The sequence below is a fragment of the Janthinobacterium sp. SUN206 genome, assembly GCF_030587305.1.
Lineage (GTDB): Bacteria > Pseudomonadota > Gammaproteobacteria > Burkholderiales > Burkholderiaceae_D > Janthinobacterium > Janthinobacterium kumbetense.
The window spans coordinates 1-230686 of the sequence record NZ_JAPWIB010000007.1 but is presented as its reverse complement, the minus strand read 5'-3'; the positions used below and the strand labels follow the sequence as shown (position 1 = coordinate 230686).

Sequence of the window (230686 nt, the reverse complement as noted above, 5' to 3'; positions counted from 1 at the left end):
GCTTTTCGTGCGGACCAGCGCGTCGGGCCTGGATAAGTCCAGCTTCAGGCCGTTGACCGGCCCCAGCATGCCCCAGCCGAAGACCCGGTAACCGACCAGCGCGGCAGCCACCACGGCCACGCCAGCCAGCGCCCCGAGCAGAACTTTCTTATTGAGTACTTTTTTCGCCAGCACCGTATATCCCTTTTACCCGCCGTAGCATTGACAAGTTAGTAATTATTGACAAATGGTAACATGGCATTTGTGGCCGCAGCGCACAGCTGACGCGACAGCGTAAAATAGCGGTTTCGCCGTTTCAATCGCCTCCCATGACCATCCTGCTCTCCACCCTGAACGCCCGCTATACCCACGCCTCGCTGGGATTGCGCTATTTGCTGGCCAATATGGGGCCGCTGCAAGCGCAGACGCGGCTGCAGGAATTCGTTATCGGCACGAAAACGACGGAACTGGTCGAGCGCATCCTCGTCAACAAGCCGCGCATCATCGGTTTTGGCGTGTATATATGGAACGTCGAGGAAACGACGAAACTGGTGGCCATGCTCAAGCGCGTGGCGCCTGAAGTCATCATCGTGCTGGGCGGGCCGGAAGTGTCGCATGAGGCGGGCGAGCAAGAGATCGTCAAGCTGGCCGACTACCTGATCACGGGCTGGGGCGACGTCACCTTCCCCAAGCTGTGCGGCGAGATCCTCCACGGCCCGAAGCCGCTGATGAAGATCCATGCGGGCGTGCAAGCCCCGCTGGCGGAACTGCAACTGCCCTACTCCTTGTATACAGACGACGATATCCGCCACCGCACGATTTACGTGGAAGCGTCGCGCGGCTGCCCGTTCAAGTGCGAATTCTGCCTGTCGGCGCTGGACAAGACAGCCTGGCCCTTCGCGCTGGAGAACTTCCTGGCCGAAATGGAATCCCTGCATGCGCGCGGCGCGCGCCTGTTCAAGTTCGTCGACCGTACCTTCAACCTGAACATCAAGACCAGCCTGAAGATCATGCAGTTCTTCCTGGACAAGATCGAAGCGAATCCGGACGATCCGATCTACGCCCACTTCGAGCTGGTGCCCGACCACTTGCCCGACGCCTTGAAGGAAGGCATCAGCAAGTTCCCGCCCGGCGCGCTGCAATTTGAAATTGGCATCCAGAGTTTCAATCCGGACGTGCAATCGCTGGTCAGCCGCAAGCAGGACAATCAAAAGGCGGCCGACAACATCCGCTGGCTGTGCGAAGAATCGAACGCCCATTTGCACGTGGACTTGATCGCCGGCTTGCCGGGCGAGGATGAAGCGAGCTTTGCGGCCGGTTTCAACAAGCTGGTGGCCCTGAAACCGCATGAAATCCAGTTCGGCATATTAAAACGGCTGCGCGGCACGCCCATCATCCGCCATACGGAAAACTATGGCATGGTGTTCGACCCGCACCCGCCGTACACCATCCTGGCGAACAAACAGCTCGATTTCATGAGCATGCAGCGCCTCGTGCGCTTCGCCCGCTACTGGGACCTGGTGGCCAACTCGGGCCGCTTCGCCAATACGGTGCAATGGATGCTGGGCGATGCGCCGTTTGAAAACTTCATGGACTTTTCGAACTGGCTGTACGCCCATACGGACGCCACCCACCGCATCGCCATGGAGCGCCTGGCCAAGCTGGTGGCGCAATGGTTGCAGACGCGCGGCATGAGCGCGCTTGAAGCCAATGCCCTCGTGGCCAGCGACTATGCGGGCGGCGCGCAAGCCAACGCACATGCCAAGCCAGCCGAAGTGAGTACTAGCAATGCCAAGGTGCGCCCGGACGTCGCCCTGCCGCAGCGGCAGGCACGCCACCTGGCGTCCTGACAGGCCGGCGATTGAACAGCGGTGGCGGTCTGCGCCATTCTCCCTTAAACTGGCACGATGCCGACTGTACAATCGCCGAAACTGACCCTCTCCCAGACCAGCTCCCAACAGGGAGCCCTTGTCACTGCCAGCGGCACCTGGCAGGTGCACGCGCTGGCGCATGACAATGCGATCAAGGCCATCGATGCCCAGCTCAAGCCCTTGCAGGGCGATGCGAAGGCGCAATGGGACCTGTCGGCCATCGACAGCATGGACCATATCGGCGCCCAGCTGTTCTGGAATGCCTGGGGCAAGCGGCGTCCCGCGCAACTGACCCTGGCGCCGTCGCAGGAAGAGTTTTTCCGGCGCATCGAAGAAACGGGGCCGCTGGAAACGCCACCCTCGCGCGCCAACCGCCTCACGCCCGTGATGAAGCTGGGCATGGCTATTTTGCTGTTTTTCCAACATTTGAAGGGTTTTATCGCCCTCGTAGGCCAGGTGACGCAGGATATCGGCCGCTTCGCGCGCCATCCGATGCGCGGGCCGTGGCGTGAAATTTCCGCCAATATCTTCCATGCGGGCTTCCAGGCGCTGGGCATCACGGCCCTCGTCGGCTTCCTGATCGGCGTCGTGCTGTCCTATCTGTCCGCGCAGCAACTGCGCGCCTTTGGCGGCGACATTTACCTGGTCAACCTGCTGGGCATGAGCGTCATCCGCGAACTGGGGCCATTGTTGGCCGCCATCCTCGTGGCCGGCCGCTCCGGTTCGTCCATCACGGCCCAGCTGGGCGTCATGCGCGTCACGGAAGAGCTCGACGCCATGCTGGTGATGGGCATTTCGCACGGTTTCCGCCTGATCATGCCGAAAGTGCTGGCCCTGGCCATTTCCATGCCCCTGCTCGTCATCTGGACGGATACGGCCGCGCTGATCGGCGGTATGGTGGCGGCCAAGGTGGAACTGAACCTGTCGGCGCGCTACTTCATCCAGAAGCTGCCGGACGCCGTGCCGCTGGCCAATTACATGATCGGCCTGGGCAAGGGCGTGATTTTCGGCATGCTGATCGCGCTGGTCTCATGCCACTTCGGCCTGCGCATCAAGGCCAACACGGAAAGCCTGGGGCGCGGCACCACCACCGCCGTCGTCACGGCCATCACCGTGGTGATCCTGGCCGACGCCGTGTTCGCCATCGTCTTCAATGGAGTGGGCTACTGATGGCGGACGACACCAATATCGCCTGTGGCACGGGCAAGGAAGGCCAGTTCAACCTGCATGGCGACGCGCCCGTGGTGGACATCACCAATCTGTGGACCAAGTTCGGCCGCACCGTCGTGCACCAGGACTTGAACCTGGAAATCGAACGGGGCGAGATCCTTTCCATCGTGGGCGGCTCCGGCACGGGCAAGACGGTGCTGCTGCGCCAGATGCTGGGCCTGGAACATCCGGCGCGCGGATGCGTCAAAGTCTTTGGCGAAGATATCAACCAGGCAAGTTCCGACCAGCTGCAGCAATTGCGCAACCACTGGGGCATGCTGTTCCAGCAAGGCGCCCTGTATTCGGCCCTGACCGTGTTCGACAACGTGGCCCAGCCGATGCGCGAATTGCGCGTGCTGCCCGAGGCGCTGGTGCACGACGCGGTACTATTGAAAATGAATATGGTGGGCCTGGGCCCGGAACATGCGCTGAAAATGCCGTCGGACTTGTCGGGCGGCATGATCAAGCGCGTGGCCCTGGCGCGCGCCCTGGCGCTGGAACCGAAGCTGCTGTTCCTCGACGAACCGACGGCCGGCCTGGATCCGGATCTGTCGGAAAGTTTCGTGTCCCTGATCCAGTCGCTGCACCGCGAACTGGGCTTGACGGTGGTGATGGTCACGCATGACCTCGACACTTTGTTCGCCCTGTCCACGCGCATCGCCGTGCTGGCGGAAAAACACGTGATCGCCATCGGCCCCACGCGCGAAGTGATCGAAGTCGACCACCCGTTCATCAAGCAATTTTTCCTCGGCGACCGCGGCAAGCGCGCGCTGGCCGTCCTCGACGAGAAACAGGCGGCCGGCAAGGCGGCGCAGCCGGGCGACGACGCCGGCACAGACAAGAAAGCGGAGAAGTAATGGAAAACAGATCACATGCCCTGATGACGGGATTTTTTACACTCACCCTGCTGGTGGCCGCCATCCTGTTCGGCGTCTGGTTCAACCGCGACCGCGTGGAACGGGTGCCGTATCTGCTCGCCACCACCCTGTCCGTGCCTGGCCTCAATCCGCAAGCGACCGTGCGCTACCGGGGCCTGGAAGTGGGCAAGGTCGACGCCATCGACTTCGACACGCAAAAAGCGGGACAGATCCTCGTGCACATCAGCGTGGCGCCCGACACCCCCGTCACCAACACCACCTTTGCCACCCTGGGCTACCAGGGCGTGACGGGTATCGCCTACATCCAGCTCGACGACGAGCACGTGGGCTCGACACTGCTGGGCACCAGCAAGGACAAGCCCTCGCTGATTCCCCTGCGCGCGGGCTTGCTCGACCAGCTGGAAAAACGCGGCAAGCGCATCCTCGACCAGGCCGAACAGATCACCAACAAGGTCAACAACCTGCTCAGCCCCGACAACCAGGCGGCCATGCTGGGCGCCTTCAACGAAGTGGGCAAGGCGGCCAAGGCCTTCGGCGCCATTCCCCAGCAGCTGGAACCGACCCTGACGCAATTGCCGCAGCTGACGGAACAAACGCGCCAAACCTTGACGGCCGTCAGTACGGCCAGCAAGAACGTGTCGGACTTGACGGCCACATGGAAAAAGCTGGGCAACGATATCCAGGCGCCCGGCGGCGTGCTCGAGAAGGTCAATGGCACGGTCGACCGGGTCGGCAATTCCGTGGAAACGGTGGCCAATGGCGTGTCGCTGGAAGTCTTGCCGCAGGTAATCGAACTGAGCGGCGAGGCGCGTTCCTCGATGCGCGCCCTGAAAACCACCATGAGCACGCTCAATGAACAGCCGCAGAGCATCTTGTTCGGCGCCCCAGACATTCCGCCCGGCCCGGGCGAGCCCGGTTTTTCGGCGCCGGGCAAATAAGGAGATTGCACGATGAACTTCCCCCGCTTTTCCCCTGTCAGCGTGCTGACCCTGGCCACGGCATTGTTGCTCGGCGGCTGCGCCAGCCGCGGCCCCGTCCCCACTTTCTATGATTTCGGCCCGGCCGCGCCGTTGGCAGCCGCGCAACCGGCCACGCCAGCCGTGCCCGTGCTGGTGATCGCCGACGCCAACGGCCCATCCTGGCTGGACAGCCAGCGCATGTATTACCGCTTGCTGTACGCCGACGCGCAGCAATCGCGGCCGTACGCCTACAACCGCTGGAACACGCCGCCGCTGCAGCTGCTGAGCCAGCGCCTGAAGACGCGCGTGGCGCAAAGCGGCGTGAAAGTGCTGTCGACCACGGACGCGGCCGCCGGCATGCCCCTGCTGCGCATCGACGTCGATGATTTTTCGCAAAACTTCGATACGCAGACGCAGAGCAGCGGCCACGTGTCGCTGCGCGCCTCGCTGTTCCGCGGCCACCGCCTGATCGACCAGAAAACCTTCAGCCGCAGCGGCCCGGCAAGCAGCGCCGACGCGCAAGGGGGCGCGCAGGCGCTGGCGGCGGCCTCGGACGCCATCGCCGCCGACCTGCTGACCTGGTTGGGCACGCTGACCATCCCGAAAGAATGACGGCGCCAGCTTCTCCCGCCAGTCCGGCGGCACCACTGCCGCCCGTCCGCTCCTCGCCCGTGTCGCGCGCGACCCTGCTCGCCTACGTCTTCCTGATCGTGTACGCCAGCTGGTTTCCATTCACGGGCTGGCACAGCAATGGCTTGTCGCCGCTGACGTTCCTGGAAAACACGCGCATGCCCCGTTACTGGACGGGCTTCGACGTGGGCATCAACGTCGTCGGCTACATCCCGCTGGGCGCCTTGATCGTATATTCGCTGTTTCCAAGGATCACAGGTTTCTTTGCAGTCATCGTCGCCAGCCTGTGCGGCGTGCTGATTTCCGGCAGCATGGAAGCCGTGCAAACCTATTTGCCCAGCCGCGTCTCGTCAAACCTGGATTTTTATACGAACTCGGCCGGCTGCTTCATCGGTTCCCTCATCGGCGCCTTGACGGCGCGCAAGCTGCTCGACCATAGCCATTTGTACCGCCTGCGCCAGCGCTGGTTTGCCCAGCACGCCAGCCAGGGCCTGGTGCTGGTGGCCCTGTGGCCGCTGGCGCAAATCTATCCGCAAGGCTATCTGTTCGGCCTGGGCCAGCTGCTGCCCATCCTGTCGGACTGGCTGTCGCGCCTGGCGGGCATGGAGATCGACCTGGCCACCTATCTGCGGCCCGACGTGATCTTAACTGTCGAGCAATATTGGCTTTCAGAAACCATCATCACAGCCTGCGGCATGACGGGCGCCGTGCTCACCTTGCTGTGCCTGCTGCGCCGCGCCGCGCCCCGCGCCGTGCTGATGCTGATCCTCATCGCCGCCGCCCTGACCGTGCGCTCGATGGCCAGCGCGCTGCTGTTTTCGCCGGAAAACGCCTTCGTCTGGATCACGCCGGGCGCCCAGGGCGGTTTCCTGATCGGCCTGATCATGCTGGGCGGCCTGGCGTTCGCGCCGCACGTGGCGCAACGCCGCATCGCGGCCGCCACCTTGCTGCTGAGCCTGGTAATGGTGAATACGACGCCGATCAACCCGTATTTCATGTCGACCTTGCAAGGTTGGGTGCAAGGCAAGTTCCTCAACTTCAATGGCGCGGCGCAATTCCTCGCCTTGCTGTGGCCCTTCATGGCCCTGTGGTTCCTGTGCCTGCCCTCGCACCGCCTGAACCGGCAGGAAGACGCGCAGCGCCAGCGTCGCGAAGACCACCCATAAGCGTTATCATGGCGCATTGATGAATCAGCAGGAGCATAGTATGAGCGACGCACCGTATTTTGAACGCCACGTTTTTTTCTGCATGAATAAACGTGAAGACGGCCGCAACAGCTGCGGCGACCATGGCGCGGAAGCGGCGCAAAAGCATTGCAAGCGCCGCATCAAGGAGCTCGACATGAATGGCGCGGGCAAGATCCGCATCAACCAGGCCGGCTGCATGGACCGCTGCGAAGAAGGCCCGCTGCTGGTGATCTACCCGGAAGCGACCTGGTACACCTATGTCGACACCAGCGATATCGATGAAATCATCGATACGCACCTGGTGGGCGGCAAAATTGTCGAACGCCTCAAGATTTAATGCCAATTTAAGAGATACCCACCAGTATGAGCATCATGAACAGAAACTCGGAAAAATTTACCCTCGCCGGCCATGCAGGCAGCATGGAAGGCTTGCTCGATTTCCCGGCAGACACTCCGCGCGGCATCGCCCTCGTTGCCCATCCGCATCCGCTGTACGGCGGCACGATGGATAACAAGGTCACGCAAACCCTGGCTCGCGCGTTTGTCGCCCTCGGTTATGTGGTGGCGCGCATCAACTTCCGCGGCATCGGTGCTTCCGAAGGCGTGCATGACCATGGCGCGGGAGAGACGGACGACATGCAATTGCTGTATGAACACATGCGCGGCCTGTATCCGGGCTTGCCCGTGGCCTTGTCCGGTTTCTCGTTCGGCACCTTCGTGCAATCGAAGCTGCAGGAACGCCTGGCCGCCGCCGGCACGCCCGCCGAGCGCCTGGCGCTGATCGGCAGCGCGGCCGGCAAGTGGGCCATGGCGGACATTCCCGCCGACACCATCCTGATCCACGGCGAACTGGACGACACGATTCCCCTGTCCGCCGTCTTCGACTGGGCCCGTCCACAAGACATTCCCGTGATCGTGATCCCCGGCGCCGACCATTTTTTCCACCGCAAGCTCAATCACATCAAGAACCTCGTGATTGCCCTGTGGCATGGTGACAAACCCGCAATAGCAGCAGATGATCATTGAAGTGTGGGCTTACTAGCGCCTCCACGGCTATAATTGATCCGTTTTTTCCACGCGGCCATGCAGGTAGCAACAGCATGGCCCTCAGCCTTCATCTTTTTCTCGCAGACCAGCCCCATGAAAAAACTTTTAGCGGCACTGGCCTCCAGTGTATTGTTCTTTTCCGCCGCCTACGCCCAGAGCGTTCCAGCCCCGACCATCGCCGCCAAGTCCTGGCTGTTGCTTGACGCCACCAGCGGCCAGATCATTGCTTCGCAAGATCCGGACGCGCGCATCGAGCCGGCTTCGTTGACCAAGATCATGACGGCTTACCTGACGTTTGCCGCCATCCGCGAAAAGAAACTGGCGCTGGACCAAAAAGTGAATGTGTCCGTGCGTGCCTGGAAAGTCGATTCGAGCAGCTCGAAGATGTTCATCGACCCGGCCACGCCCGTGTCGATCGACGACTTGCTGCATGGCCTGATGATTCAATCGGGTAACGATGCCGCCGTGGCACTGGCTGAAGCCGTTGCCGGCGATGAAGGCACCTTCGTCGTGCTGATGAACCGCGAAGCGCAACGCATGGGTCTGAAAAACACGCGTTTTGCCAATCCGCATGGCTTGCCTAGCCCAGATAACTATTCCACAGCACAAGACCTGTCCGTGCTGGCCAAGCGCGTGATCGCCGATTACCCGGAATTCTACAAAATCGATTCCGTGAAAAGCTTTACGTACAACAAGATCACCCAGCCTAACCGCAACCGCCTGCTGTGGCTGGACCCAACCGTGGACGGCATGAAGACGGGCCACACGGAAGCGGCCGGCTATTGCATGATCGCCTCGGCCCGCCGTCCAGGCGGCACGGGCGAGCGCCGCCTGATCTCCGTGGTGCTGGGCACCACGTCGGACCAGGCCCGCACGCAGGAAAGCCAGAAGCTGCTGAACTGGGGCTTCCAGAACTTCGATACGGTCAAGCTGTACTCGAAAGGCCAGGCAGTGGCCACGCCGGAAGTATGGAAGGGCTCGAAAGGCACCGTGAAAATCGGTTTCGCCCGCGATGTGCTCGTCACCGTACCAAAAGGCACGGCTGCCAAGATGAAACCTGTGCTGGAACGCAAGGATCCGCTGGTCGCGCCACTGGCTGAAAACGCGCCTGTCGGCAAACTGAAAATGATGGTCGACGACAAGGTCCTGCTGGAACTGCCGGTCGTTGCACTGGAAACCATCAACCAGGCCACGATCTTCGGCCGCGCCTGGGATTCGATGCGCCTGTGGTTGAAATAAGCAGTTAGCGTCCCCCATAAAAAATGCCCGCAGATGCTGCGGGCATTTTTTTCGTCTTGCGTTACGTCAATTACTTCGTCGGCGCATCCTTCAAGTGCGGCTGGCGCGCCACGGGCGGGAAGGTGCCGTGGCGGCCTGCGGCAAATGTCGCTTCCGTCTGCGATGGCTCCACCGGCACGGACACCTTGCGCACCTTGGCCACCTGCGCCGCCGTCACGGGCGTGCCGCGGTTGCCCCAGCTGGTCTGGATGAAGGTCACCACCTGGGCGGTCTGCTCATCGTTGAAGATGTCGGCATACGGCGCCATCGTCAGCGCCGACGGCGCCGTGCGCGTGGCGGGCACGGCGCCGCCCGACAGCACGATGTTGATGGCAGACGTGGGATCGTTCGTCTGCAGCACGGCATTGCCGGCCAGCGCAGGGAAAGCCTTGTCGTAGCCCTTGCCGTCGGAACGGTGACAACCGGCGCAACGGTCCAGGTACAACTGCGCGCCCGTGGAATTGACGATGCCGCTGAACAATTGTTTGCCCAGCTTGTCGTCCGCCACGAAGGCAGGCGTGGCCGGATTCGATGGCGGCAACGATTTCAGGTATTTCGCCATCGCCGCCAGGTCGCCATCCGTCATGTGCTGCATGGAGTGGGCCACCACGTCGTTCATGGCGCCGAACGAGGCCGTATGGCTGTTGCGGCCCGTCTTGAGGAATTCGGCGATCTCCGCCGCGCTCCAGCGCGCCAAACCGCCGCCGTGTTCATTGCGCAGCGAGGGCACGGACCAGCCGTCGATCACGCCGCCGCCCGCCAGGAAGGTGGTATTGCCCTCGTCCGTCAGCGATTTTTCCTGCATGCCCACGCCGCGCGCCGTATGGCAGGCGCCGCAGTGGCCCAGGCCCTGCACCAGGTAGGCGCCGCGCAGCAATTGCGCGTCGCCCGTGACCGGCGTTTTATACGGCTGCGGCGTGGGAGCGAAGGCCCAGCGCCAGATGGTCAAGGGGAAACGCATCGACAATGGCCACGGGATGTCGGCCGCCTTGTTCGGTGTCGGGTCCGCCTTCACGCCATGCATGAAATAGGCATACAGCGCCTGCATGTCCGCCTCGCTCAGGCGCGAGTACGACGGATACGGCATGGCCGGATACACGGTATAGCCGTGCTTGGTCACGCCCGTGCGCATCAGCTTGTCGAAATCGGCAAAGCTCCAGTCGCCGATGCCGGCCTTCTTGTCCGGCGTGATGTTGGTGGAATACACCTTGCCGATCGGCGTTTCCATGCCCAGGCCGCCCGCGAACGGACGGCCTTTCGTGCCGGCCGTATGACAGGCGATGCAATCGCCCGCACGGGCCAGGTATTCGCCCTGGCGTATCAGCTGGGCGTTCGGAGTGGTGGCAGCGGCCGTGGTGGCGGACCAGGCAGTGCCGGAGGCGAGCGCCAGCAGCAGCGCGCCCACGGTATGGGTGAATGTGTTGTTCATCTTCTTGTTCTTTATCAAGCGACCAGGGGACGGGGATCTTTCAGGTATTGCTCGCGGATGGCCTTGGCCGACCAGTAGGTCAGCGCGCAGGCGAGGCCCGTCGGGTTGTAGCCGATGCCGACCGGGAACACGCTGGAACCGACGGCAAACACGTTGTGCACGTCCCAGCTCTGCAGGTAGCGGTTGACGACACTGGTCTTGCGGTCCGCGCCCATGGCCGTACCGCCCGCCCAGTGGGTGGTCTGGTAGTTGCGCAAGTCGAGGTGGTCGCCCACGTTCTTGACGGACACCTTGATAGCTTCCGGATTCATGGCCTCGGCCACCTTCATCATCTTGTCGGTGACGAAACGGCTCATCTTGATGTCGTTTTCCTTCCAGTCGAAGGTAAAGCGCAGCAATTGCTGGCCATACTTGTCCGTGTAGGTGGGGTCGAGGTCGACATAGCAGTCGCGATACGTCATGTTGGCGCCGTGGCAGTCGAAGGAGACCGTGTTCAAATAGCTCTTCTTGACGGCCTTTTTCCAGGCCGAACCCCAGGCGGGCGTGCCGTCCGGCGTGGCGATGCCGGAAATCGGCTTCGAGCCGGCCGGGTTGCACCAGGCGGGCGAGCCGCCCACAAAACCCAGCGGGCCATGGTCGAAGTTGTCGCCATTCCAGTCATCGAGCGCGACGCCGGTGCCGCCGGCGCCGATGAAGGGGTTCGTGTTCGTGTCTTCCTTGAAGAAGGTCTGGATGGTGGACATCATCTGGTAGGCGATGTTGCGTCCCACCACGCCTTCATTGCTGACGGGGTCATATGGCTTGCCGATGCCCGACAACAGGAACAGGTGCGCATTGTTGTAGGCAAAGGCGCTGGCGATGACCAGGTCGGCCGGCTGCTCGACGGCCTTGCCGTCCGCATTGATATAGGTCACGCCCGTCGCGCGTTTTTTGCTGCCGTCGAGGTTGATGCGCACGACGTTGCAGTTGGCGCGCAATTCGAAGTTGGCCACCATGCGCAGGGCCGGCATGATGTTGACGTTGGGCGAAGCCTTGGAATAGTTGTAGCAGGCATAGCCGGAGCAGAAGCCGCAGAAGTTGCACGGCCCCATCTGGCAGCCGTACGGATTCGTGTACGGACCGGACGCGTTCGACGAAGCGTTGACGAACGGGTGGTAGCCGACGGCCTTGGCCGCGCGGCGGAACAGTTCGGCCGTGTACGGCACTTTTTGCGGTGCCAGCGCGTAATTGTCGGAGCGGTCGCCCTCGAACACATTGCCGTCGCCGACGACGATGCCGTTGACCTTATATGCCTGGCCCGAGGTGCCGAAGACTTTTTCCACAAAATCGAAGTGCGGCTCCAGCTCGGCGTAGGTCACGCCAAAGTCCTGGATCGTCATGCCTTCGGGGATGAATTTCTTGCCGTAGCGGCGTTCGTAGTGGCTGCGGATTTGCAGCTCTTCCGGCAAGACGCGCCAGTGCATGCCTGACCAGTGCAAGCCCGCGCCGCCCACGCCCGTGCCGGGCTTGAAGGCGCCGATCTGGCGGTAGGGCACGGCCACGCCCGTGATGCTGTGGCGGAAGGTGAACGTGCTTTTCGACATATCCTGGAACAGCTTGCTGCGCTGGATGTAGGTCAGCTCGTCGAGGGTCTTCGGATAGGCGCCGTCGGGATAGGTGTCGCGGTACTCGCCGCGTTCCAGCGCGACCACGTTCAGGCCCGCTTCTGTCAATTCCTTGGCCATGATGGCGCCGGTCCAGCCGAAGCCCACAATCACGGCATCGACAGGCTTCATTTTTACATCTGGTTTGATATCACTCATGATGATTTTTCTTTTTCTTTGATCTGCTACAAAAAGTCTTATGCGATAGAAACAGGGGGCAGCGGGTATTTCTTGCCATACTGTTCCACCCAATCCATGTAGTCGGCGCGCGCGCCGGGGAATCCGACCATCTTCCAGGCCAGCATGTCCTTGTTGCCGCCGTGCACGGGATCGCAAAAGTAACCTTCGCGCGTGTTTTGCAGCAGCTGGTTGAAGAAGACTTTGGCGGGCACTGCGCCGATGTCCAACGTCCCCTTTTGCAATTGCGTGATGACGGCGTCGCGCTCGGCCCCGTTCAGCTGCACGAAAGGCTTACCGGACTGTTTATGGACGGCTGCGTTGACGCCGGCCAGGGCGCTCTTGTACAGCTCGCGCGGCGCCATGTGGAACTGGTAGCCGAACTGTTCGATCGACGGCACGAACGGTCCCTGCATGTACCACAGCGCGCCATACGCGTAGGGCGTGTTCATCTGCGCATCGATGAATTCATGCGCGCCCGATTCCAGCGCGCCCGGCCCTTCGCCGTCGGCGGGGATCAGGCGGTCGACCAGCGCCGTCAGGGTGGCCCATTCGGTGGCGTCGAAAAAGCGCGGTTTGTAGGCAGGCTGGTCCTTGGAGACGGCCATGGCCAGACCGCCGCCGGCGCCGGCCAGCAAGGCCACGGCAGGCGCGGCGCCGACGGCCTTGCGCAGGAAGTTACGCCGATGGGGCGAAATCCCGATGATTTTCATAGGTTTTCCTCAGGCGGCACGAGCCGCCACAGTGATGGATGTGGAAGTCAGAAAGAAAATGCGGACACGCGCCGCGGAGAGTGCAGATTTCACGTAGAGATGACTGGAGTATCGCGGCGCGGCGTACCTGCCTGTCGGTTAATTGATCAGGATGATTGACAAGCAGTTGCTTTGCATTTACGGTGCGCATCGTACCATAATTAAAAGAAACATTCAGAGACAGGTTAGACGTGATCAAAAAAGAGGCAGTGGCGCGTGGCCGCCCGCGCAAGGCAGGCGTGGAAGATGCGGTATTGGAAGCGATCGTCATGCTGGTGCGCCTGCATGGGCTCGACGCGGTGACGATACAGATGGTGGCCGACGCTGCCGGCGTGGGGCGCCAGACGATCTACCGGCGCTGGCCGCGCCGCGAAGACATGCTGCTCGACGCGCTCGTCAAGCGCACGGCGGAAAAGCTGCAGCGCGCGCTCGACATGCCGGACGGCCAGGAAATCGAGGCGATCTGCGCGCGCATCTTCGACAACCTGAACGCCGACGGCCGCTTCACCTGCGATTTACTTGTGCTGATCCACAACGATGCGGCGGCGCAACTGCGCTTTCGCGAGCAGATCGTCGCGCCGTGGATCAGCCTGGTGGTGCAGCGCCTGCTCAACATCGGCGTGCGCGCCGACCTCGACCTGCGCCTGTTCGCCTTCATGCTGCAATCGGCGCTCGTGTACCAGATGCAGCTGGGCGGCCAGCTCGATGCGGCCTTGCAGGAACGGTGTTGCCGCTTTATCCGCAGCATGCTCTAGATTAGCTGGCTATAATCGTGGCGAGTCCCCTCACGCCACCATCAGAAAGCCAGCCCATGAGCCATGTATTTCCCGCCAGCCTGCAAGCGCCGCGCAGCCGTTTGAGCAGCAACGGTCCCGAACTGTCGCGCATCGTCGCCGGCATGTGGCGCATCGGCGAGTGGAATATGTCTGCGCAGCAACGCCTGGCCTTCATCGAGCAATGCCTGGCGCTGGGCGTATCGAGCTTCGACCATGCCGACATCTATGGCGATTACAGCGCCGAAGGCCTGTTCGGCGAAGCGCTGGCCCTGCAGCCGGGCTTGCGCGACAAGATGGAGCTGGTCAGCAAATGCGGCATCAAGCTGCTGTCGCCGCACCGTCCCGGCCATGCCATCCATCATTACGACACGAGCGCGGCGCACATCACCAGTTCCGTGGAACACACCTTGCGCCAGTTGCAGACGGACCGCCTGGACTTGCTGCTGATCCACCGCCCCGACCCGCTGATGGATTTCGACGAAATCGCCGGCGCCTTCACGCAATTGCAAGCGGCGGGCAAGGTCTTGCACTTTGGCGTGTCGAATTTCAGCCGCCACCAGTTCGAATGCCTGCACCGGCGCTTCCCGCTGGTGACGAACCAGGTGGAATTTTCGCCGCTGCACGTGACGCCGCTGTTCGATGAAACTTTCGACGGCTTGCAGGACGTGGGCGTGGCGCCGATGATCTGGTCGCCGCTGGCGGGCGGGCGGCTGTTCCAGGGCGGCGATGCGAATGTGGAGAACTTGCGCAATGTCATCAAGCAGATCGCGGATGAACTGCAGCGTCCGTTTGCCAGCGTGGTATTCGCCTGGATCATGCAACTGCCATGCCGCCCCCTGCCGCTGACGGGCACGGGCCGCATCGAAGCCGTCGGCGTGGCCGTGGAAGGCACGCAATTTTCGCTCAGCCGCAGCGACTGGTTCGCCATCCTGCGCGCCGCGCGCGGGCACGAGGTGGCTTAGTCTATCTCGTCCGGGTCGTTGAAGACTTGCGGCAACGCAATACCCCGCCAGCCCAGGTGCCACGCCAGGTTGAGCGCCAGGGTGGCGCCGATGTAGACGGCGAAGAACAGCGCGAAGAAGCTGGTCTTCAGCCACACCAGCAGCGCGACGGCGACGATCAGCACCAGCAGCGCGGCCAGGCTTTTCTTTTGCTTGGAGCTGGGGAAGCGCAAGGTCGACACCATCAGGCTGCCCACACCCACCAGCAATAGCATCAGCAGATAGCTGTGCAGCATGGAATCGATGGGTGCCGGCCAGGCCACCACGACGGCCGCCACGCAGGCGGCCCCGGCCGTGATCGGCATGCCGACGAAATACAGGGGATCCGTCCGTCCCACGTTCACATTGAAGCGCGCCAGGCGCATGGCGCCGCACGCGACAAAGAAGAAGCTGGCCATGCCGCCAAAGCGCAGCAGCAGCGGATCGTGCACGCCCATCTGCACGAAGCCATAGCAGTACAGCAATACGGCCGGGGCGCAGCCGAAATTCATCACGTCGGCGATGGAATCGAGCTGCACGCCGAACTGCGAGCTGGTGTTCGTCAGGCGCGCCACGTAGCCGTCGAGCGCGTCGAACACGCCGGCCAGCACCAGCAGCGCCGCCGCCAGCCGGTAGGCATCCGCGTCGCCGACAGTCGCGTTATCGACGGAAATGACGATGCTGGCAAAACCGCAGGCTATCGAAAGCAAAGTCACCATGCTGGGCAAGGCGTATTTGGCGCGCTGCAGGCGCGACTTGGGCAATGTGTTCAAATTTGTGGGCAATCAAAGTAGCGGAAATGAGGCAACGCAGCGGCAAACGCTGCACTATGCTCATTCTACCCTGTGCAGCTGCGGCACCGTCTGCGCACGAGCACGCGACATATCTTGTCATTGATGCTCTACGGCACATAAAAATGCCTTAGAATCGTTTCACAGGGCAGCACGCCGGCCCCCACCGCTGCCCGCCTACCTATACAGGAGTCAACTTGATTGTCTCGTCACTGCGTTGGAAGTACTGGATACCCGCCCTGCTGAGTGCAGCCCTGCTGAGCGCCTGCGGCGGCGGCGATAACGGCGGCAAGACGTCGCTGAACACCTCGCCCCAGGCCGGGCAGCTGACACAGGAGCCGGGCGCTCCCGTCCTCAGCAACAATATCGCCACCGATGGTTTCAACTGGATCAATTACCGGCGCAGCCAGATCGGCCTGGCGCCGCTGGTGCGCAATAGCCAGATCGACAACGCGGCACTCGGCCACTCCAATTATCTGAACAGCAATAATGTGGTGGTGCACAATCAAGTCAAAGGCAAGCCCGGCTTTACCGGCGAAACACTGTATGACCGCCTGACCGCGTCCGGCTATGGCGTCACTTCCGTCTGGGGCGAAGTCATCGCGGGCATGGCGACCAATTCCGGTTTCTACATGGCGGAAAACCTGATCACGGCCGTGTATCACCGCTTCCTCATCTTTGAACCGGTCTTCAAGGAAGGCGGCGCCGGTGCGGCCGTCAACAACAGCGGTTACGCGTATTTCACCACCGACCTGGCGGGCAACAGCCGCTACGGTCCCGGCTTGCCGGCCGGCCAGATCGTCAGCTACCCGTTCGACGGACAGACCAAGGTCGCCACCAGTTTCGCCAGCAATGAAGAGGAACCCGATCCCGTGCCCAACCAGGACGTGGTCGGCTACCCCATCAGCGTCCATGCGAATTTCGACGCCACCCTCAGCGTGACGGCGTTCACCGTGCGCCAGCGTGGCGCCGGCGCGGACCTGGCGGTACGCCTGCTCAGCAAGGAAACCGATGCCGTCAATACATCGCGCTCGGTGGCCGCCATCATCCCGCTGGCCCCCCTGCTGGCGGCCACCACCTATGACGTGAGTTTCATCGGCAAAGTCAATGGTGCGAGCGTCACGCGCAGCTGGTCATTCACGACGCGTTAGTCTGGCAGCGTCTGCCAAGCGGACGCAGTAGCGAGGGCAACTGGATGTAAAATAGTGGATATTGCATGAATGCAATTGACAAGTTTTGGGGCCCTCTGCACACCAGGCATGATGAAACCACACGCCACTTGCGATGATGATGCCGCCCTCGCGGCATCCGACATGGTCCGCATTCTCGATGTCGAGAACGGACTGGGCCGCATCATGGGCGACCGCATCCTGTACCTGAAAATCCTGCGCCGCTTCCTGCATGACCACGGCACCACGCCGTGCCAGATCCGCGCCGAATTCGACACGGGCAACTATGCCTCCGCGCGCCTGAAGGCGCATACCTTGAAGGGCGCCGCCGGCATGATCGGTGCGCACCACGTGCACGGCCTGGCGGAGACGCTGGAGTCGGCACTGCGCGCGCAAGCGCCCGACCTGGCCCGCCAGATGCTGCAGCTGGAACTGGCCCAGGATCAATTGCTGGGCGCGGTCAGCAGCATGCTGGGCACGCCGGAGGCGACCCATACGGCGGCGCAGGACGTGGCGCCCGATCCGGCCGCGCCCGCCATCCAGCTGCTGCTGGCGCGCCTGGCCAGCCACCTGCGCGAAGGCGACGGCGCGGCCATCGACATCCTGGAAAACTCGGCCAGCCTGCTGGCGGCCAGCCTGGGCGTGCACGTCTACCAGGAAGTGGCGGCTGCCGCGCATGAGTTCGACTACGACGGCGCGCTGGCGGCGCTGTTGCGGCGCCGCTAGCCGCCCCCCTCAAGGGTGGTATTGCGCCTCTTCCGCGTAAGCCATGCCACAGCTCTTGCCGCAAAAGCGGCGCACGGCGTCGAGCGGCTTGTCGCAGTACCAGCACGCGCCTTTCGGCGGCAAGGTGGCGATCAATTCCGGCATGGCGGGCAATCGTCGCGCCACGACCTCATCCCCGCATTCCACGACATCCGGCTGTTTGCTGTCCATGGCGCTTCCTTTCCTAGCGGCACTTCAAGGCCGCTCAGCAAGATTACGTCAGCGCAGTTTGAAGCCCATGACATTTCTCAACGGCGGCCACGCTTGCCCCATCGGCGCCTTGAAATTTCCAAACGACAACGTTGTCACTTCACACTACAATCGGTGTTCCGTTCACTTGCGCGCCTGCCATGAAACACATCCCCCTGCTGCTCTCCTGCTTGCTGCTCAGCGCCTGCGCCACGCGCACGCCCACCGCCTACACCCTCAATTCGGGCGCCGAACGCACGCCGGAACAATTGGCGGTGGTGTTCGAACACGCCGACCTGACCTTGCGCATCGACCCGGTCAGCCGCAGCATCGCCGGCGACGCGCGCCTGACCTTCCTGGCGACGCAGCCGATCTCGCGCTTCGCGCTGGACCTGGACCGCAACCTGCCCGTCGATGCCATCGAAATCGACGGCAAGGCGCTGCGGCCGCAAGACTACGCCAATCCGGACGGACGCCTGAGCATGACCTTGCCGGCCCCCCTCGCGGCCGGCGCGCGCACCACCATCCGCGTCGTCTACCACGGCGTGCCGCACGTTGCCGTGAAGGCGCCGTGGGATGGCGGCATGGTGTGGTCGAGCACGGCCGATGGCGCGCCGTGGATCGCCAGCGCCGTGCAAGGCGAAGGCTGCGACCTGTTCTGGCCCTGCATCGACCACCCGATGGGCAAGGCCCAGCTGATCGACCAGCACATCCAGGTGCCGGCGCCGCTGGTGGCGGCCGGCAACGGCGTCGCGCTTGGCATGGATGAGGCCGACGGCTGGCGCACTTGGCACTGGCGCGCCAAGCACCCGAGCACGTATGGCATCGCCCTCAACGTGGCGCCCTACCGCAGCTTGCAGGGCGAGTATGCCAGCCGCTACGGCAACCGCATCCCCCTGCAATTCTGGTATCTGCCGGAAAGCGAAGCCAAGGCGGGCGCCCTGTTCGCGGAATTGCCGCCCATGCTCAATTTTTTTGAAAGCGTCATCGGCCCCTACCCGTTTGGCGATGAAAAGGTCGGCATCGCCGAAACGCCGCACAAGGGCATGGAACACCAGACCATCAATGCCTATGGCAACAAATTCGCCAAGACCAGCTATGGCTACGACGAGCTGCTGCAGCATGAATTTGCGCACGAATGGTTCGGCAACCAGCTCACCAACAGCAACTGGGACGATATGTGGCTGCACGAAGGTTTCGGCACCTACATGCAACCGCTGTACATGCAATATCTGCGGGGGGAGCAGGAATATTTTGCTGCGTTGCAGCAAATGCGCGCCGGCATCGTCAACAAGGCGCCCATGGTCTCGGGCAAGCCGAAAAGCGAGGAAGAGGTCTACGACCTGAAAAAGGGCGGACCGGGCGGCGACATTTATGTGAAAGGGGCGCTGGTGCTGCACACCTTGCGCGGCCTGATCGGCGACGACGCCTTCTTCCGCGCCGTGCGCCTGCTCGTCTACGGCACGGAACAGCCGCAGCCGGGCCAGTTCCAGCCCCGCTATGGCAGCACGCAGGAATTCATGGCCATCGTCAACAAAGTCACGGGCAGCAATTACGACTGGTTTTTCCAGACCTATCTGTACCAGGCCGCGCTGCCGGAGCTGTCCGCCGTGCGGGACGGCGACACCCTGCGCCTGCTGTGGAAGACGCCTGCCGACCTCGCCTTCCTGATGCCGGTGGAAGTGCGTATTGGCAAGGAAATCCATACCGTTTCCATGGCGCTGGGCTTTGGCGAACTGCCCCTGCCGGCTGGCGCCACGTACACGCTCGACCCGCGCTCGCGCGTGCTGCGGCGGGCCGAGCATATCGAAGCCTTCCAGACATTCAGGGAAGAGCAGGCCAAGCGCAAGAAGAGCTGAGCTGCAGCAAGCCAGGGCGGCCGCTATTTCCGGAAACTGCGCACCGCGTCATTGGCATTGTCGGCAATGACTTTTTCCAGCTTCGGCTGTCCCGCATACTTGGCGGACAGCCGTTTCCACTGCCGCTGCGCCTGGCCGCAAAAAGCGGCCACGGCTTGCGTGATCTCGCGCTGGCGCGCCTTGTCGTTGTCATCCCACTCGCCGGCAAAATGTTCGCACATTTGCGCATGATCAATGAACTGCACCACGTCGCGCGGCAGCTTTTCCTCTGCCTGAGTCAGCAAGGGCAGGCAGCACAGCGCGGCAGCGATCAACATTTTCATCGTGTGCCCTTACTTGCCGATGCAGAAACGGCTGAAGATCACGCCCAGCAGATCGTCAGGCGAAAACTCGCCCGTGATGCTCGACAGCTGCACCTGCGCCAGGCGCAGTTCTTCCGCAAACAGGTCCAGCGACTGGTCGTCCTGCGCCGCGTGTTCGGCGGCGATGTCCAGGTGCTTGCCGGCCGATTTGAGCGCGATCAAATGGCGTTCGCGCGCCAGGTACAGCGATTCGCCCGTCTGCTGCCAGCCGGCGATGCGCAACAGCTCGGCACGCAGCAAGTCGATGCCGATGTGCTCGTGCGCGGACAGATACACGTGGGTGGCGTCGGGCAGGCTGTCGACGCTGGGCTTGTGGCCCGACAGGTCGATCTTGTTCCACACGCGCACCACCGGCACGCCCTCGGGGAAGGCGGCGACGATGGTTTCATCGGCCAAGGTGGGGCCATGATCTGCGTCAAGCAAGTGCAGGATCACATCGGCCTTGCCGATCTCGCCCCACGTGCGTTCGATGCCGATGCGCTCGACGGCGTCGATGGTGTCGCCCGCGCTGCGGATGCCGGCCGTGTCGATGATGTTGAGCGGAATGCCTTCGATCTGGATGGTTTCGCTGACCTTGTCGCGCGTGGTGCCGGCGATCGGCGTGACGATCGCCACGTCGGCGCCCGCCAGCGCGTTCAGCAACGATGATTTGCCCACGTTCGGCTGGCCCGCCAGCACGACATTGAGGCCTTCGCGCAGCAGCGCGCCCTGCGCCGCCTGCGCAAACACTTTATGCAACGCTGCGATGACGGCTTTCAATTGGCCGCGCGCATTCGATTTTTCCAGGAAGTCGATTTCCTCTTCCGGGAAGTCCAGGGTCGCCTCGACCAGCATGCGCAGTCCCGTCACCTGTTCGACCAGCGCGTGGATGGTGTTCGAAAACGCGCCCGACAGCGATTGCGAAGCGGACTTGGCGGCCGCTTCCGTGGAGGCGTCGATCAGGTCGGCCACGGCTTCGGCTTGCGCCAGATCAAGCTTGTCATTCAAAAACGCGCGACGCGTGAATTCGCCCGGTTCGGCCAGGCGCAAGCCGCTGTCACGGCCCGCTTCCAGTACGCGCGCCAGCAGCAGCTGCAGCACCACGGGGCCGCCGTGGCCCTGCAATTCCAGCACGTCTTCGCCCGTGTACGAATGCGGGCCCTTGAAATGGATGGCGATGCCCTGGTCGATGATGGCGCCGTCGCTTTCCGTGAATGGCAAATAGGTGGCGTGGCGCGGTTTCAGCGCCTGCGCGCCGAACAGGGCCGTCATTAACGGAGCGAGGTTTTTGCCGGAGGCGCGTACCACGCCGATGCCGCCGCGCCCGGGAGCGGTGGCGATGGCGGCGATAGGGGAAGAGTCGAGTTTCATGGGGATATTGTAGATTATTCGGGAAAGGCTGCGGGAGCCGCACTATTTTCAGCGACAAACCGGGTGCACATGAAGGGGGCAGTGGAAAACCGGCAAAACCCACTTTTTTTGACATCGTAGCCACTGGGTAGGATGTCAAAAAAAAGCCCGCGCGAGGCGGGCTTTCGATTCGCTGGCCGGACTTACTTGACGGCAGGCGCGTATTTCTTGGTGATCACCCATTGCTGGCCGATCGACAGGACGTTGTTGACGACCCAGTAGAGTACCAAGCCCGACGGGAAGAAGAAGAACATCACCGAAAATGCCAGTGGCATGAACAGCATCATCTTCGCTTGCATCGGATCGGCCGGGGCCGGGTTCAGCTTGGTCGTGATGAACATCGAGATCGCGTACAGCACGGGCAAGATGCACCATGGGTCATGCTGGGCCAGGTCGGTAATCCAGCCGATCCATGGCGCGCCGCGGATTTCCACGGACGCGTTCAAGACCCAGTACAGGGCGATAAAGACGGGCATCTGGATCAGGATCGGCAGGCAGCCGCCCAGCGGATTGATCTTTTCCGTCTTGTACAGCTCCATCGTGGCCTGGTTCATCTTTTGCGGATCGCCCTTGAAGCGTTCGCGGATCGCTTGCATCTTCGGCGTGACCAGTTTCATCTTGGCCATGCTGCGGTAGCCGGCGGCCGACAGCGGGAAGAACAGCAGCTTGATCAGGATCGTGAAGGCGATGATGGTCCAGCCCCAGTTGCCCAGCACGCTGTGGATCTGTTCCATGACCCAGAACATCGGCTTGGCGATGATGGTCAGCCAGCCATAATCCTTGACCAGTTCCAGGCCAGGCGAGACGTTTTCCAGCAGGTGCGCGATTTGCGGACCCGAGTACAGCTTGCTGTCCATGCTGGCCGAAGCGCCTGGCGCCAGGGTAGGCAGGGGCAGCACGTTGCCGATGGCGTACAGGTTGGGGCCGACCTTCTTCGTGAAGATGTCGCGCTTGGCGTTCTCAGGCGGAACGAAAGCGGACACGAAGAAGTGTTGCGAAATCGCAAACCAGCCGCCATTCGCCGTCGCCGGGTGCAGGCCCTTCATGGCATTGTCGTTGCCCTTCTTCTCGTCTTCCAAGGCCGCTTTTTCGATTTTCTCGAACGTCAGCTTCTGGTACTTGTCTTGCGGCGTGTACAGGGTCGGGCCCGTGAAGCTGCTGTTGAAGAAGGAGTCGCCGACCGGCTTGTTGCCGTCATGCGTCAGTTGCAGATACAACTGCGGCGTGACAGGGGCCGCGCCCACGTTGGACACGTCATGGCGCACGTCGATGACGTAATCGCCGCGCTTGAAGGTAAACGTCTTGGTCAGCTTGACGCCGCCTTCGACCGCTTCCATCACCAGTTGAATTTGCTTGCCATCGGCCAAGGTACGCACGCCAGGCTGCACGGTGAAACCGCTCGCATGGGTAGGGAAGGGACCGCCGACCAGGCCCGATTGCGCCAGGTAGGTGTGGTTCGCGCCTTCGTCGAACAGCACTTCGTTTTGCTTGCCGTCGTCCGGCTGGCATACCTTGAACAGGCCGAAGCAGCCGCCAAACCAGCCCGGATTACCCGCGCCCTTGAATTTCAGCAATTCCAGACGCTTGACCTGGCCGCCCAGGGTGTCGATATCGACCTTGATGACGTCGGTGGTGATGGTAATCACTTCGCGCTTGAACGCGGCGGGATCGACAGCGTCACCCGGCAGGGCAGGCACGCCTGCCGCGGCTGGCAAGGCAGCCGTCTTGGCAGGGGTCGCAGGCGCCTTGGCGGTTTGTTCCGTGTTCGCGGAGAACATCGACGGCTTGCCGTTCGAGATCATCCATTCGTTCCAGAGAATTACCAGCGAGACGGAAAACACGATCCACAGGATGGTACGTTTATTGATATCCATTAGGGTATTTGTCAGGAGTGGTTGCAACCGCAAGCGGTCGTTGAAGATTGTTTGCAATCGGCCGGCGGCACCGGGTCGACGCCCCCTTCATTCCAGGGGTGGCAACGGCACAGGCGCTTGGCAGCCAGCAGGCTGCCCTTGGCAGTACCGTGCACGCGCAGCGCTTCCATCGCGTAATGCGAACAGCTCGGATAGAAACGGCAATTCTGTCCCAGCATGGGGCTGATCAGCAACTGATAAGCGCGCAGCAGGAACAGCAGCAGGGTTTTCATGGCGCGGATGGTGGTGGCGCAGCAACAGAACGGGCCTGGGCGGCGATTTGCGCCGCGAACAGGCGGCTCAATTCCTCGCGCAGCTCGGCTTTGAGCTGGGTCGTGGTGGCCGGGCCATCCTTGCTGTTGACGGCGCGCGACAAACGCACCACGCAGTCGACCGGCGGCATCGCGCTGTTGCGAAACAGCTCGCGCGTGACGCGCTTGATCGTGTTGCGGGTCGCCGCGCGCGGCGCGAAACGCTTGGCCACAACGACGCCCAGCCGCGCATGCGGCAATTGATTGTGTCGGGTGTACAGCACAAAATGCGCTGTTTTTTGCGAAGGGCGCAAACGAAAAACGGATGAAAATTCATCCGTTTTAACGATACGCCGAACGCGCGCGAAGTCGTGTGAACCTTCGCGTTGATTGCCGACTGGAGTACAGCTAGCCACGCGATCAGCTGTCAACGACAAGCCTAGACGGCCAGACGTTTGCGGCCCTTTGCGCGACGTGCGTTGAGCACATCACGGCCACCACGGGTAGCCATACGAGCGCGGAAGCCGTGCGTACGCTTGCGGCGAACGACGGAAGGTTGGTAAGTACGTTTCATGTTGGTCTCGCTAAAAACAAAAAAAATGCAAAATCGGGTCTGACGTCCCGTCAGTTTTTGGTGCCAATGACAATCGCGCACTTATGCCAAGGCACAAGCTGGCCAATCTCATCGCCCGCTTAATCCACGCTTAGTCCATATTGTCGTTCCAAATGAATAAACACGGAATACGGGCGGGGAACCCTGAATTATTCAGCATATGCCCCCCTCTTGTCAAGGATTGCCGTGATCGCCCAGAAATTTGCGCGCCGCCCCCCATCTGCCGGCAAGGCCCCGCCACAGGCCGCGCCAGCACTGCCTGTGACGGGATAACCGGGGGATAAGTCGCCTCTTATGCACACGGCGCCCCACCCCGCCACACAAAAATAACAGCCGTGCCTGTGGATAACTTTCGCAGTCGGGAGTAGAATAGCGCGTTACGTGTGGCGAGCCCTCGCGCGACGCCGGCCTTGCAACACGGTGAACGCAGGGCAGAATCGATACGCCCTCCCACACCTTTTCACATAGACATACATGGATAATTTCTGGCAGGCCTGTTCCGCGCAGTTGGAACTGGAGCTGACACCGCAACAATTCAGTGCGTGGATCAAACCGCTTATCCCTCTCGATTACGAAGAGGGCAAGCTGCGCATTGCTGCGCCCAATCGCTTCAAGCTCGATTGGGTCAAGACCCAGTTCGCCAGCCGCATCACTGCCCTGGCCATTCAGTACTTCGAAGCGCCGACGGAAGTGCAGTTCGTGCTCGACCCGCGCCTGGCCTTGCCGAAGAAACCCGTCACCGCCAGCACCCCGGCCAGCGATCCGAACGGCGGCGCGCCCAGCGCGCGCGCCGCGGAGCCGCAGCCGAGCGTGCCGGAACTGAGCATCGGCGCCGCGCCGCGCCGCGAGCAGAGCCGCATCAACACCGACCTGACCTTCGACAGCTTCGTGACGGGTAAGGCCAACCAGTTGGCGCGCGCCGCCGCCATCCAGGTGGCGAACAATCCGGGCGTGTCGTACAACCCGCTGTTCTTCTACGGCGGCGTCGGCCTGGGTAAGACCCACTTGATCCACGCCATCGGCAACCAGGTGATGGCTGACAATCCTGGCGCGAAGATCCGCTACATCCACGCAGAACAGTACGTTCGCGACGTAGTGACCGCTTACCAGCGCAAGGGTTTCGACGACTTCAAGCATTACTATCACTCGCTCGACATGCTGCTGATCGATGATATTCAATTCTTTGGCGGCAAGAGCCGCACGCAGGAAGAGTTCTTCTATGCCTTCGAGGCATTAATTGCCGCAAAGAAACAGATCATCATCACCTCGGATACGTATCCGAAGGAAATCACGGGCATGGACGACCGCCTGATCTCGCGCTTCGACTCGGGCCTGACGGTGGCCATCGAACCGCCGGAACTGGAAATGCGCGTGGCGATTCTGTTGAAAAAAGCCAAGCAGGAAGGCGTGACCTTCTCCGACGACGTGGCCTTCTTTGTCGCCAAGCACTTGCGTTCGAACGTGCGCGAACTGGAAGGCGCGCTGCGCAAGATCCTCGCGTATTCGCGTTTCCATGGCAAAGATATCACCATCGATATCGTCAAGGAAGCCCTGAAGGACTTGCTGTCGGTGCAGAATCGCCAGATTTCCGTGGAAAACATCCAGAAAACGGTGGCCGACTTCTTCAATATCAAGGTTGCCGACATGTATTCGAAGCGCCGCCCCGCGAATATCGCCCGGCCGCGCCAGATCGCCATGTACCTGGCCAAGGAATTGACACAGAAGAGCCTGCCGGAAATCGGCGAGCTGTTCGGCGGCCGCGACCACACCACGGTGCTGCATGCCGTGCGCAAGATCGCGCTGGACCGCACCAAGAACCCGGAATGCAACCATGAATTGCATGTGCTGGAACAAACGTTAAAAGGCTAAGCGCCGCTTGGGCAAGGCTGGCTCAAAACGTGCTTTACCCTTATTATCTGGGAGAGCGCCGCAGCCGGCCTGCCGGGGCTCCCCTTGCAATGATTGTTAAATTACTACGTTAAACTTCATACCTATACATTGAGGATAAATATGCAATTGGTCAAAACCACCCGAGATACCCTTCTCCGGCCACTGCAGATCGTGAGCGGTATTGTCGAGCGTCGGCACACTATGCCGATTCTGGCCAATATCCTCATCCGCAAAGACGGTGAAAATGTCTCCTTCCTGTCGACCGACACCGAAGTGCAGATCACCACGCACGCGGAAATCGGTTCCGGCGCGGACGTCACCGGCACCACCGTGGCCGCGCGCAAGCTGCTGGACATCCTGCGCGCCCTGCCCGAATCGGGCGACGTCACGATGACCCTGCTGAACAAGCGCCTGACCGTGCAAACGGGCAAGTCGCGCTTCGCCCTGCAAACGCTGGCGGCGGAAGAGTTTCCAACCGTGCAACAAGCGGAAAGCTACAACGCGTCCGTCACCCTGCCCCAGAAAACCTTGAAGCACCTGTTCAACATGGTGCATTTCTCGATGGCGCAGCAAGACATCCGCTACTACCTGAACGGCTTGCTGCTGGTTCTGGATGGCAACAATGTCATCGCCGTGGCCACCGATGGCCACCGCCTGGCGTTTTGCCAGGTGGCTACCGAGCAGACGTTTGCTCGCCAGGAAGTGATTATTCCGCGCAAGACCATCATCGAACTGCAGCGCCTGCTGGAAGAGAACGATGAGCCGGTGCAACTGGACATCGCCGCCAACCAGGTGAAACTGACCTTTGCCGACATCGAGCTGATCTCGAAGCTGGTGGAAGGCAAGTTCCCCGACTACACGCGCGTGATTCCTAAAGGCTACAAAAACGACTTCACCATCGGCCGCGATGAACTGCTGCGCTCGCTGCAACGTGCCGCCATCATGACCAGCGACAAGTTCAAGGGCGTGCGCTGCATCATCACCCCGGGCAGCATGAAGATCAGCTCGACCAATGCGGACCAGGAAGAAGCCGTCGAAGAGCTGGAAATCGATTACGGCGGCGACTCCGTCGACATCGGCTTCAACGTGACGTATCTGCTGGACGTGCTGAACAACCTGAAATGCGAATACGTCAACATCGCGCTGGGCGACTCGAACTCGTCCGCCCTGATCTCCATCCCTGACAATGCGGACTTCAAGTACGTTGTCATGCCGATGCGCATTTAAGCGTAACCCAATGCAAAACTGGGGTCTGATCCGACAGGGTCAGGCCCCGCAATCAGCAATCGTTATTTGAGAAAGCAGTCCATGTCCGAGAATCCACAAGACACCCCGATCCAGGCCAAAACGGAAGAATACGGCGCCGCCTCCATCCAGATCCTGGAAGGCCTGGAAGCCGTACGCAAACGCCCGGGCATGTACATTGGCGACACCTCGGACGGCACCGGCCTGCACCATCTGGTATTCGAAGTGCTGGACAACTCGATCGATGAATCGCTGGCCGGCCACTGCACGGAAATCCACGTCACCATCCACAGCGACAATTCGATCTCGATCACCGACAATGGCCGCGGCGTGCCAACCGGCCTGAAAATGGACGACAAGCACGATCCGAAGCGTTCGGCGGCGGAAATCGTCATGACCGAACTGCACGCGGGCGGCAAGTTCGACCAGAACTCGTACAAAGTATCTGGCGGTTTGCATGGCGTGGGTGTGTCCTGCGTCAATGGTCTGTCGAAATTGCTGAAACTGACCATCCGCCGCGATGGCAAAGTGCATCACATGGAATTCGTGCGCGGCGTGCCCCAAGACCGCCAGATCGTCATGGTGGGCGACATCGCCACCTCGCCGATCAAGGTCATCGGCGAAACGGACAAGCGCGGCACCGACGTGCATTTCTGGGCCGACGAAGAGATTTTCACGCATGTGGAATTCCACTACGAAATCCTGGCCAAGCGCATCCGCGAACTGTCCTTCCTGAACAATGGCGTCAACATCAAGTTGTCGGACCAGCGCACGGGCAAGGAAGAAGTCTTCGCCTTCGAAGGCGGCACGCGCGGCTTCGTCGAATACATCAACAAGGCCAAATCGGTCTTGCACCCGACCATTTTCCAGGCCACGGGCGAGCGCATGTCGGACCAGAACACGAATATCTCGGTCGACGTGTCGATGCAGTGGAACGATGCCTACAATGAACAGGTGCTGTGCTTCACGAATAACATCCCGCAACGCGACGGCGGCACCCACCTGACGGGCTTGCGTGCGGCGATGACGCGCGTGATCAACAAATACATCGATGAACACGAGTTCGCCAAGAAGGCGAAAGTGGAAATCAACGGCGACGACATGCGCGAAGGCTTGACCTGCGTCTTGTCCGTGAAAGTGCCGGAACCAAAATTCTCGTCGCAGACGAAAGACAAGCTGGTGTCGTCGGAAGTGCGCGGCCCCGTCGAAGAGATCGTCGCCAAGACGCTGGCTGATTACCTGCAAGAAAAACCAAACGACGCCAAGATCATTTGCGGCAAGATCGTCGAAGCGGCGCGCGCCCGTGAAGCGGCCCGCAAGGCCCGCGACTTGACGCGCCGCAAAGGCATCATGGACGGCCTGGGCCTGTCGGCCAAGCTGGCCGACTGCCAGGAAAAAGACCCCGCCCTGTGCGAACTGTACATCGTCGAGGGTGACTCGGCAGGTGGCTCGGCAAAACAAGGGCGCGACCGCAAGTTCCAGGCGATTCTGCCGCTGCGCGGTAAAGTCTTGAACGTGGAAAAAGCCCGTTTCGAAAAAATGCTGTCGTCGGAGCAGATCACCACCCTGATCGCCACGCTCGGCACCTCGATCGGACCGGACGAATTCAACGTCGAGAAACTGCGCTACCACCGCATCATCATCATGACCGATGCGGACGTCGACGGCGCCCACATCCGTACCCTGCTGCTGACCCTGTTCTACCGCCAGATGCCGCAACTGGTCGAGCGCGGCCACATCTACATCGCGCAACCGCCGCTGTACAAGGTGAAGGCGGGCCGCGACGAGCGCTATCTAAAAGATGACGCCGAGGAAGCGAGCTACATGATGACCGTGGCGCTGAACACGGCCGTGCTGGTGCCGCGCGAAGGCGCGGAAGGCATTTCCGGCGAGACACTGACGGAACTGGTGCGCAAATTCAACCTGTCGAACACCATCATGACGCGTTTGACGCGCGTCATCGACCGCGCCGCCCTGACGGCCATCATGACCGGCGTGCAGCTGGACCTGTCGACCCTGGACCTGGCGGAAACCTCCGCCCTGGCCCTGCAGACGGCCATCAACGACAGCGCCGTGCGCGTGCATGTGCGTTCCGACGACTTGTCGGAAAAACACAAGCTGCACATCGAGCGCATGTACCACGGCAACGTCAAAGTGACGGCCATCGACGCCGACTTCGTGCAAGGCCCGGACTACGCCGTGCTGAGCAGCGGCGCCGCCACCTTCGAAGGCTTGATCGGCGAAGGTGCGTTTGTCCGCCGCGGCGAAGGCGAGCGCATCAAGGAAATCGCCGTGGTCGATTTCCACCAGGCCATGCAATGGCTGCGCGACGAAGCCGAACGCACCGTCTCGAAACAGCGCTACAAAGGTCTGGGCGAAATGAACCCGGATCAACTGTGGGAAACGACGATGGACCCGACCGTGCGCCGCTTGTTGAAGGTACAGATCGAAGACGCCATTGCGGCGGATCAAATCTTCACGACCCTGATGGGCGACGACGTGGAACCACGCCGCGCCTTCATCGAAAACAACGCGCTGCGCGCGGGCAATATCGACGTGTAACTTTATCTAGTTATACAAACTCGACAAGTTTGAATTATAGTGAAATATCCACAATATTAATTACAAAAAAGCCAACCGTGGAGGTTGGCTTTTTTTTCACCATAATATTCTGTGTCTTTACGCTCTGACTAACAGGATTACCACTCTTAAGACAGTCCTCATTTGCTGATATAATTTTCACCGCCTTCGTGAAATATTATCATAAAATCAACAATATCAAACGTAGCTTAAACTAAAAGTTACTCTGAAATTGTTACCCTGTCATTAATAACTTTGGTAATTCAAAATCTCTTGCCAATCGATGGGGCGCAGGGCTATAGTATTGGTATATATTTTATTTCGAATTCGAAACATATCCAATACCAACATGAGTATCCCAAATTTTCTCTCTGTCAAGAATGTGGCTGAACAACTTGGCGTATCACAACAGTACGTTCGCTCGCTTCTCAGATCATGCCAACTTGAAGGCCAGCAAGTCGGTAAACAGTGGTTAGTGTCCCCAACTTCGCTGGAGTCTTACGTAAATAGTGAAGGTGTAGAGCCAAAAGATCATGTGGCGCGACGCACCGGCCCGCTTCCCAAGTTGAAAGCCCTCTCCTTTTTCTCTGGAGCGATGGGACTTGATCTCGGATTGGAGAAAACCGGAATTCACGTTCTCCTCACCTGCGAAGTTGATAAACATTGCCGTAAAACAATCGCCACCAATCGCCCCGATGTCGCGCTTCTTGGTGATGTCTGGCAGTATTCTGCACAAGATATTCGGCAGGCTGCAGGCCTATCCGATACAGATGATATTGACGTGATCGTGGGGGGCCCTCCTTGCCAAGCCTTTTCGACCGCGGGATCTCGCAGAGGATTCCAAGATGTTCGCGGCAACGTCTTTCTGAAATTTATTGACCTTCTCCTCGAACTGAAGCCGAAATATGCAGTCATTGAAAACGTTCGCGGCCTACTCTCTGCTCCACTCGCACATCGCCCTCACGCCGAGCGCGGGGAGGAGTGGGCACCCGGTTTTGAGGAAAAACCGGGAGGAGCCCTACTTCACATCATTCAAACACTGAGGGCTGGCGGCTATGGTGTCTCCTTTAATCTCTACAACGCTGCAAATTTCGGCGTCCCGCAAAGCCGCGAACGTGTAGTCTTGATCTGCTCCCGCGATGGGAATAAGCTTCCGCATTTAAAGCCAACACATAGTCAGAATGAAACCTTTGGCCTTCCAAAATGGAAGACCTTCCGCGAAGCCGTTGAGGGCATCGAAACTCTTGGCTGTGATCATGTCAACTTTCCTGAAGATCGGCTCCGCTATTACCGGCTTCTTGGACCGGGACAGTATTGGAAACATTTGCCCGAGAATCTTCAAAAGGAAGCTCTAGGTAAAAGCTATTATTCCGGAGGTGGCAAGACCGGCTTCCTTCGCCGTATGGGCTGGGATAAACCTGCCTGTACTTTGGTTACCTCGCCCAATATGCCTGCCACAGATATTTGTCATCCAGTCGAGGATCGACCGCTCTCCATTCAAGAATACAAGCGTCTTCAAATGTTTCCAGACGACTGGCAACTTGGTGGCAAACTCGTCGATCAGTATCGACAGGTCGGCAATGCCGTCCCCGGCGGTTTGGGTGAAGCTGTAGGACGCGCAATTCTTGCTCACATGGCGGGTCATGATATCCAGCCACCTCCTGGCTTCCAATTCTCCCGCTACAGGGACACGGATGAAGTAAGTTGGGAGGCTGCAACGCGGAAGATCCTTGGGCTCGACCCTGTAGATATCAAGCCAACAAAGATCAAGCCGAAGGTCAAAAAGATTGTTGTTGAGGCACCGCAAATGCAACTCTTCGAGAAAGAACCCACGTAACGGATGCTCATAATTGCAAATTCTACTTTAATGCTTCGAGATATTCCTTTACAAATTTTTTGAAGCCAACTTCTGAGACAAGTGGACGTATTTCCTCATCCGGGAATGCTTCCCAATTGGCTCCCCGTCTTTTAGAAAAGGTACGAAACCATTTTTTGATGTCAGTTCCATTCCGAATCGCTGAGCTCGAAGAGTTCTCGGAGTTATCACGATTTTTAACTTGAAGAAGTGTCCAGACATCCTCAAGGCCGGTAGGCGGCTTGATCAGATCAACGGCTTTCACCGTCGAACCTGAACACCAAATCCAGCCTCGAGGTTCCATGATGCTTGCCAAATAACGTTCTAACAAGTCGCCAACGAGATTTTCTGCGCCCATCGAAAGAAGATGGTCGTTCTTGGCTTGTACCAGATTTTCTTCGGGAACATTAAAATAGGTATGTAGGATAAAACTAACCATTTCGTCAGGAACGGTAGCCGGAGGTGCCGGGGCCGTTGGGACGCGACTGGCCGAAAAATTAGAAGCCTGCGCCCGGATGTAGGCTTCAGTACCAATATCTGGAGGATTTTTCCCGCGCATTTTTGACGCTGCGCCTGGATTTATCATCAGTAGTTTGATTAGGTTTACGTATTTGTCCGCCAGAGGTGGGTTGATCGCCGCCATCGCAGCTCTTGCAAACGCCTCTGAATTTGCACTAAATGCCATTTTTTTCCTTTTTCTAAAGAGAAAGACTGTAACTGCTTCTTAAGGTTAACGACTATCAAAAAAGTCACGAAATATAACATTCCGCACTTTTAACTTGGAATGTGTACATTTAACAACCTTCACAATTGATCCCGCTTTACTGGTTTACAGGTACCAACCCTGATCGTATTAGTAGCCCAATGAGTGTCGTAATTTAGCTCAAGCACAATCTGATATCTTTCTGTCCCCTATCGATGCGGATACAATCCTCAGTAGCACCCAAAGAGATCTGCAGATATCTTTACTTCCCCACCACTACCCCCAAGAAACCAGTACACTAGTTCCTGAGCGCAACTAATTTTGTGCGCGCGCCATGCCGCCTGCCGTTGCCGGGAGGCGTCCCTGCCGCAAGGCGTGTTGTCTGCCTGGACAAATGCAATGTTCACTTCGCGCAGCCTGTCTCCTGCCTTCTATTACCTGTTCTTTTCAGGAGAACGGGAGCAGCAGCAGCGCTTTTTCAAGGAACTGCATTTCATTTCGATAGCCATCCTGACGTTTGGCCTGGCTTGCTGGCTGGTCACATTCAGCCTGACCTTGCCGCGCGCTTCGCTCGATCATGCGCAGGCGGCGCTGGGCTTGACGGGCATGCTGGTCGGGCTGCTGCTGACCGTGTATGCGAAGTCCTTGCAAGCCATCATCGCCAGCGGCACCATCAGCGTGCTGTTCATCGCTTTCAGCTTTCGCGTGCTGATGCTGGGCACGGAAGATCCCGCTTTCTGGGTCTTGCCGCTGGGCGTGATGATCACCCTGACGACGGCGCCCATCTTCAGCGGCATCGCTTATTACCTGGGCGTATCGCTGTGCGTGTGGGCCATCCTGGGGCTGGGGCAGTTTCCCGTGCATGCGGGCCAGGCCGACCAGCATTGGCCCGTGCTGGCCGTCACCATCAGCGTGATCATCGGCCTGGCGCTGAATATCTATTTTCTCGTCTTGCGCATCAACAACTATCGCGCCCAGCGCGAACTGGCGACCATGGCCTACAAGGATGGCTTGACCGGGCTCAACAACCGACGCATGTTTACGCAAAGCGCCCGTACCTTGCAGCGCACGGCGCATACGCCCGCGTATTTTTTAATGATCGACATCGACGACTTCAAGCAGATCAACGACGTGTACGGCCATGACGTGGGCGACGAGGTGCTGAAAAAGATCGCCGAGGTGATCGGTGAACTGTCGGGCGAGCACCTGTGCGGCCGCCTGGGCGGCGAGGAGTTTGCCGTCATTTACCTGGGTGAAAAGAATGCCGCCTGCGCCTTTGCCGCGCAGCTGGTCGACAGCGTCGAGGCAGCCTTCGTGCCGGAACGCAAGGTGTCCGTCAGCATCGGCATGGCCGAACTGATCAAGGAAGCCGACTTGTCGCACAGCTACCGGCGCGCCGATGAATCCTTGTACCAGGCCAAGAAAAGCGGCAAGAACCGCTACGTGCTCAACGCCGCCTGAACGCCACCGTCCGGCGCCGCATCGAGCAGCGCCAGCAAGGCTTGCGGTGAAATCTTCCAGGGATCGCGCTGCTCGGGGTCCACTGCATACCAGCTGTCCTGGCCACCGATCTTGAGGATGGTCAAGGGGATATCCTTGCTCTCGAAGAAAGCCAGCATGCGGCGGATCAAACGGCTCACCTTGGCGTGCTCGTCCGTATACAAGGAGCAAGTATAGAAACAGCCCTTCTCGCCCATGTGCAACAGTTTGGCCGAGCCGAGGCGCGAGCGGCCCAGGTACTTGTGCAGGAACTCGGTCACTGCCTCATCATCGACGGGAATACTGCAGGAAATAGTGATCTGGGCCATGACAACGGGGGACAGTGATTCAATAGCCAAGCTTAGCAGAAAGAGATTCATTCCTGAAATGCTAAGATCGCGGCCCGCGCATGCCGGCAAGCCCTCCGGCATGGCGTCTCGACAAGGATAGTCATTGAATACCCCAGGAAAAATCACTGTTCGCATGCTGTCGCTGTGCGCCGCCCTGTGCCTGCCGCTTGCCAGCATGGCGCAAGCCATTCCTGCCGAGGATGCCGCATTCGTGGCCGCCACCGTGCCCGTGCCGTCGCCGCCGTTGCGCCTGAGCGCGCATCCCGAAATCCGCGCCGACGTCTTGAAACTGCTCGGCTACGCGCGCGGCAGCTATACGCAGGGCAACACCCTGATCGCGCGCCAGGTGCTCGACAGCATGCAGTCGCTCGACGACATCACGCGCACCATGCTGCCCGACGGGCGCTCCGTGCTGGCCTCCATCGATGCCAGCACGCACGGTGCATGGCGCGCCGCCATGCTGTTCGACCCGCAACGCAAGCTGCTGGCCCTGGGCCTCGTCAACGGCCATTGCCGGGCGGCCACCGGCGACGCCGCTCCCGCCTGCCTGCCGTCCACGCACGCCGTGCTGACGGTGTTCCTGCCGCCGGGCGCAGAGGACGAGATGGCCGCGCCGCTGCTCGTGTGGGCGCGGCAACTGCCGGCCATGCTGGCACAGGCCGCGCCGGAACGGCGGCAAAGCATTGCTGCGGTGGAATACATCACGACCCGCCCCGGCCAGCCCGGCTGGGAAGCGCGCGACGTGCCGCCCGGCTTTCCCGCCAGCTTGCTGCACCTGCTGCTGCCGAATGCGGAATCGAGCAGCAGTTCCAGCGCCGGCAAACTCATCGCGCCGGCGGGCCTGGCGGGTTTGCCCATGCGCACACAAGCGGCCGAGGCTGACGACGAGCCCCTGCCCGATGCCGACATCACCCTGCGCAGCTATGCCGATTTCCACTGGGTGCTCAACACCTACGCCAAACTGGCCAAGGGCGCACAAGTGAAGGGCCATGACGACAAGGTCGTGTTCACGGGCAGCGATGCGAGCGGCCGCTATACGGTGACCTTGCGCGAACCCGACAAGGACGATGGCGTCTTCATCACCGTCGCCAGCTGGCGGACCCAATAAGCGGGGGAAGAATGGGAAAAGCATTGCCATTACGCACAAGAGCATGGCATTTTGGCATTTTGCGGTATGATTTCCGGCCGTGCGGCGCGGCCCGATCCCTGCCTTGCCCACCCTGCCCTTCAAGCCAGTCACGCTTGCGTCGCATCCTGCCCTAAGGAATTCATATGTTCGGTTTTAACTTGCGCGTTGCCAAGATGGTGTGGACGGCTTTCCTCATCGCCTTCCTGCTCTTTCTTACCTACAAGGTCTCGTCGACCCTGATCGTCGTGGTCTTTGCCATTTTCTTCAGCTACCTCGTGTATCCGCTGATCGGCCTGCTGGAACGCCATGGCCCGAAGCGCTTGCCGCGCACGGCTGCCATCGGCATCGTCTTCCTCGTGGTGATCTTGCTGGTGGCAATACTGGGCTCCATCTTCGGCGCCCGCATCGAGGAAGAAGCCAGCAAACTCAGCGCGCAATTGCCGACCCTGCTCAAGGGCAATAATTTTGCCGAGCGGATTCCTTTGCCGGAATTCATGGAACCGTTGCGCGCGCGCCTGCTATCGTTCATGCAGACGCAGCTGAGCAGCGGTACGGGACAAGCCATGCCGCTGGCGAAGGAACTGGGCTTGACCGTCATGCATGCAGCCAGCAACCTGATCTATCTGGTGCTGGTGCCCGTGCTGAGCTTTTTGCTGATCAAGGAAGGACCGGACATGCGCGACGGCTTGCTGTCCCTGCTGAACCGTCCCAACAAGAAGTTGTGGGGCGCCATCATCGACGACCTCGACATATTGCTGTCGCGCTATGTGCGCGCCCTGCTGCTGTTGTCGATCGCCACCTTTGTGTCCTACAGCATCGCCTTTTCCCTGATGGGCGTGCCGTACAGCCTGCTGCTGGCCGGTGCGGCCGCCTTGCTGGAATTCATCCCGTTTGCCGGCCCGCTGGCCGCCGCCGTCATCGCCGTGGTCGTGGCCGGTTTCAGCGGTTTCGAGCACGTGTTCTGGCTGATCGGCTTTATCGCCGCCTACCGCTTGTTCCAGGATTACGTGGTCAACCCATACTTGATGAGCGAAGGCGTGGAAGTGAGCCCGCTGATGGTGATCGTCGGCTTGCTGGCCGGCGACCAGCTGGGGGGCGTGGTGGGCATCTTCCTGTCCGTGCCCGTGATGGCGGCCATCAAGATCGTCTTCGTGCGCGCCCGGGCGGCGCTGCAAGCGCGCCATGATGCACTGGAGAAAGCGGAACAAGCGGCAGAGGAAGCGCGCGCCCAGGCCCTGGCCGAGGCGGCGCGCTTGCAGGAACAGGGCAGCAAAGTTGCCCTGGAAGCGCAGTAACGCAAGCAGTAACTTAGAACTCTTCCCACTCGCCGCTGTTATCCGCGGCAGGCTTGGCCGGACGCGGTTTGGCGGCGGCAGCAGGGGCAGCGGCGGCACCGGCCGGCGCCAGGCGCAACGCCGGGCGTTTCAAGGCCGTGCTGGCGGCGGCCACGACAGGCTTGCGCAAGGCAGGCTTGGCCGCTGCCGGACCGCTATGGTTGGCGTCGAGCTTGAAAATGCTGACCATTTCGGCCAGCGCCGCCGCCTGCTCCTGCATCGATTCCGAGGCGGCCGCCGCTTCTTCCACCAGCGCCGCATTCTGTTGCGTCACGGTATCCATTTCCGCCACGGCTTGATTGATCTGGCCAATGCCCAGTTCCTGCTCGCGGCCGGCGGCGCTGATTTCGCCCATGATGTCCGTCACGCGGCGGATGCTGGAGACGATTTCATCCATCGTCGTGCCCGTCTGGCTGACGAGCGCGCTGCCGGCGCCCACGTTCTGCACCGACGCTTCGATGAGCACTTTAATATCCTTGGCGGCGCTGGCCGAGCGGTGCGCCAGGTTGCGCACTTCCGTGGCGACGACGGCAAAGCCACGGCCTTGCTCGCCGGCACGGGCCGCTTCCACGGCCGCGTTCAAGGCCAGGATATTCGTCTGGAAGGCGATGCCATCGATCACGCCGATGATGTCGGCGATCTTTTTCGACGATTCGCTGATGGTGCCCATGGTATCGACCACTTGCGCCACCAGTGCGCCACCCTTGACGGCCACGTCCGATGCGGAGACGGCCAGCTGGTTCGCCTGGCGCGCATTGTCGGAATTCTGCTTGACGGTCGAAGTCAGCTCTTCCAGCGAGGATGCCGTTTCTTCCAGGCTCGACGCTTGCTGCTCCGTGCGGCTCGACAGATCCAGGTTGCCCGAGGCGATTTCATTGCTGGCCGTGGCGATGGCGCCGCTGCCGTCGCGCACGCCGCGCACGGTGCTCGACAGGCGTTCCTGCATTTTCTGCAAGCCCGTCAGCAAGGCGCCCATCTCGTCGTGGCGCGTGATGACGATGTCGTTGGCCAGGTTACCGTCGGAAATGGCGCCAAAATGGCGCAGGGCCTGGTCCAGCGGGCCAAAGATGGCGCGCAGCAGCAGGATGCTGGAAATGATGGTCAGCAAGGCGCCGACGATCATGCCGCCGATGGCCATGGTCACCTGCGTGTGGTAGCTGGACTGGCTTTCCGCATACATCGCGGCGGCCGACGTGGCCTGGTATTGGGTCAATGTTTCGGCGGCCTGGTCCAGGGTGCGGTACAGCGGCGTCAGCCCCTTCATCATCAAGCCGTCCGCTTGCTCGATGTTGCCTTCACGCAAAGCCTTGCTCATGACCAGCACGCCGTTGTTGATATAGTCGCTGCGCTTCTTGTCCATATCGTCGGACAGGCGCTTTTCATCCGCGCTTTGCGGCAAACCCAGGTACACCTTCCAGGACTTGTTGGACGCTTCCAGGAATTGTTCCGCGCGGGCCAGGGTATCCTTGGCATCCGGCGCATCCGGGTGCACCATCACGCGATCCATCGTGAAACGGGCGCGGCCCAGGGCAATTTGCGATTCGCCGATCGCTTGCGTCGATGCCAGCTGATTGCTGTAGACCTCGTTGAGGCTGTTGTTGGCCGATTTCAGGCTGATGATACTCATGACGCCCAGTACAGCGATCAGCAAGCCCAGCACACTCATGGTGGCGATCAGGCGCATTTTTATTGTTATGTTCGACAACATGCAGTTTCCTTGGTAAGGGCGCAACCATGCCTGCGCATGCCGGACGAGATAGCGGCAAACGCCAGATGGGCGGGTCACGTGAATTGTTCAGGACAGGTCGATACGGCGTGTGCGGCAGCAGGGGGGAAGGCGGCCCGCGCATATCGTCAGGAGTGCAATACAGGGCAACGAGGTTGAGGTTTCCCGTACTTTTAATTTCCTGACTGCAAGATACAGGGAAAGATTACCAGTAGCAACATCCAGCATGGATTTTCACGATTTGTAACAAGTGGATGATGTTTTTTGCGCAGAACTGGCATTCCGCTGTCGTGCGCGGTCGCGGCGGAATGCCATTTATGCTAGTCAGCAAGTTAATACATGGTTTCTTCGATTAGCTGGCCATCGTCGCGGAAATACTGGAAGCGGCCCGTTTTCTTGCCCATGTCGTAGGCGCCGATCTGCTTCGGTTTTCCGTTCTGGAAATTCTCGACGTTGACGCCATGCAACACGCCCTGCTGCCAGTTGCGGTGAAATTGCGGCAATTCGCCATCGGGATAAAACAGAGTTTCTGCGCCATCGCGCTCGCCGTCGACAAACGCCCCCTGGTAGCGCCGCTTGCCATCCGGATAAAAACTCTCCATCGGCCCTTCCAGCTTGCCCAGGCGGTAATGTTCGACCAGTTCCAGCTGGCCATCGGCCCCGTATTGTTCCAGCTTGCCTTCCGGTTTGCCATCGAGCATGGTCAGCACTTGCCAGCCGCCGTCCGGCGTCGCCTTCTTCCACGGCCCCTGCTTGACGTCGTCGACATAACCGCCGCCACCGCCAGGTTCCACCCACTGGCCCTGCTTCTTGCCGTTCACATAGTTGCCCTGCCATTGCACCACACCATCGATGCGGCGCTCGCTGGGGCCGTCCAGGCGATCTTTCACGAAATGGTCGTAACCGGTGAAGCTGTGCATGTCCGCTTCGCGCCATTCGGCCACGCCAGGACTCACTTCCCAACGGCCCGTACGCTGGCCCTTGAGCATCTGTCCCGTCGTCGTTTCATCGCCGCTTTCATACGTCCATGGTCCTTCCGCTTTGTCGTCGACAAAGGCGCCAGACGAGCGGATGGTGTTCGGCTCTTCGTAGTGCCATACGCCGATACGCTTGCCATGCGCATACTGGCCGCGGGCAAACACGCTGCCCACGCAGCAATTCACGTCATATTCGATAAACAAGCCATCCTGGCTGGCGGCAAAATGCTGCGGCTGCGTTTCCCAGGTGATCCACTTGGCGTGATAACTGGGCGCGCGCCCCCCTTGCCAGCCCTTGCCCAGCAGATAGGTGACCGTGAGGAAATGACCATCTTTCTCCTGGAAAGTTTTTTTATAGGCAAACGCGGGCTTATCGGCCGGCTTGCCGGGCAATAACTCGCCATCGATATTGAAATAGCCGACCAGGGTGCCATGGCCATGCTCGATGGCGTCGAACTCGGCCACGCCCGTGGGCGCGTAATCGATGCTGTAGTCGATCAGCTGCAAACGGCCCAGCGCGGCGCGCACCCGCGCTTCATCCATGACCTTGGCGCCGCGCACGAGGGCGTCCAAGGTGGGCTGCAGGGCGGCGACCTTGAACATCTTGCCGCCGCTGGATTCGTAGCGGTAGGCATGCAAACCATACGCCATGCCACTGCCAGCGCTGCGGCTAAGCACGAACGTCGTTTCACCTTCGCTGTCGAGGTCAACCTGGAACACGGCCGCGATGCTGGCCTTGCCATACTTGTCCAGATTCATGCGCTTGTCGCTGATGCCCTTGCACTGGCAATAGTAGCCGTTGACTTCGCCGTTTTCCCGCAGGAAAGCCAGCACCACGCCGCCGTCGCGGCGCTCAACAACCTTGGCGGTGGCCATGGGGACGCCTTCATAGAAACGCGCCGCCTGCGCCGGCACCGCATTTCCCAGCGCCAGCAGCGCCCCCATCGTGCTCATCCAAAATGTTTGCCGCATGTCAACTCCACTGCCGAAAAACCGCCATTATGCATGGCTGTTCAGGCAAGACCGGACACGCGAGGACGCTGGCGCCACAGGGGCCGCTGCACCGTCTGCGCCAGCAGCACGCCCAGCAGCGAAATCCCGCCGCCGACCAGGTGGTACACATGCATGCTTTCGTGCAACCAGACGATGGCCAGCAAAGCCGTCAGCAAAGGCAGCAGGTTGACGTAAATGCTGCAGCGGTTCGGCCCCAGCAGTTTTACGCCTTCGATCCACAGGTAGGACAGCACGATGGACGAACCGATGCCCGCATAGCCGATCAGCGGCAAGGTGGTGGCGTCCAGCCTGGCGCTGCCGGGCGGCAACAGCAGGAACAGCGGCAGCATGCAGGCCAGCGCCGCCAAGGCCTGGCAATAAATGGCTTGCCAGGCGGGAATCGATAAACGCCAGCGGCGCAGCAGCACGCCGTACAAAGCGAAGATCAAGCAAGCCAGCAGCATCAGTGCATCGCCCGCATGCACGCCCTGCTGCAGCAAGGCCAGCACGTCGCCGCGCCCCACCAGGTACAGCAAGCCGCCAAACGACAGCACGCCGCCGGCCGCCATGCCCAGCGTCAGGCGCTCGCCCAGCAGCAGCACGCTGAGCAGGGCCGTCATCAGGGGCGCCAGCGCCGTGACGATGGCCATATTCGTCGCCGTCGTCGATTCGGCGGCGCGGTAGGACAGGCTCTGGAACAGGGCCATCGACATCACGCCGCACAGGGCCAGTTGCCACCACTGGCGGCGCAGGGCGGCGCGGTTGCGCCACAGGGGACGGGCGATAAACGGCGTCATCACCAGCAAGACCAGCACCAGGCGGTAAAAAGTGATGGCCGTGGGGGCGATGCTGGACGCGGCCAGCTTCGAGACGACGACGTTGCCGGCCCACAGCAGCATGGCCAGGAACGGGTACAGATAGGCGCGCACGGGCATGTGTCACTCCGAGAATAGTTGCGGGGAACCATCATGCCGCAGGCGCGCCGCGCTTTCTCGCGCTAAGATGTCCACACCTATCGCAAAACTGACCCTCTTTCATGGATTGTTCCTCGCCCGCCTTTCAGGAATTGCTGCCCGTCACGGCGCGCGCCATGGCGCTGGCCGTCGACTATGCGCATGGCCACGTGATTTCCGTGCACCGCCACACGCATGCGCAATTGCTGTACGCCATCGAAGGGGTAATGACCATCGAAGCGCAGGGCGGGCGCTGGGTGGTGCCGCCCACGCGCGGCGTGTGGCTGCAGCCCGGCATCGCGCACCAGGTGCGCATGAGCGGCGCCGTGAAAATGCGCACCGTCTTCATCGATTGCGCCAGCTCGCCATTGCTGCCGCGCCATAGTTGCGTGCTCGACATCAGCCCCCTGCTGCGGCAACTGATCGTGGCGGCCGTCGACATCGCGCCCGATTTCACGGAAGGCAGCCGCGACTGGCATCTGCTGCAATTGCTGTTGCACGAGCTCGACAGCCTGCCCGTGCTGCCCCTGTACCTGCCGCTGCCCATCGATGCGCGCCTGCGCGGCATTTGCGCGCGGCTGATGGAGCAACCGGGCGAACAGCAGACGGTGGCGTACTGGGCGCAGGAATTGGCGATCACCGAGCGCAGCCTGCACCGCTTGTTCCAGAAACAGACGGGCATGCGCTTTGGCCAGTGGCGCCAGCAGGCGCGCTTGCTGCGGGCGCTGGAACAATTGGCGCACGGCAGCAAGGTCATCGACGTGGCCATGGACAATGGCTACACGAGCCAAAGTGCGTTCACCGCCATGTTCAGGAAGCACTTCGGCACCACGCCCACCGCGTTTTACCAGGCAAAAGTCATCGCTGCGTAAAAAAAATGCTGCTATGCATCAATAATCATGGGCGATAGCCGCCGCTCTTGTTATCATCGCAAGCCTTATCGCACCGCGCCCATCCTGGCAGCGGTGTTGACCTCAATCACACCACCATGACACAGAATTTCTTCCAGACTTTTATCCTGCTCTTGCTCGTCACCGATCCGTTCGGCAACGTTTCCCTGTTCGTCAATGCCCTCAAGCGTGTGCCGGTCGAGCGGCGCTGGAAAGTCGTGGTGCGCGAGTGCATGATCGCCTTCGGCATCTTGCTGCTGTTTATGTTCTTCGGCCGCCATTTCCTGAATGCCTTGCAATTGTCGGAAGTGGCTCTGCGCATCGGCGGTGGCGTGATCCTGTTCCTGATCGCCATGCGCATGGTGTTTCCGCAGCCCAACGCCGGCAATAGCGACCACGAGATGGGCGGCGAACCGTTCATCGTGCCGCTGGCCATCCCCGCGCTGGCCGGCCCGTCGGCCCTGGCGACCGTCTTGCTGTTTTCCTCGCATGAAATGAACGACGTCATCGCCCACGTGGCGGGCTTGACGGCCGTGGCCGCCGTCTGGCTGGCCGTCTTCCTGTGCGCGGAACGCTTGCAACGGGCGCTCGGTCCAAGGGTCATGACGGCGTTCGAGCGCCTGATGGGCTTGATCCTGACGGCGATGGCCATTGAAATGTTGCTCGCCGGCATACGGGCGTTCCTGAAATCCGTTTAACATAGTCATTCATCCACTGAAGGAGTCCAGCATGAGCCGTTGCGCCCACCTTTGTCTGATGGCCGATTACAACCAGTGGATGAATGCCAAGGTCTACGCGGCGGCGGCCAGCCTGCCGCCCGAAGAGCTCAGCCGCGAACGGGGCGCCTTCTTCGGCTCCCTGCTGGCCACCCTGAACCACGTGATGGTGGGCGACACCCTGTGGCTGCAGCGCTATGCGAAGCACCCGGCCGGTTTCCCCCTGCTCGACCCCATCCGCGCCATCACGCCGCCCGCGTCGCTCACGCACCCGCTGTTCGCAGCCGAAGATTTTGCCGCCATGCACGCGCACCGGCAATGGCTGGACCGGCTCATCGTCGACTGGGCCGCCTCCATCCGGGAAGAAGACCTGGACCACTTGCTCGATTATCGCAACAGCAAGGGGCCGAACCGGCGCGAATTTTTCAGCCTGCTCATGCATTTCTTCAATCACCAGACCCATCACCGGGGCCAGGCCAGCACCCTGCTGTCGCAGGCGGGCGTGGACATCGGCGACACGGATCTACTGTTTCGCATCCCCAACCATATTCAAGACTGACGATGGGCGGTAGCGCCACGCCTTGAGCAAGATCAAGCCCAGCGCCAGCGCACCGAACAGCCCGCCGCAAGCCATCGCCCCCTGCATACCGTAGCGGGCGATGGCCACGCCGCCCGCCAGCGCGCCCATCGTCACGCCCAGGTTGATGGCGGCGATATACACGCCGATGGCAAACGCGGGCGCCTCGCGCGCTTCGCTGCTGAGCCACACTTGCGTGACGATCAGTCCGCTCGTGTGCGCCGCGCCCCAGAACAGCAGCAAGACGGCCAGCAGCGCCCAGCCGAGACCAGCTCCCGCATGGCGGTACAGCAGCCAGTACGCCAGCCCCAGCAGCAGTGGCTGCAGCACCACCGTGCGCAGCACATGCGTGCCCAGCTGGCGTCCGGCAAACAGATTGCCCGCCACGCCGCCCACGCCAAACACCACCAGCGCCAGCCCCGTCTGGCGCGCCGACAAGCCCGCCACCTGCTGCAGGTAAGCGGCCGCATATGCATACACGGCAAACATGGCGGCAAACACCAGCACGGCGGCGGCAATGGTGAACCACAGGGCGGGCTTGCGCAGCACGGCCAGCTGGCGGCCATACGTCATCGGCGCTGCCTGCGGGGTGTCCGGCAAGAACACATATAGCCCCAGCGCGGCCAGGGCATTGACGAGGGCGCAGGCAAGGAACGATGCCTCATACCCATATTGCGCGGCGATCCAGGTGGTCAGCGGAATGCCCAGCACCATGCCCATGCTGGTGCCCGTGAACGCATGCGCGCCGGCCCGCGCCGCCTCGCGTGGCGGATACAGGGCGGCGGCTGCCACCATGGCCAGCGAGAAATACACGGGATGGAACAGGGCCGGCACGATGCGCAGCGCCAGCAACAGTTCGAAGCGGGGCGCATAGGCCGAGGCCACGCTGGCCAGCGCGAACACGAGCAGGGAAACGATCAGCACGTTCTTGCGGCGCCAGCGCGTGGCCAGCAGCACGAGGAAGGGGCCGCCCACGGCGATCACCAGGGCGAACAGGCTCACCAGCGAGCCCGCCTGCGCGGCCGTCACGGCATAACGCTGCATGATCATCGGCAAGATACCCACCACGCCAAACTCGATGCAATACACGCCGAACAAGCCCAACGCGAGGAAAACGATGGGGTGCGGGCGGGTCATTGCCCCTGCTCCACGCCATACACTGCCTGGCACAGCTCCGTCACGAACGGCCCCGCCATGCCCTCCAATGCCGTATTCGTGAACGCCACCACGGATAATTCTTGCGCAGGGTCAACAAACCACGAGTGGCCATACGTGCCGCCCATGCGCCAGCTGCCCGCCGACTCGGGCGTGGCGGCGGCAAGCGGGTCCGTCAGCACGGTAAAACCCAGACCGAAGCCGCGGCCGGGCCAGAACGGCAAGTCGAAATCCCCCGTCTGGCTTTCGCCCATCTGGCGCGCCAGCGCTGGCGGCAACAGCGGCGCGCCGCCCAGCCGCAAGGTTTCCAGCAGGCGCATGAAGTCAGGGGCGGAACCGACCATGCCGGCGCCGCCGGACGGGTAGGCGTGCGCATCGCGGGCACGGGCCGGCGACAAGGTAAAACCTGCCATGCCATCGAGAAACGGCAGATAGTCTTCCCCCGCGTCCAGCAAACGGCGCGGCCGGGATTCTCCCGCTGCGCGGTCCGCATAGGCGACGGCCAGGCGCGCCGGGTCCGCAGTAAAAAAACCCGTGTCGCGCATGGCCAGCGGCGCCGTCACCAGATATTCCACGGCGTGCGCCAGCGGCAAGCCCGTCACCGCTTCGATCACGGCGCCCAGCACGTCGGTGGCGATCGAATACGCCCAGCGCTCGCCCGGCGCATACGCGAGCGGCACGGTAGCCAGGCGGCGCAGGTTGTCCTCCAGGGAAATACGGGACGCATCCATGCCATCCGACACCCCCGCCTGCGCATACGCGCCGCCCGGCGGCTGGAAGAAGCCGTAATCGAGGCCAGCCGTGTGCGTGAGCAAGTGGCGCACGGTCATCGCCGCCACGGCGCCGTCCGGCTGGCGCGGCGCAAAATACGGCAGCCAGCGCGCCACCAGGTCGTCCAGGCCCAGGCGCTGCTGCCCCACCAGCGCCAGCGCGGCCGTCGAGACGATGGGTTTGCTGACGGACGCCAGGCGGAAGATGGCGTCCTCAACCATGGGCGTGCCCGCCTCGCGGTCCAGGTGGCCGGCCGCGCGGCGATACACGTCCTGGCCACGGTGGCGCACGAGCACCACGGCGCCCGCCAGGCGCTGCCGCTGCAAAACAAGGTCCAGCAAGGCATCGATGCGGCCGGACAAGGCCGCAGGAGAGAAGTTGTACATCATGGCTGAGCCTTTCAAATGATCAGGCTGCCAAGGTAAGCCAGGCGCGATCAAAGAAAAACAGGCTATAGTTTCTGTCTGTGCGGACGTTGACATCCGCAATCAACGGTGATGAAACGGAAACGACATGGATAACCTGGCGGGATTCACGGCCTTCGTGCAAGCAGCCGAAACGCGCAGCTTCGTGGCGGCGGGCCGGGTGCTCGGCATTTCCGCCTCGGCCGTGGGCAAGAGCATCGCGCGGCTGGAAGCGCGCCTGGACGTGCGCCTGTTTCAGCGCAGCACGCGCAGCATCGCGCTGACGAGTGAAGGCACCGTGTTTCTCGAACGCTGCCGGCGCATCCTGGGCGAGATCGAGGCGGCCGAGCAGGAATTATCCAGCAGCAAGAGCGCGCCCCGAGGCAGGCTGCGCGTCAGCCTGCCGCAAGTGGGCAGCCTGCTCAATCCCGTGCTGGCGGCCTTTGCGCGCGCCTATCCGCTGGTGGAACTCGACCTCGATTTCAGCGACCGCCGGGTCGACGTCATCGAGGAAGGCTACGACGCCGTCGTGCGCGCGGGCGAAAGCGCCGACAGCCGCTTGATGAGCCGCCAGCTGGGCCAGTTCCAGCTGCAGCTGGTGGCCGCGCCCGCCTATCTGGCGCAGCACGGCACGCCGGCGCTGCCCGCCGACCTGGCGCAGCACACTTGTTTGCTGTACAAGTTTCCCAGCAGCGGCAAGGTCGAGGCCTGGCCTTTGGCCGAATGGCCCGCCTTGCAAGCGGCGGGCTTGCCGGCACTGCTCAACTGCAACAATGTAGAGACCCTGCTGCACTTTGCCGAAAGCGGCCTGGGCATCGCCGCCCTGCCCGACTTTGCCGTGCGCGCGGCGCTCGCTAGCGGCCGCTTGCAGCCGGTGCTGGACGCGCACCGCCGGCACGACGGGACCTTTCGCATCCTGTGGCCCAGCAGCCGCCACCTGACGCCGAAACTGCGCGCCTTCATCGACTTCCTGGCCACGCACGTGTTTCCGGAAAGCTGAGTCCGCATCCTGCGCCGCGCTCGTTGTTTCCACACGACAACTTATTTAATTTGCTACCAATTTTTAAACTTTTCGGGGACTTGATACAAGTTTTTGTATTGCAGTGCGGAATTTTGAGGAACAATTACAGGCTGGTCGCCCTTACGTATAAACCCGTAGCCCTGGCCTGTCGACGTTTTCCTTCACTTCCGCAACACGAAAGCAATCATGTCACTCACACAATTCAAAATCGGCACCCGGCTCGGGATCGGGTTTGCTGTCGTCCTCGGCCTGCTGGTGGCCGTCTTGCTCGTCGGCCTGTATTCCATGGGGCAATTAAGCGCGCGCACGCACGACATCGTGGCCGACAAGAACGTCAAGATGGCGGCCGCCAATACCATGAGCGACAACGTGCGCAACATTACCTTGGCGATCACGAGCATTGTGGTGGCGCCGACGGAAGCGCTGGTGCAGGCGGAACTGGCCAAGATCGGCGAAGCGCGCAAGAAATACGGCGCGGCCAAGGAAACCTTGCAAAAGAAGATTTCGACGGACAAGGAAACGGCGCTGATGGCCGAACTGGACGCGGCCCTGAAATCGGGCGCGCCGCTGAACAACAAGGTCATCGAACTGCGCAATGCGGGCCAGACGGAAGAAGCGATCGCCTTTTTGACGCAGCAGGCGGCACCGAGCCTGAAGATCGTGCTGGGCGCGCTCGACAGCCTGGTCGCCTATGAAGCGCAGCAGGCGGCGCAGGCGGCGACGGACGCCGAAACGCTGAGCACGAGCGCGCGCGCTTCCATGATAGCCCTGGGCAGCGTGGCCGTGCTGCTGGGCGCGTTCGTTGCCTGGATCATCACGCGCTCGATCACCCAGCCCATCAATGCGGCCGTCAGCGTGGCCGAAACCGTGGCCTCGGGCGACCTGTCGTCGCACATCGTCGTCAATTCCAGCGATGAAACGGGCCGCCTGCTGGGCGCCTTGAAAGCCATGAACACGAGCTTGCTGGGCGTGGTGGCGCAAGTGCGCCACGGCACGGAGGCGATTTCCACGGCGTCGAGCGAAATTGCCGCCGGCAACCTCGACCTGTCGTCACGCACGGAAGAGCAAGCCAGTTCGCTGGAAGAAACGGCGTCGGCCATGGAAGAGCTGACTTCGACCGTGAAACAGAACGCGGACAATGCGCGCCAGGCGAACCAGCTGGCGAAAAGCGCGTCGGAAGTGGCCGTGCGCGGCGGCAGCATCGTTTCGCAAGTGGTCGACACCATGGGCACCATCAATGCATCGTCGCGCAAGATCGTCGACATCATCGGCGTCATCGACGGCATCGCCTTCCAGACCAACATCCTGGCCTTGAACGCGGCCGTGGAAGCGGCGCGCGCGGGCGAACAGGGACGCGGCTTCGCCGTCGTGGCCACGGAAGTGCGCAACCTGGCCCACCGTTCGGCCTCGGCCGCCAAGGAAATCAAGGAATTGATCGCCGCGTCCGTCGCCAACGTGGACACGGGTTCGCGCCTCGTCAATGAAGCAGGCCAGACCATGGGCGACATCGTCGACAGCATCGTGCGCGTGACCGACATCATGGGCGAAATCACTTCCGCCACGCACGAGCAGACCATCGGCATCGAACAGATCAACATGGCCATTGCCCAGATGGATGAAGTGACGCAGCAAAACGCGGCCCTCGTGGAAGAGGCAGCCGCCGCTTCGCAAAGCATGCAGGAACAGGCGGGCGAGCTGGCCCACGTGGTGGGATTCTTTAAAACCGGCAACCATGTCGCCAGCGCACCCAAGTTGACGCCGGTACGCACCGCAGCGGCACCAGCGGCGGCAAAAATCGCGCCTCCCGCAACCCGGCCCGCGCCCGCGCGCAAGGCCGTGGCGGCCGCGCCGGCACGCCGCAGCAATGCCAGCGCCGAGAGCGAATGGGAAGAGTTTTAACCAATAGCAACATCCTCACCACGGGAAAGCCAGGCAGGAAGTTGCTGCCTGGCTTTTTTTCGTCCGCAATCATCACTTTTTTTGCGGCAAAGCCCGCGCAATAGACAAAAGTGCAAAACGTGCACCGCGCATACGCTTTACAATCCTCGCTCGCTTTACAAAATATTGGTCATCATGAATCAGGCAGAACAGCAGCGCCTCCTGGCTATCCTGGAGTATTGGCACAAGATCGAATTCTTTATCCCGTTTGACCTGAATCAAATCACGGACGTTGAAGACCCGTCCACCGTGCGCCTCCTGCAGCGCGAACAGCTGGCGCAATTGCCGCCGCAGTTCGCCACGCAATGGCAAGTGCCGTCCGACCGCGAGATCGACGGCTTCAGCCTGTTCCTCGGCGTGTTCGACAAGGCCGAAATCAACAAGGCTTGTCCGCCGGCCAACGGCCCGGAAAACATTGCCGAAACAGAAAAAACAGAACTGCTGGGACGCTCGTGCTTTGCCCGCCTGAACCTCAATGCGCTGGGCGAGCCGCAGTTCGATCCCGTCTCCGTGTCGACCTTGCCGTGGGCCCTGGGCCGCGCCCGCACGCCGGACTGGTCCGGCCTGAGCCTGGACGCCTTCAGCGACAGCCAGCTGGCGCTGCAAGACAGCCTGCGCAACTTCGCGGCCAGCCGCGCACCGCAGCCGGTGACGGACGAGGCGGGCAATGTCTCGTCGCCCCTGTCCGGCATGGAAATCGCCGCCCTGGCCGACCTGCTGATGGACTGGGCCGGTTTCCGCCCGTCCGCCGGCCAGCCGCTGGCCGTGCTGGAATTACGCACGCGCAAGAAACGCGTGGCCGCGACGGACGCCGATACGCTGGAGGCCAGCCAGAACCGCACGCTGGACTTCGGCGACGCGGTGGAACCCTCGATCGATATCCTCAACAGTTTTTACCTGGATGACCTGGAACAAATCATCCGCGCCTTGCGTGGCGGCAAGCTGCCCGCGACGGTCGCCGCCTATTTGACGCCGCTGGCACAGGATGAACGCATCGACCTGTACAGCCCGGCCGGACGCCAGGCGCTGGCCGCCATGCTCAATCCGGCCCATATGAACCGCGGACACTGGCTGGAAGACGCCAGCTACGCCATGAGCCTGATGCAGCAGTTCGCCATCCACGGCGCGCGCACGGGCTTGCATGAACGGGGCATTTTTTCCCTCAACGGCCCACCGGGCACGGGCAAGACGACCTTGCTGCGTGAATTGTTCGCCGACAACATCGTGCGCCGCGCCAGCGTGCTGTCTTGCCTGGACCGCGCCGGCGACGCCTTCATCGGCAAGGTGGCCGTGGCCTTCGAAGGCGTGCGCGACCCGATTACCATCGCCCGCTTGCGTCCGGAACTGACGGGCTTTGAAATGGTCGTCGCTTCGTCGAATAACGCGGCGGTGGAAAACATTTCCGGCGACCTGCCAAAACCGAAGCAGCTAGGCAAGGAATGGGCGCGCACGCGCTATTTTGAAAGCGTGGCGCGCCGGGTCGTGGCCGATGGCAATGGCGCCAACCGCGCCCTGGGCGAGGCGGAAGCGCCATGGGGCTTGATGTCCTGTGCGCTGGGAAACAGCGCGAACCGCCGCCGCTTCGTCAGCAATTTCTATGACGACGACTGGGACAAGACCACGCCGCGCAAGACGCCGAACGCGCAGAATATCCGCCAGTGGCTGGCCAGCTACCAGGGCGTCAGCTTCGCCCAGGCCGCGCGCGAATTTCGCGAGACGGAACACGTGGTGGAAAAGGCCCTGACCGAACACGCCCAATACGCGGCCCTGTGGCAAACCGTGGGTACCTGCACGGAAGCCGATTTCATCGAGGCCAGCCAGCACGCGCTAATTGCCGCGGAACAAGAAATGGATGCGGCCAACGGCGCCCTGTCCGGCGCGCTAACGCAGCAGGACACCTTGCTCGCCAGCAAGAAGGATTTGCTGGAAGAGGAACGCCTGGTGGCGCTGACGCAGCCCGGTTTCTTTGCCCGCCTGTTCCGCACGGCCCCGGCGCGCGCCTACAAGGATGCCGTCGTGGCCAATGCCGAAGCGCAACGCCAGGCTGCGCGCGACGTGTCCGCCATCAAGCTGCTGCTGAAAGGCGAACTGGAGCCGCGCTGCGAGCGCGCCCGCAACAGCCTGCACATCGCCCTGCGCACGGCGCAATCGCGCCAGCGCGAATGGGATGACAGCACTGAACTGCTGCGCCGCGCGCGCATGCGCTTCCCCACCATCGTCGCTCCGGAGTCACTGGAAGCGCTGGACGGCGACGCCCTGCAAATTGGCGGCCTGTGGCATGAACCGGCGCTGGGCCGCCTGCGCTCGCGCCTGTTCGCCAAGGCCCTGGCCCTGCATGAAGCGTGGCTGGCCGAGGTGGCGAAGAAGGGCGGACCCGGCTTTGGCGGCAACTTGCTGGCCGTCTCCAAATTGCTGAAAAACAAGCGCGCCTATGACCAGTCGCATATCGCCATGGTGTGGCACAGCCTGTTCATGGTGGTGCCCGTCGTGTCGACCACGTTTGCCTCGTTCGCGCGCCAGTTCCAGGGCATGGGTCCCGAATCGCTGGGCTGGCTGTTCATCGATGAAGCGGGCCAGGCCGTGCCGCAAGCGGCGCTGGGCAGCCTGTGGCGCGCCAAGCGCGCCGTCGTCGTGGGCGACCCGCTGCAGATCGAACCCGTATTCACGGTGCCGGGCCGCCTCGTGCAAACCTTATCCGCCCTGTCGCCGCACACGCGCGATGGCAGCTATGCGCCAACGTCCGTGTCCGTGCAGACCCTGGCCGACAAGGCCAACCGCTATGGCGCCGTCGTCGGCGCCGGCAGCGCACAGCCGCTGTGGATAGGCAGCCCCCTGCGCGTGCACCGCCGCTGCGTGGAACCGATGTTTTCGCTGGCCAACAGCATCGCCTACGAAGACAAGATGGTCTACGGGCTGGCCGAGCGCACGCCGCCGGCCGGCGCGCGTGGCCTGACGCGTGGCCCAAGCTGCTGGATCGACGCCGTCGGCCCCGTCAGCTACAAGCAGGTGGTGCCCGTGCAGCTCGATTTCGTGCTGGAAGTGCTGTTGAAACTGTACCGCCGCGACGGCAAGTTGCCCGACATGTATGTGATCACGCCGTTCAAGGCCGTGCGCAACGAATTGCGCTCGCGCATCGTCAACATGGACTGGGACCGCCGCCTCGGCTATGGGAAGGCGCCGACGGCGCGCGAATTGCGCCAGTGGAGCAGCCAGATGGCGGGCACCGTGCACACCTTCCAGGGCAAGGAACAAAGCGTGGTGATGCTGGTCCTCGGCGCCGACGACAGCACGGCCGGCGCCGCCCAATGGGCGGCGGCCACGCCGAACCTGCTCAACGTGGCCCTGACGCGCGCGCAACACCATGTGTACATCGTCGGCAACCCGCTGCTGTGGGGACAGTTGCCGCACTTTGCGCCCGCCTGCGCGCAATTGCCGCATACGGGCATGCATGAGTTTTTGGTGGAAATGGGGTAAAACACCTGAGCAAACCTGCTGCGCATCGCGATTTGCCGCCTCCGATGCCCACTGCCTCGGGGGCGCCGTGCCTGCGCACAGTTCCGCGTCTCGACACAATGGGGGCGCCGAACCTCTCTTGTGCTCGCTACGGTTTTATCAGGCGTTCTCAACGGGGAAAACAAGGGTAAACGTCGTGGCGGCCGCGTCGGACGCCACGCTCGCGCTGCCGCCATGCAACTGCATGATCGCCGTGACGATGGCCAATCCTAATCCCGTGGAAGCGGCCGAATCGCTGCGGGCCGGGTCGGCGCGGTAGAAGCGCTCGAACAGGTGCGGCAGGTGGCGCGCGGGGATGGCGGGACCGAGGTTGCTCACGCTCAATTCCACACCCTCGTTCGTCGCGTGCGAACGCAGCAGTATCGTGCTGCCGGGCGCCGCATGGCGGATGGCGTTCGACAGCAAATTGCCCAGCGCGCGGCGCAGCAGTTGCGGCTCGGCCGTCACCGCGCCGCTGCCGTGGCAAGCCAGCGCCAGCTCGCGCTCTTCGGCCAAGCCTTCAAAGAAATCGGCCAGCCTTAAAAACTCATCCTGCACGGGCAAGACTTGCTTGACGAGCACCATTTCATCCTGCTGCGCCCGCGCCAGGAACAGCATGCTGTCGATCATGCGCGACAGCCGCTCCAGCTCTTCCACATTCGACGACACCAGCTGTTCATACTCGTGCGCACTGCGGGGGCGGGCCAGCATCACCTGGCTTTGCCCCAGCAGATTGGTGACGGGCGTGCGGAATTCATGCGCGAGATCGGCGGAAAACTGCGACAGCCGCGCATAGCCTTCCTGCAGCCGCGCCAGCATGGCGTTCAGCGCCTGGATCAAGGGCAAGAGCTCCGTCGGTGCCCCGCGCGCATCGAGTTGCTGCTCCAGCTTGCCCGGCCGCACGAGAGCCGCATGCGCGGCGATATTGCGCAGCGGCCGCAATCCCCGCAACAACATCACGCTGGCCAGCAAGGCCGCCACCAGCGCGCTGACGGCCACCGATACGACGATCTGCCAGCGGTAGGCGGCAAACATGGCCGTGCGGTCGCCATAGACCCGGGCGACGGAAATGTCGGCCATCTGCGCGGGATCGCCGATGCGCGCGCTGGCCGCCACGACCCTGGCCGGATAACCGTCGCGGCTGATCCAGCTGACGATGTCGCCGGCCGTCACGGGGACATCGACGGCCACGGGAACAGCATGCGCCACCATCTCGCCGTGCGGGTTGACATCGATCAAACGCGTGCCATCGGCGCGCACGATGCGCACCAGGGAATTCTCTTGCCCGCTCATGGTGTCGCGGAAATACTGGGGCCGCTCGCGGATGATATCGAGGGTGCCCGCATTGCCCAGCAACTGCTGGATTTGCCGCAGTTTTCCCAGCAATAAAATGTCGTCGCGGCGCTCGATTTCCGCCACAAATGAACGGTACAGATGCATGCCCAGCCCGGCCGACACGAGCGCCACGATCAGCACGAACACGAGCGTGACGCGCAGGGTCAGCGAGCGGCGCAGTTGCGAGAATTTCATGCGCCGGCGCCGCTGTCGGGTACGGTCGGCGCGCGCAATTCGCAGACATAGCCCATGCCCCGCAAGGTGTGGATCAGCTTGGGTTCGAAGGGGTCGTCGAGCTTGCTGCGCAGGCGGCGGATGGCCGCATCGATGACGTTGGTGTCGCTCTCGAAATTGATGTCCCACACTTGCGAAGCGATGATGGAGCGCGACAGCACTTCGCCCTGGCGCCGCGCCAGCAGATGCAGCAAGCCGAATTCCTTGGCCGTCAGGGTGATGCGCTGGCCTTGCCGGCTGACCTTGCGTTTCATCACATCGATTTCCATGTCGCCGATGCGGATGACGTCGTCTTCACGCGGTGGCCCGCGCCGCAACAGGGTGCGGATGCGCGCCACCAGTTCGGCAAATGCAAACGGTTTCACCAGGTAATCGTCGGCGCCCAGTTCCAGCCCTTTCACGCGGTCCTGCACCTCGTCGCGCGCCGTGAGGAAAATCACGGGCACATCGGCGCCGCCCTCCTGCAGCCGCAGCGCGCGCAAGACTTGCCAGCCATCCATGATGGGCAGCATGACGTCGAGCACGATCAGATCGGGCGCCTCGCTGCCGGCCATGTGCAGGCCGTCGCGGCCGTTGCGCGCCAGGCTCACCGTGAAACCGGACTCGGCCAGGCCGCGCAACAGGTAGTCGCCCGTCTTCGGTTCGTCTTCAATGACCAGGATGCGCATGGCGGCTTTCTAATGGGAATATGAAACCATTTTACGCCGCACGCACGCCGCCGCGGATGATAAAAATGTCATGCGGCGATCATCTTCCCGTAGGGCAAGCCTGGCCATACTGGCGTCATCTTGTTTCCTGGACGCCACATGAAAGCCCTTATTTTTGGCAGTACCCTGCTGTGCCTGCTGGCCAGTCCCGCCCACGCGCAATTGCGCAATATCAATGACCTGTCGCTGGCGGCGGCCAACAAGCTGGCCAGCGCGGCCATGGCCGCGTGCCAGGCGCAGGGCCGGCATATCGTCGTCACCATACTGGACCATGGCGGCAATGTCGTCGCCGTGCAGCGCGCCGACGGCGTCGGACCGCACAACACGGAAGCCAGCCGGCGCAAGGCGTACACGGCCTTGTCCACCAAAAACGATACCTATGCGCTGGCCGTGGCCGCCCGCAACAATCCGGACATGAGCAATTTGACCACCGTGCCGGAACTGTTGCTGCTGGGCGGCGGCTTGCCGTTGATGGCACAGGAGCAGGTGGTCGGCGCCATCGGCGTCGCCGGTGGCGGTGGCGCCCTGCAAGACCGTGCCTGCGCCCAGGCGGCGCTGGCCGCCCTCCCTGAACTCGATTCCACCCCACCTTGAAAGCAACAACGATGACTTGTCTGAAAAAAATCACCGCCGCCCTGGCCTTCGCCAGCCTGTCCAGCACGGCCCTGGCCGCCGCCAATCCCTTGAGCGTGCACATCCTCGACTTGCAAAGCGGCCAGCCGACGGCGGGCGTGACGGTAACCCTGGAGCACAAGAAGGGAGATGACTGGAAGCAATTGAGCAGCGCCGTGACGAATGCGCAGGGGCGCATCGCGGCCATGTATCCGGCTGATGCGCCCATGCAGACGGGCGACTACCGCATCGTGTTCAAGACAGGCGAGCACTATGCGCGCCTGAAACAGGAAACTTTTTTCCCGGAAATCCCCGTGCAATTTCACGTGGAAAAGACCGACCAGCACTATCACATTCCCTTGCTGCTCAGTCCTTTCGGTTTTTCCACTTACCGAGGAAACTGACCGTCGATCACGCCACCGTCTTCGCCGTCTGTCCGAACAGCACGCTTTTCGCGTCGCCGCTGACGGTGGGCTGCACATTGATTTCGGCCGCCCGCGCATAAGCGCGCACGGTGGCGGGACGGGCGGCGATGGCCGCGAACCAGCGCGCCAGGTGCGGGAAATCTTCCAGCTTCTGGCGCTGGCGGGCGTGCGGCACGATCCACGGGTAGATCGCCATGTCGGCGATGGAATAGTTGTCGCCGGCCACGAATGTACGGTCCGCCAGGCGCTTGTTCAGCACGCCGTACAGCCGGTTCGTTTCATTCACGTAGCGCGTGATGGCGTATTCGATGGGTTCCGGCGCATATTGCACGAAATGGTGGTTTTGCCCGGCCATGGGCCCCAGGCCGCCCATTTGCCAGAACAGCCACTGCATGACTTCGGCGCGTCCCCGCACGTCGTCCGGCAGGAATTGCCCGCTTTTCTCGGCCAGGTATTGCAAAATGGCGCCCGACTCGAACAGGGACAGCGGTGCGCCGCCATCTGCCGGCGCCTGGTCGACGATGGCGGGGATGCGGTTGTTCGGCGCGATGGCGAGAAACTCGGGCTGGAACTGTTCGCCCTTGCCGATATGCACGGGAATGAGCTTGTAGGGGATGCCCGCTTCTTCCAGGAACATCGTCACTTTGTGCCCGTTGGGCGTGGTCCAGTAATACAGGTCGATCATCGTGGTCTTTCCAGGTAGATAAGTAGGGCAGGCGGCCTCCGCATCACTATTGTCGCGCCGCAACTGATATGCATGGATATAATGCCACGTAAGCGAAAAACAAGACGGCGCCCAAGCGAGGCAAGCGCCCACTCGCGCCGTCACGCAGGCATCCCGACATTCCAGAGCACAAACAAAGAAAGCCGACCATGCGCAAACTCCTGATCGTCACGCTGTCCGTCCTGCTGTCAGGCTGTGTCCAGGACTTCGCCATCTACATGTTCGATGGACAAGACCATTCCCTGACCGTGCGCCGCCAGCAACGTTATTTTTGGCAAGATACCGTGGAAGTGCAGCTGATGGCGACCAATTTGCCGCAATGCCAGCGCCTGCATACCTTGTCGACGGATGCGCCGGCCGACATCACCGTCGAGCTGTTTGCGGCCGGCGACGGCATATGGAATATCCGCATGGGCAAGCAGCTGTGGCAGGCGGAAACGAATACCTGCAATGAGCTGACGGAAATGGAAAACGACCCGAAAGCCGACCTGGGCCAGCCGATCGGGCAATTCGTGGTCGTCGATGACAAGCTGGAATTCGAACCGGCGCCGCAAGCGGCGGCGCCCGCCCAGTAAGTCCTGAACGAAACCCCTAGCGCGCTGCCAGGCTGCGCAGCGGCTTTTTCGCCACGACGCGTGGCGCGCCAGCCGAGCTTGCCGCCAGGCGCGGCGCCGTCCCCGATTCCTGCGCCGACAGCTTGAAGCGCGCCACCAGTTGCGCCAGCACGGCCGCCTGGTCTTGCATGCTCGACGCCGCTGCCGCCGCCTCTTCCACCAGTGCCGCATTTTGCTGCGTCACGCTATCCATCTCCGTGATCGCCTGGTTGACGTGGCCGATGCCCGTGCTTTGCTCGTGCGAGGCGGCCGTGATGTCGGCCATGATGTCGGTCACGCGCGAAACGGAAGCGACCACCTGGTCCATGGTCGTGCCCGCCTGTGCGACGAGGGTGCTGCCGGCCGCGATGCTGTCGACGGAAGCGCCGATCAATTCCTTGATTTCCTTCGCCGCGCCGGCCGAGCGTTGCGCCAGATTGCGCACTTCCGACGCCACCACGGCAAAGCCGCGTCCCTGCTCGCCCGCGCGCGCCGCTTCCACGGCCGCGTTCAAGGCCAGGATATTCGTCTGAAAGGCGATGCCGTCGATGACGCCGATGATGTCGACGATCTTGCGCGACGAAGCGTTGATGGTATCCATGGTGCCGATCACTTGCGCCACCACGGCGCCGCCCTGGCGCGCCACGGCGGAAGCGGACTGCGCCAGTTCATTCGCCTGCACGGCGTTGCCAGCGTTCTGTGTCACGGTCGACGTCAGTTCCTCCATCGAGGCGGCCGTTTCTTCCAGCGAACTGGCTTGCATTTCCGTGCGCGCCGACAAGTCCATATTGCCGCTGGCAATCTCGCTCGATGCCGTGGCGATCGTCTCGGCGCTGTGGCGGATCTCGCTGATCGCATCGACCAGGTTGGCCTGCATGGTTTTCATCGCGTACAGCACGCTGTGGCGGTCATTGGCATGCGTGCGCACGGCGCCGCTCAGATCGTTATTCGCGATCTTTTCCGCCACGTCGGCCGCATACTCGGGATCGCCGCCCAGCGCATGGCGCAGGCTGCGGTTGATCACCACGACGACGGCCGCCAGCAAGCCGCATACCAGTACCAGCACGCCCAGCGAGGTGAGCAGCGACTGGCGGAAGGCCGCATCGATATCATCCATGTACACGCCCACCACCAGGGTCCAGGCCCATGGCTTGTAGGCCACCACGCGGCTCATCTTCGGTTCGGGGGTTTTCTGGCCAGGACGGGGGAAATAGTAATGGACGAAGCCCTTGCCCGCATCGCTCTTGCCGACGGTAACGATGTCGCGGTACAGATAAGTACCGTTGGCATCTTTAAAATCCGACATGTTCTTGCCGTTCGTTTGCGGCGCGGCAGGATTCATCACGACGACGGCATCGAGGTTGATGATGGACAAATAACCGGTCTCGCCGAAACGCATGCTCTTGATGACGGCCGTGGCTTGCTTCTGCGCTTCTTCCTTCGTCAGGGCGCCGCTGGCGGCCAGGTCGCCGAACATCTTGACGGCGCCCAGGCCCAGGTCGGCGGCATTGCTCAGGTCGGCACTGCGCTCTTCGATGCGGATCTTGCGCACTTCCAGGGCGTTATAGACAAAAATAACGGTGATGCACAACAGGCTGCAAATCAGGGGAATCCATAACTTTTGCTGGAACGTCAATTTCTTCATGCTGTGTCTCCAACTATCTATTTGCGGCAAAGGGGCGTGGCCCGCTTCCAGCTCGGCTGGCCAGGAATGCGGCGGCGACGGTGCTCTGGCGGCACCGTTCAGACTGCTTCAGCATACGCTCGAACGACCGATATTTACAATGCCGGGAAGCAATGAATTTTGCCCAGTGTTGTTAATGCGTTGCGACAATTGATGAGAATTGATGGTGCGTTGCAATAAAATTGGGGCCAGCGGCCGCCGTTCTTTTGCGCTACAGTCACTCCCATTCCCCACCGCGCAAGGAGTTCCATGTCCACCACCATGAGCTGGCAAGGCTTTGCCATCCTGTCGGCCGTGTTCGCGGCCCTGACGGCCATCCTGGGCAAGCTGGGCGTGGCCCACCTGAACAGCAACATGGCCACCTTGATACGCACGGGCGTCATCCTGCTGGTGACGGCGGCCATCATCTCGCTGCGCGCGGAATGGCAGCGCCCCGCCGGCGGCAACTGGGTGGGCTGGACCTGCCTGATCGCCTCGGGCGTGGCCACGGGCCTGTCGTGGCTATGCTATTTCCGCGCGCTGCAGCTGGGGCCCGTGTCGCTGGTGGCGCCCGTCGACAAGCTCAGCGTGGCGCTGGTGATGCTGGCTGGCTGGCTGGTGCTGGGCGAACCGTTCACGCTGAAAGGGGCCCTCGGTGGCGGCCTGATCGTGCTCGGCTCGCTGATTTTGCTGCTGTGACGCATTCCACGGCACGCGGCGGCGCGCCTGTGTCAGAATGCACGCCGCATAGATCGAATCACGAAAGAACAGCATGACCAAGAATGAAGCCATGAAACGCATCAACGACCGCCTGGGCAAACCCACCCTGACGGACAAGAACACGCACTTTGCCAGCGTCGCCAGCTATGGCACGGACGAAGGCTGGTGGCTGAAGATCCCCTTCCTGACGTTCAAGCAGGAATTGCACTTCATCCTCAACAATGAAAAAACGAAAAGCTTCCAGCACCTGAAGATCGGCGCCAACCAGATCCTCAGCCCCGGCATGAAGTTCCGCAGCACGGGTGGGGCGGCCGACGCCTTCATGTCGGCCTCGGCGCCGAAACGCCTGGTCGACTTGCTCGACGGCGGCAGCAAGTACAACTTCACCAAGCATTTTATTAATGACTACCGCTACTGATGCGCAGCCGTGCTGCCGCCGCCCGGCGGCAGTTGCGGCGGCAGCCACGCCCTGAGCAAATGCTGGGCGATGTCGAGCGCATCGTCGCGGCTGGTGCCGAAATGCAGGGGATAGCCCCAGAACTTGCCAAATAGAACGGCAAAGGCCTTGCCGGCCAGGCGCTTGGCGGCGCTCGGTTCGATCAGCACCATGCCCTGGATATACGCGCGGATGGCGGCCTTGTTCTGCTTCATCCACAGCGATGCGCGCTTGCGCTCCGCCTGCGGGTGTTCATGCCCGTCCTCGTCAAAACCTTCTTCGCTGAGGATGACAAACGCCTGCCGGCGCGCCAGCAGCGCGTCGAACTGGGCAAACAGCACATCGGCCTGGGTATCTGCCGCGCCGTCGCGGCGCATCCAGACGAGGGGGAATGTGGAAAAATCGAGTTGCATGGGATGACTCCTTCAAGGGGGTTGCCGTTCCTCCTCACCTTCATCAGAACACTGGCGGCGGCGGTTGCCGTGGAAGCGGGGCTGCGGATGCCCATACGATAGCGTTGGCAGTGCTGCGCGTCATTGCATAAAATAGCCACAATATTATTCAATCCAGCCAAAGTCTTCCCATGCCCCATCCCCTCTTGCCCAGCATGCTGACGGCCCGCCTGGGCCTGGACGACGACGCCTCCATCCTCGATTTCGATGTCGATGGCGTGCTGCGTCCCTTGCTGGCCGTGGGCCTGGCCAGCGTGCCCGAGGATGCGGAACAGGCGCCGCACCAGCACCGCAAGGGACAGCTGCTGTATGCCACGCGTGGCGTGATTCATTGCGAGGTGGAAAGCGGCGTGTGGATCGTGCCGCCCCAGTGCGCCGTATGGATACCGGGCGGCCTGATGCACGCGGCGCAGGGCGTGGGCGAGGCGCAATGTTATTGCCTGTTTGTCGAGCCGGGCATGGCGCCGGCCTTGCCCGCCGTCTGCTGCACCGTGGCCGTCTCGCCATTGCTGCGCGAACTGATCACCAAGGCGGCCGGTTTTCCCACCCTGGCCGCGCTGCAGGGCGCGCAGGAACGCCTGGTGTTCACCCTGCTCGATGAATTGGCGGCCGCACCCGTGGAAGACTTGCATTTGCCGATGCCGCGCGATGCGCGGCTGCGCCGCCTGGCCGCCCTGCTGCTGGCGCACCCTGCCGATAAACGCACGCTGGCCGAGTGGGCCAGCCGCATCGGCATGAGCGAGCGCAGCATGACCCGGCAATCCCTGGAGGAAATGGGCATGAGCGTGGGCCGCTGGCGCCGGCAATTGCACGTCATCCTGGCCTTGCAACGGCTGGCGCAAGGGCGCAGCGTGAAAGCGGTAGCGCTGGAACTCGGCTATGAAAATACCAGCGGTTTTGTCACCATGTTCCGCAAGGCAGTGGGCAAGCCGCCGGCCCGCTACCTGGCGGAACGGGAATCCAGGAGAATATAAAAACGCATAAAAAAAGGCGGCATATGCCGCCTTCGTCCTGCATCATCGCTTAAATCATCATACTTCGCGCGCCAGTGCCAGGAACTCCGTGCGCAGCGCCAGGTTCGGCTGCATCTCGCCCAGCATGGCCGAGGTGATGGTTTCTTCGCCCGGCGTGCGGATGCCGCGGCTTTCCATGCACAGGTGGCGGCAGCGTACGACCACGCCCACCGACTTCGGTTCCAGCACTTCCATCAAGGCATTGGCGATCTGCATCGTCATGCGTTCCTGCACTTGCAGGCGCTTGGAGAAGCAATCGACGAGGCGCGTCAGTTTCGACAGGCCGACGATCTTGCCGTTGGGCACGTAGCCGATGGTGGCCTTGCCGAAGAACGGCGCCAGATGGTGTTCGCAATGGCTGTAGACGGGGATGCCGCGCACGACGATCAGCTCGTTGTACTGTTCCGCGCCATCTTCAAAGGCTTTCAGCAAATCGACCGGGTCCTGGCCATAGCCGGAGGTCCAATGCTTCCAGGCTTTTGCCACGCGCGCCGGCGTTTCCAGCAAGCCAGGACGCTGCGGATCTTCACCAAAGCTGCTGATGAGCCGGCGCCAGTCGTTTTCGGAGAATTCTTGAGACATGCTAAACCACCCTAAAATTTGCAATTGCCGCCAGTATATAGAAAATGCGGCAAGCTGCCTGAGCAGCCCCCGCTTTACGGCACTGCCGGCGGGCGGTGCGCCTGCACCAGCAGCGCGGAAATCGACACGCTGGAACTCGCTTCCGGCCAGGCATCGCCGGGGCCGAACCAGCGCGCCTCGGCGATCTCGTTCTCGTCGAGGCGGATCTCGCCATCGAGGTAATCGGCCGTAAACGCGATCATCAGCGAATGGGGAAACGGCCAGGATTGGCTCATGAAGTACTGCAGGTTATGCACGCGCAAGCCCACCTCTTCCATCACTTCCCGGTGCACGGCTTCCTCGATCGATTCGCCCGCCTCCAGGAAACCGGCCAGGGGACTGAAGCGCTGCGATGGCGAATGCTTGTGCATGGCCAGCAGCACTTGCTCGCCCTTGCGGATGAGTACCATCATGGCGGGCGAAATGCGCGGATACGCAAGCATGCCGCAGGCGGCGCAGGTGAAACAGCGTTCGCCGCGCGTGCGCTGCATGGGCGTGGCGCACACGCCGCAATGACGGTGCGTGCGCGCCCACTCGGCCAGTTGCGCGGCGCGGCTGGCCAGGCCCAGGAAAGCATCGTCGACGGCATAGAACAGCGAGCGCATGCCGTGCCAGGCCAGGGGGCCGTTGGCGGGCAAGGCATCGTCATCCGTCCAGACGGTCTGGCAATAGCGGCCCTGCCACAAGCCCACGGGCTGGGCGCGGCTCAGGTCGATATCGAGCGTGGCCGCCTCGGCGGCAGTGGGCAGGGTCAGCTCGGGGGTACGCAACAATAAACGCCCGCGGTGAAAGACGAAGGTGAGCGTGTCGGCTGCCGCCGGGGCCGGTTCGGGAACATCGATCAGGGGGACGAAGGCATCGGGTGTCTGCAGCATGCTTGGCGGAAATTTGTAAAGGTTGCTCATCATACTCCCGCTGCCGGACGCTTGCGCGCGTAGCAGCGGCCATGCAGCAAAGCAAGCATTCATGGGCCATGACAGTGTTTTTTTTACGGCACACCCAATCCGTTGCGTAAACGAGACTGATAACGATTCTCATTTACGAATTAGCGCCCAATAATTACAATGTCTGCCAACCCGTCCATCGCCAGCCACTTGCCCGCTTGCCACAGCACAGCGTCGCGCAGCCAGCCAGGAACCACTACCTGACCTTATCGAGAGAGCAAGATGGCAATCAAGAGCCGCAAACACGTCCAATCCCGTTTCAACCAGCACATCGGCGCCGCCCTGGCCGTGATGCTGCTGCCCGTTGCCGCCCAGGCCGCCGATCCGGCCGGCCAGAGCGCGCCCGCATCGCAGCAAACCCTGAACGAAGTCAAGGTCATTGGTTCCAAGGAAAATGATTTCAAGGCCGAGAAAGCCTCGTCGCCGAAATACACGGAAGAGCTGGTCAACACGCCGCAAACCATCGTCGTGATCAAGAAGGAATTGATCGAACAGCAAGGCGCGCTGACCCTGACGGATGCGCTGCGCAACACGCCGGGCGTGGGCACTTTCTTCCTCGGTGAAAACGGCAACACGAACACGGGCGACGCCGTCTACATGCGCGGTTTCGATTCGTCCGGCAGCATCTATGTCGATGGCGTGCGCGACGTGGGCTCCATTTCGCGCGACGTCTTCAACATCGAACAGATCGACGTCTTGAAGGGCCCGGCGGGCACCGACAGCGGCCGCGGCTCGCCGACTGGCTCGATCAATCTGGTCAGCAAGACGGCCACCATGGAAAACAAATTCAATTCGCTGCTGACGGCGGGCAGCGGCAAGCAGAAACGCGCCACGGCCGACTGGAACCGCATCCTCGACAGCGATACGGGCACGGCCTTGCGCCTGAACCTGATGACGCAGGACAGCGGCAACCCGGCACGCGATGAAGTCAAGAACAAGCGCTGGGCCTTCGCGCCCACCGTCACCTTCGGCATCGGCAAGCCGACGCGCATCACGGCCAGCTACCTGCACGTGGATCAAAACAACGTGCCCGACGGCGGCGTGCCGACCATCGGCTTGCCCGGCTACTCGACGCCGGACGTCCCAACGAAGGATCAACCGGTCATCCGCAGCTTCCTGAACAACGCCGCCAGGGTCGATCCGAAGAATTTCTACGGTTCTACCTCGGACTACGACAAGATCAAGGCCGACATGGGCACCTTGCGCATCGACCATGATTTCTCGCCCAACGTGCAAATCCAGAACACCACGCGCTACGGCAAGACCAAGCAAGACTACCTGCTGACGGCCTTCATGGGCAGCATGGGCAACCTGAAAACACCGGTCACCACCGATCCGTCGACCTGGACCCTGGCGCGCTCGCTGCGCACCGTGAAGGACCAGGAAAACACGATCCTGACCAACCAGACCGTGGTCAGCGCGCAATTCGACACGGGCGTGCTGAAGCACTCCGTGGTGGCCGGCGCCGAGTTCACCAGCGAAAAACAGACCAACTACAGCTATGTGCCCGCCAGCCTGGGCACCTTGCCGGCAGCGAACCTGTACAAGCCGAATCCGCGCGACACCGTCACCGGCCACAACCCTGTGCGCAGCGGCGCCTTCACCGAAGGCGAAGTCAACACGCAAAGCCTGTATGTGTTCGACACCATCAAGTTCGGCGACAAGTGGCTGTTCAACGGCGGCGTGCGCTTCGACCATTTCAACACCACGTATGACGCCGTCGCCCTGCAAGGGGCCGTGACTGCGCCTGCGGTACAGCCATTGCCAGTGGGCACGCTAATTCCCACCCACCTGACCCTGAGCGACACCCTGGCCAACGGCAAGATCTCGGCCATGTACAAGCCGACGCCGGACAGCAGCGTGTACGCCTTGCTGGCCACGTCGAAAGCACCGCCAGGCACCAATTTTGCCCTGAGCACCGCCGCCAGCAGCGCGCAAAACCTGAACTATGACCCACAGGAAACCATCACCAAGGAAATCGGCACCAAGTGGGACTTCCTGAAGCAAAAACTGTCGCTGTCGGCCGCCGTCTACCAGACCACCGTCAAGAATGAAGTGGAGCAAGATCCCGTCATCTCGACCATTTATTACCAGACCGGCAAGAAACGCGTGCAAGGCCTGGAACTGGGCGTGGTGGGCGAAATCATGCCGAACTGGCTGGTCAGCGCCGGCTACACCCGCATGAATACCAAGGTCGAGTCGAACAAGGTCTTCACGGCCAGCGGCGACAAGAACCTCACCTACACGCCAAAACAGGCGTTCACCAGCTGGACTTCGTACACCCTGCCATTCGGCCTGAAGATCGGCGGCGGCGCGCGTTACGTGGGTGAAATGCTGCGCGGCACCGACGGCGCCGTCGGCACGCCGGCCCGCGTGGATGCCTACTGGGTCTTCGACGCCATGGCAACCTACACCGTCAACAAGAACCTCGACGTGCAGTTGAACGCCTACAACCTGGCCGACAAGACCTATGTGGCGGCCATCAACAAATCCGGCTTCCGCTACACCCCGGGCCAGCCACGTTCGTTCAGTCTGACGGCGAATATCAAGTTCTAACGTCAAGAGAACACGCATTGCGTCACATCAAGCCCCTCTTCGGAGGGGCTTTTTTATTGTCCTGATAATCTTGTCTTTTTGGCGCACCGTCGCCCTGCCGCGACTAGCGTATGAAAAGTCATACAGCGATGTCCCGCCGCGTCCAATATTTCGCGCAAGCGCGCCAAGTTGCGACATCTAAACAACAAAAAAGCATCCTTAAATCAACAACTTAAGAAGTTAGGTTCCAAATTCCCATTTCAGGCATATCCTTTGCTATGTACAGGTTTTGCTGCAAATAATCGCTGGCACGCAAGGGCTTGTTTTTGAGAAATATTGACTCCAAGCTTGAGTTGCTCGCTATCAATAATCCGCTCACAGCGGCGTTTCACCGGAGGAGTCAAAATGAAAAAGAAACGGCCATTAACCCTGTACATCCTGATTGCCATGATCCTCGGCATTGCCGTGGGCTATGGATGCAACACCGCTTTCCCTGATGCCAAGCTCAGCGCTCAAATCGCTGGCAATATTTCCATCGTCACCGACGTCTTCCTGCGCCTGATCAAGATGATCATTGCGCTGCTGGTGTTCTCCACCCTGACCGTCGGTATCGCCCACATGGGCGACGGCAAGACGGCGGGCCGCATCGGCCTGAAAGCCATGTGCTGGTTCGTGGTGGCCTCGCTGGTGTCGCTGGCGCTGGGCATGGTGCTGTCGAACCTGATGCAGCTGGGAACCAACCTCGGTTTGCCATTGCCGGACATCCACGCGTCGACCAATCTGAAAACGGCCGCCTTCACCTTGAAAGATTTCTTCACGCACCTGGTGCCGAAGTCGCCGATCGAGGCCATGGCCAACAATGAAATCCTGCAAGTACTGGTATTCTCGATCTTCTTCGGCGGCGCACTGGCCGGCCTGGGCGAATCGGGCAAGACCCTGACGGCCGTCGTCGACCAGCTGGCGCAAGTCATGCTGCGCATCACCGGCACCATCATGAACCTGGCCCCGCTGGCCGTGTTCGCCGCGATGGCTTCCGTCATCACCACCCACGGCCTGGGCGTGCTGGTCACGTTTGCCAAGTTCATGGGCGGTTTCTACGTAGGCCTGCTGTGCCTGTGGGCCCTGCTGATCGGCGCCGGTTTCGTGGTCATCGGCCCGCGCATCTTCAAACTGGTCGGCCTGATCCGCGAACCGTTCCTGCTGGCATTCTCGACGGCCAGCTCGGAAGCGGCCTATCCAAAACTGCTGACGGCGCTCGACCAGTTCGGCGTGGACCGCAAAATTTCCAGTTTTGTGTTGCCAATGGGCTACTCCTTCAACCTCGACGGTTCGATGATGTACTGCACCTTTGCCGTGCTGTTCATCGCGCAAGCCTACGGCATCGACCTGTCGATCGGCACCCAGATCACCATGCTGCTGCTGCTGATGCTGACCTCGAAAGGCATGGCCGGCGTGCCGCGCGCCTCGCTGGTGGTGATTGCCGCTACCCTGAACCAGTTCAATATTCCGGAAGCGGGCTTGCTGCTGCTGATGGGCGTCGACCAATTCCTCGACATGGGCCGTTCGGCCACCAACGCGGTCGGCAATGCCGTCGCCACGGCCGTCGTCGCCAAGTGGGAAGGTGGCCTGGCCACCGAGGAAGAAGCCGCCGCGGCCAACGCGGCCAGCCTGAACACGGAAAGCCATTGGGGCGAAGCGGATCACGCTAGCAAAGCCTGATAGCGCCATGGCCCGCCACAAGCGGGCCATTTATTTGTTGTCGATGTTGAGTAACAAGCAGTCAGGTAGTGCGATCAGTAGTCATTCCAACTTATTAGAGAGATTTTCATGAAAAAAGTCCTGTTTACCCTGCTGACCCTCGGCGCAGCCTCCACTGGCGCCATGGCCCAATCGAGCGTGACCATCTACGGCGTGGCTGACGCCGGCCTGGTGTTCGACAAGGATGCGGCTGGAGACCGCCTGAACCGCGTCGCTTCCGGCGTCGCTTCCGGCTCGCGCATCGGCTTCAAGGGCAAGGAAGACCTGGGCGGCGGCCTGGCCGCTACCTTCGTGCTGGAAAGCGGTTTCAATATCGACACCGGCACCTCGGGCCAGGGCGGCCTGCTGTTCGGCCGCCAGGCATATGTCGGCCTGACCGGCAGCGCCGGCGCCGTCACCCTGGGCCGCCAATATTCCCCGTACTACCTGGCCCTGCGCGACGTGGCCGATCCGTTCGTCATCGGCCTGGCCGGCACGGCATCGAACCTGATGGTGACGAATATCCGCGTCGATAACATGGTGCAATACACCACGCCGACCTGGAGCAAGCTGTCGGCCGACCTGGCGTATGGCTTTGGCGAAGTGGCCGGCGACAATGCGAAAAACCGCAGCATGGGCGGCGCCGTGCATTACATCGACGGTCCGCTGAACGTGACCCTGACGCACCACCGCAAGGAAAATGCGCTGGCGACCCAGCAAACGCGCAACACCCTGCTGGCCACGCGCTACGACTTTGGCGTGCTGCAAGGCAACTTCGGCTACGCCGACAACCGCGCCCTCGACAACAGCAAGAGCAACGACATCCTGGTCGGCTTCAGCGCACCGTTCGGCGCCACCAAGCTGGTCGCGTCGTACATCCGCCACAACGACAAGAGCAATGCCAACCGTGACGCCCAGCAATGGGCCATCGGCGCGTTCTACGCCCTGTCCAAGCGCAGCGACCTGTACACCGGTTACGGCCACATCAGCAACAAGAACGGCGCCACCTTCGTTGTCGGCAATGCCACGGACAATGGCACCGGCAACAGCGGTTTCAACCTGGGCATGCGCCACACGTTCTGAGGACGTCGTCCAAAATCTACTGCGCGGCGCGCTTTGCGGCCGGCGATGCTCACCGTACGTAAGTACGGTTGCGCTTCTCGGCCACAAATCACTGCCGCTCGCTACGATTTTGTCGGACGTCGTGATGTTTGTGGAATACGCGTCAAGTACGCTGCAGGCCGCCGGATTACTTTCCGGCGGCTTTTTTTATGTTGAAGTACATCAAGATGCGATACTGTGGGTTCTTGCAAGTTGGCAGCTGATTTTATGAATAGCAGTATTACAAAACCCTCCCTTTCCTGGCGCCAGCGCCTGTCGCAACGGTCGGGCCGCGAAACGCTGGCCTGGGGCGTGGTGCTGGCCGCCTGTCTGGCCACCGTCTGGCTCGTGTATTTCTGGACCGAACGCATCGCCATCGGCAAGCTGCAGGCCAGCGGCGCGCAGCGCCTCGAGGTATATGTCAGCAGCCTGGAAAATGCACTGGAAAAATACGATTTCCTGCCCAAGACGCTGGAACTGAACCGCGACGTCATCCGCCTGCTGCAGCATCCGGAAGACCCGGTGCTGGTCGATACGGTCAACCATTACCTCGAGCAAATGAATGCTCAGGCGAAATCATCGACCATTTTCATCAGCAACCTCGACGGCAACACGCGGGCCGCCAGCAACTGGCAGCAGCCCGATAGCTTTATTGGCGACAATATCTCGTTCCGCCCCTACGCCCAGGACGCGCTGCGCGGCACGCCGGGCCGCTTCTATGGCGTGGGCACGACGCGGCTGGAACCCGGTTATTTCTTTGCCCACGGCATCTACCAGAATGGCCACATGCTGGGCCTGGCAACGGTGAAGGTGAACCTGGAAAACCTGGAAAAACGCTGGGTGCAGGGCGCCGACAAGGTCATGCTGGCCGACGAGCACGGCGTGATCTTCCTCAGTTCCATGGCGGACTGGAAATACAAGACCCTGGCACCGCTGTCGCCCGCCATCGTCGAAGAACTCAACCGCACGCGCCAGTATTATTCGAAGCAGCTGGCAGCCATCCCCTTCGTTTCCGACCGCCAGCTGGGCAACGGCGCCCGCGTGATCAGCGTGCGCGAGCAGGAACACGCCGACACGCCGCAGAAGATCAGCTCCAGCGTCATGACGCAGATCAAGCTCAAGTCCCCGCAAGGCTGGACGTTCATTTACCTGTCCGACCTGGCGCAGGCCAAGGCCAGCGCACGCGCCGCGGCCGCCTTCTCTTGCGTGCTGCTGGGCTTTTTCATGCTGCTGTTCTTTTACCTGCGCCAGCGCCGCGCGGCCGTGGCGCAAAAATTGCGCGCCCGCGAAGATCTGCAACATGCGTACGACAACCTGGAAGCCATGGTCGAGGAACGCACGTCGGAACTCAATGCCATGACGCAAAGTCTGAGCCAGGAAATCGACGTGCGCAGCAAGGCCGAGCAAAAACTCCACATCACGCAAAACGAACTGTTTCAAGCTGGCAAGATGGCCGTGCTGGGGCAAATGTCCGCCAGCATCACGCATGAACTCAACCAGCCGCTGACGGCGCTGCGCACCATGTCCGACAATGCCGTCATCCTGCTCGAACGGGGACGGCTCGACGACGCGCGGCGCAACTTGGCGAAGATCTCGCAAATTGCGGCCAGGATGGGGACCATTACGGGTCAATTGAAGATTTTTGCACGCAAGTCGACCACCAGCCTGACCTCCGTCTCGATCCCCACGGCGATCAGCAACGCCCTGTTCCTCGTCGAACGCCGGCTGCAGGTGGAAAATGTGCGTTTTACTTTGCAATTGCCGCCCGAAGACATCTTCGCCATGTGCGAAAGCAACCGCCTGGAACAGGTGCTGGTGAACCTGTACGCCAACGCGCTCGACGCCATGAACGGCAGCGACGTGCGCAGCCTGCGCGTGGCCGTCGAATGCACGCAGGAGCACGTGCTGATCCACGTGGCCGACACGGGACCTGGCCTGTCGACGGAAGTGTGCGAACACCTGTTCGAACCGTTCTTCACGACCAAGCCGCAAGGCCTGGGACTGGGACTGGGGCTGGCCATTTCCGAACAGATCACGCGCCAGTTCGGCGGCGTGCTGCGCGCCGAAAACGCCCCCGGCGGCGGCGCCATCTTCACCATCGAACTACAGATTGCAACGCAGGAGGAAAAACATGTTTGACGGCTTGAAGGTCTTGCTGGTCGAGGACGACCCCACCGTACGCGAAGGCAGCGAGCAGGCACTGCAGCTGGCCGGCTTGGACGTGCTGGCGTTTCACTCGGCCGAGCTGGCCTATAAACTGCTGACGCCGGATTTCCCCGGCATCGTCGTCAGCGACGTGCGCCTGCCCGGCATGAGCGGCCTGGAATTGCTGCAAGCGGTCAAGACGCTGGACGCCAACCTGCCCGTGATCCTCGTCACGGGCCACGGCGACATCACGATGGCCGTGCACGCCATGCGCACGGGCGCCTACGATTTCATCGAAAAACCGTATTCGTCCGAGCAACTGGTCGACGTCATCCTGCGCGCGCTGGAAACGCGGCGCCTGACCCTGGAAGTGCACAGCCTGCGCCGCCAGCTCGAGGACGGCGGCGGTATCGAAGCGCGCCTGCTGGGAAATTCCGTGGCGATGCGCGACATACGGCGCCTGATACTCGACGTTGCCAACGAACCGGCCGACGTGCTGATCTATGGCGACACGGGCACGGGCAAGGAAATGGTGGCGCGCTGCCTGCATGACTTCAGCCACCGCCGCAAGCACAACTTCGTCGCCGTCAACTGCGGCGCAATTCCCGAAAGCATTTTTGAAAGCGAAGTCTTCGGCCACGAACCGGGCGCGTTCACGGGCGCGGCCAAGCGCCAGGTGGGCAAGATCGAGCACGCGGATCAAGGCACTTTTTTCCTCGACGAAATCGAATCGCTGCCCCTGTCCCTGCAAGTCAAATTGCTGCGCGTGCTGCAGGAACGCTATATCGAGCGCCTGGGCTCGAACGTGCCCACGCCCGTCGACGTGCGCGTCATCGCGGCGGCCAAGCTGGACCTGGAAGACTTGTCGCAGCAACAGAAATTCCGCAGCGACCTGTACTACCGCCTGAATCTGATCGTGCTGCATCTGCCGCCGCTGCGCGAACGGCGCGAGGACATTCCCATCCTGTTCGAACACTTCGTGCTGGCCGCCGCCGCCCGCTACAACCGCGCCGCGCCCGTCGTCTCCAGCGCGCAGATGCGCAACCTGATGGCCCATTCCTGGCCCGGCAATGTGCGCGAGCTGCGCAATATCGCCGACCGCTTCGTGCTGGGCATCGCCGGCGGCGCCTCGAGCTTGCTGGCGGCCGGGCTGGCCAGTCCCCTGTCGCTGGCGGAACAGGTCAACGGCTTCGAACGCGCACTGATCGAACAGGAACTGCGCGCATATTCCGGCAACGTCAGCGAAGTGAGCGCAGTGCTCGGCTTGCCGAAGCAAACCTTGTACCACAAGATGCAGAAGTACAACCTGGTGGCCGAAGAGTTCCGCTGATCAGCCGACCCGGCCCGTGCGCAAGGGCGTGACCCAGTCGGGCCGCCCGTTCGCCAGCGCCAGCCGTGCCGCCTTTTCCCAGTCATATGCCACGGCGTGCAACTGCGCCGTCCAGGCGCCATCGGTGCCCTGTTCGGCGATGGCATAGCGCGCATGCGGCGTGCCGTTTTCCATCACGTGCGGATAACCATGGTCGTCGTCGTAGGCTTGCAAGCCCACGCTGCCCGGATTGACGACCAGCCGGCCATCGGGCAAGCGCACCTGGCGCGGCATGTGCGTGTGGCCGCACAGGATCAGGGCCGCGTCCGTCGTCCCCGCGCGCTCGGCCACCTCTTCCGGCGTGGCGGCGCGGCTGCCTTGCGGCGTGACGCTGTCGAGAAAATACACGAGATCGCTTTGCGGCGTGCCATGCACGAGCAGCACATCCTTGCGCAAGCGCAAGGTGGCAGGCAGGGCATTGATCCACGCGAGTTGCTCTGGCAGCAGTTGCGCGCGCGCAAAGGCGTCCGACACGCCCATGCGGGCCGGGTCGCCAAACAATTGCCGCTCGTGGTTGCCGCGGATGGTGGGCAAGTCCAGCCCCATCAGGCGCGCCGCCGTGGCGCGCGGCTGCAGATGGCCCGAGACGATATCGCCCAGGTTGACGATCATGTCCACGCCACGCAGGGCGATGTCGGCCAGCACGGCCTCGAGCGCATCGAGGTTGCCGTGGATATCGGAAATGGCGGCGATTTTCATGGTGTGACTCCCTCCCGTGCGCACCATTCTGCGCGCGTCAGCCGATACAGGCAATGCGTGCGCAAACGGTGGCCAGGCGGCAGGGCCGGATGCTCGAACGTGGCCGCATCGCGATGCATGCCCAGGCGCCCCATCAGCGCGCTCGATCGCACGTTGGGCAAGGCGGTGAACGAGACGATTTCCGGCAATTGCAAATGGGTAAAACCCGCCTGCAAGGCGGCCTGCGCCGCTTCCTGCGCGTAGCCTTTGCCCCAGTAATCGAAGGCCAGGCGCCAGCCGATTTCCACGCATGGCGAACACGGCAATTGCGCGTCGGGAATATGCAGTCCCGTCATGCCAATGAAGGTATTGCTTTCGCGCAAGGACACAGCCCACCATCCCCATCCCCGCTCGGCGATGAGGCCGCGGCAACGCTGCGCCACGGCGTCGCTGGCCTCGCGCGACAGGGTGGCGGGAAAGCAGGCCATCACGCGGGGGTCCCCGTTCAGGGCCGCAAATGGCGGAGGTCACTGTCGCGCCATTGGCGCAGCAGCAAGCGCGGCGTCGTCAGTTCGATGATCTGTTGCACGTTTTTTCCTCTCTTGACTAATGGTGACATCGGGTAGGACAAGTCCGACGGCCAGTTGCGTCGTGCGGCTACGTGATCCAAAAGTAACAATTGCTACCATTTCCTCATTGCATTATCGCATCACGCCAGCCGCCCCGACGTCGCGGCCCGTTCACTTTATCTTGAGGAGTAGCCCCATGTTTGCCACGCCCGTCCCCGCCCGCCTGACCCCGCCACGTTTGCGCCATCTTGCCTTGCGCAGCACCATGATGCTGGGCGTGCTGGGCGTCGCCACGGCCGCCGCCACGGCGCGGGCGGAACCGTCGCCCGCGCTGGATCGCGTCAGCATCTCGGTAGGGGCGTTTTCCGCCGATCCGCGCATCAATATCGGCGCCGACACGCAGTTTGGCCGCATCGATGCGCCCGAATCGAAACAAAGCCACACGACCATCCCCCGCATCAAGGCGGACTTGCTGATCGGCGACCGCCATGGCCTGGCATTCGACTACTACCGCTACGACAAATCCTACACGCCAAGCCTGACAGGCGACACCATCATCAATGGCCAGCCCGTCACGGGCACGGCCACGGCGAATGCCGATTTAAAACTGGACCTGGCCAAGCTGGCCTATAAATGGTGGCTGGGCAGCGGCAACGACACCTTCGGCATCGGCCTGGGCGCCGCCTACTACCACGCCAGCCTGAACGGCACGGCCACCGGCATCGTCAATGGCGAGACGGCCACGGCGCGCGATTCCATCGGCGAGCACGCGTTTGCGCCGCTGCTGGAAGTGGGCTGGCGCCATGCGTTTACACCGGACTTGCGCATGTATGCGGAAGCGTCGGGCATCAAGAAAAACGGCGGACGCATCAACGGCCACATCTACGGCGGCAATATCGGCGTGGAATGGTTTCCGTTTAAAAATATCGGTTTCGTGGCCGACTATGGCATCTCGAAAATCAAGCTGCACCGCGACAGCGAACGCGATGCCGACCTGAACGTGCGCCTGACTGGGCCGTCAGCGTATGTGAAAGTGCGCTTCTAAACGCGCTCAAGCCGCCGGTTTCAGCAAGGTCAGCTGAAACTGCGGCAAGGCAGGGTCGTCATACGCCTCGACCCTGGCAAACGGCAGACGCGCAAACGCGTGACGCCAGAACGCGCAGGCAGCGGCATCGTCGCGAAACGTCGCCACCAGCCACGTCTGCGCGCTGTCCAGCAGCACCCTGCGTACCACTTCCAGCGCCACGCCCCGGCGCCGGTATTTCTTCAGGATAAAAAAGTCGCTGAATTCCTGCACCGGCAGCTCACCCGCCATGCCAGGTTCCGTGAGGAAAAAGCCAGCCAGTTCGCCATCGACCTCGATCCAGCTGGCCGTGTGGCCGGCTGCGTGCACATACGACGCCAGTCCTGCGTCGCACACGTCATAGCGGCCATCGGCCAGCAGCGCCTCGCCGCTCCAACTAGCATTGTCGTAACAATACAGCTGGAACAGCCGGGCCAGCGCTGCCTCTTCGCCAGGCACGATGGCGCGCAAAGTCATGTTTCCCGGCGTTGCACGCATATCCCCATCCTTTCCGCACCATGGCGTCATTGAAGCTGGCGAGTGTAGCACCGGGGCATTCATCCCGCCCCTCCGGTATTTCATCCCTGCATTTCCTTCCTTGGTCACAAAACCGTTTTTTCCATCAAGTTGCCTATATACCATTCCCTTTCATTAACGTCCGCCATCGCGGTTGATAAAGACAAGGGTGATCCCCTTTCACAGGCCGGCAGGCACGCCTCTGCCGGCGTTTAGACCCACGTCCTGGAGAGTGCTGCATGCTAAAGATCAAACAGTTGAACAAAACGTATGCGAATGGCGTCAAGGCCATCAACAATGTCAGCCTGGAGATTCCCAACGGAATGTTCGGCTTGCTGGGGCCTAACGGCGCGGGCAAGTCCTCGCTGATGCGCACCATTGCGACATTGCAAGATCCCGATAGCGGCAGCATCCATTTCGATGGCGTCGATGTGCTGCAGGACAAGGCCGGCCTGCGCCGCCAGCTCGGCTATCTGCCGCAGGATTTCGGCGTGTATCCGAAGGTCAGCGCGGAAACCCTGCTCAACCACTTTGCCGTCTTGAAAGGCTTGACGGAGAAGGGGCCGCGCAAGGAAGCCGTGGAAGCCCTGTTGCAGCAAACCAATCTGTGGGAAGCGCGCAAGCGCAACCTGGGTACGTATTCGGGCGGCATGCGCCAGCGCTTCGGCATCGCCCAGGCGCTGCTGGGCGCGCCGCGCCTGGTGATCGTCGATGAGCCGACGGCCGGCCTGGACCCGGATGAACGCAACCGCTTCCTGAACCTGCTGGCGAAGATCGGCGAGCAGGTGGTGGTGATCCTGTCGACGCACATCGTCGACGACGTGACGGACCTGTGCCCGCGCATGGCCATGATCGTCAAGGGGCAAGTGCTGGTGCAAGGCGAGCCGCAGGCGGCCATCGACACCCTGCTCGGCAAGGTGTGGCGCCGCAGCGTCGGCATGGACGAGCTGGCGCAGTACCAGCAGTCGCACAATGTGCTGTCGACGCGCCTGGTGGGCGGCAAGCCGCAGATCAATGTGTATGCCGACAGCCAGCCCGACAGCGGCTTCGTGCAGATCGCCCCGGACTTGGAAGATGTGTACTTCTTGCATGTGCGCAACGCTGCCCGCGACGGCGCCGCCGTTCCCGCTGCGGTACCGGCCGCCATCGCGGCGTAAGGAGCGCGCCATGTGGAAGGAATTTTTCAAGTTTGACCTCGGCTATCAGCTGAAACAGCCGCTGCTGTGGGTATTTGCCGTCATCCTGGCCTTGCTGGCCTTTGGCGCCAGCAGCAGCGATTCGATCCAGATCGGCGGCGCCATCGGCAACATCAACCGCAATGCGCCCACCGTGGTGGCGCAGCTGCTGACGATGTTCAGCCTGCTGTCGATGTTGCTCATCACCATCTTCATCGCCGGCGCCGTGCTGCGCGACAGCGAAGTGGGCATGGCCGACATGCTGTTCGCCACGCCCATGCGGAAATGGGACTACCTGTTCGGCCGCTTCGCCGCCGGCTTTGTCGCCTGCCTGGTCATCTTCGCCTGCATCGCCTTCGGCACCATGCTCGGCCCCTTCATGCCCTGGGTCGATGCGCAGCGCGTGGGCGCGTTCCCGCTGCAGGCGTATGTGTGGAGCTTCGCCGTGATGGTGATCCCCAACCTGCTCTTCATCGGCGCCCTGCTGATGCTGCTGGCGGCCACCACGCGCTCGATGATGCTGGTCTACGTGGGCGTGCTGGGCTTTTTCGTGCTGTGGGGCACGGCCGGCGCCTTTACGCGCGACATCAACAACGAATGGATCGCCGTCCTGCTCGACCCGTTCGGCATGCGCGCCCTGGGCCGCATGACGCGCTACTTCACGTCCGCCGAAGCAAACGCGGGGCTGCCGCCGTTTGCCGGCTTCCTGCTGGCCAACCGCCTGCTGTGGCTGGGTATCACGGCGGTGCTGTTCGCCGCCACCGTGATCCTGTTCAAGCCGCAGCGCGCGGGGACGGGAAAACGCCTGTTCGGCAAGCACAAGGCCGAAACGAGCGGTCCCGCCGTCACGGCGCCGCGGGACCTGCCGCGCAGCGTCCCAACCTTGACGGCCGCGACGGCCTGGCGCCAGTGGTGGCAAATCCTGCGCTTCGACGCCGTCGGCGTCTTCAAGAGCCTGCCCTTCCTCGTCATGCTGCTGTTCGGCATGATCAACCTGATCGCTGCCGCGAATGTCGGCAAGAACATGTATGGCACGGCCGTGTATCCGATGACACATTTGCTGTTGCAGCAGATTAGCAACAGCTTCAGCTTCCTCCTGATCATCATCGTCACCTTCTATGCGGGCGAACTGATCTTCAAGGAACGGCAAGCGCGGATCGCCGACGTCAGCGACGCCATGCCCGTGCCCGACTGGGTTCCCCTGCTGGCCAAATGCACGGCCCTGATCGGCGTCATCGCCGGCTACCTGCTGGCGGGCGTCCTCACGGCCATCGGCTTCCAGCTCGTCAAGGGCGGCGCGCCCGTGGAACTGGGGCTGTACCTGAAAGGCACCCTGCTGGGCGCCCTCTTCTTCGTGCTGATGGGCTTGTGCGCGCTCACCCTGCAAGTGTTGTCGAATAACAAGTTCATCGGCTACCTGCTGGTGATCCTGCTGATGGTGGCGCAAGCCGTGCAGGGCATGCTGCACTTCGAACACAATCTGTACGCGTTTGGCGGCACGCCGGCCATCCCGTATTCGGACATGAATGGCTATGGCCACTTCTTGACGGGCTGGGCCTGGTTCGCGCTGTACTGGAGCCTGTTTACCGTGGCCCTCGTCATGCTGTCGCAGGCGTTCTGGGTGCGCGGCCTGCCGAACGGCTGGCGCGCGCGCGGGGGCCTGGCCCGCCAGCGCCTGCAAGGCCGTGCAGGCGCCGCGCTGGCCGTGGTGCTGCTGTGCTGGGCAAGCACGGGCGGCTGGATCTTCTACAACACGAACGTGCTGAACAAGTACGAGACGTCGAACATCCGCATGGACAAGCAGGCGCGCTACGAAAAACTATACCAGCGCTACCAGCACTTGCCGCAATTAAAAATCACGGATGTCCAGGCCGATGTGGATATCTATCCTGAGCAACGTAAAGTCTTGATCAAGGGCCATTATGTGCTGCAAAACAAGACGGCGCAGCCGCTCGATACCCTGCGCATCCAGCTCGACCCGCAACTGAAGACGACGTGGTTGAACTTGCCCGCGCACAAGGTCGCACTCGACGACAAGGAGCTCGGTTTCAGCATCCTCAAGCTGGCGCAAGCGCTGGCGCCCGGCGCCACCCTGCCGCTGGACTTCACGGTGACCGTCACGCACCAGGGTTTCACCAACAGCGGCGCGCCGGACCAGGTCAACCTGAACGGCAGCTTCTTCAACAACCAGGCTTATTTCCCCCACTTCGGCTATGCGAAGGAAATGGAATTGCTTGACCGCAATGAACGCCGCAAGCGGGGCCTGGGCGAACCGCAGCGCATGGCCAAACTGGAAGACACGTCCGCGTATGGCAACACGGTGCTGGGCGGCGATGCCGACTGGATCCATTTCGACACGACGGTGTCCACCAGCGGCGAGCAGATCGCCCTGGCGCCCGGCTATCTGCAAGGCAGCTGGGAAAAGGATGGCCGCCGCTATTACCGCTACAAGATGGACCAGCCGATGCTGCCGTTCTTTGCCTACCTGTCGGCGCGCTGGGAAGTCAAGAAAGGCGCGTGGCGCGGCTTGCCAATCGAAATCTATGTCGACAAGAAACACGGCTACAACACGGATCGCATGATCACGTCCGTGCAAAAGTCGCTCGACTACTACAGCACCGAGTTTACGCCCTACCAGCACAAGCAGGTGCGCATCCTGGAATTCCCCGGCTACCAGAGCTTCGCCCAGTCGTTTGCCAATACGATTCCGTATTCGGAAGGCATCGGCTTCATCGCCGACCTGCGCAACAAGGAAGACATCGACTATGTGTTCTACGTCACGGCGCATGAAATGGCGCACCAGTGGTGGGGCCACCAGGTGATCGGCGCCAATGTGCAGGGCGCCAGCATGCTGATGGAATCGCTGGCGCAATACTCGGCGCTGATGGTGATGGAAAAGGAATACGGACGCGACAAGATGCGCCGCTTCCTGCGCTATGAACTGGACCGCTACCTGAGCGGACGCGGCGGCGAAGCCATCGAGGAATTGCCGCTGGCACGTGTTGAGGGACAGCAATACATCCACTACAACAAGGGCAGCCTGGTGTTCTACCGCCTGCGCGATGAGCTCGGCGAAGCTGCCTTGAACCGTGCCCTGAAACGCTATCTGCAGGACAAGGGTTACCAGCAGGCACCGTTCACCACGTCGTCGGAATTGCTGGCCTACATCCGCGCCGAAGCACCGCAGGACAAGCAAGCCCTGATCACGGACCTGTTCGAGAAGATCGTCTTCTACGACAACCGCGTCACCCAAGCGACGGCCGTCAAGCGCCCGGATGGCCAGTGGGATGTCACCATGCAACTGCACCTGGCCAAGCTGGAGTCCGACGGCAAGGGCAAGGAAAGCCCGCGCGCCTACGACGAACCGGTGGAGATCGCCATCTTCGCGCGCGCGCCGGGCGCCGGGGAGAAGGATGAAAAAGTCTTGTTCACCGACAAGCGCATGTTGTCGGGCAGCGACCCCGTGGTCACCATCACGGTGAAGGAAAAACCATTTGAAGTGGGTGTCGATCCGTACAACAAGATGATCGACCGGGTCTCGCGCGATAACCGCAAGGAAGTCAGCGTGAATTAAGGCTGTAACGGAACCTTGATGCAACGCAAACAGGCCGCCCTATCCGTGATAGCGCGGCCTGTTTTTTTACGGCGGGCTCGGTACTTTTTCAGGCCAGAAAAAAGATCTGGCGCAGCGCACAGCCCACCTGTACCACACAGAACACCATGGCAAGGAGCAAGAGCCCCAGATGGATCTTTAAAAAGATATCCAGTCGTTCCCGGCCGGCCACGGGCGGCACGGCGGCCGTTTTAAAACGCAGCCCTTTTCCGGCCAGTAGCAATAACACTATGCTGACTGGAAAAGATTGCAGAAAAATATGTCCTGGATACAAAGTCCACGCCAGTCCGATCAGGATGGAAATCAATGCCAGCACATCGCACAAGAGAAATAGATATTTTCTTTTTTGAAAATTCGCCAGCGATGCAAGCAGCCATCCCTTTTCCTTGCCGAATATGCGTTCCAGAACCAGCCATTGCGAACCTGATGAATCGACAGCTATATGCATTGCAAGATTTTTCTTCAATTGAGCCAGTGACATTATCTTCGCACCAATAGCCGCAATATACGCACAGCATATTGCGGCCACGTTACGAGCAGCGGTATCCATCAAGCGGGCATGTTCAACCCGCCATTATCTGTCCGCTTATGCCGAACAATAGGAATTATAGGCATACATCACGCCCGCGCCAATCAAGATGCCGCCACCGAGCGCCTGGCCGCCTGGCACGGTAGCCACGCCCGCACCGACAGTGCCGACACCGCCCCAGAAACCTGCCGTGGCGGTATATTCGCTCGACGACATGCTATCCGAACAAAATGCACGACCGCCCGAGATGTCTTGAATTTCCATTTCCGATAAAACTTGCATTCTTACTCCATTAATTACATCAGCATGGAAAATGTCCATGCGCCACGTCTGCAGAAAACACGATATCGGTAAATAGCATGTCTTCCATCAGATTCGTATTCATCGCATGCGTGAATTACATGCAATGCAGCCCTCCGATAAAATTTATTCAGAGAAACATTGCAAACAATATACCATCGCATAAACAATCGCCCAAATAACTTTATTGGCGAAATAAACAATGGCAAAGCGATTATTCTCCTTATGCGAAAATATCATAAGAATATTTGTATTTCGTCTTATTCAAACCGGGGTTTGAAGAGAAGCGCAATCCGCACCATGCGATGGAAATGCGGATGGCGCTGCGGTACAGGCAAAGCCTGGCGTAAGATGGACGGTATCGTCGGCGAGTGCGCCGGCACCACGTTCAAGGGGAATTGCCTATGCTGCATCGTCACCTGCCCATCCGCGCCAGCCTGCTGCTGGCGGCCCTCGTTTTCACGGCGCCCGCCTGGAGCGCCGATGCTGTCCACAAGGAAACAGTAGAACTGACGGCAGGCCAGGCTGCGCTCAGTGTGAAAGGCAAGATCAAGGGCTACGCCACGGCCGAATACACGCTGGCAGGCAAGGCGGGTCAGACTCTCGGCGTCAAGCTCAAGACCAATCAACCGTCGAATTATTTCAACCTCCGTCAAGCCGGGCAGGAGGACGCCCTGTTCATCGGCTCGAGCGGCGGCAACAGTTACGAGGCAACGCTGCCGGCCGATGGCGAGTACACGGTGCAAGTGTATTTGATGCGCAATGCGGCGCGCAGGAATGCCGTGGCCAGCTACAGCCTGGAGATGCGGCTGCGCAATTGAGTCTCCGCGGCCATGACAGCGCAAGAGGCGGGAGCGCCGCCCCTGTCTTATCTGGCCGGATGCACTGCCTGGCGTCGGGCGGCCACGAGCGATTCCAGCACCAGGCCCGTCATCACGGCCAGGACCGGCATCATGGGCTCACGGTATCGGAAGATCACGTAAAACAGCATGTGAACGCCCGTGTAGCACGCAAGCGCCAGCCAGAGCAGGGCGACCTGCCGATTCCTGAGCCTGGGCATCAGCACAGTCCCGATAGCACCGGCAATCAGGAGCAGGAACTGTATCGCCCACAGCAGACGCACAAGCTTTTCTGCCGGCGACTGGTTGCCTTTTCCCGCATGCAGGGGAGGCGTCCAGAAGTACGCCGCTTTTTTCACCGCCAATGCCAGGAACGCTGCCGGGTGGGACTTCACCCAGGATATAGCCTCCTGTTTCAAGGTCTCGGAAGCCTGGACTTCCCCCGTTTTCCGAAGGGCATCCCAGGTGGCGCCGCGTGGTGTTTCCGAAATGGAAATGAACATGCCCGTCGCTGCCGGGTTGTTACCCAAATACAGATTGAAGCCGCCATTGGTATTCAAGACAGGGGCGCCTATCACTTGCATGTTCCGGAGCAGCCATGGGCTGGAAATCACCAGCGCCGCTGACAGCGCGAGCATGGCCAGGCTTGCCCGCCGAACCGTCGATGCGGGAGACAGCAGCAACGCCCATGCAAGGACTGCAAGCAGTGACAAGGCGGCATTGCCCGTCAGCGCCAACAGACCGAAGAGTGCCCCGCACCCGATCGCCACGGTCTTCGAGGGCTGGCGTGCCAGTCTCAGCGCACACCACATGACACCCAGCATCAAGGGAATCATCAGGTTTTCCTTCGCCAGGTAGATCCCGTAGATGCCACCTGGCAGATAGAGCGCCCAGGCAGCCGCGGCGATGAGACGCCCCGACCGGCCTGCGCCAGCCTCTTTGGCCACCAGGTAGCACAGCACGATTGCCGCGCCTCCCAGGCACATGTTCACCAGGCGAACCGCCAGCAGATCGTCGCCAAAAAGAAAAAAAACAGGCGCGAGTATCAACAGGGGATAGCCCACGTTATACATCGCGCGGTTGCCCATGCTGTCGACGATGCCATTCCCGCCAAGCAAGTTGAGCGCCATGCTCCGGTAAGCAAGTTCATCGCCTTCCGGCACATGCTGGAAGCCCGCAATCGCCGCCGCCCTCAGGGCAAGGCCGATGCCGGCGATGATTGCCAGCCACAGCCAATCTCGCTGTTGTTGGGCATCATGCTTGTCCTTCATCAACTCCTCCCCACCAAAAACACCCCGGCACAAATCAGCGCCACGCCCATCACACGGGGCAGGCTGACCTGCTCGCCCAGCAGGCAGGCGATTGGCAGGGTGAGCACGAATCCCAGGCCTGCCAGGGGATAGGCCTTGCTCACCTCCCATTGCGACAGTACGCCTAGCCAGGCCACCGCCCCCAGGCCGTACAGGAGGAATCCCCCCAGCACATACTTGTCCGTGAGGATATGCATGAGGGTCATGAATGACTTGGGCTGCGCCATCATCGCCTGCACCCCGTCACCGGACATGCCGGTCTTCAATGAGAACTGCGCCATGACGGATAGCGCGATGCTCAGGATGGCAATGCAGAACGTGTTCATGGGTAAGTACCCAACACCAGAAAATGCGCCCCCAGCATGACGGCCACCATGGCGCAGACGGTCATGCGGCTGCCGTGGTCCTTGAGGGCGTAAATCACCGGGTCATCGTGCATTTCACCTCGGGAAGTTTTCACCCACAGGCGCGCAAGCCAGTAAATCAATCCCAGGGCGACCAGCCACAGCATCTGCGGGGTGCCGTAGCGCACCTGCGTTTCCGGTGCACTGATGAACAGCCCGAACACCACCACGGCGGAGAGTGCCGCCCCGCCCCCCAGAGGCCACAACACGGCCAGGTCGCTCACCCGGTAATCCCGTCCACGCGTGGCTGCCTTGCCATTTCCCTCCAGGGTGACCAGCTCCGCACAGCGCTTCACCAGGGCGAGGCTGAGGAACATGAAGACCGAGAAGGCCAGCAACCAGGAACTCGTGGCAGTGCCAATGGCAACGGAACCGGCCAGGATGCGCAAGGTATACAGCAAGGACAGCATGAGCACGTCGATCAGCACGTATTCCTTGAGCACCCAGCTATACGCACTGCTCAGCACCAGGTAAAGCAGGAGCATCAGGAGGAAGGCATTCGACACGGACCAGGCCAGAACGAGGGCCAGGAGCAAGGCCCCCGCAGCCACGACCAGGCCCTTCAGAATCGGCAGGCGGCCGCTGGCAAAAGGGCGAAGCCGCTTGCGGGGGTGCGCCCTGTCGCTTTCCAGGTCCCACAGGTCGTTGACCATGTAGGTGGCGGAAGCCGCCAAGGAGAATGCCAGGAAGGCCACGCCCATGGTGCTCATCTTGCCCAGGTCGAGGAAGGAAAATGCCGTCAGCAGGGGCACGAACAGCAGCAGATTCTTTAACCACTGGTGGACACGCAGGGCTTTGAGCCACACGCCAAGCCCGCCGCTCGCTCCCGGAAACTCGCGTTCGATCGGAACGTGCCGCCGCACGGCTTGGGTCGTATTCCAGGCGACATCCACCAGCACCGCAGCCTTGGCGGCTTGCCAGATGGGAATATCTGCCTTGCTGTCGCCGGCATACACAAAGCATGGCCCGACCTGCTCCCGGATGGCTTGCAGCTTGGCCTTGCCCTTGAGGTTGCGACCGTCCTGCGTCGCCAGCACCTTGTCGAACAGGCCCAGGTGCCCGGCCACGTTGCGGGCAATCGAATGGTGGGCCGCCGTCGCCAGGACAATCATGCGGCCCTTGCGCTTTTCCTCGCGCAGGTAATCCAGCAGGCACGCGCGGTAAGGGAGGTGTTCGCCCGAGATGCCGGCACGCGCCGCAATGGCTTCCTTGAAGCCTGCCCGCCCTCGCATGAGCCAGAACGGCATGCGGAGCACATTAAGCGGGGAGTGTTTCACCACCTGGATGACGGATTCCAGCAGGGTATCGGTTGGCGTCAGCGTTCCGTCAAGATCGACAACCAGGGGCGCTTTGGTCGAAATAGCCACCATTTTCTCCCGATTCTGGTGTGGCATAACAGATGGAGTGCTGAAAGCAGTGATTAAATTATAGGGGGAGCCACGATGGCGATAACCAACATATATCAAGGAAGGGAGCGGTTATCTGCTTGAGCTGAACGCCCGTAGCACCTGAAAGAGACCCGCAAAAAAAGAGACCCGCAACAACAAATAAAAACGCCTCGCAAATCCAGGATTTGCGAGGCGTTATGTGGCAACGAGCCGTAGTGCGTCTTAGAACGGAATATCGTCATCCATGTCCGAGAAGTTCGGCGCCGGCTTCGGTGCCGGACGTGGCGCCGGGGCTGGTGCCGGACGCGGGGCCGGTGCCTGGCGTGGGGCCGGGGCTTCGTAGCCGCCGCCACCGCCGTAGCTGTCATCGCCACCGCCGGCGTCGCCGCCCATGCCGGAACGGCCGCCCAGCATTTGCATCTGTTCCGCGATGATGTCGGTTGCGTACTTCTCGACGCCGTCCTTGTCCGTGTATTTACGGGTTTGCAGGCGGCCTTCCACGTAGACGGACGAACCTTTTTTCAGGTATTGGCCGACGATTTCCGCCAGGCGGCCGAAGAACGAGATACGGTGCCACTCTGTCAATTCTTTTTGTTCGCCCGTGTTGCGGTCCTTCGATTTGTACGAAGTGGCCACGGCGATGTTGGCGATCGCGTCGCCGCTAGGCATGTAGCGGATTTCCGGGTCACGGCCCAGATTGCCGACGATGATGACTTTGTTGACTGATGCCATGAATAACTCCTGATGAACTGCAGCGGGAGCCGGTGTCCCGCGCGTTAGTTTAGTGTACTAAACGAGGATTATAAGCGACCACGCGGCGCAAAGCACCCGCTTTCTGGCGGACGCCCTCTCCCGTGCGGCAGCACGTTTTTTTCACGGCAGGTGAAAACAAGAAACTTGAATACTGGTATTATATACAGTGTTTGAACGTCTGCACGCATCTGTATCAAACTTTGTCAGGGCACGTTCGCCTGGCGGCGCAATCCGCCCATGGCTGCCTCAGGCATGCAGAGCAAAACCCGGCTATAGTAACAGGTTGACCCGTTGTGGCTCCTCATCTGCACCCAGGCACAATGCGCCGGCCGCACCACTCACTGAAAGCAAGGCAATCACATGGAACAGATCCGCATTCGCGGCGCTCGCACGCATAACCTCAAGAATATCAATCTCGATTTGCCGCGCAATAAGCTGATCGTGATTACCGGCTTGTCCGGCTCCGGCAAGTCTTCGCTGGCCTTCGACACCCTGTATGCGGAAGGCCAGCGCCGCTATGTCGAGTCGCTGTCGGCGTATGCGCGCCAGTTCCTGCAACTGATGGAAAAACCGGACGTCGACCTGATCGAGGGATTATCTCCTGCCATCTCCATCGAACAGAAGGCAACTTCGCACAACCCGCGCTCGACGGTGGGAACCGTGACGGAAATCCACGATTATTTGCGCCTGCTGTATGCGCGCGTCGGCACGCCCTACTGCCCCGACCACCCGGAAAACGCGCTGGCCGCCCAGTCCGTCTCGCAAATGGTCGACGCCGTACTGGCCATGCCGGAAGACACCAAGCTGATGATCCTGGCGCCCGTCGTCGCCAACCGCAAGGGCGAACACGTGGACCTGTTCGAGCAGATGCAGGCGCAGGGCTTCGTGCGTTTTCGCGTGCAAAGCGGCACGCACGCGGCCAAGATCTATGAAGTCGATGACCTCCCGAAATTAAAGAAAACGGAAAAACACACGATCGACGTCGTCATCGACCGCGTCAAGGTGAACCAAGAGATCAAGCAACGCCTGGCAGAAAGTTTCGAAACGGCCCTGCGCCTGGCCGACGGCCGCGCCATTGCCTACGAAATGGATACGGCCCAGGAACACGTGTACTCCAACAAGTTCGCCTGCAATGTGTGTGGCTATTCCCTGCAAGAACTGGAACCGCGGTTGTTCTCGTTCAACAACCCCATGGGCGCCTGCCCCGAATGCGACGGCCTGGGACATATTGAATTCTTTGACCCGAAACGCATCGTCGCGTTCCCGAACCTGTCGCTCGCCTCGGGCGCCGTCAAGGGCTGGGACCGCCGCAACCAGTTTTACTTCCAGATGCTGTCGAACCTGGCCGCATATTACGAGTTCGACCTGGACATGCCGTTCGAACAGCTGGCACTGAATGCCCAGCAAGCCGTGTTGTACGGTTCCGGCAAGCAAGTGATTCCGTTTACCTATGTCAACGAACGGGGCCGCACCGTCATCAAGGAACACACGTTCGAAGGCGTGGTCAACAATCTGCAGCGCCGCTACCGCGAAACGGACTCGATGGCCGTCAAGGAAGAGCTGGCCAAGTTCATCAATGAAAAATGCTGCCCCTCATGCGATGGCGCGCGCCTGCGCGTGGAAGCGCGCTTCGTCAAGGTCGGCACGGGCAAGCAGCAGCGGGCCATCTATGAAGTGGCGGAAAAACCGCTGCGCGAGACGCTGGAATTCTTTGAAAAACTGAAACTGACGGGCGCCAAGAAAGAGATCGCCGACCGCGTGGTCAAGGAAATCATTTCTCGCCTGAAATTCCTCAACAATGTGGGCCTCGATTACCTGTCGCTGGACCGCAGCGCCGACACGTTGTCCGGCGGCGAAGCACAACGCATCCGCCTGGCGTCGCAGATCGGCTCCGGTTTGACGGGCGTCATGTATGTGCTCGATGAACCGTCGATCGGCTTGCATCAGCGCGATAATGACCGCTTGATCGAAACCTTGAAACACTTGCGCGACATCGGCAACAGCGTGCTGGTGGTCGAGCATGACGAAGACGCCATCCGCACGGCCGACTATATCGTCGACATGGGCATCGGCGCGGGCGTGCACGGCGGCGAAATCATCGCCGAAGGCACCTTGCCCGAGATCTTGAAGAACAAGAAATCGCTGACGGCGCAGTACCTGAACGGCAAGCTGAAAATCGCCGTGCCGGCCAAGCGCCACGCCAGCAATCCGGAAAAGCAGTTGCTCATTACTGGCGCGACAGGCAACAACCTGAAGAAGGTGTCGCTGAGCTTGCCGGTGGGCTTGATGACGTGCGTCACGGGCGTGTCCGGCTCGGGCAAGTCGTCGCTCGTCAACGATACCTTGTATCCTGCCCTGTCGCGCCATTTGTATGGTTCGCAGACGGAACCGGCGCCGCACGACTCGATCAGCGGACTGGAACACTTCGACAAGGTCATTTCCGTCGACCAGGCGCCGATCGGCCGCACGCCGCGCTCGAATCCCGCCACGTACACGGGCTTGTTTACGCCGATCCGCGACCTGTTCTCCACCGTGCCGACGGCCAAGGAACGCGGTTACAGCGCGGGCCGCTTCTCGTTCAACGTGAAGGGCGGACGCTGCGAAGCGTGCCAGGGCGATGGCGTGATCAAGGTCGAGATGCATTTCTTGCCCGACGTCTACGTGCCATGCGACGTGTGCCACGGCAAGCGCTACAACCGCGAAACGCTGGAAGTGCAATACAAGGGCAAGAACATCACGGAAGTGCTGGGCATGACGGTGGAAGAGGCGCATGAATTCTTCAAGCCGGTCCCCTTGATCGCGCGCAAGCTGCAAACCCTGCTCGACGTGGGCCTGGGCTACATCAAGCTGGGGCAAAGCGCCACCACCCTGTCCGGCGGCGAGGCGCAGCGCGTGAAACTGTCGCTGGAATTGTCCAAGCGCGACACGGGCCGTACCTTGTACATCCTCGATGAACCGACGACGGGCTTGCACTTCCACGACATCGACTTGCTGCTCAAAGTCATCCACCGCCTGCGCGACCAGGGCAACACCCTCGTCATCATCGAGCACAACCTGGACGTCATCAAGACGGCCGACTGGATCGTCGACCTGGGTCCCGAAGGGGGCGCCGGCGGCGGCCAGATCATCGCCACGGGCACGCCGGAAGACGTGGCCCTGAATCCGGCCAGCGTGACGGGTAAATACCTGGGGCCGCTGCTCAAGCAATAAGCCGCACCTCCCGCTCGATCCCCCGGCGAATGATCTTGTCCGGGGGATTTTTCTATGGGAAACTATTTTCTCTGGTCACAGCACCGGCTTTCAGAGAAAACATGCCGCACTTCCCTTCACGTTTATCCAGCTGGGTTCGCCATTGCATAACCACGTCATGGTTGCTGTCGTCCAGCGTGGCGGTGGCGTGTTCCTGCATGCAGGGGATATCCGGCGAGTTCCTCCATGCGGCACCGGCCGCATCCGGCAAGCCGGCCGTGGTCACGGTGCCTGCCAATGCACGCGGCATCCTGTTTCTTCCAAATCAATCTCCCGATTTCCTGCTCAGGGATCAGGATGGCCATATCCTTGTCGGCCCGCCAGTCCCCCTTTCCACCAAGCGGTTTCGTATTATCGAGCGCGGTACGGGGCGCAAGCTGACACCGGTGGCGGTACGATTGCGCGTGGAAAAACAGATGGGAGTACAGCCCTATATTTACTATCTGGCCAGCCCGGAAATGCAGCAATGCGCCGAAGAGAAGAACGCGTCCATGCCGATATGCCGCAGAGTGAAAGCCATGGAACGGAGCTGGGACAAACCGGAACCGGAGGGGCCGAGCGATGCCGTCAAGCGCTTCGCCATGCAGCAGGGCTTGCGTGAGGTCAGCGAGGAAATCGATGCCTCCTATGGCTTATACAGGATCGAGGCGCGCGAAGGCTTCAAGCCTGGCAAGCTGTACGACATCAGCTATCGCTCTACAGGGCGCAAGCTAACAGCGGTGCTGCGCATGGGCACCACGCCCTTGCGCATCAATGCCCCAGGCCAATTTTCCATTCGCACAGACGGCGCACCGCGGCGTGAGCGTTTGCAGATGGCGCAGGGTGGCACTTGCTCCAGGACCACCAAGCTGGCCAGCCAGCCCTTGCAACTGGCTTGGCCACCAGCCTACGACGCGTATGAGTCGCTTGTGATGTACTTCATGCGGCACAAATTACATCAGGAAGACAGGCAGCAAACCGCGCCGCCAGGACGCTTTTTTTCATTCCAATACTGGCCGTCCCTGTGTACCGACATCGCCCATGGCAGCAGCTTTCATGGCAATGGCCGCGAACTGGCGGTCGGCGATTGCCAGGCGCCTGCCGCACGCGAGGTCAAGGCCTACGCAGGCGTGCTGGAAGTGGAGGACCGCTTGCATGAGACAGCGCCCCTGTCCGTCACATTTCCAAAGGCAAAGCCGGATGAATGTCCAGCAATGATGGACGAGGTCTATCCGATTTATTTCGTGCCGGCCCAGACAGGCTAGACGCCTCGAACGCGCCATAAAAAACGGCGCGGATTGCTCATGCAATCCGCGCCGTTTCTCTTTTTGCTAGCACCCCAGTCATTGCCGGCGTGTCATTTATCTCACGCCAGTCTTTGCCGGCGTGTTTCTCCCCCACTACAACTCTTCACACCTGACAAGCTTGTCAGGCGCCGCTTGACGCTAACTTACGCACTCAGCCGCTTTTCCAGCGCCGCCTTGTGACCTGCCAATTCCTGCGGCAGATGATACGCGAGTTTTTCAAACAACTCCGTATGCAATTTCAATTCTTCCACCCACGCGGCCTTGTCGATCGAGGTGATGGTGTCGAACTGTTCTTGCGTGAATGGCAAGCCATCCCAGTTCAGGTCGCCATACTGCGGCGTCGTGCCGAACAGGTTTTCCACGCCGCCCGCCTTGCCTTCGATACGCTCCAGCATCCATTTGAGTACGCGCATGTTATCGCCAAAGCCAGGCCAGACGAATTTGCCAGCCTCGTCCGTACGGAACCAGTTGACGCAATAGATCTTCGGCAGGGCAGCCGGGTTGACCTTGCCCACCTTGACGCCCATGTCCAGCCAGTGCTGGAAGTAATCGCTCATGTTATAGCCGATAAACGGCAACATGGCAAATGGATCGCGGCGCACGACGCCCATCTGGCCCACGGCCGCGGCCGTCGTTTCCGAGCCCATGGTGGCGGCCATGTAAACGCCCTCGACCCAGTTGCGCGCTTCGGTGACGAGCGGCACGGTGGTGGAGCGGCGGCCGCCGAAGATGAAGGCCGAGATCGGCACGCCGGCCGGGTCGTCCCAGGCCGCGTCGATGACAGGGTTTTGCGTTGCCGCAACCGTGAAGCGCGCGTTCGGGTGCGCCGCCTTGGTGCCGGACGCTGGCGTCCAGTCCTTGCCCTGCCAGTCGATCAGGTGGCTTGGTGCTTCTTTCGTCAAGCCTTCCCACCAGACGTCGCCATCGTCCGTCAGCGCCACGTTGGTGAAGATCGTGTTGTCGCGCATGGACGCCATGCAGTTGTAATTGGTTTTTTCGTTGGTGCCCGGCGCCACGCCAAAATAACCGGCTTCCGGATTGATGGCGTACAGGCGGCCGTCGGCACCCGGCTTGATCCAGGCGATATCGTCGCCGATGGTGGTCACTTTCCAGCCGTTAAAACTTGCCGGCGGAATCAGCATGGCGAAGTTGGTCTTGCCGCAAGCGGACGGGAACGCTGCCGCCACGTAGTGTTTCTTGCCTTCCGGCGATTCCACGCCGAGGATCAGCATGTGTTCGGCCAGCCAGCCCGGGTTGCTGTCCGATGCTTGCGCTTCCTGGTAACCCATGTTCGAAGCGATGCGCAGGGCGAAACATTTCTTGCCCAGCAAGGCGTTGCCGCCGTAACCCGAACCGAAGGACCAGATTTCGCGCGTTTCCGGGAAATGCACGATGTATTTGGTGCTGTTGCACGGCCATTTCACGTCGGCCTGGCCGGCGGCCAGCGGTGCGCCCACGCTGTGCACGCACGGCACGAACTCGCCATCCGTGCCCAGCACGTCGTACACGGCACGGCCCATGCGGGTCATGATCTTCATGTTGACGGCGACATATGGCGAATCGGACAGTTCCACGCCGATGTGCGCGATCGGCGAACCCAGCGGGCCCATCGAGAAGGGCACGACGTACATGGTGCGGCCGCGCATGCAGCCATCGAACAGGCCGTTCAAGGTGTGGCGCATTTCGCCGGGCTCGGTCCAGTTATTCGTCGGGCCGGCCGCTTCTTTCGTTGCCGAGCAGATATACGTGCGGTCTTCGACGCGGGCCACGTCGCTCGGATCGGAGCAGGCCAGGTAGGAATTCGGGCGCTTTTGCGCATTCAGTTTTTTCATGGTGCCGCTGGCAACCATTTCAGCGCACAAGCGCTCGTACTCTTCTTGCGAACCATCGCACCAGTAAATACGCTCTGGCTTGGTCAGCGCAGCAATGTCGGCCACCCAGTTGATCAGTTTCTGTTGTTTAATATAAGCTGGGACGTTGAGTGCGGCGACGCCACCCATGACGGGCTGATTCATATTACCTCCAATACCAATAAAAGAAATTCCGGTCATTCCGGCAAGACAGGCAGCATCGTTGAGAGGTGGCTGCGGCTCACTGCGGGCGGTATGCTCACGCGGGCAGGGCTCTGGTGTCGTTTACCTGGATCATGCACCCAGGCTGCAGGAACAGTTTGCGCTATAACTATAATCAGGAAGCTTCAAAAGTGCCGGCGATTGTACACCCGCGTAACGGCTATTCTCGCAAAAATGTAGGAGAATAGCTTGACTAATGTAGTAGGCTATTCAACATTTCCCGTATCCTGTTATTTCCCTACCAAATCCTCACTCAAATCGGCCATCCACCATGAAAATTGCCATACTCGATGATTACCAGGATGCCGTGCGCGGCCTCGATTGCTTCCAGTTGCTCGATGGCCACGAGGTCAAGGTCTTCAGCAACACGGCGCGGGGCCTGGGCCAACTGGCGATCCGCCTGGCGCCATACGACGCGCTGGTGCTGATCCGCGAACGCAGCAGTTTCAACCGCGCCTTGCTGTCGAAATTGCCGAACCTGAAACTGATTTCGCAAACGGGCAAGGTCAGCGGGCACATCGACGTGCCGGCCGCCACCGAGCTGGGCATCGCCATCGCGGAAGGCATCGGCTCGCCCACGGCGCCGGCCGAACTGACGTGGGCGCTGATCATGGCGGCGCAGCGCAAGATCGTGCCATACACGCAACATTTACAGGAAGGGCTGTGGCAGACATCGTCGCTGGAGCCACAGCGCAATACGCTCGGCACGGTATTGAAAGGGCGCACCCTGGCGATCTGGGGCTACGGCAAGATCGGGCAATTGATCGCCGGCTATGGCCGCGCCTTCGGCATGACCATCCTCGTGTGGGGCAGCGAAGCGAGCCGCGCGGCGGCCGTGGCGGCCGGCGATACGGCGGCCACGTCGCGGGAAGCGTTCTTTGAACAGGCCGACGTCTTGACCCTGCACCTGCGCCTGTCCGATGCGACGCGTGGCCTGGTAACAGCCGAGGACCTGGCGCGCATGAAGCCGACATCCCTATTCGTCAACACGAGCCGCGCCGAGCTGGTGATGGAGGGCGCGCTGGAAGCGGCGCTGCCGCAGGGGCGCCCGGGCGCCGCCGCGCTGGACGTATTTACGGACGAGCCGCTGCCGCCAGGCTCGCCATTACTGCTGCTGCCGAACGTGCTGGCCACGCCGCACCTGGGCTACGTCGAGCGTGACAGCTATGAACTGTATTTCCGCTACGCCTTGCAAAACATCGTCGATTTTGCGCAAGGTCAATGCACGCGCCTGCTCAATCCCGAGGCGCTGGCGCATGCGCGGCAAGCTCCTCAGGAACGCTGAAAACCCTTCAGCAGGTCCGGCTCGCCCGTGATGCGGATGGCGGGCGCGGGCAGCACGTGCCGGCCGCGCCACAGGCCGGCCCAGCCGGGCGGCCAGGCGATGTCCGGCCCGCTGTACGGCGCCACGCCGGCGCGCACGGCGACGACCGGCACGGGCGGCATGTCGGGCAAGGGCTCGCCTGGCGTGCGCTGCATGTCCAGGCTGTACATGTAATGGGGCAATAAAGCATCGCAGACGCGGCCAAACCAGTCGCTATGGTCATCGTCGCGTCCCAGCGCCTGCGCCAGGCCCTGCGGGTCGAAACGGGCCAGGGCATCGATCAGCTCGCCAGTGGTGGCGCCCGGCGTATCGCCCCAGCCCATCACGGGATTGACGTTGTAATCGGCGCCCGAACCGTACCAGCCTTCGCGCCAGGGCCGCTGCATCCAGTCGCGCGGCCCCGTAAACAAATGCCAGCGCCAGTGCAGGCCGGACGGCTTGGGCCACGAGTACAGATACAGCTTCTGATAGCCGGCCTGGTGCAGTTCGCGCACCATGGCCATCAGGCGCGCATGCGGCATGCGGTCCGGCGGCGCGCGGCGAAACAGGATCGCTTCGCCATCGGCAAACTGCACGTCGTCGGTCGACAGGTTCAGGTCCAGGGTCCGCGCTTCGCTGCCGAAACGGGCGGCGATCCAGCCCGTCAGCAAATTGACGGACGTGATCACCCCGTAACCGCGGTGGCGGTGAAAAATGACGGTGCCGGGAGCGAGCGCTTTCATACGGAGTCGGGGTGGCAGGCAAACAAAGAAACCAGTGTACTCACAGATGACCAAATTTTCCAGATGCGGCGCGGTAGCGAGGCCCAGGCACGCTGGCCCATCTGCGGCGGCATTCACGCAACGCTGCCAATCCACGCTATCATGCGCGTCATTCTCCACTGACATCGTGACCACATCATGACTTTGCGCATACTCGCCACTGGCGGCACTTTCGACAAACACTACAACGAATTGAACGGTACCCTGGGCTTTTCCGACAGTCATTTGCCGGCAGCGATTGCCCGCGCGCGCATGACGGCGCCCGTGGCGCTGGAGCAATTGCCCCTGCTCGATTCGCTCGACATGCAGGATGCGGATCGCCAGCGCGTGCTGGCCTCGTGCCGCGCGGCACAGGAAAAAGCCATCGTCATCATCCACGGCACCGACACCATGCGCGAAACGGCGCAGGTGCTGGGCGCGGCGAACCTGCAGCAAACGGTCATTTTGACGGGCGCCATGATTCCCTACGAAATCGACAACTCCGATGCCCTGTTCAACCTGGGCTTTGCCTGCGGCGTGGCGCAAACCTTGCCAGCCGGCGTGTACGTGGCCATGAATGGCCAGATCTTCGCCTGGGACAATGTGCAAAAGAACCGCGCCGCCGGCGTGTTCCAGCCCTTGTAAGCCGATGGCAGGACAGGGGGTAAAAGCAGACCGGCCCGCGGCCTGACTGGCCCTCTGTCACAATTCGACCAGCCCGTTTTCAACGGGCTTTTTTTATGTCTTTTTGCCTTTCACAAATTCTGCGAAACCACAGAACTCGTCGAATTATTGCAGGTAAAACATCAAATTGCCAATATAATAATTTTGTGTTGTAAAAAAACGCCATTGATCATTTTTAAAAACACCGATATTATTAAATATAAAACTGCAATTTAACAATTAAATTAAATATTCTTCTGTATCCATAATTTATTGCCAAATCCGACACGGTTGATATGCATTTTTTCTTGCTGAGACGACATAATGTTCGCCTCGACAAGTCAAAAGTGCATTTATAACAATATTGCGCTAAGTAGTCTTCCACCTCCCACCGACGTGGTTCCGCCTACCGTACACGAGCACCGCTGGCCATCTACCCGATGGCCAGAGCGGTGCTCGTGTACTGCTTGTCGTTATTAAAACTACTACGGAGTAATTGTTACAATGGCATTTAAAGAAAAAATTGGCGTGCGCAGCGTACGCCTGGCCCTGACCGTTCTGGCAGGTAGCGTCTTGTTCTCTGGCCAATCCATGGCGGACGAAGCAATTCAAAAAGTTGAAATTACCGGTTCGAGTATCAAGCGTATCGCTGTCGAAGGCGCCTTGCCTGTGCAGCGCCTGACGCAAGAAGCGATCGCCAAATCGGGCGCCACTTCGGTAGCCGACCTGATCCAGGCCCTGCCAGCCATGCAAGGCTTCACCATCGGCGCAGTCGCAGCAGGTTCCGACTCGGGTGGCAATACCAGTGCTTCGCTGCACGGTATCGGCGAGTCCTACACCCTGGTACTGCTGAATGGCCGCCGCATCGCGCCACAAGGCTCCGGCACCACGGTCAACCTGAACGCCATTCCGATGAGCGCCGTTGAGCGCGTCGAAATCCTGACCGACGGCGCTTCGGCCCTGTACGGCTCGGACGCCATCGCCGGCGTACTGAACTTCATCCTGAAGAAAAACCAGCAAGGCGCCACCCTGGAGGCCACCTACGGCGGTCCGGAAGACAAGGGCGGCAACGCCTGGAACACCAGCGTCACCTATGGTTTCGGCGACCTGGACGAAGACCGTTTCAACGTGCTGGTATCGTACCGCCACGATGAGCAGTCGAAACTGATCGCGACCGACCGCGATTTCGCCAATACCTCTTTCCTGAAATTCAAACGCGGCGGCAACAACTACATCTGGGACCGCACCAGCACCTCGGCATCGCCAGCAGGCGCCACCGTAGCCTACAAAACGAAGAACAGCGCATCGACTTCCTTCACGCCTTACTTGCGTCAAAACGGAAGTTGCCCTGACGATTCCTTCGTCACGACCGGCAATTCACGCGCTTGCGGCTTCGACACGGGTTCCACCGTGGAAATCGTGCCACAATCGAAACGCGACAGCCTGTTTTCCAAAGCAACGTACAAGCTCAATGACAGCCTGAACGCGTTCGCCGAACTGGCCTATTCGCGCTACGACCTGACGGCGCGTATCGCCGCCAACCCGATCCCCATCTCGATCGCGCAAACGGTAAAGAACCCTAAAACCAACCTTGACGAGCTGGTGTTCAACAATCCAGCTGCCTACGCGAAATACGTGCAACCTTACCTGACGCCAGCGCAACAGGGCGATCTCAAATCGGTCACGGCCAACTACCGCAGCACCGACTTCGGTTTGCGCGCAAGCCAGACCATTACCCAAACCAAACACATGGTGGTTGGCGTGGAGGGCGAACTGGGCGCGTGGAACTTCGAAAGCGGCCTGACCTGGTCGCAAAACTCGATCGACGAGCGTTACACGGGCGGCTACGCGACAAATCAGGGCTTCAATGCGATCCTGGCCAATCCGGATTTCGATGCGTTCGCGTTGGGCCAAAAGCCATCCGTGCAAGCGCAAGTCGCCGGCGCGCAGTTCGTCGGCTCCGTGCGTACCGCATCGACCACGATGCGCGGCGTCGACACGCACGGTTCGCGTGAACTGTTCTCCTTGCCAGGCGGCAAGGCCAGCCTGGGTATCGGCGGCGACTACCGCACCTACCGCTATGAGCAGTCGCCAGGCGCCACCGGTGACGATATCTACAGCTTCAACACGAAAGCTGCCTACGACATGAGCCGCGACACCTACGGCGCGTTCGTCGAGTTGCTGGCTCCTCTGACCAAGTCGTTCGAAATGACCGTCGGTGGCCGTTACGATGCTGTCAAGGCGATCGATGACAAGCTGAACAGCAAAACTGTCGGTAAAAAAGACAGCGCCAATACCTACAAGGTATCGGCACGCTGGCAGCCGGTACAAACCGTGCTGATCCGCGGCTCCTACGGCACGGGCTTCAAGGCGCCAAGCATGCTGGACATCGCTCAGCCACTGGTCAATGCCGGCTTTACCGCCAAGAAATTTACCTGCCCATACCCAGGTACCGAGTTCTGCCGCGGCGAACCAATTCAATACAACGCCGTATCGGAAGGCAATCCAGAACTGCAGTCGGAAAAATCGAAACAGTTCACCCTGGGCTTCCGTGTTGAGCCTAGCTCGGCCTTCTCGTTCGGCGCCGACCTGTGGGATGTGAAACTGCGCAATGCCGTCTCGGAAATCACCGAAGATCAGGCATTTGGCGATCCGGTCAAGTATGCGACAAGCTTCGATTACTACAAGGAGCCATCGACCGGCAACACCTACTACGCGTTCAAGAAACTGTCGGTCAACGTCGGCAAGAAGGAATACCGTGGTATCGACTGGGATCTGTCGGCCAACCACAAGTTTTCCTTCGGTAAGCTGACCGCCCAATTGAGCGGTACGCACATGTTGCACGCGAACTACACCAAAGCAGGCAGCAACAACGTGTTCACCAGCAACATGAACTTCTTCGGCGACACCAACGAAGTCACGTTCCGCAACCTGATGAAGCTGACGACGACCCTGGATACAGGCCGCCTGAGCAACACGGTAACGGTCAACTACCGTAACGGCTACACCGATGCGGCAGCAAGCGTGTACAACGAGGACACCAAAACCAAAATAGACGACTTCCGCCTGCAAGTACCGTCGTACACGACGTTCGACTGGCAAGCACGTTTCGCCTTTGACAAGCAAACCACGATCCGCGCAGGCATCAAAAACCTGTTCGACCGTGCACCGCCGCTGTCGCTGCGCGCTTCGTCGGGCCACCAGGTTGGTTTCGACCCACGCTACGCCGATCCAATGATGCGTTCGTTCTACATCACCGGCAACTACAAGTTCTAATTTGACGTTGTGAATTAGCTTGTCCGAAAGCGCCTTGCACTTCACCGTGCAAGGCGCTTTTTTTATCTTTTCGCAATCCACAGGCGAAAAAAAAGGAGCCGCAGCTCCTTTTTCGTACCGGCATGACTGCGCTTATGCAGTCGCTTCGCCGCCCAGGGCTTCGACCACGTCGGCCATCAGCTTGCTCAACTCGCCCGTCATCAGCATCACGTCGCCGTCGAAACGCTCTTCATCGTTCTTCGTGCTCGATTCCGTTTCCTTGATCACGTCCAGCGGCTTGACGCTCTTGATGGCCAGCGATTCCGTCAGCACGAACGAAATCTTGTCGTTCCACGTCATGGCCAGGCGCGTGCACTGCTTGCCGGCCGCGATGTGGCGGCGCACGTCGTCCGCTTCCAGGGTGTGGCGCACGTAGCGCACGGTGGCCTTGCTCTCGCCCGTGGCGCGCAATTCCGTATCCATGTCGACCGTGAAGCCGGCCGGCGCATCGTCCGCCTGCAGCCATTCCGTCATCACCGCCACGGGCGAGCGCTGCACGCGCAGGCTTTCCAGCGGCAATTTATCCACGGCCTTGAGCAGCAGCTTGATGACTTCATCGGCCTTTGCCGGGCTGGCGGCATCGACCACCAGCCAGCCATTGACGGGGTCGATCCACGTCCAGACATTGCTGCGGATGCTGAAGGCGCGCGGCAACAGCTCGTCGGCCACGCGTTCCTTCAATTCCTTCATGGCTTTCTTGCCTGGTGCAAAGCCTTGCGCTTCTTCCATCTCGGCAGCGCGGGCCTTGGCCACCTGGTTGATGACGGTGGCTGGCAACAGTTTCTTTTCCGTGCCCAGCAAGATCAGCATCTGTTTGTTGACCACGTGGACCAGGCCGCCGTTCGGGCGTGGCGTATCCCAGCCCTGGCGCATCAGATCCATGCTGGTCGCCGGCGTAAATTTGTTCGAGGACAAGGCCTCTTCCAGTTGTTCTGGCGTATAGGCCCATGGTGCGGGCAGGCGGTAAATCTGAAGATTCTTGAACCACATAGTTTTTGTCTTCCGTTTGTTTCAGTAGTGCCAGGGGAACGCCATTCTACACTTTCGACACGGGAATGCCGTCAAAAGCGCGGACTGGCGCGGTGTTGTTGATGCGTGGGGAATGCCGCTACAGGGCGGGAAACAGTTCCGCCTGGGCCGGCGCCTGCCGCATCACGATGGCCGGATCGGACAAGGTCGAGATGCGCACGCCCAGCAGGCGGATTTTCTTTTCAAATGGCACGCGCCGCAAGCAATCGCGGCTGGCCCGCAGGATGGCGGCGGCGTCCGCCGTGGCGCTGGGCAAGGTGATGTCGCGCGTGACGGTGCTGAAATCCTCGAAACGCAGCTTGATGCCCACCGTACGCCCCGCCAGCGACTGTTTATCCAGGTCGCCCGCCACCCGCGTGCACAGGCTTTCCAGCTTTTCCGACAGCGTGGCGCGGTCGCGCACCACCTGCAAGTCGCGCTCGAACGTCGTTTCGCGGCTGACGGACTTGGTTTCCCGGCTCGTCTGCACGGGCCGCTCGTCGATGCCCAGCGCCGCCTGGCGCAGCCAGCCCGTGTACAGGTCGCCAAACTGCGTGCGCAGCATGGCCAGGTCGGCTTGCGCCAGCTCGCCGATGGTGATGATGCCCAGGGCTTCCAGCTTGGCCGTCGCCTTCGGGCCGATGCCGTTGATCTTTTTCGCCGGCAAGGGCCACACGCGCGTGGCGATATCCTCGGGCGACAAAATGGTGAGTCCGTCGGGTTTTTCCAGGTCGGAACAGATTTTCGCCAGCAATTTGTTGGGCGCCAGGCCAATCGAGCACGACAGGCCCGTCGCCTCGAACACGGCCGCCTTCAGGCGCGCTGCCATGGCCGGCGCCTGCTCGCCGTGTTCCGTCAGGTCGACATAGATTTCATCGATGCCCACGTTCTGGATGATGGGGCACAACTGGGCCACGGCTTGCTTGAAGCGGGCCGAATACTCGCGGTAGGCCTCGAAATCGGCCGGCAGCAGGATGCTGTCGGGCGCCAGCCTGGCCGCCTTCATGATGCCCATGGCGGAAAACACGCCAAACGCGCGCGCCGCGTAGGTCGACGTGGTGACGACGCCGCGCCCCACGTAATCGCGCATGCGCGCAAACTGCCGCGTGCCGTCAATCTGCAGCACGGGCTGCTGCAGGCGCCCGCCGCCGATGACGACGGCTTCGCCGCGCAATTCCGGATATTTCAACAGTTCCACGGAGGCGAAGAAGGCGTCCATGTCCAGGTGGGCGATCCAGCGGCGCGCGGCGGGTGCTTCGGCAAGTGTGGGGGCAGATGAAATCAAAAAACACCTCGCGGCGGATCGGCTTGCCTTCATTGCGGCAAGATACTGTGTATGCATACAGTATTACCGGAAATGACCGCGGATGCAAGTTGAAACGCACGGGACCCGATGGCGACGATCAGCGGTTGCTTTTCTCAATAGCAAGATTACAATCCTGACACAACTATTCAAAGGAGTTGCCTTGTCCACAGCACATCATGCTTCGCGCCGCCGGTCCGTCTGGTCATCCATCCTGCCGGCCCTGCTACTGTCCACGCTGGCGCCATCCGCGCTGGCCGCCGACACCACCACCACCACCACGGCCGTCGCTCCCGTCGCCGCCAAGACAGCCTGGCAGGAAACGCGCCACGGCACGGTCGTGACGGACGACTACCGCTGGCTGCAAAAGAAAGCCGATCCTGCCGTGATCGACTACCTGAATGCGGAAAACGCCTACACGGCAGCCGTCACGGCGCCGATCCAGCCGCTGGCCGACAAGGTAACGGCGGAAGTCAAGGGACGCATGCAGGAAGTGGACTTGTCCGTGCCTGCGCGCCAGGGCAATTTCTACTATTACACACGCATGGAAGCGGGCAAGCAATACCCGATTCACTGCCGCCGCCCCGTCGGCGCCAGCGGCGCCTATGATGCGCAGGCGGCAGAGGAAGTCTTGCTGGATCAGAATCAATTGGCCGAAGGCCACAAATTCTTTGCCGTGCGCGCCTTCAGCGTCAGCCCGAATGAACAGTTGCTGGCCTACACCACCGACACGACGGGTTTCCGCCAGTACGAGCTGCACGTCAAGGATTTGAAAACGGGCAAGTTGCTGGGCGACAGCATGCCGCGCGTGACATCGCTGGCCTGGGCGGCGGATAACGCCACCCTGATGCTGGCGCAGGAAGATGCCACCACCAAGCGCTCGGACCGCTTGTTCCGCCTGGCCCTGGGCGGTGCGCCGCAACAGGTCTACCACGAGCCTGTGGAGCAGTTCGCCATCAACGTGGGCCGCACGCGCGACAAGCAATTCTTCGTGCTCACCTCGGGCAGCACGGACACGAGCGAAGTGCTGCTGCTGCCAACGAGCAAGCCGCAAGGCACGTTCCAATCCGTGCTGAAACGTGAAAAAGGCCACCGCTACGGCATCGAGCACCGCGACGGCCAGCTGTATATTCTGACCAACAAGGGGGCGAAGAATTTCCGTGTCGTCAGCGCGCCATTTTCCGCGCCGCAGCCGAAGCACTGGAAGCCGGTCGTGCCGCACAACAAGGATGCCGTGATCCAGTCCATCGACGTTTTCCAGGGCTACCTGGTGGTGATGGAAAAAGCACGCGCCCTGAACCGCGCCCGCATCTTTGATTTTGCGCAAAAGAACTGGAAGGCGGTGCAGTTCGACGACCCCGTCTACCTGGCCACGGCGGCCGGCACGCCGGAATTTTCCGCCACGCAATTTCGCATGTCCTACCAGTCGCCCGTCACGCCACCCACCGTCATCGACGTCAGCATGCAGGACGGCAAGCGCACGGTGCTGAAACAGCAGGAAATCGTCGGCGGCTTCGACAGCAGCCGCTACACCACGCAGCGCTTGTGGGTGAAGGCGCGCGATGGCGTGCAAGTGCCGCTGTGGGTCGTCTACAAGAAAGGCGTCAAGCTCGACGGTTCCGCGCCGCTGCTGCTGTACTCGTACGGCTCCTACGGCATTTCCACGGAAGCCACTTTTTCCATCAGCCGCATCAGCCTGCTGGAACGGGGCGTCATCTATGCGCAAGCGCATATCCGCGGCGGCACCGACATGGGCGAAGCCTGGCATGAAGACGGCATGCTGATGAAGAAGAAAAACACCTTCAATGACTTCATCGACAGCGCCGACTACCTGGTGCGCGAAAAATGGACCAGCCCGAACCGCCTCATCATCCAGGGTGGCAGCGCGGGCGGCTTGCTGATGGGCGCCGTCGTCAACATGCGCCCCGACCTGTTCCACGCCGTGCACGCGGCCGTGCCGTTTGTCGACGTGATGAACACCATGATGGACGCCAGCCTGCCCCTGACGACGGGCGAGTACCTGGAATGGGGCGACCCGAACCAGAAGGCCGCGTACGACTACATGCTCAGCTACTCGCCGTACGACAACATTGCGCGCAAGAACTATCCCGCCATGCTGGTGACGACGGGCCTGAACGACAGCCAGGTCATGTACTGGGAACCGGCAAAATATGTGGCCAAGCTGCGCGCGTATAAAACGGACAGCAATCCCCTGCTGCTGAAAACGAATATGGGTGCCGGCCACGGCGGCGCGTCGGGCCGCTATAACGCCATCGCCGAGAATGCGTTCAATATGGCGTGGATGCTGTCGCAATGGGGCATCACGGAATAGGAGCCCTGAGAAAAAGCCCATGGCAGCGTTACATTGCCCTGCACTTTTTTCAGATGCTCCCAACCGCATTCGGGCAATAATGTGAAAAAAGCGCTTGCACAAGGATTTTACCCGTCCTATAATAGCGCCTCTTCCAGACGTGGTGACAAACGTCGGGATGGTTTTCTGAGACAAGCAACGGGTGCTTAGCTCAGTTGGTAGAGCGGCGCCCTTACAAGGCGTAGGTCGGGAGTTCGAGCCTCTCAGCACCCACCAAATCAGAAAACTGTCCAGTGCTTCATGGATCAGCAATACAGATCATACGAGCTTGGAGTGGTAGTTCAGTTGGTTAGAATACCGGCCTGTCACGTCGGGGGTCGCGGGTTCGAGTCCCGTCCGCTCCGCCAATAAAAGAAAAGCCCTTTGGTTCCTGGAACCGAAGGGCTTTTCCCATTTCAGAAGCCAAAAACACGTCCATCCCCCCTCGCCTGAACTTTTTTGCGCTTTTCAGCAAAAAAACTGCCATTCCCCCTCAAGAATAGTTGCACAAGCATGAAAGCGCCCCCTATAATAGTGCCTCTTCCAGACGTGGTGACAAACGTCGGGATAGTTTTCTGGGTATGCGGGTGCTTAGCTCAGTTGGTAGAGCGGCGCCCTTACAAGGCGTAGGTCGGGAGTTCGAGCCTCTCAGCACCCACCACCAAACAGAAAATTATCCAGTGCTTCATGGATCAGCAACACAGATCATACGAGCTTGGAGTGGTAGTTCAGTTGGTTAGAATACCGGCCTGTCACGTCGGGGGTCGCGGGTTCGAGTCCCGTCCGCTCCGCCAATAAAAGAAAAGCCCTTTGGTTCCTGGAACCGAAGGGCTTTTCCCATTGTGGGAGCGCAAATGCACTAGAATCAGTGCTCTTGCCGACTCCGCCGCTCCTGCCTGATGCGCCTGCCCCGCAGCTTTTCCCCCTACCTCGCCCTGCGCTTGCGCCTGGCCCATCATGCTTTGCTGCAATTTGCCGCCAGCCTGGCCAGTTCCATGGAAATTCTCGTGTTCCTGGCCGGTCCCGTCCTGCTGGGCCTGCTCAGCGTCATCGCCCTGCCGGGATTTCTCGCCATGAACCTGCCCTGGCCAGCGGCCCTGAGCTTGCTGGCGGCGCAAATGCTGCTGACATGCCTGCCCGCCTGGCTGCTGCGCAAGCGATTGTTGCCGGCCAGTACCGCCGCGTGGCTGCGCCAGCTGCCCTTGCCGCGCCACCTGCGCTGGCAAGCCGACATCGCCGTCGCCGGCCTGCTGATGCTGCCGCTGGGCCTCGCCTATGCCGTCTCGGCCACCATATGGCTGCTGCAGTCGCCTCCCTGGCTGCGCCCCGTTGCCGCGCCCGGCATGGCCGCCACCCTCGCCGTCTGGCTGCTGGCGTGGCTGCTGACGGCGCGCATCGTGGCGCAACGCCTGCGCGCGCCGCGGCCCGCACACAGGGCGCGCGCCCCCACGATGACGGCGTATGTGCCGCAACGGCCCCGCTGGCGCACGATATTCCTGTGGCGCCAGCTGTTCTGGCTGCCGTTCTGGCGCAATGAAAATGTGATCGGCCTGCAGCAAAGCGTGCTGCTGGCCACGGCTGGCGCCAGCATGCTGGCCTGGCTGCTGCGCGCGCCGCTCGTACCCGCGCCGCTGCTCGGTTTGCTGGCCAGCGCCAGCCTGGTCATCGTGACGGACCGGGGCGACAAGGCCGTGCGCGAGCAGATCGCCGTGCTGCGCCCCGCATTGGACGCCTGGCCCCTGGCCAGCACGGCCTTGACGCGCCTGGCCTGCGCCGCCAGCCTGCTCCCCGCCTTTGCCGTGCTGCTGGGCGCTGGCATCTTGCTGTATTGCATCGATCCCGCCGCCCTGCAGCGGCGCGTGACCGGCGTCTACGCCCTCACCGCCAGCGCGGCCCTGCTGGCCATCGTCGGCCTGCCCCGCCTGACGCCGCGCGGGCGCGTCGCCCTCGTCGTTTTCTCCATCCTTGCCTTGAGCGCCATCGGAAGCGAACTATGGAATTGAACCTGCCTACTCCCGTGCTGCACCTCGAGCACCTCGATTTTCACTTCCCCACACACAACGTCTTCCAGGGCTACAACCAGCAATTCGGCCCCGGCGTCACCTGGCTGCGCGGCGCGAACGGCGCCGGCAAGACAACCCTGCTGAAGCTGGCGGGCGGCGCCCTGCTGCCCGCGCGCGGCGCCATCCGCCTCGATGACGTCGACAGCGTCGCCATGCCGCTGGCCTACCGTGCCCAGACTTTCTATTGCGGCGGCGACACGCCCGCCCTGCCCTGGCTGCAAGTGCACGAGTTTCTCGACCTGCACCTGGCCCTGTACCCAGGCAGCGACCAGTCGCTGCTGAACGCGGAATTGCACGCCTTTGCCATGACATCAACCTTGCAGCAAAGCATCACCGCCCTCTCGCTGGGCCAGCATAAAAAGCTGCAACTGGCCCTGGCCCTGGCCTTGCCCGTGCGCCTGCTGCTGATCGACGAACCGTTCAACGGCCTCGACGCGGCCGCCATGGCGCACCTGCGCGCGCGCCTGGCCGAGCCGTCCCGCCTGGCGCGCCAGTGCATCGTGCTGACCAGCCATTTGGCGCCGGACGTGCCGCTGGCGGCGACGCTGGAAATATAGACAGGAAATACAGCTTTGCAGATCGACCAAGGACAGCTTACGATGCCGTGTTGCAAAAACCGGCGATCCCGGTGCAGCCATTACCCATAACACGGCGCGCTTATTCACCGCGCCTGGCTTATTCTTGGAGATTACTATGTTGAACACCCACCGCCGCGCCCTGGCGATTTTGTGCGCCGCCTTCGCCACCTCGGCCATCGCGGCCGGCCCCACGGGCACGGCTACCGACTATGGCAGCAGCGCCCCGCACGCCGCCGCCCAGCGCACCATCGAGCTGCAAGCCGACGCCCGCCACATCAACGTCACGCACGGCGAAACCGTCACCATCGCGCGCGCCGGCCAGCGTTTTACGTGGCACGTACACACCTTCAACAACAGGACCGTCTTCGCCCTGGCCGACATCGCGCCGAAGGACATGCCCGTCGACGGGATTCAAGTGTATGTGGCCGGCAATCCGCTGTACGCGGGCAGCTAAGTTTCTTCTATGCATAAAAAAAACCGGAACCACCTTGCGGCAGTTCCGGTTTTTTCTTGATACAGCTCAATAGTTACGCCGTCAGTGCTTCCTTGGCGGCAGACTCTTCGACCACTTCCTCGTCATCCGAGCGGATCAGGTGGTCAAAGGCGGACAGGGCTGCCTTGGCGCCTTCGCCGGTGGCGATGATGATCTGCTTGTACGGCACCGTGGTGACGTCGCCGGCCGCAAACACGCCGGGGATCGAGGTCTGGCCGCGGGCATCGACTTCGATTTCGCCGTGGCGCGACAACGCTACCGTGCCTTTCAGCCATTCCGTGTTCGGCACCAGGCCGATTTGCACGAAGACGCCTTCCAGCCCGACCTTCTTCGATTCGCCGCTGACCCGGTCCGTGTAGCTCAGGCCATTGACGATCTTGCCGTCGCCGTGGATCTCGGTGGTTTGCGCCGAGGTGATCACGGTCACGTTGGGCAGGCTGTGCAGCTTGCGTTGCAGCACCGCATCGGCGCGCAATTCCGCGCCGAACTCGATCAGGGTCACGTGTTTCACGAGGCCGGCCAGGTCAATCGCCGCTTCCACACCCGAGTTGCCGCCGCCGATCACGGCCACGCGCTTGCCCTTGAACAGCGGGCCATCGCAGTGCGGGCAGTAGGCGACACCGTGGTTGCGGTATTCCTTCTCGCCCGGCACGTTGATTTCGCGCCAGCGGGCGCCGGTAGCCAGGATGACGGTCTTGGCTTTCAGGATCGCGCCATTCGCCGTTTCGATCTGCACCAATTTGCCCGGCGTCAATTTCGCGGCGCGCTGGGTGTTCATGATGTCGACTTCGTATTCCTTGACGTGCTGTTCCAGCGCCATGGCGAACTTCGGACCATCCGTTTCCTTGACGGAAATAAAATTCTCGATGGCAAGGGTGTCGAGCACCTGGCCGCCGAAACGCTCGGCCAGCACGCCCGTCTTGATGCCTTTGCGGGCCGCGTAGATGGCCGCTGCCGCGCCGGCAGGGCCGCCGCCGACGATCAGCACGTCGAACACGTCTTTCTTGTTCAGGGCTTCCGCCTGGCGGGCGCCGGCGTTGGTGTCGAGCTTGGCGAGGATTTCCTCGACATTCGTGCGGCCCTGGCCGAAGTGTTCACCGTTGAGGAACATCATCGGCACGGCCATGATCTGGCGCGCTTCCACTTCTTGCGGGAACACGCCGCCATCGATGGTGGTGACCTTGATGCGCGGGTTGATCACGGCCATGGCATTCAATGCCTGCACCACTTCCGGGCAGTTATGACAGGAGAGCGAAATAAACGTTTCAAACTCGTAATCGCCGTCGAGGTTGCGGATCTGCTCGATCACGGCATCGTCGAACTTGATGGTGTGGCCGCCCACTTGCAGCAGCGCCAGCACCAGCGAGGTAAATTCATGGCCCAGCGGCACGCCGGCGAAACGCACGCCGATATCGGTGCCTGGGCGGTTGATGCTGAACGACGGGGTCCGTACGCCAGCGTCAGTGCGCTCGACCAGCGTGATCTTGTCGCTCAACAGGACTATTTCCTGGAGCAATTCTTTCATCTCGCGGGCTTTTGCGCTGTCATCGAGAGAAGCGACCAACTCAAGCGGATACACCACTTTTTCCAGGTAGGATTTCAGTTGGGTTTTGAGGGTGGCGTCTAACATGATGTTTTCCTTTTCTACAAATATTTAGGCGAATGCCGGGCCGGACACCCGGTCCGGCATCGCGGTAACTACTTGTTTGCTGCTAGATGTTGCAAGGTTTCAAGACTTAGATCTTGCCAACCAGGTCCAGCGATGGGGTCAGGGTCGCTGCGCCTTCCGTCCATTTGGCTGGGCACACTTCGCCTGGGTGGTTCGCCACGTACTGAGCGGCTTTGACTTTGCGCAACAGTTCCGCTGCGTCACGGCCGATGCCGTTGTCATGCACTTCCAGCACTTTGATGAAGCCGTCCGGATTGATGACGAAGGTACCGCGCAGTGCCAGGCCTTCTTCTTCGATCATGACTTCGAAGTTGCGCGACAGGGCGCCGGTTGGGTCGCCGATCAGTGCGTATTGCACTTTCTTGATCGCGTCCGAGGTGTCGTGCCAGGCTTTGTGCGCGAAGTGGGTATCGGTCGAGATACCGTAGACATCGACGCCCAGTTTCTGGAATTCAGCATGGTGATCGGCCAGATCTTCCAGTTCGGTTGGGCAAACGAAGGTGAAGTCGGCTGGGTAGAAGACGAATACCGACCACTTGCCTTTCAGCGACGCTTCCGTCAGGTCGACGAATTTGCCATTGTGGTAAGCGGTTGCCTTGAATGGTTTAACTTGGGTATTGATCAGCGACATAGTCATTTCCTCTCGTGTGGTGAATCAGTAAGACTCTAGTGTAAGGGGTTTTAACCCATATGCAAAATTGATTGTCACAATAGTTTCAATTAGTTTTAGCTATCATGACGCCATGGGAACTCCATGATAGGCAGTTCCCACGGGATTGGATAGCGGTGACAGTGGATACCCCTGCCGCCGCCAGGTGTTCAGTTCTTAGTTTTTCAGCTCTTCCGGTACCTTGCCGCCGTTTTCCGCCAGCTTGATCATCACCTGGCGGTGCAGCCAGATATTCATGCTGGCCGAATCGTTGGTGTCGCCCGTGAAATGCAGCTCTTGTGCCAGTTCCTTGCGCGACGCCAGGCTGCTGTCCAGTTGAAGCAGTTTCATCAGGTCAACGATGGACGTGCGCCAATTGAGTTTTTCCGCGTTCTTGCTGGCCAGGTCGACCAGCACCACTTCCACGTCCACCACCGGCACGGCAGCCGCTGGTGCAGCGGCCGGTGCGGCGGCAGCTGGCGCGTCGGTAGCGGCGGCTGGCGTGGCTGCCGGGGCAGCGTCGGACGAATGGTGGAAGATCTTGTTGTAGATATTGCTGAAAATGCCCATGAGGTCACCTCGAGTTGAGTGAATGGAAGAAATACTGCCTGCGCTCCCGGTGTAGGTACCGGTGACAGCAAAGCCGGGCGCAGGCGCCAGCCCGTCGAGTATAAGCCCGTTCAAGCCGGGAGCCCTGTCCCGCAGGCGTGCATGCCATCTGGTGGCAGGCGACGCCTGTTTCAAGGGTGCAAGGGCCGCTGCGCGCGCAGCAGCGCGTCGAACGCTTCGATGGCCAGCGGCGGCGCAAACAGCTCGCCTTGCGCAAAATCGCAGCCGATCTCCAGCAGCCGCGCGCGCTGCTCGTCGGTCTCCACCCCTTCGGCAATCACCCGCAAGCCCAGCTTGTGGGCCATGGTGACGATGGCTTCGCACAGCACCAGCTCGCTGGCGCCGGGCGCCAGCTTGCGCACCAGCACGCCGTCGAGCTTCAGGTAATCGATGCCGCATTGCTGCAATTGCGTCAGCGAAGCATGGCCGCTGCCGAAGTCGTCCAGGGCGATCTGCAAGCCCGCTTCGCGCAAATGCTGCAAGCGGGGCGCCATGCTGGTGCCGCCAGGTAAAAGTACATCTTCACGCATGTCGAGCACGATGGCCGAGGCCGGCACACCGAGCGCCGCCAGCTGGCGCAGCCAGGTGCCGGGCGCCTCGACTTCGCGCTGCAATTCCAGCGACGACTGGTTCAGGCACAGTTGCAGCCCCGGCAAGCCGATGGCATGGCCTTGCGCACGCCAATGCAGCAATTGCGCCGCCGCCGTGCACAGCACCCAGTCGCCGATCTCCACGATCAGGCCGCTGCTTTCGGCCAGCGCGAGGAAATCCGGCGGACACACGAGGCCACGTTGCGGATGGTGCCAGCGCAGCAAGGCTTCCGCCTTCTCGATGCGTCCGCCATGCAGCGCGACGATGGGCTGGTAATACAGCTGCATCTGCTGTTCGCGCAGGGCCGTGCGCAAGTCCGCCCCCAGGCGCATACGGTTGACGGCCGCCACCTGCATGGCGGGCGTAAAGTAGCTGTAGCGGTTGCGCCCCGCCCCTTTCGACACGTACATGGCCTGGTCCGCGTGCTTGAGCAATTCCTCGATGGTGCCCGCGTCGTCCGGATACAGGGTGATGCCGATCGAGGCCGAGACGAACGCCTGCTCCTGCCCCAGCAGGAATGGCGCCAGCAAGCCGTCGAGTATCTGCCGCGCGATGCGATCGACTTGCTGCAGATCATCGAGGTCGGACAGGATCACCGTGAATTCATCGCCGCCCAGGCGCGCCACCGTGTCCGTCTCGCGCACGCCCACGCGGATGCGCCGCGCCGCCTCGATCAGCAGGATATCGCCCTGGTGGTGGCCGAGGGTGTCGTTGACTTCCTTGAAATGGTCGAGGTCGATGAACAGGATGGCCACGCGGCTCGTATCGCGCCGCCCCTGGGCCAGCGCCTGGCGCAGGCGTTCGTGGAACATGCGCCGGTTCGGCAATTGCGTCAGGGTATCGAAGTTGGCTTGCTGCCAGATCAGCGCTTCCGTTTGCCGCTTGTCCGTCACGTCTTCCAGCATGCACAGGTGGTGCGGGCCGCCATGGCGCGCCGTGGCGATGGCCGTCACCGAAGCGTCGACCCACACCACGCCGCCATCGGGCCGGACGATCCGCTTGGCGTGGCGAAAGCCCTGCAAGCTACGCGCCAGCAACTGCGCCACCTGCTCCTGCTCGCCGGGCACATCGTCGGGATGGCTGATCTCCATCCAGCTCGTTTGCTTCATGTGTTCCAGGCTGCGCCCGCTGATGGCCAGGTAGCGCGGATTGATGTCGAGAAACTGTCCGCTCACGGTATCGATCAGGGCGATGCCCATGGGCGCTTCCTCGAACATGGTGCGAAAGCGCAACTCCCCCTGGCGGATGGTTTCCTCCGTGCGGCGGCGCTCGCGGGCCAGGTTGTTGAAGTGAAAGGCCGCCGACACGGCCAGCAAGCTGCCCGCCAAACCCAGCGACAGGTATAGCCAGCCCAGGTCGGCGCCCGGCACGGGGCGATACAGGAAACCCTTGTAGGCGCGGCTGTCCGTGGCATTGCGCGGCAGCACGCCCATGCTGGCATACGTGTCGGCGATGTGCTGCCAGCGCTGGGGATTCATGTAGCCGAGCTCCACCAGCACGGGCTGCAGCAGCAACTCCATCTGCTGCGCCTCGTACAGCAGGTGCGCGCGGTCGTGGCGCTGGCTGTACTTGACGTGGATCAGTTGCGCCATTTCCTCGCGGTGCGCCATCGCGTATTGCCAGCCGCGCAGGCTGGCCGCGCGGAACGCTTTCACGCGCTCGGGATGGCGGCGCAGTTCATGCTCGCTGGTAAACAGGTTGTCGCCGTAGAAATCGATGCCGGCCGTGCGCGGCGTAAACTGATAATAGGGAAAGCCCGCCCGGTCCAGGTAGTCCGGTTCGTTGGTGGAATACGCGGCGACGGCGGCGACCTTGCCATCGATCAAATCTTCGATGCGGTAGCTAGGCGGCAAGTGGCGCATCTGCTGCGGCGCGACGCCCATTTTCGCCAGGAACAGCGACACTTCATCGGCGGCAAGGGCCACGTCGCCGGCCGCGCCGATCATCACGGGCGCCCCCACCAGCTTGCGCACGTCGGGCGCGCCGCCCTGCTGGCGCATCAGCAGCACGCTGGGCGAATGCTGGAACACGACGGCCAGCACCACCAGGGGCTTGCCGGCCAGTCGGCTGAGCAACAAGGTGCTGTTGCCCACGCCATAGTCGGCCTGGCCCGCCAGCACGGCCGCCTCGGCCAGCGGCCCGCCGCCGCCTTCGACCAGCCTGACTTCCAGCCCCGCCTCGCGGTAATAGCCTTGCTCGATGGCCGCGTAATAACCGGCAAACTGGAACTGGTGCGTGAAATTGAGCTGCAGGGTAACGGGTTCCAGCGCCCGGGCTGGTGTGGCCAGGCACAGCAGCAGGAAGACAAAGCCACGCCAGGCGCGCGCCAGCCTGCCGGCGAGCGGCAAGACAAGGCGGAAAGCGTCGCGGGCTTTCATCGGCATGGCGGAACACCACAGGAAGCTGCCGAGCTGGCAGGGGTAAGGCTATTGTAGCCGCCCCTTTTGCCAATGGATAACTATTTCAGTGAGGACAATAGCGTTGATGTTTTTGGCAAACAATGTCGCCATTGTTTGCGCTAGAACACGACGCCGGCCACCAAAATGATGTTGGCGTACGGACTGCACTCGCCCGTGCGCACGATGGCGCGCGCGCCCTTGCTCAATTGCTTGAACTCCTCATGCGTCACCTGGCGCGCATCGGGCAGGGACAAGGCCGTCACCTGCGCCGCCATGGCTGGATTGTGCTGCGGCAACTCGCTGGCGAGCAAATGGTATTCCACCTGCATTTCAGTCAATACCGTGTTGACGGTATCGATGAAGCCGGGGATGCCGCGCGTCAGGGCCAGGTCGATCAGGGGCACGCCCGGCTGCGACGGCAAGCCCGCGTCGCCGATGACGAGCATGTCGCCATGGCCGAGCGAAGCGATCAGTTGCGACAGTGCGATATTGAGCAGCGGTGATTTTTTCATGGGCGTCGTGTCGTTAGAACAGCTCGTGCAAGTGGGGGATCGAGGTTTGCGCGCCCGGCTTGGTGACGCTCCAGGCGGCCGCGCGCTGGCCTTGCTGGATCGCTTCCGCCTCGTCCATGCCGGACGCCAGGCCCGCCACAAAACCGCCGATGAAGGTGTCGCCGGCGGCCGTCGTGTCGACGGCTTGCACCACTTCGGCGGGGAAGGTGAAGTCGCCGCCGTACAGGGCCGCGTGCACGCCCTTGGAACCGAGGGTGATGATGACGTTGTCGCTGCCCAGCTTTTGCAGTGCGGCGGCCAGCGCCTTGGCATCCGCGCCATCCGGGCTGACGCCGGCCAGCATGGCCGCTTCGATTTCATTCGGTATCAGGTAGTCGACCAGTTCCAGCACGCCGTCCGGCAGGCTGGCCGCCGGGGCCGGGTTCAGCACCACGGTCTTGCCCAGCGAACGGGCCAGCTTGATCGCATGCACGACGGTGGCCATCGGCGTTTCCAGCTGCAGCACGACGATATCGGCCTGTTCGATCAAGCCTTGCGCCGCATCAATGTGTGCAGGGCTCAACAGATCGTTGGCGCCGCCGGCGATGACGATGCTGTTCTGGCCATTGTCGTCGACGAGAATCGAGGCGATGCCGGACGCCACGCCCGGCAAGGTGGTGATGTGGCTGTCGATGATGCCGTCGCCGACCAGCGCCGCGCGCAACGTCGCACCGAACGCGTCGTCGCCCACGCAGCCGACCATGGCCACTTGCTGGGCGCCCGCCACTTTGCCGCTCAGGCGCGCGCAGGCCACGGCCTGGTTGGCGCCCTTGCCGCCAGGAATGGTGCGAAAGGCGCCGCCCGTCAGGGTTTCGCCGGGGAGGGGCATGCGCGGCACGCGCAAGACCAGGTCCATATTGATGCTGCCGATAACCACGATCATGATGTCATTCCCATCAGTTCAGTTGCAGGTGAAGAAGTAGGTGCGGAAGAAGGTAAACTGACGGCCGCGCTGGAGCCGCGCACGTGCAATTCCGGGGCGATGCTGCGCTGCTGGCGCGGCAAGGCGGGGTCGGCGATGCGCGCCAGCAGGCAGGCGGCCGTGATGCGGCCCAGTTCGCGCGTATTTTGCGCCACGCTGGTCAGGGCCGGATGCACGAAGCTGGCCAGGTCGATATCGTCGAAGCCGACGACGGCCAGTTCGCACGGCACGGCGATGCCGCGCTCGGCGGCGGCGCGCAAGGCGCCGAAGGCCATCAGGTCATTGCAGCAGAACAAGGCATCGGGGCGCTGGTCTGGCGGCAGCGCCAGCAAGTCCAGCGCGGCCGCATAGCCGCCCGCGCTCGTAAAATCGCTGTGGCGGCACAGGGCGTCGGCCAGGACCACGCCGGCGTCCGCCATGGCGCTGCGCACGCCGGCGATGCGGTCGTTGGAAATGCTCACTTCGCGGGGACCGGCGATGCAGGCGAGGCGCCGGCGTCCCAGGCCCAGCAAATGGCGCGCGGCCAGCACGCCGCCGGCGCGGTTGTCGACGGCCACGGCATCGATGGACAAGTCGCTGGGCGCGCGGTCGAGCAGCACGGCCGGCACCTTCATCTTGCGCAGCAATTCGCCGTCGCTGTCGGCCAGCGCGGACAGGATCAGGCCGTCGCAGCGCTTGGTCAGCAGCACGTTCAGGTAGTCGCGCTGCTTGACGGGGTCGTCATCGGAATTGCACAAAATGACGCTGTAGCCGGCCGCGTAGCAGCTGTCCTCGATGCCGCGCGCCACTTCCGAAAAATACGGGTTCGTATTATTCGGAATGATCAGGCCGATGGTGCCCGTGCTGCGGCTGCGCAGGGAACGCGCCAGCGCGCTGGGCACGTAATGCAATTGCTCCGCCGCCGCCAGCACGGCGCGGCGCGCCTCGTCGCTGACGGGGCGGGTATTGTTGAGGACGTGCGACACGGTGGTAAACGACACCCCCGCCGCCTGCGCCACTTGCTTGATGGTTGCCATGGGCGATGTGGCGCTTAGGCGCGTTCGCCGCGGCGGCGGTAGGTGTCGAGCACCACGGCGGCGACGATCACCAGGCCCGTGACGATGCGTTTCACGGGTTCCGACACGCCCACTTGCGCCAGGCCCGCTTCCAGCACGGAAATGATCAACACGCCGATAAAGGTGCTGATGACGGAACCGCGCCCGCCCATCAGGCTCGTGCCGCCGATCACCACGGCGGCGATCACTTGCAATTCCATGCCCACGCCGCCGTTCGGGTCGGCCGCTTCCAGGCGCGACACCTGGAACAGCGCGCCCACGCCGGCCAGAAAGCCCATCAGGGCAAACACCAGCACCTTCGACGGTTTTGTATTGATGCCGGACAAACGCACGGCTTCCTCGTTCGTGCCGATGCCGATCCAGTGGCGGCCCAGCACCGTGCGCGTGAGCACCAGGTGGCCGATGACGACGATGGCGATCGAGGCGATGAAGGCGGGCGACAGGCCGAACGCGATTGGCGAGCTGATGCCGTCAACGGCGCTGCCGATGTACTCCGTGCGCGAGTTCGTCACTTGATACGCCATGCCGCGCGCCATTTCCAGCACGCCCAGCGAGACGATGAACGAGGGAATGCGCCAGCCGACGGAAATGAGACCCGTGGTGGCGCCGCACAGGGCGGCGACGAACATGCCCAGCAGGGCCGCGCTCCACACGGGCCAGCCCCAGTGCACGACGGCCAGCGACAGCACGGACGCGGCCAGCGCCATCACGGAACCGACGGACAAATCGATGCCGCCGATGATCAGCACGAACGTCATGCCGACGGCCATCACCACCAGGGTGGGGATGTTGTTCGACAGGGTGCTGAGGGTGGCGAGCGTGAAGAAGTTTTCGCTGGCAAACGAGAACAGCACGCACATGGCGACCAGGGCGCCGATCAGGCCCGCATAGTTTTTCAGGTCGGCCAGGCTGCGCTGCAGATACGAAGGAGAGGAGTTGGTGGTCATGGGAATCTTTCCGGCGGATCAGGCCGCAGCTGGAGTGGAAGTGGGGGTCAAATAGCCGGAGAAGGCGGCCGACAGCAGCGCGTCCTGGCTCCAGGCGCCGCGCTCGAAGGTATCGACGATGCTGCCGGCGCTCATGACGGCGATGCGGTCGCAGATCAGCATCAGTTCGCGCAAGTCGCTCGAGACGATGACGAGGCCCTTGCCCTGGCGCGCCTGTTCGGCCAGCACCTGATAAATATCGAACTTGGCGCCGATATCGATGCCGCGCGTGGGCTCGTCGAACAGCATGACGGGGCAGTCGCGGTACAGCCAGCGGGCGATCACCACCTTTTGCTGGTTGCCGCCGGACAATTCCGCCACCGTTTGCGCACTGTTGCGCGAGCGGATGCCCAGGCGCTGGATATAGTCGTCGGCCACCGTCGCTTCGGCCGCGTCGTTGAGCCAGCCAGCGCCGCTGACGGTGTCGAGCGAGGCCAGGGTCGTATTCACGGCGATGGACTGGCGCAGCAGCAAGCCTTGGCCCTTGCGGTCTTCCGTGATCATGGCGATGCCCGCTTGCACGGCGGCCTGCGGCGAGTGCAAGGCGGCGGGCGTGGCGCTGTCGCCGAGGAACACGTCACCGGCGTCGGCGCGGTCGGCGCCGAAGATCAGGCGCAGCAATTCCGTGCGGCCCGAGCCGATCAAGCCGGCGATGCCGAGGATTTCGCCGGCACGCAAGTCGAACGAGGTCGGGTTGACGACCTTGCCGCGCGCCAGGCCCCGCACGCGCAGCAGCGGTGCGCCGATGGTGCGGCCGCTCAGGTCGACGGCGTCGTCGGCCGAGCGGCCCACCATCAGGCTGACCAGGTCGGCGGCGGAGTGGCCCGCGATATCGTCGTCGCACACGAGCTGGCCGTCGCGCAGCACGGCGATGCGGTCGGCCACGCGCTTGAGTTCTTCCAGGCGGTGGGAAATATAGATGATGCACACGCCGTCGGCTTTCAGGCGTTCGATTTGCAGGAACAGCAATTCCACTTCGCGGTGCGTCAACATGGCCGTCGGTTCATCGAGCACCAGCAGGCGGCAAGCGCCAATTAAATTGCGCGCGATCTCGATCATTTGCTGGTGGCCGATGCCCAGTTCGCCGACCAAGGTCCACGGGTCGAGGCCGCCCAATCCCACTTTTTCCATCTGTTCGCGCGCGTCGCGCTCAAGACGGTTGCGGTCGATGAAGCCGAAACGCTGCGGCAAATTCTTCAGGTACAGATTTTCCGCGATCGACAGGGTGGGAATCAGGTTGAGTTCCTGCATCACCATGCGGATGCCCAGCGCCTCGGCGGCGCCGCGCGAGGCGGGCTGGTATGGCTTGCCGTCGAGCAACATCGTGCCCGTGGTGGCTTGCTCCAGGCCGCAGATGATTTTCGACAAGGTGCTCTTGCCCGCGCCGTTTTCGCCCGTCAGCGCCAGCACCTGGCCAGGGGCGAAGCGCAGGCCCACGCCACCGAGGACGGGGCCGACATAGGACTTGCCGATGTTATCGAGCGTTAACAAGGGGATGGCGGCTGGCGCCGGTGGAATGTCGGTGGGCATGATAAAACTCCGCGGTAGTGGCGGCGGGGCCGGCGGCGCCTGCTCGGTGAGCAAGCGGGCGCCGGCCCCGGCGGGATCAAACGATCAGGACTTGGCGCCCTTGGCGACCAGTTCGACCTTGGTTTCGATGACGCCACCAAGCTCGGCCTGTTTCTTCTTCTGCGCCAGGGCTTTCAGCACGGTCTCGATGCCGAACACGGCTTGTTGCGAACCGAACTGGTCGGCGGTAGCCAGCACGCGGCCATCGGCCAGCATCGGCTTGATGGCGTTGATGTTGTCGTAGCCGACGACGAGCACTTTGCCCGTCTTGCCGGCCGCCTTGATGGCGGAAATGGCGCCGATGGCCATGTTGTCGTTACCGCACAGCAAAGCCTTGATATTCGGATTGGCGTTCAGCATGGCGGCCGCCACCGTGTTGGCGGGGGCGATTTCCCACTGGCCAGACTGCACACTGACGACTTTCGCACCGGCTGCCGTCATGGCATCCTGGAAACCCAGGGTGCGCTGCTGCGCATTGTAGGTGGTGGACACGCCTTCGATGATGCCGACGGGGTCGCCCTTCTTGATTTGCTGCGCCAGGTAGTCGCCGACCACCTTGGCGCCCTTGCGGTTGTCCGGGCCGACGAACGGCACGGTGATGCCCTTCTCTTTCAGGGCGCCCGCGTCGAGCTTGTTGTCGATATTGACGACGATGATGCCCGCGTCGATGGCTTTCTTCAGCACTGGCACCAGCGCTTTCGAGTCGGCCGGCGCGATCACCAGCGCGTTGACGCGCGAGACGATCATTTGCTCGACCAGCTTGATCTGGCTCGACGTATCCGTTTCATCCTTGATGCCGTTCGACAGCAGGTCGTACTTGGCGGCATTCGCCTTCTGATGCGCCTTGGCGCCATTTTCCATGGTCAGGAAAAATTCATTGGCGAGCGACTTCATCACCAGCGCCACCTTTGGTTTGGCAGGTGTCTGCGCCATCGCCGGCACGGCGGGCAAGGCACACACCAGGACAGCGGCGGCAATCATTTTCAGGCGAATACGGGATGTCATGAGCGTCTCCAGAGTTGTTGGTCAAGCACGTGTACTGCATGCTTTTTAGGAAATTCGTTGCGCGCAAACGTTTGCGCGAAGCGAATAGTGCCTCAATGCCCCATATCAGTGCAAGCAAAACTGTATGTGCGGTGCAGCAAAAAGGGAGCGTTCAGAGGGAAACAGGCAGGCTGATGCCATCAGCCTGCTGGAGGGAAATACGCGGAAGTCAGGACTTTGTTGCGGGACGGGCGCTGGCCCACTGCACGGCCAGCACGCTGGCCAGCACCAGCAGCAAGCCCAGCATCGACCAGCCCGTCATGGCCTGGCCCAGCAAGGCCCAGCCCAGCACGACAGCCATCAGGGGGCTGAGCAAGCCCAGCGAGGACACGGCCACGGGCGACAGGCGGGCGATGCCGCGGAACCACAAGGCATACGCCAGCAGGGCGCCGGCCAGGCACAGGTAAGCGTAGGCCAGCACTTGCTGCCAGGACAGTGCCGGCAAGGGCGCGTCGGCCAGCCAGGCGACGGGCGCCAGCATCAGGCCGCCGAGCAGCAATTGCCAGCCCGTCAGCGCCAGCACGGGCAAGTCCGGCTTCCAGCGCCGCGTCAGATAGGTGCCGGCCGCCATGCAGGCCGTGCCGCCCAGCGCGGCGGCGATGCCGATGGGTTCCCACACCGTGCGCGGCGACAACAGCAAGACGCCCATGCCGGCCACGCCCAGCACGCTGGCGCCCAGGGCCAGGCGGGCGGGGCGGCGCCCTTCCACGCCCCAGGCGAGCCCCATCACCAGCAGCGGCTGGATGGCCCCCACCACGGCCGCCAAACCGCCCGGCAAGCGGTAGGCGGCGACGAACAGCAGGGCCTGGAACACGCCGATATTCAGCGCGGACAGGATCAGCACGCGGCCCCAGTCGCGCCGCGCGGGCAGGCGCCGCATCAGCAGCAGCAACAGCATGCCGGCCGGCAACACGCGGATCAGGGCTGCCGTGAAAGGACGGTGCGGCGGCAGCAGTTCGGACGTGACGATATACGTGGAACCCCAGATCAGGGGCGCCAGCGCCGTGAGCAGAATATCGCCCCAGGCGGGGCGGGCAAAGGAAGAGGCCATGAAACTATCTCGACATTAAGATAAAAGACCAGTGTGGGCGCGAACTATCTTGATGTCAAGATAAATACCTGCCTCCCCTTCCTGGTCGGCGGCGAAAAAAAACCCGGCATGGCCGGGCTTCTGGAATGCTGCAAGGCGGCAAGCTGCGCCGCCGGCTTAGCCTCTTAATCGCGCATGCGGCGCAGCGTCGTCACCCGCATGCCGCCCATGCTGATCTGCGCCGTGCTGCCATCGTCGCTGACGATAATGTCCATGGCCGTTTCGCCCGCGCCTTCCGGTGCGATCGTCACGGTATTGCCGTTGGTGGTGAAGGTGGCCTTGGTCGAGGTCCCGTTATTGATCACGCTGTCGCGTGTAAATTCCAGGACATTGCCCATCGCCGCCTGCCATTTCCCCACCGCCGGGTGGCCGCCAAAGCTGAACACGCTTTTCAGCTTGTCCAGCATGCCCGCGCCCTGCCCTGCCCGCGCTTTGCCCATCACACCGGTCATGGCCGCCTGGCTCATCTGCGCTTGGTCGATGACTTGCCACTGCTTGTCGACCAGCGCCAGCGGCAGCCGCACTTCCAGGTCGCCGTCCGGCAAGCGTTGCAGGATCAATGCGCGGTCCGGCGACTTGGCGAACCACGCCGCCTCATCGGTCAACGCCAGGGTGGCCTTGGCCATCGCCACTTGCTGTTCGCCCAGGTCGCGCACCTGATCGTAGCCGCTGACCTTGGCCACTTTCACGCCCTTGGCCACGCACAGCTTGTCGCCGCGCAAGGCCGCCTTGCCCGGCGCGGCCAGCGCGTAGACGAATTGCGATTGCGCAACCCAGCCGCCGCTGCTTTGCTCGACGGGTGCGCTGTACAGCCCGCTACGCACGAGGATATCCAGCCATTGCCGAGTAGAACTGTCGTACGACGCCACGCGGATCTCTTCCTTCTGATACGGCAAGTTGGCAAGGCACAGCAACTTGTCGCGCGCCGCCTCGTCGGCCGCCAGGTGGGCATCGATGGCGCGGCTGAAACTGCTGGACGAGGCTGCCTCTGGCGCCAGCAACCACGCCAGTGCGCCACCGGCCACGACGACCACCGCCAGCACGCCGCCGGCAAGGAGGAGGTGGCGCCGCTGCACACCGGTCGGCTTGACGGGCGCGACGGGCGACGGCGACGGCGCAGGTGCGGGCGACGGCGCGGCGTTCACGGCCTTGCCGCATTCATCGCAAAAACGCGCGCCGGGAACATGGGCGGTGCCGCATTGGGTGCAGAAGTGAGCCATGGCGTGCCTTTACTTGAGTTTATGCGCGCATTCGCCGCAAAACACATCATCGGATGCGACCGGTGCCTTGCAGCTTGGGCACTGCAGGCTGTCAACCGGCGCGGCGGCCGGTGCAGCGGCAGCGGCTGGCGCGGCGGGGGCGCTCGCCTGCTCGGCCAGGGCACGCGCGCGCTCGCGCGCTTCCTCGGCTTTTTTCTTGACCGTGGCCAGGCCGTCGTTCAGGCTCGCTTCCGAGGCGCCGAAGTCGACATTGCGCGTGGCGTCCAGGTAAATGATGCACACGCCCTTGGTAAAGATCAGGCCAGGCACTACGGCCGCGGCCGCCATCAGCAAGCCGCCGCCCAGGCCGGCTGCGACGATGTAGCCGGAACCGGAGCCGCCGCGACCCAGCCCCGCAGCCAGCGCATACATATTCATCTCGCCCAGGCTGAGGATGCCAGCCGACATGCCCGTGGTGAGCGACACGCCGGTACCGAGCACGCCAAAGATCAGCAGGGCCACAAACGCGGTGATCAGGAACAGCAGCACTTCCAGCAAGATCACGGACACCAGCTTGGTGCGCACGATCTGGTTCAGGCGGGCAATGATCTGGAACACGCTGGCACCCGACCAGGCGGCAGGGCCGGCCAGCGGCAGCATCACGTAGAACAGTGCAAACACCAGCACGCCCAGCACGATGGCCGACAGCGGGAAGACGACCGCGTACAGCACGGGGCCGAGCACGGGGATCTTGCAGACGAACAAGATGATGGCGATGGCGATCATGGCCGCCAGCACGATCAGAAATTCAAGGAAGACGACCGCGATCAGGCGGTGGCTCGTGTACAGCGAAACGAGCACGGCATCCACCAGGCTCATGCCCGGCTGGCCTTGCGCATCGCGCATCAGCAGGATGCCCACGGCATTGGAACCGTAGAACATCACGAGGAAGGCCATCAAGCCGCCCAGGAAGGCCAGCAGCGCACTGCTCATGCCGCCGGCAAGCATCGTCAGCACGCCACCGACGAGCACGGCGCCGATGAAGGTCAGGGCCAGCAAGGCAATCGCGCGGAAGTTCCTGATGGCGTCGGTCGCTTCGATCAGCGAGCCCACGGCGGAGGAAAAGGGAAGAGGTTTAGCTGCTTCTGTGGAAATGGTCATGTCTAGCCTGAAAGGGGGAAATCGGAAGGGGACGGCCTGCCTGGCCGCCCCGTGGTAGCACGGTGTTAGTAGGCCAGCGCCAGTTGCAGCTCGGATGCCGGCGCCTGGCGCTGGACGATCTGCAGCTTGACGTCCTGGCCACCGACGCGCTTGCTATTCAGGTACAGGGCCGTGCGCACCGGGTAAATGCCCTGCGGCACGCCTTCCGGCATGGGAATCGAGAAGCCGCCCTTGTAGGCGCCGCTGCCGTTATTGCTGCTGACCACCTTGCGCACGGTTTTGATCAAGTCGCCATTTGGCTTGTACAGGCTCAATTCCTCTTCCACCAGCGGGTTCGGATCGCGCGTGCCGGCCGCCACTTCGATATACGAATTGGTCTGCGCCTTCTGGCCCGGACGCACGGAGGACGGCGTAAAGCCCGTCTCGTATTTCACCAGGGTCGACTGCTCGGGCAGCTTGCCCTTGTTGGCCACCTTGTAGTCGGTCTGCACCTGCTGCGCCGTCTTGACTTGCTGGCTTTGATAATTCAAGGCCACGCAAGCGAGCGCGCCCAGGCTGGCGCCCAGGGCCGCGCCGCGCACGGTGTTGTTGCCGCCGCCCAGCAAGCCGCCCACGACGGCGCCGATGCCGGCCAGCATGGCCGTATTGCATTCGCCGCTGGCCGCGTCCGTGCCGGCGGTAGTGGTATTGCCGGTGGCGCCAGGGCCGCCCGGCGCGGCGCAACCGGCCAGCATCGAGGACACGACCAGCATCGCCACCAGGGGCTTGGCCATTTGTTTCAGGTTTTTCACGTTATTCTCCGGAAAGGTCAAAATAGGGGGAAGGCAAGCAGCGCGGCTTACTCGATCTGGATTTGCGACAGCGCCTTGTCCTGCGCTTCTTTCGCCTTGCGCTTGATGTCGAGCGCGTAGCGGTTGCCCGTGTCCATGCGCAACACGGCATTCGCGTTGGCAATGGCACAGTCGTATTTGCGCTGGCTCATGCAGTGGCTCGCTTCCGACAGGCTGTCCGTGATCACGCTTTCGAGACCGGAAGGCTTGCTGACAGGCGCGGCCGGCGGCGTCACCTTGATGGGCCTGGCGGGTTTTTCCGCGACAGGTGCCGGTGCCGGTGCAGGCGCTGGCGCTGGCGCCGGCGCCGGTGCAGGAGCTGCCGCTGGCTCAGGCTCAGGCTCAGGCTCGGCAGCAGGTGTCGCGGCATGGTCGGCCGTCGTGGCGCCATCGAGCGCAGGGTCGCTGATGGCCAGCGGCTGCTCGGCGGCAGCCGTCGTTTCTTCGGCGGGAAGCGTCGGCGTGGGGACTGGCGCGGGTTCGGCAGGCTTGGCTGACAGGTAATAGTATCCGCCTGCCGCACCCAATACCACCACCGCCGCGACGGCTGCGACGATCAGCTTGATGCGGCTGCCACCGGCCGGGCTGTCGGATGCCGCTGCGGGCACGCTGGCGGGTGCGGGAGCAGGTTCCGCTGCGGGGCCAGGATCGGCACGGCGCTTTTCCAGCACTGGCGCTGGCGGCGCGACAGGCTCCGCCACGGGCGCTGGGGCAGGCTCAGGTTCCGGCTCAGGCACGGGTATGGATGCAATGACGGGCTCAGTGACGGGCTCGATAAGCGGCTCGATCACGGGGGCTATCACAGCCTCGATGACCGGCTCGATAACCGGCTCGATGCGCGGCTCGATGACCGCTTCCGGCAGCGGCGGCGGCGCCGCTGCGGCAACGGGCGCCACGGCAAAGCTGAATGCGCACTTGGGGCAGAACTTGGCGTCCGGCTTGCAATCATGGCCGCACTGGCCACAGGCTTTGCCTGGCACGGGAGCGGCGGCGGCAGGAGCAACGGCAAACGTCGTGCCGCAGGAAGAGCAGAATTTTGCGCCCGGCTTATTCTCGGCCTGGCAGGAAAGGCATTTCAATTGGCATCTCTTTTCATCTAAACGCTGGAAGTCGCGTACGCTGGCGCTTGCCAGAATGGCAGCATTGTTGCCGTACGGCTAAATATTCAACGAGTATATTTTCAAACACCAAGTTGCCACAAGGGAAAATTGCCTTTTGCTCTATTCAATTTTTAAATATTGGTAAAAATTCCGCCATCAAGGCATGTCGCGCCCCATCCTGGTGCGCAGATAACAAAAAACCCGGCAACGCTGTCTGCGTTGCCGGGTTTTCAGGCGATGCCCGGGGTGCCGAGGACGGCTTACTTGCGTCCGCCCCGTGCCGGTGCGGCATGGCCGCCCTTGGCTGGCGGCTTGCTGCCACGGCCCATCGGCACGGCGGCCGGCTTGGCCTTCGTCTTGATGGTCGACAAGATCGATGGACGCACCTTCGATTCGACGGCGGTCGCCTTCGGCGCCGCGGCCGTGCCGCCCAGGGCGATACGGTTCTTGCCCGGCGTAACCTTGAACTTGTCCGGCGTGCCGGCGCCATGCGTCTGGCGGCTGCGTTCGCCGGCGGCCAGGCCGCCCGACTCGGACGAGGTCCAGGCGGGAATCAAATGCTTGTCGCCATTGCCGATCAAGTCGCCACGGCCCATGTTGACCAGCGCTTCGCGCAGGATAGGCCAGTTGGCCGGGTCCTGGTAGCGCAGGAACGCTTTATGGGTGCGGCGGATCTTGCCGCTGCGCGCCGTTTCCACCACTTCCGAGTCTGCCGTGACCTTGCGCAAAGGATTCTTGCGCGTGTGATACATGGTCGTCGCCATGGCCATCGGCGTGGGCATGAAGGTTTGCACCTGGTCCAGCTTGAAATTGTTTTTCTTCAGCCACAGGGCCAGGTTCAGCATGTCCACGTCCGTCGTGCCCGGATGGGCGGCGATGAAGTAGGGAATCAAATACTGCTTCTTGCCTGCTTCCAGGGAGAAACGGTCGAACATTTCCTTGAACTCGTCATACGCGCCGATGCCGGGCTTCATCATCTTCGACAAGGTACCCTCTTCCGTATGCTCGGGCGCGATTTTCAACAGGCCACCGACGTGGTGCGTGACCAGTTCCTTCACGTACTCGGGCGAACGCACGGCCAGGTCGTAGCGCAAGCCCGAGCTGATCAAGACTTTCTTGATGCCGGGAATGGCGCGCGCCTTGCGGTACAGGGAAATGAGCTTGCTGTGGTCCGTGCCCAGATTCACGCAGATGGACGGGTACACGCAGGACAGGCGGCGGCACGAGACTTCGATCTCTTTTTCCTTGCAAGCGAGGCGGTACATATTCGCCGTCGGGCCACCCATATCGGAAATGGTGCCCGTAAAGCCTTTGGTTTTATCGCGGATATGTTCAATCTCGCGCAAAATCGACGGTTCCGAACGGCTCTGGATGATGCGTCCTTCATGCTCCGTGATCGAGCAGAAGGTGCAGCCGCCGAAGCAGCCGCGCATGATGTTGACGGAAAAGCGGATCATTTCCCAGGCGGGGATATGCGCCTTGCCATAGCTCGGGTGCGGGGCGCGCGCATAATTCATGTCGTACACGCCATCCATCTCGTCCATGGCCAGCGGCAGCGGCGGCGGGTTGAGCCACACGTCGCGTTCGCCGTGCGCCTGCACCATGGCGCGCGCATTGCCGGGATTCGATTCCAGATGGAACACGCGCGAAGCGTGCGCATACATGACGGGGTCATCCTTGACGACGTCGTAGGCGGGCAGGCGCACCACCGTCTTGTCGTGCTTTTCCTTGGCCATGGCCAGGCGTTCTTCGCGGCTCATGATGCGGATCGGCTTGATGACTTCGGCCGACTTCGACGCATTTTCCGTGGCGCAGGCGGTCTTGTCTTCCTGCACCATCTCGTACGGGCTGTAGTGCGGATCGATCTTGCCGGGCACGTCGACACGGGTGGAATTGTGCACGCCCCAGTCGTCGCCAGGCAGCCAGCCGGACGGCACCATGAAGGCCGTGCCGCGCAAGTCGCGGATATCCTTGATCGATTCGCCGGCAGCCAGGCGGTGCGTCAGGTCGACCAGCGCCCGCTCGGCATTGCCGAAGATCAACAAATCAGCCTTGGAATCGGGCAAGACGGAACGGCGGACCTTGTCCGACCAGTAATCGTAATGGGCGATGCGGCGCAGCGACGCTTCGATGCTGCCGATGACGATGGGCACGTCGGGATACGCTTCGCGCGCGCGCTGGGCGTACACGGTGACGGCGCGGTCCGGGCGCTTGTTCGGTTCCGCGTTCGCCGTGTAGGCGTCGTCGGAGCGGATCTTGCGGTCGGCCGTGTACTGGTTGACCATGGAATCCATGTTGCCGGCGGTAATGCCGTAGTACAGGCGCGGCTTGCCGAGGATGCGGAACGCGTCGGCCGACAGCCAGTCCGGCTGGCTGATGATGCCGACGCGGTAACCCTGCGCTTCGAGCAGGCGGCCGACCAGGGCCATGCCGAAACTCGGATGGTCGATGTAGGCGTCGCCCGTGACGAGGATGACGTCGCACTGGTCCCAGCCCAGCGTGTCCATCTCGGCACGCGACATCGGCAGGAAAGGCGCCACGGCAGCGCGGGCAGACCGCTTGGGAACGGTCGCAAATAAATTGGTAGGGGAGCTCATAGGGTACGGATTGTACCGGAATTGGCCATTTCCAACCTGACGGCCTGCTTTTTACTGTTGGATTTCAGTACAAAAAACGTTTAATTTTCAATTACTTGGGAGAAAGAGGCCCTTGGGGTCAGACCCGGCGGGTCTGACCCCAGATGTTGCTTTAGGGTTAAATTAAATACCCATATTGGCTAGAATCTCACCAAGTTCTCGCAGCGCCGGCTCCAGTTTCGGATGCTTGACGGCAAACTTGGCCGACAATTCCTGGCTGCGCTCGGCCAGCCCATAGGTGGTCGACTCTTCTTCCTGCTCCTGCGCGGCGCGCTTTTCCATCAGCAACTTGATGTCGACATCGAGTTTTTGCAGCAAACCATGCAGTTCTTCATCGACGGGGCCGCTGGTTTCCAGCGTCGAATGCAGTTGTTGCAGCGATTCCTTGAGTTTGCTATCCATGTTTTTTCCTGTCAGTCAGTAAATTGCGTGTCCAGAAACAATTGTTCCACCTTGCTCCTGGCCCACGGGGTCTTGCGCAAAAACTTCAGGCTCGACTTGATGCTGGGATCGCTGATGAAGCAATTGATATCGATGTGCTTGGCCAGGCCGTCCCAACCGTAGTGGGCGTGCAGGCGCGTCACGATACCTTCCAGGGTAATGCCATTCAAATCTTGCTGACTCATATACTCTTTCGACTGCCTTCTTGTTTACATCTTACTCAATTCTACGCCGCCGGCACGGAAAGCTTGCGTGCGCCAGGTCAACGCAACGCAAGCTTCTGATGGGGACGTCTTACTTGGCGTTCAAGCCACGGCGTTCCAGCAATGGTTCCACGGTGGCATCACGGCCGCGGAAGTCGCGGAACAGCTGCAGCGCATCGACGCTGCCGCCGCGCGACAGCAATTTGCTGCGGAACCAGTCGCCATTCTTGCGCGTCAGGCCGCCGTTTTCCTTGAACCAGTTGACCGATTCCGCGTCCAGCTTTTCCGACCACAGGTAGGCGTAATACGCCGCCGAGTAGCCGCCGGAGAAACTGTGCGAGAAGTAGCTGGTGCGGTAGCGCGGCGGCACGGGCGCGTAATCGACGCCCGCATCCTTCAGCGATGCCGCTTCAAAGGCCAGCACGTCGGTCGGAACCTGGCTCGGCGCCAGCTGGTGCCAGCGCTGGTCCAGCAGGGCCGCCGACAGGTATTCCGTCGTCATGAAACCCTGGTTGAATTTCTTCGCCGCCGTCACCTTGTCGAGCAACTCCTGCGGCATGGCCGCGCCGCTCTGGTAGTGCTTGGCATAGTTTTGCAGCACTTCCGGCCACACGGCCCACATTTCATTGACTTGCGATGGATACTCGACGAAGTCGCTCGGCACGCTGGTACCGGCAAAGCGCGGATATTTCACGTTCGAGAACATACCGTGCAGCGCATGGCCGAATTCATGGAACATGGTCGTCACTTCATCGAACGTCAACAGCGTCGGCTGGCCGGCGGGTGGCTTCGGAATGTTCAGCTGGTTGGCGACGACGGGATGCGTGCCCATCAGCATCGACTGCGACACGTATTCATTCATCCACGCGCCGCCATGCTTGTTGCCGCGCGCATAGAAGTCGGCGATGAACAGGGCCAGCGGCTTGCCGTTGGCGTCCAGCACGTCGTAGACGCGCACGTCCGGGTTGTACACCGGCAAGTCCTTGCGTTCTTTGAAGCTGATGCCATACAACTTGTTGGCGGCAAAGAAGACGCCGTTGTTCAGCACGCTGTTCAATTCCAGGTACGGTTTCAGCTCGTTTTCATCGAAATTGAAACGCTGCTTGCGCAGCTTGTCCGTGTAGATGGCCCAGTCGGCTGCTGCCACCTGGAAACCGCCCTTCTCGGCATCGACGATTTGCTGCAGGTCGGCCGCTTCGCGGCGCGCATTGGCGACGGCCGGTTTCGCCAGTTCCGACAGCAGGGTGTTGACGGCCGTGGTCGTCTTGGCCGTCTGGTCTTCCAGCGAGTACGCGGCGTAGTTGGCGTAACCGAGCAGGGTGGCCCGTTCGGCACGCAGCTTGGCCAGCTTCAGCACGATGGCGCGATTGTCGAACTCGCCGCCCTGGCTGCCGCGGTTCAGCGACGCCTCCATCAGGCGCTGGCGCGTCTTGCGATCCGTCAATACCGCCAGCGGCGGCTGGCCGCTGGTGTTCACGAGGGCGATGACGAACTTGCCGTTCAAGCCACGCTCCTTGGCTGCCGTGGCGGCCGTATCGATATCGCTGTCCGTCATGCCGGCCAGCTCAAGACGCGTGTCGACGACGATGCTCTTGGCATTCGTTTCCTTCAGCACGTTTTGCGCGAAGGCCGTTTCCAGGCCCGCCTGTTCGGCGTTATAGGCTTTCAGTTTTTCCTTGTCCGCATCGGACAGCTTGGCGCCGGCGCGCACGAAATCCGTATGATAGCGTTCCAGCAGGCGCAAGGATTCGGCATCCAGGCCCAGCTTGTCGCGCTTGGCGTACAGGGTGTCGATGCGGTTAAACAGTTTCGGATTCAGGGTGATGGCGTCGCCATGCGCGGCCAGTTTCGGCGACACGTCCACTTCCACCGCTTCGAGCACGCTGTTCGTGTTGGTCGACGTCATGTTGCTGAAGATGCTTTGCACGCGGTGCAGCAGCTGCCCCGTGCGCTCGAGGGCCACGATGGTGTTCTCGAACGTGGGCGCCTGGCGGTTGCTGGCGATCGCGTTGACTTCGGCCAACTGGCGTTTCATGCCTTCGGCAAACGCCGGCGCGTAGTGTTCATCCTTGATCAGGCCGAACTGCGGCATCTGGAATGGCAGCGGGCTCGCTTTGAGCAGGGGGTTCTGGGCGCTGACGGCGGCGGCAGGCGCGGTTTTTGCAGTGGCGGCAGCCATGGCGGACGGGGCGGCGTGGGCCAGCATGACGCTGGCGGCGATGACGAGCAGTTGTGGACGGATCATGACATCTTTCAGGAAGCGCGGGAAGAACCGCGATCGCGTCGCGGGCCAGTGGCAGATCATAGCAGCCTGTCACACAGGCGTCATCCAACATGGGCGATCCTGTGGTGCATCACGCCAACTGCGCGGTTTACCACGGTTTACGAGCAGAATCGCCAAATAAAAATGGCCGCCCGTTGCGGGGCGGCCATCGATATTCAGCACCGGCCAGGCCGGTGACGGGGGATTACTTGGCGTTCAAGCCACGGCGTTCCAGCAGCGGCTCGATCTTCGCATCGCGGCCGCGGAAGTTGCGGTAGATGTCGAGCGCATCGGCGCTGCCGCCGCGCGACAGCAGTTTATTGCGGAACCAGTCGCCGTTCTTGCGCGTCAGGCCGCCGTTTTCCTTGAACCACTCGACCGTGTCGGCGTCGAGCTTTTCCGACCACAGATACGCGTAGTAGCCGGCCGAATAGCCGCCCGCGAACGCGTGCGAGAAGTAGGTGGTGCGGTAGCGCGGCGGCGCCGGCGCGAAATCGACGCCCGCTTCGCTCAAGGCGGTTTTTTCAAACGCCAGCACGTCGGTGGGGATCTGTGCCGGGGTCAGCTGGTGCCAGCGCTGGTCCAGCAGGGCCGACGCCAGGTATTCCGTGGTTTTATAGCCCTGGTTGAAATTGTCGGCCGCCGTCACTTTCGCCAGCAGCTCGGCCGGAATGGCCGCGCCCGTCTGATAGTGCTTGGCATAGTTTTGCAGCACTTCCGGCCACAGTGCCCACATTTCATTGACTTGCGACGGGTATTCGACGAAATCGCGCGGCACGCTGGTGCCGGCAAAGCGCGGGTATTTCACGTTCGAGAACATGCCGTGCAGCGCATGGCCGAATTCGTGGAACATGGTGTTGACTTCGTCAAACGTCATCAGGGTCGGCTGACCCGCTTCCGGCTTGGGAATGTTGAGGTTATTCGCGATGACCGGCTTGCGGTTCAGCAAGGTCGACTGGCCCACATAGGCATTCGCCCAGGCGCCGCCGCGCTTGTTGCTGCGCGCGTAGGGGTCCAGGGTAAAGATGGCCAGCTGCGTGCCGTCTTCATTGAAGACGTCGTACACCAGCATGTCGGACGTGTAGACGGGCAAGTCGGTGCGCTGCTTGAAGGTCAAGCCGTACAATTTACCTGCGGCGAAGAACACGCCCTTGGTCAGCACGCTGTGCATTTCAAAGTACGGTTTGAGTTGATTTTCATCAAAGTTGTAGCGTTCGGCGCGGACCTTGTCGCTGTAGAAGGCCCAGTCGGCGGCGCCTACCTTGAAGCCGCCTTTGCCCGCATCGATAACCTTCTGGATATCGTCCGCTTCACGGCGCGCATTGACGACGGCCGGCTTCGCCAGCTCGCCCAGCAAGGCGTTCACGGCGGTGGTGTCGTGCGCCGTCTGGTCTTCCAGCGAGTAGGCCGCGTAGTTCGGGTAGCCCATCAGCGCGGCACGTTCGGCGCGCAGTTTCGCCAGTTCCAGCACTTCCTGGGTGTTGTCGAACTCGCCGCCACGGCTGCCGCGCGCTTGCGAAGCGGCCATGATGCGTTCGCGCACGGCGCGATTGGTCAGCAGCGACAGCGGCGCCTGGCCCGTCGTGTTGACGAGGGCGATCACGTATTTACCGTCCAGGCCGCGCTTCTTGGCCAGGCCGGCAGCCACTTCGATGGCGGCCGGCGACAGGCCGTCCAGTTCTTCACGCGTATCGACGACGACGGCCGACGCGTTCAATTCTTTCAGCACATTCTGTGCGAACTTGGTCGACAGGGCAGCCAGCTGGCCGTTGTAGGCGCGCAGCTTTTCCTTGTCGGCCGCCGACAGCTTGGCGCCCGCGCGCACGAAGTCCGTGTGATAGCGTTCCAGCAAGCGTTTCGATTCCGCATCCAGGCCCAGCTTGCCGCGCTTGGCGTACAGGGTGTCGATGCGCTTGAACAATTTGTCGTTGAGCATGATCGCGTCGCTGTGGGCCGCCATTTTCGGCGCCAGTTCGCGTTCCAGGCCCTGGATCGTGTCATTCGTGTTCGAACCGGACATGACGGAAAACACGGTACGCACGCGGCTCAGCAGCTGTCCCGAGCGTTCCATGGCCACGATGGTGTTGTCGAAGGTGGCTGCTTTCGGGTTATTCGCGATGGCATTGATTTCCGCCAGGTTGGCGGCCATGCCTGCCGTAAAAGCCGGCGCGTAGTCGGCGTCCTGCACCTTGTCGAACGGCGGGTAGTTGAATGGCAGGCTGCTGGCCTGCGCAAACGGGTTCGAAACGGGCAGCGCCGCGGCCGCGGTAGCGGCGGTGGTTGGCGCGGTGGTGGCGGCAAAAGCGGCTGGCGCCAGCATCAGGCTGGCGGCGATGACGAGCATTGTTGGACGGGTCATGTCTACTTTCAAGGAACGCAAGAGAGCCGCGATTGTGTCGCGGGCCAGCCTGAAATAATAACAGCCTGAAACACTTGCGTCACCAGCAACTACCGATGGTAGCGCGCCCGCCAGTGATGAACGGTTTTCATGCGTCCCGCATCACGATGCCGATTTAGTAATGCGGCGGACGTTCGTTGACCAGCCCGCCATTCGCCTGCTGCGCCCCGTCGCGCACGTGCTCGCCCAGCTTGTGCAGCATGGCTTCCAGCTGGTCGATGCGCTTGCCCTGCTGGTACACCATCTGGTTCAGCGACTCGACCAGGTCTTCCTGCTGCGCCAGCTTGATTTCGATATCGACGAAACGTACTTCCATCTGTTCTGCATTGTCCATGGTGCTTCTGCTCATTTCTGACTGAAAGCGGCATTCTACCGCCGCCGCGGCGTGCGCCAGGACAAACTCCGTCCATTCACCGTGGACAGGCCCCGATTTCTGTTTATTCTTCCTGCATGGGTTCAAGCCGCTTGACGAATGAGAACAAACGATTACAATGGTTGAACCAACACCAACACCAACCGAGCCACTGCTGATCGACACGCGCAAGACGGCCGAATACCGGCGCTGGGAAGATTCCCTGCACGATGTGGCGGCCGCCGCCATCGATGCGCGCATCAAGCATTTGCAGCACGGTAAAAAGGGCGACTGGCGGCCAGTTGGCGAAGGCGTGTGCGAACTGCGTTTTTTACAGACGGGACCGGGCTGGCGCGTGTATTTTCATGAAACGAACCGGGGCACCCTGATCTTGCTGCTGTTGGGCGGCAATAAATCCAGCCAGCAGCGCGACATCAGGCAGGCGCAAGCCATCCTGCGGGAGCTGAAAGCCCGGCAGGCGGCCCTCAAGAAAGCAGCGGCAAGCCCCTCGACAGGAGTACGAAAGAAATGAACCACGACATCGACCACGACACCTTCGACCTCGACGACCTGGAAGCATTGGGACTGAGCAAATTCGACCCGACGCAACACCTGACCAGCAAGGCCGCCGTGGCCGCCTACATGAGCGAAATCGTCGCCACCGGCAATGCCGAACTGTTCCAGTCGGCCATGAACGACGTGGTGCGCGCCTACGGCATGGGCAAGGTGGCGGCCCGTGCCGACATCACGCGTGAAGGCGCGTACAAAGCCTTGCGCGAAGGCAGCAAACCGCGCTTCGAAACCATTTTAAAGATGCTCGATGCGCTGGGCATGCAGCTGGCCATCGTGCCGAAAACCACGCCGGACGGCGCCGCGGAAGCCTGAACGCCGCTTACACTTTCGGCGCGGCCAACAGCGCCTTCATGCGGGCCAGCCGTTCTTTCGGCGAAATCACTTCCGCCTCCGTCGGCACGGCGTCGCCCACGTCGAGTTGCATTTCCTTGATGAAGCGCGACGGGTCGCAATGGACTTGCTCGCCAGCCCGCTTGCGCTTCTTGCACCAGGTGACGTGCAAGGTGCGCTGGGCGCGCGTGATGCCCACGTACATCAAGCGGCGCTCTTCCTGGATGCGCGCGGCGATGGTTTCGGCCGGCGCATCCGCGTCGCCCTTGTGCGGCAAGATCCCCTCTTCCACGCCGACCAGGAATACGTGCGGAAATTCCAGGCCTTTCGACGCGTGCAGGGTGGACATGCGCACGGCGTCCTGCTCCTCGTCCTTGCCTTCCAGCATGGTCATCAAGGCCACCATCTGCGTCAATTCCAGCACGTTCTTTTCTTCGCCGTCGCGGTCCTTGCCGCCCCGGCCCCGTTCTTTCAGCCAGTTGACGAATTCCAGCACGTTCTGCCACTTGCTTTGCGCTTGGCGTTCCTCGAAGGCATCGTACAGATACGATTCGTAGTGGATTTCCTTCATCATGTCGTCCAGCACTTCGGCCGCGTTATCGCCGCTGCCGGCCGCGCCGGGACGGCTGGCGCGCGATTCCAGGTCGTTGATGAAGTTGCAGAAGTCGCGTAACGGCCCCAGCTGGCGGTCCGTCAGCTTGGCCTCGATGCCGCCTTTAAAAACGGCCTGGAACAGCGAGCACTGCCACTGGCCCGAAAACGCGCCCAGCACCTCCAGCGTCGACTGGCCCACGCCCCGGCGCGGCGTCGTCACGGCGCGAATAAACGCCGGATCGTCGTCTTCGTTGGCCAGCAGGCGCAGGTAGCTGATGATGTCCTTGATCTCGGCCTTGTCGAAGAAGCTCTGGCCGCCCGAGATCGTGTACGGGATGCGCTCCTTGCGCAGGCACTGCTCGATGATGCGCGCCTGGTGGTTGCCTCGGTACAAAATGGCGTAGTCGGAAAATTTGTTCTTGCGCTCGAAATGGTCGGCCGAGATCATGATGGCGACCTGCTCCGCCTCCTGCTCGTCCGTCTGCATGCCCAGCACCTTGATCGGCTCGCCCAGGCCGTGCTCGGACCACAGCGACTTTTCAAACAATTTGGGATTGTTGCCGATGACGGCATTGGCCGCATTGAGCACGCGCATGGTGGAGCGGTAATTTTGCTCCAGCTTGATCACGCGCAAATCGGGGAAATCCGTCTCCAGGGTCTTCAGGTTTTCCACGGTGGCGCCGCGCCACGCGTAGATCGCCTGGTCATCGTCGCCCACGGCCGTAAACATCGGCTTCTTGCCGATGCCCGTCACCATCAGTTTCACCAGTTCGTACTGGCACGTGTTCGTATCCTGGTATTCGTCGACGAGCAGATAGCGCAAACGGCGCTGCCACTTGTCGCGCACGGGGCCGTTGTTGCGGAACAGTTCCACCGGCAAGCGGATCAGATCGTCGAAATCGACGGCCTGGTAGGCGGACAGCGTTGCCACATAGCTGCGGTAGATGCGCGCAGCATTCGCCTCGTCCTCATCCTTGGCTTGCGCCAGGGCCATATCCGGATCGATCAGGCCATTTTTCCACAAGGACATGGCGTTCTGGATGCCACGGATCACCTGTTTATCGGTGGTAATGGCGAGATCTTGCACGAGGGAAAAACAGTCGTCGCTGTCCATGATGGAAAAGCGGTCCTTCAGCCCCACGCCATTGGCTTCCTGGCGCAGGATTTTCACGCCCAGCGAGTGGAAGGTCGACACCGTCAACTGCTTGGCCTGGCGCGGCTGTTTCAACAGCTTGGCGATGCGTTCCTGCATCTCCAGCGCCGCCTTGTTGGTGAAGGTCAAGGCGGCGATGGTGCGCGGGTCATAGCCCCGGTCTTCGATCAGATGGGCGATCTTTTGCGTGATCACGCGCGTCTTGCCCGAGCCGGCGCCCGCCAGCACCAGGCAGGGGCCGTCGAGGTAGGTTACCGCTTCGCTTTGGGGCGCATTCAGACCGAACTGTGGTGCTTTGGACATCAGGGTATTTCCGCAGGGAACAGCAGCCCATTGTAACAGCGTCGCGCCCGCCTTTTGCACGCTGGCGCATACCCGAAAAACAGGCAACGGCATTGATATATCGCCATATGCCGCCATCTGGGCCGCTGCAATGCGTGCGGCGATGCCACGCCTGGAGTACCATTCCGCCTATATCGCCCCTGCGCGCCCACTTACCGAATGGCAGTCCCATGAAATTTGAACACCTGATTGAAATCAACGATCCCTTGAATCCGCTGATCGACACCTTGACCCTGGAGCAAGTCTGGCGCGGCCTCGTCTTGCGCGCCGAATCGCCGAAACTGTTCGTGCCGCACCTGGACGAATGCCAGATCAGCGAGCGCAGCGAAGCCGGTTTCGCGCGCAGCCTGCGCTATGGCGAACTGGTCATCAACGACAAGGTGGTGCTGGTGCCGCAACTGCAGGTGCGCTACGAAGTGCCGGCGCAAAAGGATATCAGCGCCTCCTCGCTGGTGATGACGATCGAGATGCCCGACGAAGCGAGCCTGTGGGTGCGCTTCCAGTACGACGACGGCCACGACGCGGCCACCGATGCGGCCAACGCCCTGTACGACGACTTCCGCCGCTCCGCCTACAAGGAGTCCGACATTGACACCGTGCGCATCATGCGCGAACTGGCGCTCGAAGGGCGGCTCGATGCGGGTCTGCTGAATTAAACTATTCATGTAGAGAGTGTCTGGAAAACGTTCAGGGCTAGGCGCATTGCCGAAGACAGTACGAAAGTACGACCAGGCAATGCAACAACGCCATGGACGTCTTTCCAGGCGCTCTACACCCTGGCGCTGCGGCCCCATAGCTGGTCGGGCCGGAACTGCAAGCCCGCCTGCTCCGCGCTGAGCACTTCGCGGATGGCGTGCAAGTCCACGCGCGTATCGCGCCGCAGCGGCACGTCCAGGCGCGCGCCGCGGGGGCCGATCAGCGATTGCACGTGGGGCGTGGTGGCATTCAAGCCCTTGCGCGTGACGACGCCGATTTCTCCATTCAACAGTTTCACGAAGGTGCCGACGGGGTAGATGCCCAGCTCGCGCACCAGCAGCGAGGCCAGCGGCGCATCCAGGGTGGCCTTGTCGGCCATCAACATTTCGCGCAGGGCCACGTTCGGCAGCAAGGGCTGGCGGTAGCTGCGCTTCGAGACGCGCGCGCAATAGCGGTCGGCCAGCATGATCAGGCGGGCGCCGATGCCGATCGCCTCGCCTTGCGTGCCCAGCGGATAGCCGCTGCCGTCGATATTTTCATGGTGCTGCAACACGGCTTGCAGCCAGACGGCGTCCGTCACGCCCGTCGCGCGCAGCAAGTCGACACCGGCTTGCGGATGGGCGCGCAAATAGGCGCGTTCCTGCGCATCCAGCGGCCCCGCCTTGTGCTGGAAATCCGCATGGCGTTCCAGCATGCCCACATTCATGCTCAGCGCGGCCAGCACCACGCTGCGGATCACGCCCTCATCGAGTTTCAGGGCGCGCGCCAGCAAGGCCGTGATGACGGCCGTGTCAACGCTGTGGCGCACGGCAAAGTCGCCCGCGCCCTGATTGTGCAAGATGCAGGCCAGCGCCACGTCGGCGTCCAGCACGACAGCTTCTTCCACCAGCTGCGCCAGCGCGGCCAGCGGCAGGTGGCTGCCCGCTTGCCCGGCGGCAATCGTTGGCAAGACGAGGGCCAGGCCCGCCGTGACGAGGTTCAGCATGCGCAGGGCTGACGGCGCTTCCGTAGCCGTGCGCGGCACGTCGGCACTGGCATCGGCGATGACGCCGCGCGCCAGCAGCAATTCGATCTGGTTCTCGCTGCTGATGACATGGCCCAGCCTGGCCAGCAAGCCGCCCGTTTCGCCGTGCACGTCCCAGGGCAAGGCCACGCCCAGTGCGAGTTCTCCTGCGTAAATGCGCCGAATTTTCACATCGTCTCCATCATCGCCTGCACCCGCCTGTTTTTACCATCCTGGCATCAGCGGTATGTACCGATTGAAATGTTTTTTGCTTTTAATCAATATTTCAATGTGGCAGCGATGATCGCGCAATCATGTGAGCTTGTCTACAAAATTATGTAAATCGCAAAGTTGCATTCAAGGGCCGGGGGTACAGTCGGCGCAGCCGGGCGCGTGTTCCGGGTCTTTTTCCAGGTGCAGCGCCAGTTCGCGCAAGGCCGTGCGCACGCCTTCCTCGATGACGGGGTGGTAAAACGGCATGTCGAGCATGGCCGGCACCGTCAGCTGCGCCTGGCACGCCCAAGCCAGCAAATGGCCCAGGTGTTCCGCCCGTGGGCCGATCAGCTCGGCGCCGAGAAAGCGCTTGCTGCCAAATTCCGCATACACGCGCAGCAAGCCCTGGTTTTGCAGCATCACGCGGCTGCGGCCCTGGTTGCCGAACGACACGGCGCCGACGGCGAAACGGCCCGCGTGGCTCACGCACAATTGCTGGTACGTCGCGCCCAGGGTGGCGATCTGCGGCTCCGTGAAGGCGATGATCAAAGGCGTGCGGCGCAAACCCGGTTTGACGTCCGGAAAGCGCGCCGCGTTGTCGCCCGCGATGCGGCCCTCGTCGGCCGCTTCGGGCAGCAGCGGCAGCGCATTGTCGGCATCGCCGGCGATGAAGATGGCGCTCTTGCCGCACTGCATGGTGTGCGCATCATGCAGGGGGACACCATGACGGTCGAGCTCGATTTGCGCCGTTTCCAGGCCGATCTTGTCCACGTTCGGGCGGCGGCCGACGGCGGCCAGCAGATACTCGAACTGCTCGGTTTTTTCCACGCCCGCGGCATCACGGCTGGTGAGCAGGATGCCCTTGCCATCGGGCGTTTTTGCCACGTGCGCGACGCCGGTCATGAAGCGGATATCGAGTTCGCGCGCCAGCACGGCGTCCGCCTCGCGCAGCACCAGCGGGTCCGTCAGCTGCGCGACTTTATTGCCACGCGCAAACAGGGTCACGCGCACGCCGAGACGTGCCAGCGCCTGGCCCAGTTCCAGGCCGATGACGCCGCTGCCGACCACGGCCACGGAAGCGGGCAAGTCCGTCCACTCGAACACGGCGTCGCTGGTGATGACTCGGTCTCCCGCCGCCTGCCACTCGGGCGGCACGATGGCCGTGGAACCGGTGGCGATCACCACGCTGGCCGCTTCCACCAAGGTATGTTCATCCACCTGCAATGTGCCGGGGGAAATAAAACGCGCATGGCCGCGCAGTTTTTCTTCGTCGGCAATGGCGTTGACGCCGTCGAGCACGAAGCCGACAAAACGGTCGCGCTCGCTGCGCACCCTGGCCATCACTTGCCGGCCATCGATGCGCACGGGGCCAGCATGCACGCCAAAGGCCGGCGCGGCAGCCACGGCATGGGCCGCCTCGGCCGCCGCGATCAAGAGTTTGCTGGGCATACAGCCCACCCTGGCGCACGTCGTGCCGTACGGCCCGCTTTCTATCATCAGCACGCGCTTGCCCTGCATGCGCGCTGCCCTGTGCGCCGTCATGCCGGCCGTGCCGCTGCCGATCACGGCCACATCCACTCGTATCGTCTTCATGCCGCTGTCCATCCGTTTGAGGTTGCTCACAGCGTTCGATACTACCCGTTTGCTGAAAATAAGGTTTTACTTTGCAGCAATATATGCATTAGTATAACTAATCATTTTCAAAATTTATAAGCTGAGCTAATGGGATCACTCGATTATCGCGCGCTGGCCGTGCTGGACGCCGTCGCCAGCCATGGCAGTTTCGACAAGGCCGCCCTGGCGCTGGGCATCACCCAGTCGGCCGTCTCGCAGCGCATCAAGGCGCTGGAAGACGCCAGCGGGCGCCTCTTGATCATCCGTGGCCAGCCAGCCGTGCCGACGGGCCTGGGCCAGCGCCTGATCGTGCATCACCGCAACGTCAAGCTGATGGAAGCCTCGCTCGACATCGACCTGGGCAACAGCGTCAGCATGCCGGAAATCGCCATCGCCATCGATGCCGACAGCCTGGCCACGTGGTTCCCCGACACGTTATCAGCCCTGCTGGCGCCGCCGCGCTGCCAGCTCGACGTGCGCCTGGCCGACAGCGACAGCGCCTTGCAGATGGTGCGCGACGGCTCCGTGTTCGGCTGCGTGGCGGCCGAGTCCGGTACAGCGATCGATGCGGCGGCCGCCACCAGCGTCACGCCGCTGGGCACCTTGCGCTATGTCTGCGTAGCCACGCCCGTGTTCGCGGGCCACTGGTTCGGCGACGGCTTTATTGCCGAAGCGGTGCAACTGGCGCCGGCCGTCGTGGGCCAGCACGGCTTGCTGGCGCGTTTCCTCGCGGAACAATTGAGCATGCGTGAACCGTTTCCGCACCACACCTTGCCGGTGGAAGCGGCGCGCCGCGGCTGCGTCCAGGATGGCCTGGCCTACGGCTTGATGCCGCAGCGCCTGGCCGCGCAAGCGTTGGCGACGGACCGTCTCGTCGATCTGATGCCGGGCAGCACCCTGGACGTACCGCTGAGCTGGCATGCCTGGACCCTGGACACGCCGTTTACCAAGCTGCTGTCCGAGCAGATCGTCAAGTCCGCGCGCGACTACCTGAACTAATTCAGTAACTTGATTTAAATATCCAGCGGGTCCACTTCCAGCGACCATTTCACGCGCGTCTTCATGGCGCGCAATGCCATCAGCCATTCCTTTAAAAATGCTTGCAGGGCGGGACGCGAGGCGGACTCGAGCAGCAGCTGGGCGCGGTCCACGTTGTAGACGCGTGTCATGCTCATGGGAATCGGGTCGTTGATGGTCACCTGCGGGTGTTCCATGCACTCCTTGGCCGCCTGCAGGAACTCGATGGCCGTGGCCAGCTCCGGGGCTTCCGCGCGCAGCAGGGCCTGGAACAGGTACGGCGGCAGCGCCGCCTGCGCCCGCTCTTCCAGCAAGGTGGTAGCGAAGTGATCGTAATCGTGGTTGACGACGGCGTCGTACAGCGGATGGCGCGCATAGCGCGTCTGGATCAGCACTTCGGAAACGCTGCCCCCTTCCGTCTGCGCGGCGCGCCCGGCGCGGCCCGCCACCTGCATCAGCTGGGCGAACAGCCGTTCGCTGGCCCGGTAATCCTGGGAAAACAGGGCCGTGTCCGGATTCAAAATGCCGACCAGGGTCAGCTTTTTGAAATCGTGGCCCTTGGCCACCATCTGCGTGCCGATCAGGATATCCACTTCGCCCCGGTGCACGGTGTCGAACGCTTCCTGGGCGCTGCCCTTCTTGCGCGTGGAATCGGCATCGATGCGCAAGATCCGCGCCTCTGGAAACAATTGCTGCAAGCCCTCTTCCACCCGCTGCGTGCCCCGTCCCAGCGGCTGCAGGTCGACGTTGCCGCACGTGGGGCAATGGCGGGGAATGCGCAGTTCCAGGCTGCAATGGTGGCAGCGCAGCCGGTGTTCGGGCTTGTGCAGCACCATGAACGAGGTGCAGCGCGTGCAATTGCTGATCCAGCCGCACGATTCGCAGCAGATCACGGGCGAATAGCCGCGCCGGTTCAAGAACAGCAGCGACTGTTCCCCGCGCTCCATGCGCAGTTTCAAGGCGGCTACCAAATGCGAAGTCAGGCCATCTTTCGGCCGGTCGCGCTCCATGTCGAGAATCTTGACGCGCGGCAACACTGCATTCTTGACGGCCCGTTCGCGCAACTCCAGCTTGCGGTAGCGCCCCGTCTGTGCATGGTGCCAGCTTTCCAGCGACGGCGTGGCCGAACCGAGCACGATGGGAATCTGCAATTGCCAGGCGCGCCACACGGCCAGGTCGCGCGCCGAATAGCGCAAGCCTTCCTGCTGCTTGTAGGAAGGATCGTGCTCCTCGTCGATGACGATCAATTTGAGTTTCGGCAAGGACGCCAGGATGGCCAATCGCGTACCGAGCACGATGCGCGCCTGGCCCTGGTGGGCGGCCAGCCAGTGCAGCATGCGCTCGCCTTCGGACAGGCTGCTGTGCAGGGTGGCCAGCATGACGCCGGGAAAGCGCGCGCGGATATTGCCTTCCAGCTGGGGCGTCAGGTTGATTTCCGGCACCAGGATCAGGATTTGCGCATCGTCCTCGCGCGCCAGCACCTGGGCGCACGCTTGCAGATACACTTCCGTCTTGCCGCTGCCCGTCACGCCGTACAGCAGGGTCGGTTTAAAGCCTTGCGCGCCGCCGATGGCGTCGGCCGCCTCTTGCTGGGCAGGATTCAGGGCCGGCATGTTCAGGGGCGTGCCGTCGTGTGCGTCGGCCAGCTTGCCCAGCTTCTTGATGGCGCGGTCGAGCGCCACGGTGGTGAGCACGCGCAAATTCTTCGGCAGGCCCGGCAGCGCCACTTCACCGAGCGGACGCTGGTAGTAATCGGCGGCAAAGGCGGCCAGCGCCAGCCATTGCTCCGACAGGGGTGCCAGCTGGCTGCGCACGGCCAGCACGTCCTTCAATTTCGCGGCGGGCACGTCGGTGCTGTCGGACACGCCGACGATCAGCCCCATCACTTCGCGCCGGCCGAACGGCACCAGCGCCAGCTGCCCCACTTGCGGCAGAGGCACGGCAGCGTCCGCATCCGCCGCCGCGTTCCAGCGGTAGTCGAACAGGGCGTTCAAGGGCGTGTCGAGCGCGATGTTCAGGATGCACGACGTCAAAATGCACTGCGACATGGGGGTAGGGCCTATCTCAATAAAAAAGCGCGCCGCAGAATCGATGGCGCGCGGGATGTCCGGCATCAAGCCAGCGGGCCATGATACTTGTTTCGCCCCTCAAACGCCTAACGGCAGGCAGGATGGTGTGGCATCCTGCCTGAAGAAAATTCTGTGGATAACTTTGTGGACAAAGCAAAATTAACTTTCAGAAAAATGTGGACAGAAAATTTCGATCGCCGTCAAGAGCGGCACGCAAGAAAAATTAAGTATTTAAAATCAACGACTTAAAAATTGACGCCCGGGAGGCTGGAAAACCGCAGGGCATTTCCGCCGCTGTGCATAACTGAACCATTTGTAATTTATTTATACAGAAATCAGCCCGCTTTTGCGGCGGCCGATCCGGAAAACCGGCGGCGGCATGCTGCAAAGTTGACAATTGCCGGGCAAGCGTTCGTTTTTACCTGCCGGGCGACGAAACATTGTTCAATTATCATGCAGTGCAACATGCACTTCAGGTGAAACCTGAACATCGGCGCTAAGTATCGGTTAACAAAATACTTTTCAATTTTATCCACAGAATCTGTTGATAACTTTGTGGACAATGAAGGAATAAGGCAGGCGAACGAAAGAATAACCTTATCAATAGCAACAAAGTCCGCCGAACAAGGCTTTTTTTATGTCTTAATAATCAAGCACTTGCAGAGCATCCCCGGGCATGGCTTTTCGACTGCCTCTTATTTCCGCAGCAAAAAAAATTGTGCATAAGTCGGTATTTCTTGCGAAGGCGCAGCAAAGAAAAAGGCAGGCTTCCGCTGGAAAGCCTGCCTTTCTGCCCCTGCGCCAGGGGAAAACGGCTACTTACTGGCCGCTGCGCATGGCGCGGCTCATGCTGTGCACGGCTTCCACCATGGCTGCCACCGATTCCGGCGGCGTGAACTGGGAAATACCGTGGCCCAGGTTGAACACGTGGCCCGTGCCTTCCGACGGCGCGCCGAAGGCGTTGAGCACTTTCGCCACTTCGGCGCGGATCTGCTCGGGGCTGGCGAACAGGATGGCCGGGTCCAGATTGCCCTGCAAGCCCACTTTATGGCCCACCAGCTGGCGCGCGCGCGTCAGGTTGACGGTCCAGTCCAGGCCCACGGCATCGGCGCCGATGTCGGCGATCTGCTCGATCCACTGGCCGCCGCCCTTGGTAAACACGATGGCAGGGATTTTCACGCCATCCTTGTCGCGTTTCAATTGCGCCACCACTTGCTGCATGTAGGCCAGCGAGAATTCCTGGTAGGCGCCATCGGCCAGCGCACCGCCCCAGGAATCGAAAATCATCACGGCTTGCGCGCCGGCATCAATTTGCGCATTCAGGTACTGCGCCACGGAGGTGGCGTTGATGGCCAGGATGTGGTGCATCAGGTCCGGGCGGTTGTACAGCATCTTCTTGATGGTGTGGAACTCTTTCGAGCCGCCGCCTTCCACCATGTAGCACGCCAGGGTCCACGGGCTGCCGGAAAAACCGATCAGCGGCACGCGGCCGTTGAGTTCCGTGCGGATCTGCGTGACGGCCTTGAAGACGTAGTCGAGCGATTCCAGATCCGGCACTTGCAATGCCTTCACGTCCTGTTCCGTGCGCAGCGGGCGCTCGAACTTCGGGCCTTCGCCATCGGCGAAATACAGGCCCAGGCCCATGGCGTCAGGCACCGTCAGGATGTCGGAAAACAGGATCGCCGCGTCGAGCGGGAAACGCTCCAGGGGCTGCAGGGTCACTTCCGTGGCGTAATCGGGATTCTTTGCCAGGCCCAGGAAGGAACCGGCCCGCTCGCGCGTGGCGCGGTATTCGGGCAAATAGCGGCCTGCCTGGCGCATCAGCCAGACTGGGGTGTGCTCGGTCGGCTGGCGCAGCAAGGCGCGCAGGAAAGTATCGTTCTGGAGCGGAGCAAATTGTGGCATGGAAGGCAATCAATAGCTTGGAGAAGCGGTATTATCGCATCCAATCGCCGCCATTTCATTGATTCCGGTGCCGCTTTGCAGCATTTGCCACGCACAGCGATGACTTTCGTTGTGCCAGCCCTTCCATTATGATGATGCACGCCGCCGCGCGCCTTGACCCTGCCTGGCGGCCCTTGATCCCCTCACTATACGGAGCCCGCATGACCTCGACCGCATCCAGCACCCCTTATGGCATCTGGCCATCGCCGATCAGCGCGGCCATCGTCGCCGCCGGCGCCTCGCCGCTGACGCAGCTGGCCCTGGGCGGTGCGGATGACGGCGACGTGTTCTGGCTGGCCGGGCGCGCCAGCGAGGCGGGCCGCAACACCCTGCTGCGCCAGCGCGGCGCGCGCGTCGATGAATTGACGCCGGCACCCTTCAATGTGCGCACCCGCGTGCATGAATATGGCGGCGGCGCGTATGCCGTGGCCGGCGATACCGTCTACTTTTCGCATTTCGCCGACAATTGCCTGTACCGCGTGAGCGGCGACGCCGCGCCCGCAGCGTTCACCACCGGCGGCAACACGCGCCATGCGGATTTCGTCGTCGATGCGGCCCGTTCCCGCCTGATCGCCGTGCGCGAACAGCATCCGCAGGAAGGCCATGCCCTGCCGGAAAACAGCCTGGCCGCCGTCGGCTTCGACGGGCGCGAAACGGTGCTGGCGCGCGGCCACGATTTCTATGCGGCGCCGCGTTTGTCGCCGGACGGCAGCCAGCTGGCCTGGATCAGCTGGGACCACCCGCGCCTGCCGTGGCAAGGCACGGAACTGTGGCTGGCCGACGTGCAGGCAGATGGCAGCCTCGGCTCGCCGCGCCTGATCGCCGGCGGCGCGCGCGAGTCGATTTGCCAACCGGAATGGTCGCCGAACGGCTTGCTGCACTTCGTGTCCGACAGCAGCGGCTGGTGGAACCTGTACCGCCTGCACGGCTCCGACATCGAGGCGCTGTGCCCGATGGAAGCGGAATTTGCCACGCCGCACTGGACTTTCGGCGGCAGCATGTACGGTTTCCTGTCCGACGACGAGATCGTCTGCACGTATATCCAGGCCGGCATCAGCTACCTGGCGCAATTGAACGTGGCGGCGGCCAAGCTGGAGCCGATACCGCACCCGTACCAGGAAATCCGCGAGCTGCGCGTGGGCCCCGGCTTCGTCGCGCTGCTGGGCGGCAGCCCCACCATCGCGCTGGAACTGGCGCGCATCGATTTGGCCAACCATGAACTGGAAGTGCTGGCGCAGTCGATCGCTGCCCTGCCTGCGCTCGGCTACCTGTCCGTGCCGCGCAGCTTGAGCTATCCGAGCAACAATGGCCGCACGGCGCACGCCTTCTTTTATGCGCCCACGAATGGCGACATGCAGGCGCCGGCAGGAACGTTGCCACCCGTCATCGTCATCAGCCACGGCGGCCCCACCAGCATGGCCAGCAATACCTTGAAACTGGCGACGCAGTACTGGACCAGCCGAGGCATCGGCGTGCTCGACGTCAACTATGGCGGCAGCAGCGGCTTCGGCCGCGAGTACCGCGACGCGCTGCGCGGGCAGTGGGGCATCGTCGACGTGGAAGACTGCATCGCCGGCGCGCGCTACCTGGCCGCCAACGGCCTGGCCGACCCGGAACGCCTGATCATCCGCGGCGGCAGCGCGGGCGGCCTGACGACCCTGTGCGCACTGACCTTCCACGACGTCTTCAAGGCGGGCGCCAGTTACTACGGCGTATCCGACCTGAAGGGCCTGGACAACGATTCGCACAAGTTCGAATCGCGCTACACCGACTACCTGATCGCTTCGCAGCCGCAAGCCGAGGCGCTGTACCGCGAGCGCTCGCCCATCCACCACACGGATAAACTGTCGCGCCCGATGATCTTCTTCCAGGGTCTCGATGACAAGGTGGTGCCGCCGCAGCAGTCGCAGCTGATGGTCGACGCCCTGCAGGCGCGCGGCGTGCCCGTCGCGTATGTCCCGCTCGAAGGCGAGGGCCACGGCTTCCGCAAGGCGGAAAACATCGTGCGCACCCTGGACGCGGAACTGTATTTCTACCAGCGCGTGTTCGGCCTGCCCGTGGCGGCTGGCGAACCTCCCGTGCATATCGCCAATTTGCCCGCATGACCGAGCAAAATGTCGACCAGCATCTGTTGGACGAGTTCGCCGCACTGGAGCAGCATGAGCAAATGATCCTGGCCCTGCTGGCGATCACGGGCGAACCGGTGGGCAAGCATGCCGTGTATGAACACTTGCAGCGCGCCAATGTCGTCGAACCGGACGGCACGCCGTTTTCCCTGCTGGTGGTGACGAACATGCTGCTGCGGCTGACACGCCTGGCGCTGGCGTCGGAAATCGTGGGACGGGGCTTCGCCTGCGAAGCGAGGCTGCGCTGGCCCGCCATGCGCGCGGCCATCGAACACCTGGTGTTTCGCGACCTGTGCCAGGCCATCGAGCTGATCAATCCCGTGCGCCGCAACTGGGATGGCTATGTGGAGCTGCGCAGCTACCGCCAAGGCGTGGCGCGCCTGCGCATCGCCCTGCTGCGCAATGACGAGGTACGCCACGTGGCCGCCATCCTGGCCGCCTGCATGGCGTGCTATGAAGCGCAGCAGCTGCATCCGCTGATCGAAATCTTCGGCCGGCCGTTCGAGCCGGAAATGTTGTCTTTCGTCATGCCGCAACTGCAGGATGACATCCTCGCCGTGCTGCTGGGCAATGCGCCGCGTGAGCCGGGCACGGCGCACGCCATCCGCGCGTACGCGCGCGCCCACCACGCGCGCCAGGCGGCGGCCGGCGACCATATCGGCGCCGCCCTGCCGCTGGCCCTGGCCGAAGACGCCCTGCTGTGCGGCGAACTCGACGCGGCTGCGCGCTACCTGGCAGGCCAGCAGGGCCCGCAGGTGCTGTTTCTCGACAGCAGCATCGCCCTGTTGCGCGGCGAACATGCGCACGCCGTGGCGGGCTTCGAGACGGCCTTGAAGGGCTTGCGCAAGGAAACAGGCAAGCGCAAGCTGTGCTTCACGGGCATTGGCGGCCACTTGTACGTGCTGGCCTTGCTGCGCAGCAACGACGCCAAGCTGCTGAAAAGCGCGGAAACTTACCTCGATATCGCCCTGCACGCGCAGCCGAACCACGACAGCATCGTCTACCAGCAACTCAATACCCTGCGCCTGGTGCGCGCCGGCGTGCAGCTGGCGGAAAGCATCCCCACGCGCAGCTGGGAAACGGCACTGCAGGCGCAACTGTTCCAGGCCTTGTTGTACTACTGGCTGGCCTTACCGCAGTTGAGCGAACGCAAGGATCAGCTGCGATCGCTGGTGCAGCAAGCCGACGCGGCCGGCTACGATTTGATCGCCGCGCAGGCGGCCGGCTTGCTGGGCTTGATGGGCGAGCCGCAGCAGGAACGCTATGCGACGGCCAAGCGGGCGCAACACGGCTTGACGGACATGGCGCCGTGGTTCGAGCGCCAGGAAGCGTGGCAGCGCCAGCTGAGCGCGCTGATCAACCTGCAGCAGAACGCACCCGCCGAGGCGCTGGGCGGCGTCTCGCGCCTCGTATGGCTGGTGGCGTTCGACCCGCGCTTCGGCCTCACGGCCGTGGAAGTGCGCGAGCAGAAGCGCGACGCGCGGGGCGGCTGGAGCAAGGGCCGCGCCATGGGCCTCAAACGCCTGGCCGAGGAAGCGGGCGACATCGATTTCCTCACGCCGCAGGACGCGCGCGCGGCGGGCAGCATCGCGCCGTTCAAGCAATACTATTCGTCGGCGCCTCGCTATGAAGTCGAGCTGGACAAGGCCGCCATCTTGCTGGTGGGCCATCCGCTCGTCTTCTGGCTCGACCACCCCGACACGCGCGTGGAACTGATCGCCGGCGCGCCCGAGCTCCTCATCAAGTCGCACGAGGGGCAGCTGTGGCTGGGCATGCAGCCGCCATTGCCCGACAACGGCAGCAATGTCGTGGTGCAGCGCGAGACGCCGACGCGTTTGCGCGTGGTGCACATCCTCGACGAACACCGGCGCATCGGCGCCATCGTGGGCCTGGGCCTGTCCGTGCCGCTGCATGCGGAAAAACAGGTGATGCAGGCCATCGGCGCCATCTCGTCCATGGTCACCGTGCAATCGGACATCGGCGGCGGCGCGGGCGATGCGGAAGCGATCACGGCCGACCACCGCCTGCACGTGCATCTGCTGCCCTACCAGCAGGGTCTGAAAATGCAGATTCTGGTGCGCCCCCTGCTCGACAACGGCGCCTATTACGCACCGGGCAGCGGCGCCGAAAGCGTGTTTGCCGACGTGGCGGGCCGGGCCGTGCAAGCGCGGCGCGACTTGAACGGGGAACGCGAAGCGCAGCGCCAGCTCATCGGTCGGTGCCTGGTGCTGGAAGAGGCGGAAGAAGAGCATGGCGAGTGGCTGCTGGGCCAGCCTGCCCTGGGCTTGCAATTGCTGGTGGAATTGCAGGCGCTGGAGCCGGACGGCATGGTGCTGGCCTGGCCCGAAGGCGAAACCATGCGCGTGTCGAAACGCATCGACAGCGGCCAGATGCGCCTGAATATCAAGAGCGAGAAAGACTGGTTTGCCGCCAGCGGCGAAGTGCAGATCGACGAAGACAAGGTGATGGATTTGCGCGCCCTGCTGGACTTGATGCAGAACAATAAAAGCCGCTTCGTGGCCCTGGGCGACAACCAGTTCCTCGCCCTCAGCGACGAATTGCACCGCCGCCTGTCGGAACTGGCCGCGTATGGCGAAGCACATGCCGACGGCGTACACATCCACCCGCTGGCCGCCTTCGCGCTGGAAGAGCTGGCCAACGATGCGGGCGGCGTGAAGGCCGACAAACTGTGGCGCGAACACTTGCTGCGCCTGCGCGCCCTCGACGACTATCAGCCGCAACTGCCCAGCACCTTGCAGGCGGACTTGCGCGACTACCAGCTGGCCGGTTTTAACTGGCTGGCGCGCTTGGCGCACTGGGGCGTTGGCGCCTGCCTGGCCGACGACATGGGACTCGGCAAGACCTTGCAGGCGCTGGCGCTGATCCTGGCGCGCGCGCCGCACGGCCCCACTCTCGTCGTCGCCCCCACATCCGTATGCATGAACTGGATCAGCGAGGCGCAGCGCTTCGCGCCCACCTTGAACATCAAGCTGTTCGGCAGCGGCGACCGCGCCGACATGCTCGATACCTTGCAGCCGTTCGACGTGGTGGTGGCCAGCTATGGCTTGCTGCAGCAGGAAGCGGCGCTGTTTGCCGGCGTGCGCTGGCATACGATCGTGCTCGACGAAGCGCAAGCCATCAAGAATGGCGCCACCAAGCGCTCGCAAGCCGTGATGGCCCTGCAGGGGGACTTCCGCATGGTGGCCAGCGGCACGCCACTGGAAAACCACCTTGGTGAATTGTGGAACCTGTTCCGCTTCATCAACCCCGGTTTGCTGGGCACCCTCGACCAGTTTAATTTGCGCTTCGCCGGTCCCATTGAGAAAGATCAAGACAAGCGGGCAGCGGCCGGCGCGCGCCTGCGGCTGCGCCGCTTGATCGCGCCATTCATCCTGCGCCGCACGAAGACGCAAGTGCTGTCGGAATTGCCGTCGCGCACGGAAATCGTGCTGGAAGTGGAATTGTCGCCGCAGGAAACGGCGCTGTACGAATCCCTGCGCCGCGAAGCGCTGGAAAAGCTGGCCATGGTGGAAGGGCCGGCGTCGAAAAAGGCCATCCAGATCCTGGCCGAGATCATGAAGCTGCGCCGCGCCTGCTGCAATCCGCAACTGGTGGCGCCCGAGCTGGGCCTGGCCAGCAGCAAGCTGGCGGCGTTCGCCCAGTTGTTGTCGGGTTTGCTGGAAAACCGCCACAAGGTGCTCGTCTTCAGCCAGTTCGTCGACCATTTGACCCTGATCCGCCAGCACCTGGAGCAGCATGGCGTCAGTTACCAGTATCTCGATGGCAGCACGCCCATGCAGGAACGCAAGCGCCGCGTCGACGCCTTCCAGGCGGGCGAGGGCGACGTTTTCCTCATCAGCCTGAAGGCGGGCGGCATGGGCATCAATTTGACGGCGGCCGATTACGTGATCCACATGGACCCGTGGTGGAACCCGGCCGTGGAAGACCAGGCGTCGGACCGCGCCCACCGCATGGGGCAATTGCGCCCCGTCACCATTTACCGGCTGGTGGCGAAGCACACGATCGAGGAAGGCATCGTCGAATTGCATCAGCACAAGCGCGACCTGGCCGACAGCCTGCTGGAAGGCAGCGACGCGGCCGCGCGCATGTCGGCCAATGACATGTTGGGCATGCTGCAAGAGGGGTTGAAGCAATGAGATTGAAAAAATGAGCGGCGCCACCGCGTTCCATGCGATGATCGTTTTTCCCTGTTTTGATGCCACGCCATGACCGACTATATCGCCACCAGCGCCGGCCAGCGCGCCACCTTTTTATGCGGCAAATCCTGGACCGCCTACGTCAGCACCTTCCTCATCGCCGTGCTGCTGTTTTTCGCCGCCCTGCCGCTGGCCTTCAAGTACAACGCGCGCGCCGCCTTCGTCGTGCTGATCGGCTCGGCCCTGATCGTCGGCTACCGCCTGCTGACCATCCGCAGCTATCAGCTGTACTACGACGAGGCGGGCGTCTGGCTGGCGTCCGGCATCTTGCCGTGGAAAAAGAAACTGACGGGCGTCAAATGGCGCGACATGGATGAAGCCGTCTATGAAACGAACTTCTGGAGCTGGCTGTTCCAGTCCTATACGGTACGAGTCAGCCAGCGCTACACGCAGGAAACGGAAATCCACGCCACCGGCATGGCGCGCGGCAAGGATGCCGTGGCGGCCATCAATGCGCGCCACCAGGAATTGCTGCACGGCAGCGCCATCGTGGTCTAGCGCCGCGCGCTCCCGGCGCAAAAAACTGCGCAGCGGCGGCAATTAATGCTAATCTTTGGGCCGCCCAGGCAAGCAAGGCCAACCTTTCAATAGTTGTTTGTTACTTATATTATCAGTTTATTATTTTCTGATCAGGACAAACAGCAAAATATTCAAGAGATAAACTATGCTGATAAAAAATAAAGTTGCGCTCGCCGCATTGATGATGGCCTTTACCCTGACACCGGCCAGCGCCGCCAAGAAGCCGCAGAAGCAAGGCAAGGCCAGCACCAGCAGCAGCAAGAAGAAAACCGTCGGCAAGAAAGCGGCCGTCGTCAGCGCCGCCACGGCAGCCACGGTAGCGGCCGTCGCCAGCGAGAACAGCAGCGACCGCTCCATGAATAACCTCAGCGGCCAGTTCCTCACGGCCCTGTGGCGCCTGGACCCGGAAAGCGCGATTTCGGTCGGCAAATACGATGGCGCCGCCAACCTGAGCATTCCCGACGCGGCCAGCCGCCAGAAGCAACTGGCCTTCATCGAAGAATGGCTGGGTAAATTCGGCAAGCTGAATGCGAGCAAAATGTCGGACAAGCAACGTACCGACCTGGCCTTGCTGACGAATAAACTGCAATCGGACCGCTGGTATCTGACCACCTTCCGCGAATTCGAATGGAATCCCGCCCAATACAACGTGGCCGGTTCCATCGACTTCATCCTGAACACGGAATACGCGGCCCAGCCGCAGCGCCTGCGCACCTTGCTCAAGCGCATCGCCACCGTGCCGCAATACTATGCGGCCGCGCGCGCCAGTATCAATCACCCCACGCGCGAACACACGCAGCTGGCCATCGCCCAGAGCGCCGGCGTGCTCAGCGTGCTTGACGACCTGAACAAGACGGCACAGGGCTCCATCCTGACGCCGGTGGAAAAACAGCTGTACACCGTCCGCATCGCCGCGGCCCGCACGGCCGTGCAAGGCTACGCCGCGTGGCTGACGGAACAGGATGCCGCGCTGGCGCAGAACGGCAACGCGCGCTCCTTCCGCATCGGCAAGGAGTTGTATGAGCAGAAATTCGCCTACGATATCCAGGCCAGCGTGAGCGCCGAGCAGATGTACCAGAAAGCCCTGGCCGCGCGCGAAAAGCTGCTCGAGCACATGGATAGCCTGTCCGACGAGCTGTGGGTGAAAACCATGGGCGCCACGGCCAAGCCGGCGGACCGCACGGCAAAGATCGGCATGGTGATCGACAAGCTGTCCAGCAACCACGTGGCGCCTGCCGATTTCGTGCCGGAAATCCGCCGCCAGATTCCCGAACTGCAGGAATGGGTGACCAGCCACAACCTGCTGACGATGGACCCGAAAAAGCCCCTGGTCGTGCGCGAAACGCCCGCCTACCAGCGCGGCGTGGCCGGCGCCAGCATCGAAGCGCCCGGCCCGTATCGCCCGCAAGACCGCACCTATTACAACGTGACGCCGCTCGACGGCGAAACGCCGGAACAGGCGGAAAGCAGCTTGCGCGAATACAACCACTGGATCTTGCAGATCCTGAATATCCACGAAGCCATCCCCGGCCACTACACGCAGCTCGTGTACGCCAACAAGTCGCCGTCGCTGGTCAAGTCCATCTTCGGCAATGGCGCCATGATCGAAGGCTGGGCCGTGTATGGCGAACGCATGATGCTCGAGTCCGGCTATGGCAATAACGCGCCGGAAATGTGGTTGATGTATTCGAAGTGGAACTTGCGCAGCGTCACCAATACCATTCTCGACTACAGCGTCCACGTGCTGGGCATGACGGAAGCGCAGGCGCTCGACCTGCTGACGCGCCAGGCCTTCCAGACCCAGCGTGAAGCCAAGGAAAAATGGCGCCGCGTGCAGCTGAGCTCGGTGCAACTGACCAGCTATTTCAGCGGCTACAGCGAAATCATGGACTTGCGCGAACAGCGCAAGCAAGCGCTGGGCAACAAATTCGTGCTGAAGGATTTCCATGAGCAATTCCTCAGCTACGGCAGCGCACCCGTGAAAGTCATCAAGGAATTGATGAATTAACTGGCGCTCGCCGTCAGCTTGCAAAGGGCGCCGCGGCACCCTTTTTGCATGCGCTTGCGCCGCCGCAAACCACTGGAGCGCCTGTCCATTAAGCTGATGGGAAGGCAGGCGCCATCGCACTCCTCACTGGCAATTGCCGATTTTCCTGCTAGGCTGGATACAGGAGCGTCCATGCATATGCCCATCCAGTTCGACACCCTCGATTACGCCAAACGCCTCACCTCGGCCGGCGTGCCCACGCAACAGGCGGAAGCGCATGCGACGGCGCTGGGTGAAGTACTGGGTTCGGCCGTGGTCGTGCATGGCGAGCTGGCGGCGATGGAGCGCAATCTGCTGGGGGAAATCAAGCTGGTGGCGCAAAAGGTCGATACCAGAGTGGATGCGCTGGAACTGAAATTCGATACCAGAATAGATGCACTGGAGCAAAAATTCGACGCCCGCCTGGAACGCATGGACTTGCGCCATGGCGCCGACATGAAACACGTGTACTGGATGATGAGCACCCTGATCTTGCTCAACCTGGGCATCCTCAGCAAGCTGATGCTGCAGTAAGCACGCACTCACTTGCGCAACCATGAAAAAGCCGCTGCTCCGGAAGGAGGTCAGCGGCTTTTGCCTGCGTATCTTGCACGTGTCAGCTTGCGTCTAGGACGCCTCTTCCGGCGCCTGGGTAGCCCTGACGAAGATGGGCGCCACCAGCAGGCCCAGCTCGAACAGCAGGCACATCGGGATGGCCAGCGAGAACTGGCTGACCACGTCCGGCGGCGTGACGATGGCGGCGATCACGAAGGCGCCGACGATGATGTAGGGACGCACTTCCTTGAGTTTCGCGATAGTAACCAAGCCCATGCGCACGAGGATCACCACCACCACGGGCACTTCGAAGGTGGCGCCAAAGGCCAGGCACATCGACATGACGAAATCGAGGTAGTTTTCGATATCGGGCGTGACGGCGATCGACGAGGGCGAAAAATCGCTGATGAAGTGGAACACGCGGCCAAACACAAAGAAATAGCAGAAGGCCACGCCGGCCATGAACAGCAGGGACGACGAAATGACCAGCGGCGCGATCAGGCGCTTTTCATGCGTGTACAGGCCGGGGGCGATAAACGCCCACATCTGGTACAGCACCCAGGGCAAGGCGACGATGAAGGCGATCACCAGCGTCACTTTCATCGGCACCAGGAACGGTGAAATGACGCCGGTGGCGATCATTTTCGAGCCGGCCGGCAGCGAGGCGATCATCGGTGCCGCAATAAAATCGTAGATATGCGAAGGCCCGGGCCAGTAAAACAGCACGGCGCAGACGACGGCGATACCGATCGAGGCCTTGACCAGGCGGTTGCGCAGCTCGACCAGATGCGAGATAAAGGTTTCTTCCACCGGAGATTTGCTACTCATGAGTAAAAGGAGGAGGAGCTGGCGCGCGGACGAAAGCGCGCCACGCGGGCGGCCGCCGACTGCACGTGCAGCTTGCCGCCATGGCGCTGCTTGTACCAGCCGGGGATGGCGGAATTGCGCACCAGCTTCTTGCGGCGGAATTCGCGCGCCTTGCGGGCCAGGTCATCGTTGGTGGCGCGCAGCATGGCTTCATGGGCGTCGTGCTGCCCCTCATACGCACTGGCATCGCCGCGCCAGGCGCTTTCCACCTCGGCCAGGTTGCCGGAGATCGAGTTTTCCACGCCATGCATGGATTTCTCCACGCTTTGCTTGACGGAATGGGCCGCATCCTGCACTTCCTTCTGCAGGTTTTTCAGCTCTTCCATTTCAATTTCGCGCGAGACTTCGGATTTCACCTGGTTCAGATAGCGTTGCGCGCGGCCATACAGGGTACCGGCCATGCGCGCCACTCTCGGCAACTTTTCAGGGCCGATGACTATCAACGCAACCACGCCGATGATGGCGATTTTAGAGAGACCGAGATCGATCATAAGCGGACAAGGGCTGTTACCGGACGAGGCAAGCGCCCCGCCACGCTATCAGAACTTGCTTTTCTCTTTCGTTTCGACGTCGATGGTGCTTTTGTCGGCCACTTGCGATGGCGCAGCAGGAGGGGTATTGGCTGCCGGGGCGTCATCTTCGCCCTTGACGCCATCCTTGAAGCCTTTGACGGCCTTGCCGATATCACCGCCGATATTGCCCAGTTTCTTGGTGCCGAAGACCAGCATCACAATGACCAGAACGATCACCCAGTGCCAAATACTCAATGAACCCATCACATTCTCCTTGCGGGACGGTGCCCGAATAGCGTCGACCAATGCCGGTAGTATACACGCGAACCCGGCGCGCAGCGAAATCAGTGTTGACCGCGCCAGGGGCGGGGACCGCCGTACACATGCATGTGCAGGTGATACACCTCTTGCCCGCCGTTCGGGCCGCTGTTGATCATGGTCTTGAAGCCCCCGGCAGGCGCACCATCGGCGTCATACGTGACGGCGCAGCCGAACTCGGCAGCAAGCTTCGGCGCCAGACGCAGCAGCTTGCCCAGCATCTCCGTATGGCTGTCATCGCAGTCGGACAGGCTGGCCACGTGGCGCTTCGGGATCAACAGCAAATGCACGGGGGCGGCCGGGTTGATGTCCTTGAAGGCCAGCAAGTCCTCGTCTTCATACACGATGGTCGAGGGAATTTGTTTTGCAGCAATCTTGCAAAAAATACAGTTATCCACGCACGCTCCAATAGATCAATGTTTGTCTGTTTCGCCGGCGTCGCGCAGCTCATCCTTGCGTGCCGCCTTTTCTTCCAGGCCGGACAAGCCTTCGCGGCGCGCCAGCTCGTCGAGCACCTGCTGCGGCGTCAGGTCGAACTGCGCCAGCATCACCAAGCTGTGAAACCACAGGTCGGCGCATTCGTACAAGACCTTCGACGGGTCGTTGTCGCGACGCGCATCCTTGGCGGCCATCACCGTTTCCGTCGCTTCTTCGCCGATTTTTTTCAGGATGGCGTCATCGCCCTTGGCAAACAGGCGCGCGACATAGGAGGTGGCGGGGTCGCCGCCGTTGGCCAGCTTGCGCGATTCGATCACGGCGGCCAGGCGTTTTAACGTTTCACTCATTTGCTCTTGCTTTCCGCGTAAATCGTCTCGGGGTCTTTCAGGACGGGGTCGGTGACTTGCCATTCGCCCGTTTTTTCGTCGCCTTCGAATTTCTGGAAGAAGCACGAATGGCGGCCCGTATGGCAGGCGATGCCGCCGGCTTGTTCGATTTTCAGCAAGACCACGTCTTCGTCGCAATCGAGGCGGATTTCCAGCACCTTTTGCGTGTGGCCGGACTCTTCGCCCTTGTGCCACAGTTTCTTGCGCGAACGGCTCCAGTACACGGCTTCGCCCAGTTCCACCGTGCGCGCCAGCGCGTCGCGGTTCATCCAGGCGAACATCAGCACGTCGTTGCTGCCCGCTTCCTGCGCGATCACGGGCACCAGGCCGTGCTCGTCCCATTTGACCTTTTTCAGCCACTTGGCATTGCTTGCTACGATGGTTCCGTTTTGCATGTTCTGTATCCCGGGTACTATTTTATTTACGCCAGGCGCATGGGAATGCCCTGCTGCGCCATGAACTGCTTGGCTTCCTGCACCGTGTGCTGGCCATAGTGGAAGATGCTGGCGGCCAACACGGCGTCCGCGCGGCCCACCTTGATGCCATCGACCAGGTCTTGCAAGCCGCCCACGCCTCCCGAAGCGATGACGGGGATGCTGACGGCGTCGGACACGCCGCGCGTCAGGCCCAGGTCGAAGCCCACCTTGGTGCCGTCGCGGTCCATGCTGGTGAGCAAGATTTCGCCGGCGCCCAGGCTTTCCATTTTACGCGCCCAGTCAAAGGCGTCCAGGCCCGTGGCAGTGCGTCCGCCATGGGTAAACACTTCCCACTTACCGGGCAACACTTGCTTGGCGTCGATGGCGACGACGATGCACTGCGAGCCATGCTTTTGCGACGCCTCGTACACGAGTTGGGGATTCGTCACGGCCGAGGTGTTGATGCTGACCTTGTCGGCGCCCGCGTTGAGCAGCCGGCGTACGTCTTCCACCACGCGCACGCCGCCGCCCACGGTCAGCGGAATGAACACTTGCGACGCCACGGCTTCGATGATGTCGAAGATCAGGCCGCGGTTGTCGCTCGAGGCGGTAATGTCGAGGAAGGTGATTTCATCGGCGCCCTGCTCGTCATAACGGCGGGCAATTTCCACCGGGTCGCCGGCGTCGCGCAATTCCGTGAAATTGACGCCTTTGACAACGCGGCCATTGGTCACGTCCAGGCAGGGGATGATACGTTTTGCAAGCATGATGGTATCCAGATTGTCGCCAGGCCAGGGCGTGCACGCGCACACCCCGGCCGGGCTGGCTTAAACGGCGGCGTCGGTCAGTTCGTCGGCGCGTTCCTGCGCCTGCGCCAGGTCGATCGTGCCTTCATAGATGGAACGGCCGCAGATCACGCCTTCGATGCCTTCGGCCTGGACCGCGCACAGCGCTTCCACGTCGCCGATATTGTGCAGGCCGCCCGAAGCGATGACGGGGATCTTGACGGCTTGCGCCAGATTGACGGTGGCCTCGATATTGATGCCGCCCATCATGCCGTCGCGGCCGATGTCCGTGTAGATGATCGATTCAACGCCGTAGGCTTCGAATTTTTTCGCCAGGTCGATCACTTCGTGGCCCGACATCTTGCTCCAGCCATCCGTTGCCACTTTGCCATCTTTGGCATCGAGGCCGACGATGATGTGGCCCGGGAAGGCGCCGCAGGCGTCGTGCAGGAAGCCGGGGCTCTTCACGGCCGCCGTGCCGATGATGATGTAGGTGATGCCGGCGTCGAGGTAGCGCTCGATGGTGTCGAGGTCGCGGATGCCGCCGCCCAGCTGCACGGGGATTTCCTCGATGTCATTTTCCACGGCGAAATCTTGCACGGCCTTCAGGATGGCCTTCACGGCGCCTTCGTTCTTCGGCTTGCCGGCAAAGGCGCCGTTCAGGTCGACCAGGTGCAGCCGGCGCGCGCCTTGCATCAGCCAATGGCGGGCCATCTCGGCCGGGTCTTCGGAAAATACGGTGGCAAGTTCCATATCGCCTTGTTTCAGGCGTACGCAGTGACCGTCTTTCAGGTCGATGGCGGGAATGAGCAGCATGGTCAGTGTGATTTAGAGTGAGTGAGAGGCGGAAAAAAAGCCGGATAGCTAACGTTAAGGTTGCCAGTGAACGAAGTTCTTGTACAGCTGCAAACCAGCGGCAGCGCTTTTTTCAGGGTGAAACTGTGTCGCGAAAATATTATCACGGGCGACGGCACAAGCAAACGGCGCGCCATAGACAGTCTCGCCCACCGTGTGCGCCGCTTCTTGAGGTTGAGCAAAATAGCTGTGCACAAAGTAAAAATAGGCGTTGTCGGCGATACCATCCCACATGACATGGGACGCCGTTTGCCGCACTTGGTTCCAGCCCATTTGCGGCACCTTGAAGCGCGAGCCGTCTTCCTGCACCTGGCCGTCGAGCTGGAAGCGCACGACTTTGCCTGGCAGCAAGCCCAAACCGGCCGCATCGCCCTCTTCGCTGCCGTCGAACAACATTTGCTCGCCGATGCACACGCCCAGCACGGGCTTGCTGTCCGCGGCGCGCAGCAGCGCCTCGAGCACGCCCGATTCGCGCAGGCTGCGCATGCAGTCGGGCATGGCGCCCTGGCCCGGCAAGACGATGCGGTCGGCGCTGTCGATGTCTTGCGCCAATCCGGAAATGCGCACGTCGGCTTCCGGCGCCACGGCGCGCAGGGCCTGCGCCACCGAGCGCAGATTGCCCATGCCGTAATCCACCACCACAATTTTATTCATGTTTGATCCCGGAATCTACAATATAGCGAGAGCGGCGCTTACAGGCTGCCCTTGGTCGATGGAATGATGCCGGCCGCGCGCTCGTCGAGCTCGGCAGCCATGCGCAGCGCGCGGCCAAAGGCCTTGAACACGGTTTCGCATTGATGGTGGGCATTCGTACCGCGCAAGTTGTCGATATGCAATGTCACGCCCGCATGGTTGACGAAGCCGCGGAAAAATTCCAGCGTCAGGTCGACGTCGAAGCCGGCGATCATGGCGCGCGTAAACGGGATGTGGTATTCGATGCCCGGGCGGCCCGAAAAATCGAGCACCACGCGCGACAGCGCCTCGTCCAGCGGCACGTACGCATGACCGTAGCGGCGGATGCCCTTCTTGTCGCCGATAGCCTTGGCCACGGCCATGCCCAGGGTGATGCCCACGTCTTCCACCGTATGGTGGTTGTCGATATGCACGTCGCCCGTCGCTTCGATATCCAGGTCGATCAAGCCGTGGCGGGCGATCTGATCCAGCATATGGTCGAGGAAGGGCACGCCGGTATTGAGCTTTTGCTGGCCCGTGCCATCGAGGTTGAGGGCGACGCGAACTTGCGTCTCATTGGTGTTGCGCGTGATTTCTGCGGTGCGGTTCATGGGAGGCTCTGGCGATAGGCTAAACGAGGGATGCCTTGAAGGCATCGTAAAAAAGGGAATTCTCTTCCGGGGTGCTGACGCTGATGCGCAGGCAATTGGCCAGCGCAGCATGCATTTTACTCATATTTTTAATTAAAACCCTGCGGGCAAGCAGTTTTGCGCAAACATCGTCGGAATCAGCCACACGAATCAGAAGAAAATTTGCCTTCGAGGGAAACACGGTCACGCCCGGCAGCTCCGCCAGGCGCAGCGCCAGCGTATCGCGCGCGCTGTTGAGCAGATCCGCCTGGGCATTCAACACATCGAGGTGGTCGAGCGCGAATTCGGCCGCTGTCTGCGTCAGCACATTCACGTTATACGGCGGGCGCACTTTTTCAAATTGCGCCAGCAGGGCCGGCGCGGCCGACATGTAGCCGAGGCGGATGCCGGCCAGGCCCAGTTTCGACACGGTGCGCATCACCACCAGGTTCTCGAACTCGGGCAGGCGGCCCATGAAGCTGTGCTGCGCGAACGGCTCGTACGCTTCGTCGACGACGGCGATGCCCGTGTCGCCCAGGGCGGCCAGGATGCGTTCGATGTCGGCGCTGGCAAACAGGTTGCCCGTCGGGTTGTTCGGATAGGCGAGGAATACCAGCGCCGGGCGATGCTGTTCGATGGCCGCCAGCATGGCGTCCATGTCCAGGCTGAAATCACTCTTCAAGGGCACGCCGACGAAATCCATGCCGGCGAACTGCGCCGAGCGCGCATACATGACGAAGGCCGGCACGGGCGCCAGCAGCACGGCGCGCTTGCCCGGCTCCTGGTGGGCGCACGCCATGGCCAGGATGGAAATGAGCTCATCGGAGCCGTTGCCCAGTATGACGTCGAAGCCGGCGGGCACGCCCAGCTTGGCGCAGATGGCCGCCTGCAGGCTGGCGTACGACGGCGGATAGCGGTTCAGCGCCACGCCGGCCAGGCGCGCGCCCAGCTCTTCGCGCAGCTGCGCCGGCAGCGGATACGGATTTTCCATCGCATCGAGTTTGATGTAACCGCTGGCATCGGCTACCTGATAGCTTTTGACGGCCCGCACATCGGACCGCACGGTGTTGCTGATTAACTGATCGAGGAAAGACATGCTGCAAACACTCCTGATGGAATTAAATGGAGACTAAATGACGACGTCTTCCGGCACGGCGGCGCTGCGCGCCTTGCGGGCCGGCGCTTTTTTCGCGGCGGGCGGTTTTTTCACGGCAGCCGGTTTTTTACTGGCCGCCTTGGCGGCCTTGGGCACGGCGGCGGCGGCGCGGCGCTTGGCCGGCGCCTTCTTTTCCGCCTTCGGCACGGCCGGTTCGGCCAGCTCCTGCGCCAGCGCCGCCAATCGCTGTTCGATGATGGCGCAGTAATCGGGATTCAGCTCAAAGCCGACGAAATCGCGCCCGCAGCGCTTCGCCGCCAGGGCCGTGGTGCCGCTGCCCATGAACAGGTCGAGCACCACGCCGCCGGGCGGGCACGAAGCCTTGAGCATGCGCTCGATGATTTCGAGCGGCTTTTGCGTCGGGTGGTCGGCCCGTTCCGGGTGTTCCTTGTGCAGGCGCGACACGCTCCACAAGTCTTTCGGGTTGTAGCCCACTTCCAGCCATTTGGCGCCGATGAAGATCGAGCGCGAACGGGCTTTCTTGGTGGCCGCGTCGTAGGCGATGCGCACCGCGTCAAGGTCGAAGTAGTAATCCTTGCGCTTGACGAAGAAGCCGATGGTGTCGTGCACCGATGAAAAGCTGCGCACGCTGCCGCCCATGGACGGCACGCGGCGGTCCCAGATGATTTCATTCATCATCGCCATGCGCTGTTTCAGCATGACGAAGATCTCCGGCGAATAGCGCCAGGTCAGGAAGATATACAGACTGCCGTTGGCTTTCAGCTTGGGCAGCGCCGCATCGATCCACTGCTCCGTCCAGCGCAGGTAGTCGGCCACCGACTGCTGGTCCGAGGCATTGCCGTAATCCTTGCCCAGGTTGTACGGCGGATCCGTCAGGATCAGGTCCACCGAGCCATCGGGAATGCGCGCCAGCCCCGCCAGCGCATCTTCGCAATAGACCCGGTTGACCCAGTCCGGCTGCTCCGCCATATTCGTCATGGCTGCGGCTTCAGACGCAGTTCGGCGCTGCGCGCGTGCGCCTGCAAGCCTTCGCCATACGCCAGGGTGGCGGCGACGCGGCCCAGGGTTTGCGCGCCCGCTTCACTGACGTGGATGATGGACGAGCGCTTCTGGAAGTCGTACACGCCCAGCGGCGACGAAAAGCGCGCCGTGCGCGAGGTCGGCAGCACGTGATTGGGGCCGCAGCAATAGTCGCCCAGCGATTCGGACGAAAAGCGGCCCAGGAACATGGCGCCCGCGTGGCGGATCTGCTCTGCCCACTGCTGCGGGTTTTCCGCCGAGATTTCCAGGTGTTCCGCGGCGATGGCATTGGCGATCTCGCACGCTTCTGCCATGCTGCGCACCTTGATCAGCGCGCCGCGGTCGGCCAGCGAGGTACTGATGGTGGCCTGGCGCGGCATCGTCGGCAGCAGCTTGGCGATGCTCTCCTCGACTTGCGCGATGTAGTCCGCGTCGGGGCACAGCAGGATCGCTTGCGCCAGTTCGTCGTGCTCGGCCTGCGAAAACAGGTCCATCGCGACCCAGTCCGGGTCCGTCGTGCCGTCGCACAGCACGAGGATTTCCGACGGTCCGGCGATCATGTCGATGCCGACGATGCCGAACACGCGGCGCTTGGCGGCGGCCACGTAGGCGTTGCCGGGACCAACGATCTTGTCCACGGCGGCAATCGTCTGCGTGCCGTAGGCCAGCGCGCCGACGGCTTGCGCGCCGCCGATGGTGATCACGCGCGTCACGCCGGCAATCGCGGCGGCGGCCAGCACCATCTGGTTCTTCACGCCATCGGGCGTCGGCACGACCATGATGATTTCGCCCACGCCCGCCACGTGCGCGGGAATGGCGTTCATCAGCACGGACGACGGGTAGGCGGCCTTGCCGCCCGGGACGTATATGCCGACCCGGTCCAGCGGCGTGATCTTCTGGCCCAGCACCGTGCCATCGGGCTCGGTGTAGGTAAAGCCGCGCAATTCCTCGCGCTGGCGTTCGTGGAAGGCGCGGATGCGCTGCGCGGCGATCTGCAGCGCCTCGCGCTGGGCCGACGGCAAGCCGTTCAAGGCTGCCTGCAATTCGGCTTGCGAAATATCAAACGCCGCCATTTCCGCCGCGCCGCCATGCGGGATGCGGTCGAAACGGTTGGTGTATTCCAGTACGGCGGCGTCGCCGCGCGTTTTCACATCGGCCAGGATTTTTGCGACCGACGTTTCAATCGCTGCATCGGTGCCCGCCTCGAACGCCAGCAGCGTATCGAGCGATTGTTGGAAACCATCCTGGCTTGAATCGAGCTTGCGTATCTGTATCGGCATAATCGGCTTTCTGCTACTGAAGGTATCTAGGCTTGCGAAGCGCGTTCAAACGCCTCGATGATCGGCTGCAAGCGCTCGCGCTTGAGCTTGAGCGCAGCCTGGTTGACCACCAGGCGCGACGAAATTTCCATGATGTGCTCGACCTCGACGAGGTTGTTCGCGCGCAAAGTGCTGCCCGTGCTGACCAGGTCGACGATGGCGTCCGACAGGCCGACCAGGGGCGCCAGCTCCATCGAGCCATACAGCTTGATCAGGTCGACGTGCACGCCCTTGGCGGCGAAATGCTCGCGCGCCGTGTGCACGAACTTGGTGGCCACGCGCAGGCGCGCGCCCTGGTGCACGGCCTTTTCGTAGTCAAAACCGGCCTGCACCGCCACCGACATGCGGCAAGAGGCGATATTCAGGTCGATCGGCTGGTACAGGCCTTCGCCGCCGTGTTCCAGCAAGACATCCTTGCCCGCCACGCCGAAATCGGCCGCGCCGTACTGCACGTAGGTCGGCACATCGCTGGCGCGCACGATGATGACGCGCACGTTCGGATCGTTGGTGGCCAAAATCAGCTTGCGCGAGGTCTCCGGGTTTTCCAGCACCTTGATGCCGGCCGCTTCCAGCAGCGGCATGGTGTCCTCAAAAATGCGGCCTTTCGAGAGCGCCAGTATCAGCTGCGAATTGTCGCCCGTGTTCGATCCGTTCATGCTCGTTCCTTGTTATTTAATGCGTACGATGTTCGCGCCGACGGCCGACAATTTCACTTCCATGCGGTCGTAGCCGCGGTCGAGGTGATAGATGCGGTCGATCAGGGTTTCGCCATCGGCAGCCAGGGCCGCGATCACCAGCGACGCCGAGGCGCGCAGGTCGGTCGCCATCACGGGCGCGCCGCGCAGCTGCTTGACGCCGGCGATGATGGCCGTGTTGCCCTCGATGGTGATGTCGGCGCCCAGGCGGTTCATTTCCTGCACGTGCATGAAGCGGTTCTCGAAAATCGTCTCGGTGACGCGGCTGGCGCCATTGGCGATGGTGTTGACGGCCATGAACTGCGCCTGCATGTCGGTCGGGAAGCCCGGATATTCCGTGGTGCGGAAGCTGACGGGGTTCGGACGGGCCGACATCTCGGCGCGGATCCAGTCGGCGCCGAAGGTCATCGTCAGGCCCATGGCGCGCAGCTTGTCGAGCGCCGCGTCGAGGATATCGGTGCGCACGTTGCGCAGGGTGATATCGCCGCCGGTGGCCGCCACGGCGCACAGGAAGGTGCCCGTTTCGATACGGTCGGCGATCACCGCGTGCGAAGCGCCGTGCAGGGCATCGACGCCCTGGATCACCAGGCGGCTGGTGCCGATGCCGTCGATCTTCGCGCCCATGGCCACCAGCAGGTGGGCCAGGTCGGTCACTTCCGGTTCGCAGGCGGCGTTTTCCAGGATGGTCTCGCCTTCGGCCAGGGTCGCTGCCATCAGCAGGTTCTCGGTGCCGGTGACGGTGATCATGTCGGTGACGATGCGCGCGCCTTTCAGCTTGGCGCACTTGGCGTAGATGTAGCCCGCTTCGATGCGGATCTCGGCGCCCAGCGCTTCGAGGCCCTTGATATGCTGGTCGACGGGGCGCGAACCGATGGCGCAGCCGCCCGGCAGCGACACCTTGGCTTCGCCGAAGCGCGCCAGCAGGGGGCCCAGCACGAGGATCGAGGCGCGCATGGTTTTCACCAGTTCATACGGCGCTTCCAGCGTGTCGATGGCGCTGCCGTTGAGAACAACGCGGTCGCCGTCCTGCTGCACTTTCAGGCCCGTCTGGCCCAGCAGCTTCAACATGGTGGTCACGTCGTGCAGGTGCGGCACGTTCGTCAGGTCCAGGTCGCCCGCGGTCAGCAGGCCGGCGCACAGGATCGGCAGGGCGGCGTTTTTCGCGCCGGAGATGGCGATGTCGCCGTTCAGGCGGTTGCCGCCGTTGATGAGGAGCTTGTCCATGTGCTTATCCTTGGAATTCTTCAGGTGTCAGGGTTTTCATCGACAGCGCGTGGATTTCTTCGCGCATGCGGTCGCCCAGCGCCGCGTAGACGATCTGGTGGCGCTGGATCAGGCGCTTGCCGGCAAACGCGGGCGAAACGATCACGGCCTGGAAGTGCTGGCCATCGCCCTCCACTTCGAGGTGCGTGCATTCGAGGCCGGCCGACAGATAGCCGTGGATCAGTTCTGGAGTGGTGGTCACGATAAGTCCTTGATATTGAATAATGTAGTGATGTGATGTGCCGCAATCAACGGCGCAATGAGTGTCGTAATCAATGTCGCAAACGATAGCCGCTCTTCAGCAGGCGGATCGACGCCAGCGCCAGGATCACGAGGAAGCCGGCGACGATGGACACGCTGAGCCACGGGCTGACGTCGGACACGCCGAAGAAGCCGTAGCGGAAACCGTCGATCATGTAAAAGAAGGGGTTCAAATGCGATACCGTCTGCCAGAACGGCGGCAGCGAGTGGATCGAATAGAACACGCCCGACAAGAAGGTGGCCGGCATGATCAGGAAGTTCTGGAAGGCGGCCAGCTGGTCGAATTTCTCGGCCCAGATGCCGGCGATCAAACCCATGGTGCCCAGCATGGCGGCGCCCAAAAAGGCGAAGACGACGATCCACAGCGGCGCGACGAACGACAGGTCGGCGAACCAGCACGTGATGGCAAACACGCCAAAGCCCACGGCCAGGCCGCGCGCGACGGAAGCGAGTACATACGCCGAGAAGATTTCCCAGTGCGACAGGGGCGTGAGCAGCACGAACACCAGGTTGCCCGTGATCTTGGACTGGATCAGCGAGGACGAGGAATTGGCGAACGCGTTTTGCAGCACGCTCATCATCACCAGGCCGGGAATCAGGAAGGCCGTGTAGCTGACGCCGGGGGTGGGCTCCACGCGGCCGTCGAGCACATGGCCGAACACCAGCAGGTACAGCATCGACGTGAGCACGGGCGCGGCCACGGTTTGCGTCGCCACTTTCCAGAAGCGCAGCGTCTCTTTGTAGACGAGGGTGCGAAATCCTGTCGAAATCATACGGTACCTTTATCCATGATCTGCAAGAAGATATCTTCCAGGTCGGCTTGTTGCAATTGCATTTCATCGATCTCGGCGCCGGCTTCGCGCAGGCGGGCGAGGATTTTTTCGACTTCGCTGTATTCGTTGACGCGCAGGCTGAACTTGTTCGGCGCCTGTTGTTCTTCCGGGTGCAGCACCAGGTGCTGCAAGTCGGCCGGCAGGCTGCCATTCTTGAGGTGCAGCTGCAGCTGCGAGCCGGCGATGCGGCGGATCAGGGCCGACATGGTGTCGAGCGCCACCACCTTGCCGGTTTTCAGCATGGCCACGCGCTGGCACATGGCTTGCGCCTCTTCCAGGTAGTGCGTGGTCAGCACGACCGTGTGGCCGCCTTCGCGGTTCAGGCGCGAGATGAACTTCCACAGCGTCTGGCGCAGTTCCACGTCGACGCCGGCCGTCGGCTCATCGAGCACGATGACGGGCGGCTTGTGCACCAGCGCCTGGGCCACGAGCACGCGGCGCTTCATGCCGCCGGACAGGGCGCGCATGTTCGTGTCGGCCTTGCCGGTGAGGTCGAGGTTTTCCATGACCTCGTCGATCCACTTGTCGTTGTTCGGCAAGCCGAAATAGCCGGACTGCAGGCGCAGGGTTTCGCGCACGGTGAAAAACGGGTCGAATACCAGTTCCTGCGGCACCACGCCCAGGTTGCGGCGCGCATTGCGGAAGTCCGTGACCACGTCGTGGCCATGGATCTTGACGGTGCCCGCGTCGGGGCGTATCAGGCCGGCGATGATGGAAATGAGGGTGGTCTTGCCGGCGCCGTTCGGGCCGAGCAGGCCGAAAAACTCGCCTTCTTCGATGGCCAGCGACACGCCGCCCAGCGCCTTGAGCGATTTATAGCTCTTTTCTACATTCGTTATTTGAATTGCGGTCATGTGCTTGTTTCAAGTGTAATGCGTCTGGTGTGATGCGCCAGTTGCCGGTGCAATGCTGGCCGGCTGGCCGGTGCAGGGCGCCCCTTCCGCAGAGGGTGGCGCAACAGTCAATTATAGTTGGAAACTTCGTGGAACACTTGGAGATCAATCCGGCGGCGCTGCTGGCCTGCCGGCTTGAAAGCTACTGCTGATGCGGGGAGTGGGACAGGATCAATGATGATGCAGGTCGGACGGGCTGCGTTCGGCGTGGCCGCCGGTGCTGGCGCAGTCGTCGGTCGTCAACGTGCTCGAAACGAGCGAGCAGACGCCATACAGCTTGGTAAGGTTTTTCAGGTTGTCCGGCAGGTTTTTCAGCTCCAGCACGCCGCCGGCATCCTGCGCGGCGCGCTGCCACGTCAGCATGACGGAGACGGCGGCCGAATCGACGGCTTTGACGTTGCGCAAGTCAAACTTCGTCTGACCCGAGCGGATGGCGTCCAGACCCTGCTCCAATGCCGAAGTGGCATTGTGCACGGTCAGGGAAGTCAGGGACTGCAAGGTGTCGAGAGAGTCGGGCATGGCGTCGGGCTGCGCTGGTCTGGAGCTGGGTCAGGAGCTATATGATAGCCGATTATTTGGCTTTGGCAGCGGGACGGCTGGCCAGGGCCTTGTTTTTTGCCTGCAAGGTCTTGATCAGGCCATCGATGCCGCCCTTGCTGATCTCGCTGGCGAAGCTGCTTTTGTACGTTTCCACCAGCCACGCGCCCAGCACGTTGATGTCATAGATCTTCCAGCCGGACGGGGTTTTCGCCACGCGGTAGTTCAGGGGCACGGGTTCGCCGCGCGCCACGTTCACCTGCGAGCGCACTTCCACTTCCGTGTCGGCCGGGTCGGCGCGCAGCGGCTTGAATTCCACGGTTTCGTTCTTGATCTGCGACAAGGCGCCCGAATACGTGTAGATCAGCAGGGTGCGGAATTCGCTGGACAGCTGCTTTTGCTGGTCCGGCGTGGCGTCGCGCCAGAAGCGGCCGGCGGCCAGGGCCGTCATGCGCTGGAAATCCACGTACGGCAGGATCTTGCTTTCCACCAATTCGGTGACGCGCTTGATATCGCCAGCCTGGATGGCCTTGTCGTTCTTGGCCGTCTCGATCACGTCCTGGCTGATGCGTTTGACCAAGACGTCCGGCGCTTCCACGGCGGGAGCGGCCTGGGCGGCGGTGGCAAAGGCGATGGTGGCCATCGCCAGCAGTTGTTTCATCAATTTCATGGTTCTACCTTTCATGGTGTTGCTATGCACCGGCTGGCGTCGATCGCAGCCGTGGTGTTTCTTTACCGCAGTTTACTCCTGAGGCCTAGCCTGGGAAGCCACGGTATTGCTACCAGATGTTACGAGGTCCGCCGGCGCCACATCGGCCGCGGCCGTCGCAGGCGGTGTTTCCGCTGGGACAGGCTGCGGTTGCGCCTCATAGGCCGGCTCGTAATCGCTGGTGTCGTTTTTTGGCACTTTGCGGTCGCGGCGGTCCGTATCGCCATCGAACACCTTGCTTTCGCGCGCCTGCAGGAAGCCGTCGCGGATGAATTCATAACGGTCCAGTGCGGCCGCTTCCATCAGGTTGGTCGCGTCGAGCAGCGCGGCGCGCTTGTCGACCACGCGCGTCACCGTGCCGATATTGCGCACCGAGACAGGCTCCTTGTAGCGCCATGGGTCGCCCGTGATATCGAGCGGCAGGGCCACCGTGTCGCGCACGGTCGATGGGCCCAGCAGCGGCAGCATCACGTACGGACCAGGCTGGACGCCATACCAGCCCAGGGTCTGGCCAAAGTCTTCGTTATGCTTCGGAATGCCCGCCTGCGACGCGATGTCGATCAGGCCGAAGATGCCGAAGGTCGAGTTCATGCTGACGCGCACGACGTCTTGCAAGCCCGCCTCACCCTTGCCTTGCAGCAAGTTGTTTACGGCGCTCCACACATCGGACAAGTTGCCGAAGAAATTGCCCACGCCCGTTTGCACGAACGATGGCGTGACGGTCTTGTAAGCCGTGGCGACCGGTTTCAGGGCCACCTGGTCGACGGTGTCGTTGAACTTGAACATGGCGCGGTTGTAACCCTCGAGCGGGTCGCGCGGATTGGTGCCGGTGGCGCAAGCGCTCACGCTGGCGGCGATGGCCAGGGCCAGGCCGATACGCGCCAGGCTGCCTTGGGATTGTTTGGTCGACTCGCTCATTTGCTGTCCTTTCCTTCCGCTGCCTTGCTGTAGATGAACTGATTGATCAGGTCTTCCAGCACTGTGGCCGATTGAGTACGGGCGATCTTGTCGCCCTCCGCCAGGTTCGCCAGATCGCCGCCTGCTTCCAGGCCGATATATTGCTCACCCAGCAAACCGGCCGTCAAAATCTTGGCCGAGCTGTCTTTCGGAAATTTGTAGCCATCTTCGATGTCGAGTTTCACCAGCGCCTGATACGTCTTGTCGTCAAAGCGGATCTCCGCCACGCGCCCCACCACCACGCCAGCACCCTTGACGGGCGCCTGCGGCTTGAGGCCGCCAATATTGTCGAACTTGGCACTAATGGTATACGTCTTGCTGAAAGACAGCGAGCTCATATTGCCGGCCTTGAGCGCCAGAAACATCAATGCCGCCACACCCAGCAAGACGAACAAGCCGACCCAGACATCCAAAGATTTACGTTGCATAAACAATCCTAAATAATTTTTACTTGCTGCCGCCTGCGCAACATCTTGCCCAGGCCCGCTGTTTTGTCGCTGATTGGCAATTACTTGCTAAACATCAACGCCGTCATCATGAAATCGAGCCACCACACCATCAACGATGAAATGACCACCGTGCGCGTGGTGGCGCCGGACACGTCTTCCGGCGTCGGCTGTGCCTGGTACCCCTGGAACAGCGCGATGAAGGTCACCGCAATACCGAACACCAGGCTCTTGATGGTGCCATTGCCCACTTCTTTCCAGACATCCACGCCGCCCTGCATCTGCGACCAGAACGAGCCTTCATCAACGCCGATCAGCACCACGCCGACCAGGTAGCTGCCGATGATGCCGACGGCCGTGAAGATGGCGCCCAGGATAGGCATGGCGATCACGCCGGCCCAGAAACGGGGCGCCAGCACGCGCTGGATCGGGTTCACGGCCATCATTTCCATGGCCGACAATTGCTCGCCCGCCTTCATCAGGCCGATTTCCGCCGTCAGCGAGGTGCCGGCGCGGCCGGCAAACAGCAGCGCCGTGACGACGGGGCCCAGTTCGCGCGTCAGCGACAGCGCCACCAGCAAGCCCAGCGACTGCTCGGCGCCATACGTGGTCAGGGTGTAATAGCCTTGCAAACCCAGCACCATGCCGACAAACAGGCCGGAGACGGCGGTAATCACCAGCGAGCGGTTACCGATAAAAAACAGTTGCTCAATCACCAAGCGCGGACGGCGCCACAGGCCGCCCGACGAGGCGATGATGATGAAAAACGAGCGCACGGCAAAGCCGAGGTCTTGTACCGAATTGCGCAACCATGCTCCGATCGCCGCCAGGAAACGCGCGATCATCGGCCGCCCCCCGCCTGCAAGCCCAGGTCGTCGGCCAGCGACTTGCCCGGATAATGGAACGGTACGGGGCCATCGGCCTCGGCATTGACGAACTGCTTGACGTACGGATGCGTCGACACGGCCATCTCGGCCGGCGTGCCGTGCGCCACAATCTTGCCCGATGACAGAAAATAGACATAATCAGCGATGGCGAAACACTCCTTCACATCGTGCGATACCAAGATAGACGTGGAACCCAACGCATCGTTCAGATTGCGGATCAAATTCGCCGTCACGCCCATGGAAATCGGGTCCAGTCCGGCGAACGGCTCGTCGTACATGATCAGTTCGGGGTCGAGCGCGATGGCGCGCGCCAGCGCGACGCGGCGGCCCATGCCGCCCGAGATCTCGGCCGGCTTCAATTGCGCCGCATTGCGCAGTCCCACGGCGTGCAGCTTCATCAGCACCAGGGTGCGGATCAGCTCTTCATTCAAATCCGTGTGTTCGCGCAGGGGGAACGCCACGTTCTCGAACGCCGTCAAGTCTGTAAACAACGCACCGTGCTGGAACAGCATGCCCATCTTGCGGCGCAGTTGATATAGCTCGTCGGTTCCCAGCGTATGCACGATCTGGCCGTCGACATTCACGGAACCGGAACTGGGACGCAGCTGCCCGCCGATCAGGCGCAGTACGGTCGTCTTGCCACTGCCGGAGCCACCCATGACGGCCACAACTTTTCCACGTGGGAAATCCATTTGAAGGCCCGATAAAATCGAACGTTCTCCATAGGCAAAGTGTAAATCACGGATCTCAACAAGATTTGGCACGACGAAACTCACTATTTTAATGGCGTATTGTAGTGCAGAAACGCCAACCTCTGCTGAGACACCCCTCGGGACAGCCCCGTAAAGGGGAAGAATACAACACTAATGAATCGAAAGTCAGATATTGTAGTGGAAATTTGGCCCGCACATCGCGTCCCTGTCCGGCGATGTTCACAGCTATTGACTTGACAAGTAAAAATAACAAGGGCCACGCCGCATTCCGCGCCGTGGCCCTGGCAAAAAAACGACCAATTGCTCGTTAATTTTAGCGCGGCAGCAGGGAAGCCCCCATCAGGAACTCATCGACGGCGCGCGCGCACTGGCGCCCTTCGCGGATGGCCCACACCACCAGCGACTGGCCACGGCGCATGTCGCCGGCGGCAAACACCTTGGCCACCGAGGTCTGGTAGCAGCCGGCACCGTCTGTTGTCGCTTTGACATTGCCGCGCGCATCCGTGTCGACGCCGAACGCTTCCAGAACTTGTTGTACTGGGGAAACAAAACCCATGGCCAGGAAGACCAGGTCCGCCTTCATCTCGAATTCCGAGTTCGGCACTTCGCTCATCTTGCCGTCTTTCCATTCGACTCTGCAGGCGATCAGCTTTTCCACCTTGCCGCCCTTGCCTTCGAAACGCTTGGTGGCCACGGCCCAGTCGCGCTCGCAGCCTTCCTCGTGCGAAGACGAGGTGCGCAGCTTGGTCGGCCAGTACGGCCAGACCAGCGGCTTGTTTTCCTGTTCCGGCGGCTGCGGCATCAGTTCGAACTGGGCCACCGAGGCGGCGCCATGGCGGTTCGACGTGCCGACGCAGTCGGAACCCGTGTCGCCGCCGCCGATCACCACCACGTGCTTGCCCGTGGCCTTGATCTGGTCCTTGAGCTTGTCGCCCGCGTTGACCTTGTTTTGCAGCGGCAGGAAATCCATGGCGAAATGCACGCCTTTCAGCTCGCGGCCCGGCACGGGCAAGTCGCGCGGCTGCTCGGCGCCGCCGGCCATGATGACGGCGTCGAATTCTTTTTCCAGGTCTTCCGGGAAAATGGTTTCCTTGGCCCAGTTGTTCACATGGGCAGGGAAATCCTTGCCCACCAGTACGCTGGTGCGGAACACCACGCCTTCGGCTTCCATCTGTTTCACGCGCAAGTCGATGTGCGACTTTTCCATCTTGAAGTCGGGGATGCCATAACGCAACAAACCACCGACCCGGTCGCTCTTCTCGAACACGGTGACGGCGTGGCCGGCGCGCGCCAGTTGCTGCGCCGCCGCCAGGCCGGCAGGGCCGGAACCGACGATGGCCACTTTCTTGCCGGTACTAAAACCGGCAGGCTGCGGCGTGACCCAGCCGTGCTCCCAGCCCATGTCGATGATTTTATGTTCGATGGACTTGATGCCGACCGGATCTTCGTGGATGCCCAGGGTGCAGGCCGATTCGCATGGCGCCGGGCAGATGCGGCCCGTAAACTCCGGGAAGTTGTTGGTCGAATGCAAGATGTCGAGCGCTTCGCGGTAGGCGCCGCGGTACACCAGGTCATTCCAGTCGGGAATGATGTTATTCACGGGACAACCCGTGGTGCAGAAGGGAATGCCGCAATCCATGCAGCGCGCGCCTTGTACGGTCGCTTGCGCGTCCGACAAGTGCAGCACGAATTCCTTGTAGTTCTTCAGACGCGCGGCAGGCTCCAGATAGTGTTCGTCCTGGCGCTTGAATTCCATGAAGCCGGTAATTTTACCCACGATGTTTCCTTTGTATTTGCTGGCTGGGAGCGGCCGGGCCGCTCCCTGTCATTGCTCTATGCGATTGATCTTGGCTGGCTCAGGCGGCGACGGCTTGGACTTCCATGGCGGCATCGGCAGCCATTTCAATCAGCGCACGCTTGTATTCGTTCGGGAAGACTTTCACGAACTTGCCGCGCGCCGCGGCCCAGTCGTCCAGCAAGACGCGGGCGCGGGTGCTGCCCGTGTGCTTGAAGTGACGCTCGATCAGGCGCTTGAGGATGACTTCATCCGCTTCCGGCACGCCGTCGCGGTGCTGGGTATGCCAGGCGTCGCGGTCCAGATGCTGCTCCGCCGCGGAGACGACCTTGTCCAGGCTGACCATGGCCGTGTTGCACTTGCTGGCAAAATCGCCCGCCGGGTCATACACATAGGCGATGCCGCCCGACATGCCGGCCGCGAAGTTGCGTCCCGTGTTGCCCAGGACCACCACCGTGCCGCCCGTCATGTATTCGCAGCCATGGTCGCCCAGGCCCTCGACCACCGTGGTGGCGCCCGAGTTGCGCACGGCAAAGCGTTCGCCCGCCACGCCATTGAAGAAGGCTTCGCCGGCAATGGCGCCGTACAGCACCGTATTGCCGATGATGATGTTGTCCACGGCCCAGCCACGGAATTCCGTATTCGGCCGCACGATGATGCGCCCGCCGGATAAGCCTTTACCCACGTAATCGTTGCCCTCGCCCACCAGGTCGATGGTGATGCCGTGCGCCAGGAAGGCGCAGGCCGACTGGCCCGCCGTGCCTTGCAGCTGGATGTGGATGGTGTCGTCCGGCAAGCCGGCATGGCCGTATTTCTTCGCCACTTCGCCGGACAGCATGGTGCCCACCGTGCGGTTCAAGTTGCGCACGGGCGAGATGAAGGAGACGCGCTCGCCCTTTTCCAGCGCTGCGCGCGCTTGCGCGATCAGCTTGTGGTCCAGCGCTTTTTCCAGCGCATGGTCCTGGAATTCCACGTGGCGACAGGCCTGGCCATCCGGGGTTTCCGGCTTGTAGAAGATGGCCGAGAAGTCCAGCCCCTGCGCCTTCCAGTGCGAAATCGCCTTCGATTTGTCCAGCAAGTCCACGCGGCCGATCAGCTCGTCATACGTGCGGATGCCCAGCTGCGCCATCAATTGACGAGCTTCCTCGGCAACGAAGAAGAAGTAATTGACGACATACTCGGGCTTGCCCGAGAACTTGGCGCGCAGCACCGGATCTTGCGTGGCCACGCCCACCGGACACGTATTCAAGTGGCATTTGCGCATCATGATGCAGCCTTCGACCACCAGCGGCGCCGTGGCGAAGCCGATCTCGTCGGCGCCCAGCAAGGCGGCGATGACCACGTCGCGACCCGTCTTCATCTGGCCGTCGGCCTGCACGCGGATGCGGCTGCGCAAGCCGTTCAAGACCAGCGTTTGTTGCGTTTCTGCCAGACCCAGCTCCCACGGCGTGCCCGCATGTTTCACGGACGACAGAGGCGAAGCGCCCGTGCCGCCGTCGTGTCCGGCGACGACCACGTGGTCGGCTTTCGCCTTCGTGACGCCGGCAGCCACCGTGCCGATACCCACTTCCGACACCAGTTTCACGGAGATCGAGGCGCGCGGATTGGCGTTCTTCAAGTCATGGATCAGCTGCGCCAGATCTTCGATCGAATAGATGTCGTGGTGCGGCGGCGGCGAAATCAGGCCCACGCCCGGCACGGAAAAGCGCAGGCTGGCGATGTATTCCGACACTTTATGGCCCGGCAACTGGCCGCCTTCGCCCGGTTTCGCGCCCTGCGCCATCTTGATCTGGATCTGGTCGGCCGAGTTCAGGTAGGCCGCCGTGACGCCGAAACGTCCCGACGCCACCTGCTTGATGCGCGAGCGCATGGAATCGCCTTCCTGCAGCGGAATATCGACGACGATCTGCTCGGCGCCCACGACGGACGCCATGGTGTCGCCCTGGCGGATCGGGATGCCCTTCAATTCCTGCGTGTAGCGGTTCGGATCTTCGCCGCCTTCGCCCGTGTTCGACTTGCCGCCGATGCGGTTCATGGCCACGGCCAGGGTCGCGTGCGCTTCCGTGCTGATGGAACCGAGCGACATGGCGCCCGTGGCGAAGCGCTTGACGATTTCCTTGGCCGGTTCCACTTCATCGAGCGGGATGGCCTTGGTCGGGTCGAGCTTGAATTCGAACAAGCCGCGCAGGGTCAGGTGGCGACGGCTCTGGTCGTTGATGATTTGCGCATACTCTTTATAGCTGGAGAAATTGTTGCTGCGCGTGGAATGCTGCAATTTCGCAATCGCATCCGGCGTCCACATGTGGTCTTCGCCGCGCACGCGGAACGCGTATTCGCCGCCCGCGTCGAGCTTATCCACCAGCACGGGATCGTTGCCGAAAGCCAGCGCGTGCAGGCGCAGCGCTTCTTCCGCCACTTCAAACACGCCGATGCCTTCCACGTTCGAAGCCGTGCCCTTGAAGTATTTGTCCACCAGCGACTTGTTCAAGCCGATGGCTTCGAAGATTTGCGCGCCGCAGTACGACATATACGTGGAAATGCCCATCTTCGACATGACTTTCATCAAGCCTTTGCCCACTGCCTTGGTGTAGTTGTAGATGGCTTTGTCGCCCGACAAGTCGCCCGGCAAGCCGTGCGCCATCTCGACCAGGGTTTCCATGGCCAGATACGGGTGGACGGCTTCCGCGCCGTAGCCGGCGAGCAAGGCGAAGTGGTGGGTTTCGCGGGCCGAGCCCGTTTCCACGACGAGACCGGTGGACGCGCGCAAGCCCTTGCTCACCAGGTGCTGGTGCACGGTGGAGGTGGCCAGCAGCGCGGGGATCGCCACCTGGTCGGCGCAAATGGCGCGGTCCGAGACGATCAGGATGTTGTGGCCCGACTTGACGGCGTCGACGGCTTCCGCGCACAGCGAGGCCAGGCAGGCTTCCACGCCTTCCTTGCCCCAGGCCAGCGGGTAGCAGATATCCAGTTCGTACGACTTGAACTTACCGCCCGTGTGGGCGCTGATGTTGCGCAAGCGGGCCATGTCGTCAAAGCCCAGCACGGGCTGCGCCACTTCCAGGCGCATCGGCGGATTGACGTTGTTGGTATCGAGCAAGTTCGGTTTCGGGCCGATGAAGGACACGAGCGACATCACCATCGCTTCGCGGATCGGGTCGATCGGCGGATTCGTCACTTGCGCGAACAACTGCTTGAAGTAGTTATACAGCGGTTTGAGCTTGTTCGACATGACGGCCAGCGGCGAGTCATTGCCCATCGAGCCCGTCGCCTCTTCGCCGGCCACGGCCATCGGCGCCATGAGGAATTTCAAGTCTTCCTGCGTGTAGCCGAACGCCTGCTGGCGGTCCAGCAACGATGGCTGCTCTTTTTCGCCCTGGGCGCGGTCCTGTTTCGCCTGCCCTTCGGCCAGCTTGATCTCGTCGAGCTTGATGCGCACCGAGTTGATCCACGCTTTATATGGCTTGGCGTTGGCGTAGGTGTTTTTCAGTTCCTGGTCGTCGATGATGCGGCCCGCTTCCAGGTCGATCAAGAACATCTTGCCAGGCTGCAAGCGCCATTTCTGGATGATCTTCGATTCCGGGATCGGCAGCACGCCCGATTCGGACGCCATCACCACCAGGTCGTCGTCCGTGACGATGTAGCGGGCCGGGCGCAAGCCGTTGCGGTCCAGGGTACCGCCGATGTGGCGGCCGTCCGTGAACGCCATGGCGGCGGGGCCGTCCCACGGTTCCATCATGGCCGCGTGGTATTCATAGAAGGCGCGGCGGTTGTCATCCATCGTCGTGTGGTTTTCCCACGCTTCCGGAATCATCATCATCATCGCCTGGGCGATCGGATAGCCGGCCATCAGCAGCAGTTCGAGCGCATTGTCGAAGCACGCCGTGTCGGACTGGCCTTCATAGATCAGCGGGAACAGCTTTTGCAGGTCGTCGCCCAGCACGGCCGACTTCATCACGCCTTCGCGCGCGCGCATCCAGTTGAAGTTGCCTTTCACCGTGTTGATCTCGCCGTTGTGGGCGATCAGGCGGTATGGGTGGGCCAGCGGCCATTCGGGGAAGGTATTCGTCGAGAAACGCTGGTGCACCAGGGCCAGGGCCGAGATGCAGCGCGCATCCTGCAAGTCCTTGTAGTACACGCCCACCTGGTCGGCCAGCAGCAGGCCTTTATAGACGATGGTACGGGCCGACATCGACGGCACGAAGAATTCCTTGCCGTGCAGCAGTTTCAATGCCTGGATGGCGTGGCCCGACGATTTGCGGATCACATACAGTTTGCGCTCGAGCGCGTCGGTGACCATGATGTCCGGGCCGCGGCCGATGAAGATCTGGCGAATCACCGGTTCCTTGGCGCGCACGGTGGGCGACATCGGCATGTCCGTATCGATGGGCACGTTGCGCCAGCCCAGCACAACCTGGCCCTCGATGCGCACGGCGCGTTCGATTTCCTGCTCGCAAGCGATGCGCGATGCGTGTTCCTTCGGCAGGAAGACCATGCCCACGCCGTATTCGCCAGGCGGCGGCAATTCCACGCCCTGCTTGGCCATTTCTTCGCGGTAATACTGGTCGGGAATCTGGATCAGGATGCCGGCGCCATCGCCCATCAGCGCATCGGCGCCCACGGCGCCCCGGTGATCGAGGTTTTTCAGAATCAGCAAACCCTGTTCGACGATCGAATGGGTCTTGTTGCCCTTGATATGGGCGACGAAACCGACGCCGCAGGCATCGTGTTCATTGGCTGGGTCGTACAGGCCTTGCGCTTTCATGGGCTTCTCCGCTGCATATGACTATCGAAAAACTAGAGTAGTGCAACGCAACAAAAAACTCAACTACAACAATTAGGGTCGGAGTCGAATTAAATTCGATTCCGTCGCTCTAAAAATTTAATAGGGACATAGTCGAAGCAATTTCAATAAAAGCGCGGAAAGGAACCATTTTTTGTTTTAAATGCGAATGCTTTTTAATTAGCGGCCGCGTCGGCCACGATTTTGCGGGGACGGCCCCGCTTGGCAGGCAGCACTTGCCGCTGCATTTTCTGCTCCAGCGCCTGCTTGAAAGCGTCGGAACCCAGCGGCCAGCCCTTCAATACAGCCTGTTCCACCACTTTCACCTGGCTGCTGCCCAGGCCTTGCTCGAACAGGCGCAGATACGCCGCCTCGCGGTCGAACGGCGTATTGCCCAGCGCCCAGTACAGCGCATGGTCGGTGATGACGGGATCGGGACGCACGCCCGCATGGTGGGCATAGCTGGACCAGCTGTAATCGAGCGCCTGGCCCGCCAGGCCCGTTTGCACGGGCACGCATTCCAGGTAGCGGCAGCACGTGAGGAAGAAATTGTCGGGATCGATGACGGAAGTTTTGTAGCGTCCCTGCCACAAGGCACCTTCGCGGCCGTATTTCTGGTTGAAATACGGCACGTAATAGCGTCCCAGCCACTGCATCAGCTGCCCCAGGCCCGTCGCATCGGCCGGCGTGGCCAGCAAATGTAGCTGATCAGGCAATAAAACATAGGCGTGAATGGCCACCTTGAACATTTTCGCCCCCGTTTTCAGCCAGGACAGGAATTGCGCGTAGTCCGCCGCGTCCTGGAACACGGGCTGGCGGTTGCTGCCGCGCTGAATCACGTAATGGGGCAGTGCTGGAATGATGAGGCGGGGCAAACGGGCCATGGCAGAATCGGTAAAAAGAAGGCTAAGGCCTTGATTTTACACACTTGCGAGCGCAAGGCACGACTCTGACCCTGTTTTATTTGAAATGCGGAAAAAAACCGTTGACTCTGTCCCTTTTATTGCGCCAGCCACTTGCGGGCGGCGCAACAAGGTCATCAGGACAGGTTGAAACTGGCCGACAGGCTGTAGCCTTCGCCATACGCGCTGCGCAGCGGCAAGTCCTGGCCCAGGCCCGTCTTGGCTTTCTTGCGCAAACGATACACGAGCATGTCGACCCGGCGGCCCGCATCGGGATCTTCGCCACCCATGCCGGCCACGATGACGTCGCGCGGCACGGGGCGGGTATTAATGGTGAGCAAGTGCAGGAAGTTGAATTCCTTTTCCGTCAAGGCGATGACGGCGCCCATCAACTCAAGTTGGCGAGCGCTTACTTTCAACGTCCACTTGCCCGGCTCGGGTACGGGATCTTGCGGCCCCACGCGGCGGTCGAGCGCTTCGATGTGGGCCGCCAGTTCGGGGAATTTGATGGGCTTGGTCAGATAGTGGTCGGCACCCAGGCGCAAGCCCAGGATGCGGCTGTCGAAAGCGACACGCCCCGTCAGCACCAGCACGCCGATTTGCGGATATAGCTGGCGCATGCGGGGGATGACGTTGAAGCCGTCTTCATCGGGCAAACCCAGGTCCAGTACGACCACGCCGACATTGCCATGGCTCAACGCCGTCCACATACCGCCAGCGGAGCTGGTGATATGGACTTCGTGTTCGAGCTCAACGAGGAACTCCGCCATGTCTTCGGCGTAGTCGAGATTGTCTTCGACGATCAGTATTTTCGTCATTGCTACGCCATTCTTCCGTTAGTGAGCACACCGAGGGCAAACCATGCCATGCACTTCTACACCATGATGGACGGCACAATAGGTTTACGTCAAGGAATTATCACGGTTGCCTTCAGCGGAAGCAAGGCTTTTCCTTGTCTAGACAGGAAGCGGCAGCCAAATGCGGAAAAGTGCCCCGCCTTCGGGCAGATTATGCCCCTGCAAACTCCCGCCATGCACGTCCACCACGGCGCGCGCCATGTACAGGCCCAGGCCCGCGCCCGGATGCGTGGCATTAGTTCCACGGAAACCTTTTTCGAACAATTGCGCCAGTTCTTCTTCCCGCAAGCCGGGCCCCGCATCGCGCACGCACAGCGCCACGCCGCCCTCGGGCACCAGCCTGGCCGACAAGGTGATGGCGCTGCCCGGCGGGCTGAACTTGACGGCGTTGTCCAGCAGGATTTTCAGGCTCAGGGCCATGCCGGGCACGTCGCAGCGCAGCCTGGCCGGCAAGTCTTCGTCGAGTTCCAGCTGCACGCGGTGGCTGGCAGGCACGGTGGCGGCCGCCTGCTGCAGCAAGGCCAGCGGCGCGATGCCGTCGGCGGCCCGCTCGCGGCCGATGGCCGCCATGCGTTCGGGCGACAAATAGTCGTCGATCATGGACAACAAACGGTCGACGGCCGTCTGGATTTTCACGTAGCGCTTGCGCGTGGCCTCGTCCGCCCCGGTGGACGTCGAGACGAGGCGCTGGATGGCGCCGTCGATGGTGGCCAGCGGCGTGCGGAATTCATGCGACAGCATCGAGGCAAAGCGCTTCTGCTCCTTTTCCCGCTCGGCTTCCTGCGCCTGGGCGGCGCTGACGTCGCGCAAGGTACCCGCCAGGGTCACGCCCCGCCCTGCCGCCGCGGGCACGATGGTGGAATGGATTTCCAGGGCCAGCAGGTGGCCGTCGGCGTGCGGCAATTCCACTTCGCGCAACAGGGTCAAACGGCTGGCGTCACCGTCGCGCCAGCGCTGCAGCCGGGCCGGCACGTCCGCCGCCAGCTGCGCCGCATGCGCGCGCAAGGCCGGCAAGTCGTATCCCGTCAGGCGCTGCGCGGCGGGGCTGATATAGATCAATTCGAGGGTGGCGGCATCGAGCAGGAAGGCCGCGTCGCGGCCGTGTTCGGCCAGCAGACGGAATTGCGCTTCGCCCGCCCGCGCGCGCAGCAGGGCGCGACGCAACTGGACGAAGCGCAGCGCCATGAGGATGGCGCCGGCAAGCAGCAGAAGGAGAAAGGGCAGCATGCGTTATACCTGGCAAGAAAGAATCGCCAAGTATAAGCGTGCGGCAACGTTAATCTTCCAGCGGGGCGAAAATCTGCTGCAAGTCTTCCTGCGTGAGGGCCATCTTTTGCGATTCGCCTTCGGCCAGGATCGATTGCGCCAGTTCCGATTTCTTTTGCTGCAGCAGCTGGATTTTTTCTTCCAGCGTGCCCTTGGCGATCAATTTGTAGACGAACACGGGCTTGTCCTGGCCGATGCGCCAGGCGCGGTCCGTGGCCTGGTTTTCCGCCGCAGGATTCCACCACGGGTCGTAGTGGATGACCGTGTCGGCCGCCGTCAGGTTCAGGCCGACGCCGCCAGCTTTCAGGCTGATCAGGAAGATCGGCACGGCGCCCTGCTGGAAGGCCGCCACTTGCGCGCCCCGGTCCTTCGTTTCGCCCGTCAGCAAGGCGTACGGGATGTCGCGCGATTCCAGTTCTTCCTCGATCAATTCCAGCATGCTGGTAAATTGCGAGAAGACGAGAATCTTGCGCCCTTCGTCGAGCAAGTCTTCCACCATCTGCATCAGGTCGAGCAGCTTGGCCGAACCGGCCGATTGCTTCTTCGCCGGCAAGGATTTCACGAGGCGGGGGTCGCAGCACACTTGCCGCAGTTTCAGCAGCGCTTCGAGGATGACGATCTGGCTGCGCGCCACGCCCTTCTTGTCGATTTCTTCGCGTACTTTTTGATCCATCGCAAGACGCACGGTTTCATACAGGTCCCGCTGCGGCCCCGTCAATTCCACCTTGCGCACCATTTCCGTTTTCGGCGGCAATTCCTTGGCCACATTGTCCTTCGTGCGGCGCAGCAGGAAAGGCTTGATGCGGCGATTCAAGAGCATGCGGCGCAGCGGGTCATCCTGGCGCTCGATCGGATGGCGGAACTGCGTGTTGAACGTCTTCTCGTCGCCCAGCAAACCCGGCAGCAGGAAGTGGAATTGCGACCACAGCTCGCCCAGGTGATTTTCCAGCGGCGTGCCGGACAGGCACAGGCGGTGGCGCGCGCGCAGCAGGCCCGCGCTTTGCGCCGCCTTGCTGCGCGTATTCTTGATGTAGTGCGATTCGTCGAGGATGACCAGGTGGAAATCGTGCTCGCGCAAGGTTTCCTCATCGCGCGGCAACAGGGCGTAGGTGGTCAGCACCAGGTCGCATTGGTCGATCTGGTCGAACTGCTGGGCGCGGTCCTTGCCTTGCAGCAGCAATACCTTCAGACCAGGCGCGAACTTGGCCGCCTCGTCCTGCCAGTTGCCCATCAAACTCGTCGGTGCAATCACCAGCGCCGGATGCGTCAAACGGCCCGCCTCCTTTTCCACCAGGATATGCGCCAGGGTTTGCACGGTCTTGCCGAGGCCCATGTCATCGGCCAGGATGCCGGCCAAATCATGATCGCGCAGGAATTGCATCCACGCCAGGCCATCGGCCTGGTAATCGCGCAGGGTCGCCTGCAGGCCGGCTGGTGCCGCCACTTTTTGCACGGCGCCGAACTGGCTCAGCTTGCGGCCCATGGCGCGCAGCTGCTCGCCGCCCGTCCACTGCATGTCCAGGCCGCGCGCCAGCTCTTCCAGGCGCGCCGCGTCCAGGGTCGACATGCGCACCGCATGTTTGATCTTGTCGCTGAAATACAGTTCCCCCAGCGTGTTCAGGATGGGACGCACCCTGCCCCACGGCAGGGCCACGCGCGTGCCGTCCGACAAGGTCGCCAGCATCTGGTCATCGTCGGCATGCGCCTCGATGACTTTCGGGTTGAAATCGTTGGGCGCGTTGCGGATCAGCTGCACCAGCACGGGCAGCAGCGGCACGCGCTCGTGGTTGACGACGATGCCCAGTTCCAGCTCGAACCAGGCGTTGCCGCTGTCCGGGTCCTGGTCGTCGATTTCCGCGTACCAGTCGCCCACGTCGCTCACGTCGTAGCGGTACTTGGCCGTCTTTTCCACGATCCAGCCCTGCGCCAGCAAGGCATCGATGCCGGACTCGGCAAAACGCAGCCATTCCGCCTGGGAAGGCAGCTGCAAGGCGCCCTTCAAGCCGCTCAAGGGGGCGGAGCCCGGCTTCTTGAATTGCAGCTCGGCCAACGTCGCCAGCGCGCGCGCTTCATCGACCGTGTTTCTCTGGATAATTTCCGTCACATCGCCCACTTGCCGCACCACGCGCTGCGACGGGTCGAACGAGACTCTTTCGCCATCGTAGTCATAGGACAGCACGGCGAAGTCGCTCCAGCGCTGCGCGCCGCCATCGGCCAGCATGGCGCTATCGAGCAGCAAGACCGGTTGCGCCGGCACATCCTTGCGCAAGCGCTGCGGCAACGGTTGCGGCAGCGGCATCAAATGCTGCAAGCCCTGCGCCAGCAGCAGTTGCGACACGCGCACCTTGTCGTTCGCGTTCAGGGGCGGCGCCTGCGCCACCAGCGCCTGCAAGTCGGCCAGGGAAATGTCGGAGCCGCCCTGGTTCAGTTCCAGCACGCCGCACGACAGGTTGTCGATGTACCACGGCGGATCGGTGGGCAGCATGTAGTCGATCTGGTCGGCGCCATGGTGCTTCGCGCCTTCCGGCGGGTCCACTTGCCAGCCCAGGCGCATGGTCTTGCCTTCGTCGCGCCAGAACAGGCGCGCGGGACGCACGGGACCTTCCTTCAACGGATACACGAGGCCATTGCCGACGTCGGCCCAGGAATTGGCCCACAACAATTTATCCTGCTCGGCCAGCATTTTCAGCAGGGCCGCGCCCACCTTGCCCTTCGGCTCCGTGGCGCTGCCCGTCTGCGAATTCTGCCCGCTGCGCATGGCCACGAAGAAACGCACGAGGTCTTCGTCGGCTGGCGTCAGGAACGTGGGGGGCGCCGACAGCAGGGAAAAGATTTCGCTGATGGGAGAAGCCGCCGCCACGTCGCCATTCGGCCGCAGCCGCGCCTTGTACAGGCACAGGGCCACGTGGCGGCCACCGCTGGTGGGCGCCAGCACGTAGATCAATCGATGCTGGTTGAGTTTGGGGTCCGGTTCGGCAATGCTCAGCACGGCTTTCGGATGGGCGGCTGCCTCCACCCGCTGCAGCCAGGTGGCGACGGCATACGGCAAAGGCGCTCCCGGCGCGCTGGCCGGGGCAACTGGGGTTTCACTGGTTTCGTCGCGGGTAAAATCCATGGGGCGCATTTTTGTGTAAAGGTCGTATCCAAATCGGCAACAGGCAATATTATCCGCCATACAGCCGTTGCTGGCTTGATTCACACACGCTCTTTGAGCAGTTTTAATGCGCGATGCCTAAAAAATAAGTATTTAATACGACACTTGGGACCCGCAGACGGCAAAAAAGGCCCGTCACGGGCCTTTTTTGCCGCCGTTGACCCGCTTATCAGGCCGGCACAGTTTCTTCTTCTGCCACGTTGACGGCTTCGACGAGCGGAGCGGTGCTCGTATCGGCCGGCGTAAAGTTGCGCAAAAACAAGAAGAACTGGCCCATCATCTGCGTCCACAGTTGCAGATTGATATTCAGGTACTCGCGGCTGACGCCGCCGGCGACCAGCACATCCATTTCCAGCACGACGAAATCGCCATGCTGGGCCACGCGGGCAAAACGCTTGCTGCGGTGCCATTCGGCCAGCAAGCCGGCCGGCAAGTCGCCGCCCTGCACGCGCAGCGGGCAGCTCAGGGTCAGATCCGCATACTGGCCAGGCGATGCTTCATTGCCCCACAGCACCTGAAAGCCGATGCCATGGCTGGCGCTGTGCAGGCGCAGGACACCGTCGTGTTCGATGCTGGTGACGGCGCAGCCGGCCGCCTTGATGGCCTCGGCCGTTTGTTCCGCATTCAGGGTGGTCAGCAAGCTATTCGTGTTTTCCATCGTCATTCCATTCATTTCGAAAAGTAAAATTATTGGGGGGCCGGCGCGGGGGCGGCCGGCGTTGCTGCCGCTTCGGTTTGACGCGCATCAAAGCGCCCCTGGTACAGCTGGTCGCCGTACTGCTGGGCAATCTGTTCGAGTTTCACCCGGCTTTGCGCGGCGAACGGCTGGCGTGCCTTCATGACGTCCAGCACGTCGAGCCCTTCATACGCTTGCAGGATTTCCTGCCCGGCCGCATACAGCTGGGCATTCTTGCTTTCGCAGCGCGCCAGGGCGCCCCGCTGCGACGCCACTTCGCCGTCGAGGCGCGCGCGCTCCGCTTCCAGCTGCTTGCCCGTGGCGGCCAGCTGTTCGCTGGCCTGGCGGTACTGCGCCAGGCTGGCGCTTGCCTCTTGCGCGGCGGCGGCGCTGCGCTGTTGCTGCTCGCCCAGTTTTTCCCGTTGCGCGCGCTCCTGCGCCAGTTGCGACTGGCTGCGCGCCAGTTCCTTTTTCAAGCCATCGCTGGCAGGCGCGGCGACGGGCGCCGCCTTGGCGGCAGGCACGCCCTTGGCTTTCAGCAATTCCAGCTCGCCGCGCGTCTGCTGCAGTTGCGCCGTGACATTGCGCAACTCGGCGCGCAGGCGCTCTTCCATGCTCTGGCCCTTCTGTCCCTGCGCCTGGGCCGTGCCGGCGGCCAGCAAGCTCAGCAACAGTAGCGGCACGCGCATTTTGTTGGATATCAACATCATGGCTCCTTAAAAACGCGCGTTCAATTCGATTTGCAGGGTGTCGATCGACAGTGCCGAACCGAACACTTCGCGGCTCGACGTCCAGCGGCCGTTCAGCCAGGTATTCTTGTCGAGCGCATACGCGCCGCCCAGGTAGTAGCCGCGCGCATTCGTGCCGCCCAGGTGGAAGGTGGAATCGTTGTAAGCGTCAGGCAAGGCATCCGGTTCGATGCGCTTGTAGCCCAGCAAAACGTTCCAGTCGCCGCGCGCCGCCGGATTCGCCTTGCCCAGGGTTGCCTGCAGCATGTAGGCATTGCCGCCGCTCCGGAAATCGGCTTGCGACACGCCGCCCGTGCCGCCGAAGTTGTTCATGATGCCGCCCTTGGCGCGCGCCCACATTTCGCTCTTGTCGTAGGCCATGTTGCGCACATAATCGCCTTCGATGCGCAAGTCCGTGCCGCCGGCCACCTTGCTATCCCAGCGCGCATTCAGGTTGGCCAGGCGGAATTTCGACGCCAGGCCCACGAATTGCGGCTGCGGCGTGTTCGCCGGGTCCAGCGGATTCAGGGCGATATTGCGCAACAGCATCAAACTGTTGCCCTTTTGCATGCTCGACGGACGCGACCAGTCCGTGTTGCAGCCATCGGCGCCCGCATACAGCGCACACGGCTGCGAATACTCGCCGCTGATGTTGCGGAAGTTGTAGTAGGCCAGCGCGCCGCGCAATTGGTGGTCGCTGTTGATCTTCCACGACGCGCCCACTTGCGCGCCCAGCAGCCATTTGTTTTCGCTGGACATCTTTGCCTGGCTGCGGCTAGGCGCATTGTCGGACGAATACTCGAGCGGAATCAGGCCCAGGGTACCGAACACGGTGACGTCCTTGCTGTCGCCCACCGGTTGCTGCACCTTGGCGGCGATGCCGTCGAAATTGAGTTCGCTGGAAAACAATTCATCACTGGAAACAAACGGATTGTCGAAGCGGCCCGCCGTCAGTTTCAGCCAGGAAGCGGGCTGATAGGACAGCCAGGCCTGGTCCAGCCAGATGTTTTTCTTGCCCAGGCCGCCGCCCAGGGTTTGCGTGGTGGACACGGGGCTGTCGTCGTTGCCGCTGGCCAGGCGGATGCCGGCCTGCGTGCTGTCGGAAATGTCGGCCAGGATGCCCAGGCGGGCGCGCGCGCGCAGCAAGTGCTTGCGGTCTTCGCGCGTGTTCAGCAGGGCCGGCAAGGCCAGGTTGGTGTTCGAATTGACGTCGTAGCCGCTGCCGCTGTTGAGCGAGCGCCAGTCGATCTCGATATTGCTGTTGGCCATGTCGTAATAGCGCGATTCGTAGCGCGCACGCACGTCGCCTTCCACGCGGATGCGCTTGGTCCAGGCCGGCGTTTCATTCGGCGCCGCCCAGCCGCCCGCCTTCGCCTCGGCCATGACCTGGCCCTTGATTTCGTCGCGGATCTGCTCGCGCACGGTTTGCGAAATGTACGGCACGCGCACGTCGCCCGGCTGTACCTGCGCCAGGGCCGCCGGCGCTGCCGCCGGACGCGCTTGCGCGGCGGCCAGCGCTTCGCTTTGCGCCTGCGCCAGCAGCGCTTCGCCGGCATCCTTGTTGAGGGCGCCGCTCTGGATCAGGCCGCGGATCAGTTTGACCATGGTGCTGTCGGCCGGTGCTTGCGCTTGCACGGCGCCTGCTGCCACGCTCAGGGCCAGGGCAGCGAGCGCCAGCGGAAGGCGGCGCAGGCGCTGTGGGGAAGAAAATAAGGAATTCATTGTTTCTCTCGAAAAAAATTAATATGAATTGGGGGCGCTATGGCCGGCGGCCTTTGATGGAAACGCGGGCCGGGAAACGCAGGGACGCCGGCGGCCGCTCGTCGGCGCGGAAGTCGCGCACCATGGCCAGCACTTGCTCGTCCGTCTGCGCATTGCCCGTGCCTTGCACCAGCTGCACTTTCGTCGTCTTGCCTTCCGTATCGAGCCACAGGTCGACGCGGATGTCGGCAAACGCCAGCTGGCGCGTGCGCGGATCGCGGGCAAAGGCCAGCTGCAGCGCGTTGGCGACATAGCGGCCATACGATCCCGCGCCGAGTCCGCCGCCACCGCCGCCGCCCGTCATGCCGCCGCCGCGTCCGGCCTGGATGCCGAAGGCGTCGCTGCCGGCCTGCGCCGCGCCATCGATGGTGACTGGGTCGCCCTTGTCCGGCGACGGGCTTTCCGGCGCGTCATCCATGGGCTTGTCGGCCGGCGTCGGTTCCGGCTCCGACACTTCCGGCACCACCTTGTCGGGCGTCGGTTCCGGCAGTTTTTCCGGTTCCGGCGGCGGTGGCGGCGGAGGGGGCAGCATCAGCATCGGCGGGGCCGCCACTTCGCGCTTGGTCGCGACCGTGTCCGACAGCAAATACCAGACCAGCGCGGCCAGCGCACCGGCCAGCAGCGCGCCGCCGGCCACGCCGCCCCAGCGGCGCCACCACTGCGCCGCGCCCGACGGTTCCGAGGCGGCCATCTTCATCATGTCGTCACGCTTCACCTTGCGCTCCTCATGCCGGCTTGCCGGTCACCAGGCCCACCTGGTTCAGGTCTATGCGGCGCAGCAAGTCCAGCACTTCGACCACTTTCGCGTATTGCACTGCGGCATCGCCGCGCACGATCACGGGGAAGTCGGGCGTCAGGGCCTTTTCCGTGCGCAAGCGCTCTTCCAGCTCGGGCAAGGTGACGGGATAGGCGTCGAGGAAGACCTGGCCCGCGTTGTCGATGGTGATGGCCTTGGTCTTCGGTTTTTCCAGCGCCATGGCCGAACTGGCCTTGGGCAGGTCGACCTTGATGCCGGGAATGCTGGCATTGCTGGTCAGGATGAAGATCACCAGCACCACCAGCAGCACGTCGACGAAGGGCGTGATGTTGATGCCGCCGCTACGCTTGCGGGGGGTAAACTTGGCGGAGGTGGCCATGGTTATGCGCCCCTCACGCCTGTTGCAGCACGGGACGCATCTGGCGTCCGTCGCCCTGCTCTTCAGCCAGACGCGTGGCGAATTCGTCGACGAAGACGGCCATATCGGCGACGATGGCGTCAGAACGCGACGACAGCCAGTTGTAGCCGAACAGGGCGGGAATCGCCACGCCCAGGCCCGCAGCCGTACACAGCAGCGCTGCCGCCATGCCTGGCGCCACCGAGTTGATGTCCACGGCGCCGGCCATGGCCGCCACGACGAACACCAGCATGATGCCGATCACGGTGCCGAACAGACCGACGTACGGCGCGCCTTCGATAGTGGTCGAGAGCCAGATCATGCGTTTCGACATGCGCTCGCTTTCGCGCACCATCACGCCATCCATGGCGGCGCGGATGGCGCCGATCGTCGCGTTGGACACGGCGTTCAGGTCGTAGCCGCGGTCGTGGCGGCGGCGCATCTCGTCGATGGCCACGTCATACAGGCGCCACAGCGAGGAATCCGTCTTCACGGAAGTGCTCAGCTTGCCGTTGCGCGCCAGGTGGTCCAGCGGCGCGCCGGCCGCTTCGTGGAACGACTGCATGAATTGCGCATTCGCGCGCGAGATGGCGCCATAGCTGCGGCCCTTGCCGATCATGATGATCCACGACAAGACCATCATCAGGCCCAGCACGCCGACGACGATCCACGCGTCGAGCGGCATGGCGGCGATGATGAAGCCGAAATGGCTCTTGCCGGCCTGCTGTTCGTCGGCGCCAAACACGGCCAGGCGCGATTCGGAACCTTGCGAGACGGCGTCGGCCAGCAGCAGGGCGTCGGGACGGGCCGTGCGCGACAGGCGCAGCTCGTCGATGGCACCCGTGAAGTTGTTCAGGGTGGCGGTGCCGGAAGCGACCGGCGCCGCATCGGCGCCGACCGACGCGGCGCTGGTGAAGGCTGGCAGCGCGGTGGCCAGCGACACGGCCGGACGGCCGCCCACGTACAGGGCCACGTTGGCTTTATCGGCTTTCACAGCCAGGTGCGACCATTGCGCGGCCTGGATCGGTTGGCCGGGCTTGCTGCGCTGGCCATTCACCTGCACGAAAGGCACGCCCTGGTCGATGCCGATCAGCAATTCGTTGGCGCCGTCGCGGCGCGCATACAGCACTTGCTGCGGGCCCAGGTTGTCGGGACGCACCCAGGCGGAAAAGGTGAAGGGCGCGCCGGCGGCCAGCGCCAGCGAAGGCGAGGCAGGCAGCATCAGCGGTGCCGTACCCAGGCGGGCGCCGGCGCCGATGACGGAACCGTCCAGCGCCGGCACGGCTGTCTGGGCATGGTTGCCGTAGGCGGTGCTGTCGCGCGAAGGCACGCCAGGCTCGGTGAAGTGGTACACGAGGCTGTAATCGGGGTCGAAGGTGCGCTGGCCGTTGCCGGAAGCGGGCGCCTTCGAATTGCCGTAGTACATCCACAGCTGCTGCGGCGTGCCGGCCGTCAGGGCCGGTACATCGACCCAGATCAGGGCGATGCCCAGGAGCGGGTTGAACTGTTCGATCTGGTGGTTCAGCACCGTCTTGTCGTCGCCCGCCACGAAGCGCAGGTCGGCGCCGTTGTCGCTGACGCCTTCGAAGTTGAAGTTACCAGAATGCAAGCGCAGCAGCACGGGAATGCGGCCGGGATCGCCGCCCACGGCGCCCGCCTTCGGGCCGGCGTCGACGGTGACGGGTTTGCGGTAAGCCCAGTCGGGCTGCCACCAGGCATGCGCCAGGCCGGGAACGAGCGTGCCCAGGATCGTGAGCAAGAAAAGAAAACGTTGCATGACAGTGATTCTCCGAAGAAAAGTCTAAAAAAGTGCAGTGCTGGTGAGCTGGCCCGTCAGTAGCTGGCCGACAGGTTGAAATTGATGCGGCGCACGTGTTTGTGCGTGCGCGGGCCATCGCGCAGCGGGTAAGCGAAATCGATGCGGCCATTCAGGTAGCGCAGGAACTGGAAGCTGCTGCCCACGCCCACGGAGGCCAGGCCGAACAGGTCTTTCTGCTCGATCATCGGATCGCGCAGACGCAGGCGCGCGCCATCGGCAAAGGCAAACAGGCGCCAGTTTTCCAGGTGGCTGAAATACGTCAGCTGGGGCGTGCGCCATTCGACGGTGCCGGAAACGCCATAGTCGCCCGTCGCTTCGGCCGACAGGTAGCCGCGCACGGAATTGGCGCCGCCGGCGGCCATCTGCTCGCCCGACACGAGCGCCGCGTCAGCCAGCTGGCCCGACATGCGCCCGTGCAGCTGCGCGCCGCTGCCCAGGGTGTAAGTGGCGTTGGCGTCGCCCTTCAGCACGAGGAAGCTGGGCGAGGCCTTGTAGCGCTTGTTGTCGTAGGCGGCGCTGTTGCTGCCATAGCCGAACGCGGCGCGCGTGCCGGCCACCAGCGACAGGCCCAGGCCGTACGTCGCCGCATCCGTCTGCGCAAAGCCGTTATACGACACGCTCAGGGGCACGTACTTGAGCGGAATATTGCTGCCCGTGCCATTGAGCTTCAAGGCTTCCTGGTTATCCTTGAAATCGATGCCGGCAGAAAAGCTGTGCCACCAGATGCCGCTGTTGGGCACCGTGTAGTTGACTTTCATGCCCAGCGCGTGGCCCTTGCCCAGCACGCTGGTGCCGCCCGTGCTGGCGACGTTGCTGTTCGACTGGTAGCCGGTCGCTTCCACGCTCCAGCCCTGCGTGCCGATCGGCGCCACGTACGAGGCGGACCACACCTTGGTCTGGTTCAGGTCGCCCGGCGTGCCGAAAAAGCTGATGGTGGCGCTATGCCCCATCTGCCACAGGTTGTCGTGACCGACCGACATGCTGCTGCGCAGCTTCTTGGTATCGGCGCTGTAATCGTTGTTCAAGCCGACGCTGGCGCGCCACGGGCTGCTGTCCTCGACCTTCAAGTCCACGTCCATGGTGCCGGGCAGGCTGCCCTGCTTGACCAGCGGCATCACCTGGCGCTTGGGACCGCGGTTCAGGGCCGTCAGCTCCACTTGCGCCTGCGTAAAGTCGGGCACCTTGCCTTCCGTCAAGGCCGGCACTTGCTGGCGCACGTCGAGCGGCGAGTTGTATTGCGCGCCGACGACGCGCAAGCGTCCCACCTTCGTTTCGCTCACCTGCAGCACCACCACGCCCTGCTCCACCTGCTGCTCCGGCAAGTCCACGTAGACGGACTGGTAGCCGCGGGCTTGATATGCCGCAACGAGGGCGTCGCGCGCCCCTTCCACGTCCTTCAGGGTGCGGCCCGGCCCCAGGAAGGGCGTCACCGCCTCTTCGATGGCACGCGCATCGAGCACGGTATTGCCGCGCACCAGGTATTCCTCGATCGTCACCTGCCGTTCCGGCGCGGCCACAGGAGCGGCCGCCGGGACCGCGTCCTGCGCGCGCGCCATGCCGGGCAGCGCCAGCATGGCCAGGCACAGCATCGTCAAGGCGGTTGCAGGCGCCGCTGGCGGCACGCCCCTGCCCTTGGTTGTCATTTCACGCATCTTCCATTCACCTTAAAATCAAACGGTTGCCCTGTGTTGCGGCGCTGGGCCGGCGTATTTTTGTTGCTAATGCTGATCTACTGATGCCTAGACAGCCGCCGCGCGCGGCGACTGCCGAATGTCATCAAATGTTCATAAAACTCCGCTCAAGGCTGCAAACCGCGCCGCTCGTTCGGCGTGAGCGCCTGCAGCTGCGGCGCCGTCAACGGCCCCGCCCCCAGCACCTGCACCACACCGGCCGGCTGGTAGCTGGACGCCTGCGGTTCGCCGCCCGTGTGCTTGCCAACACCGGCTTCGTCCGCCTGCTCGTTGCCAAAGCCCAGCACCTTCACCGTGAACAGCGACGGCTGCGCCTGGCGCGTGGCAGCCCGTTCGCGCTGCAGCACGTCCTGCGCCGCGGTGACGGCTTGCGTGGCGGCCGCGCTGGCATTGCTGAGCGCCCCCACGTTCACCGAGGCGATCACGGGCATGCCCGTGGCCTTGCCCTGCACCTGGATGTTTTCCGCGTTGACCACCTGCAAGGCCGCCAGGTTGACGTTACCCGAGACGCGGATGCCCGCCTCGCCCGCGTCGATGGTGCCCAGCGGGGCGATCAGGTCGATGTCGCCGGGCGGCACCTCCGGGATCGGGTTCAGGGTGGCGATGCCGGCGCCCGTCGTCGGCGTGCTCGGCGACAGGCTGACGAGGCCGATGCTGTCGTAGGTGCGGCGCTGCGGCGTGTAGACGACGGTGGACTTGGTGCCGCGGCCCGCATTGATGTCGCCCGTGGCCGACCAGGCCAGGATGTTGCCGCCGAATGTGGTGAAGATGCGGCTCTGGCCCAGCAGGATGCTGTCTTTCGCATACATCTGGATCTCGCCCGCCCCCTGCGTCAGCACGCCCGAGCCTTCGCCCGGCGCATAGCCGCCGTCGACGCCGATCAGCGCGCGCCCGCCCGGCACCGCGATGCCGATATCGCCGCCGAAATCCGTGTGGATGCCGGCATCGTTGACGATCACGTGCGGCACGTTGACGGTCGGACGCCCCGCCTCGGCCCACTCCTGCGGACTCAGGTAGCGCACGCCCGCGACGGGCCGCTTGGTATAGATGCCTGCGTAGTCGTTGACCGTGTACAGAGCGCTGCTGAACATCGTCAGGTCGCCCTTGTACTCGATCTTCTTGCCCGCCTTGTCCTGCGTCGGGAAGAGGGTGGCGATGGCTTCGCGGCCGCGCAGGTAGCTGCCGCGGCGCACGCCGTCCGGATCGTTGTACTCGCGCCCGGCCGCCTTCAGTTCGGCAAAGTAGACATTGCTCAGGTACACCTGCTGCTGTTCCTTCGGCAAGGCGGCAAAGAAGCTGCGCGCATCGGTGGCCGGGTCGTAACGGATACCCAGGCCGCTGTCGCCGCCAAAGCGCGTCGTCAGCCAGTTCACCAGGTGCAGCTGGCTGACCTGCGCGTATTCGCGCGCCAGGTCGCGCCGCACGCCGCCCGTTTGCGAGCCGGCCTTTTCCAGTTCCGCCTGCTTCGTGCCGAGGAAGGCGGCAGCGCCTGCCTCGTCGCCTTTGTAGCCGAACTGGCCGCGCAGCCAGTCGGCCAGGGTCAGCTTGCCGCCGTAGACGTACACGGCGCTGCCGGCCTGGTCGGCCAGCGGACGGCCCGGGTCGGCCAGCTTGGCCGGGTCCAGGTAGCGCGCCGCGAAGGCCGCGTAATCGGGGCCGTTGCGGCCCACGCCGGCGGCCACGCTGATGCCGGCGCCATTGCCGCGCTCGCCGGGACCGGTGCTGACGATGGAACCGAGGCTGCGCAGCTCGCCCTTGTCGGCCATGTACAGGTCGCGTCCGGCGCTCACATTGAGCTGGCCCGGTCCCGCCACATAGAAGGTGCTGTAGCGGATATCGCGCCCGGCGCTGACGACGGAAACGTCATCGGCGTGGCGGTGCACGAACAGGTTGCCGCGCGCCGACGAGCTGCCGGTGACGACCGGCTTGTCCGGAAAATCGGGCCGGCCGGCAAAGGCCTGGCTGGTCCATCCGGCCGCGCCGTCCGGCACGCCCTCGACGCTGCCGAGCGGCGTGCCCGAGTTGACGATATCGCGTCCGGCGCGCACGGCCACGGCGCCGCCGCCCTCGTACCACAGCCCCAGGGCGCCGCTGACGCCCTTCAGGTTGCCCCGATACACGATGCCGCCCGTGCGCAGGCCGACGATGTCGCCACTGCTGGCATAGAAACGCGCGGGCAGCTGGCCTGCCGGCACATAGTCGGACACCGTCGGCGGCGTCATGCTGAACAGCGGATACAGTTGTTGCCCGGCATCGCTGGCACCGTTCGGGGTCGAGCCGAACCATTTCAGCGCACCGGGCGCCAGCGCATCGGCGCTGACGTTATGCAGCGGCAGCAGGCCGAACCAGACCTTGTCCAGGGCGCCGACGAAGCCCGGATTGAACGGATTCGGCAGCAGGCGCGGGTCGGCGCCCGATGGCGTGATCGGATAACCGGCCGCATGGATGGAGTCGGCGGCCAGCATTTCCAGCTGGCCCGTGCCCGTCCTGACAAATTGCGGCGCCACCGGCGACGGCGCCAGGATCACGCCGTTTTGCGGCATGTCCACCTTGCCGCCATCACCACCCAGCCTGCCCAGGCTGGCATTGCCGTAGTACAAGCTGCCGCTGGCGGCCACGGCGCGCAGCACGGACGGCATGACGAAGCGCCCGTCCGTCGGCGCGTGGTTGTCGCCGATCGTCGAATTGATCCAGGACGAGGTGGGCGTCAAGTTGCCGCCCGCGCTGAACAGGTCGATGGCCGTGGCCGGCGTCCACAGCGAGAACCAGCTCCAGCCTTCGCCGGTGCGCGCCACGCCCTGGTAGTTGAACGGCGAACCGTTGCCCAGCTGCTTCACGCGGCCCGCATCGGCCGTGCCGCCCAGCACCAGGTCTCCGCGCGCATCGATGCGCACGCCGCTGTCGCCCGGCACCAGGATAGGCCCGCCGCTGGCGATGGACGTGCCCGCCGTGTAGGTTTCGTACGGCCGCGATTCCGTCGGATCGGCGCGGTCGAAACGCAGTTCGACGCCGCCCACGGCGCCCGCCTCCATGCGCAGCGCGCCACGCAGGTTGGTGAAGGTACTGTTGAGCGTGGGATACTGGCGCTCGAAGCGCGTATCGACATTCGCGAAGTCTCCGTTGCGGTCGAAACTGCGCACCGCGGCGACCGGATTGAGGCCGCCGCCGATGCGGATGTCGAGGTCGCCCCCGCCCGTCAGCAGCAGCTTGCCGTCCGGCGTCACCCTGCCCGTGCTGCCCACGGCCACGTTCAGGCCCTGGCTGCGCGGCGCGAATTCGCCGGCCGGGTCGGCACGCGAGGTCAGCATGCCGGCGTCGCCGCCCGCCTGCAGCAGCACATTGCCGCCGCCCAGGGTGCCGATGCCCGTAAAGCCCGACAGCACCGGCAAACCGGCAAACAGGTCGGGACCTTCCGGGCGCGCGACGTAGGTGCCGAAATTGATCCACCACGCCGTCGGCACGCCCGCGCCCGTGCTGCCGCTACCCTGGCGCCACAGCCAGCTGCCGATATCGCTGGTATCCTGCTGCGCGTTGAGGAAGCCGATGGCATCCTCGCGGCGTTGCGTGGAGGTGCCCAGGGTATCGCCCTTGACGTCGCCCTGGGCGCGCAGCAGCAGATTGCCACCGTGCTCGGGATACCAGGCGCGGTACAGGCTCTCGCTGCCGCCATCGACAAATGCTGTAAAGTCCTTGCCCAGTGCACCGAGCAGCTGGCCCTTGGCGTTCAGGCCGCGCGGCAAGTTGAACAGATCCTTGCCATCGACCAGCGGCGAGGCCGACTGCGTGCCCGCCGTGTAAACGCCATACAGCGAACGCATGTCGAAGTCGCCCGCGGCCAGCAAGTCGAGGTCGCCCGTGCCCGTGCGCAGCACACTGAACAGGGGCTGGCGCGCCGGTTCCACATTGGTCACATATTCGGGCGGCGTGCCGTCCGCCACCTTGATCACATAATGGGCATAGTACTCCAGCATGAACTCTTCGCTGCCAAACCACGTCTCGATATCAACCTCGCCTTCCGGCATGCCCTCGCTGATGGCTTGTTCACTGAAGATATATTTGCCCGGCAAACCCGTACCCGGCTTGACCGACGTCTTTTCCCCCATGCCGTAATGCGTATCGGCCAGCATCAGATGGGCGTCCTTCGCATGCGGCCGCAGCGCGCGCGTATCGGCCGCGGCCGTATCGGCGCCGCCCACCAGGCGCAGCGACCACGCTTGCGAACCCTGGGCCAGCATGGGCGCCAGCGCCAGGTTGCGGCCCTGGCTGCCGCTGCCATCCTCGCTGCGCAGCGCCACCATGGTCGCGTCGCCAGGCAGCTTGACCAGCGTGCCGGCTGGCAGCACGCTGCCCTTGTCCAGCGCCAGCGCGGAGGCCAGCACCACGCCATTGATGGCATTGACGCTATCGCCCGTGTCGCGCGGTTGGCCTTCCGGGAAGGGCAAGGCCACATTCGCCGGCCACACCATGGCCGCCACCTTGGCCGCGCCAGGCAGGCGCAGGCCGGCATCGAGCTGCATGCCGCTCGATAAGGTCAGCGCCTTGGGCAAGACGGTGCCGGCCGCGTACAGCACGCTGCCGTCGGCATTGCGCACGGCACCGCCCAGCACGCTGCCTGCTGGCAAGTTCAACTCCGCCGTCAAGGTGGCGCGCGCCGCCAGCAAGGTGCCGCTGCGCAACTCCATGGCTTTCATCGGGACGGCAAAATTGACGCTCGTGCCCGATTTGAAATACGTGTCCTCGGCCAGGGTCACCAGGCCCGCTTGCGGCACGACGACCTCGCCGCCCCACGGCAGCCGGCCCTTCACCAGCTGCCAGCCCTTGTTATCCACCGTGACGGGCAGCTTGCTGGTATCGAAACCATCGGTGATGCTGCCAAAGACGCTGAGCTTGCCACCGGCGCGCAGCACCAGCGCACCGGCCTCGCCCGAGCCGTACACGCCGCTCAGGCGCGCCAGCGGATTGACGCCGTCATAGCGGTGGCCGGACAGGTCGATGTCGCCATCGATATGCAGGTCGCCGCCCGGCGTGGCGCTGACGATCTCGACGCCGGGACGCAGGTGGAAGGCGTTCGCATCGCCGCGCAAGCCGCGCAATTTGTTGTTCATCAAGTTGCCGTTCGCCAGCGCATTGACCATGAAGGCCTGGCTGTCCCCGTGCTTCTCGTCCAGGTAAGCCTGGTTGATGCTCTGGTAGCTGCGGCCATCCGCATCCTTGCCCTTGCCGGCCGGGGCATCCTTGTATTGCCAGAAGGCGTTGACGTTGACGGTGCGCACGCCGGCGATGTTCAGCGCGCCGGCCGCGTCGATGTCGATATCGTTGCCCGTGGCGCCACCGAGGCGGCGCGCATTCAGGTCGATGCTGCCGTAGTTGCCGCCGCCTTTGCCTGCCTCGCCGCTGCGCAGGTCGAAGCGCGCGCCGTTTTCCAGGGTCAGGCGGCCGCCAGGCGACGCCAGTTCGATCACGGCGCGGTTCGGCGCCTCGATCACCTGGCCATAGCTGTCCGTGCGCAGCACCGTGCCGTGCGCGTCGAGCACGGCACCGGACTGGATGGTGACGCCGTCGCGGCCGGCCAGGCGGATGCTGCCCACCTGTTCGCCGCTGGCGTCGATGCGGCCATGCACCGTCAGGCTGCCGCCGTCGACGGAGACGCTCACTTCGCGCGCCTTGAGCTCGTCGCCGATGGTCAAATTGCCCTGCTTGAGCTGGAAGCTGCGGCTGCCGAATACCTTGCCCGTGTTCAAACGCTGGTTCAGGCCGGCGAAGTCGCCGATCCGCTGGGCGCGGATGTCCGCACCGCCGGCCGCGTAGCCTACCTGGGTGCCGCCCGCGTCATAGCTGCCGCTGGCGCCGCCCAGCAAGGTGCCGCGCAAATCGACGCTGCCGGCAGCGTCACCGGTGGCTGTCGCGCTGAGCTTGCCGGCGCGGTTGTTCACGGCCGACACGTCGATCACGGAGGCGGCCGCCTGGCGCACATCGCCTTCGCGGCTGTCGAGGATCACGTCGCCGCCCCAGCTGTATTTGCTGGTGTCGTAGAAATCGATCTTGCGCCCCGCCAGGTCCAGCTTGGCCTTGTCGCCCAGCAGCACATCGCGCTCGGCCGACAGGGTCAATTTTCCGCTTGGTAAGACCACCGACGTATCCACGCTGACATTGTTGCCGCTCAGCGCCACTTCGGCGCCCAGGGCGCCGGCCAGCGCCGCATTCGTCGGCGAGGCGGCGGCCGCGCCTGCCGGTGCACTCACCTTCAGGTCGCCGCCCGCCGTGATGCGGTTGACGGAGCCGGCCGCGCCCGTCAGCAGCGGCGTGTTGATCAGCAAATCGCCGCCGCTGTAGCGGTAGCCATTGGTGGCCGTATCCCACGCGCTTTGCGACTGGTAGACGGACAGGCTGCCCTTGTTGTTGGCCGTCAGCTGTTCGCTGGCGTTCAGCGCCACCTGGCCGAAGCCCAGCACCAGGCGGTCCAGCTTGTGGATGGTGTCGGGACGGCTGTCCGGCGTGAAGCCGAACTCGATGCGCTTGGCATCGACCTGCAGGCGGCCGCTGCCCGTGCCGGGGCCATTCGCAACCACGGCGCCGGGCGCGTTCGTCGCGCCCTGCCACACGAGGGTGTCCGTGTGGATGCGCGCCAGCGCGTCCGCGCCGCCATAGCCGTAGATGGCGGGCGTATTGAGCACCAGGCGCGACAGCGACGACTTGCCCGTGGCCGCATCGATGGTCGACAGCTGCGACGAATCATAGAAGTTGAAGGAGTTGCGCGCTGTCAAGCCCAGGCTTTCCAGCGCCGGTGCGCCCGTGCTGGTGTCGCCGCGCAGCAGGCGGTCGAGCACGCCCTGGTTCAGCGCCAGGCCGTCCGGCAGGGCGCCGCGGGCGCTGGCGTCCGCTAGGGACGCCTCGCTGCCGACATTGATCGCCCCCATCGCCAGCACCAGGTTGCGCGTGCCGTAGCGCACGTTGTCGCGCAGGGTAAACGCGCGCTCCGTCACGGCGGCGATGGTGCCCTCGGAATACAGCGAGGTGCCGCCGCCACAGGCGCCGTCCGCCTTCTTGCAGGCGCCGATGTCGATGATGCCGGGGCCATACGATTCGGACGACGGCGCTGCGGCCGGCAGCATGTCCAGCCAGCCGTTCGAAACGGCCAGCACGCTGCCCATGGGCAGGTACACATAGCCGTCGCGCGAGTCCCAGGCCGCCTTGCCGCGGCCCAGCGTATTGATACCGGAACCCTGCTCGAGGATGATGCCGTCGTCTTTTCTCGCCGTCACCAGGAACACTTCGGCCGCCTTCAGCACGGCGCCGTCGCGCAGCACGATGCCGCCCGCCGATTCGTTGATGGCGGCGATATTGGCGCGCTGGTTGCTGCCCGTGCCAAATTCGCTGTAGGTCACGCGCGGCAAGCCGCCGATGCCCACGCGCTGGGCGCCGAAGGCATTGATCTGCGACGCGTGCACGGAGACGCCATTGAAATCGGCCAGCGGCGCCGTGCCGTCGGCCAGCACTTCGTAGCGGGTCGATGCATGGTTGCCCGTGCCCAGCAGCAGGGAGCCGCCGAAGCCGCCCTCGGCCGGCGCGTACAGGGTGCTGCCATCCATCATCAATGGCGTATGGTTGTTCTCGACGCTGTGCAGGGATGGAGCGATCAGTTGCAGCCGCACGCCCTTGGCGTCGCGTTCGAGCATGGCGCGCGGCACGCCGTCGCGCGTGGCCTGCGCCACGGCAAAGGCGGCATAGCCCGTTTCATTGTATTGCGAATAGCTGCGCAGCACGTCGGCCGGCGTCAGGATGGCTTGCTGCGCCACCACGTCGCGGAACGCCGTGCCCGCCACGCCCGTCTGCGCCGCGGTGGCAAACGAGCCATTGCGCATGGCGATCGTGCCGCCTGTCTCGACGGCGCCGGCCAGGCCATTCAATTCCACGCGGAATGCACCGGGCAGCAGGGCAAAAGTCGATGGCAGCAAGGTGTAGGTGCCGGCCGCCAGGCCGGGCACGCCCGCGCCGATGGTGATCTGGCGTCCCACGGCGGGCTTGCCCGCGCCCTGCTCGGCCGTCAAAGGCGCCACGTCCGGCTGTACGCCGGGAATGATGGCGTACACGGGGTTGGTATTCAGGCCGGGCAGGGTGAAGCCGCCGTTCGGCTTCATCTGCACCAGCGGATTGAGGCGCGCGTCGGTGGAGCCGCCGCGTCCGGCCAGGAAGGCCGCGCCCGTCAAGGTGCCGCCGCCCGACAGGTCGAGCACGGCGCCGGCCTGCACGTCGACGGCGGCGCCCGTCAAGGCGATCTCGGGACCGTTGCCCACGCCCTTGAACACGACGTCGTTGCCGTCATACAGGTAGCTGAGGCCATCGAGCGTACCGCCGTACGGCATCGTCAAGCCTTTCGCGCTGACGGACGTCAGGCTGCCCGGCAACAGGTTGACATGGCCCGTGTAGGCTTCATAGCCTTCGGCGCCCAGATTGATCTGGCCCAGCGGCGCGCGCAGCACACCATGCTGGTTGATGGTGGGGGCAACCAGGCTCAGGCTGCCAAACACGGAGAACGGCTGGTTCGGCGTGGCGCTGCCGGCGCTGCGCCCGATATCGAGCGTGCGCAGCGGATCGAGCGTGACGCGGATAATGCCGTATTCGTCGATGGCGCTCTTCTGGCCCACCGTGACCATGCCGCTGTCGCCCGTGGCCGGGTAGATTTGCGCGGCCACCAAGGTGGCATTGCCCGGCTGGTACAGGGCGGCGCTGTTCGACAGGCGCATGTCGCCGCGGCTGTTGAGGGTCAGCTGCTCGAAGGCATCGCGTTCGACCACCAGGTCTGCGCCGCTGCTCTGCGCGATGGTGCCGCGCGTACCCATGTTGACCTCGCCCGCGATATCGAGCATGCCCGCATCGATCTGCAGCAAGGAATCCTCGGCCACCAGCGGCACGCCCAGCATGCCGCGTCCCCTGCCCAGGTTTTTCGAGCCTTTTACGGCATTGGGCACGATGTAATCGTCCTTCTGCGCGCGCACGGCCGTGCCCAGGCGCACGTACGGCGCCGCCAGGCGCACCTGGCTGGCAAGGCTGGCCGCCTTGTCCTGGCCATCGGGCAAAGGCTGCTGCGCCAGCCCCAGCGAGGTGGCGCTCAGGCGCAGGCTCTGGCCCAGCGACAGGTTGACGTCGCCGTCAAAACTGAGCATGCCATTCACATGCAGGGCAAGGTTGTCGAAGCCGCCCGCCTGCACGCGGTCGACGCCCAGGCGCGCGCTGCCATAGCGCAGCGCCGCATCCTGCTGGCCGGCGCGCAAGTCGACGGGCAAGGCACTTTCGCCCTGCGCCTGCGCCAGCAGCATTTCGCGCGGCACGCGCACCGCGTTGTCCACGTTGCCGCCTTGCAAGTTGTAGCGGTCGACCTTGCCATAATTGGGCGTGTCCAGCGCCAGCGCCAGGGTGCCGCCGGCCGCACCGGCGCCACCGGCCGCGGCGCGCAGGGTGCCGTCGGCAAAGATGCCATTGTACGAACTGAGCGAAATCAAGCCGCCATTGCCGGCCACGTTGACGGCGCCCTGGTTCGGCAAGTCCAGTGCGGCTTGCGCGCCGCTGGCGTCGAGCAGGGCGCCCGGACGCACGACGACAAAGGCATCGGCTGCGTCGACGCTGGCAGCGTCAGCCTTGTAGCGGGCGCCGATTTCGATGCTGCCGCCCTGGTCCGCACGGCCATAGCGACCGCCGCGCATGTCGGTGGCGACCGTGGCGCGGCCGGCCACGTCCAGCACGGCCTTGTCGCCGATCCAGATCGACGTCGCTTGTCCCTTGCCGTTCGGCAAGTCCACATCATTGCCCGTGCCAAACGTGCCTGGCAGGATGGCGATCTTGCCGCCCCAGGCGTCGAGCCGCCCATCGACGGTGATCTGGTCATTGCCCGTCAGGCTGATCTGGCGGCCCGGATCAACCTTGATGACGGCGCCCTGGGCCACCGCCAGGGCGCCCTTCACGTGCGGACTGCCGGCCGTCAGCGACAGGTTGGCGCCGGCGCGCTGCGTCAGGCGGGCCTTGCGCGCATCTTCCTGGTACAGCTCCGGCGTCCACAGTTCCAGCGCGGCGCCAGGATCGGTGCCGCCCGCCACCGTATGGCCCGTGGCGGGATTGAAATGCAGCACGGGCATGGTGACGTCGATATGCGCATCCTTGACCACCGCGACGCCATCGCGGCCCGTGATGGCGTAGTCGGCAAAACCGCTCCGGAACAGGCTCGCGTCCAGCGCCAGCAGCGGCTTGACCGCCGCGTCGCGCCCCAGCACCATGCCGGCCGGCAGCACCAGACCAGGCGGCGCGCGCAATTCTTCGGTGGCGATGCTGCCCGCCGCGTACTTCGTCGTCACCGGTACGATAGGCAAGCCCTGCGGAAAGGCCGCCGCCGACACCACGAAGCCGGCATTCAGGCCATTGATGACCGTCAGCACGCTGCCGGCTGGCACGATGGAACCCTCCCATACATACGTCGCGTTGTTGATGACGACGTGCGCGCCAGGCGGCAACAGCAGGTCGGCCCCCAGCACCAGCGGTTTTTGCACCGACACATCCACCACCACGGGTTTGCTCAAGGCCTGGCCCGGCTTGATCACGCTGGTGGTCAAGGTGAAAGCCAGGGGAATCGTCTCGCCCTTGGCGATCAGCAATTCATCGGCCAGGCGCAGGGCCAACGGCGAGCTGCTGCCGCCTGGCAACACATCGCCTTCGAGCAGCTGGCCGCCGATGCTGACGGCCGCGCCGCTGTCGATCACCAGGCGTCCGCCGCCTTTCACGCCATAGCCGCGCAATTCGCCATCGAGCTTGAGCATGGCGCCCGTCGGCGCCTTCTCCGTCGGCAGATCGACCGCCAGGGTGATGTCGCCGCCGCGCCCGCCCTGCAGGCTGCCATTGCCCATCAGGGCCGCGCCGGACGAGACGTCGATGACGCTGCCGCCCGTCAGGTCGATGCCGCCCGAGCTTTTCAGGCTGACCTTGCCGCCATTGATATACGGCAAACCGGCGCCGGCGCCGGGATCGAGTTCCAGGTTGCTCCACAGGCCGCGCGCATCGAGGCGCACGCCGGGCGCCACGCGCACGCCGGCCGTGCCCGTGGGACGGTTGTCCGGCACGAGCTTGCCATCGGCCCATACCGCGCCCGCATTCGCCAGGTAGCGCGAGACGATGTCGCCGGCGGCGATGCTGCCGCCGCGCGCGCTCACGTTCGCTTTCAGCGCCACGTCGGTGGCGTGCAGGGCGATGTCGCCGCCATCGGCCACACGCACGTCGGCATTGACGTCGAGCTTGTCGTAGGCATAGATATTCAGCACGCCCAATTCCAGCCCGTTGAGCCAGTCGGCGTCGAGCTGCAAGGTCTGGCTGCGCGCGGCCGGCAAGGCGGCGTCCAGCAGCTGGCCATCGGCGATGCCGGCCACCTTGCCGATTTGCACCTTGTCCAGCACGGCTTGCGGGCTGTCGCGCATCTGGCCCGTCTTGGTATCGAAGACGGGTGTCATTTTGCCGACGATCAGTTGGCCGGCGCGCGCCGCCGCCGTCTGCGCCTGCTTGTAGCCATCCACGCCGTCATCGCGCTTGCGCTGCTGGCGCTCGCCCTGGAACACGGACGTGTCGATATCGCCTTCCAGCACGGCCGCGCCCGTGGAAACGATCAGGCGGCCCGCATCGCGGCCCACCGTATAGCCGTTTTCCAGGCGTTCGCGCGGGCCGATCAGGGCATTCGCATAGGTTTCCGTCGTATTCGCGCCCCAGCGCGCATGCGTGCTTTCATAGCCGCGGTACAGACCCGTGTACAGATTGTCGCCCGGCGCCGTGCTGAGCTTGTACATCGCGCCATCGGCGCCCTTCAGCCACGTCTGCTTGACCATGCCCGTCTGCACGTCCAGCGAGCCGCCGGCGATATTGATGCGCGAACCGGCCTGCGTCACCACTTCGCCGCCGCCAAAGCCGACGGTGCCGCCCTGGGCCGCCCATTCACCGATGCCGTGGCCGCTGGTGTTCAGGTAGCCGCTCACTTCCAGCAAGCCGCCGGCCGTGTACCAGCGGTCCGTGGCATAGCCATTCGTGCCGGCCGGCACCAGCACCAGGTCGCGGCGGTCGACCCACACATCGCTGTTGTTCAGGTATTTGGCGTCGCGGCTGCCGGGCGCGTCGCGCTGCTCGTTGCCCTGCACGTTGATCAGCACATTGTTGCTGCTCATGTCGACCTTCACGCCGACGGCGCCGGAGACGTCGATGGCGGCGTCGCGCGCCACGTGGCTGCGGCGGGCCGCGTCGACCAGCACCTGGCCGCCCGTGGCGAGGGTCAGCGAATCGCCTTCGAACTCCACGTTGCCGGCCGAAACGATGCGCACCAGCGACTGGTCGCGCCGGTCCAGCGGCGTGTCCGTTCCCTTGCCCGTGTCTTTCAGCAGGGTGTCGCGCTGCACATCGAGCGCCGTGGCGCCGTTATCGTCGATAACAATGGCGCTGACGCTGCCGCGGCCCATGGTGACCTTGGCGTCGTCGCCCGCCGCCGCCAGGTGGATGGCGCCGCGTCCGTTGACGGAGGTGCTCGACAGCAGCACGCCGTCTTGGCGCAGCGTGTTGCCGCTCAGCGTGATGTCGCCGCCGGCCGACTGGATCAAGCCGCTGTTGACGACGGCGCCGGCGTCGCTGCCGGCCGCGCGCAGCATCCCGACTTCATTGCCGCGCGTGCTCGAATACTGGTTCTTGTCCGTGCCCTGGCCCGGGCGCACGACGATGGCGTCGCCGGCGGCCAGCGTGGTCTGGCCGTTCGGCGTGGTGATGGCGCCCGCATTGTCGACGCCGCGGCCGGCCAGCAGCACATAGCCGCCGCCTTCCGTCACCGTCTGCGGCTTGCGCGTGTCGATGCGCGCGCCGGCGGCGACGACGACATCGGCCTCGGCCTTGCCATGCTTGAAGGTATTCTGGTCCAGCAACAAGTCATTCGCAAAGGTCGGCACGGCGCCCGTGCCCTGCGCCTTGCCGTACAGGCCGCTCTTGAACTGGCTGTCGCTCATGCCCATGGCGGCGGCCGCCAGATTGCGCGTATCGACCTGGCTGCTGCCCGTAAACACGATGCCGTTGCGGTTGACGATCATCACCGTGCCATCGGCCTTGATCTGGCCCTGGATCTGGCTGGGGCGCGCCAGCGGATCATTGACCCGGTTCAATACGGACCAGTTCGATTTCTGGTCGAACTGCAAGGTGGTGTTCTTACCGACGTTAAAACTTTCCCAGTTCAGTATCGCCTTGTCGTCCGTCTGCACGACCTTCACGACGGTCTTGCCGTCGGCCTGGCTCTGCACCGGTCCCTGGGCATTGAGCCAGCCGGCCGTCAGGCTGTTGCTGTCGACCTGCAAGCCGCCCTTGACCAGGCCATCGGGAGCGCCGCCCGCCGCCAGCGCCGCCTGGCGCGCGGCTGCCTGCACCGCCTGCTCGGCGGCGATGCCGCGCGCGGCCAGCAACAGGTTATTCAGTGATTGCTGCAGCTTGCCTTCCGCCTTCTGCTGCTGCAGCAAAGGATTGTTCAGCGAGGTGGCTGGCTGGCCATTCGGCAAGCGTCCCGTGCTGGCGGCCGTGCCCTGCTGCGCACCCTTGCCGGCAAACCAGGCGCCGCTGAACGGCTGCTGCGCCTGCGCGCCGCCCGCCTGCAGCAGCACGGCGATGGCCAGCGCCAGCGGTTTCAGGCGCACGGGGCGCCCGGTCCGGTTGCCCGCCATGGCGGAGGAGGATGCGTGTTTCGTGACCGACTTGCTTCGCTGCATGGCGACATTCCCTTTTCATGTTCCGTTGCTGACCGATATCGCGAGGCGGCGCGCGGCACGCACGGGGGCGGGCGGCAGGCACTGATTCGCGGCTTCCAGCAGCATTGACAGGGAACAAGGTCCGGGACTGCAAAAGGTCATGAAAATGTCATAATTGGCGGCATGCCATCGGCGTGCATCGCTAGCCAAACAACACGATGCCACCCGGCAGCCGCGTCACGCGCGCGCCATACGCGTCCTGGATCAGGGCGATCACGTCGTCGAGACGGTCGAGCGAAAAGCTCGCTTGCACGCGCGTGAGTTTCAAGGCGTCGCCATTGAGGATCAGCTTGCCGGGCCGGTAGCGGTTCACCTCGTCCACCACTTCGGCCAGGGTGCTTTGCTTGAACACCAGCAAGCGCTGGCGCCACGCGCTGACGTCGCCCCTGGCCACCGCGCGGGCGATGCCGAAATGCTCGGGCCGGTAGCGCAGCTGCTGGCCCGCGGCCAGTTCCGCATCGTTGCCGGCCTGCGCCACGCGCAGGCGGCCCGCCAGGCACGTCACGCACACTTCCTGGCCAAACAGGCGGATATTGAAACGGGCGCTGCCGGCCGACACGCTGCCGTCGCCCGCCTGCACGCGCACGCGCGCCGCGCCGCGCAAGCCGGCCTGGAATTCCGCCTCGCCCGCCAGCAGCACCAGCGCCGCGGCGCCGTCCTGCACGGGCGCCGCGTCGAGGCGCGTCTGCGTATTCATCTGCACCAGCACGCCGCCATCGAGCGCCACTTCGCGCTGTTCGCCCGTGCCCGTGGCGTAGTCGGCGGCAAGACCCGCGACGGCCGGCCACAGGTCCATGGGCGGGCGCAGCACCAGCAAGCCCAGCGAGGCGGCCACGGCGCCGCCGAGCCAGGCGCGCCGCGCCGTGTTGACGGGCGCCTGCGCCCGCTTGACGGCGCGCGCGGCCGGCGCCATGGCGCCCCACACGGCGCGCGCCTCGGCAAACGCGTTGGCATGCTTGCGGCTGCGCGCACACCAGTGGCGAAACACTTGCGCATCGCGCTCGCTGACCTGGCCCGAGGCCAGGCGCACGACCCACGCCTGCGCTTCCTTCTGGATGACACTCATGTCGTCTTCCGCTTGTTCAGTCATGATGTTTAGACGTTTTTCCCGCGCCGGGACCGAAGCGCTGAATGAAATCGCGTCCCATGCGCTCGCAGCAATGTTCCAGGCCGGCGCGCAATTCCTTCTCTACCGTGCGGGCGGAAATGCCGAAGCGCTCGGCGATATCGCGGTGCGGCAACTGGTCGACGCGGGCGGCGATGACGATGGCGCGCCGGCGTTTCGGCAACTCCTGCAAGGCCCGTTCCAGCTCTTCCAGTTCGGCGCGCGCGCTGAAGGTGCGGGCCGGGTCGGCCAGCTCGTCGGCCATCTCGTACAGGTCGTCGATATCGGGCAAGCTGAGCAGGCGCGCATTGTCGCGGCGTTGATCTTCCGCAATGTTGATGGCGATGCGCATCAAGTAGGCGGACGGGTAGCTGATGGCCTCGGGCGCATTCATCCGTTCCACCCGCAGATACGTTTCATGCAGCGCGTCATTGGCCAGGTCTTCCGAGCCCAGGCGGCGCTGCAAGTGGCGGCGAAACTGTCCGTAGCGTTCCAGGAACAGCTTGCGCAAGGTGGTTTTGAGCAATTCCGGCATGGTCAGGGCGCCCCGGCCAGCAGGTAGGGCGCGCAGTCGGCATCCGGATCGGGCCGCGGCGTCAATAAAATCGTCAGCGGCTGCGGCAAGCCCGCCGGTGGCGCGCCATCCATCAGCAGGCTGCGCAAACGCTGCAGCACGGCGCGGTCGCGCTGTTCCACGCCGCTCGGCTCCAGCACGTGTACGGCGCGCACCTTGCCCCGCTCGTCAAGCCACAGCTGGAAAGCCAGGCGGTAGCGGCCGAAGGCGTCCGGATGCAAGCGGCACAGGGCGCGCGTGAGCGAGCGCTGCAGGATGGCCGCATAGCCTTGCAACGGTAGCGCGGCAGGGGCGGCCTCGACCGGCACGGGCGCCGGCGCCACGGGGGCGTCGGCCAGCGCCAGCAAGGTAAACGCGTTGCTGCCGCTGAAGCGCGCGCCCAGCTGCGTGCCTGCCAGCAAGCGCTGCAGCGCTTCGGCCGGCGTGTAATCGCCGCGCACGGGCGCTGCCACGCGACCGGCCGCCAGCTGGCTGCTGACGAGCACGGAATACCCGGTCACTTCGCCGAACGCCACCAGAGCCGCATCGAGCGGCTGGGCGGGCAAGTCGAAGCGCAGGGTCGCGTGCGCGCTGGCGTCAGCACCGTCCGCGCCCGCAGCCGGCCGCACGAATGTCATCAATGTCATGAATGTCATCAGCAAGCAGGCGGACAGGGCATTGCCCGTTGCGGCGCGGCGGTGGCTTAGTGTCATTTTCCAGGGGAATCAACGAAAAATCCTGCTCATGAAGTGTCTTGACTGCAATGTTGTCTGCAGAATGGCAAGATGGTAGCTTCATAAAATGACAACTGCATGACATGGCGTCGGCCCGCATGCCGGCCTGTGTCATCGCCGCGACATATGATCTTGCTATGCTGAACGCCTGATCCACCACTGCGGGAGCCGCCATGGCACGCCTGTTATCACTATTGCTGCTGGCCTGCGCCGCCCTGTCCGCACAGGCGGACGAGCACACCGTCGTCGTGAAGGCGGCCGCGCCCGAGAAGGGTTGCGTGGAAGTGGAAGTCAATGGCAAGCGCGCGCAATCGATGTCTTGCTTGAATGAAAAATTATTGCCGAATAGCAACACCGTGAACCGGCAGCCGCCCGCCCTGTCCGGCGCGGAAGCGATCGTGCAGCGCCCGTCGAACCAGCTGGGCCTGTACAACCGCGCCGCCCTCGAACACCGCATGGGCAATGCCTTTGGCAAATCCGTCACGCCGCAGCGCCCGCCGCCGCCGACGCCCGCCAGCCCGCTGCTGCCGGCCCCGCTGCTGCCACCCCGTTAGCTGTTGTCAACGCACAGTCCATTTGCGCTGTCAAGATTGCGCAATCGCGCCGATTGCGTATCATTCCAGGCTTGATCGCTCTGGAAACAACCATGCTGCCCACTATCGAACAACGTCTTGCCCTTGAACTTGCCGCCAAACCGGTGCAGGTTGCCGCCGCCATCGAACTGCTCGACGAAGGCGCCACCGTGCCCTTCATCGCCCGTTACCGCAAGGAAGCGACCGGCGGCCTCGACGATATCCAGCTGCGCCTGCTCGAAGAGCGCTTGCGCTACCTGCGCGAGCTGGAAGAGCGGCGCGCCGCCATCGTGGCCTCGATCACGGAACAGAACAAGATGACGCCCGAGCTGCTGGACGCCGTCATGCACGCGGAAGACAAGACGCGCCTGGAAGACTTGTATCTGCCATACAAGCAAAAGCGCCGCACGAAGGCGCAGATCGCCATCGAAGCGGGCTTGATGCCGCTGGCCGACGGCTTGCTGGACAATCCGGAACTGACGCCGGAAATGGAAGCGGGCAAGTTCCTGCGCGAAGCGTTTACGAGTGCCGACGGCAACAACCCGGGCGTGGCGGACACCAAGGCGGCCCTCGACGGCGCGCGCCAGATCCTGATGGAGCGTTTCGCCGAAGATGCAACGCTGCTGCAAACCTTGCGCGAATACGTGCAGGAACACGGCATCGTCGAATCGAAAGTGGTGGAAGGCAAGCAGGACGAAGGCGAAAAATTCGCCGATTATTTCGATTACTCGGAAACCATTTCCACAGTGCCATCTCACCGCGCGCTGGCGCTGCTGCGCGGCCGCCGCGAAGGCATCCTCGACGTCACCCTGCGCCTGGATACGGAAGCGGAAAAACCGAAATGGGATGCGCCGCACAACCCGTGCGAAGGCCGCATCGCCGCCCGTTTCGGCATCAAGCAACAGGGCCGTCCGGCCGACAAATGGCTGGCCGATACGGCGCGCTGGACCTGGCGCGTGAAAAGCTTCATGCACCTGGAAACGGAACTGATGGGCGCGCTGCGCGAACGCTCGGAACTCGACGCCATCAACGTCTTCGCCACCAACCTGAAAGCGCTGCTGCTGGCCGCGCCGGCCGGCCAGCGCGCCACCATGGGCCTGGATCCTGGCTTGCGCACGGGCGTCAAGGTCGCCGTGGTCGATGCCACGGGTAAAGTGGTCGACACGGCCGTGATCTACCCGCACCAGCCGAAGAACGACTGGGATGGTTCCTTGCACACCTTGGGCCGTCTTGCCGCCAAGCACAATGTGTCCCTGATTTCCATCGGCAACGGCACCGCCTCGCGCGAGACGGACAAGCTGGCGCAGGATTTGATCAAGCAGCATCCGGAAGCGAAGATGACGAAGATCGTCGTCTCGGAAGCGGGCGCGTCGGTGTATTCGGCGTCCGAGTTCGCCTCGAAAGAGTTGCCGGACATGGATGTGTCCCTGCGCGGCGCCGTGTCGATTGCGCGCCGCCTGCAAGACCCGCTGGCCGAACTGGTGAAAATCGACCCGAAATCGATCGGCGTGGGCCAATACCAGCATGACGTGAGTCAAAGCCAGCTGGCCCGCTCGCTCGATGCCGTGGTGGAAGATTGCGTGAACGCCGTCGGCGTGGACGTGAACACGGCGTCGGCGCCGCTGCTGGCGCGCGTCTCCGGCCTGTCGGCCAGCGTGGCGCAAAGCATCGTCACATACCGCGACATGAAGGGCGCGTTCACCTCGCGCGCGGCCTTGAAAGCCGTGCCGCGCCTGGGCGACAAGACCTACGAACAGGCAGCGGGCTTTTTGCGCGTGATGGGCGGCGAAAATCCGCTGGACGCCTCGGCCGTCCACCCGGAATCGTACCCGCTGGTGGAAAAGATCCTGGCCGATATCAAGAAGGATATCAAGGCCGTCATCGGCGAAACGGCCCTGCTGAAAACCCTCAGCCCCGCCAAGTATGCAGATGACACCTTCGGCGTGCCGACCATTTCCGACATCTTGAAGGAACTGGAAAAACCGGGCCGCGATCCGCGTCCGGAATTTACCACCGCTACCTTCAAGGAAGGCGTGGAAGAAATCCGCGACTTGCGCCCGGACATGATCCTCGAAGGCGTGGTCACCAACGTGGCCGCCTTTGGCGCCTTCGTCGACATCGGCGTGCACCAGGATGGTCTCGTGCACATCTCGGCCCTGTCGAACACGTTTGTGAAAGACCCGCACACGGTGGTGAAGGCAGGACAAGTCGTGCGCGTGAAAGTGCTGGAAGTCGATGAAAAGCGCAAGCGCATCGCGCTGACCATGCGTTTGACGGATAGCGCGCCGCAGGCGGGCAGCAAGCCGGAACAGCGTGGCGACCGCAACGACCGCCGCAGCATGGCGCAGCACCAGTCGCAGTCGCGCAACGCACCGGAACCGGCCGGCAGCATGGCCGCCGCGTTCGCCAAGCTGCGCGGTTAAGTTCGTGGCCGCCGGGCAGGACCTTGTCATCCTGGCGGCGGACGCGGCCGGCCCGGATGCGCAGCGGCTGCTCGACGAATTGTCGGACGCATTGCTGCGCATCAATGGCGACAGCGGCCGCTCTTCCTTCGATGCCGAAGCGGCCACGCCGCGCGGCGGCTTTTATCTTGCCCGCGATGCCGCCGGTGACCTGCTGGGCTGCGCGGCCCTGCGCCCGCTGGGCGGGCCGGACAGCGCCACGGCAGAACTCAAGCGCATGTATGCGCGCCCCGGCCAAGGTGGCGTGGGCGCGGCCCTGCTGGCCCATGTGGAAGCGCAGGCGCGCTGCTTCGGCTATGCGCGGCTGCACCTGTCCACGCGCGTGGCGAATACCCGCGCGGTGGCGTTTTATGCCAAACACGGCTATGCGCCCGTCGTTGCCTGGGGCAAATACGTGGGCGCGGCACAATCGGTGTGCCTGGGCAAACAGTTATAAGCGTCAACGTGGCTGACTTGCCCGATTTATGACTTGAGCGCATACCCGTGCCGGCGTTTTCTTATAAAATGACGGCATCTATTTATTTACCCATCAGAGGCAGCTATGAGCGACGTACAAACCTGGATCAAAGAAACCGTGACGAACACGCCAGTCGTGCTGTTCATGAAGGGCACGGCCCAGTTCCCGCAGTGCGGCTTTTCCGGCCGCGCCATCCAGATCCTGAAAGCATGCGGCGTGGAAAACATCGCTACCGTCAACGTGCTGGATGACCCGGAAGTGCGCCAAGGCATCAAGGATTACTCGAACTGGCCAACCATTCCGCAGCTGTATGTCAAAGGCGAGTTCATCGGTGGTTCCGATATCATGAATGAAATGTTTGAATCGGGCGAACTGAAGTCCCTGCTCGATGCCTGATAGTCAACAGCAGCGGCCGCGCCGTATCGTCGTGGCCATCACGGGCGCCACGGGCGCCGTGTATGGCTTGCGGTTGCTGCAATTGCTCGGCGCCATCCCCGGCGTCGAGACGCATCTGGTCTTGTCCGATGCGGCCGTATTGACCCTGCACCAGGAAACGGGCGTAGGGCGCAAGGATATCGAAGCGCAGGCGCACGTGGTGCACAAGCTGCGCGACATCGGCGCAAGCATCGCCAGCGGCTCGTTTCAATCGGATGGCATGGTCGTCGCACCGTGCTCGATGAAGACCCTGGCGGCCGTGGCCCATGGCCTGTCGGATAATTTGATCACGCGGGCAGCCGATGTGGTGCTCAAGGAGCGCCGCCGCCTGATCCTGATGGTGCGCGAAACGCCGTTCAACCTGGCGCACCTGCGCAATATGACGGCCGTGACGGAAATGGGCGGCATCATCTTCCCCCCACTACCCAGCTTTTATCACCACCCGCACAGCATTGCGGAGATGGTCGACCATACGGTCGCGCGCGTCATCGACCTGCTGGGCATCGAGCACGGCCTGGCGCCACGGTGGAATGGTTTGAAGTCCACTGGCGACACCCCTATCCTCTAGTTGGCGTCACGATTTAATTGACGTCACGATGCCTGACAAAAGCGTAGCGAGCGGAAGGAAGAGGTAGTCGAGAAGCGCAACCGTACTTTAGTACGGTGAGCATCGCAAACTACCTATGCCGACGCGCAGCAGCTTTGGTCAGGCATCCTCCCTCACCGCTTGTCGAACTGGTGAGCACTGGCCTGCTTCAAATCCCTGGCTTCTTCAACCATCCTGCGGTGGGCGATCCGTTTGCGCATCACTTCCGCATGTTGCGCGGCAGTCATGGGGGGCACGGTCATCAAGTCCTTCAGCTGCGCGGTATTGCTGTAGTTACTTTTCATAAGACGGCTCAAATGCTCGGCTCCGTAGTGGATGAACTGGCTGCTTCTGATGTGATTATGCGCTGGTATTGGCCGCTGCGCCGCTGCGTGCGGGATTATTGTCAAATAATTCCGCTGCAGCGCAACATGCGAGGTCTTATTGTGCGACAAAATCATGTCTCCAGTATGACGTTGCGCAAATAAAAGGACAGGAAGAGCGCCGCCAGCGAAAGGCGGACGGCGCCGGCCGGGGATGGCCTGAATGCTTACTTTTGGTAGTTGACTCTGACCAGCATGCGAATAAATTCTCGCGCGATTTGACGATGATGTTCATCTAATCTTTGCAAATCGGCAATTAATTTCACATCGGCGGACTCAAACCGCGACAAAGCGCTGCCCGCTTCGCCATTCGGCGTGGCGCTTTCCGGGCCGCCAAAACGCAACCATTCCGCCGGAACGCCCAACCATTGGGCAATCATGCGCAATTTCTCTTGCGTCGGAATTGCTTCACCTACTAACCATTTCCTAGCTGCATGCACGGTAATCGGGCGCCCGTCGAAACGGATATTGAATTCCCGGGCCAGTCTGGTCGGGCTGTCTGGAGAATAATGGGCGTTTTTGAGAGCCAACTGAAGTCGCTGGCTGAAGCTTTCGCGTTCGTTAGAAGAATTCATAGGTGTACTATTTCATGTTGTAACATGAAAGTCAGTTTCTTGAATGACCATACAGAATGTTACATTTGAAAAGAGTATCAATTAACAATTAACACTCCGGCCGGGCTTTCCGGGTAGAAAAGTGGGCCGAATTTTCTCTTGTGATTCTGCGTGGCTTCGGGTCAAATTCGCGGCTGGCCTTGATTTTCGCACTGCAGCACGATTCAAAGCCTCGGTTTGGCATTACAACGTACGGTATCGGATAATGCCCTCCTCTACCGATGTACGCAATGCCCATGTCATACAATTTCTTGTAGACAAAGTTTTCAGAAGGGCCATTTTGTTTCCAACATGGAAACGATTCGAACAACGTGCTCAGAGCGAAACGTTGTTTTTTGATCGTGCCGGCTGGAAAGAATCTGCGCCCGAAAAATTTTACTGCCATCGCAGCGAAAAGAATGTCGCTGTTATGCCAGGAAAGCTCTTTTTGGTGTCATCTTGGCCACCAACTCTCGATCTTAAGCGCGTTTGCGCCAGAAGAATCAATTTATTTTCAGTAACTGTTGCCTTATTCGCCAAATTCCCCTGTCCAGGTCCTCTTTTTTCTTTGTTGCAGCACGGGCAGGGCACGCTACAATAGTATTGACGTTGACGTAAACGGCACTTTGCCCCCCATTACCCTGCAGCACCCATCCAGCGACCGACCACCCATGCAACCGACACCGCCCGCAGCAATGACGACCTATACCATTACCGAACTGGCGCGGGAATTCGACATCACGGCGCGCGCCATCCGTTTCTATGAAGACCAGGGCTTGCTCAGTCCGAAACGCGAAGGCGCGGGCGGGCGCAGCCGCGTCTACACGCCGCGCGACCGCACCCGATTGAAACTGACCCTGCGCGGCAAGCGCCTGGGCCTGGCGCTGTCGGAGATCAAGAGCCTGGTCGACATGTACGAGTCGCCGAAAGACACGCGCGCGCAGATGGACCGCTTCCTGGGCGTGCTGGCGCAACACCGGCAAACCCTGGAACAGCAGCGCATCGATATCGAAATGGCGCTGGCGGAAATCAGCGCGCATGAAGACGCTTGCGCGCACATGCTGGCGGACTTGAACCTGGATCAGGCGCAAACCAGCTAGGCAGCAATGCGGCGGCGCAGGCCGCGCGCGCATCGCTTTACGTTTACGTAAACGTCACAACTGAGTATCATAGCTTCACTGACCCGGCATCCATGACCGCCACACTTATAACGACGAGGACGACATGCTCCATCTCCCAGGCTTGACCTTTGACCACGGCGAAGACATCGCCTCCCTGCGCGAAGCGATCCAACAATTTGCCGCCGCCGAAATCGCGCCGCGCGCGGCCGAGATCGACCGCACCGACCAGTTCCCCATGGACCTGTGGCGCAAGATGGGCGACATGGGCTTGCTCGGCATTACCGTCAGCGAAGAGTACGGCGGCGCCGGCATGGGTTACCTGGCACACATCATCGCCATGGAAGAGATTTCGCGCGCCTCGGCTTCCGTCGGCCTGTCCTACGGCGCCCACTCGAACCTGTGCGTGAACCAGATCAAGCGCAACGGCACGGCCGAACAAAAGGCCAAGTACCTGCCGAAGCTGATCACGGGCGAACACATCGGCGCGCTGGCCATGTCGGAACCGAACGCGGGCTCGGACGTCGTCAGCATGAAGCTGCGTGCCGACTTCAAGGGCGACCGCTGGGTCTTGAACGGCACCAAGATGTGGATCACCAACGGCCCCGACGCGGACGTGCTGGTGGTGTACGCGAAAAACGACCTGGAAGCGGGTCCGCGCGGCATGACGGCTTTCCTGATCGAAAAAAATTTCAAGGGCTTTTCCATCGCGCAAAAGCTCGACAAGCTGGGCATGCGCGGCTCGCACACGGGCGAACTGGTGTTCCAGGATTGCGAAGTGCCGGCCGAAAACGTGCTGGGCGGCCTGGGCAAGGGCGTCAACGTGCTGATGTCGGGCCTCGACTTCGAGCGCACCGTGCTGTCCGGCGGCCCGCTGGGCATCATGCAGGCGTGCATGGACCTGGTCGTGCCTTACGTGCATGACCGCAAGCAATTCGGCCAGCCCATCGGCGAATTCCAGTTGATGCAGGGCAAACTGGCCGATATGTATTCAACCATGATGGCGTGCAAGGCGTATGTGTACGCCGTCGGCCAGGCGTGCGACCGCGCCACCACGCCGGAAGCCGTGCGCCAGTTGCGCAAGGATGCGGCCGGCGCCATTCTGTATAGTGCGGAAAAGGCGACGTGGATGGCGGGCGAAGCGATCCAGGCCCTGGGCGGCAATGGCTACATCAACGAATTCCCGGCCGGCCGCCTGTGGCGCGATGCCAAGCTGTACGAAATCGGCGCCGGGACCAGCGAAATCCGCCGCATGCTGATAGGCCGCGAACTGTTTGCGGAAACCAAGTAAGCACGGGCGCGCGGCGATCGACTGGGTGAAGAGCTATTTATGCGAGCACAGCTATGACGCACATTGCCTTCCCCAAATTGCTCTCTTCCCAGATTGCATTCGATATCGCGCGCACCATCCGCGACGGCTTCGACAAGCATTACCGCCTGTTCCGCGAAACCAGCCAGCAAGCCAAGCAGTATTTCGAGCAAGGCGCCTGGGCCGCGGCACAGACGGCGGCCCGCGAACGCATCGACTTTTATGACAAGCGCGTGCAGGAATGCGTGCAGATGCTCGAAGATGAGTACGAAGAGTCGGAGTTGAGCGATGAAGTGTGGCGCGAACTCAAGCTGCACTACATCGGCATGCTGACGGAACACAAGCAGCCGGAACTGGCGGAAACCTTCTTCAATTCCGTCTGCTGCAACATCCTGCACCGCACGTATTTCAATAACGACTATATTTTCGTGCGTCCCGTCGTGTCCACGGAATACATCGACACGCAAGACCCGGTCCCCACCTACCGCGTGTATTACCCGGGCAAGGACGGCTTGCGCCACACCCTGACGCGCATGCTGACGCACTTCCAGCTGGACTGCGCATTTGCCAACCTCGAGCGTGACGTGGCCCAGGTGGAAGCGCGGCTGCAGCAGCTGTTCGGCGGCGACAGGATCGAACCGAACCACCAGATCCAGGTCTTGACCAGTTTGTTCTACCGCAACAAGGGCGCCTATCTGGTCGGCAAGGGCATCAACGGCAACCGCGAATACCCGTTTGTCGTGCCCATCCTGCACAACCGTCACGGCAAGCTGGTGCTCGACACGGTGCTGTTCGAGCAGCAGCAGATCGCCGTGCTGTTTTCGTTTACGCGCGCATATTTCCTGGTCGATATGGAAGTGCCGTCGGCCTACGTGCAATTTCTCCGAAGTTTGCTCCCGCGCAAGCCGCGCAGTGAGATTTATACGATACTGGGCTTGCAAAAACAGGGCAAGACGCTGTTTTACCGCGACTACCTGCAGCATTTGAAACACTCGTCGGACCACTTCGAAAGCGCACCCGGCATCCGCGGCCTGGTGATGCTCGTGTTTGCCCTGCCGTCGTTTCCGTATGTCTTCAAGGTGATCAAGGATTTTTTCCCGCCGCCCAAGGAAACCACGCGCGCGCAAGTCCAGCAAAAATACTTGCTGGTGAAACACCACGACCGGGTGGGCCGCATGGCCGACACGCTCGAGTATTCCAACGTGGCCTTTCCCCGCGCCCGTTTTGCGGAAGAATTGCTGGCCGAGCTGAAACAGTTCGCGCCCTCGCTGATCGAAGAAGACCACGAACAGATCATCATCCGCCACCTGTACATCGAGCGGCGCATGGTGCCGCTGAACATGTGGCTGAGCAATGCCGAGAAGGAAGGCCGCGACGACCTGGTCGAACACGCCATCGTCGAGTACGGCAACGCCATCAAGGAATTGGTGGCGGCGAATATCTTTCCGGGCGACATGCTGTATAAAAATTTTGGCGTCACGCGTCATCAACGTGTCGTTTTTTACGATTACGATGAAATCGAGTACATCACCGATTGCCAGTTCCGCGTCATTCCCCAGGCGCGCACGGAGGAAGAAGAAATGTCGGCCGAACCTTGGTATCCCATCGGCAAGCACGATGTGTTTCCCGAACAATTCGGCACCTTCCTGCTGGGCAATCCCCGCATCCGCAGCTATTTCATGCAGCACCATGCCGACCTGCTGACGGCGCAATATTGGCAGGCGCGCAAACAGCGCATCGAAGACGGCCACATCGAGGACGTCTTCCCTTATCCGCAGCACCTGCGTTTTTGTATGCAGTCATCATCCCCACCCCTAACCGGAGATCCAACATGAATGATCCAGTCGTAATCGTCGGTGCCGCGCGCACCCCCATGGGCGCCTTCCAGGGCGACTTTGCCAACGTCACCGCCAGCGACCTGGGTGCCGTGGCCATCCGCGCCGCCGTGGAACGGGCCGGCGTGGCGCCGGATGCCGTGGAACACGTGTTTTTCGGCAATTGCCTGATGGCGGGCCAGGGCCAGGCGCCAGCGCGCCAAGCCTTGCGCAAGGCTGGCTTGCCCGATTCCACGGGCGCCGTGACCCTGTCGAAAATGTGCGGCTCGGCCATGCAGACGACCATGTTCGCGCATGACACCTTGCTCGCCGGCAGCGCCGACGTGGTAGTGGCGGGCGGCATGGAATCGATGACCAACGCCCCTTACCTGGTACCGAAGGCGCGCGGCGGCTATCGCATCGGCCACGGCATGATCTATGACCACATGATGATGGATGGCCTGGAAGACGCCTACAGCCGCGATGAAAAGGGCAACGCCCGCTCGATGGGCACGTTTGCCGAAGAGTGCGCCAGCCAATATCACTTCACGCGCGAAGCGCAGGATGCCTTCGCCATCGAATCCGTGAAACGCGCGCAAGCGGCCACCAAGGATGGCAGTTTCGAATGGGAAATCGTGCCCGTGACCGTGTCCGGCCGCGGCGGCGACACCATCGTCAGCATCGATGAAGGCCCGCAAAAAGCCCGCCTGGAAAAAATCCCCACCTTGAAGGCGGCGTTCAAGAAGGATGGCACCATCACGGCCGCCTCGTCTTCGTCGATCAACGATGGCGCGGCAGCCCTCGTGCTGATGCGCGAATCGACGGCGAAAAAGCTCGGTTGCACCGTCATCGCGAAAATCCACGGCCACGCCACGCATGCGCAGGCACCGAACGAATTCACCACGGCCCCTATCGGCGCGGTGAAAAAACTGTACGCGAAAACGGGCTGGAGCAGCAGCAATGTGGACTTGTTCGAGATCAATGAAGCGTTCGCGGCCGTGCCGATGGCCGCCATGCACGACCTCGACATTCCACACAGCAAGATCAACATCCACGGCGGCGCGTGCGCGCTGGGCCACCCGATCGGCGCCTCGGGCGCGCGCATCATCGTCACCCTGCTGGGCGCCCTGAAAAAAACCGGCGGCAAGCGCGGCGTAGCGGCCCTGTGCATCGGCGGCGGCGAAGCGACGGCGATGGCGATCGAACTGGTATAAGCTCTTCCTGAGCCCGGGCGCGCACCGCAGTTCACGGTGCGCGCCCTTTCATTTTATTTTCAGGGAGAAAACATATGCCTACCGCATTGATCATCGGCGCCTCGCGCGGCATCGGCCACGAAATCGTCCGTCAATACCGTCACGATGGCTGGCGTGTCATCGCCACGGCCCGCACACCGGACGCTTGCGACGCCCTCGCGCAACTGGGCGCGGAAGCGCACCAGCTGGACGTGACGGACGTGGAAGGCTGTGCCGGCCTGGGCTGGAAACTCGACGATGAAAAGCTCGACGTGGCCATCCTCAACGCGGGCGTGTACGGCCCCCGCCACGACGGTTTCCCCGCGCAAGCCGATTTCGACCTCGTCATGCACACGAACGTGCTGGCGGCCATGCGGCTGCTGCCGATCCTGGCGCCGCTGGTGGCCAACGCAAAAGGCAAGCTGGCCGTGCTGTCCTCGCACATGGGTTCCCTGAGCGAACGTGGCAATCCCACCGGTTCGCTGTACCGCGCCAGCAAGGCGGCCCTGAATTCCGTGCTGATCGACACTGCCCTCGTGCATGGCCCGCAAGGCGTCAGCTGCGTGGCGTTTCACCCGGGCTGGGTGCGCACGGACATGGGCGGTGCCGGCGCCGATATTTCCCCCGAGGAAAGCGCTGCCGGCATCCGCGCCACCCTGGCCAGCCTGCCGGCCACGGACAAGGCCGTGTTCCGCAACTACGATGGCAAGCCCATAGCCTGGTAATTCCACCACACCATATAAAAACAAACGAGACGACGTCCCATGATACTCAATGAAGAACAGACCATGATCCAGGAAGCGCTGCGCAGTTTTTCGCGCGAGCGCCTGGCGCCCAACGCGGCCCGCTGGGACAAGGAACATCATTTCCCGAAAGAAGAATTGCAGGAACTGGCCGCGCTGGGCGCCTTTGGCGTGGCCGTGCCGGAAGCGCTCGGTGGCGCCGGCCTCGACTATGTGTCCCTGGCCCTGGTGCTGGAAGAAATCGCCGCCGGCGATGGCGGCACTTCGACCATCATTTCCGTCAACAATTGCCCCGTGTGCAGTATCGCCATGATGTACGCCAACGATGCGCAAAAGGAACAATGGCTGCGCCCGCTGGCGCAAGGCACCATGCTGGGTGCGTTTTGCCTGACGGAACCACACACGGGCAGCGACGCGGCGGCCCTGCGCACGACGGCGACGCGCGACGGCAATGACTACGTGATCAACGGCACCAAGCAGTTCATTACCAGCGGCAAGTATGCAGACGTGGCCATCGTCATGGCCGTGACCGACAAGGCGGCGGGCAAGCGCGGCATCAGCGCCTTCTGGGTACCGACGAACACGCCCGGCTACATCGTGGCGGGACTGGAACAGAAGATGGGCCAGCATTCGTCGGACACGGCGCAAATCCTGTTCGAGAATTGCCGCATCCCGGCGGAAAATATGATCGGCGAAGAAGGGCAAGGCTACAAGATCGCCCTGTCCGGCCTGGAAGGCGGACGCATCGGCATCGCCTCGCAAGCCGTGGGCATGGCGCGCGCCGCGTACGAAGCGGCCCTGAGCTATGCGCGCGACCGTGAAAGCTTCGGCAAGCCCATCTATGAACACCAGGCCGTGCAATTCCGCCTGGCCGACATGGCGACGCAAATCGAAGCGGCGCGGCAACTCATACGCCACGCGGCGGCCATGAAGGATGCGGGATTGCCATGCCTGAAAGAAGCGGCCATGGCCAAGCTGTTTGCGTCGGAAATGGCGGAAAAAGTCTGCTCGGACGCCATCCAGGTGCACGGCGGCTACGGTTATGTATCCGACTTCCCCGTCGAGCGCATCTACCGCGACGTGCGCGTGTGCCAGATTTATGAGGGGACCAGCGATATCCAGAAGATTTTGATTGCGCGGGCTTTGTAAACCCCACGGCAAATGCTGGGGTCAGTCACTTCGTGATCGAAATACGCCCCATTGGGGCGTATTTCCCCGCCGGGTCTGACCCCGTACGACTGCCAACGATGGACGAAAAAAAAGCCTGCACATATGCAGGCTTTGTTCCAATGTATTACCAATGCTTTAATCGTGTCATGGACGCCAGTGCTATCTGCAAAGTGCCTCCTGATTTTCGGACTCCCATGCTATCTGCATGGTGACTCCAAGTGTAAATCGACCAACGTATCCGGAATTACAAAAATCCACTCTTTCGCACTGTCACGCCATCGACATTACACCTGTCGGTCGCCGCGCTGAGCCTGGATAGTGAGACTATTCGCAAGCGAATCTCAATCACTGAACGGAGTATAGCACAGACTTTTGTGCAATGCAACAACCATTTAAAATCAAGTCCTTATCAAGTCCTTAGCGCCAGCGGCTTGTCTTCCTCGCCGCCACGCGCCACCCTTTCGTACTCGGAAATCACTTGCGCGCCCAGCAGCAGCAAGGTGGCGCCGATTTCCAGGCTGAACATGACGACGATGGCCGTCGTCATCGAGCCATACACGATATTGACCTGCGACAAGGTGGAAAAATACCAGACCAGCACATGGCGCGCGATTTCCCACAGCAGGGCCGCCGTCACGCCGCCGATCAGCGCATGCGTGATCGACAGCCGTCCGACGGGCATGACCAGGTAGATCGAGCTGAGCACGAGGATTTCACCCGCCAGCCCCAGCAAATACAGCAACACGCCGGACACGCCTTCCAGGCCCCAGTCGTGGCGCAAAAAGCGCACGCTTTCCTCGCTCATCACCTGCAAGCTGCCCGCTACCAGGGTGATCAGCAAGATGCCCACGCCCAGGCACAGGATGTAGCAGTACGGCAATACGGCGGAAATGAGGAAATGGCGGCGGCGGATGGCCACGCGGTGAATGAAAATCACGCTCATGGCGTTTTCCAGCACGGTAAACGCCAGCGAACTGAAAAACAGCATGGTCAGCAGCAAGAGCCAGCCGATCACGCCCCGATTGTCGAGGAAATGCGCCACTTCCGCCACGATGGCCTTCGATTGCCCGGGCACCAGCCATTCCAGGTAATGGCCGATTGTTTGCAGCAATTCATCCTGCGCGATCACGTGCGACAGGGCCACCACCACCAGCATCAGCAAAGGCACGATGGACAGCAGCGAGTAATACGCGACGGCGCCCGCCAGCAGCAAGCCCTGGTTGGCGCGAAAGCCCTTCAGCACCTGCAGCACGAAGGCCAGCGGGTGGCTCAAAATGTAGGCGCTGGCGCGGCGGTTGATCATGAGCAAACCGTTCAAGGATGCCGGCATGGCCCGATGCCTTGCCGCACATGCCCCTAGCATACTGACTATCCCCGTACTGTGCCGTGCGCGAACGAACAGACTAGCTCACGGCGGCTTCCAGCAAGGTCAAGGTTTGCCGATCCGCATCCAGGGTGGCGAGGATGCCCATCGGTATCGTAAACTGGTGGCGGATGTGGCCAAACGAATAGCCGCTGACGGCCGGCACGCGCAAGGGCTGCAAATGCTGGTCCAGGGTGGCATCGAGGGTCAGCGCCGTATCGCCCTCGGCCGCCTCGCAATGCTCGAAGATGCCCAGCATCAATGCCGCCGCCTTGTTGAAGCCCACGGACAGGTCGAGCTGGCACAGCATGCGGTCAATGCGGTACGGCACTTCATTGATTTCTTCGAGAAAAAGGATGTGTTCACGGAAATCGGCCGCATACGGCGTGCCGGCCAGCGCGCTGACCATGCACAGGTTGCCGCCCGTCAAGCGCCCCGTGGCCTGGCCGCCGTGCACGGTGCGGATGGCGAAATTCGGCTGCGTCTGCGCGCGGCGGTGATTGTCCAGCGCCATGGGGATCGTGTAATTATCTTGCGGCGTCATCAGCACATTGCGCAGCTGCGTCACCGTGTAATCGGACAACGTCGATGACGCCACGGGGCCGTGGAACGTCACCAGGCCCGTCTGGCGGCCGATGGCCAGGTGCAGGGCCGTGATGTCGGAATAGCCGATCAGCACTTTCGGGTTGCGCTGGATCAAGCCATAGTCGAGCAGCGCCAGCAGCGAAATGCAGCCGGAGCCGCCGCGGATGGCCCAGATCGCCTTGACGTCCGGGTCGCGGAACGCGGCGTGCAAGTCGTCCAGGCGCTGCTGCACCGTGCCCGCATAGTTGCCGTGCACGGCGCGGATGTTCGCGCCCAGGCTGGCGCGCAGTCCCAGCGATTCGATATTGCGCTGGGCCTTGGCGATGGACTCCTCATCCGTAAAACCGCCCGGTGCGATGATGGCGACCAGGTCGCCGTCGCACAGGCGCGCCGGTTTGATCAATGCGTGTTGCTGTTGCATGCGTTTTCCCTTCCCTTGCGCGGCGGCCGCCCATGCCGGTGTGCCTGCCGCCCCGAGGGTGGCGGCCAGCAAGCCGCCGAAGTGGCGCCGGCTGAGATTGGTCTGACTGGACATGCGGCCCTTTCCTGGAATAAAAAACGGCGACGCCAGGCGCCGCCGCACGAGGTTAGCATGCCGGCGGGATCGCCGCCGGCATGGTTGCCTTACATGAACTTGTACTTCAGCTGGAACGACAGCGAACGGCCGCGCGGGTCGGCCACGCGCGGGTCCCAGCCGGCGCCCACCACGTCATCCACGTTGTGTGCGGTGAATGGCGGATCGCGGTCGAACAAGTTCTGGATACCCACTGTGATGGTGGTATTTTTGAAGCCCGTGTACGTGCCCGACAAGCTGTACGTGGTGTAACTGGACACATCGGATTTGAAGCCCGGTGGCGGCGTACCCTTGCCGCCATTCGGCACCTGGTCCTTGTAGCCGGAAGCAAAACTCTGCACGAGCAAGCCGCTCCAGTCGCCGCGCGATACGCTGAAGCTGGCATTGTGTTTCCAGCGCAAGTACAAATCACGCGTGTAGAAGTTGCCAACCAGCTCCTTGTATTCTTGCCCCTTGTATTCGGCAAACTTGAAGCTGTCCATATACGTGCCGTCCAGGGTTGCCGTCCATTTCACGTCCTGGACCTTGCCTTCGCCGCGCAAGCTCACGTCCAGGCCGCGTACGCGGCTGCCACCTGCATTGAACCAGCCCGCCTGCACGTAATCGATGGTGCCATCGGGTTTGCGGAAGATGTACTGGTTCAGCGCCTGGTAATTGGCCAGCACGACTTGCGGCGTGCGTTTCAGGAGCTGGTCCTGGGTATTGATGGCCCAGTAATCGAACGAGGCGGAGTAACCCTTCACCGGTTCGATGACGATACCGACGCTGCCCTGCTTCGACGTCTCCGGCTTCAGGTTCAGGTTGCCGCCCGTCGTGTAAATGAGGCGGGGAATGGAACAGTATTCGGTCACGCCGGGATGCTTGATACAGCCTTCCGGATCTTTCACACCATTCGGCAATTCCTGCGTCAATACACCTGAATAGAGCTGGTCGAAACTCGGTGCCAGGAATCCCTTGCTGGCCGAGGCGCGGAACAGGACGAAGTCGGCTGGCTGGTAACGCAAGGCAATCTTGGGATTCGTGGTGGCGCCCACCTGGCTGTAATCGTCACGACGCACGGCCAGCTGCATTTCCAGGTCTTTCATGACCGGCACCAGCAACTCGGCATACACGGCCTTGACGTTGCGGCTGACATCCTTCAAGGCGGCATTTCCTGGCGCCAATAGAATCAGGTTGGCATCGACATCCTGTTCAAAACTGTAGCCCTCGCGGCGCAAATCAAAGCCGGCCGCCATTGCCACGGCACCAGCCGGCAGCTGGAACAGCTCGCCGGAAACGGAACCATCGATCTGCGTCAGGGTCGTCTTGCCATGTTGGAAGGCGCCACGGAACTTGGTCGACTCGATCAATTGCTTGGCCGCTTCCGTCTGGCTTTGGCCCGCGCCCACCCAGGGATTGATGATCCCTGTCCCCAAGGCCGCATATAACTTATCCGTGTAGGAATAGCCATCCGTCAGCTTGGTCTTGGTGGTGCTCTGTGCGTAGGACACGCCGGTCTTGTAATCCCACTTGCCGAAGTTGCCTTCAAAACCCAGCAGCACGCGCGCATTGTCGGTGGTGTTTTCCTGCGTGCGGTTACCGATCTCATTGGCGCGCCATTTGTAGGCAATCGGCTTGGTATTGTCGAACGTGGGAATATAGGCCGACAAATCCTGGTAATACGCGCCGCCCACCGGATACACGCCCTTGTTGGCGATGCTCGTCTGCACCTGCATCGGCGTCAGGATCGCCGTGGCCTTGGTGCGCGATCCGAGCACTTCGACAAACATGCGGTGGTCGGGCGCCAGCTGGACAGTTCCACGCGACAGGAAATTGACCCGTTCCACAGGGAATTGCAGCACATAGTCGGCGCCGTAGTCATACGCACAGGAATGCGTGGTGCTGAGTGGTGAGGTCACGTCTTTCCACAGTTGCGTCTGGTACTGCGACATGCCGGCGATGCTGTCGCACTTGCCCTGGAAGCTCAGGGGATTGGCTTGCAGATACACCGTCGGGTCGCCAGGCAAGGTGTAACCGCCAATAAACGTCCCTGGTTTTTTCGGATCAGGATTGGGGATTTGCAGTGCCGTGCCCGGCCCCGACATCTGGTTGGCGAATGGCGTGCCCGTGGTATCGGGCGACAGGCCACGGCCCGGCTGGAAGCCGCTGACGAAGGAACGGTCGCTGCCATTCAGGCGCTGCGCCTTGTCGACGGTCAGGCTGGCCATGATGTTGTAGCGGTCCTCTTCCAGCGAGCCCGTGCCGGCCAGCAGCGAAGCGCGGCGCGTGGCGCCGCCGCCTGCCTGCGTATCGTTGGTGGAAACGGACGCTTCCACGCCGCTGTAATTGGTTTTCAGAATGAAATTGATCACGCCGCCGATGGCGTCCGTGCCGTAGATGGCCGAGGCGCCATCCTTGAGGATTTCCACGCGTGAAATCGCCCCCAGTGGGATCGAATTCAAGTCGACGGCACGGCCACTGGCACCATGCGTGGCCACGCGGCGGCCATTCAGCAGTACCAAGGTCGCGCCCGGTCCCAGCCCGCGCAGCGAGGCGAACGAGGCGCCACCGGCAAGACGGTCGGCGTCGGCGCCGAACACGTTATTGCCCGAAGTCATGTTCTCGGCACCCGTGCCATTCGCCGACAGGGTGCGCACCAGTTGCTCGGCCGTCGTGATGCCCTGTTTTTCCATCTGCTCAAAGCTGATGACTTGCACCGGCAGCGCGCCTTCCTTGGCCACCCGCTTGATGCTGCTGCCTGTCACTTCGACCCGTTGCATTGCTGGCGCCGCCGCTTCCTGTGCCATCACCGGTCCCACCACCCCCATCAATGCCACCAATTGCGCTAGCTTCTTCAATCTCACGGGTCTCTCCTTTATTTGGGCAATCGAAACTTGAGTTCTCAAGTCAGGCTGTTTTTTTCACGTCGCAACGTCTGTCTCGCAGTACATTTTTTTATGACATTTGCGCATGACTTTATTTGTTTTCATTTTCAGAGTAGCGCGATGCATCCGGGCCCAGCCAATGAAAAATGCTTTCCTAACCATAACTTTTTGGAATGAATGCCCTTTTCAGCGACATGGTCACTTGCCTGCGGGGCTAGCCCTGGTTTTATCCACGTTCAGATAGCGCCAGGACGTGAATTCCACGGGGTGGCGCCTGTAGTTTTTTAGCCACGGTTGTTGCAGGTCGGCAGAGATGGGATGCGTCAGCAACACCCACGGCGTGTAAGCGTGGATCAGCTGAAACAGGTCGAAGTACAGACTGCGTCGGCGCGGCGTATCGGATAGCAGGCGCGCCTCCTCATAGCGTTTATTGTAATCGGGCAAGTTGAAGCGGGCATAGTTGGCGCGGCCAACGTTGCCGCCGTACAACAATTGCATAAAGTTATCGCCATCGGGGAAGTCGGCGATCCAGTTGGTCTCGAACATCTGCACCTTGCCCAGGCGCGAGGCCTTGATGATTTCCGTCTTCTTGTCGCTTTTAAACTCCACGCGCACGCCGATGGCGTTCAGGTTGCGGCGCCACAATTCATCGCGCAAGCGTCCCACCGTGCTCGGTTCCGTATGCATGGTCAAGACCAGGGGCGTGCCGTCCGGCTGGGTGCGGAAACCGTCGGCGCCCGCCTTGTAGCCGAAGCGGTCCAGCAAGGCGCGCGCCAGCGCGGGATCGTAGCCGACGGGGCTGCGGTACTGCTTGTCGTAGCCGAGCACATTCGGCGGCAGCGGCGACTGGGCCGACAAGGCCAGTCCTTTTTTCAGCAGCGCGATGTCTTCGCGGCCGTTGTAGCTGAGGGCGATGGCGCGCCGCAGGGCCAGCTTGTCCTTGCTCATGCCGCCCAGCACGGGGTCGTCCATGTTCATCCACATGTAATACGTTTGCAGCACGGGAAAGCGCGTCAGCTGCAAGCCCTTGGCGGCCAATGCCGGTTTCAGCGCGCCGTTTTCCAGCACCATGTCCGTCATCGATTCCGGCACTTGCTCCAGGTAATCGAATTCGCCCTTCAAAAAACCCAGCATGCGCGATTGATATTCCTCAACGATGCGCACCTCGATGCGCTCGACCAGCGGCAAGCGCTTGCCCTCCAGCGCGGTGGCGATGGCGCGCGCGTCCAGCGGCAAGGCGGCCAGCGCCTTGGCCTCCGTATGGAACACGGTGGCACGGAAAGTCGGATTGGCCTGCAGCACGATCTTGTCGCTGCGCTTCCACTCCTTCACGAGGAACGGCCCCGTGCCCACGGGGTGGTTGCCGATCTGCCCTGCCGCCGGGTACGCCTCGGCCACTTCGCGCGCCACCACGGCTGTCGCCGGCATGGCCAGGTAAAACAGGAAGTTCGGATCGACACCGTTCAAGCGGATGCGCAAGGTGTATTTGTCCAGCGCCTGCAAGCCGGCGATCGGCGTGTCGTAGCTGAATTTGGTTTTCAGGGCCGCATCGCCCACCAGCTTGTCTTCCAGCAAGAACAGCCACGGCGACTTCAGGCTGGGGTCATACAGGCGCGTCAGGCTGTACACATAATCCTGCGCCGTCACTTCGCGCGGCTGGCCCTTGAAAGCGGGATCTTGTGTAAAGAAGATGCCGGGCTGCAAGTGAAAGGTGTACGTACGCCCGCCATCTTCCACCGTCGGCATGGCGCGCGCCGTATTGCCCTGCAGTTGCACGGGGCGCGCCAGGTAGTCATAGCGCAGCAGCGGATCGAAGATGTTTTCCATCAAGTTCAGGCTGGCCAGGTCGGACGCCACGGCCGGGTCCAGGCCCGTCTCGCTGGTGCTCAAAAACAGGTGCAGGGTCTTGCCGGCGCGCGCTGCCGCGGCATCGGCGGCGGCATGAACGGGCGCGGTAAAGAGCGTCAACAGGGCCAGGCCGGCGGCGCAGGCGGTTTTGCGTAAAAACATCATCAGTGATCCAGTGCAGACAAGGTAACGAACAACGATTAGCGACGGGCATCCCCCACACTACGCGGGCAAGCTACGGGGCGCCAATGAAAACAGGCTGCCAGCTTATAACTTTTTGGCATGCGATTGCTGCATTCTTTCATCAACTCGTATCGGGCTGCCCCTATACTTTGTTTGCAGACATTTTTTACTCCCGACACACAGAACTGATCGCATATGGCACTTAATTACATCTGGTCCGGCTTTTTCCTCGTTGGCTTCCTGGCCGCAGTGCTGCAGTGGCTGTTTCTCGGCGATACCGATATCTTCAAGCGCATCATCGACGGCACCTTCGAGACGGCGCGCATGGGCGTGATGGATATCGCCCTGCCGCTGGCCGGCGTGATGACCTTGTGGCTCGGCATCATGAACATCGGCGAAAAAGCGGGCATCGTCGGCTGGCTGGCGAAAGTGATCGCACCCTTCTTTTCGCGCATCTTCCCGGAAATTCCGAAAGACCATCCGGCCACGGGCCACATGGTGATGAATTTCTCGGCCAACCTGCTGGGCCTGGACAATGCGGCCACGCCGTTCGGTTTAAAAGCCATGGAAAGCCTGCAAACCTTGAACCCGAACAAGGAAGAGGCGACGAATGCGCAAATCATGTTCCTGGTGCTGCACACCTCGGGGCTGACCCTGATTCCGCTGGCCATCATGGCGCAGCGCTCCATCCTCGGCGCGGCCGACCCGTCCGACATCTTTATCCCCTGCATGATCGCCACCTATGTGGCCACCATGGTCGGCATCATCACGGTATCCATCAAGCAACGCATCAACTTGCTCAACAGGGTCGTGCTGGGCTGGATGGGCGGCATGACGAGCGCCATCGTCGCCATGATCTGGTACTTCACGCAATACCTGACGAAACAGGAAATCGAGCTGGTCTCGAAGGTGGTCAGCAACCTGGTATTGATCAGCGTCATCGCCATCTTCATCATCGGCGCCCTGCGCAAGAAGGTGAACGTGTATGACGCGTTCATCGAAGGGGCGAAGGGCGGCATCCAGACGTCGATCACCGTGATTCCCTACCTGGTCGGCATGCTGGTGGCCATCAGCGTGATCCGCAATGCGGGCGTATTCAATTTCCTGATGAGCGGCATGAACTGGTTCTTCGCCAACCTGGGCATCAATACGGACTTCGTGCCCGCCTTGCCGACGGCCATGATGAAGCCGCTCAGCGGTTCCGGCTCGAAAGCCATGATGATCGACGCCATGAATACCTACGGCGTCGACTCGTTCGTCGGCCGCCTGGCCTGCGTCTTCCAGGGTTCGGCCGACACCACCTTCTATATCGTGGCCCTGTATTTCGGTTCCGTCGGCATCCGCAAGACGCGCTATGCGATCACGGCCGGCCTGATCGCCGATCTGGCTGGCGTGATCACGGCCGTCTTCGTTGCCTACGTCTTTTTCCACTAAGGAGCACCATGTTACGTCCTGTTCTGATGGCTGCGCTGTTGGCGGGTCTGGGCCTGTCGACCGCCCACGCGCAATTGCCCGAATCCGTCAGCCTGCTGCTGCGCAGCGCGAATATCCCGGAAGACGCCATGGGCGCCATCGTCTTGCGCGGCAACACCACCGTGCTGTCGCATGGGGCCGAGCGCAGCATGCAGCCCGCGTCCACCATGAAGCTGGTGACGACGGCCGTGGGCCTGGAGCAGCTCGGTCCCATCTTCCGCGGCCGCACGGAATTGCGCACCAGTGCCGACGTCATCAATGGCGTGCTGAAGGGCGACTTGATCCTGCGCGGCGGCGCCGACACGGATTTCAATGCGGACGTGCTCGCGCACATGCTGCAAACCCTGCGCAACCAGGGCATCGTCAAAATCAAGGGCGATTTGATTCTCGACCGCCAGTTGTTCCAGCCGGCCCGGCCCGACATCGGCGCCGCGCCCTTCGACGAGTCGGCCGAGTTCCGCTACAACGTCATCCCCGACGCCTTGCTTCTGAACACCAATCTGATCGATATCAACATCAGTGCGACGGAGCGGCAATTGAGCTTCCAGATGCAGCCGCCGCTCGAGAATGTCAGCATCACGAGCGACATGAAACTGGTCAAGGGCAGTTGCGCCAAATGGGAAGATGGCTGGCGCCCGCCCGAATACCGGCGCGATGCGAGCGGCAAGCTGCAGGTGATACTGCATGGCACCTTCCCGCAAAACTGCAGCAAGGCCACCAGCATCAATGTGCTCGATCGCAACGATTATGCGGACCGCTTGTTCCGCGCCACCTGGAAACGCCTCGGCGGCACGATTACGGGTACGGTGCGCGAAGCACCAGGCACGGGCTTGCCGCCGACGGCCGAACCGGTCGGCACGCGCATGCTGGCCGACCACGTGGCGCGCGCCTTGCCGGAAGTCTTGCGCGATATCAACAAGACCTCCGACAATACCCTGGCCCGCACCCTGTTCCTGAGCCTGGGCAGTTTGCAGAGCGATGGCTGGCTGGGCAGCCGCCCCGTCGCCATGGCGGCGCCGGAAGATACGGCCAGCCGGGCGCGGCAAGTCATCCAGGAATGGTTCCAGCGGCACCATATCGATACCCAGGGCATGCTGGTCGACAACGGTTCCGGCTTGTCGCGCACGGGACGCATTGCGCCTGCGCAAATGGCCGGCGTCTTGCAGGCGATGCAGCAAAGCCCGTGGGCGCCCGAGTTCCAGTCCAGCCTGCCCATCGTGGCGCTGGACGGCACCATGCGCAAGCGCCTGTTGAACAGCCCGGCCGCCGCGCGGGCCCGCATCAAGACGGGAACGTTAAAAAATGTCGTGGCCATCGCCGGCTACGTGCCCGACGCCAACAACCAGCAATGCGTGGTGGTCGCCATGATCAATAGCGACCTGGTGGGTAACGGCAATGGCCGCGCGGCCGTCGATGCGCTGATCGAGTGGGTCGCCAGGAGCGGCGCCACGCCGGCAGTCGCCGGACAATAAGGTTCCAGGCCGGAGTAGCGGGCTAGTTGCGCGACGTGCGTGCTTCGCTGGCAAAAGCCAGGCGCAGCACGTACGCGGCGACGGCGCCGATCAGCAAGACGGTCACCAGCGAACCTTCAACGCCGAAGGCGCCGCCGGTCAGCACGGCATTGCCAGCCAGTTCGCCGCGCAGCAGACCATCCGTGGCCGCATGGCCCGATACGGTCGAGGAGAATACCTGGCCGACGCAATAATTCCAGCCGACGTGCGTGCCGATACACACCCACAGCCGGCGCGTCTTCATATACAGCGCCGCCTGCAGCACGCCATACGCGACAAGCGCGATGATCGCCAGCAGCGAAAAGCCGGCATTGGGCAAATGGGCCAGGGCAAATACCAGGGATGAGATCACGATGGCAGCCTTGCTGCCCAGCGCACGCGCCGTCACGCCGAACAGGATGCCGCGAAACATCATCTCCTCGGCCATGCCAACCAGCACCAGTTCGGCCAGAGGGAACAGCAACAAGATGCTCAGGGCGTTGACGCCGCTAAACTGATACACGCCCAGCGCAGCCAGCACACCGAAGGTCAGGGCGACCAGTCCGGCGCCGAGCAGCAATCCGCGCCCCAGTTCCCCCGCCATGCCCGGTATCGCCAGTTCTGCCGGCTGGCGCTTTTCGATGTGGCGTACATAAAAACGGTAACCTAACCACACCAGTACCGCCGCCAGCAACTGCGGCCACAGGATGCGGTAAGGCTTTTCCACCAGCTGGGAAGCGAGACCCATCACCAGCGGTACCGCGGCAAAAGTGAGAACCATCCCCAGCACGATCTGCACCAGGGGATAGGCCATCAGGCGCGCCAGGGGGGATTTCTTCGTTGCCATGCTCAGGGTGCTGTCCATCATCGCTTTCCTCGTGGGTTGTCAGGGAGTGGCTGCTGCTTTCTTGTTTCATGTAGCGATAGTAGCAGCATTTATATAAGCACTTATATAAATATCGAAAGATGTTGTATTTTATGCACCCGTGGTGAATGAGCGAAAGCGGGAGGGGAAACGGCAAGGAAGCGCCAGACGAAAAAAAACCCGACCATTGCTGGTCGGGTTTTTCTCTTACTGCGAATAACAAGCCTGACGATAACCTACTTTCACACTGGTTGCAGCACTATCATCGGCGCAAAGTTGTTTCACGGTCCTGTTCGGGATGGGAAGGGGTGGGACCAACTTGCTATGGTCATCAGG

At 62.4% G+C, this 230686-nt stretch carries 187 protein-coding genes, 4 tRNA genes, 1 rRNA gene and 1 pseudogene (1 of these 193 cut by a window edge); 78 read left to right on the top strand and 115 right to left on the bottom strand.

Features of this window, described 5'->3' with window-relative positions; translation table 11 throughout:
- Positions 1-174, bottom strand: partial view of a DUF2138 family protein gene (locus O3300_RS28235; protein ID WP_305054736.1) — the beginning only. Its footprint begins 1443 nt before the window's first position; the window shows 174 of its 1617 coding nt (coding positions 1-174); it begins with the start codon at positions 172-174; its stop codon lies beyond the left edge, outside the window.
- A 134-nt stretch (positions 175-308) separates the two neighbouring features.
- On the opposite strand from O3300_RS28235, the gene O3300_RS28230 reads away from it, so the two are divergent.
- The 9 genes from O3300_RS28230 (at position 309) to O3300_RS28190 (ending at position 8999) form a co-directional block, all read left to right on the top strand.
- Positions 309-1829 carry a B12-binding domain-containing radical SAM protein gene (locus O3300_RS28230; protein WP_305054735.1) on the top strand — a complete coding sequence of 507 codons (1521 nt, stop codon included), beginning with the start codon at positions 309-311 and terminating at the stop codon, positions 1827-1829.
- Between the two features lie 57 nt (positions 1830-1886).
- Entirely contained in the window at positions 1887-3020 is a 1134-nt protein-coding gene (locus O3300_RS28225) for an ABC transporter permease (RefSeq protein WP_289900480.1), read from the top strand.
- Complete coding sequence (locus tag O3300_RS28220; RefSeq protein ID WP_289919968.1) at positions 3020-3916, top strand: ABC transporter ATP-binding protein; 897 nt, start codon at positions 3020-3022, stop codon at positions 3914-3916. The genes O3300_RS28225 and O3300_RS28220 overlap by 1 nt, the downstream gene beginning before the upstream one ends.
- Positions 3916-4875 carry an MlaD family protein gene (locus O3300_RS28215; protein ID WP_099666176.1) on the top strand — a complete coding sequence of 320 codons (960 nt, stop codon included), beginning with the start codon at positions 3916-3918 and terminating at the stop codon, positions 4873-4875. Before O3300_RS28220 ends, O3300_RS28215 begins: the two co-directional genes overlap by 1 nt.
- 12 nt (positions 4876-4887) lie before the next feature.
- Positions 4888-5508, top strand: coding sequence for an ABC-type transport auxiliary lipoprotein family protein (locus tag O3300_RS28210; protein WP_305054734.1), 621 nt, complete (start codon positions 4888-4890; stop codon positions 5506-5508).
- Complete coding sequence (locus O3300_RS28205; RefSeq protein ID WP_289906929.1) at positions 5505-6692, top strand: VanZ family protein; 1188 nt, start codon at positions 5505-5507, stop codon at positions 6690-6692. The genes O3300_RS28210 and O3300_RS28205 overlap by 4 nt, the downstream gene beginning before the upstream one ends.
- A gap of 40 nt (positions 6693-6732) precedes the next feature.
- A complete protein-coding gene (locus O3300_RS28200) occupies positions 6733-7050 on the top strand; it encodes a ferredoxin (RefSeq protein ID WP_034781335.1) in 318 nt (105 codons plus the stop codon).
- Positions 7051-7085: 35 nt separating this feature from the next.
- The gene (locus O3300_RS28195) at positions 7086-7739 is read left to right on the top strand and encodes an alpha/beta hydrolase (protein ID WP_305054733.1); all 654 of its coding nucleotides are present in this window, start codon (positions 7086-7088) and stop codon (positions 7737-7739) included.
- A gap of 114 nt (positions 7740-7853) precedes the next feature.
- Positions 7854-8999 carry a D-alanyl-D-alanine carboxypeptidase family protein gene (locus O3300_RS28190; RefSeq protein ID WP_099668326.1) on the top strand — a complete coding sequence of 382 codons (1146 nt, stop codon included), beginning with the start codon at positions 7854-7856 and terminating at the stop codon, positions 8997-8999.
- A gap of 70 nt (positions 9000-9069) precedes the next feature.
- On the opposite strand, the gene O3300_RS28185 is transcribed toward O3300_RS28190, so the two are convergent.
- Genes O3300_RS28185 through O3300_RS28175 form a run of 3 tightly spaced genes read right to left on the bottom strand, consistent with a single transcriptional unit; the run spans position 9070 to position 13000 of the window.
- Positions 9070-10467: a cytochrome c gene (locus O3300_RS28185; protein WP_305054732.1), complete on the bottom strand. Its 1398-nt coding sequence runs from the start codon at positions 10465-10467 to the stop codon at positions 9070-9072.
- A 14-nt stretch (positions 10468-10481) separates the two neighbouring features.
- On the bottom strand, positions 10482-12269 hold the full coding sequence (locus tag O3300_RS28180; RefSeq protein ID WP_257218818.1) for a GMC family oxidoreductase: 1788 nt from the start codon (positions 12267-12269) through the stop codon (positions 10482-10484).
- A gap of 38 nt (positions 12270-12307) precedes the next feature.
- Positions 12308-13000, bottom strand: a complete 693-nt coding sequence (locus O3300_RS28175; protein ID WP_305054731.1) for a gluconate 2-dehydrogenase subunit 3 family protein — start codon at positions 12998-13000, stop codon at positions 12308-12310.
- A 230-nt stretch (positions 13001-13230) separates the two neighbouring features.
- Between O3300_RS28175 and O3300_RS28170 the strand changes: the two genes are divergently transcribed.
- The gene (locus O3300_RS28170; RefSeq protein ID WP_218965297.1) at positions 13231-13794 is read left to right on the top strand and encodes a TetR/AcrR family transcriptional regulator; all 564 of its coding nucleotides are present in this window, start codon (positions 13231-13233) and stop codon (positions 13792-13794) included.
- Between the two features lie 56 nt (positions 13795-13850).
- Positions 13851-14777, top strand: coding sequence for an aldo/keto reductase family oxidoreductase (locus tag O3300_RS28165; RefSeq protein ID WP_305054730.1), 927 nt, complete (start codon positions 13851-13853; stop codon positions 14775-14777).
- Here O3300_RS28165 and pssA read toward each other — a convergent pair.
- On the bottom strand, positions 14774-15514 hold the full coding sequence (gene pssA / locus O3300_RS28160; RefSeq protein ID WP_305054744.1) for a CDP-diacylglycerol--serine O-phosphatidyltransferase: 741 nt from the start codon (positions 15512-15514) through the stop codon (positions 14774-14776). The two genes, O3300_RS28165 and pssA, sit on opposite strands and share 4 nt — an antisense overlap.
- A 269-nt stretch (positions 15515-15783) precedes the next feature.
- On the opposite strand from pssA, the gene O3300_RS28155 reads away from it, so the two are divergent.
- Positions 15784-16737: a CAP domain-containing protein gene (locus tag O3300_RS28155; RefSeq protein WP_369812329.1), complete on the top strand. Its 954-nt coding sequence runs from the start codon at positions 15784-15786 to the stop codon at positions 16735-16737.
- A gap of 108 nt (positions 16738-16845) precedes the next feature.
- Positions 16846-17481 (top strand): Hpt domain-containing protein, encoded by a 636-nt coding sequence (locus tag O3300_RS28150; RefSeq protein ID WP_099666169.1) that lies wholly within the window; start codon positions 16846-16848, stop codon positions 17479-17481.
- Between the two features lie 9 nt (positions 17482-17490).
- On the opposite strand, the gene O3300_RS28145 is transcribed toward O3300_RS28150, so the two are convergent.
- Positions 17491-17691 (bottom strand): hypothetical protein, encoded by a 201-nt coding sequence (locus O3300_RS28145; protein WP_077408887.1) that lies wholly within the window; start codon positions 17689-17691, stop codon positions 17491-17493.
- A gap of 179 nt (positions 17692-17870) precedes the next feature.
- Between O3300_RS28145 and O3300_RS28140 the strand changes: the two genes are divergently transcribed.
- Positions 17871-19568, top strand: coding sequence for a M1 family metallopeptidase (locus O3300_RS28140; protein WP_305054729.1), 1698 nt, complete (start codon positions 17871-17873; stop codon positions 19566-19568).
- Positions 19569-19591: 23 nt separating this feature from the next.
- Here the strand turns inward: O3300_RS28140 and O3300_RS28135 are convergent, their stop codons facing one another.
- The 6 genes from O3300_RS28135 to rpmH form a co-directional block, all read right to left on the bottom strand.
- Positions 19592-19891, bottom strand: coding sequence for a hypothetical protein (locus tag O3300_RS28135; protein WP_251351658.1), 300 nt, complete (start codon positions 19889-19891; stop codon positions 19592-19594).
- Between the two features lie 9 nt (positions 19892-19900).
- Positions 19901-21280 (bottom strand): tRNA uridine-5-carboxymethylaminomethyl(34) synthesis GTPase MnmE, encoded by a 1380-nt coding sequence (gene mnmE, locus O3300_RS28130; RefSeq protein WP_099666166.1) that lies wholly within the window; start codon positions 21278-21280, stop codon positions 19901-19903.
- A 182-nt stretch (positions 21281-21462) separates the two neighbouring features.
- Positions 21463-23193 (bottom strand): membrane protein insertase YidC, encoded by a 1731-nt coding sequence (yidC, locus tag O3300_RS28125; protein ID WP_077408891.1) that lies wholly within the window; start codon positions 23191-23193, stop codon positions 21463-21465.
- 11 nt (positions 23194-23204) lie between these two features.
- Positions 23205-23465: a membrane protein insertion efficiency factor YidD gene (gene yidD, locus O3300_RS28120; RefSeq protein WP_010401993.1), complete on the bottom strand. Its 261-nt coding sequence runs from the start codon at positions 23463-23465 to the stop codon at positions 23205-23207.
- Complete coding sequence (gene rnpA / locus O3300_RS28115; protein ID WP_099380766.1) at positions 23462-23899, bottom strand: ribonuclease P protein component; 438 nt, start codon at positions 23897-23899, stop codon at positions 23462-23464. The genes yidD and rnpA overlap by 4 nt, the downstream gene beginning before the upstream one ends.
- A 23-nt stretch (positions 23900-23922) precedes the next feature.
- Positions 23923-24057, bottom strand: coding sequence for a 50S ribosomal protein L34 (gene rpmH / locus O3300_RS28110; RefSeq protein WP_010401996.1), 135 nt, complete (start codon positions 24055-24057; stop codon positions 23923-23925).
- A 513-nt stretch (positions 24058-24570) separates the two neighbouring features.
- Here rpmH and dnaA point away from each other — a divergent pair.
- The 4 genes from dnaA to O3300_RS28090 all read left to right on the top strand — a co-directional run bounded on the left by dnaA (position 24571) and on the right by O3300_RS28090 (position 31648).
- A complete protein-coding gene (gene dnaA, locus O3300_RS28105; protein WP_034781304.1) occupies positions 24571-25965 on the top strand; it encodes a chromosomal replication initiator protein DnaA in 1395 nt (464 codons plus the stop codon).
- 141 nt (positions 25966-26106) lie between these two features.
- On the top strand, positions 26107-27213 hold the full coding sequence (dnaN, locus tag O3300_RS28100) for a DNA polymerase III subunit beta (protein WP_034754341.1): 1107 nt from the start codon (positions 26107-26109) through the stop codon (positions 27211-27213).
- A gap of 81 nt (positions 27214-27294) precedes the next feature.
- Positions 27295-29793 (top strand): DNA topoisomerase (ATP-hydrolyzing) subunit B, encoded by a 2499-nt coding sequence (gene gyrB / locus O3300_RS28095; protein ID WP_099666165.1) that lies wholly within the window; start codon positions 27295-27297, stop codon positions 29791-29793.
- A 367-nt stretch (positions 29794-30160) separates the two neighbouring features.
- Entirely contained in the window at positions 30161-31648 is a 1488-nt protein-coding gene (locus tag O3300_RS28090) for a DNA cytosine methyltransferase (protein WP_251351661.1), read from the top strand.
- Positions 31649-31670: 22 nt separating this feature from the next.
- Here O3300_RS28090 and O3300_RS28085 read toward each other — a convergent pair whose 3' ends face one another.
- On the bottom strand, positions 31671-32351 hold the full coding sequence (locus tag O3300_RS28085; protein WP_251351662.1) for a SinI family restriction endonuclease: 681 nt from the start codon (positions 32349-32351) through the stop codon (positions 31671-31673).
- A 417-nt stretch (positions 32352-32768) separates the two neighbouring features.
- On the opposite strand from O3300_RS28085, the gene O3300_RS28080 reads away from it, so the two are divergent.
- Positions 32769-33830, top strand: a complete 1062-nt coding sequence (locus tag O3300_RS28080; protein WP_099666155.1) for a diguanylate cyclase — start codon at positions 32769-32771, stop codon at positions 33828-33830.
- Here O3300_RS28080 and O3300_RS28075 read toward each other — a convergent pair.
- Positions 33809-34177, bottom strand: coding sequence for a hypothetical protein (locus tag O3300_RS28075; RefSeq protein ID WP_305054728.1), 369 nt, complete (start codon positions 34175-34177; stop codon positions 33809-33811). The genes O3300_RS28080 and O3300_RS28075 overlap by 22 nt on opposite strands.
- A gap of 124 nt (positions 34178-34301) precedes the next feature.
- Here O3300_RS28075 and O3300_RS28070 point away from each other — a divergent pair, with 124 nt between their 5' ends.
- A complete protein-coding gene (locus tag O3300_RS28070) occupies positions 34302-35306 on the top strand; it encodes a hypothetical protein (RefSeq protein WP_305054727.1) in 1005 nt (334 codons plus the stop codon).
- A 164-nt stretch (positions 35307-35470) separates the two neighbouring features.
- Positions 35471-36622, top strand: a complete 1152-nt coding sequence (locus tag O3300_RS28065; RefSeq protein WP_289919947.1) for an AI-2E family transporter — start codon at positions 35471-35473, stop codon at positions 36620-36622.
- 13 nt (positions 36623-36635) lie between these two features.
- Here the strand turns inward: O3300_RS28065 and O3300_RS28060 are convergent, their stop codons facing one another.
- The 3 genes from O3300_RS28060 to O3300_RS28050 form a co-directional block, all read right to left on the bottom strand.
- On the bottom strand, positions 36636-38369 hold the full coding sequence (locus O3300_RS28060) for a methyl-accepting chemotaxis protein (RefSeq protein WP_251351665.1): 1734 nt from the start codon (positions 38367-38369) through the stop codon (positions 36636-36638).
- 350 nt (positions 38370-38719) lie between these two features.
- Complete coding sequence (locus O3300_RS28055; protein ID WP_305054726.1) at positions 38720-40336, bottom strand: toxin-antitoxin system YwqK family antitoxin; 1617 nt, start codon at positions 40334-40336, stop codon at positions 38720-38722.
- A 41-nt stretch (positions 40337-40377) separates the two neighbouring features.
- Positions 40378-41292, bottom strand: coding sequence for a DMT family transporter (locus O3300_RS28050; RefSeq protein ID WP_305054725.1), 915 nt, complete (start codon positions 41290-41292; stop codon positions 40378-40380).
- A 101-nt stretch (positions 41293-41393) separates the two neighbouring features.
- Here O3300_RS28050 and O3300_RS28045 point away from each other — a divergent pair, with 101 nt between their 5' ends.
- The 3 genes from O3300_RS28045 to O3300_RS28035 all read left to right on the top strand — a co-directional run bounded on the left by O3300_RS28045 (position 41394) and on the right by O3300_RS28035 (position 43475).
- Positions 41394-42182: a helix-turn-helix transcriptional regulator gene (locus tag O3300_RS28045; protein WP_305054724.1), complete on the top strand. Its 789-nt coding sequence runs from the start codon at positions 41394-41396 to the stop codon at positions 42180-42182.
- A 116-nt stretch (positions 42183-42298) separates the two neighbouring features.
- The gene (locus O3300_RS28040; RefSeq protein WP_077398149.1) at positions 42299-42898 is read left to right on the top strand and encodes a MarC family protein; all 600 of its coding nucleotides are present in this window, start codon (positions 42299-42301) and stop codon (positions 42896-42898) included.
- A 31-nt stretch (positions 42899-42929) separates the two neighbouring features.
- A complete protein-coding gene (locus tag O3300_RS28035) occupies positions 42930-43475 on the top strand; it encodes a DinB family protein (protein WP_305054723.1) in 546 nt (181 codons plus the stop codon).
- Here O3300_RS28035 and O3300_RS28030 read toward each other — a convergent pair.
- Positions 43440-44630, bottom strand: a complete 1191-nt coding sequence (locus O3300_RS28030; protein WP_305054722.1) for an MFS transporter — start codon at positions 44628-44630, stop codon at positions 43440-43442. The two genes, O3300_RS28035 and O3300_RS28030, sit on opposite strands and share 36 nt — an antisense overlap.
- Complete coding sequence (locus O3300_RS28025; protein ID WP_305054721.1) at positions 44627-45808, bottom strand: serine hydrolase; 1182 nt, start codon at positions 45806-45808, stop codon at positions 44627-44629. Before O3300_RS28025 ends, O3300_RS28030 begins: the two co-directional genes overlap by 4 nt.
- 124 nt (positions 45809-45932) lie before the next feature.
- Between O3300_RS28025 and O3300_RS28020 the strand changes: the two genes are divergently transcribed.
- From O3300_RS28020 to O3300_RS28010, 3 genes are all read left to right on the top strand, one after another.
- Positions 45933-46823 carry a LysR family transcriptional regulator gene (locus tag O3300_RS28020; RefSeq protein ID WP_305054720.1) on the top strand — a complete coding sequence of 297 codons (891 nt, stop codon included), beginning with the start codon at positions 45933-45935 and terminating at the stop codon, positions 46821-46823.
- A 207-nt stretch (positions 46824-47030) separates the two neighbouring features.
- Positions 47031-48743, top strand: coding sequence for a methyl-accepting chemotaxis protein (locus tag O3300_RS28015; RefSeq protein ID WP_305054719.1), 1713 nt, complete (start codon positions 47031-47033; stop codon positions 48741-48743).
- Between the two features lie 174 nt (positions 48744-48917).
- Positions 48918-52256 carry a DEAD/DEAH box helicase gene (locus O3300_RS28010; protein WP_305054718.1) on the top strand — a complete coding sequence of 1113 codons (3339 nt, stop codon included), beginning with the start codon at positions 48918-48920 and terminating at the stop codon, positions 52254-52256.
- 138 nt (positions 52257-52394) lie between these two features.
- Here O3300_RS28010 and O3300_RS28005 read toward each other — a convergent pair whose 3' ends face one another.
- Together O3300_RS28005 and O3300_RS28000 are read right to left on the bottom strand one after the other, a co-directional pair.
- Entirely contained in the window at positions 52395-53804 is a 1410-nt protein-coding gene (locus O3300_RS28005; protein WP_305054717.1) for a heavy metal sensor histidine kinase, read from the bottom strand.
- Complete coding sequence (locus tag O3300_RS28000) at positions 53801-54511, bottom strand: heavy metal response regulator transcription factor (protein ID WP_289919929.1); 711 nt, start codon at positions 54509-54511, stop codon at positions 53801-53803. Before O3300_RS28000 ends, O3300_RS28005 begins: the two co-directional genes overlap by 4 nt.
- Positions 54512-54649: 138 nt before the next feature.
- Between O3300_RS28000 and O3300_RS27995 the strand changes: the two genes are divergently transcribed.
- A complete protein-coding gene (locus tag O3300_RS27995) occupies positions 54650-55144 on the top strand; it encodes a heme-binding protein (RefSeq protein WP_305054716.1) in 495 nt (164 codons plus the stop codon).
- A gap of 11 nt (positions 55145-55155) precedes the next feature.
- Positions 55156-55566 carry a hydroxyisourate hydrolase gene (uraH, locus tag O3300_RS27990; RefSeq protein ID WP_305054715.1) on the top strand — a complete coding sequence of 137 codons (411 nt, stop codon included), beginning with the start codon at positions 55156-55158 and terminating at the stop codon, positions 55564-55566.
- A 7-nt stretch (positions 55567-55573) separates the two neighbouring features.
- On the opposite strand, the gene O3300_RS27985 is transcribed toward uraH, so the two are convergent.
- Entirely contained in the window at positions 55574-56272 is a 699-nt protein-coding gene (locus tag O3300_RS27985) for a glutathione binding-like protein (RefSeq protein WP_305054714.1), read from the bottom strand.
- 188 nt (positions 56273-56460) lie between these two features.
- Between O3300_RS27985 and O3300_RS27980 the strand changes: the two genes are divergently transcribed.
- A complete protein-coding gene (locus O3300_RS27980; RefSeq protein WP_251351680.1) occupies positions 56461-56886 on the top strand; it encodes a hypothetical protein in 426 nt (141 codons plus the stop codon).
- Between the two features lie 16 nt (positions 56887-56902).
- On the opposite strand, the gene O3300_RS27975 is transcribed toward O3300_RS27980, so the two are convergent.
- On the bottom strand, positions 56903-58549 hold the full coding sequence (locus O3300_RS27975) for a methyl-accepting chemotaxis protein (RefSeq protein ID WP_305054713.1): 1647 nt from the start codon (positions 58547-58549) through the stop codon (positions 56903-56905).
- A gap of 288 nt (positions 58550-58837) precedes the next feature.
- Between O3300_RS27975 and O3300_RS27970 the strand changes: the two genes are divergently transcribed.
- Positions 58838-59266 carry an EamA family transporter gene (locus O3300_RS27970; protein ID WP_218965295.1) on the top strand — a complete coding sequence of 143 codons (429 nt, stop codon included), beginning with the start codon at positions 58838-58840 and terminating at the stop codon, positions 59264-59266.
- 73 nt (positions 59267-59339) lie between these two features.
- On the top strand, positions 59340-59705 hold the full coding sequence (locus O3300_RS27965; protein WP_046683244.1) for a hypothetical protein: 366 nt from the start codon (positions 59340-59342) through the stop codon (positions 59703-59705).
- On the opposite strand, the gene O3300_RS27960 is transcribed toward O3300_RS27965, so the two are convergent.
- Positions 59699-60136, bottom strand: coding sequence for a hypothetical protein (locus O3300_RS27960; protein WP_305054712.1), 438 nt, complete (start codon positions 60134-60136; stop codon positions 59699-59701). The two genes, O3300_RS27965 and O3300_RS27960, sit on opposite strands and share 7 nt — an antisense overlap.
- A gap of 194 nt (positions 60137-60330) precedes the next feature.
- Here O3300_RS27960 and O3300_RS27955 point away from each other — a divergent pair, with 194 nt between their 5' ends.
- Complete coding sequence (locus tag O3300_RS27955; RefSeq protein ID WP_369812331.1) at positions 60331-61149, top strand: helix-turn-helix domain-containing protein; 819 nt, start codon at positions 60331-60333, stop codon at positions 61147-61149.
- A gap of 57 nt (positions 61150-61206) precedes the next feature.
- On the opposite strand, the gene folE is transcribed toward O3300_RS27955, so the two are convergent.
- Together folE and nudC are read right to left on the bottom strand one after the other, a co-directional pair.
- Complete coding sequence (gene folE, locus O3300_RS27950; RefSeq protein WP_099666133.1) at positions 61207-61770, bottom strand: GTP cyclohydrolase I FolE; 564 nt, start codon at positions 61768-61770, stop codon at positions 61207-61209.
- A gap of 74 nt (positions 61771-61844) precedes the next feature.
- Entirely contained in the window at positions 61845-62684 is an 840-nt protein-coding gene (nudC, locus tag O3300_RS27945) for an NAD(+) diphosphatase (protein ID WP_305054710.1), read from the bottom strand.
- 291 nt (positions 62685-62975) lie between these two features.
- On the opposite strand from nudC, the gene O3300_RS27940 reads away from it, so the two are divergent.
- From O3300_RS27940 to O3300_RS27920, 5 genes are all read left to right on the top strand, one after another.
- Positions 62976-65309, top strand: a complete 2334-nt coding sequence (locus O3300_RS27940; protein WP_305054709.1) for a catecholate siderophore receptor Fiu — start codon at positions 62976-62978, stop codon at positions 65307-65309.
- 384 nt (positions 65310-65693) lie between these two features.
- The gene (locus tag O3300_RS27935) at positions 65694-67007 is read left to right on the top strand and encodes a dicarboxylate/amino acid:cation symporter (RefSeq protein ID WP_077398166.1); all 1314 of its coding nucleotides are present in this window, start codon (positions 65694-65696) and stop codon (positions 67005-67007) included.
- A 108-nt stretch (positions 67008-67115) separates the two neighbouring features.
- Positions 67116-68108, top strand: coding sequence for a porin (locus tag O3300_RS27930; protein ID WP_077398167.1), 993 nt, complete (start codon positions 67116-67118; stop codon positions 68106-68108).
- Between the two features lie 246 nt (positions 68109-68354).
- Positions 68355-70265 carry an ATP-binding protein gene (locus O3300_RS27925; RefSeq protein ID WP_305054708.1) on the top strand — a complete coding sequence of 637 codons (1911 nt, stop codon included), beginning with the start codon at positions 68355-68357 and terminating at the stop codon, positions 70263-70265.
- Positions 70258-71601, top strand: a complete 1344-nt coding sequence (locus tag O3300_RS27920; RefSeq protein WP_289900513.1) for a sigma-54 dependent transcriptional regulator — start codon at positions 70258-70260, stop codon at positions 71599-71601. Before O3300_RS27925 ends, O3300_RS27920 begins: the two co-directional genes overlap by 8 nt.
- Here O3300_RS27920 and O3300_RS27915 read toward each other — a convergent pair whose 3' ends face one another.
- Complete coding sequence (locus O3300_RS27915) at positions 71602-72339, bottom strand: metallophosphoesterase (protein WP_305054707.1); 738 nt, start codon at positions 72337-72339, stop codon at positions 71602-71604.
- Positions 72336-72806: a GNAT family N-acetyltransferase gene (locus O3300_RS27910; protein WP_369812330.1), complete on the bottom strand. Its 471-nt coding sequence runs from the start codon at positions 72804-72806 to the stop codon at positions 72336-72338. The genes O3300_RS27915 and O3300_RS27910 overlap by 4 nt, the downstream gene beginning before the upstream one ends.
- A 277-nt stretch (positions 72807-73083) precedes the next feature.
- Between O3300_RS27910 and O3300_RS27905 the strand changes: the two genes are divergently transcribed.
- Complete coding sequence (locus tag O3300_RS27905; RefSeq protein ID WP_099666128.1) at positions 73084-73932, top strand: hypothetical protein; 849 nt, start codon at positions 73084-73086, stop codon at positions 73930-73932.
- A 6-nt stretch (positions 73933-73938) separates the two neighbouring features.
- Here the strand turns inward: O3300_RS27905 and O3300_RS27900 are convergent, their stop codons facing one another.
- A complete protein-coding gene (locus O3300_RS27900) occupies positions 73939-74448 on the bottom strand; it encodes a GNAT family N-acetyltransferase (protein WP_305054706.1) in 510 nt (169 codons plus the stop codon).
- Between the two features lie 257 nt (positions 74449-74705).
- Here O3300_RS27900 and O3300_RS27895 point away from each other — a divergent pair, with 257 nt between their 5' ends.
- Complete coding sequence (locus tag O3300_RS27895; RefSeq protein WP_305054705.1) at positions 74706-75623, top strand: ABC transporter ATP-binding protein; 918 nt, start codon at positions 74706-74708, stop codon at positions 75621-75623.
- A 10-nt stretch (positions 75624-75633) separates the two neighbouring features.
- Positions 75634-79215, top strand: a complete 3582-nt coding sequence (locus O3300_RS27890; RefSeq protein WP_305054704.1) for a M1 family aminopeptidase — start codon at positions 75634-75636, stop codon at positions 79213-79215.
- A gap of 88 nt (positions 79216-79303) precedes the next feature.
- Here the strand turns inward: O3300_RS27890 and O3300_RS27885 are convergent, their stop codons facing one another.
- A complete protein-coding gene (locus O3300_RS27885; protein WP_305054703.1) occupies positions 79304-79804 on the bottom strand; it encodes a hypothetical protein in 501 nt (166 codons plus the stop codon).
- Between the two features lie 36 nt (positions 79805-79840).
- The gene (locus O3300_RS27880) at positions 79841-80104 is read right to left on the bottom strand and encodes a hypothetical protein (RefSeq protein WP_251351693.1); all 264 of its coding nucleotides are present in this window, start codon (positions 80102-80104) and stop codon (positions 79841-79843) included.
- 383 nt (positions 80105-80487) lie between these two features.
- On the opposite strand from O3300_RS27880, the gene O3300_RS27875 reads away from it, so the two are divergent.
- The gene (locus tag O3300_RS27875) at positions 80488-80904 is read left to right on the top strand and encodes a hypothetical protein (protein WP_305054702.1); all 417 of its coding nucleotides are present in this window, start codon (positions 80488-80490) and stop codon (positions 80902-80904) included.
- Positions 80905-80951: 47 nt separating this feature from the next.
- Here O3300_RS27875 and O3300_RS27870 read toward each other — a convergent pair whose 3' ends face one another.
- The 4 genes from O3300_RS27870 to ssb all read right to left on the bottom strand — a co-directional run bounded on the left by O3300_RS27870 (position 80952) and on the right by ssb (position 84756).
- Positions 80952-82193, bottom strand: a complete 1242-nt coding sequence (locus O3300_RS27870) for a glycosyltransferase family 39 protein (RefSeq protein ID WP_305054701.1) — start codon at positions 82191-82193, stop codon at positions 80952-80954.
- Positions 82193-82558, bottom strand: coding sequence for a hypothetical protein (locus O3300_RS27865; protein ID WP_077398178.1), 366 nt, complete (start codon positions 82556-82558; stop codon positions 82193-82195). Before O3300_RS27865 ends, O3300_RS27870 begins: the two co-directional genes overlap by 1 nt.
- The gene (locus O3300_RS27860) at positions 82555-84006 is read right to left on the bottom strand and encodes a UbiA family prenyltransferase (protein WP_305054700.1); all 1452 of its coding nucleotides are present in this window, start codon (positions 84004-84006) and stop codon (positions 82555-82557) included. The genes O3300_RS27865 and O3300_RS27860 overlap by 4 nt, the downstream gene beginning before the upstream one ends.
- 240 nt (positions 84007-84246) lie before the next feature.
- On the bottom strand, positions 84247-84756 hold the full coding sequence (gene ssb / locus O3300_RS27855) for a single-stranded DNA-binding protein (RefSeq protein WP_034781209.1): 510 nt from the start codon (positions 84754-84756) through the stop codon (positions 84247-84249).
- Between the two features lie 381 nt (positions 84757-85137).
- On the opposite strand from ssb, the gene uvrA reads away from it, so the two are divergent.
- Complete coding sequence (uvrA, locus tag O3300_RS27850; RefSeq protein ID WP_251351697.1) at positions 85138-87987, top strand: excinuclease ABC subunit UvrA; 2850 nt, start codon at positions 85138-85140, stop codon at positions 87985-87987.
- Positions 87988-88184: 197 nt separating this feature from the next.
- Positions 88185-89270 carry a hypothetical protein gene (locus O3300_RS27845; protein ID WP_305054699.1) on the top strand — a complete coding sequence of 362 codons (1086 nt, stop codon included), beginning with the start codon at positions 88185-88187 and terminating at the stop codon, positions 89268-89270.
- A 185-nt stretch (positions 89271-89455) separates the two neighbouring features.
- On the opposite strand, the gene O3300_RS27840 is transcribed toward O3300_RS27845, so the two are convergent.
- The gene (locus O3300_RS27840) at positions 89456-91327 is read right to left on the bottom strand and encodes a phosphoenolpyruvate carboxykinase (GTP) (protein WP_099666117.1); all 1872 of its coding nucleotides are present in this window, start codon (positions 91325-91327) and stop codon (positions 89456-89458) included.
- 328 nt (positions 91328-91655) lie between these two features.
- On the opposite strand from O3300_RS27840, the gene O3300_RS27835 reads away from it, so the two are divergent.
- On the top strand, positions 91656-92669 hold the full coding sequence (locus O3300_RS27835) for a D-2-hydroxyacid dehydrogenase family protein (protein ID WP_305054698.1): 1014 nt from the start codon (positions 91656-91658) through the stop codon (positions 92667-92669).
- Here the strand turns inward: O3300_RS27835 and O3300_RS27830 are convergent.
- Positions 92657-93430 (bottom strand): L-asparaginase, encoded by a 774-nt coding sequence (locus O3300_RS27830; RefSeq protein WP_305054697.1) that lies wholly within the window; start codon positions 93428-93430, stop codon positions 92657-92659. The genes O3300_RS27835 and O3300_RS27830 overlap by 13 nt on opposite strands.
- A 177-nt stretch (positions 93431-93607) precedes the next feature.
- Between O3300_RS27830 and O3300_RS27825 the strand changes: the two genes are divergently transcribed.
- Positions 93608-94093, top strand: coding sequence for an asparaginase domain-containing protein (locus tag O3300_RS27825; protein ID WP_034781194.1), 486 nt, complete (start codon positions 93608-93610; stop codon positions 94091-94093).
- 522 nt (positions 94094-94615) lie between these two features.
- Entirely contained in the window at positions 94616-97387 is a 2772-nt protein-coding gene (locus O3300_RS27820) for a TonB-dependent receptor (protein WP_305054696.1), read from the top strand.
- Positions 97388-97519: 132 nt separating this feature from the next.
- On the opposite strand, the gene O3300_RS27815 is transcribed toward O3300_RS27820, so the two are convergent.
- Both O3300_RS27815 and dinB read right to left on the bottom strand, forming a co-directional pair.
- Entirely contained in the window at positions 97520-98416 is an 897-nt protein-coding gene (locus O3300_RS27815) for a recombination-associated protein RdgC (protein WP_034754435.1), read from the bottom strand.
- Between the two features lie 118 nt (positions 98417-98534).
- Positions 98535-99719 (bottom strand): DNA polymerase IV, encoded by a 1185-nt coding sequence (gene dinB, locus O3300_RS27810; protein ID WP_305054695.1) that lies wholly within the window; start codon positions 99717-99719, stop codon positions 98535-98537.
- 181 nt (positions 99720-99900) lie between these two features.
- Here dinB and O3300_RS27805 point away from each other — a divergent pair, with 181 nt between their 5' ends.
- The 8 genes from O3300_RS27805 (at position 99901) to O3300_RS27770 (ending at position 105182) form a co-directional block, all read left to right on the top strand.
- On the top strand, positions 99901-102069 hold the full coding sequence (locus O3300_RS27805) for a S9 family peptidase (protein ID WP_305054694.1): 2169 nt from the start codon (positions 99901-99903) through the stop codon (positions 102067-102069).
- Positions 102070-102248: 179 nt separating this feature from the next.
- Positions 102249-102324 (top strand) — tRNA-Val (locus tag O3300_RS27800).
- Between the two features lie 54 nt (positions 102325-102378).
- Positions 102379-102455, top strand: a tRNA-Asp gene (locus O3300_RS27795).
- A 217-nt stretch (positions 102456-102672) separates the two neighbouring features.
- A tRNA-Val gene (locus O3300_RS27790) sits at positions 102673-102748 on the top strand.
- A 56-nt stretch (positions 102749-102804) separates the two neighbouring features.
- Positions 102805-102881: transfer RNA gene (locus tag O3300_RS27785), tRNA-Asp, on the top strand.
- A 105-nt stretch (positions 102882-102986) separates the two neighbouring features.
- Positions 102987-104090: a hypothetical protein gene (locus tag O3300_RS27780; RefSeq protein ID WP_305054693.1), complete on the top strand. Its 1104-nt coding sequence runs from the start codon at positions 102987-102989 to the stop codon at positions 104088-104090.
- On the top strand, positions 104081-104707 hold the full coding sequence (locus O3300_RS27775) for an ATP-binding cassette domain-containing protein (RefSeq protein WP_305054692.1): 627 nt from the start codon (positions 104081-104083) through the stop codon (positions 104705-104707). Before O3300_RS27780 ends, O3300_RS27775 begins: the two co-directional genes overlap by 10 nt.
- 136 nt (positions 104708-104843) lie before the next feature.
- Positions 104844-105182 carry a CzcE family metal-binding protein gene (locus tag O3300_RS27770; RefSeq protein WP_099666111.1) on the top strand — a complete coding sequence of 113 codons (339 nt, stop codon included), beginning with the start codon at positions 104844-104846 and terminating at the stop codon, positions 105180-105182.
- A 73-nt stretch (positions 105183-105255) separates the two neighbouring features.
- Here the strand turns inward: O3300_RS27770 and ahpF are convergent, their stop codons facing one another.
- The 22 genes and pseudogenes from ahpF to O3300_RS27660 form a co-directional block, all read right to left on the bottom strand.
- Positions 105256-106851, bottom strand: a complete 1596-nt coding sequence (ahpF, locus tag O3300_RS27765; RefSeq protein WP_305054691.1) for an alkyl hydroperoxide reductase subunit F — start codon at positions 106849-106851, stop codon at positions 105256-105258.
- 106 nt (positions 106852-106957) lie between these two features.
- Positions 106958-107521: an alkyl hydroperoxide reductase subunit C gene (gene ahpC / locus O3300_RS27760; RefSeq protein ID WP_077398190.1), complete on the bottom strand. Its 564-nt coding sequence runs from the start codon at positions 107519-107521 to the stop codon at positions 106958-106960.
- Between the two features lie 195 nt (positions 107522-107716).
- Complete coding sequence (locus O3300_RS27755) at positions 107717-108109, bottom strand: DUF3597 domain-containing protein (protein WP_099666109.1); 393 nt, start codon at positions 108107-108109, stop codon at positions 107717-107719.
- Between the two features lie 170 nt (positions 108110-108279).
- A complete protein-coding gene (locus tag O3300_RS27750; protein WP_305054690.1) occupies positions 108280-111123 on the bottom strand; it encodes an EAL domain-containing protein in 2844 nt (947 codons plus the stop codon).
- Positions 111124-111257: 134 nt separating this feature from the next.
- The gene (gene rbsD, locus O3300_RS27745) at positions 111258-111650 is read right to left on the bottom strand and encodes a D-ribose pyranase (RefSeq protein WP_305054689.1); all 393 of its coding nucleotides are present in this window, start codon (positions 111648-111650) and stop codon (positions 111258-111260) included.
- A 13-nt stretch (positions 111651-111663) separates the two neighbouring features.
- The gene (gene rbsK / locus O3300_RS27740) at positions 111664-112572 is read right to left on the bottom strand and encodes a ribokinase (RefSeq protein WP_251351564.1); all 909 of its coding nucleotides are present in this window, start codon (positions 112570-112572) and stop codon (positions 111664-111666) included.
- Positions 112569-113627, bottom strand: a complete 1059-nt coding sequence (locus tag O3300_RS27735; protein WP_305054688.1) for a LacI family DNA-binding transcriptional regulator — start codon at positions 113625-113627, stop codon at positions 112569-112571. Before O3300_RS27735 ends, rbsK begins: the two co-directional genes overlap by 4 nt.
- Positions 113628-113641: 14 nt before the next feature.
- Positions 113642-114613, bottom strand: a complete 972-nt coding sequence (locus O3300_RS27730; protein WP_099666105.1) for an ABC transporter permease — start codon at positions 114611-114613, stop codon at positions 113642-113644.
- An 18-nt stretch (positions 114614-114631) separates the two neighbouring features.
- Positions 114632-116182 (bottom strand): sugar ABC transporter ATP-binding protein, encoded by a 1551-nt coding sequence (locus tag O3300_RS27725; protein ID WP_305054687.1) that lies wholly within the window; start codon positions 116180-116182, stop codon positions 114632-114634.
- Positions 116183-116266: 84 nt separating this feature from the next.
- A complete protein-coding gene (locus O3300_RS27720) occupies positions 116267-117226 on the bottom strand; it encodes a sugar ABC transporter substrate-binding protein (protein WP_369811642.1) in 960 nt (319 codons plus the stop codon).
- Between the two features lie 208 nt (positions 117227-117434).
- The gene (locus O3300_RS27715) at positions 117435-118316 is read right to left on the bottom strand and encodes an EamA family transporter (RefSeq protein ID WP_305054686.1); all 882 of its coding nucleotides are present in this window, start codon (positions 118314-118316) and stop codon (positions 117435-117437) included.
- Positions 118317-118480: 164 nt separating this feature from the next.
- Positions 118481-119575, bottom strand: a complete 1095-nt coding sequence (locus O3300_RS27710; RefSeq protein ID WP_305054685.1) for a zinc ribbon domain-containing protein — start codon at positions 119573-119575, stop codon at positions 118481-118483.
- Between the two features lie 9 nt (positions 119576-119584).
- Entirely contained in the window at positions 119585-120715 is a 1131-nt protein-coding gene (locus tag O3300_RS27705; RefSeq protein WP_305054684.1) for a zinc ribbon domain-containing protein, read from the bottom strand.
- 65 nt (positions 120716-120780) lie between these two features.
- Entirely contained in the window at positions 120781-121506 is a 726-nt protein-coding gene (locus O3300_RS27700) for a hypothetical protein (RefSeq protein ID WP_289914043.1), read from the bottom strand.
- A gap of 47 nt (positions 121507-121553) precedes the next feature.
- The gene (locus tag O3300_RS27695; RefSeq protein WP_305054683.1) at positions 121554-122246 is read right to left on the bottom strand and encodes a hypothetical protein; all 693 of its coding nucleotides are present in this window, start codon (positions 122244-122246) and stop codon (positions 121554-121556) included.
- A gap of 270 nt (positions 122247-122516) precedes the next feature.
- A pseudogene (locus tag O3300_RS28445) lies at positions 122517-122624 on the bottom strand (zinc-ribbon domain-containing protein); the annotation flags it as partial.
- 281 nt (positions 122625-122905) lie between these two features.
- A complete protein-coding gene (locus tag O3300_RS27685; RefSeq protein ID WP_289900575.1) occupies positions 122906-125167 on the bottom strand; it encodes a YgiQ family radical SAM protein in 2262 nt (753 codons plus the stop codon).
- A 237-nt stretch (positions 125168-125404) separates the two neighbouring features.
- Positions 125405-125683 carry a DUF4404 family protein gene (locus tag O3300_RS27680; protein WP_034753883.1) on the bottom strand — a complete coding sequence of 93 codons (279 nt, stop codon included), beginning with the start codon at positions 125681-125683 and terminating at the stop codon, positions 125405-125407.
- An 11-nt stretch (positions 125684-125694) separates the two neighbouring features.
- The gene (locus O3300_RS27675; RefSeq protein ID WP_070219603.1) at positions 125695-125907 is read right to left on the bottom strand and encodes a VF530 family DNA-binding protein; all 213 of its coding nucleotides are present in this window, start codon (positions 125905-125907) and stop codon (positions 125695-125697) included.
- Positions 125908-126016: 109 nt separating this feature from the next.
- Positions 126017-128170, bottom strand: coding sequence for a M3 family metallopeptidase (locus tag O3300_RS27670; protein ID WP_305054681.1), 2154 nt, complete (start codon positions 128168-128170; stop codon positions 126017-126019).
- Between the two features lie 223 nt (positions 128171-128393).
- A complete protein-coding gene (locus tag O3300_RS27665) occupies positions 128394-130547 on the bottom strand; it encodes a M3 family metallopeptidase (RefSeq protein ID WP_305054680.1) in 2154 nt (717 codons plus the stop codon).
- A gap of 154 nt (positions 130548-130701) precedes the next feature.
- The gene (locus tag O3300_RS27660) at positions 130702-130920 is read right to left on the bottom strand and encodes a SlyX family protein (protein ID WP_034753936.1); all 219 of its coding nucleotides are present in this window, start codon (positions 130918-130920) and stop codon (positions 130702-130704) included.
- Between the two features lie 157 nt (positions 130921-131077).
- Here O3300_RS27660 and O3300_RS27655 point away from each other — a divergent pair, with 157 nt between their 5' ends.
- Both O3300_RS27655 and O3300_RS27650 read left to right on the top strand, forming a co-directional pair.
- Positions 131078-131470, top strand: coding sequence for a type II toxin-antitoxin system RelE/ParE family toxin (locus tag O3300_RS27655; protein WP_251351553.1), 393 nt, complete (start codon positions 131078-131080; stop codon positions 131468-131470).
- Positions 131467-131823 (top strand): addiction module antidote protein, encoded by a 357-nt coding sequence (locus tag O3300_RS27650; protein ID WP_251351552.1) that lies wholly within the window; start codon positions 131467-131469, stop codon positions 131821-131823. The genes O3300_RS27655 and O3300_RS27650 overlap by 4 nt, the downstream gene beginning before the upstream one ends.
- A gap of 7 nt (positions 131824-131830) precedes the next feature.
- On the opposite strand, the gene O3300_RS27645 is transcribed toward O3300_RS27650, so the two are convergent.
- On the bottom strand, positions 131831-133891 hold the full coding sequence (locus O3300_RS27645; RefSeq protein ID WP_077398209.1) for a UvrD-helicase domain-containing protein: 2061 nt from the start codon (positions 133889-133891) through the stop codon (positions 131831-131833).
- A 209-nt stretch (positions 133892-134100) separates the two neighbouring features.
- Between O3300_RS27645 and O3300_RS27640 the strand changes: the two genes are divergently transcribed.
- Positions 134101-134586, top strand: coding sequence for an SRPBCC family protein (locus tag O3300_RS27640; protein WP_305054679.1), 486 nt, complete (start codon positions 134101-134103; stop codon positions 134584-134586).
- 113 nt (positions 134587-134699) lie between these two features.
- Here the strand turns inward: O3300_RS27640 and O3300_RS27635 are convergent, their stop codons facing one another.
- Positions 134700-135821: an HD-GYP domain-containing protein gene (locus O3300_RS27635; RefSeq protein WP_251351551.1), complete on the bottom strand. Its 1122-nt coding sequence runs from the start codon at positions 135819-135821 to the stop codon at positions 134700-134702.
- Between the two features lie 165 nt (positions 135822-135986).
- Complete coding sequence (locus O3300_RS27630; protein ID WP_305054678.1) at positions 135987-137435, bottom strand: dihydrolipoyl dehydrogenase; 1449 nt, start codon at positions 137433-137435, stop codon at positions 135987-135989.
- 129 nt (positions 137436-137564) lie between these two features.
- On the opposite strand from O3300_RS27630, the gene O3300_RS27625 reads away from it, so the two are divergent.
- Positions 137565-138455 (top strand): ArgP/LysG family DNA-binding transcriptional regulator, encoded by an 891-nt coding sequence (locus O3300_RS27625; RefSeq protein WP_099666091.1) that lies wholly within the window; start codon positions 137565-137567, stop codon positions 138453-138455.
- A gap of 14 nt (positions 138456-138469) precedes the next feature.
- Here O3300_RS27625 and O3300_RS27620 read toward each other — a convergent pair whose 3' ends face one another.
- Together O3300_RS27620 and hemE are read right to left on the bottom strand one after the other, a co-directional pair.
- On the bottom strand, positions 138470-140521 hold the full coding sequence (locus O3300_RS27620; RefSeq protein WP_251351548.1) for a primosomal protein N': 2052 nt from the start codon (positions 140519-140521) through the stop codon (positions 138470-138472).
- A gap of 840 nt (positions 140522-141361) precedes the next feature.
- The gene (gene hemE, locus O3300_RS27615; protein WP_099666089.1) at positions 141362-142447 is read right to left on the bottom strand and encodes a uroporphyrinogen decarboxylase; all 1086 of its coding nucleotides are present in this window, start codon (positions 142445-142447) and stop codon (positions 141362-141364) included.
- 200 nt (positions 142448-142647) lie between these two features.
- Here hemE and O3300_RS27610 point away from each other — a divergent pair, with 200 nt between their 5' ends.
- The 5 genes from O3300_RS27610 to O3300_RS27590 all read left to right on the top strand — a co-directional run bounded on the left by O3300_RS27610 (position 142648) and on the right by O3300_RS27590 (position 151908).
- Complete coding sequence (locus O3300_RS27610; protein ID WP_305054677.1) at positions 142648-144591, top strand: S9 family peptidase; 1944 nt, start codon at positions 142648-142650, stop codon at positions 144589-144591.
- The gene (locus O3300_RS27605) at positions 144588-148769 is read left to right on the top strand and encodes a DEAD/DEAH box helicase (protein WP_305054676.1); all 4182 of its coding nucleotides are present in this window, start codon (positions 144588-144590) and stop codon (positions 148767-148769) included. The genes O3300_RS27610 and O3300_RS27605 overlap by 4 nt, the downstream gene beginning before the upstream one ends.
- Before the next feature lie 69 nt (positions 148770-148838).
- Positions 148839-149327 (top strand): hypothetical protein, encoded by a 489-nt coding sequence (locus O3300_RS27600; RefSeq protein WP_251351544.1) that lies wholly within the window; start codon positions 148839-148841, stop codon positions 149325-149327.
- Between the two features lie 169 nt (positions 149328-149496).
- Complete coding sequence (locus O3300_RS27595; protein WP_305054742.1) at positions 149497-151356, top strand: DUF885 domain-containing protein; 1860 nt, start codon at positions 149497-149499, stop codon at positions 151354-151356.
- Positions 151357-151527: 171 nt separating this feature from the next.
- Positions 151528-151908, top strand: a complete 381-nt coding sequence (locus O3300_RS27590; RefSeq protein WP_305054675.1) for a hypothetical protein — start codon at positions 151528-151530, stop codon at positions 151906-151908.
- A 93-nt stretch (positions 151909-152001) separates the two neighbouring features.
- Here the strand turns inward: O3300_RS27590 and tatC are convergent, their stop codons facing one another.
- The 41 genes from tatC to O3300_RS27385 all read right to left on the bottom strand — a co-directional run bounded on the left by tatC (position 152002) and on the right by O3300_RS27385 (position 206144).
- On the bottom strand, positions 152002-152757 hold the full coding sequence (gene tatC, locus O3300_RS27585) for a twin-arginine translocase subunit TatC (RefSeq protein ID WP_077398220.1): 756 nt from the start codon (positions 152755-152757) through the stop codon (positions 152002-152004).
- Positions 152754-153287 (bottom strand): Sec-independent protein translocase protein TatB, encoded by a 534-nt coding sequence (tatB, locus tag O3300_RS27580; protein ID WP_099666084.1) that lies wholly within the window; start codon positions 153285-153287, stop codon positions 152754-152756. The genes tatC and tatB overlap by 4 nt, the downstream gene beginning before the upstream one ends.
- 48 nt (positions 153288-153335) lie before the next feature.
- Positions 153336-153572: a Sec-independent protein translocase subunit TatA gene (tatA, locus tag O3300_RS27575; protein WP_034780931.1), complete on the bottom strand. Its 237-nt coding sequence runs from the start codon at positions 153570-153572 to the stop codon at positions 153336-153338.
- Positions 153573-153652: 80 nt separating this feature from the next.
- Positions 153653-154024: a histidine triad nucleotide-binding protein gene (locus tag O3300_RS27570; RefSeq protein ID WP_099666083.1), complete on the bottom strand. Its 372-nt coding sequence runs from the start codon at positions 154022-154024 to the stop codon at positions 153653-153655.
- Between the two features lie 15 nt (positions 154025-154039).
- On the bottom strand, positions 154040-154411 hold the full coding sequence (locus O3300_RS27565) for a phosphoribosyl-ATP diphosphatase (protein ID WP_034753849.1): 372 nt from the start codon (positions 154409-154411) through the stop codon (positions 154040-154042).
- Positions 154408-154845: a phosphoribosyl-AMP cyclohydrolase gene (hisI, locus tag O3300_RS27560; protein ID WP_034753847.1), complete on the bottom strand. Its 438-nt coding sequence runs from the start codon at positions 154843-154845 to the stop codon at positions 154408-154410. Before hisI ends, O3300_RS27565 begins: the two co-directional genes overlap by 4 nt.
- 26 nt (positions 154846-154871) lie before the next feature.
- Complete coding sequence (hisF, locus tag O3300_RS27555) at positions 154872-155633, bottom strand: imidazole glycerol phosphate synthase subunit HisF (RefSeq protein ID WP_305054674.1); 762 nt, start codon at positions 155631-155633, stop codon at positions 154872-154874.
- A 60-nt stretch (positions 155634-155693) separates the two neighbouring features.
- Positions 155694-156467, bottom strand: coding sequence for a 1-(5-phosphoribosyl)-5-[(5-phosphoribosylamino)methylideneamino]imidazole-4-carboxamide isomerase (gene hisA / locus O3300_RS27550; protein ID WP_305054673.1), 774 nt, complete (start codon positions 156465-156467; stop codon positions 155694-155696).
- Positions 156468-156521: 54 nt separating this feature from the next.
- Entirely contained in the window at positions 156522-157160 is a 639-nt protein-coding gene (gene hisH / locus O3300_RS27545; RefSeq protein WP_099666081.1) for an imidazole glycerol phosphate synthase subunit HisH, read from the bottom strand.
- 38 nt (positions 157161-157198) lie between these two features.
- A complete protein-coding gene (gene hisB, locus O3300_RS27540) occupies positions 157199-157789 on the bottom strand; it encodes an imidazoleglycerol-phosphate dehydratase HisB (RefSeq protein WP_010402123.1) in 591 nt (196 codons plus the stop codon).
- A 19-nt stretch (positions 157790-157808) separates the two neighbouring features.
- A complete protein-coding gene (gene hisC, locus O3300_RS27535) occupies positions 157809-158903 on the bottom strand; it encodes a histidinol-phosphate transaminase (RefSeq protein ID WP_305054672.1) in 1095 nt (364 codons plus the stop codon).
- A gap of 33 nt (positions 158904-158936) precedes the next feature.
- Entirely contained in the window at positions 158937-159902 is a 966-nt protein-coding gene (locus tag O3300_RS27530; RefSeq protein WP_369812328.1) for a site-specific DNA-methyltransferase, read from the bottom strand.
- Complete coding sequence (hisD, locus tag O3300_RS27525; RefSeq protein ID WP_077398225.1) at positions 159899-161224, bottom strand: histidinol dehydrogenase; 1326 nt, start codon at positions 161222-161224, stop codon at positions 159899-159901. Before hisD ends, O3300_RS27530 begins: the two co-directional genes overlap by 4 nt.
- Before the next feature lie 26 nt (positions 161225-161250).
- Positions 161251-161919, bottom strand: coding sequence for an ATP phosphoribosyltransferase (gene hisG, locus O3300_RS27520; protein ID WP_077398226.1), 669 nt, complete (start codon positions 161917-161919; stop codon positions 161251-161253).
- A 12-nt stretch (positions 161920-161931) separates the two neighbouring features.
- Complete coding sequence (gene murA / locus O3300_RS27515) at positions 161932-163182, bottom strand: UDP-N-acetylglucosamine 1-carboxyvinyltransferase (RefSeq protein WP_289919833.1); 1251 nt, start codon at positions 163180-163182, stop codon at positions 161932-161934.
- A 4-nt stretch (positions 163183-163186) separates the two neighbouring features.
- Complete coding sequence (locus O3300_RS27510) at positions 163187-163423, bottom strand: BolA family protein (protein ID WP_034753824.1); 237 nt, start codon at positions 163421-163423, stop codon at positions 163187-163189.
- Between the two features lie 70 nt (positions 163424-163493).
- Positions 163494-164255, bottom strand: a complete 762-nt coding sequence (locus tag O3300_RS27505) for an ABC transporter permease (RefSeq protein WP_099666077.1) — start codon at positions 164253-164255, stop codon at positions 163494-163496.
- On the bottom strand, positions 164252-165169 hold the full coding sequence (locus tag O3300_RS27500; RefSeq protein WP_077398228.1) for an ABC transporter ATP-binding protein: 918 nt from the start codon (positions 165167-165169) through the stop codon (positions 164252-164254). Before O3300_RS27500 ends, O3300_RS27505 begins: the two co-directional genes overlap by 4 nt.
- A 210-nt stretch (positions 165170-165379) precedes the next feature.
- Complete coding sequence (locus tag O3300_RS27495; protein WP_305054671.1) at positions 165380-165727, bottom strand: lipid asymmetry maintenance protein MlaB; 348 nt, start codon at positions 165725-165727, stop codon at positions 165380-165382.
- Between the two features lie 52 nt (positions 165728-165779).
- Positions 165780-166415, bottom strand: a complete 636-nt coding sequence (locus O3300_RS27490; RefSeq protein WP_099666076.1) for a phospholipid-binding protein MlaC — start codon at positions 166413-166415, stop codon at positions 165780-165782.
- A 72-nt stretch (positions 166416-166487) separates the two neighbouring features.
- Positions 166488-167372 carry a VacJ family lipoprotein gene (locus O3300_RS27485; protein WP_099666075.1) on the bottom strand — a complete coding sequence of 295 codons (885 nt, stop codon included), beginning with the start codon at positions 167370-167372 and terminating at the stop codon, positions 166488-166490.
- The gene (gene mlaD, locus O3300_RS27480; RefSeq protein WP_070346035.1) at positions 167369-167839 is read right to left on the bottom strand and encodes an outer membrane lipid asymmetry maintenance protein MlaD; all 471 of its coding nucleotides are present in this window, start codon (positions 167837-167839) and stop codon (positions 167369-167371) included. The genes O3300_RS27485 and mlaD overlap by 4 nt, the downstream gene beginning before the upstream one ends.
- Before the next feature lie 80 nt (positions 167840-167919).
- Positions 167920-168702, bottom strand: a complete 783-nt coding sequence (gene mlaE / locus O3300_RS27475) for a lipid asymmetry maintenance ABC transporter permease subunit MlaE (RefSeq protein ID WP_034780952.1) — start codon at positions 168700-168702, stop codon at positions 167920-167922.
- Positions 168699-169508 (bottom strand): ABC transporter ATP-binding protein, encoded by an 810-nt coding sequence (locus O3300_RS27470; protein WP_034753922.1) that lies wholly within the window; start codon positions 169506-169508, stop codon positions 168699-168701. The genes mlaE and O3300_RS27470 overlap by 4 nt, the downstream gene beginning before the upstream one ends.
- A gap of 262 nt (positions 169509-169770) precedes the next feature.
- Entirely contained in the window at positions 169771-171234 is a 1464-nt protein-coding gene (locus O3300_RS27465) for a glutamate synthase subunit beta (RefSeq protein WP_070257787.1), read from the bottom strand.
- Positions 171235-171313: 79 nt separating this feature from the next.
- Positions 171314-176014 carry a glutamate synthase-related protein gene (locus tag O3300_RS27460; protein ID WP_099666074.1) on the bottom strand — a complete coding sequence of 1567 codons (4701 nt, stop codon included), beginning with the start codon at positions 176012-176014 and terminating at the stop codon, positions 171314-171316.
- Positions 176015-176208: 194 nt separating this feature from the next.
- Complete coding sequence (locus O3300_RS27455; protein WP_099666073.1) at positions 176209-176916, bottom strand: transposase; 708 nt, start codon at positions 176914-176916, stop codon at positions 176209-176211.
- Positions 176917-177071: 155 nt separating this feature from the next.
- Complete coding sequence (locus O3300_RS27450; RefSeq protein ID WP_034753797.1) at positions 177072-177752, bottom strand: response regulator transcription factor; 681 nt, start codon at positions 177750-177752, stop codon at positions 177072-177074.
- A gap of 138 nt (positions 177753-177890) precedes the next feature.
- A complete protein-coding gene (locus O3300_RS27445) occupies positions 177891-179018 on the bottom strand; it encodes a HAMP domain-containing sensor histidine kinase (RefSeq protein ID WP_305054670.1) in 1128 nt (375 codons plus the stop codon).
- Positions 179019-179067: 49 nt separating this feature from the next.
- Complete coding sequence (locus O3300_RS27440; protein WP_251351534.1) at positions 179068-182172, bottom strand: DEAD/DEAH box helicase; 3105 nt, start codon at positions 182170-182172, stop codon at positions 179068-179070.
- Positions 182173-182380: 208 nt separating this feature from the next.
- Entirely contained in the window at positions 182381-182869 is a 489-nt protein-coding gene (locus tag O3300_RS27435; protein WP_305054669.1) for a YbjN domain-containing protein, read from the bottom strand.
- Between the two features lie 29 nt (positions 182870-182898).
- Positions 182899-183597 (bottom strand): hypothetical protein, encoded by a 699-nt coding sequence (locus O3300_RS27430; RefSeq protein WP_305054668.1) that lies wholly within the window; start codon positions 183595-183597, stop codon positions 182899-182901.
- Between the two features lie 6 nt (positions 183598-183603).
- Positions 183604-185337, bottom strand: a complete 1734-nt coding sequence (locus O3300_RS27425) for a putative porin (protein WP_305054667.1) — start codon at positions 185335-185337, stop codon at positions 183604-183606.
- 37 nt (positions 185338-185374) lie between these two features.
- A complete protein-coding gene (locus tag O3300_RS27420) occupies positions 185375-186091 on the bottom strand; it encodes an energy transducer TonB (RefSeq protein ID WP_305054666.1) in 717 nt (238 codons plus the stop codon).
- Positions 186092-186101: 10 nt separating this feature from the next.
- Complete coding sequence (locus tag O3300_RS27415; protein WP_034753784.1) at positions 186102-186512, bottom strand: biopolymer transporter ExbD; 411 nt, start codon at positions 186510-186512, stop codon at positions 186102-186104.
- Between the two features lie 13 nt (positions 186513-186525).
- Entirely contained in the window at positions 186526-188307 is a 1782-nt protein-coding gene (locus O3300_RS27410) for a DUF2341 domain-containing protein (protein WP_305054665.1), read from the bottom strand.
- Positions 188308-188363: 56 nt separating this feature from the next.
- Positions 188364-190001: a ShlB/FhaC/HecB family hemolysin secretion/activation protein gene (locus O3300_RS27405; protein WP_305054664.1), complete on the bottom strand. Its 1638-nt coding sequence runs from the start codon at positions 189999-190001 to the stop codon at positions 188364-188366.
- A 146-nt stretch (positions 190002-190147) separates the two neighbouring features.
- Positions 190148-203800 (bottom strand): filamentous haemagglutinin family protein, encoded by a 13653-nt coding sequence (locus tag O3300_RS27400; RefSeq protein ID WP_305054663.1) that lies wholly within the window; start codon positions 203798-203800, stop codon positions 190148-190150.
- Positions 203801-203981: 181 nt separating this feature from the next.
- Entirely contained in the window at positions 203982-204929 is a 948-nt protein-coding gene (locus O3300_RS27395; protein WP_305054662.1) for a FecR domain-containing protein, read from the bottom strand.
- Positions 204922-205479, bottom strand: coding sequence for an RNA polymerase sigma factor (locus tag O3300_RS27390; protein WP_035823145.1), 558 nt, complete (start codon positions 205477-205479; stop codon positions 204922-204924). Before O3300_RS27390 ends, O3300_RS27395 begins: the two co-directional genes overlap by 8 nt.
- Positions 205480-205481: 2 nt before the next feature.
- Positions 205482-206144 carry a secretin and TonB N-terminal domain-containing protein gene (locus tag O3300_RS27385; RefSeq protein WP_305054661.1) on the bottom strand — a complete coding sequence of 221 codons (663 nt, stop codon included), beginning with the start codon at positions 206142-206144 and terminating at the stop codon, positions 205482-205484.
- 260 nt (positions 206145-206404) lie between these two features.
- On the opposite strand from O3300_RS27385, the gene O3300_RS27380 reads away from it, so the two are divergent.
- The 5 genes from O3300_RS27380 (at position 206405) to O3300_RS27360 (ending at position 210725) form a co-directional block, all read left to right on the top strand.
- Complete coding sequence (locus O3300_RS27380; RefSeq protein WP_305054660.1) at positions 206405-206785, top strand: hypothetical protein; 381 nt, start codon at positions 206405-206407, stop codon at positions 206783-206785.
- A gap of 92 nt (positions 206786-206877) precedes the next feature.
- Positions 206878-209226 carry a Tex family protein gene (locus O3300_RS27375; protein ID WP_251351522.1) on the top strand — a complete coding sequence of 783 codons (2349 nt, stop codon included), beginning with the start codon at positions 206878-206880 and terminating at the stop codon, positions 209224-209226.
- A 4-nt stretch (positions 209227-209230) separates the two neighbouring features.
- Positions 209231-209701, top strand: a complete 471-nt coding sequence (locus tag O3300_RS27370) for a GNAT family N-acetyltransferase (protein WP_305054659.1) — start codon at positions 209231-209233, stop codon at positions 209699-209701.
- A gap of 105 nt (positions 209702-209806) precedes the next feature.
- Positions 209807-210118 (top strand): Grx4 family monothiol glutaredoxin, encoded by a 312-nt coding sequence (gene grxD, locus O3300_RS27365; RefSeq protein WP_034753766.1) that lies wholly within the window; start codon positions 209807-209809, stop codon positions 210116-210118.
- On the top strand, positions 210111-210725 hold the full coding sequence (locus tag O3300_RS27360; RefSeq protein ID WP_305054658.1) for a UbiX family flavin prenyltransferase: 615 nt from the start codon (positions 210111-210113) through the stop codon (positions 210723-210725). The genes grxD and O3300_RS27360 overlap by 8 nt, the downstream gene beginning before the upstream one ends.
- Positions 210726-210877: 152 nt before the next feature.
- Here O3300_RS27360 and O3300_RS27355 read toward each other — a convergent pair whose 3' ends face one another.
- A complete protein-coding gene (locus tag O3300_RS27355; protein WP_077398249.1) occupies positions 210878-211204 on the bottom strand; it encodes a hypothetical protein in 327 nt (108 codons plus the stop codon).
- Positions 211205-211293: 89 nt separating this feature from the next.
- On the bottom strand, positions 211294-211701 hold the full coding sequence (locus O3300_RS27350) for a hypothetical protein (protein WP_034753756.1): 408 nt from the start codon (positions 211699-211701) through the stop codon (positions 211294-211296).
- Positions 211702-211945: 244 nt separating this feature from the next.
- On the opposite strand from O3300_RS27350, the gene O3300_RS27345 reads away from it, so the two are divergent.
- The 7 genes from O3300_RS27345 to O3300_RS27315 all read left to right on the top strand — a co-directional run bounded on the left by O3300_RS27345 (position 211946) and on the right by O3300_RS27315 (position 219084).
- Entirely contained in the window at positions 211946-212320 is a 375-nt protein-coding gene (locus O3300_RS27345) for a hypothetical protein (RefSeq protein WP_251351519.1), read from the top strand.
- Positions 212321-212414: 94 nt separating this feature from the next.
- Entirely contained in the window at positions 212415-212819 is a 405-nt protein-coding gene (locus O3300_RS27340) for a MerR family DNA-binding transcriptional regulator (protein ID WP_251351570.1), read from the top strand.
- A 124-nt stretch (positions 212820-212943) separates the two neighbouring features.
- Positions 212944-214128: an isovaleryl-CoA dehydrogenase gene (locus O3300_RS27335; protein WP_077398251.1), complete on the top strand. Its 1185-nt coding sequence runs from the start codon at positions 212944-212946 to the stop codon at positions 214126-214128.
- Positions 214129-214181: 53 nt separating this feature from the next.
- Positions 214182-215981 (top strand): bifunctional isocitrate dehydrogenase kinase/phosphatase, encoded by a 1800-nt coding sequence (aceK, locus tag O3300_RS27330; RefSeq protein WP_305054657.1) that lies wholly within the window; start codon positions 214182-214184, stop codon positions 215979-215981.
- Positions 215978-217174, top strand: coding sequence for an acetyl-CoA C-acyltransferase (locus tag O3300_RS27325; RefSeq protein ID WP_099666058.1), 1197 nt, complete (start codon positions 215978-215980; stop codon positions 217172-217174). Before aceK ends, O3300_RS27325 begins: the two co-directional genes overlap by 4 nt.
- Before the next feature lie 74 nt (positions 217175-217248).
- A complete protein-coding gene (locus O3300_RS27320; protein ID WP_305054656.1) occupies positions 217249-217917 on the top strand; it encodes an SDR family oxidoreductase in 669 nt (222 codons plus the stop codon).
- A gap of 39 nt (positions 217918-217956) precedes the next feature.
- The gene (locus tag O3300_RS27315) at positions 217957-219084 is read left to right on the top strand and encodes an acyl-CoA dehydrogenase family protein (protein ID WP_305054655.1); all 1128 of its coding nucleotides are present in this window, start codon (positions 217957-217959) and stop codon (positions 219082-219084) included.
- 430 nt (positions 219085-219514) lie between these two features.
- Here the strand turns inward: O3300_RS27315 and O3300_RS27310 are convergent, their stop codons facing one another.
- The 4 genes from O3300_RS27310 to O3300_RS27295 all read right to left on the bottom strand — a co-directional run bounded on the left by O3300_RS27310 (position 219515) and on the right by O3300_RS27295 (position 226501).
- The gene (locus tag O3300_RS27310; protein WP_305054654.1) at positions 219515-220435 is read right to left on the bottom strand and encodes a YihY/virulence factor BrkB family protein; all 921 of its coding nucleotides are present in this window, start codon (positions 220433-220435) and stop codon (positions 219515-219517) included.
- Between the two features lie 73 nt (positions 220436-220508).
- Positions 220509-221588, bottom strand: coding sequence for an LD-carboxypeptidase (locus O3300_RS27305; protein WP_305054653.1), 1080 nt, complete (start codon positions 221586-221588; stop codon positions 220509-220511).
- A gap of 89 nt (positions 221589-221677) precedes the next feature.
- Entirely contained in the window at positions 221678-224470 is a 2793-nt protein-coding gene (locus O3300_RS27300) for a TonB-dependent receptor (RefSeq protein WP_305054652.1), read from the bottom strand.
- A 219-nt stretch (positions 224471-224689) separates the two neighbouring features.
- Positions 224690-226501, bottom strand: coding sequence for an ABC transporter substrate-binding protein (locus O3300_RS27295; RefSeq protein WP_305054740.1), 1812 nt, complete (start codon positions 226499-226501; stop codon positions 224690-224692).
- 216 nt (positions 226502-226717) lie between these two features.
- Between O3300_RS27295 and O3300_RS27290 the strand changes: the two genes are divergently transcribed.
- Together O3300_RS27290 and dacB are read left to right on the top strand one after the other, a co-directional pair.
- A complete protein-coding gene (locus O3300_RS27290) occupies positions 226718-227956 on the top strand; it encodes a nucleoside recognition domain-containing protein (protein ID WP_034753725.1) in 1239 nt (412 codons plus the stop codon).
- Positions 227957-227964: 8 nt separating this feature from the next.
- Positions 227965-229467, top strand: a complete 1503-nt coding sequence (gene dacB / locus O3300_RS27285; protein ID WP_099666054.1) for a D-alanyl-D-alanine carboxypeptidase/D-alanyl-D-alanine-endopeptidase — start codon at positions 227965-227967, stop codon at positions 229465-229467.
- A gap of 22 nt (positions 229468-229489) precedes the next feature.
- Here the strand turns inward: dacB and O3300_RS27280 are convergent, their stop codons facing one another.
- Together O3300_RS27280 and rrf are read right to left on the bottom strand one after the other, a co-directional pair.
- Entirely contained in the window at positions 229490-230353 is an 864-nt protein-coding gene (locus O3300_RS27280) for a CPBP family intramembrane glutamic endopeptidase (protein ID WP_305054651.1), read from the bottom strand.
- Positions 230354-230573: 220 nt separating this feature from the next.
- Positions 230574-230686, bottom strand: a 5S ribosomal RNA gene (gene rrf / locus O3300_RS27275).

Coding starts and splice junctions, on each gene's coding strand:
- O3300_RS28035 (WP_305054723.1), top strand. CDS start 42,930: ATGAGCCGTTGCGCCCACCTTTGTCTGATGGCCGATTACAACCAGTGG.
- O3300_RS27870 (WP_305054701.1), bottom strand. CDS start 82,193: ATGAAGGACAAGCATGATGCCCAACAACAGCGAGATTGGCTGTGGCTG.
- tatB (WP_099666084.1), bottom strand. CDS start 153,287: ATGATCGATCTCGGTCTCTCTAAAATCGCCATCATCGGCGTGGTTGCG.
- O3300_RS27925 (WP_305054708.1), top strand. CDS start 68,355: ATGAATAGCAGTATTACAAAACCCTCCCTTTCCTGGCGCCAGCGCCTG.
- O3300_RS27305 (WP_305054653.1), bottom strand. CDS start 221,588: ATGTCCAGTCAGACCAATCTCAGCCGGCGCCACTTCGGCGGCTTGCTG.
- aceK (WP_305054657.1), top strand. CDS start 214,182: ATGACGCACATTGCCTTCCCCAAATTGCTCTCTTCCCAGATTGCATTC.
- O3300_RS27935 (WP_077398166.1), top strand. CDS start 65,694: ATGAAAAAGAAACGGCCATTAACCCTGTACATCCTGATTGCCATGATC.
- hisB (WP_010402123.1), bottom strand. CDS start 157,789: ATGAACCGCACCGCAGAAATCACGCGCAACACCAATGAGACGCAAGTT.
- O3300_RS27415 (WP_034753784.1), bottom strand. CDS start 186,512: ATGGCCACCTCCGCCAAGTTTACCCCCCGCAAGCGTAGCGGCGGCATC.
- O3300_RS28085 (WP_251351662.1), bottom strand. CDS start 32,351: ATGGCATTTAGTGCAAATTCAGAGGCGTTTGCAAGAGCTGCGATGGCG.
- hisA (WP_305054673.1), bottom strand. CDS start 156,467: ATGCTGCTCATTCCCGCCATCGACCTGAAAGACGGTCACTGCGTACGC.
- O3300_RS27400 (WP_305054663.1), bottom strand. CDS start 203,800: ATGCAGCGAAGCAAGTCGGTCACGAAACACGCATCCTCCTCCGCCATG.
- yidC (WP_077408891.1), bottom strand. CDS start 23,193: ATGGATATCAATAAACGTACCATCCTGTGGATCGTGTTTTCCGTCTCG.
- O3300_RS27705 (WP_305054684.1), bottom strand. CDS start 120,715: ATGACCATTTCCACAGAAGCAGCTAAACCTCTTCCCTTTTCCTCCGCC.
- O3300_RS27505 (WP_099666077.1), bottom strand. CDS start 164,255: ATGATTTCGACAGGATTTCGCACCCTCGTCTACAAAGAGACGCTGCGC.
- O3300_RS28210 (WP_305054734.1), top strand. CDS start 4,888: ATGAACTTCCCCCGCTTTTCCCCTGTCAGCGTGCTGACCCTGGCCACG.
- O3300_RS27985 (WP_305054714.1), bottom strand. CDS start 56,272: ATGATCGACCTGTATTACTGGACCACGCCCAACGGGCACAAAGTGACG.
- O3300_RS27715 (WP_305054686.1), bottom strand. CDS start 118,316: ATGGCCTCTTCCTTTGCCCGCCCCGCCTGGGGCGATATTCTGCTCACG.
- O3300_RS27495 (WP_305054671.1), bottom strand. CDS start 165,727: ATGCCCGACTCTCTCGACACCTTGCAGTCCCTGACTTCCCTGACCGTG.
- O3300_RS28190 (WP_099668326.1), top strand. CDS start 7,854: ATGAAAAAACTTTTAGCGGCACTGGCCTCCAGTGTATTGTTCTTTTCC.
- O3300_RS27405 (WP_305054664.1), bottom strand. CDS start 190,001: ATGCGTGAAATGACAACCAAGGGCAGGGGCGTGCCGCCAGCGGCGCCT.
- O3300_RS27630 (WP_305054678.1), bottom strand. CDS start 137,435: ATGAAGACGATACGAGTGGATGTGGCCGTGATCGGCAGCGGCACGGCC.
- O3300_RS27875 (WP_305054702.1), top strand. CDS start 80,488: ATGCTGCATCGTCACCTGCCCATCCGCGCCAGCCTGCTGCTGGCGGCC.
- dnaA (WP_034781304.1), top strand. CDS start 24,571: ATGGATAATTTCTGGCAGGCCTGTTCCGCGCAGTTGGAACTGGAGCTG.
- O3300_RS27725 (WP_305054687.1), bottom strand. CDS start 116,182: ATGCCCACCGACATTCCACCGGCGCCAGCCGCCATCCCCTTGTTAACG.
- O3300_RS27650 (WP_251351552.1), top strand. CDS start 131,467: ATGAACCACGACATCGACCACGACACCTTCGACCTCGACGACCTGGAA.
- O3300_RS27780 (WP_305054693.1), top strand. CDS start 102,987: ATGCGCCTGCCCCGCAGCTTTTCCCCCTACCTCGCCCTGCGCTTGCGC.
- O3300_RS27710 (WP_305054685.1), bottom strand. CDS start 119,575: ATGGCTCACTTCTGCACCCAATGCGGCACCGCCCATGTTCCCGGCGCG.
- O3300_RS27960 (WP_305054712.1), bottom strand. CDS start 60,136: ATGCAACTCGATTTTTCCACATTCCCCCTCGTCTGGATGCGCCGCGAC.
- dacB (WP_099666054.1), top strand. CDS start 227,965: ATGTTACGTCCTGTTCTGATGGCTGCGCTGTTGGCGGGTCTGGGCCTG.
- O3300_RS27590 (WP_305054675.1), top strand. CDS start 151,528: ATGCATATGCCCATCCAGTTCGACACCCTCGATTACGCCAAACGCCTC.
- ahpC (WP_077398190.1), bottom strand. CDS start 107,521: ATGTCGCTGATCAATACCCAAGTTAAACCATTCAAGGCAACCGCTTAC.
- O3300_RS28010 (WP_305054718.1), top strand. CDS start 48,918: ATGAATCAGGCAGAACAGCAGCGCCTCCTGGCTATCCTGGAGTATTGG.
- O3300_RS27830 (WP_305054697.1), bottom strand. CDS start 93,430: ATGAAAGCGCTCGCTCCCGGCACCGTCATTTTTCACCGCCACCGCGGT.
- O3300_RS27680 (WP_034753883.1), bottom strand. CDS start 125,683: ATGGATAGCAAACTCAAGGAATCGCTGCAACAACTGCATTCGACGCTG.
- O3300_RS28040 (WP_077398149.1), top strand. CDS start 42,299: ATGACACAGAATTTCTTCCAGACTTTTATCCTGCTCTTGCTCGTCACC.
- O3300_RS27915 (WP_305054707.1), bottom strand. CDS start 72,339: ATGAAAATCGCCGCCATTTCCGATATCCACGGCAACCTCGATGCGCTC.
- gyrB (WP_099666165.1), top strand. CDS start 27,295: ATGTCCGAGAATCCACAAGACACCCCGATCCAGGCCAAAACGGAAGAA.
- O3300_RS27840 (WP_099666117.1), bottom strand. CDS start 91,327: ATGAATCAGCCCGTCATGGGTGGCGTCGCCGCACTCAACGTCCCAGCT.
- O3300_RS27820 (WP_305054696.1), top strand. CDS start 94,616: ATGGCATTTAAAGAAAAAATTGGCGTGCGCAGCGTACGCCTGGCCCTG.
- O3300_RS27965 (WP_046683244.1), top strand. CDS start 59,340: ATGACCAAGAATGAAGCCATGAAACGCATCAACGACCGCCTGGGCAAA.
- O3300_RS27295 (WP_305054740.1), bottom strand. CDS start 226,501: ATGTTTTTACGCAAAACCGCCTGCGCCGCCGGCCTGGCCCTGTTGACG.
- O3300_RS27660 (WP_034753936.1), bottom strand. CDS start 130,920: ATGGACAATGCAGAACAGATGGAAGTACGTTTCGTCGATATCGAAATC.
- O3300_RS28175 (WP_305054731.1), bottom strand. CDS start 13,000: ATGAAAATCATCGGGATTTCGCCCCATCGGCGTAACTTCCTGCGCAAG.
- O3300_RS27940 (WP_305054709.1), top strand. CDS start 62,976: ATGGCAATCAAGAGCCGCAAACACGTCCAATCCCGTTTCAACCAGCAC.
- O3300_RS27445 (WP_305054670.1), bottom strand. CDS start 179,018: ATGCTGCCCTTTCTCCTTCTGCTGCTTGCCGGCGCCATCCTCATGGCG.
- O3300_RS28220 (WP_289919968.1), top strand. CDS start 3,020: ATGGCGGACGACACCAATATCGCCTGTGGCACGGGCAAGGAAGGCCAG.
- O3300_RS28080 (WP_099666155.1), top strand. CDS start 32,769: ATGTTCACTTCGCGCAGCCTGTCTCCTGCCTTCTATTACCTGTTCTTT.
- O3300_RS27920 (WP_289900513.1), top strand. CDS start 70,258: ATGTTTGACGGCTTGAAGGTCTTGCTGGTCGAGGACGACCCCACCGTA.
- O3300_RS27430 (WP_305054668.1), bottom strand. CDS start 183,597: ATGATGTTGATATCCAACAAAATGCGCGTGCCGCTACTGTTGCTGAGC.
- O3300_RS28180 (WP_257218818.1), bottom strand. CDS start 12,269: ATGAGTGATATCAAACCAGATGTAAAAATGAAGCCTGTCGATGCCGTG.
- O3300_RS28055 (WP_305054726.1), bottom strand. CDS start 40,336: ATGCGGCAAACATTTTGGATGAGCACGATGGGGGCGCTGCTGGCGCTG.
- nudC (WP_305054710.1), bottom strand. CDS start 62,684: ATGCTGCAGACACCCGATGCCTTCGTCCCCCTGATCGATGTTCCCGAA.
- hemE (WP_099666089.1), bottom strand. CDS start 142,447: ATGCCACAATTTGCTCCGCTCCAGAACGATACTTTCCTGCGCGCCTTG.
- O3300_RS27380 (WP_305054660.1), top strand. CDS start 206,405: ATGGCACGCCTGTTATCACTATTGCTGCTGGCCTGCGCCGCCCTGTCC.
- O3300_RS28000 (WP_289919929.1), bottom strand. CDS start 54,511: ATGCGCATCCTGGTCATTGAAGACGAACCGAAGACGGGCGACTACCTG.
- O3300_RS27320 (WP_305054656.1), top strand. CDS start 217,249: ATGCCTACCGCATTGATCATCGGCGCCTCGCGCGGCATCGGCCACGAA.
- O3300_RS27350 (WP_034753756.1), bottom strand. CDS start 211,701: ATGAATTCTTCTAACGAACGCGAAAGCTTCAGCCAGCGACTTCAGTTG.
- O3300_RS28165 (WP_305054730.1), top strand. CDS start 13,851: ATGAGCCATGTATTTCCCGCCAGCCTGCAAGCGCCGCGCAGCCGTTTG.
- O3300_RS28150 (WP_099666169.1), top strand. CDS start 16,846: ATGATGAAACCACACGCCACTTGCGATGATGATGCCGCCCTCGCGGCA.
- O3300_RS27735 (WP_305054688.1), bottom strand. CDS start 113,627: ATGGCAACCATCAAGCAAGTGGCGCAGGCGGCGGGGGTGTCGTTTACC.
- O3300_RS27390 (WP_035823145.1), bottom strand. CDS start 205,479: ATGCCGGAATTGCTCAAAACCACCTTGCGCAAGCTGTTCCTGGAACGC.
- O3300_RS27645 (WP_077398209.1), bottom strand. CDS start 133,891: ATGTCCAAAGCACCACAGTTCGGTCTGAATGCGCCCCAAAGCGAAGCG.
- O3300_RS27600 (WP_251351544.1), top strand. CDS start 148,839: ATGACCGACTATATCGCCACCAGCGCCGGCCAGCGCGCCACCTTTTTA.
- grxD (WP_034753766.1), top strand. CDS start 209,807: ATGAGCGACGTACAAACCTGGATCAAAGAAACCGTGACGAACACGCCA.
- O3300_RS27930 (WP_077398167.1), top strand. CDS start 67,116: ATGAAAAAAGTCCTGTTTACCCTGCTGACCCTCGGCGCAGCCTCCACT.
- O3300_RS28005 (WP_305054717.1), bottom strand. CDS start 53,804: ATGAAATTCTCGCAACTGCGCCGCTCGCTGACCCTGCGCGTCACGCTC.
- O3300_RS27450 (WP_034753797.1), bottom strand. CDS start 177,752: ATGACGAAAATACTGATCGTCGAAGACAATCTCGACTACGCCGAAGAC.
- O3300_RS28030 (WP_305054722.1), bottom strand. CDS start 44,630: ATGACCCGCCCGCACCCCATCGTTTTCCTCGCGTTGGGCTTGTTCGGC.
- O3300_RS27775 (WP_305054692.1), top strand. CDS start 104,081: ATGGAATTGAACCTGCCTACTCCCGTGCTGCACCTCGAGCACCTCGAT.
- O3300_RS28090 (WP_251351661.1), top strand. CDS start 30,161: ATGAGTATCCCAAATTTTCTCTCTGTCAAGAATGTGGCTGAACAACTT.
- O3300_RS27485 (WP_099666075.1), bottom strand. CDS start 167,372: ATGAGCGAGTCGACCAAACAATCCCAAGGCAGCCTGGCGCGTATCGGC.
- O3300_RS27340 (WP_251351570.1), top strand. CDS start 212,415: ATGACGACCTATACCATTACCGAACTGGCGCGGGAATTCGACATCACG.
- O3300_RS27995 (WP_305054716.1), top strand. CDS start 54,650: ATGAAAGCCCTTATTTTTGGCAGTACCCTGCTGTGCCTGCTGGCCAGT.
- O3300_RS27440 (WP_251351534.1), bottom strand. CDS start 182,172: ATGGATTTTACCCGCGACGAAACCAGTGAAACCCCAGTTGCCCCGGCC.
- O3300_RS27865 (WP_077398178.1), bottom strand. CDS start 82,558: ATGAACACGTTCTGCATTGCCATCCTGAGCATCGCGCTATCCGTCATG.
- O3300_RS27975 (WP_305054713.1), bottom strand. CDS start 58,549: ATGAAGAAATTGACGTTCCAGCAAAAGTTATGGATTCCCCTGATTTGC.
- O3300_RS27490 (WP_099666076.1), bottom strand. CDS start 166,415: ATGAAATTGATGAAACAACTGCTGGCGATGGCCACCATCGCCTTTGCC.
- O3300_RS28045 (WP_305054724.1), top strand. CDS start 41,394: ATGGATTGTTCCTCGCCCGCCTTTCAGGAATTGCTGCCCGTCACGGCG.
- O3300_RS28075 (WP_305054728.1), bottom strand. CDS start 34,177: ATGGCCCAGATCACTATTTCCTGCAGTATTCCCGTCGATGATGAGGCA.
- O3300_RS27860 (WP_305054700.1), bottom strand. CDS start 84,006: ATGGTGGCTATTTCGACCAAAGCGCCCCTGGTTGTCGATCTTGACGGA.
- O3300_RS27385 (WP_305054661.1), bottom strand. CDS start 206,144: ATGACATTGATGACATTCGTGCGGCCGGCTGCGGGCGCGGACGGTGCT.
- murA (WP_289919833.1), bottom strand. CDS start 163,182: ATGGACAAGCTCCTCATCAACGGCGGCAACCGCCTGAACGGCGACATC.
- hisG (WP_077398226.1), bottom strand. CDS start 161,919: ATGAACGGATCGAACACGGGCGACAATTCGCAGCTGATACTGGCGCTC.
- O3300_RS28195 (WP_305054733.1), top strand. CDS start 7,086: ATGAACAGAAACTCGGAAAAATTTACCCTCGCCGGCCATGCAGGCAGC.
- mlaD (WP_070346035.1), bottom strand. CDS start 167,839: ATGCAACGTAAATCTTTGGATGTCTGGGTCGGCTTGTTCGTCTTGCTG.
- O3300_RS28230 (WP_305054735.1), top strand. CDS start 309: ATGACCATCCTGCTCTCCACCCTGAACGCCCGCTATACCCACGCCTCG.
- O3300_RS28060 (WP_251351665.1), bottom strand. CDS start 38,369: ATGTTGTCGAACATAACAATAAAAATGCGCCTGATCGCCACCATGAGT.
- dnaN (WP_034754341.1), top strand. CDS start 26,107: ATGCAATTGGTCAAAACCACCCGAGATACCCTTCTCCGGCCACTGCAG.
- O3300_RS27770 (WP_099666111.1), top strand. CDS start 104,844: ATGTTGAACACCCACCGCCGCGCCCTGGCGATTTTGTGCGCCGCCTTC.
- O3300_RS28135 (WP_251351658.1), bottom strand. CDS start 19,891: ATGAAAATGTTGATCGCTGCCGCGCTGTGCTGCCTGCCCTTGCTGACT.
- O3300_RS27890 (WP_305054704.1), top strand. CDS start 75,634: ATGTGGAAGGAATTTTTCAAGTTTGACCTCGGCTATCAGCTGAAACAG.
- O3300_RS27425 (WP_305054667.1), bottom strand. CDS start 185,337: ATGAATTCCTTATTTTCTTCCCCACAGCGCCTGCGCCGCCTTCCGCTG.
- O3300_RS28050 (WP_305054725.1), bottom strand. CDS start 41,292: ATGCCCGTGCGCGCCTATCTGTACCCGTTCCTGGCCATGCTGCTGTGG.
- hisH (WP_099666081.1), bottom strand. CDS start 157,160: ATGAATAAAATTGTGGTGGTGGATTACGGCATGGGCAATCTGCGCTCG.
- O3300_RS27625 (WP_099666091.1), top strand. CDS start 137,565: ATGGGATCACTCGATTATCGCGCGCTGGCCGTGCTGGACGCCGTCGCC.
- rbsD (WP_305054689.1), bottom strand. CDS start 111,650: ATGAAAAAATCACCGCTGCTCAATATCGCACTGTCGCAACTGATCGCT.
- hisC (WP_305054672.1), bottom strand. CDS start 158,903: ATGTCTTTCCTCGATCAGTTAATCAGCAACACCGTGCGGTCCGATGTG.
- O3300_RS27310 (WP_305054654.1), bottom strand. CDS start 220,435: ATGCCGGCATCCTTGAACGGTTTGCTCATGATCAACCGCCGCGCCAGC.
- O3300_RS28200 (WP_034781335.1), top strand. CDS start 6,733: ATGAGCGACGCACCGTATTTTGAACGCCACGTTTTTTTCTGCATGAAT.
- rbsK (WP_251351564.1), bottom strand. CDS start 112,572: ATGATCGTGGTTATCGGCAGCATCAATATGGACCTGGTCTTGCGCGTG.
- O3300_RS27955 (WP_369812331.1), top strand. CDS start 60,331: ATGCTGACGGCCCGCCTGGGCCTGGACGACGACGCCTCCATCCTCGAT.
- yidD (WP_010401993.1), bottom strand. CDS start 23,465: ATGAAAACCCTGCTGCTGTTCCTGCTGCGCGCTTATCAGTTGCTGATC.
- O3300_RS28215 (WP_099666176.1), top strand. CDS start 3,916: ATGGAAAACAGATCACATGCCCTGATGACGGGATTTTTTACACTCACC.
- O3300_RS27730 (WP_099666105.1), bottom strand. CDS start 114,613: ATGACCACCAACTCCTCTCCTTCGTATCTGCAGCGCAGCCTGGCCGAC.
- pssA (WP_305054744.1), bottom strand. CDS start 15,514: ATGGTGACTTTGCTTTCGATAGCCTGCGGTTTTGCCAGCATCGTCATT.
- O3300_RS27900 (WP_305054706.1), bottom strand. CDS start 74,448: ATGCGTGCAACGCCGGGAAACATGACTTTGCGCGCCATCGTGCCTGGC.
- hisD (WP_077398225.1), bottom strand. CDS start 161,224: ATGCCGATACAGATACGCAAGCTCGATTCAAGCCAGGATGGTTTCCAA.
- O3300_RS28020 (WP_305054720.1), top strand. CDS start 45,933: ATGGATAACCTGGCGGGATTCACGGCCTTCGTGCAAGCAGCCGAAACG.
- O3300_RS27835 (WP_305054698.1), top strand. CDS start 91,656: ATGAAAATTGCCATACTCGATGATTACCAGGATGCCGTGCGCGGCCTC.
- O3300_RS28015 (WP_305054719.1), top strand. CDS start 47,031: ATGTCACTCACACAATTCAAAATCGGCACCCGGCTCGGGATCGGGTTT.
- O3300_RS27565 (WP_034753849.1), bottom strand. CDS start 154,411: ATGAGTGAAACGTTAAAACGCCTGGCCGCCGTGATCGAATCGCGCAAG.
- uvrA (WP_251351697.1), top strand. CDS start 85,138: ATGGAACAGATCCGCATTCGCGGCGCTCGCACGCATAACCTCAAGAAT.
- hisF (WP_305054674.1), bottom strand. CDS start 155,633: ATGCTTGCAAAACGTATCATCCCCTGCCTGGACGTGACCAATGGCCGC.
- O3300_RS27655 (WP_251351553.1), top strand. CDS start 131,078: ATGGTTGAACCAACACCAACACCAACCGAGCCACTGCTGATCGACACG.
- O3300_RS27910 (WP_369812330.1), bottom strand. CDS start 72,806: ATGGCCTGCTTTCCCGCCACCCTGTCGCGCGAGGCCAGCGACGCCGTG.
- O3300_RS27345 (WP_251351519.1), top strand. CDS start 211,946: ATGCCCTCCTCTACCGATGTACGCAATGCCCATGTCATACAATTTCTT.
- mnmE (WP_099666166.1), bottom strand. CDS start 21,280: ATGAAACTCGACTCTTCCCCTATCGCCGCCATCGCCACCGCTCCCGGG.
- O3300_RS27610 (WP_305054677.1), top strand. CDS start 142,648: ATGACCTCGACCGCATCCAGCACCCCTTATGGCATCTGGCCATCGCCG.
- O3300_RS27675 (WP_070219603.1), bottom strand. CDS start 125,907: ATGAGTCAGCAAGATTTGAATGGCATTACCCTGGAAGGTATCGTGACG.
- rpmH (WP_010401996.1), bottom strand. CDS start 24,057: ATGAAACGTACTTACCAACCTTCCGTCGTTCGCCGCAAGCGTACGCAC.
- O3300_RS27815 (WP_034754435.1), bottom strand. CDS start 98,416: ATGTGGTTCAAGAATCTTCAGATTTACCGCCTGCCCGCACCATGGGCC.
- O3300_RS27325 (WP_099666058.1), top strand. CDS start 215,978: ATGAATGATCCAGTCGTAATCGTCGGTGCCGCGCGCACCCCCATGGGC.
- O3300_RS28185 (WP_305054732.1), bottom strand. CDS start 10,467: ATGAACAACACATTCACCCATACCGTGGGCGCGCTGCTGCTGGCGCTC.
- tatA (WP_034780931.1), bottom strand. CDS start 153,572: ATGGGTTCATTGAGTATTTGGCACTGGGTGATCGTTCTGGTCATTGTG.
- O3300_RS27435 (WP_305054669.1), bottom strand. CDS start 182,869: ATGGAAAACACGAATAGCTTGCTGACCACCCTGAATGCGGAACAAACG.
- O3300_RS27315 (WP_305054655.1), top strand. CDS start 217,957: ATGATACTCAATGAAGAACAGACCATGATCCAGGAAGCGCTGCGCAGT.
- O3300_RS28065 (WP_289919947.1), top strand. CDS start 35,471: ATGTTCGGTTTTAACTTGCGCGTTGCCAAGATGGTGTGGACGGCTTTC.
- mlaE (WP_034780952.1), bottom strand. CDS start 168,702: ATGATCGCGCGTTTCCTGGCGGCGATCGGAGCATGGTTGCGCAATTCG.
- O3300_RS27290 (WP_034753725.1), top strand. CDS start 226,718: ATGGCACTTAATTACATCTGGTCCGGCTTTTTCCTCGTTGGCTTCCTG.
- O3300_RS27410 (WP_305054665.1), bottom strand. CDS start 188,307: ATGCAACGTTTTCTTTTCTTGCTCACGATCCTGGGCACGCTCGTTCCC.
- uraH (WP_305054715.1), top strand. CDS start 55,156: ATGACTTGTCTGAAAAAAATCACCGCCGCCCTGGCCTTCGCCAGCCTG.
- O3300_RS27825 (WP_034781194.1), top strand. CDS start 93,608: ATGACTTTGCGCATACTCGCCACTGGCGGCACTTTCGACAAACACTAC.
- O3300_RS27280 (WP_305054651.1), bottom strand. CDS start 230,353: ATGATGGACAGCACCCTGAGCATGGCAACGAAGAAATCCCCCCTGGCG.
- O3300_RS27670 (WP_305054681.1), bottom strand. CDS start 128,170: ATGATCCGTCCACAACTGCTCGTCATCGCCGCCAGCGTCATGCTGGCC.
- O3300_RS28145 (WP_077408887.1), bottom strand. CDS start 17,691: ATGGACAGCAAACAGCCGGATGTCGTGGAATGCGGGGATGAGGTCGTG.
- O3300_RS27845 (WP_305054699.1), top strand. CDS start 88,185: ATGCAGGGGATATCCGGCGAGTTCCTCCATGCGGCACCGGCCGCATCC.
- O3300_RS27755 (WP_099666109.1), bottom strand. CDS start 108,109: ATGGGCATTTTCAGCAATATCTACAACAAGATCTTCCACCATTCGTCC.
- O3300_RS27905 (WP_099666128.1), top strand. CDS start 73,084: ATGTTTGCCACGCCCGTCCCCGCCCGCCTGACCCCGCCACGTTTGCGC.
- O3300_RS27885 (WP_305054703.1), bottom strand. CDS start 79,804: ATGGATACCGCTGCTCGTAACGTGGCCGCAATATGCTGTGCGTATATT.
- O3300_RS27360 (WP_305054658.1), top strand. CDS start 210,111: ATGCCTGATAGTCAACAGCAGCGGCCGCGCCGTATCGTCGTGGCCATC.
- O3300_RS27335 (WP_077398251.1), top strand. CDS start 212,944: ATGCTCCATCTCCCAGGCTTGACCTTTGACCACGGCGAAGACATCGCC.
- O3300_RS27460 (WP_099666074.1), bottom strand. CDS start 176,014: ATGAAAGCGCAAGGCCTGTACGACCCAGCCAATGAACACGATGCCTGC.
- O3300_RS28025 (WP_305054721.1), bottom strand. CDS start 45,808: ATGATGTACAACTTCTCTCCTGCGGCCTTGTCCGGCCGCATCGATGCC.
- O3300_RS27665 (WP_305054680.1), bottom strand. CDS start 130,547: ATGACCCGTCCAACAATGCTCGTCATCGCCGCCAGCCTGATGCTGGCG.
- O3300_RS27750 (WP_305054690.1), bottom strand. CDS start 111,123: ATGCCGATGAAAGCCCGCGACGCTTTCCGCCTTGTCTTGCCGCTCGCC.
- O3300_RS27620 (WP_251351548.1), bottom strand. CDS start 140,521: ATGTCGCAGTGCATTTTGACGTCGTGCATCCTGAACATCGCGCTCGAC.
- O3300_RS27375 (WP_251351522.1), top strand. CDS start 206,878: ATGCTGCCCACTATCGAACAACGTCTTGCCCTTGAACTTGCCGCCAAA.
- O3300_RS28140 (WP_305054729.1), top strand. CDS start 17,871: ATGAAACACATCCCCCTGCTGCTCTCCTGCTTGCTGCTCAGCGCCTGC.
- O3300_RS27895 (WP_305054705.1), top strand. CDS start 74,706: ATGCTAAAGATCAAACAGTTGAACAAAACGTATGCGAATGGCGTCAAG.
- O3300_RS27395 (WP_305054662.1), bottom strand. CDS start 204,929: ATGACTGAACAAGCGGAAGACGACATGAGTGTCATCCAGAAGGAAGCG.
- O3300_RS27640 (WP_305054679.1), top strand. CDS start 134,101: ATGAAATTTGAACACCTGATTGAAATCAACGATCCCTTGAATCCGCTG.
- O3300_RS27530 (WP_369812328.1), bottom strand. CDS start 159,902: ATGACGAATATGGCGGAGCAGCCGGACTGGGTCAACCGGGTCTATTGC.
- folE (WP_099666133.1), bottom strand. CDS start 61,770: ATGTCTCAAGAATTCTCCGAAAACGACTGGCGCCGGCTCATCAGCAGC.
- O3300_RS27605 (WP_305054676.1), top strand. CDS start 144,588: ATGACCGAGCAAAATGTCGACCAGCATCTGTTGGACGAGTTCGCCGCA.
- O3300_RS27500 (WP_077398228.1), bottom strand. CDS start 165,169: ATGACCGCAATTCAAATAACGAATGTAGAAAAGAGCTATAAATCGCTC.
- O3300_RS27720 (WP_369811642.1), bottom strand. CDS start 117,226: ATGACATCCCGTATTCGCCTGAAAATGATTGCCGCCGCTGTCCTGGTG.
- ahpF (WP_305054691.1), bottom strand. CDS start 106,851: ATGTTAGACGCCACCCTCAAAACCCAACTGAAATCCTACCTGGAAAAA.
- O3300_RS28205 (WP_289906929.1), top strand. CDS start 5,505: ATGACGGCGCCAGCTTCTCCCGCCAGTCCGGCGGCACCACTGCCGCCC.
- O3300_RS27880 (WP_251351693.1), bottom strand. CDS start 80,104: ATGGACATTTTCCATGCTGATGTAATTAATGGAGTAAGAATGCAAGTT.
- O3300_RS27980 (WP_251351680.1), top strand. CDS start 56,461: ATGCGCAAACTCCTGATCGTCACGCTGTCCGTCCTGCTGTCAGGCTGT.
- O3300_RS27355 (WP_077398249.1), bottom strand. CDS start 211,204: ATGATTTTGTCGCACAATAAGACCTCGCATGTTGCGCTGCAGCGGAAT.
- O3300_RS28225 (WP_289900480.1), top strand. CDS start 1,887: ATGCCGACTGTACAATCGCCGAAACTGACCCTCTCCCAGACCAGCTCC.
- O3300_RS27970 (WP_218965295.1), top strand. CDS start 58,838: ATGTCCACCACCATGAGCTGGCAAGGCTTTGCCATCCTGTCGGCCGTG.
- ssb (WP_034781209.1), bottom strand. CDS start 84,756: ATGGCATCAGTCAACAAAGTCATCATCGTCGGCAATCTGGGCCGTGAC.
- hisI (WP_034753847.1), bottom strand. CDS start 154,845: ATGCAAAACGGAACCATCGTAGCAAGCAATGCCAAGTGGCTGAAAAAG.
- tatC (WP_077398220.1), bottom strand. CDS start 152,757: ATGAGTAGCAAATCTCCGGTGGAAGAAACCTTTATCTCGCATCTGGTC.
- O3300_RS27685 (WP_289900575.1), bottom strand. CDS start 125,167: ATGTCGCGTGCCGAGATGGACACGCTGGGCTGGGACCAGTGCGACGTC.
- O3300_RS27455 (WP_099666073.1), bottom strand. CDS start 176,916: ATGGCCCGTTTGCCCCGCCTCATCATTCCAGCACTGCCCCATTACGTG.